The 177,500-nt window shown below is 69.3% G+C and carries 164 protein-coding genes, 1 tRNA gene, 2 rRNA genes, 1 other RNA gene and 2 pseudogenes (1 of these 170 running past the window's edge); 80 read left to right on the top strand and 90 right to left on the bottom strand.

What is annotated here, in order from left to right:
* The 5 genes and pseudogenes from EV278_RS12180 to EV278_RS24400 form a co-directional block, all read left to right on the top strand.
* Nucleotides 1-460, top strand: a 23S ribosomal RNA gene (locus EV278_RS12180); it begins 2,327 nt to the left of the window's first position.
* Nucleotides 461-557: 97 nt separating this feature from the next.
* Nucleotides 558-672 (top strand): 5S ribosomal RNA (rrf, locus tag EV278_RS12175).
* Between the two features lie 67 nt (nt 673-739).
* Nucleotides 740-816: transfer RNA gene (locus EV278_RS12170), tRNA-Met, on the top strand.
* Nucleotides 817-1,044: 228 nt separating this feature from the next.
* Nucleotides 1,045-1,248, top strand: a pseudogene (locus tag EV278_RS24405) (cold-shock protein); the annotation flags it as partial.
* 132 nt (nt 1,249-1,380) lie between these two features.
* Nucleotides 1,381-1,578, top strand: a complete 198-nt coding sequence (locus tag EV278_RS24400) for a cold-shock protein (protein WP_026171987.1) — start codon at nt 1,381-1,383, stop codon at nt 1,576-1,578.
* A 157-nt stretch (nt 1,579-1,735) separates the two neighbouring features.
* Here the strand turns inward: EV278_RS24400 and EV278_RS12160 are convergent, their stop codons facing one another.
* A complete protein-coding gene (locus EV278_RS12160; RefSeq protein ID WP_132091396.1) occupies nt 1,736-4,048 on the bottom strand; it encodes an NADP-dependent malic enzyme in 2,313 nt (770 codons plus the stop codon).
* Nucleotides 4,049-4,425: 377 nt separating this feature from the next.
* On the opposite strand from EV278_RS12160, the gene uraH reads away from it, so the two are divergent.
* The 5 genes from uraH (at nt 4,426) to guaD (ending at nt 11,020) form a co-directional block, all read left to right on the top strand.
* Nucleotides 4,426-4,773 carry a hydroxyisourate hydrolase gene (gene uraH / locus EV278_RS12155; RefSeq protein ID WP_132091393.1) on the top strand — a complete coding sequence of 116 codons (348 nt, stop codon included), beginning with the start codon at nt 4,426-4,428 and terminating at the stop codon, nt 4,771-4,773.
* 1 nt (nt 4,774) lies between these two features.
* Nucleotides 4,775-6,238: a xanthine dehydrogenase small subunit gene (gene xdhA / locus EV278_RS12150; protein ID WP_132091390.1), complete on the top strand. Its 1,464-nt coding sequence runs from the start codon at nt 4,775-4,777 to the stop codon at nt 6,236-6,238.
* Entirely contained in the window at nt 6,231-8,567 is a 2,337-nt protein-coding gene (xdhB, locus tag EV278_RS12145; protein ID WP_132091387.1) for a xanthine dehydrogenase molybdopterin binding subunit, read from the top strand. The genes xdhA and xdhB overlap by 8 nt, the downstream gene beginning before the upstream one ends.
* A 166-nt stretch (nt 8,568-8,733) precedes the next feature.
* On the top strand, nt 8,734-9,747 hold the full coding sequence (gene xdhC / locus EV278_RS12140) for a xanthine dehydrogenase accessory protein XdhC (RefSeq protein ID WP_132091384.1): 1,014 nt from the start codon (nt 8,734-8,736) through the stop codon (nt 9,745-9,747).
* Entirely contained in the window at nt 9,734-11,020 is a 1,287-nt protein-coding gene (gene guaD, locus EV278_RS12135; protein ID WP_132091382.1) for a guanine deaminase, read from the top strand. The genes xdhC and guaD overlap by 14 nt, the downstream gene beginning before the upstream one ends.
* 138 nt (nt 11,021-11,158) lie before the next feature.
* On the opposite strand, the gene EV278_RS12130 is transcribed toward guaD, so the two are convergent.
* From EV278_RS12130 to EV278_RS12110, 5 genes are all read right to left on the bottom strand, one after another.
* Entirely contained in the window at nt 11,159-12,115 is a 957-nt protein-coding gene (locus EV278_RS12130) for a nucleoside hydrolase (protein ID WP_132091379.1), read from the bottom strand.
* Between the two features lie 135 nt (nt 12,116-12,250).
* On the bottom strand, nt 12,251-14,431 hold the full coding sequence (locus tag EV278_RS12125) for a TonB-dependent receptor (protein WP_132091377.1): 2,181 nt from the start codon (nt 14,429-14,431) through the stop codon (nt 12,251-12,253).
* 216 nt (nt 14,432-14,647) lie between these two features.
* Nucleotides 14,648-15,052, bottom strand: coding sequence for an oxalurate catabolism protein HpxZ (hpxZ, locus tag EV278_RS12120; RefSeq protein ID WP_132091375.1), 405 nt, complete (start codon nt 15,050-15,052; stop codon nt 14,648-14,650).
* Complete coding sequence (locus tag EV278_RS12115) at nt 15,049-16,458, bottom strand: AtzE family amidohydrolase (protein ID WP_132091372.1); 1,410 nt, start codon at nt 16,456-16,458, stop codon at nt 15,049-15,051. The genes hpxZ and EV278_RS12115 overlap by 4 nt, the downstream gene beginning before the upstream one ends.
* A complete protein-coding gene (locus EV278_RS12110) occupies nt 16,455-16,667 on the bottom strand; it encodes an AtzG-like protein (protein ID WP_132091370.1) in 213 nt (70 codons plus the stop codon). Before EV278_RS12110 ends, EV278_RS12115 begins: the two co-directional genes overlap by 4 nt.
* Nucleotides 16,668-16,893: 226 nt before the next feature.
* Between EV278_RS12110 and EV278_RS12105 the strand changes: the two genes are divergently transcribed.
* Entirely contained in the window at nt 16,894-17,841 is a 948-nt protein-coding gene (locus EV278_RS12105) for an acetamidase/formamidase family protein (RefSeq protein WP_132091367.1), read from the top strand.
* Between the two features lie 131 nt (nt 17,842-17,972).
* On the opposite strand, the gene EV278_RS12100 is transcribed toward EV278_RS12105, so the two are convergent.
* The 5 genes from EV278_RS12100 to EV278_RS12080 all read right to left on the bottom strand — a co-directional run bounded on the left by EV278_RS12100 (nt 17,973) and on the right by EV278_RS12080 (nt 22,718).
* Nucleotides 17,973-18,647: a TetR/AcrR family transcriptional regulator gene (locus tag EV278_RS12100; RefSeq protein WP_132091365.1), complete on the bottom strand. Its 675-nt coding sequence runs from the start codon at nt 18,645-18,647 to the stop codon at nt 17,973-17,975.
* Nucleotides 18,644-19,828, bottom strand: coding sequence for a urate hydroxylase PuuD (locus tag EV278_RS12095; protein WP_132091362.1), 1,185 nt, complete (start codon nt 19,826-19,828; stop codon nt 18,644-18,646). The genes EV278_RS12100 and EV278_RS12095 overlap by 4 nt, the downstream gene beginning before the upstream one ends.
* A gap of 1 nt (nt 19,829) precedes the next feature.
* Nucleotides 19,830-20,351, bottom strand: a complete 522-nt coding sequence (gene uraD, locus EV278_RS12090) for a 2-oxo-4-hydroxy-4-carboxy-5-ureidoimidazoline decarboxylase (RefSeq protein ID WP_132091359.1) — start codon at nt 20,349-20,351, stop codon at nt 19,830-19,832.
* Complete coding sequence (gene puuE, locus EV278_RS12085; RefSeq protein WP_132091356.1) at nt 20,348-21,262, bottom strand: allantoinase PuuE; 915 nt, start codon at nt 21,260-21,262, stop codon at nt 20,348-20,350. Before puuE ends, uraD begins: the two co-directional genes overlap by 4 nt.
* 172 nt (nt 21,263-21,434) lie before the next feature.
* Entirely contained in the window at nt 21,435-22,718 is a 1,284-nt protein-coding gene (locus EV278_RS12080; protein WP_165916624.1) for an alanine--glyoxylate aminotransferase family protein, read from the bottom strand.
* Here EV278_RS12080 and EV278_RS24395 point away from each other — a divergent pair.
* Nucleotides 22,706-22,768: pseudogene (locus tag EV278_RS24395) on the top strand (hypothetical protein); the annotation flags it as partial. The gene EV278_RS12080 and the pseudogene EV278_RS24395 overlap by 13 nt on opposite strands.
* Here the strand turns inward: EV278_RS24395 and EV278_RS12075 are convergent.
* Nucleotides 22,753-24,057 (bottom strand): allantoate amidohydrolase, encoded by a 1,305-nt coding sequence (locus EV278_RS12075; protein WP_132091565.1) that lies wholly within the window; start codon nt 24,055-24,057, stop codon nt 22,753-22,755. The pseudogene EV278_RS24395 and the gene EV278_RS12075 overlap by 16 nt on opposite strands.
* 287 nt (nt 24,058-24,344) lie before the next feature.
* Here EV278_RS12075 and EV278_RS12070 point away from each other — a divergent pair, with 287 nt between their 5' ends.
* Nucleotides 24,345-25,310, top strand: coding sequence for a retroviral-like aspartic protease family protein (locus tag EV278_RS12070; RefSeq protein ID WP_132091353.1), 966 nt, complete (start codon nt 24,345-24,347; stop codon nt 25,308-25,310).
* 8 nt (nt 25,311-25,318) lie between these two features.
* Here the strand turns inward: EV278_RS12070 and EV278_RS12065 are convergent, their stop codons facing one another.
* From EV278_RS12065 to trmFO, 3 genes are all read right to left on the bottom strand, one after another.
* Nucleotides 25,319-26,428 carry a mechanosensitive ion channel domain-containing protein gene (locus EV278_RS12065; RefSeq protein WP_132091350.1) on the bottom strand — a complete coding sequence of 370 codons (1,110 nt, stop codon included), beginning with the start codon at nt 26,426-26,428 and terminating at the stop codon, nt 25,319-25,321.
* A 76-nt stretch (nt 26,429-26,504) separates the two neighbouring features.
* Nucleotides 26,505-27,098 (bottom strand): hypothetical protein, encoded by a 594-nt coding sequence (locus EV278_RS12060; protein WP_243692171.1) that lies wholly within the window; start codon nt 27,096-27,098, stop codon nt 26,505-26,507.
* Nucleotides 27,095-28,546: a methylenetetrahydrofolate--tRNA-(uracil(54)-C(5))-methyltransferase (FADH(2)-oxidizing) TrmFO gene (gene trmFO, locus EV278_RS12055; protein WP_132091347.1), complete on the bottom strand. Its 1,452-nt coding sequence runs from the start codon at nt 28,544-28,546 to the stop codon at nt 27,095-27,097. Before trmFO ends, EV278_RS12060 begins: the two co-directional genes overlap by 4 nt.
* An 80-nt stretch (nt 28,547-28,626) precedes the next feature.
* Here trmFO and EV278_RS12050 point away from each other — a divergent pair, with 80 nt between their 5' ends.
* The 3 genes from EV278_RS12050 (at nt 28,627) to EV278_RS12040 (ending at nt 31,384) form a co-directional block, all read left to right on the top strand.
* The gene (locus EV278_RS12050; RefSeq protein WP_132091344.1) at nt 28,627-29,580 is read left to right on the top strand and encodes a hypothetical protein; all 954 of its coding nucleotides are present in this window, start codon (nt 28,627-28,629) and stop codon (nt 29,578-29,580) included.
* Between the two features lie 149 nt (nt 29,581-29,729).
* Entirely contained in the window at nt 29,730-30,518 is a 789-nt protein-coding gene (locus EV278_RS12045; RefSeq protein ID WP_132091342.1) for a hypothetical protein, read from the top strand.
* A complete protein-coding gene (locus EV278_RS12040) occupies nt 30,515-31,384 on the top strand; it encodes a hypothetical protein (protein ID WP_132091339.1) in 870 nt (289 codons plus the stop codon). Before EV278_RS12045 ends, EV278_RS12040 begins: the two co-directional genes overlap by 4 nt.
* Here EV278_RS12040 and EV278_RS12035 read toward each other — a convergent pair.
* Nucleotides 31,381-31,995: a glutathione S-transferase family protein gene (locus tag EV278_RS12035; RefSeq protein WP_132091336.1), complete on the bottom strand. Its 615-nt coding sequence runs from the start codon at nt 31,993-31,995 to the stop codon at nt 31,381-31,383. The two genes, EV278_RS12040 and EV278_RS12035, sit on opposite strands and share 4 nt — an antisense overlap.
* Nucleotides 31,996-32,138: 143 nt before the next feature.
* Between EV278_RS12035 and EV278_RS12030 the strand changes: the two genes are divergently transcribed.
* The 3 genes from EV278_RS12030 (at nt 32,139) to EV278_RS12020 (ending at nt 34,934) form a co-directional block, all read left to right on the top strand.
* The gene (locus tag EV278_RS12030) at nt 32,139-33,059 is read left to right on the top strand and encodes a hypothetical protein (RefSeq protein ID WP_165916623.1); all 921 of its coding nucleotides are present in this window, start codon (nt 32,139-32,141) and stop codon (nt 33,057-33,059) included.
* Nucleotides 33,060-33,068: 9 nt separating this feature from the next.
* On the top strand, nt 33,069-33,914 hold the full coding sequence (locus EV278_RS12025) for a hypothetical protein (RefSeq protein ID WP_132091330.1): 846 nt from the start codon (nt 33,069-33,071) through the stop codon (nt 33,912-33,914).
* An 81-nt stretch (nt 33,915-33,995) separates the two neighbouring features.
* Entirely contained in the window at nt 33,996-34,934 is a 939-nt protein-coding gene (locus EV278_RS12020) for a hypothetical protein (protein WP_132091327.1), read from the top strand.
* Nucleotides 34,935-34,975: 41 nt separating this feature from the next.
* On the opposite strand, the gene uvrA is transcribed toward EV278_RS12020, so the two are convergent.
* Nucleotides 34,976-37,885: an excinuclease ABC subunit UvrA gene (gene uvrA / locus EV278_RS12015; protein ID WP_132091324.1), complete on the bottom strand. Its 2,910-nt coding sequence runs from the start codon at nt 37,883-37,885 to the stop codon at nt 34,976-34,978.
* Nucleotides 37,886-38,189: 304 nt separating this feature from the next.
* Between uvrA and EV278_RS12010 the strand changes: the two genes are divergently transcribed.
* Both EV278_RS12010 and EV278_RS12005 read left to right on the top strand, forming a co-directional pair.
* Nucleotides 38,190-38,495: a hypothetical protein gene (locus tag EV278_RS12010; protein WP_132091321.1), complete on the top strand. Its 306-nt coding sequence runs from the start codon at nt 38,190-38,192 to the stop codon at nt 38,493-38,495.
* Between the two features lie 25 nt (nt 38,496-38,520).
* Nucleotides 38,521-38,823 carry a helix-turn-helix transcriptional regulator gene (locus EV278_RS12005; protein WP_165916622.1) on the top strand — a complete coding sequence of 101 codons (303 nt, stop codon included), beginning with the start codon at nt 38,521-38,523 and terminating at the stop codon, nt 38,821-38,823.
* Here the strand turns inward: EV278_RS12005 and EV278_RS12000 are convergent.
* A complete protein-coding gene (locus tag EV278_RS12000; RefSeq protein WP_132091315.1) occupies nt 38,820-39,545 on the bottom strand; it encodes a DUF1223 domain-containing protein in 726 nt (241 codons plus the stop codon). The two genes, EV278_RS12005 and EV278_RS12000, sit on opposite strands and share 4 nt — an antisense overlap.
* Nucleotides 39,546-39,662: 117 nt before the next feature.
* On the opposite strand from EV278_RS12000, the gene EV278_RS11995 reads away from it, so the two are divergent.
* A complete protein-coding gene (locus tag EV278_RS11995; protein ID WP_132091312.1) occupies nt 39,663-39,890 on the top strand; it encodes a hypothetical protein in 228 nt (75 codons plus the stop codon).
* A gap of 56 nt (nt 39,891-39,946) precedes the next feature.
* Nucleotides 39,947-41,485 (top strand): carboxylesterase family protein, encoded by a 1,539-nt coding sequence (locus EV278_RS11990; protein WP_132091310.1) that lies wholly within the window; start codon nt 39,947-39,949, stop codon nt 41,483-41,485.
* A gap of 14 nt (nt 41,486-41,499) precedes the next feature.
* Here the strand turns inward: EV278_RS11990 and EV278_RS11985 are convergent, their stop codons facing one another.
* Nucleotides 41,500-43,278, bottom strand: a complete 1,779-nt coding sequence (locus tag EV278_RS11985) for an ATP-binding protein (RefSeq protein WP_132091307.1) — start codon at nt 43,276-43,278, stop codon at nt 41,500-41,502.
* Between the two features lie 98 nt (nt 43,279-43,376).
* Complete coding sequence (locus EV278_RS11980; RefSeq protein WP_132091304.1) at nt 43,377-43,847, bottom strand: DUF1203 domain-containing protein; 471 nt, start codon at nt 43,845-43,847, stop codon at nt 43,377-43,379.
* Between the two features lie 206 nt (nt 43,848-44,053).
* Between EV278_RS11980 and EV278_RS11975 the strand changes: the two genes are divergently transcribed.
* The 4 genes from EV278_RS11975 to EV278_RS11960 all read left to right on the top strand — a co-directional run bounded on the left by EV278_RS11975 (nt 44,054) and on the right by EV278_RS11960 (nt 49,768).
* Nucleotides 44,054-45,646: an ABC-F family ATP-binding cassette domain-containing protein gene (locus tag EV278_RS11975; protein ID WP_132091301.1), complete on the top strand. Its 1,593-nt coding sequence runs from the start codon at nt 44,054-44,056 to the stop codon at nt 45,644-45,646.
* Nucleotides 45,647-45,914: 268 nt separating this feature from the next.
* Nucleotides 45,915-46,328 (top strand): type II toxin-antitoxin system VapC family toxin, encoded by a 414-nt coding sequence (locus tag EV278_RS11970; protein ID WP_165916621.1) that lies wholly within the window; start codon nt 45,915-45,917, stop codon nt 46,326-46,328.
* Between the two features lie 129 nt (nt 46,329-46,457).
* A complete protein-coding gene (locus EV278_RS11965) occupies nt 46,458-48,632 on the top strand; it encodes a TonB-dependent receptor (RefSeq protein ID WP_132091295.1) in 2,175 nt (724 codons plus the stop codon).
* Nucleotides 48,632-49,768 (top strand): PepSY domain-containing protein, encoded by a 1,137-nt coding sequence (locus EV278_RS11960; RefSeq protein WP_132091292.1) that lies wholly within the window; start codon nt 48,632-48,634, stop codon nt 49,766-49,768. The genes EV278_RS11965 and EV278_RS11960 overlap by 1 nt, the downstream gene beginning before the upstream one ends.
* Before the next feature lie 168 nt (nt 49,769-49,936).
* On the opposite strand, the gene EV278_RS24010 is transcribed toward EV278_RS11960, so the two are convergent.
* The 6 genes from EV278_RS24010 to EV278_RS11930 all read right to left on the bottom strand — a co-directional run bounded on the left by EV278_RS24010 (nt 49,937) and on the right by EV278_RS11930 (nt 54,473).
* A complete protein-coding gene (locus tag EV278_RS24010) occupies nt 49,937-50,485 on the bottom strand; it encodes a TadE/TadG family type IV pilus assembly protein (RefSeq protein ID WP_165916620.1) in 549 nt (182 codons plus the stop codon).
* Entirely contained in the window at nt 50,482-51,024 is a 543-nt protein-coding gene (locus EV278_RS11950) for a TadE/TadG family type IV pilus assembly protein (RefSeq protein WP_132091286.1), read from the bottom strand. The genes EV278_RS24010 and EV278_RS11950 overlap by 4 nt, the downstream gene beginning before the upstream one ends.
* Nucleotides 51,025-52,344 carry a VWA domain-containing protein gene (locus EV278_RS11945; protein ID WP_132091283.1) on the bottom strand — a complete coding sequence of 440 codons (1,320 nt, stop codon included), beginning with the start codon at nt 52,342-52,344 and terminating at the stop codon, nt 51,025-51,027.
* A 250-nt stretch (nt 52,345-52,594) separates the two neighbouring features.
* Complete coding sequence (locus EV278_RS11940) at nt 52,595-53,041, bottom strand: flagellar basal body protein (RefSeq protein WP_132091280.1); 447 nt, start codon at nt 53,039-53,041, stop codon at nt 52,595-52,597.
* Between the two features lie 5 nt (nt 53,042-53,046).
* Nucleotides 53,047-53,361, bottom strand: a complete 315-nt coding sequence (locus tag EV278_RS11935) for a rod-binding protein (RefSeq protein ID WP_243692170.1) — start codon at nt 53,359-53,361, stop codon at nt 53,047-53,049.
* On the bottom strand, nt 53,361-54,473 hold the full coding sequence (locus tag EV278_RS11930; protein ID WP_132091274.1) for a flagellar basal body P-ring protein FlgI: 1,113 nt from the start codon (nt 54,471-54,473) through the stop codon (nt 53,361-53,363). Before EV278_RS11930 ends, EV278_RS11935 begins: the two co-directional genes overlap by 1 nt.
* A 232-nt stretch (nt 54,474-54,705) precedes the next feature.
* Between EV278_RS11930 and EV278_RS11925 the strand changes: the two genes are divergently transcribed.
* On the top strand, nt 54,706-55,134 hold the full coding sequence (locus EV278_RS11925) for a flagellar assembly protein FliX (RefSeq protein ID WP_132091271.1): 429 nt from the start codon (nt 54,706-54,708) through the stop codon (nt 55,132-55,134).
* A 175-nt stretch (nt 55,135-55,309) separates the two neighbouring features.
* A complete protein-coding gene (dksA, locus tag EV278_RS11920) occupies nt 55,310-55,738 on the top strand; it encodes an RNA polymerase-binding protein DksA (RefSeq protein WP_012287706.1) in 429 nt (142 codons plus the stop codon).
* 225 nt (nt 55,739-55,963) lie between these two features.
* Here the strand turns inward: dksA and EV278_RS11915 are convergent, their stop codons facing one another.
* Together EV278_RS11915 and EV278_RS11910 are read right to left on the bottom strand one after the other, a co-directional pair.
* Nucleotides 55,964-56,575 carry a pyridoxamine 5'-phosphate oxidase family protein gene (locus EV278_RS11915; protein ID WP_132091268.1) on the bottom strand — a complete coding sequence of 204 codons (612 nt, stop codon included), beginning with the start codon at nt 56,573-56,575 and terminating at the stop codon, nt 55,964-55,966.
* 51 nt (nt 56,576-56,626) lie between these two features.
* Entirely contained in the window at nt 56,627-56,980 is a 354-nt protein-coding gene (locus EV278_RS11910; RefSeq protein ID WP_057183985.1) for a response regulator, read from the bottom strand.
* Between the two features lie 310 nt (nt 56,981-57,290).
* Here EV278_RS11910 and EV278_RS11905 point away from each other — a divergent pair, with 310 nt between their 5' ends.
* Both EV278_RS11905 and EV278_RS11900 read left to right on the top strand, forming a co-directional pair.
* Nucleotides 57,291-58,097 (top strand): crotonase/enoyl-CoA hydratase family protein, encoded by an 807-nt coding sequence (locus tag EV278_RS11905; protein ID WP_132091265.1) that lies wholly within the window; start codon nt 57,291-57,293, stop codon nt 58,095-58,097.
* Nucleotides 58,097-58,747 carry a DUF3052 family protein gene (locus EV278_RS11900; RefSeq protein ID WP_132091262.1) on the top strand — a complete coding sequence of 217 codons (651 nt, stop codon included), beginning with the start codon at nt 58,097-58,099 and terminating at the stop codon, nt 58,745-58,747. Before EV278_RS11905 ends, EV278_RS11900 begins: the two co-directional genes overlap by 1 nt.
* A 115-nt stretch (nt 58,748-58,862) precedes the next feature.
* Here the strand turns inward: EV278_RS11900 and EV278_RS11895 are convergent, their stop codons facing one another.
* A complete protein-coding gene (locus tag EV278_RS11895; protein ID WP_243692169.1) occupies nt 58,863-59,954 on the bottom strand; it encodes an alpha/beta hydrolase in 1,092 nt (363 codons plus the stop codon).
* A gap of 760 nt (nt 59,955-60,714) precedes the next feature.
* The gene (locus tag EV278_RS11890) at nt 60,715-62,196 is read right to left on the bottom strand and encodes an NAD(P)/FAD-dependent oxidoreductase (RefSeq protein ID WP_132091259.1); all 1,482 of its coding nucleotides are present in this window, start codon (nt 62,194-62,196) and stop codon (nt 60,715-60,717) included.
* Between the two features lie 177 nt (nt 62,197-62,373).
* Between EV278_RS11890 and EV278_RS11885 the strand changes: the two genes are divergently transcribed.
* Genes EV278_RS11885 through EV278_RS11875 form a run of 3 tightly spaced genes read left to right on the top strand, consistent with a single transcriptional unit; the run spans nt 62,374 to nt 64,624 of the window.
* Entirely contained in the window at nt 62,374-63,267 is an 894-nt protein-coding gene (locus EV278_RS11885; protein ID WP_132091256.1) for a DMT family transporter, read from the top strand.
* Nucleotides 63,264-63,995 (top strand): N-acetylmuramoyl-L-alanine amidase, encoded by a 732-nt coding sequence (locus EV278_RS11880; RefSeq protein ID WP_132091254.1) that lies wholly within the window; start codon nt 63,264-63,266, stop codon nt 63,993-63,995. The genes EV278_RS11885 and EV278_RS11880 overlap by 4 nt, the downstream gene beginning before the upstream one ends.
* The gene (locus EV278_RS11875) at nt 63,995-64,624 is read left to right on the top strand and encodes an FMN-binding negative transcriptional regulator (RefSeq protein ID WP_132091251.1); all 630 of its coding nucleotides are present in this window, start codon (nt 63,995-63,997) and stop codon (nt 64,622-64,624) included. The genes EV278_RS11880 and EV278_RS11875 overlap by 1 nt, the downstream gene beginning before the upstream one ends.
* Here the strand turns inward: EV278_RS11875 and EV278_RS11870 are convergent.
* The 7 genes from EV278_RS11870 to murC all read right to left on the bottom strand — a co-directional run bounded on the left by EV278_RS11870 (nt 64,614) and on the right by murC (nt 72,326).
* Nucleotides 64,614-65,663 carry a hypothetical protein gene (locus tag EV278_RS11870; RefSeq protein WP_165916618.1) on the bottom strand — a complete coding sequence of 350 codons (1,050 nt, stop codon included), beginning with the start codon at nt 65,661-65,663 and terminating at the stop codon, nt 64,614-64,616. The genes EV278_RS11875 and EV278_RS11870 overlap by 11 nt on opposite strands.
* Nucleotides 65,546-66,466, bottom strand: a complete 921-nt coding sequence (locus EV278_RS11865; RefSeq protein ID WP_132091249.1) for a glycosyltransferase family A protein — start codon at nt 66,464-66,466, stop codon at nt 65,546-65,548. Before EV278_RS11865 ends, EV278_RS11870 begins: the two co-directional genes overlap by 118 nt.
* Nucleotides 66,467-66,490: 24 nt before the next feature.
* Nucleotides 66,491-67,621, bottom strand: a complete 1,131-nt coding sequence (locus EV278_RS11860; protein ID WP_132091552.1) for a GNAT family N-acetyltransferase — start codon at nt 67,619-67,621, stop codon at nt 66,491-66,493.
* Nucleotides 67,622-67,710: 89 nt separating this feature from the next.
* Nucleotides 67,711-68,205, bottom strand: a complete 495-nt coding sequence (locus EV278_RS11855; protein WP_132091246.1) for a GAF domain-containing protein — start codon at nt 68,203-68,205, stop codon at nt 67,711-67,713.
* Between the two features lie 74 nt (nt 68,206-68,279).
* Nucleotides 68,280-69,689, bottom strand: a complete 1,410-nt coding sequence (locus tag EV278_RS11850) for a M20/M25/M40 family metallo-hydrolase (protein WP_132091243.1) — start codon at nt 69,687-69,689, stop codon at nt 68,280-68,282.
* 193 nt (nt 69,690-69,882) lie between these two features.
* On the bottom strand, nt 69,883-70,785 hold the full coding sequence (murB, locus tag EV278_RS11845; RefSeq protein WP_132091240.1) for a UDP-N-acetylmuramate dehydrogenase: 903 nt from the start codon (nt 70,783-70,785) through the stop codon (nt 69,883-69,885).
* A 122-nt stretch (nt 70,786-70,907) separates the two neighbouring features.
* Nucleotides 70,908-72,326, bottom strand: coding sequence for a UDP-N-acetylmuramate--L-alanine ligase (murC, locus tag EV278_RS11840; RefSeq protein WP_132091237.1), 1,419 nt, complete (start codon nt 72,324-72,326; stop codon nt 70,908-70,910).
* A 277-nt stretch (nt 72,327-72,603) separates the two neighbouring features.
* Here murC and EV278_RS11835 point away from each other — a divergent pair, with 277 nt between their 5' ends.
* Entirely contained in the window at nt 72,604-74,223 is a 1,620-nt protein-coding gene (locus EV278_RS11835; RefSeq protein ID WP_132091234.1) for a hypothetical protein, read from the top strand.
* Between the two features lie 18 nt (nt 74,224-74,241).
* Here the strand turns inward: EV278_RS11835 and murG are convergent, their stop codons facing one another.
* Both murG and ftsW read right to left on the bottom strand, forming a co-directional pair.
* On the bottom strand, nt 74,242-75,330 hold the full coding sequence (gene murG, locus EV278_RS11830) for an undecaprenyldiphospho-muramoylpentapeptide beta-N-acetylglucosaminyltransferase (RefSeq protein ID WP_132091231.1): 1,089 nt from the start codon (nt 75,328-75,330) through the stop codon (nt 74,242-74,244).
* A gap of 59 nt (nt 75,331-75,389) precedes the next feature.
* A complete protein-coding gene (gene ftsW, locus EV278_RS11825; protein ID WP_132091228.1) occupies nt 75,390-76,562 on the bottom strand; it encodes a putative lipid II flippase FtsW in 1,173 nt (390 codons plus the stop codon).
* Between the two features lie 213 nt (nt 76,563-76,775).
* Here ftsW and EV278_RS11820 point away from each other — a divergent pair, with 213 nt between their 5' ends.
* Nucleotides 76,776-77,792, top strand: coding sequence for a hypothetical protein (locus EV278_RS11820; RefSeq protein WP_132091225.1), 1,017 nt, complete (start codon nt 76,776-76,778; stop codon nt 77,790-77,792).
* Here the strand turns inward: EV278_RS11820 and murD are convergent.
* The 9 genes from murD to rnpB all read right to left on the bottom strand — a co-directional run bounded on the left by murD (nt 77,789) and on the right by rnpB (nt 87,499).
* Nucleotides 77,789-79,207, bottom strand: a complete 1,419-nt coding sequence (murD, locus tag EV278_RS11815) for a UDP-N-acetylmuramoyl-L-alanine--D-glutamate ligase (protein WP_132091222.1) — start codon at nt 79,205-79,207, stop codon at nt 77,789-77,791. The two genes, EV278_RS11820 and murD, sit on opposite strands and share 4 nt — an antisense overlap.
* A gap of 13 nt (nt 79,208-79,220) precedes the next feature.
* On the bottom strand, nt 79,221-80,336 hold the full coding sequence (gene mraY, locus EV278_RS11810) for a phospho-N-acetylmuramoyl-pentapeptide-transferase (RefSeq protein WP_132091219.1): 1,116 nt from the start codon (nt 80,334-80,336) through the stop codon (nt 79,221-79,223).
* The gene (murF, locus tag EV278_RS11805; RefSeq protein ID WP_132091216.1) at nt 80,336-81,724 is read right to left on the bottom strand and encodes a UDP-N-acetylmuramoyl-tripeptide--D-alanyl-D-alanine ligase; all 1,389 of its coding nucleotides are present in this window, start codon (nt 81,722-81,724) and stop codon (nt 80,336-80,338) included. The genes mraY and murF overlap by 1 nt, the downstream gene beginning before the upstream one ends.
* Complete coding sequence (locus EV278_RS11800; protein ID WP_132091213.1) at nt 81,717-83,174, bottom strand: UDP-N-acetylmuramoyl-L-alanyl-D-glutamate--2,6-diaminopimelate ligase; 1,458 nt, start codon at nt 83,172-83,174, stop codon at nt 81,717-81,719. Before EV278_RS11800 ends, murF begins: the two co-directional genes overlap by 8 nt.
* Complete coding sequence (locus EV278_RS11795; RefSeq protein ID WP_132091210.1) at nt 83,171-84,928, bottom strand: penicillin-binding protein 2; 1,758 nt, start codon at nt 84,926-84,928, stop codon at nt 83,171-83,173. The genes EV278_RS11800 and EV278_RS11795 overlap by 4 nt, the downstream gene beginning before the upstream one ends.
* A complete protein-coding gene (locus tag EV278_RS11790) occupies nt 84,925-85,371 on the bottom strand; it encodes a cell division protein (RefSeq protein WP_132091207.1) in 447 nt (148 codons plus the stop codon). Before EV278_RS11790 ends, EV278_RS11795 begins: the two co-directional genes overlap by 4 nt.
* Nucleotides 85,368-86,345 carry a 16S rRNA (cytosine(1402)-N(4))-methyltransferase RsmH gene (gene rsmH / locus EV278_RS11785; RefSeq protein ID WP_132091204.1) on the bottom strand — a complete coding sequence of 326 codons (978 nt, stop codon included), beginning with the start codon at nt 86,343-86,345 and terminating at the stop codon, nt 85,368-85,370. The genes EV278_RS11790 and rsmH overlap by 4 nt, the downstream gene beginning before the upstream one ends.
* Nucleotides 86,342-86,809: a division/cell wall cluster transcriptional repressor MraZ gene (locus tag EV278_RS11780; protein ID WP_132091201.1), complete on the bottom strand. Its 468-nt coding sequence runs from the start codon at nt 86,807-86,809 to the stop codon at nt 86,342-86,344. Before EV278_RS11780 ends, rsmH begins: the two co-directional genes overlap by 4 nt.
* Nucleotides 86,810-87,119: 310 nt before the next feature.
* Nucleotides 87,120-87,499, bottom strand: an RNA gene (rnpB, locus tag EV278_RS11775) — RNase P RNA component class A.
* Between the two features lie 198 nt (nt 87,500-87,697).
* Here rnpB and EV278_RS11770 point away from each other — a divergent pair.
* The 3 genes from EV278_RS11770 (at nt 87,698) to EV278_RS11760 (ending at nt 91,170) form a co-directional block, all read left to right on the top strand.
* Nucleotides 87,698-89,182, top strand: a complete 1,485-nt coding sequence (locus EV278_RS11770; RefSeq protein WP_132091198.1) for a methyl-accepting chemotaxis protein — start codon at nt 87,698-87,700, stop codon at nt 89,180-89,182.
* 119 nt (nt 89,183-89,301) lie between these two features.
* A complete protein-coding gene (locus EV278_RS11765) occupies nt 89,302-90,522 on the top strand; it encodes a DUF2336 domain-containing protein (protein ID WP_132091195.1) in 1,221 nt (406 codons plus the stop codon).
* Nucleotides 90,523-90,747: 225 nt separating this feature from the next.
* On the top strand, nt 90,748-91,170 hold the full coding sequence (locus EV278_RS11760; protein WP_132091192.1) for a MucR family transcriptional regulator: 423 nt from the start codon (nt 90,748-90,750) through the stop codon (nt 91,168-91,170).
* Here the strand turns inward: EV278_RS11760 and EV278_RS11755 are convergent.
* Nucleotides 91,167-92,183: a 2-hydroxyacid dehydrogenase gene (locus tag EV278_RS11755; protein ID WP_132091190.1), complete on the bottom strand. Its 1,017-nt coding sequence runs from the start codon at nt 92,181-92,183 to the stop codon at nt 91,167-91,169. The genes EV278_RS11760 and EV278_RS11755 overlap by 4 nt on opposite strands.
* A gap of 362 nt (nt 92,184-92,545) precedes the next feature.
* Here EV278_RS11755 and EV278_RS11750 point away from each other — a divergent pair, with 362 nt between their 5' ends.
* The 4 genes from EV278_RS11750 to EV278_RS11735 all read left to right on the top strand — a co-directional run bounded on the left by EV278_RS11750 (nt 92,546) and on the right by EV278_RS11735 (nt 94,109).
* Nucleotides 92,546-93,052, top strand: a complete 507-nt coding sequence (locus EV278_RS11750; RefSeq protein ID WP_132091549.1) for a PAS domain-containing protein — start codon at nt 92,546-92,548, stop codon at nt 93,050-93,052.
* A gap of 192 nt (nt 93,053-93,244) precedes the next feature.
* A complete protein-coding gene (locus EV278_RS11745) occupies nt 93,245-93,547 on the top strand; it encodes a hypothetical protein (protein ID WP_132091187.1) in 303 nt (100 codons plus the stop codon).
* The gene (locus tag EV278_RS11740) at nt 93,544-93,831 is read left to right on the top strand and encodes a DUF5985 family protein (protein WP_132091184.1); all 288 of its coding nucleotides are present in this window, start codon (nt 93,544-93,546) and stop codon (nt 93,829-93,831) included. Before EV278_RS11745 ends, EV278_RS11740 begins: the two co-directional genes overlap by 4 nt.
* Entirely contained in the window at nt 93,828-94,109 is a 282-nt protein-coding gene (locus EV278_RS11735; protein WP_132091181.1) for a DUF5985 family protein, read from the top strand. The genes EV278_RS11740 and EV278_RS11735 overlap by 4 nt, the downstream gene beginning before the upstream one ends.
* On the opposite strand, the gene galA is transcribed toward EV278_RS11735, so the two are convergent.
* From galA to EV278_RS11715, 4 genes are all read right to left on the bottom strand, one after another.
* Entirely contained in the window at nt 94,106-96,562 is a 2,457-nt protein-coding gene (gene galA / locus EV278_RS11730) for a beta-galactosidase GalA (protein WP_132091178.1), read from the bottom strand. The genes EV278_RS11735 and galA overlap by 4 nt on opposite strands.
* 118 nt (nt 96,563-96,680) lie before the next feature.
* Nucleotides 96,681-97,592 (bottom strand): ribokinase, encoded by a 912-nt coding sequence (locus tag EV278_RS11725; protein WP_132091175.1) that lies wholly within the window; start codon nt 97,590-97,592, stop codon nt 96,681-96,683.
* Between the two features lie 77 nt (nt 97,593-97,669).
* Nucleotides 97,670-98,473: a flagellar type III secretion system pore protein FliP gene (fliP, locus tag EV278_RS11720; protein ID WP_132091546.1), complete on the bottom strand. Its 804-nt coding sequence runs from the start codon at nt 98,471-98,473 to the stop codon at nt 97,670-97,672.
* Nucleotides 98,470-98,790 carry a flagellar biosynthetic protein FliO gene (locus EV278_RS11715; RefSeq protein WP_132091543.1) on the bottom strand — a complete coding sequence of 107 codons (321 nt, stop codon included), beginning with the start codon at nt 98,788-98,790 and terminating at the stop codon, nt 98,470-98,472. The genes fliP and EV278_RS11715 overlap by 4 nt, the downstream gene beginning before the upstream one ends.
* A 133-nt stretch (nt 98,791-98,923) precedes the next feature.
* Here EV278_RS11715 and flgB point away from each other — a divergent pair, with 133 nt between their 5' ends.
* The 4 genes from flgB to EV278_RS11695 all read left to right on the top strand — a co-directional run bounded on the left by flgB (nt 98,924) and on the right by EV278_RS11695 (nt 100,897).
* Nucleotides 98,924-99,373, top strand: coding sequence for a flagellar basal body rod protein FlgB (gene flgB, locus EV278_RS11710; RefSeq protein WP_132091172.1), 450 nt, complete (start codon nt 98,924-98,926; stop codon nt 99,371-99,373).
* Nucleotides 99,374-99,384: 11 nt separating this feature from the next.
* The gene (gene flgC / locus EV278_RS11705) at nt 99,385-99,804 is read left to right on the top strand and encodes a flagellar basal body rod protein FlgC (RefSeq protein WP_035073623.1); all 420 of its coding nucleotides are present in this window, start codon (nt 99,385-99,387) and stop codon (nt 99,802-99,804) included.
* 11 nt (nt 99,805-99,815) lie between these two features.
* Nucleotides 99,816-100,124, top strand: a complete 309-nt coding sequence (gene fliE / locus EV278_RS11700; RefSeq protein ID WP_132091169.1) for a flagellar hook-basal body complex protein FliE — start codon at nt 99,816-99,818, stop codon at nt 100,122-100,124.
* A 68-nt stretch (nt 100,125-100,192) separates the two neighbouring features.
* Nucleotides 100,193-100,897 carry a DUF2185 domain-containing protein gene (locus tag EV278_RS11695; protein ID WP_132091166.1) on the top strand — a complete coding sequence of 235 codons (705 nt, stop codon included), beginning with the start codon at nt 100,193-100,195 and terminating at the stop codon, nt 100,895-100,897.
* A 607-nt stretch (nt 100,898-101,504) separates the two neighbouring features.
* On the opposite strand, the gene EV278_RS11690 is transcribed toward EV278_RS11695, so the two are convergent.
* The gene (locus tag EV278_RS11690) at nt 101,505-101,759 is read right to left on the bottom strand and encodes a hypothetical protein (RefSeq protein ID WP_132091163.1); all 255 of its coding nucleotides are present in this window, start codon (nt 101,757-101,759) and stop codon (nt 101,505-101,507) included.
* A gap of 154 nt (nt 101,760-101,913) precedes the next feature.
* Between EV278_RS11690 and EV278_RS11685 the strand changes: the two genes are divergently transcribed.
* Both EV278_RS11685 and EV278_RS11680 read left to right on the top strand, forming a co-directional pair.
* Nucleotides 101,914-102,678 (top strand): ATP-binding cassette domain-containing protein, encoded by a 765-nt coding sequence (locus tag EV278_RS11685; RefSeq protein WP_132091160.1) that lies wholly within the window; start codon nt 101,914-101,916, stop codon nt 102,676-102,678.
* Nucleotides 102,671-104,218, top strand: a complete 1,548-nt coding sequence (locus EV278_RS11680; RefSeq protein WP_132091157.1) for a glycine betaine ABC transporter substrate-binding protein — start codon at nt 102,671-102,673, stop codon at nt 104,216-104,218. The genes EV278_RS11685 and EV278_RS11680 overlap by 8 nt, the downstream gene beginning before the upstream one ends.
* Nucleotides 104,219-104,258: 40 nt before the next feature.
* Here EV278_RS11680 and EV278_RS11675 read toward each other — a convergent pair whose 3' ends face one another.
* Nucleotides 104,259-104,639: a helix-turn-helix domain-containing protein gene (locus EV278_RS11675; RefSeq protein ID WP_132091154.1), complete on the bottom strand. Its 381-nt coding sequence runs from the start codon at nt 104,637-104,639 to the stop codon at nt 104,259-104,261.
* A gap of 149 nt (nt 104,640-104,788) precedes the next feature.
* Here EV278_RS11675 and EV278_RS11670 point away from each other — a divergent pair, with 149 nt between their 5' ends.
* Both EV278_RS11670 and EV278_RS11665 read left to right on the top strand, forming a co-directional pair.
* A complete protein-coding gene (locus EV278_RS11670) occupies nt 104,789-105,220 on the top strand; it encodes a DoxX family protein (RefSeq protein WP_132091151.1) in 432 nt (143 codons plus the stop codon).
* Nucleotides 105,208-105,954 carry an SDR family oxidoreductase gene (locus EV278_RS11665; protein ID WP_132091148.1) on the top strand — a complete coding sequence of 249 codons (747 nt, stop codon included), beginning with the start codon at nt 105,208-105,210 and terminating at the stop codon, nt 105,952-105,954. The genes EV278_RS11670 and EV278_RS11665 overlap by 13 nt, the downstream gene beginning before the upstream one ends.
* A gap of 39 nt (nt 105,955-105,993) precedes the next feature.
* Here the strand turns inward: EV278_RS11665 and EV278_RS11660 are convergent, their stop codons facing one another.
* Nucleotides 105,994-106,470, bottom strand: coding sequence for an Lrp/AsnC family transcriptional regulator (locus EV278_RS11660; RefSeq protein WP_132091145.1), 477 nt, complete (start codon nt 106,468-106,470; stop codon nt 105,994-105,996).
* A 134-nt stretch (nt 106,471-106,604) separates the two neighbouring features.
* Here EV278_RS11660 and EV278_RS11655 point away from each other — a divergent pair, with 134 nt between their 5' ends.
* Together EV278_RS11655 and EV278_RS11650 are read left to right on the top strand one after the other, a co-directional pair.
* Nucleotides 106,605-106,967 (top strand): VOC family protein, encoded by a 363-nt coding sequence (locus tag EV278_RS11655; RefSeq protein WP_132091142.1) that lies wholly within the window; start codon nt 106,605-106,607, stop codon nt 106,965-106,967.
* Nucleotides 106,968-107,033: 66 nt separating this feature from the next.
* A complete protein-coding gene (locus EV278_RS11650) occupies nt 107,034-108,716 on the top strand; it encodes an alkaline phosphatase family protein (protein WP_132091139.1) in 1,683 nt (560 codons plus the stop codon).
* Between the two features lie 21 nt (nt 108,717-108,737).
* On the opposite strand, the gene EV278_RS11645 is transcribed toward EV278_RS11650, so the two are convergent.
* Nucleotides 108,738-110,066 carry a cellulase family glycosylhydrolase gene (locus tag EV278_RS11645; protein ID WP_132091136.1) on the bottom strand — a complete coding sequence of 443 codons (1,329 nt, stop codon included), beginning with the start codon at nt 110,064-110,066 and terminating at the stop codon, nt 108,738-108,740.
* Nucleotides 110,067-110,265: 199 nt separating this feature from the next.
* Here EV278_RS11645 and EV278_RS11640 point away from each other — a divergent pair, with 199 nt between their 5' ends.
* Complete coding sequence (locus tag EV278_RS11640; protein WP_243692167.1) at nt 110,266-110,937, top strand: glutathione S-transferase family protein; 672 nt, start codon at nt 110,266-110,268, stop codon at nt 110,935-110,937.
* Nucleotides 110,938-110,969: 32 nt separating this feature from the next.
* Here the strand turns inward: EV278_RS11640 and EV278_RS11635 are convergent, their stop codons facing one another.
* Genes EV278_RS11635 through putA form a run of 3 tightly spaced genes read right to left on the bottom strand, consistent with a single transcriptional unit; the run spans nt 110,970 to nt 114,655 of the window.
* Nucleotides 110,970-111,287 (bottom strand): type II toxin-antitoxin system RelE/ParE family toxin, encoded by a 318-nt coding sequence (locus EV278_RS11635; RefSeq protein WP_243692166.1) that lies wholly within the window; start codon nt 111,285-111,287, stop codon nt 110,970-110,972.
* A complete protein-coding gene (locus EV278_RS11630) occupies nt 111,256-111,510 on the bottom strand; it encodes an antitoxin (RefSeq protein WP_132091133.1) in 255 nt (84 codons plus the stop codon). Before EV278_RS11630 ends, EV278_RS11635 begins: the two co-directional genes overlap by 32 nt.
* Before the next feature lie 37 nt (nt 111,511-111,547).
* The gene (putA, locus tag EV278_RS11625; protein WP_279389375.1) at nt 111,548-114,655 is read right to left on the bottom strand and encodes a bifunctional proline dehydrogenase/L-glutamate gamma-semialdehyde dehydrogenase PutA; all 3,108 of its coding nucleotides are present in this window, start codon (nt 114,653-114,655) and stop codon (nt 111,548-111,550) included.
* A gap of 422 nt (nt 114,656-115,077) precedes the next feature.
* On the opposite strand from putA, the gene EV278_RS11620 reads away from it, so the two are divergent.
* Nucleotides 115,078-115,545: an Lrp/AsnC ligand binding domain-containing protein gene (locus EV278_RS11620; RefSeq protein WP_132091128.1), complete on the top strand. Its 468-nt coding sequence runs from the start codon at nt 115,078-115,080 to the stop codon at nt 115,543-115,545.
* 92 nt (nt 115,546-115,637) lie between these two features.
* On the opposite strand, the gene EV278_RS11615 is transcribed toward EV278_RS11620, so the two are convergent.
* Complete coding sequence (locus tag EV278_RS11615) at nt 115,638-116,237, bottom strand: ABATE domain-containing protein (protein WP_132091125.1); 600 nt, start codon at nt 116,235-116,237, stop codon at nt 115,638-115,640.
* A 90-nt stretch (nt 116,238-116,327) separates the two neighbouring features.
* Here EV278_RS11615 and EV278_RS11610 point away from each other — a divergent pair, with 90 nt between their 5' ends.
* On the top strand, nt 116,328-116,831 hold the full coding sequence (locus EV278_RS11610; RefSeq protein ID WP_132091122.1) for a lipocalin-like domain-containing protein: 504 nt from the start codon (nt 116,328-116,330) through the stop codon (nt 116,829-116,831).
* Nucleotides 116,832-117,068: 237 nt separating this feature from the next.
* On the opposite strand, the gene EV278_RS11605 is transcribed toward EV278_RS11610, so the two are convergent.
* From EV278_RS11605 to EV278_RS11595, 3 genes are read right to left on the bottom strand one after another with little or no spacing between them, the layout of a single operon-like run.
* Nucleotides 117,069-118,493, bottom strand: a complete 1,425-nt coding sequence (locus EV278_RS11605) for an efflux transporter outer membrane subunit (RefSeq protein ID WP_132091119.1) — start codon at nt 118,491-118,493, stop codon at nt 117,069-117,071.
* A gap of 1 nt (nt 118,494) precedes the next feature.
* A complete protein-coding gene (locus tag EV278_RS11600) occupies nt 118,495-121,689 on the bottom strand; it encodes an efflux RND transporter permease subunit (protein ID WP_132091116.1) in 3,195 nt (1,064 codons plus the stop codon).
* 12 nt (nt 121,690-121,701) lie between these two features.
* Nucleotides 121,702-122,874: an efflux RND transporter periplasmic adaptor subunit gene (locus tag EV278_RS11595; protein WP_132091113.1), complete on the bottom strand. Its 1,173-nt coding sequence runs from the start codon at nt 122,872-122,874 to the stop codon at nt 121,702-121,704.
* Between the two features lie 188 nt (nt 122,875-123,062).
* On the opposite strand from EV278_RS11595, the gene EV278_RS11590 reads away from it, so the two are divergent.
* Together EV278_RS11590 and EV278_RS11585 are read left to right on the top strand one after the other, a co-directional pair.
* Nucleotides 123,063-123,662: a TetR/AcrR family transcriptional regulator gene (locus EV278_RS11590; RefSeq protein WP_132091110.1), complete on the top strand. Its 600-nt coding sequence runs from the start codon at nt 123,063-123,065 to the stop codon at nt 123,660-123,662.
* A gap of 217 nt (nt 123,663-123,879) precedes the next feature.
* Nucleotides 123,880-124,635, top strand: a complete 756-nt coding sequence (locus EV278_RS11585; protein WP_132091108.1) for a YceI family protein — start codon at nt 123,880-123,882, stop codon at nt 124,633-124,635.
* Between the two features lie 81 nt (nt 124,636-124,716).
* Here the strand turns inward: EV278_RS11585 and EV278_RS11580 are convergent, their stop codons facing one another.
* The 3 genes from EV278_RS11580 to EV278_RS11570 all read right to left on the bottom strand — a co-directional run bounded on the left by EV278_RS11580 (nt 124,717) and on the right by EV278_RS11570 (nt 128,550).
* Nucleotides 124,717-126,345 carry a family 43 glycosylhydrolase gene (locus EV278_RS11580; protein WP_132091105.1) on the bottom strand — a complete coding sequence of 543 codons (1,629 nt, stop codon included), beginning with the start codon at nt 126,343-126,345 and terminating at the stop codon, nt 124,717-124,719.
* 224 nt (nt 126,346-126,569) lie between these two features.
* Complete coding sequence (locus tag EV278_RS11575; protein ID WP_132091102.1) at nt 126,570-126,827, bottom strand: DUF6289 family protein; 258 nt, start codon at nt 126,825-126,827, stop codon at nt 126,570-126,572.
* A gap of 283 nt (nt 126,828-127,110) precedes the next feature.
* Nucleotides 127,111-128,550 (bottom strand): sugar porter family MFS transporter, encoded by a 1,440-nt coding sequence (locus tag EV278_RS11570; protein WP_132091099.1) that lies wholly within the window; start codon nt 128,548-128,550, stop codon nt 127,111-127,113.
* 273 nt (nt 128,551-128,823) lie between these two features.
* Here EV278_RS11570 and EV278_RS11565 point away from each other — a divergent pair, with 273 nt between their 5' ends.
* Complete coding sequence (locus EV278_RS11565) at nt 128,824-131,013, top strand: outer membrane beta-barrel family protein (RefSeq protein ID WP_132091096.1); 2,190 nt, start codon at nt 128,824-128,826, stop codon at nt 131,011-131,013.
* Between the two features lie 145 nt (nt 131,014-131,158).
* On the opposite strand, the gene xylD is transcribed toward EV278_RS11565, so the two are convergent.
* The 4 genes from xylD to EV278_RS11545 all read right to left on the bottom strand — a co-directional run bounded on the left by xylD (nt 131,159) and on the right by EV278_RS11545 (nt 135,882).
* Entirely contained in the window at nt 131,159-132,940 is a 1,782-nt protein-coding gene (gene xylD, locus EV278_RS11560) for a xylonate dehydratase XylD (protein WP_132091093.1), read from the bottom strand.
* Nucleotides 132,927-133,802 (bottom strand): SMP-30/gluconolactonase/LRE family protein, encoded by an 876-nt coding sequence (locus tag EV278_RS11555; RefSeq protein ID WP_132091090.1) that lies wholly within the window; start codon nt 133,800-133,802, stop codon nt 132,927-132,929. The genes xylD and EV278_RS11555 overlap by 14 nt, the downstream gene beginning before the upstream one ends.
* Before the next feature lie 144 nt (nt 133,803-133,946).
* Nucleotides 133,947-134,693: a D-xylose 1-dehydrogenase gene (gene xylB, locus EV278_RS11550; RefSeq protein WP_132091087.1), complete on the bottom strand. Its 747-nt coding sequence runs from the start codon at nt 134,691-134,693 to the stop codon at nt 133,947-133,949.
* Nucleotides 134,694-134,730: 37 nt separating this feature from the next.
* The gene (locus tag EV278_RS11545) at nt 134,731-135,882 is read right to left on the bottom strand and encodes a fumarylacetoacetate hydrolase family protein (protein WP_132091084.1); all 1,152 of its coding nucleotides are present in this window, start codon (nt 135,880-135,882) and stop codon (nt 134,731-134,733) included.
* A 207-nt stretch (nt 135,883-136,089) separates the two neighbouring features.
* Between EV278_RS11545 and EV278_RS11540 the strand changes: the two genes are divergently transcribed.
* Complete coding sequence (locus tag EV278_RS11540) at nt 136,090-136,467, top strand: DUF427 domain-containing protein (protein ID WP_132091081.1); 378 nt, start codon at nt 136,090-136,092, stop codon at nt 136,465-136,467.
* 577 nt (nt 136,468-137,044) lie between these two features.
* Here EV278_RS11540 and EV278_RS11535 read toward each other — a convergent pair.
* Complete coding sequence (locus EV278_RS11535) at nt 137,045-138,103, bottom strand: LacI family DNA-binding transcriptional regulator (protein ID WP_132091078.1); 1,059 nt, start codon at nt 138,101-138,103, stop codon at nt 137,045-137,047.
* A 171-nt stretch (nt 138,104-138,274) separates the two neighbouring features.
* Between EV278_RS11535 and EV278_RS11530 the strand changes: the two genes are divergently transcribed.
* Nucleotides 138,275-138,760, top strand: a complete 486-nt coding sequence (locus tag EV278_RS11530) for a hypothetical protein (RefSeq protein ID WP_132091075.1) — start codon at nt 138,275-138,277, stop codon at nt 138,758-138,760.
* Between the two features lie 2 nt (nt 138,761-138,762).
* Nucleotides 138,763-139,341, top strand: a complete 579-nt coding sequence (locus tag EV278_RS11525) for an NTP transferase domain-containing protein (RefSeq protein ID WP_132091072.1) — start codon at nt 138,763-138,765, stop codon at nt 139,339-139,341.
* A gap of 92 nt (nt 139,342-139,433) precedes the next feature.
* Here the strand turns inward: EV278_RS11525 and EV278_RS11520 are convergent, their stop codons facing one another.
* The 5 genes from EV278_RS11520 to EV278_RS11500 all read right to left on the bottom strand — a co-directional run bounded on the left by EV278_RS11520 (nt 139,434) and on the right by EV278_RS11500 (nt 144,234).
* A complete protein-coding gene (locus EV278_RS11520; RefSeq protein ID WP_132091069.1) occupies nt 139,434-140,990 on the bottom strand; it encodes a sulfite reductase flavoprotein subunit alpha in 1,557 nt (518 codons plus the stop codon).
* Nucleotides 140,987-141,979: an FAD:protein FMN transferase gene (locus tag EV278_RS11515; RefSeq protein WP_132091066.1), complete on the bottom strand. Its 993-nt coding sequence runs from the start codon at nt 141,977-141,979 to the stop codon at nt 140,987-140,989. The genes EV278_RS11520 and EV278_RS11515 overlap by 4 nt, the downstream gene beginning before the upstream one ends.
* Nucleotides 141,980-142,154: 175 nt before the next feature.
* The gene (locus EV278_RS11510; protein ID WP_132091063.1) at nt 142,155-143,045 is read right to left on the bottom strand and encodes a DUF4198 domain-containing protein; all 891 of its coding nucleotides are present in this window, start codon (nt 143,043-143,045) and stop codon (nt 142,155-142,157) included.
* Between the two features lie 32 nt (nt 143,046-143,077).
* The gene (locus EV278_RS11505; RefSeq protein ID WP_132091060.1) at nt 143,078-143,593 is read right to left on the bottom strand and encodes a DUF2271 domain-containing protein; all 516 of its coding nucleotides are present in this window, start codon (nt 143,591-143,593) and stop codon (nt 143,078-143,080) included.
* A gap of 11 nt (nt 143,594-143,604) precedes the next feature.
* Nucleotides 143,605-144,234: a PepSY-associated TM helix domain-containing protein gene (locus EV278_RS11500; protein WP_132091057.1), complete on the bottom strand. Its 630-nt coding sequence runs from the start codon at nt 144,232-144,234 to the stop codon at nt 143,605-143,607.
* A 221-nt stretch (nt 144,235-144,455) separates the two neighbouring features.
* Between EV278_RS11500 and EV278_RS11495 the strand changes: the two genes are divergently transcribed.
* The 5 genes from EV278_RS11495 to EV278_RS11480 all read left to right on the top strand — a co-directional run bounded on the left by EV278_RS11495 (nt 144,456) and on the right by EV278_RS11480 (nt 148,673).
* Nucleotides 144,456-144,824 carry a response regulator gene (locus tag EV278_RS11495; protein WP_132091054.1) on the top strand — a complete coding sequence of 123 codons (369 nt, stop codon included), beginning with the start codon at nt 144,456-144,458 and terminating at the stop codon, nt 144,822-144,824.
* Nucleotides 144,825-144,893: 69 nt separating this feature from the next.
* Nucleotides 144,894-145,067 (top strand): hypothetical protein, encoded by a 174-nt coding sequence (locus EV278_RS24005; RefSeq protein ID WP_165916617.1) that lies wholly within the window; start codon nt 144,894-144,896, stop codon nt 145,065-145,067.
* Between the two features lie 132 nt (nt 145,068-145,199).
* Nucleotides 145,200-145,700 carry a hypothetical protein gene (locus EV278_RS11490; RefSeq protein WP_207905480.1) on the top strand — a complete coding sequence of 167 codons (501 nt, stop codon included), beginning with the start codon at nt 145,200-145,202 and terminating at the stop codon, nt 145,698-145,700.
* 251 nt (nt 145,701-145,951) lie between these two features.
* Nucleotides 145,952-147,886: a M61 family metallopeptidase gene (locus EV278_RS11485; RefSeq protein ID WP_132091048.1), complete on the top strand. Its 1,935-nt coding sequence runs from the start codon at nt 145,952-145,954 to the stop codon at nt 147,884-147,886.
* Nucleotides 147,887-148,166: 280 nt separating this feature from the next.
* Nucleotides 148,167-148,673 (top strand): FKBP-type peptidyl-prolyl cis-trans isomerase, encoded by a 507-nt coding sequence (locus tag EV278_RS11480; protein WP_132091045.1) that lies wholly within the window; start codon nt 148,167-148,169, stop codon nt 148,671-148,673.
* Here the strand turns inward: EV278_RS11480 and EV278_RS11475 are convergent.
* The 7 genes from EV278_RS11475 to EV278_RS11445 all read right to left on the bottom strand — a co-directional run bounded on the left by EV278_RS11475 (nt 148,670) and on the right by EV278_RS11445 (nt 154,246).
* Entirely contained in the window at nt 148,670-148,969 is a 300-nt protein-coding gene (locus tag EV278_RS11475) for a type II toxin-antitoxin system RelE/ParE family toxin (RefSeq protein ID WP_132091042.1), read from the bottom strand. The two genes, EV278_RS11480 and EV278_RS11475, sit on opposite strands and share 4 nt — an antisense overlap.
* Before the next feature lie 15 nt (nt 148,970-148,984).
* Nucleotides 148,985-149,164, bottom strand: coding sequence for a CopG family transcriptional regulator (locus EV278_RS11470; protein ID WP_132091039.1), 180 nt, complete (start codon nt 149,162-149,164; stop codon nt 148,985-148,987).
* Between the two features lie 46 nt (nt 149,165-149,210).
* Entirely contained in the window at nt 149,211-150,272 is a 1,062-nt protein-coding gene (gene rutA / locus EV278_RS11465) for a pyrimidine utilization protein A (protein ID WP_132091036.1), read from the bottom strand.
* A gap of 163 nt (nt 150,273-150,435) precedes the next feature.
* Complete coding sequence (gene rutD / locus EV278_RS11460) at nt 150,436-151,236, bottom strand: pyrimidine utilization protein D (RefSeq protein ID WP_132091033.1); 801 nt, start codon at nt 151,234-151,236, stop codon at nt 150,436-150,438.
* Complete coding sequence (gene rutC / locus EV278_RS11455; RefSeq protein WP_018061590.1) at nt 151,237-151,626, bottom strand: pyrimidine utilization protein C; 390 nt, start codon at nt 151,624-151,626, stop codon at nt 151,237-151,239.
* Nucleotides 151,627-151,765: 139 nt separating this feature from the next.
* Complete coding sequence (rutB, locus tag EV278_RS11450) at nt 151,766-152,467, bottom strand: pyrimidine utilization protein B (protein ID WP_243692165.1); 702 nt, start codon at nt 152,465-152,467, stop codon at nt 151,766-151,768.
* Between the two features lie 147 nt (nt 152,468-152,614).
* Complete coding sequence (locus EV278_RS11445) at nt 152,615-154,246, bottom strand: HWE histidine kinase domain-containing protein (protein WP_243692174.1); 1,632 nt, start codon at nt 154,244-154,246, stop codon at nt 152,615-152,617.
* A gap of 247 nt (nt 154,247-154,493) precedes the next feature.
* Between EV278_RS11445 and EV278_RS11440 the strand changes: the two genes are divergently transcribed.
* The 4 genes from EV278_RS11440 (at nt 154,494) to EV278_RS11425 (ending at nt 157,954) form a co-directional block, all read left to right on the top strand.
* A complete protein-coding gene (locus EV278_RS11440; RefSeq protein WP_132091031.1) occupies nt 154,494-154,793 on the top strand; it encodes a hypothetical protein in 300 nt (99 codons plus the stop codon).
* 98 nt (nt 154,794-154,891) lie between these two features.
* On the top strand, nt 154,892-155,320 hold the full coding sequence (locus tag EV278_RS11435; protein WP_132091028.1) for a hypothetical protein: 429 nt from the start codon (nt 154,892-154,894) through the stop codon (nt 155,318-155,320).
* Between the two features lie 126 nt (nt 155,321-155,446).
* Complete coding sequence (locus tag EV278_RS11430) at nt 155,447-157,063, top strand: fatty acid--CoA ligase (protein WP_132091025.1); 1,617 nt, start codon at nt 155,447-155,449, stop codon at nt 157,061-157,063.
* Entirely contained in the window at nt 157,064-157,954 is an 891-nt protein-coding gene (locus tag EV278_RS11425) for an oxygenase MpaB family protein (RefSeq protein WP_132091022.1), read from the top strand. It begins immediately after the preceding gene.
* A gap of 122 nt (nt 157,955-158,076) precedes the next feature.
* On the opposite strand, the gene EV278_RS11420 is transcribed toward EV278_RS11425, so the two are convergent.
* Nucleotides 158,077-158,310 (bottom strand): hypothetical protein, encoded by a 234-nt coding sequence (locus tag EV278_RS11420; protein WP_132091019.1) that lies wholly within the window; start codon nt 158,308-158,310, stop codon nt 158,077-158,079.
* A 106-nt stretch (nt 158,311-158,416) separates the two neighbouring features.
* Here EV278_RS11420 and EV278_RS11415 point away from each other — a divergent pair, with 106 nt between their 5' ends.
* The 8 genes from EV278_RS11415 (at nt 158,417) to EV278_RS11380 (ending at nt 169,363) form a co-directional block, all read left to right on the top strand.
* Nucleotides 158,417-160,714, top strand: a complete 2,298-nt coding sequence (locus EV278_RS11415; RefSeq protein WP_132091016.1) for a glycoside hydrolase family 3 N-terminal domain-containing protein — start codon at nt 158,417-158,419, stop codon at nt 160,712-160,714.
* Nucleotides 160,715-160,825: 111 nt separating this feature from the next.
* Complete coding sequence (locus EV278_RS11410) at nt 160,826-161,761, top strand: Gfo/Idh/MocA family oxidoreductase (RefSeq protein WP_132091013.1); 936 nt, start codon at nt 160,826-160,828, stop codon at nt 161,759-161,761.
* A 138-nt stretch (nt 161,762-161,899) separates the two neighbouring features.
* A complete protein-coding gene (locus EV278_RS11405) occupies nt 161,900-163,669 on the top strand; it encodes a type I secretion system permease/ATPase (RefSeq protein WP_132091010.1) in 1,770 nt (589 codons plus the stop codon).
* On the top strand, nt 163,666-165,048 hold the full coding sequence (locus tag EV278_RS11400; protein ID WP_132091007.1) for an HlyD family type I secretion periplasmic adaptor subunit: 1,383 nt from the start codon (nt 163,666-163,668) through the stop codon (nt 165,046-165,048). The genes EV278_RS11405 and EV278_RS11400 overlap by 4 nt, the downstream gene beginning before the upstream one ends.
* Nucleotides 165,049-165,059: 11 nt before the next feature.
* Nucleotides 165,060-165,524 carry a hypothetical protein gene (locus tag EV278_RS11395; protein WP_132091004.1) on the top strand — a complete coding sequence of 155 codons (465 nt, stop codon included), beginning with the start codon at nt 165,060-165,062 and terminating at the stop codon, nt 165,522-165,524.
* A gap of 411 nt (nt 165,525-165,935) precedes the next feature.
* A complete protein-coding gene (locus tag EV278_RS11390) occupies nt 165,936-166,955 on the top strand; it encodes a helix-turn-helix domain-containing protein (RefSeq protein ID WP_132091001.1) in 1,020 nt (339 codons plus the stop codon).
* Between the two features lie 93 nt (nt 166,956-167,048).
* Nucleotides 167,049-167,786 carry a response regulator transcription factor gene (locus EV278_RS11385; RefSeq protein WP_132090998.1) on the top strand — a complete coding sequence of 246 codons (738 nt, stop codon included), beginning with the start codon at nt 167,049-167,051 and terminating at the stop codon, nt 167,784-167,786.
* Nucleotides 167,783-169,363, top strand: a complete 1,581-nt coding sequence (locus EV278_RS11380; protein ID WP_132090995.1) for a HAMP domain-containing sensor histidine kinase — start codon at nt 167,783-167,785, stop codon at nt 169,361-169,363. Before EV278_RS11385 ends, EV278_RS11380 begins: the two co-directional genes overlap by 4 nt.
* A 164-nt stretch (nt 169,364-169,527) precedes the next feature.
* Here EV278_RS11380 and EV278_RS11375 read toward each other — a convergent pair whose 3' ends face one another.
* The 5 genes from EV278_RS11375 to EV278_RS11355 form a co-directional block, all read right to left on the bottom strand.
* Complete coding sequence (locus tag EV278_RS11375) at nt 169,528-169,920, bottom strand: hypothetical protein (protein ID WP_132090992.1); 393 nt, start codon at nt 169,918-169,920, stop codon at nt 169,528-169,530.
* 292 nt (nt 169,921-170,212) lie between these two features.
* The gene (locus EV278_RS11370; RefSeq protein ID WP_132090989.1) at nt 170,213-171,613 is read right to left on the bottom strand and encodes an efflux transporter outer membrane subunit; all 1,401 of its coding nucleotides are present in this window, start codon (nt 171,611-171,613) and stop codon (nt 170,213-170,215) included.
* Nucleotides 171,614-171,768: 155 nt separating this feature from the next.
* Nucleotides 171,769-174,945: an efflux RND transporter permease subunit gene (locus EV278_RS11365; protein ID WP_132090986.1), complete on the bottom strand. Its 3,177-nt coding sequence runs from the start codon at nt 174,943-174,945 to the stop codon at nt 171,769-171,771.
* A 172-nt stretch (nt 174,946-175,117) separates the two neighbouring features.
* The gene (locus tag EV278_RS11360) at nt 175,118-176,296 is read right to left on the bottom strand and encodes an efflux RND transporter periplasmic adaptor subunit (RefSeq protein ID WP_132090983.1); all 1,179 of its coding nucleotides are present in this window, start codon (nt 176,294-176,296) and stop codon (nt 175,118-175,120) included.
* Nucleotides 176,297-176,346: 50 nt separating this feature from the next.
* Nucleotides 176,347-176,526: a hypothetical protein gene (locus tag EV278_RS11355; RefSeq protein ID WP_132090980.1), complete on the bottom strand. Its 180-nt coding sequence runs from the start codon at nt 176,524-176,526 to the stop codon at nt 176,347-176,349.
* A gap of 167 nt (nt 176,527-176,693) precedes the next feature.
* On the opposite strand from EV278_RS11355, the gene EV278_RS11350 reads away from it, so the two are divergent.
* Nucleotides 176,694-177,332 (top strand): TetR/AcrR family transcriptional regulator, encoded by a 639-nt coding sequence (locus EV278_RS11350; protein WP_132090977.1) that lies wholly within the window; start codon nt 176,694-176,696, stop codon nt 177,330-177,332.
* The last annotated feature ends 168 nt before the right edge of the window (nt 177,333-177,500 follow it).

Raw genomic sequence — 177,500 nt, 5'->3', positions numbered from 1 at the left:
CGAATAAAAGGTACTCTAGGGATAACAGGCTGATTTTGCCCAAGAGTCCATATCGACGGCAAAGTTTGGCACCTCGATGTCGGCTCATCACATCCTGGGGCTGGAGCAGGTCCCAAGGGTTCGGCTGTTCGCCGATTAAAGTGGTACGTGAGCTGGGTTCAGAACGTCGTGAGACAGTTTGGTCCCTATCTGCCGTGGGTGTACGAGACTTGAGAGGATCTGTCCCTAGTACGAGAGGACCGGGATGGACACACCTCTGGTGGACCTGTCATGGCGCCAGCTGTGCAGCAGGGTAGCTAAGTGTGGAATAGATAACCGCTGAAAGCATCTAAGCGGGAAACTAACCTCAAAACAAGGTCTCGCTGAGAGCCGTGGTAGACCACCACGTTGATAGGCCAGGTGTGGAAGCGCCGCGAGGCGTGTAGCTTACTGGTACTAATAGCTCGATAGGCTTGATCGTTCTTCAGTCAAACCCATGACCGCTTTACACAGACATGCGATCTCTTCTTCACATACATGCTCAGCCCCTAAAAGGCTGACAGCATCCTTTTTGCTGACCTGGTGGCTATGCCGGGGGTTCCCCACCCGATCCCATTCCGAACTCGGTCGTTAAGTCCCCCAGGGCCAATGGTACTTCGTCTCAAGGCGCGGGAGAGTAGGTCGCCGCCAGGTCCGCTAAAAGGATGCCCAGCATCAAAGTCCAAGCCCTACCACACGATCAAACCACTACCCTCTTCGCCGCGGGGTGGAGCAGCCCGGTAGCTCGTCAGGCTCATAACCTGAAGGTCACAGGTTCAAATCCTGTCCCCGCACCCAAGACTTAAGGCCAAGCTTTCAGAGCGCCTGAGTGTGGCTTTTTAGCCACGTCCGGCGACGTTTCAGCCGCCATCGACCCGTGTCACGCGAAAATTTATCGCCCGGACCGGGCTCGGCTTGAGATTCTGCCATCAAACCCCGTAGCGCGTTCCTCGGATTTGCGTCATGAGAGCAGGATGGAAGACGCGGGTCGGCAACTGGCCCGCTGAATGAGGTTTTGAGGATAAGATGGCGAACGGTGTCGTTAAGTGGTTCAACCCGGCCAAGGGCTTTGGTTTCATTCAGCCCGAGGACGGCGGCCAGGACGTGTTCGTCCACATCGCCGCGGTTGAACGCTCGGGCCTGTCGGGCCTGAACGAAGGTGACCAGGTTTCCTACGAGCTGGAAGAAGATCGCCGCTCGGGCAAGACCTCGGCCGGCAATCTGCGCGTGACCGGCCAGGGCGCGGCTCCGTCGGCTCCGCGCCGTCCGGCCCGCGACTTCGGCGCTCCGCGCGGTGGCGGCTATGACGCTCCCCGGGGCGGCGGCTATGGTGGCGGCGGCACGGGCGAAGCCGGCACGGGCGTGGTGAAGTGGTTCAACAGCACCAAGGGCTTCGGCTTCATCCAGCCGGACAATGGCGGCGGCGACATCTTCGTGCACATCTCGGCCGTCGAACGCGCCGGCCTGCGCGGCCTGAACGAAGGCCAGCAAGTCGGCTACGAACTGGAACAGGACCGCCGCTCGGGCAAGACCTCGGCCGGCAACCTGCGCATCCTCTAAGGATCCGAGAAACCGGCCGGGCGCGGAGCGTCCGGTCGGCTCTTCGATCCCCGAATCAGGCCCCGCCGGAGCCTTTCCTCGTCGCTGAGACGGTGGAAGGGTTCCTGCGGGGCCTTTTCTTTGCCGCGTCGCCAGGCGGGAGGCGGCGATGCCGGCTTCAGATCAGCCGGTGCTCCCGCTCCGCCGCCGCCTGGTTCACCGCCAGGGCGGTGAGGTTGGCGATGCCCCGCGCCGTGACGCTGGGCGTCAGCACGTGCAGCGGCCGGCTCATGCCCAGCAGCAGCGGGCCGACCAGCAGGCCCTCGGTGGCGGCGCTGAGCAGGGTCAGCGAGATATTGGCGGCGTCCAGGGTCGGCATGACCAGAAGGTTGGCCGAGCCCTTCAGGGCGCTGTCGTGCACCAGCCGATCGCGCAGGGCCTGGGAGAGGGCCGCGTCGGCGTGCATTTCACCATCCACCTCGAGCTCGGGCGCGCGCTCGCGCACCAGGGTCAGGGCCTCGCGCATCTTGCGGGCGGTCGGCGAGTTCGACGCGCCGAAGCTGGAGTGCGACAGCAGGGCCGCCTTGGGCGTCAGGCCGAACCGGCGCACGGATTCGGCGGCCAGCAGCGTCATCTCGGCCACCTGCTCGGCGGTCGGGTCGACATTGACGTGGGTGTCGCAGAAGAACAGCGTGCCGTTGTCGATGATCAGCGCCGACAGGGCGTAGACCCGGCCGACGTTCTCGCGCTTGGGGATGATCGGCAGCACATAGGTCATGTGCTGCCACCAGTCGCCGGCCCCGCCCACCAGGGCGGCGTCGACATGGCCGGCCTGCAGCAGCATCGAGGCCGAAACCGTCCGGCGGTTGGTCACTCGACGTTCGGCGGCCAGGGGCGGTACGCCGCGACGGCTGACCAGGCCCTGGTAGCGCTCGACCAGCGGGGCGAACAGCGCCTTGTCGGCGGAGGGATCGAGGATCTCGACGCGGTTGTCGAAGTCCAGCCGCAGGCCCATCTCGGCGGCCTTGGCGGTGATGGTTTCGCGCTTGCCGATCAGCACGGGCTTGCAGAGGCCTTCGTCGACCACGGTCTGGACGGCGCGCAGCACGCGCTCGTCCTCGCCCTCGGCATAGGCGACGCGGACGCCGCCGGTCTCGGCGGCGGCCTTGGTCGCCTTGCGGGCCCGCTCGAACACCGGCCGCATCAGCTGGCCGGACCGGTAGACGAACAGCTCCAGCTCGGCGCGGTAGGCGTCGAAGTCGGCGATCGGTCGGGTGGCGACGCCGCTGTCCATGGCCGCCCGGGCCACGGCCGGAGCGATCTGCAGGATCAGCCGCGGGTCGAACGGCTTGGGGATGATGTACTGGCCGCCGAACATCGGGGCGACGCCGCCATAGGCGCTGGCCACCACCTCCGAAGCCTCGGCCCGGGCCAGCTCGGCGATGGCCTCGACGGCCGCCACCTTCATCGCCTCGTTGATCTCCAAGGCGCCGACGTCGAGCGCGCCGCGGAAGATGAACGGGAAGCACAGGACGTTGTTGACCTGGTTGGGATAGTCGCTGCGGCCGGTGGCCATGATGGCGTCGGGGCGCTGGGCGGCGACGATCTCGGGCAGGATCTCCGGCTCGGGATTGGCCATGGCCAGGATCAGCGGGCTGGGGGCCAGCAGCGGCAGCCACTCGGCCTTGAACACGCGGGGCGCGGACAGGCCCAGGAAGATGTCGGCGCCCGGCAGCACGTCGGGCAGCGACCGCGCGTCGGTCGGCCGGGCGTAGCGGGCCATGTTCTCGGGCATGTCGGGCTCGCGCCCGGCATGAACGACGCCCTTGATGTCGGTCAGGGTGACGTTCTCGACCGGCAGGCCCATCGACACCAGCAGGTCGACGCAGGCCAGGGCGGCCGCGCCGGCCCCCGAGGTGACCAGCTTGACGTCCTTGAGGGTCTTGCCCTGGACGACCAGGGCGTTGCGGACGGCGGCGGCGCAGACGATGGCGGTGCCGTGCTGGTCGTCGTGGAAGACCGGGATGTTCATCCGCTCGCGCAGCTTGCGCTCGATGACGAAGCATTCCGGGGCCTTGATGTCCTCCAGGTTGATGCCGCCGAAGGTGGGCTCCAGGGCGGCGACCACCTCGATGAAGCGGTCGGGATCCTCGGCGTCGACCTCGAGGTCGAACACGTCGATGCCGGCGAACTTCTTGAACAGGACCGCCTTGCCCTCCATCACCGGCTTGGACGCCAGCGGGCCGATATTGCCCAGGCCGAGCACCGCGGTGCCGTTGGAGATCACGGCCACCAGGTTGCCGCGGGCGGTGTAGTCGCGGGCCGTGTCCGGATCGGCGGCGATGGCTTCGCAGGGCGCGGCGACGCCGGGAGAATAGGCCAGGCCGAGGTCGCGCTGGGTGGCCATGCGCTTGGTGGCCTCGATCGCCAGCTTTCCGGGCCGCGGCAGACGGTGATAGTCCAGGGCGGCTTTACGGAAATCCTCGTCCATCGGTCGTTCCTCGGTGGCTGCGCAAGGTTGTCGGCGCGGATCGTCTGGTATGGGCCTCGGTGCGATCCGTCAGGGGCCTAGCTACCGGGGTTGGCGCGGCTTTTCCAACCTTACCCAGCGTCGGAGCGCGTTTTTTGAGGTTCGGGGCGCCGAGAGCGCGATCGCGGGTGGCCGTATAAGTAATAAAAGACTTATATACGCCCATTCGGCAGGCGCCCGTCGCTGCTCCGCGAGGCGGTTTGCGGCCAAGGGGGCGCCCACCGGTCTGGCGGCTGGACTTGCCGGGGCGGCGGTTCCAGCATCGCTGTAGGATGCTCCGTTTCGGGAGCAAGGGTTTAGACTGGGCGGGCGACGCCCGGCCACGGATTTGGAAACAGATGAGCGGCTTGACCACCCATATCCTCGACACCGCCGCCGGGCGACCGGCGGCCGGGGTGGCCGTGCGGGTCTCGAGCCGGCGCGACGGCGTCGTCGCGCGACTGGGCGAGATCCGCACCGACGCCGACGGCCGGGCCCGGCTGGTCGAGGGCGAGGCTCTGACCGTTGGCGGGTATCGGCTGGAGTTCGCCGTGGGCGACTATTTCAAGGCGTCGGGCGCGGCCCTCTCCGATCCGCCGTTCCTGGACGTGGTGGTGATCGATTTCGCCGTCGCCGATCCGGCCCAGCACCACCACGTGCCGCTGCTGGTCTCGCCGTTCGGCTATTCCACCTATCGGGGCAGCTGAGATGGACGCGGTGCGCTTCCTGCTGAACGGCGAGGTGGTCGAGGCCCGGAGCGTCGATCCGACGCGGACGCTGCTGGAGCACCTGCGCGGCGACCTGCGGCGCACCGGGACCAAGGAAGGCTGCGCCGAGGGCGACTGCGGGTCGTGCACCGTGCTGGTCGGCGAACTGGACGGGCAGGGCGGCACGGCCTGGCGGGCGGTCAACAGCTGCATCCAGTTCGTGCCGATGGTGGACGGCAAGGCGGTGATCACCGTCGAGGGGTTGGGCCAGGCGACGCCGCATCCAGTGCAGGCGGCCATGGTCGAGCACCACGGCTCGCAATGCGGCTTCTGCACGCCGGGCATCGTCATGTCGCTGTACGGCCGGGCGGTGGCGGCGAAGGGGGGCGACGGGCCGATCGACGAGGTGCTGGCCGGCAACCTGTGCCGCTGCACCGGCTATGGCCCGATCATCGCGGCGGCGCAGGCGATCACGCCCGAGGCCGCGCCGGACGTGGCCGACACGCTGATGGACCTGCGACGTGACGAGGCCTTGAGCCTGGACTATGTCGACCCGATCGCCGGGGTGACCCGCCGCTGGTTCGCGCCGCTGGACGCCGATGAACTGGCCCGGACCTATGAAGCGCATCAGGACGCCGTGATCGTGGCCGGCGCCACCGACATCGGCCTGTGGGTGACCAAGCTGCGCAAGCCGCTGGGGACGCTGATCGATATCGGCCGGGTGGACGCGCTCAAGGCGATCACCCGCGAAGACGGCTGGCTGCGGATCGGGGCGGGCGTGCGCTATGTCGACGCCCTGGATACGCTCAGCGAGCTCTATCCCGACCTCGGCGCCATGATGCGGCGGTTGGGCTCGACCCAGGTGCGCAACAGCGGCACGATCGGCGGCAACATCGCCAATGGCTCGCCGATCGGCGACATGCCGCCGGCCCTGATCGCCCTGGGCGCGGAGCTGGTCCTGCGCAAGGGCGATGCCCGCCGGACCATTCCGTTGGAGGACTTCTTCGTCGCCTATGGCCGACAGGATCGCGCGCCCGGCGAGTTCGTCGAGGCGGTGCGCGTGCCGACCGGCCTGGGCGGGGCGATGTTCAAGGTCTTCAAGCTGTCCAAGCGCTTCGACCAGGACATCTCGGCGGTGTGCGGGGCGTTCAACATCACGATCGTGGACGAGGTGGTGACCGCCGCCCGCGTCGCCTATGGCGGCATGGCCGGCACGCCCAAGCGCGCCGTCGGCTGCGAGGCCGCCCTGGTCGGCCAGCTCTGGAACCGCACGACGATCCATGCGGCTGTCGAGGCCTTGGCCGGCGACTTCACGCCATTGAGCGACGCCCGCGCCTCGGCCGCCTACCGGACCCTGACGGCGGGCAACATGCTGCGCAAGGTGTTCATCGAGTCGGCTCGACCGGATCTCGAGACCCGCGTGCCGGAGGCGGCCCCCCACGCGCCGGAGGCGGCCAATGCCTGATTCCGGCGCCAAGCTGGTCGAACCGGTCGTCTTCCAGGGCGTCCACGCCGCGCTGCCGCACGACAGCGCCCTGCGCCACGTCAGCGGCACGGCGCTCTATGTGGACGACATTCCGGAACCGCCGGGCATGCTTCATGTCCATCTGGGCATGAGCACCCGGGCCCACGCCCGGATCGTCTCGATGGACCTGTCGGCCGTGCGGGCCTCGCCCGGGGTGGTGGCGGTGCTGACGGCCAGGGACATTCCCGGCGAGAACGACGTCAGCCCGGTGATCCACGACGACCGGCTGTTCGCCGACGGCGAGGTGATCTGCGTCGGCCAGAGCCTGTTCGCGGTGGCCGCCACCTCGATCGCCGCCGCCCGCGCCGCCGCCGCCAAGGCCGTGGTGGAGTACGAGGACCTGCCGGCCGCGATCACCATCGCCCAGGCCCGCGAGGCCGAGCTGAAGATCGAAGCCAGCCAGCGCATGGCGCGCGGCGACGCGGCCGCCGCTCTGGCCGCCTCGCCCCGGCGGCTGCAGGGAACCATGGCCATCGGCGGCCAGGACCACTTCTATCTCGAGGGCCAGGTGGCCCTGGCCACGCCGCGCGAGGGCGGCGATGTCCACGTCTGGTCGTCGACCCAGCATCCCAGCGAGGTGCAGCACCTGATCGCCCGCGTGCTGGCCGTGCCGCACACCGCGGTGACCGTCGAGGTCCGCCGGATGGGCGGGGGGTTCGGCGGCAAGGAGACGCAGGCCTCGCTGTTCGCCGCCGCCGCGGCCCTGGTGGCGGTCAAGACCGGCCGTCCGGCCAAGGCCCGTCCCGACCGCGACGAGGACATGGTCATGACCGGCAAGCGGCATGACTTCGAGATCGCCTATGACGTCGGTTTTGACGACGAAGGCCGGCTGACGGGTCTGGCGCTGGAGCTGGCCTCGCGCTGCGGCGCGACCACCGACCTGTCGCTGGCCATCAACGACCGGGCGATGTTCCACGCCGACAACTGCTACTACCTGCCGGCCGTCGAGATCGTCTCGCACCGTTTCAAGACCCACACGGTGTCGAACACCGCCTTCCGGGGCTTTGGCGGGCCGCAGGGCATGGCGGCGATCGAGCGGGTGATGGACGCCGTCGCCCAGGCCACGGGCCTGGACCCGCTAGAGGTGCGCCGGCGCAACCTCTATGGCGGCGAGGGACGGAACCTCACGCCCTACCACCAGACCGTCGAGGACAATGTCGCGCCGCAGCTGCTGGCCGAGCTGGCGGCGTCCTGCGACTACAAGGCCCGTCAGCGCCAGATCGACGCCTACAACGCCCGCAGTCCGGTGATCAAGAAGGGCCTGGCCCTGACGCCGGTGAAGTTCGGCATCTCGTTCACCACCACCCACCTGAACCAGGCCGGGGCCCTGATCCACCTCTATGCCGACGGTTCGATCCTGCTGAACCACGGCGGGACCGAGATGGGGCAGGGGCTGTTCGTCAAGGTGGCCCAGATCGTCGCCGAGGCGTTCAAGGTCGGGGTCGACCGGGTGAAGGTGACCTCGACCATCACCGACAAGGTGCCCAACACCTCGGCCACGGCGGCGTCATCGGGCACGGACCTGAACGGCATGGCGGCGTTGAACGCGGCTAACGCCATCAAGGGGCGACTGGTCGAATTCGCGGCGAAGAAATGGGGCTGCGACGCGGCCGAGGTCGAGTTCACGCCGCAAGGTCTGCGGGCCGGGAGCGAGCTGGTCCCGTTCGAGACGCTGTGCCGCCAGGCCCATCTGGCCCGGGTGTCGCTGTCGTCCACCGGCTTCTACGCCACGCCGAAGATCCACTACGACCGCGCCACCCACACCGGCCGCCCGTTCTACTATTTCGCCTATGGCGCGGCCTGCAGCGAGGTGCTGATCGACACCCTGACCGGCGAGATGAAGGTCGTCCGCGCCGACATCCTGCACGACGCCGGCCGCTCGATTAATCCGGCCATCGACCTGGGCCAGATCGAGGGCGGCTTCATCCAGGGCATGGGCTGGCTGACGACCGAGGAGCTGGTGTTCGGCGCCGACGGCCGCCTGCTGACCCACGCCCCCTCGACCTACAAGATCCCCACCTGCGGCGACCGGCCGGCGGTGCTGAACGTGGCGCTGTGGGAGCCGGGCCGCAATGTGGAGGAGACGGTGCACCGCTCCAAGGCCGTGGGCGAGCCGCCGTTGATGCTGGCCCTGTCGGTGTTGTCGGCGGTCAACCGCGCCGTGGCCGCGGTGGCTGACCACAAGGTGTTCCCCAACCTGGACGCGCCGGCGACGCCGGAACGGATCCTGATGGCGGTCGAGGACGTGAAGCGGAGGGCCTCATGCTAACCCTCTCCCAGAGGGAGAGGGAGGGGCCCGCGCTCGAAGAGCGTGGGAGGGTGAGGGATTACACCCTCGCCGATTTCACGCCCGGCCGGCACGCCGTCGAACGTTTTACCCCCTCACCCTCCCACGCTTCGCGCGGGCCCCTCCCTCTCCCCATGGGAGAGGGCGCATGAGCAACTGGGCTCGTTCCGCGCTGGCGCAACTCGCCCTCGGCGAAACCGTCGCCCTGGTCACCATCCTGGCCGTCGAGGGCTCGGCCCCGCGCGAGGCCGGGACCAAGATGGTGGTGTGGGCGGGGGGGCAGGCCGGCACCATCGGCGGGGGCAATCTGGAGCACCAGGCGGCCGAGCAGGCGCGGAAGATGCTGCTGACCTCGGTGCACTTCGCCCTGCAGGACTATCCGTTGGGCCCCTTGCTGGCCCAGTGCTGCGGCGGTCGGGTGCGGCTGCTGATCGAGCGCCTGGACGGGACCGCCGTCGACTGGCTGACCGACGCGGCGCGCAGGCTGGACGCCGACCAGCCGTTCGAGGTCCGCACGCGCTTCAATCCCGGCGCCCTGACCAAGACCGTCGCCCCGGTCGCGGCCTCGAACCCGGACAGCGCGACGATCACCCTGGCGGGCGCGCCGGCGACCACGCGGAGCGCCCGGCCGACGCTGGGCGACGTGCTGATCGAGCCGCAGGACCTGCCGCGCCCGCCGGTGCTGCTGTTCGGGGCCGGCCATGTCGGCCAGGCCGTGGCGCGGGCGCTGGAGCCGCTGCCGTTCCGCCTGGCCTGGTACGACACCCGGCCGGAGACCGCCGAGATCGCCGGCGTCACGGTGGGTGCGCCCGCCGAGCTGGCGGCCGCGGCCATGGGCGCCGGGCCGGACGCCTACATCCTTGTCATGACCCACGACCATAATCTGGACTACGCCCTGACCTCGGCGGCCCTGGCCGGCGGGGCGTTCGGCTATCTGGGCCTGATCGGGTCGGACACCAAAAGGGCCCGGTTCCTCAGCCGGCTGCGCAAGGACGGCTTCCATGATGGGACCACGGCCCGCGTAACCTGCCCGATCGGCCTGCCGCACCTGAAGAACAAGGCCCCCGAGGTGATCGCCGTCTCGGTGGTCGCCGACCTGTTGATGCGGCTTGAGGCCGCCCGCCGCGAACGGACGAAGGATCTCCAGCTTGCAAGCCTATAGGGCGTCGATCCTCCACCTGGAGGCCGACCCGAGCATCACCGATGGCGAGGCGCACGCCTTCCACGAGGACGGCCTGCTGCTGGTCGAGGACGGCCGCGTCGTGGCCTGCGGCGACCACGCCAAGCTGGCCGACGAGCTGGGCGACGCGCCGGTGGAGGACCTGAGCGGCAAGCTGATCGTCCCCGGCTTCGTCGACACCCACATCCACTTCCCGCAGGTCGACGTCATCGCCGCCCATGGCGAGCAGCTGCTGGACTGGCTGGAGCGCCACACCTTTCCCGCCGAGGCCGCCTTCGCCGACAGGGGGCATGCCGAGGAGACGGCCGAGTTCTTCGTCGAGGAGCTGCTGCGCAACGGCACGACCAGCGCCCTGGTGTTCGGCTCGGTGCACAAGGCCTCGGTGGAGGCGCTGTTCGCCGCCGCCCTGGAGCGCGACATGCGGATCATCGCCGGCAAGTCGCTGATGGACCGCAACGCTCCGCCCGGCCTGACCGACACGGTGGAGAGCAGCCGGGCTGACATGCAAAGCCTGATCGCCGACTGGCACGGCAAGGGCCGGCTGGGCTATGCGGTCACCCCGCGCTTCGCCATCAGCTGCAGCGACGAACAACTGGCCATGGCCGGCCAGGTGCTGGCCGAGCATCCGACGGTGTGGATGCAGACCCACCTGTCGGAGAACATCCGCGAGATCGTCGACACCGCCAAACTGTTCCCGGACGCCAGGGACTATCTGGACGTCTATGAGCGCTTCGGCCTGGTCGGGGAGCGCTCGGTCTTCGCGCACTGCGTTCACCTTCAGGGGGACGCTTTCCAGCGTCTCGCTCAGGCAGGGGCGTCGGTCGCCTTCTGCCCGACCTCGAACCTGTTCCTGGGCTCGGGCCTGTTTCCGCTGGAGACCGCCTGCGCCCACGGCGTGAAGGTCGGGATTGGCACGGACGTGGGGGCGGGGACGACCTTCTCGATCCTCCACACCCTGGGCGAGGCCTACAAGGTGGGCCAGCTGCGCGGCGAGGCGCTGGATCCGTTCCACGCCCTCTATCTGGCGACCCTGGGCGGGGCCCGGGCGCTGGGGCTGGAGGACGAGATCGGCAGCCTGGAGGCGGGCAAGATCGCCGACTTCCTGGTCCTGGACCTGGCCGCCACGCCGCTGCTGGCCCGGCGAATGCCGGCCGCGAAGTCGCTGGAGGACCGGCTGTTCGCCCTGACCGTGCTGGGGGACGACCGGGTCGTCGAGCGGACCTATGTGGCCGGGGTGGAGCGGTATCGACGGTAGGGCTCAGGGTCTTGCCCCCACCTGACGGCTTCGCCGCCTGTCCGCCCCCATAGGGGGCGGAGCCTCAAGTGCTGGCGCTCTTCCCCCTACGGGGGAAGACGATCGCGAAGCGATCGGTAGGGGGCAAGCGGTCGCCTTCTACGCCCCCATCGTCTCCGCATATAGCTTCAACAACCCCTCGGCCTTCACCCCGACCGTGACCGCCTGGATCGGCTGATCGTCCCAGGCCGACGGGCCGAACAGTTCGCCCTCGACCTTCTGGCAGGTCTGGCCCAGGGCGATGCCGTCGGTGATCACCCGGATCGAACCGCGCCGCACCTCGAACAGCGACGGATCGACCACGTAGGCCACGGCCGCGGCGTCGTGCACGCAGCAGCCGACGATGCCGTCGCGGCCGCCATAGAACGCCGCATAGGGCTTGGAGATGGCGTTGAGGAAGGCCCCGGCCGGACCGGCCTTGGCCTCCAGCGCGTCCATATAGGCCGGGGTCATCACCACCTGGGTGGTGACGTCCAGGCTGACGGCGGTGACCGGCCAGGGCGCGGTGAACACCAGGTCGGCGGCTTCCGGGTCGTTCCAGATATTGGCCTCGGCCACGGGGGTGACGTTGCCGGGCTTGCCGGCGACGCCGAACGCGCCGCCCATGATCACCACGGCCTTCAGCAGGTTGGCGACCTCCGGATCGGCCCGCAGCGCCAGGGCCAGGTTGGTCAGCGGGCCGACCGCGACCAGGGTGATCTCGCCGGGGTGGGCGCGCGCCAGGTCGATGATCGCCTGATGAGCCGGCTTGGCCTCGGGCTGGGCGGGCTTGAGGCCGGTCAGCTCGACGTCGCCCAGGCCGTTCTCGCCGTGCACGAAGGTGGGCGAGGGGTTGCGCGGCCGGGTCAGCGGCTTGTCGGTTCCCTTGAAGACCGGGGCCTTCAGGCCGAAGCGGTCCTTCAGGTAGAGGGCGTTGCGGGTGGTGGTGTCGATGTCGGCGTTGCCGAACACGGTGGTCACCGCCAGCAGATCGAGCGCGGGGCTGGCCTCGATGAACAGCAGCGCCATGGCGTCGTCGATGCCGGGATCGGTGTCGAAGATGATTTTATTCGTCATTCGAAGGGCTTAACTCATCGTGGGGCGAAGGGGGAGACCCCTCAAACGAACCATGCTCCCGGCGCGAACCGGGAGCATGGCTGGACGATGGCAATCCTTCGGCTTCCGCCCGGCCGAGCCGGGCGGCTCTTCGGATTACCGCTTGGCGCTGATCGAGATGCCGACGATCCGAGGCTCGTTGACGAAACCGGTCAGGTTGTTGAAGTCGATCGCGCCGCGCAGGTTCACCTCGTTGGTGATGTTGCGGGCGAACGCGGCGATCTCGTAGGCGCCGTCGCGCTTGGCGTAGCCGAGCTTCAGGCCGCCCTCGAAGTCGCCCTTCGAGTAGAACTCCTTGCTCTGGTAGAGGAAGACGTTGGTGTAGCCCTGGCGGAACCAGTCAGTGTAGGCGAACAGTTCGCCGTCGCCGATCGGATAGCTGTAGCGGGCCGTGAAGTTCAGCACGTACTTCGGCGCGTTCGGGAACGGGTTGCCGTTGACCAGGGCCTGGCCCGAGGCGTTCAGCGGGTCGGTGACCGTGCACTGGGCGCACACCGCCACGGCCAGATCCTTGTCCTTGATCTTGGTGTGGTTGTAGCTGTAGCCGGCGGTCAGCAGCAGGTTCTCGGTGACCTTGAACTCGCCGTCGAACTCGACGCCGTAGGCTTCGCCCTTGTCGGCGTTGATCAGCAGGGTGCCGTTGCTGGCGCCGCCGATGGCGCTGAACTGCGGGTTCTTTTCCTCGTAGGTAAAGGCCGCGCCGTTGAAGCGGATGCGGCGGTCCAGCAGTTCGCTCTTGAAGCCGACTTCGTACGACTGGATCGTTTCCGACTTGGCCACCGAGGCGGGGCTGAAGAACACGATGTCGCGGCCCTGGATGGTCGGGCCGCGGAAGCCGTGGGCGGCGCGGGCGTACAGGCTGAAATCGTCGGTCACGTCATAGAACGCCGACAGGTCCCACGAGACCTTGCTGTCCGACACCGACACTTCCGGCGCGGTCGAGCCGACGACGGTCATGGTCTTCTTGTCGTCGGTGTAGCGGGCGCCGCCGGTCAGCTTCAGCTTGTCGTTGACCTGGTAGGCGACCTGGCCGAAGCCAGCCCAGGCGGTGTTCTTGTGGTTCAGCGTCGCCTTGTTGAAGCCGGCGTCGGTGGTCACCAGGAAGTCGGACTTGAAATAGTAGCCGCCGACCTGCCAGCTGAACGGGCCCTCGGTGTCCGAGGCCAGGCGCAGTTCCTGGGTGTACTGGTCCAGGTCGTCGATGCCGTCCTTGGTGTCGGAGTCGAACGGGATGAAGCCCGGGCCGACGCCGGCCACGCCGCCGTCGATGTCGCCGCGGCTGTAGCCGTTGGTGGTCTCGTAGGCGCTGATCGAGGTCAGGGTCACGCCGCCGAAGTCGTAGTCGACCTTAATCGACTCGCCGTTGCCGTCGTACTTCTGCGGGTTGTTGGCCCCGCCATTGTAGAAGACGGCGTCGCGGTCGAAGTTGCCGTTGATCTTGTTGCTGCCCTTGGTGAGGATGTTGGCGCGGAAGATCGCGGCCGTGCCGTCCAGGGTGCGGTTGTGGGCGTTCAGCAGGACGCTGAGGTTCTCGGCCGGGGTCCACAGCAACTGGCCGCGGATGGCGTACTCGTCATAGCCGCCCATCGCGTCCTTCACATGGGTGAAGGTGTTGTCGATATAGTTGTCGCGGTGCTGGCCCAGGATGGCGATGCGGCCGGCCAGCTTGCCTTCCACCAGCGGACCGCCGACGCCGCCTTCGGCCGTCCACGAGCCGTACGAGCCGTAGGTCACCGTGCCGTTGGCCTTGAAGACCTGGCTCGGCTTGACGCTGTCGAACTTGACGATGCCGGCGGTGGTGTTGCGGCCGAACAGCGTGCCCTGCGGGCCGCGCAGCACTTCAACCTGCTCGACGTCGAACACCGGCGTGCTCTTCAGCACGACGTTTTCCATGACCACGTCGTCCATGATCACCGAGACCGGCTGCGAGGCGGCCAGGTCGAAGTCGGTGTTGCCCAGGCCGCGGATATAGAACCGCGGGGCGGCGCGGCCGTTGGAGCTTTCGACGAACAGGCCAGGCACGCGGCTGGACAGGGCCAGAACGTCCTCGCCGCCGGCGAACAGGGCGTCCAGCTTTTCGCCGCCCATGGTGGCGACCGAGACCGGCACTTCCTGGATGTTTTCCGAGCGCTTCTGGGCGGTGACGATCACGTCGTCCAGGGTGACGGCGCCGGTGTCCTGGGCGAAGGCGGGCGCGGCGGCGCCGACGGCCAGGATCAGGGCGGTGAGGGCGGCGCCGCGATGGAGGCGGCTGCGCAGCGGGTTGGCGGTGGTCATTGAGGTATCCCCTTCATGCGCCGGCGGCCCGACGCTTGAGGTTGCAATGCACAATGACGGAGGCGAATCCAAAGGTTTGATGACGCCCTGAATGTGGTTCGGTGAGGTTTTTGTCCTGGATGTCACTATTTGACCACGCCGCGACAGGACTGCCCAAAAGCAGATCATAAGTCATAGATTTATTACTTGTGATCATCGGATTCGGCGCTCGACCGCTTACGGAGCAAGGCGTTGATCGACGCCGTCCTGGAGAAGTGAGACGTGGGCCGCGACGATTTTCCAGCCCTCTTCGGTCCGGATCCAGGCTTGGCTCTGGCGTCCGGTGCGTTTTGCCCCTTCGCGCAGGAACTCGACATTGGCGACGGCGAAATCCCGCCCAAAGGTGGTGATTTCCGTCCTCAGGCGCGACCTCTGCGGCGAGCCGCCCGAGCGGCCGATTCGAAAGGCCGCGATCGCCTCGAAACCGTAGAGGTTCTCGGCCACGCCGTAGCGCACGGTTTGCGGCGCATCGCGGAAGAAGCCGTCCAGCGCCTCGACGTCGTTGGTCATCAGCGCCGTCTCGTAGGCGTCAACGGCGGCGGTCACCTCGGCCAGGACGTCGGGGTCGTTGACGGGGGTCATTGCGCGGGCTCCGGTGGACGATGGGCGGCTGCGACGCCGGCCTGTTCCAGGCGCAGGGCGGCGGCCAGGGCCAGGTCCTCGCGCCAGGCTGGGGCGATGATCTGCACGCCGGCCGGCAGCTCGCCGGGGCGGTTGACGGGGGCGGCCACCACCGGCAGGCCGATGAAGCTGATCGGCTGGGTGTAGGCGCCGAGGTTCTTGCGGACCGAGACCGGCTGTCCGTCCATCTCCATGGTCGCCTGGCCGATGCCCGGCGCGGGGCAGACCGAGGCCGGGGCCAGCAGCACGTCGAAGTCCTCGAACACCCGGCGCATGGCGTCGCGGAACACCGGGCGATAGCGGTGCGCGGCCTCGGCGACCGCGTCGGGCGCCAGGGCGCCGGCCAGCAGGCGGTCGCGGACGGCGGGGTCGTAGTCGAGCGGCCGCGCTTTCAGGTCGGGCCAGTGCAGGTGGGCGGCCTCGATCGGCGTCAGGCAGAAGGCGGCGGCGCGGGCTTGTTCGGCGCCCGGCAGTTCGACGCCGCGGCGAGCCTGCAGGGCGTCGGCGACGATCTCCAGCGCCTCCAGCACCTCGGGAAAGGCGCCTTGCGCGAACCAGCCGCCCAGCACGCCGACGCGAAGGGGCGCGTCGGCGATCGCTTGCAGGCGGAGGGCGACCGGTTCGGCGGGCCGACGGCAGAGGGGGTCCAGCGGATCGGCCCCCTGCATCAGGTCGTAGGCGAGGGTCAGGTCGGCGACCGAGCGGGCGAAGGGCCCGACATGGTCCAGGCTCTCGACAAAGGGAAAGGCGCCCTGGCGCGACAGGCGGCCCAGGGTGGGCTTCAGGCCGAACACGCCGCACAGGCTGGCGGGGATGCGGATCGAGCCGTTGGTGTCCGAGCCCAGGGTCAGGGGGACAAGACCGCCGCTGACCGCCGCGGCCGAACCGCCGGACGAGCCGCCGGCGATGCGGGCCAGGTCGTGCGGGTTGCGGGTCGGGCCGTCGTGGGCGTTCTCGGTGACGAAGCCGTAGGCGAACTCGTCCATGTTCAGCGCCCCGACCAGCACCGCCCCGGCGGCGGTCAGGCGGCGGACGGCGGTGGCGTCGTGGGCGGCTGGCGGCGCGTCGCGGCGGATCTTCGAGCCGGCGATCGTTGTCTGGCCTGCGACGTCGAACAGGTTCTTCACGGCGAACGGAACCCCGGCCAGCGGCCCGACGGGACGGCCGGCGGCGAGGTCGGCGTCGATCGCCTCGGCCTGGGCCAGGGCCCGTTCGGCGAAGACGGCGGTGTAGGCGTTGAAGCGGTCGTTCCGCGCCCTGGCCAGGGCGGCCTGGACCTCGGCGCGGGCGGTGGTCCGGCCTTCGCGGATGTCGGCGGCCGCGGCCTGGGCCGAGCGGAAGTCGGCCGAGGGGACGGCGACGCTCATGGTTCGAAGGCCGCGGGCGGAGCCGTGTCGTCCAGATCGGCGGCGAAGAGCGCGGCCTGGCGGCGCAGGAGGGCCAGGTTCTCGACCACCCCGGCCCGGGTCTCTGGCGGCAGGGCCAGGCCCAGGGCCTGGGCGCGCGCGTCCGCATAGGCGGCGACCGTCGCGTCGTCGAGGGCCAGGAAGGCGGCGAGCGCCGGATCGGTCGCCATGCGGGCAAGCTCCACAAGTAAGAAAAATATTCATAGCTGGGATGGTCGGTCGCCGCCAGCCGTACAGCAAGCCGAACCCGCCGACGCCCAGGTCCGCGCCATCCTTGCCGCCGGGCTGCCTTCGGGATGGGCGCCGGCGCGCCTGGTCGCGCCGCGCGGGGATAGACGCTAGGGCGAAGCGGCCGCCGCGCGCCAACTGGGTCGCAGGTAATAGAGGACTTACTTCATGCGGCATCACCTGGCCTCGACCCCGGACACCGTGCGCTTCGGGATCTTCGACGCCGCCTTCGATCCGGTGCTGACGGTCGCGCCGGGCGACACGGTGGTGATCGACTGCGTGTCGGGGGGACCCGAGGTGATGCCGGCGTCGGACTCCGGCCTGGTGATTCCGCCGGTGCTGCAAGCGATCCACGACGCCAAGCTGGAGCGCATCGGCCCGCACATCCTGACCGGGCCGGTGGCGATCGAAGGCGCTGAACCCGGCGACACGCTGGAAGTGCGGATCGAGGCCATCGAGCCCAACAATACTTGGGGCTATTGCGCCGTCCGGCCGCTGGCGGGGACCCTGCCGGACGAGTTTCCCGAGCGCTATGTCAGCCATATCGCCGTCGACGCCGCGGCCGGAACCTGCAAGCCGGCCTGGGGTCCGACTCTGCCGCTGCGCCCGTTCTTCGGCACCACCGGCGTCGCCCCGCCGCCACGCTACGGGCGCCTGTCCAGCCGCGAACCGCGCGAGCACGGCGGCAATATGGACTGCAAGGAACTGGTCGCCGGCTCGACCCTGTTCCTGCCGGTCTGGGTTCCGGGCGCGAACTTCAGCGCCGGCGACGGCCATGGCCGCCAGGGCGACGGCGAGGTCTGCGTCAACGCGCTGGAGATGGGCCTGACCGGGACCTTCACCTTCGTCCTGCACAAGGCCGCCGACGTGGGAGTCCGCGCCTGGCCGAGCGCCGAAAGCCCGACCCATCACCTGACCTTCGGCTTCAATGAGGACCTGGACCTGGCGATGAAGCAGGCGCTGCGCGGCATGATCGACCTGATCGTCGCGCGGTCTTCACTGACCCGCGTGCAGGCCTATCAGTTCTGCTCCCTGGCCGTGGATTTCCGCGTGACCCAGACGGTCAACGGCGAGAAGGGCGTGCATGGAATGCTGGAGAAGGGGGTGTTGTTTTAGGGCGACAGTTCAGTCACTTGCCCCCACCTGACCGCTTCGCGGTCTGTCCGCCCCATAGGGGGCGGAGCTCTTCCCCCTCTGGGGGAAGGCGATCGCGAAGCGGTCCGCAGGGGGCAAGTGATCGCCGCCGCCTACTTCCGCAGATACCCTTCCAGCAGCTCCAGCGCATGGGCCAGTCGGGCCCGTCGCCATTCCGGCTTGTTCATGTCGGTGTCCAGCGTCACCGATAGCGAATAGCCGTTGGCCAGGTGGAAGCGGCTCATGGCCGCGATGGTCACGTAGATCTGGGCCCAGTCCAGGTTGTCGCGGAAGATTCCCTGCTTCTGGCCGCTCTCGATCAGCCGCTCGATGGTGCGGCGCAGGGGAAAGGCGGTCTCGGTGACCTTGCGAGACTGGGCGACGAACTTGCCCTGCAGCAGGTTCTCGTTGCGCAGCAGGCCGTCGATGCGCGGGTTCTTCTCGAAATAGTCGGAGGTGAAGCGCTGCAGGGCCAGGAAGCCCTCCAGCGGCCGGTCGAAGTCGATCTCCAGCTCGGCCTCGCGACCGCGCAGGTCCTCGTAGGCGGCCTCCAGCACCGCCAGGTACAGGCCCTTCTTGTCGCCGAAATAGTGGTAGAGCATGCGGATGTTGCACTTGGCGGCCTTGACGATCTTCTCGATCCGCGCGCCGGCGTAGCCCGCCTGGGAGAACTCGCGCAGCGCCGCGCTCAGGATCGCCTTGCGCGTCCGCTCGGCGTTGCGCTTGCGCGGCGCCGGAGCGGCGTCGTCGGTCGGTTCGGCCGAAGGCGTCTCTGCCAAGGTGGTCACTGCGTCTTTGCTCCCGCCTCGATCCAGGCGCCCAGCTGGGCGCGCTCGGCATCGGTAATGTGAGTCTCGTTGCCGAGGGGCATGCTGGTCGTCTCGACCGCGCGCTCGCGGATCTTGCCGGCGTAGCGCGCCATGCCCGCCGGGGTGTCGAAGGCCGCGCCGTTGGGCGGGGCGGTGAAGCCCTTGTGGGTCGGCGTGGCCGAATGGCACATCACGCAGTGCTTCTGGACGATGGCCTGGGCGACGGGGAAGGGCACGTCGGAAACCGTCTCGGGCGTCTTGGGCTTGAGGCTGGCGATCATGCTGACGGCGAAGATCAGGAAGGCCCCCAGGATCAGGAAGTCGGGCTTGAGCGTCCCGTGGTGGCGCAGGATGAAGAAGTAGCGGATCGACACCCCGCCGGCGCTGATCAGGGCCAGCAGCAGCCAGGCCAGGTGATGGCCCGTGACCGCCGGATAGTGGTTGCTGATCATGATGAAGATGACCGGCAGGGTCATGTGGGTGTTGTGCACCGAGCGCTGCTTGCCCATCGCGCCCAGGCGCGGATCGACCGGGCGGCCGGCCAGCATGTCGGCGACGATCCTGCGCTGGTTGGGGATGATCACCAGGAACACGTTGCCGACCATGCACGTGCCGATGATCGCGCCGACATGGATGAAGGCGCCGCGGTCGCTGAAGAGATGAGTCAGGGCCCAGGCCGCCGCTGTCAGGGTCAGGAACCAGACGACGCCGAACAGGCGCGGTCTCGCGCCCAGCGGCGAGCGGCACAGGCCCTCATAGACCAGCAGCCCGCCGACGATGAAGGCCAGGCCCGTGGCGATCGCGCCGGCCTGGCTGAAGGCGTGCTTCCCCGCATCGATCAGATAGACAGGCGCGCCGACGTAATAGAGCACGATCAGCAGGGCGAAGCCCGACAGCCAGGTGGTGTAGGCCTCCCATTTGAACCAGTGCAGGTGGTCGGGCATGTGGGCCGGAGCCGTCATGTATTTCTGCGAATGGTAGAAGCCGCCGCCGTGCACGGCCCACAACTCGCCCTTGACGCCGTCCTTCTCGGGAACGGGCGGGCGCAGGTTGTTGTCCAGCCAGACGAAGTAGAACGAGGCGCCGATCCAGGCGACGCCGGCGATCACGTGCAGCCAGCGCAGGGCCAGGTTCAGCCAGGTCGTGACGTCATAGTCCATGTCAGCCGGTCACCGCGTCTTGCAGTCGAAGTTTCGAGATCAGGCCGATCTGCCGGATCGCCTCGGCGATCTCGTCGGCGCGTTCGTTGACCAGCCGCGCCTGCATGGCGGCCAGGATCGCGGTCTTGTCGTTCAGCCGCACGGCGATGATGAACGGAAAGCCGAAGCGCTCGCGATAGGCGGCGTTCAGGGCGTGGAAGCGCTCGAACTCTTCCGGGGTCAGCCGGTCAAGGCCGGCGCTGGCCTGTTCGGCGTTGCTCTCGGCGGTCAGAGTCTTGGCGATCGCCGCCTTGCTCGCCAGCTCGGGGTGGGCGCGGATCAGGGCCAGGCGCTCGTCCTCGGGCGCGGCTTCCAGCACTGCCATGGTGGCGGCGTGCAGGGCCTCGACGCTGTCGAACGGCGCGGCGTCGTAGGCGCGCTTGACGACCCAGGGCGACAGCTCGAAGGCGAAGCCCAGGGTGGTGGCGAAACCGGTGCGGTTCATCCGGTTCAGGTCGGCCAGGGTCAGGGGCGGGGCGCTCATCTGGCGGATGCCTTGTAGGGGTGGGTCGCGATCCAGTGCCGGGCGATGTCGATGCGTCGGGCGACCCAGACCTTGTCGTGGCGCGTGACGTGTTCCAGAAAGCGGCGTAGGGCCATGATCCGGCCGGGCTTGCCGACGATCCGGCAGTGCAGGCCGACGCTCATCATCTTCGGGACGGTCTCGCCCTCATGATACAGGGCGTCGAAGGCGTCGCGCAGATAGGCGAAGAACTGGTCGCCGCTGTTGAAGCCCTGGGGCGCGGCGAAGCGCATGTCGTTGGCGTCCAGCGTGTAGGGCACGATCAGCTGTGGCCGGCCATGCTGGTCGTCCCAGTAGGGCAGGTCGTCGGCGTAGCTGTCGGCGTCGTAGACGAAGCCGCCTTCCTCGGCGACCAGGCGGGCGGTGTTGGGGCTGGTGCGGCCCTGGTACCAGCCCAGCGGCCGTTCGCCGGTCAGGGCCTCGTGGATCTCGATGGCCTGGGCGATGTGCTCGCGCTCGACCGCCTCGGGCAAGTGCTGGTAGTCGATCCAGCGATAGCCGTGGGTGGCGATCTCCCAGCCGGACTTCAGCATGGCCTCGACGGCGTCAGGATGGCGGGCCATGGCCTGGGCCACGCCGAAGACGGTCAGCGGCAGGCCGAACCCCTCGAACAATCGCCGGATCCGCCAGAAGCCGGCCCGCGAGCCGTATTCGTAGAGGCTCTCCATCGACATATGGCGCGCGTCGGGGATCGGCTGGGCCCCGACCATCTCCGACAGGAAGTGCTCGGCCTGGCCGTCGCCGTGCAGGACCGAGCGCTCTGCGCCCTCCTCGTAGTTGAGCACGAACTGCACGGCGACCCGGGCGCCGTTCGGCCATTGGGCGTAGGGCGGGTGTTCGCCATAGCCGATGAGGTCGCGGGGATAGGTCATGCGGCGGCCTCGCTTCGCGACGCGCGCAGGCTCCGCCCCCTATGGGGGCGGACAGACCGCGAAGCGCTCAGGTGGGGGCAAGTTGGCGAGCCGCGGTAGCGAACACTTGCCCCCACCGCGCCTTCGGCGCTCCTCCCCCATAGGGGGAAGAGCGCTCGCGTGATGGTCGCGCTCATGCGAACACCCCCAGCGCCGCGTCTACTCCGGCCCCGGCCGTGAAGCTGTAGCCCTCGCCGCGCAGCACCGCCTCCAGCGCCGCCAGCGTGGTCAGCACCGCATGCTTGCGGGCGTTGACCCCCATCGCCCCGATTCGCCAGACCTTGCCCGCCAGCGGCCCGAAGGCGGCGCCGATCTCGATCTCGAAGTCGGTGCGCATGCGGGCTTTCACCCGGTCGTAATCGACGCCGGCCGGCGCGATCACGGCGGTGACGTTGGTCATCTTGTGGGCCTTGTCGCCGTAGACGGTCAGGCCCATGGCCTCGACCCCGGCCACCACCGCCGCCCCGGCCTGGGCGTGGCGGGCGAAGCGGGCCTCAAGCCCTTCCTCCAGCACCACCCGGGCGCATTCGCGGGCCGCGTACAGCATCGAGGCGGCTTCGGTGTGGTGGTTCAGGCGCTTGTCGGACCAGTAGTCCATGATCATCGCCAGGTCGAAATAGTTGGAGGCGATGCGGCGGCCGTTGCCAGCGACCGTCCCCGCCGTGGCGATGCCGGCCTCGACATGCTTGCGGCCGGCGATGTGCTCGGCGGCGCGGTCGGAGATCGTGATCGGGCCCGAGCCGGACGGACCGCCCAGGCACTTCTGCAGGCCGCCGGTAACGATGTCGGCCTGCCAGGCGTCGACCGGAACCGACATGCCGCCGATGGTGGCGGTGGCGTCGACATAGAGCAGCGCGTCGTAACGCCGGCAGATCTCGCCGATCGCCGCGATCGGCTGGGCCATGGTGGTGGAGGTGTCGCCGTGCACGCAGGCCACCAGCCGCGGCCGCACGCGCCTGACCGCGTCCTCAACGGCCTGCGGATCGACCACCGTTCCCCAGTCGCCGTCGACCAGGGTGACCTTGGCGTCGCAGCGCTGGGCGATCTCCGACAGCAGCAGGCCGAAGCGCCCGGCGTTGACCACCACCACGTCGTCGCCCGGCGCCAGCACCGAGACCAGCGCCGCCTCGATGGCTGCGCGCGACGTGCCGTCGATCAGGAAGGTCCAGCGGTTCTCCGTCTGGAACACCTGGCGGTACAGGGCCATGGTCTCGTTCATGTAGCCGGTGAATTCCGGGTCGAACTGGCCGAGAAGCTGCACCGACATGGCCCGCAGCACGCGCGGATGCACGTTGATCGGGCCAGGACCCATCAGCAGGCGGGCGGGATGGTCGAGTTCGCCGAAGGTCTGGGTCATGCGGTGGTCTTGAGTCCGGTTAGCGCCGTGCGTCCTTCGAGGCTCGCCTGCGGCTCGCACCTCAGGATGAGGAATTCAGTTGCAACAAGGCTCCTCATCCTGAGGCGCCGCGAAGCGGCCTCGAAGGACGCATGGAGCCAAGGTTCTGCGCCAGCTGCTCGACGAACCCCAGCATCGCCTCGGCGGCCAGGGCGCAGTCGGCCTCGGTCACGGCCTCGCGCGGATTGTGGCTGATCCCGCCCTCGCAGCGGATGAACAGCATGGCGGTGGGGCAGAGATCGGCGACGACCATGGCGTCGTGGCCGGCCCCGCTGGGCAGGCGGCCGGGGGGCTGGCCCGTGGCGGCGACGGCGTCTTCCAGCAGGGCTGTCAGGCCGGGATCGCAGGGGCTGGCGGCCAGGTCCTGCATCAGGGCGACCGACGCCTCCAGCCCTCGGCGCGCGGCGATGGCCTCGATCTCGGCGGTGACGGCGGCCACGGCGGCATCGCGCGTGGCGGCGGTCTCGGCCCGGACGTCCATCGAATATTCGACCGCGCCGGGAATGACATTGAAGGCGCCAGGCAGGGCGGTGATCCGGCCGACGGTGCCGACCAAGCCGTCTGCTCCCTCAGAGCAGATCCGCTCCAGGGCCAGGATCGCCTCGGCGGCGGCCGGGCCGGGATCCTTGCGCAGGGACATCGGCGTGGTGCCGGCGTGTCCGGCCACGCCGGTGAACCGCACCATCAGCCGCTTCTGGGCGGCGATGGCGGTGACCACGCCCAGGGCCAGGCCCTCGGCCTCCAGCACCGGGCCCTGCTCGATGTGCGCTTCCAGAAACGCGAACACCTCGCCGGGCTTGCGCGCGGCCTCTTCCAGCCGGGTCGGATCCAGGCCGAACGCCGCGAAGGCTTCGGCCAACGAAACGCCGTCGGCGTCGGTCATCTCCATGACGCTGGGGCTGGCCGTGCCGGCCACGGCGCGGCTGCAGGTCATCGAGGCGGGGAAGCGCGAGCCCTCCTCGTCGCCGAACGCGATCACCTCGACCGCGAAGGGCAGGCGGCGGCCGGCGCGGGCCAGGACCTCGACCACGTCGATCCCCAGCATCACGCCCAGCGCGCCGTCGTAGCGCCCGCCGTTGCGGACGCTGTCGATGTGCGAGCCGATCAGCAAAGCCGGGGCGCCAGGCGGCTCGCCCTCGTAGCGCCCGACCAGGTTGCCGGCGGGATCGCGGCGGGCCGTCATGCCCGCCTGTTTCATCCAGAAGGCCAGGGTCTTGAGCGCCTCGTCATGGGCCGGCGTGAGGAACCGGCGCACCAGCATGTCGTCGGCCTCGCTGTAGGGCGCCGCGCCCATCAGGTCGCAACGGGCCTTGGCCCGCGCGCCAGGCTTGAAGTCGCCGCTCTCGAAGGCCTCCGCCACCCTGTCGGGCTCCCCTTTGCCGTCCACGCCATCCGTGACATGCTGGCCTAGCATCGGCGAGGCGCAAAGCCCGCGATGATCGGCGGCGCGGAACAGCTTCCCGCGCACATGCCTCGACAAGCGCCACCTCCACGAACCGGCGCCTGAAGCTAAGTCATAAATCACTTACTTGGCGAAGGACAGGCTTGGCGCCTCGGCCTTGGCGAAAGCCTATCGGCGGATGAGGACTTTGTAACTTGCCCACGACGCCGCGCCATGGCCGGCTGTGCGGTGAATGGAAGGGCAAGATGCGTGCATGGGCCGGGCTTTGCGTGCTGCTGGTCTTATGGGGTTCGCCGGCGGGAGCGCGGACGCCGGAGACCGCGGCCAGCTCCGCTCAATGCTTGACCTATCAGCGCGGCGACGGCGGCAGCCCGGTGATCGAGGCCTTCGTCGAGGGGCGGGGGAAGCCGCATGGGCCGTTTTTCCTGGTCCTGGACACCGCCGCCAGCGGCACGACCCTGGACGAGCGGACGATCCAGGATCTGGGCTTGCAACGCGACGTCCAGACCGAGACCGCCCAGGGCATGGGCGGGTCAAGGGATGTTCGCCTGTTTCGCGTTCCGTCTCTCCGAGCCGGCCCGCGGGTTCTGCGCGATTTCACCGTCGTCGAGATTCCGGCGCCGGCGTTCGCCAGTCATCCGGTCGTCGGGTTGGCCGGCGTGGATCTGTTCGGCTCGACGCTGGCGGCCTGGAACGGAGAGGACGGCTGCGTGACGATCTCGAGCGGCGGCGCGGCCCCGGCTGGACGCGGGTGGCGTCGGATCGACGTCCGCTGGGTGAGGCCCTGGAAGATCATGCTGCCGGTCCGGATCGGTGGGGTGCGGGGATGGGGCTTGCTGGATACAGGCTCGCAGCACACCGTCCTGAACCCCGCCTTCGCCCGGCGCCTGGGCTTGACCGAGGGGGCTGGCCGTTTGGACGACGGCGGCGCGCTGGAGGGCGTGGACGGGCGCTCCTTGCCCCTGTCGCGGGCGGAGATCGGCCCGGTTCGCGTCGGGCTGTGGCGCTGGAAGCGCCGCGTCCTGAGGGTTGGCGACCTGCCGGTGTTCGAGCGTCTGGGCGACCCGGCCACGCCGCTGGCCGTGATCGGAAGCGACTGGCTGGCTGGGCGGTCCTTCGCCGTAGACTACGGCGGCGAGCGCGTCTGGCAGCGTTCCTCCGGGGAACGCCGGAAATCCCCTCGATCAGGTCGGGACGGCGTCCAGCAGTAAGCGGTTGTTCAGGCCTGGATCGCGGGCTCCGTGGATGAGAGAGCGGCCTCCGCCAGACCCAGGCGCTGCCTCGGCAAGGCCTCGGGCAGCTCGTCGCGCAGGAAAGCCATCATCTTCTCGCGCACCTCGCAACGCAGGTCGAAGGTCCGGGGCGCGCTGCGGGCGCTGACCAGGCAGCGGACCTCCAGCACCTGGGCGGTGACGTCGGTGACCTGCAGGTTGACCACCTTGCCGTCCCATAGCGACGAGGCCCTGGCGATCTCCTCCAGCTTGGCGCGCAGGCGGTCGATCGGGGCGGCGTGGTCGACATAGAGCATGGCCGTGCCGATCAGGGCGGCGCTTTCGCGGGTCCAGTTCTGGAACGGCGTCTGGATGAAGTAGCTGAGCGGCAGAACCATCCGCCGCCAGTCCCACAGCCGCACGACCACGTAGGTGGCGTTGATCTCCTCGACATTGCCCCACTCCTTGTCGACGATCACCGCGTCGTCGATGCGGATCGGCTGGGTGATGGCGATCTGGATGCCGGCGATCAGATTGGTCAGCAGCGGCTGCAGGGCCAGGCCGACGATCAGCGAGGCCGCGCCGCCGGCCGCCAGCAGGCTGACGCCCCACTGGCGCACGCCCGGTATGGTCATCAGGGCCAGGCCTGCCGTGACAAGGCCGACGACCACGGCGCAGGCCCGGCGCAGGATCTTCACCTGGGTCAGGTGCTTGCGGGCCAGCAGGTTATCTTCAACGTCGACGTTGAAGCGCCGCATGTAGAGCGCCGCGCCGATGTCCAGGGCGGTCAGCACGATCCAGCCGACCAGCACGATGAACAGGATCAGCAGCAGGTGTTTGGCGCCGGCCGCCTGGCCGGTGGTCAGGGGCGCGATCGAGGCGGCCAGGCTGAGGGCGGCCACGGTGAAGGCCATCCGGGTTGGACGCCGCGTGCGCACGGCCAGGGCCGACCAGAAGGCGTCCCTGGACAGCGAGCGGCGGACGATCCGCACCAGCACGAAGTGCGCCGCGAGCGCCAGCAGCACGGCGATGGCGACCAGGACCAGGCTGATCGCCCACGGCGGCGCCCAGGCCAGGCGCAGCGCCAGGTCCGTAAGCCAGGGAGGGGAGGCGGACATGGGCCTTGAACGCGTGATGCGGCCGGCGGGTTCGTCCCCAGGTTCTCTCGCAGGTGAGAAGCTAATCTCCAGCGCCCTATCGAGGTGGGCTGCAGGCTCCGCCGTAAGCTTCAACATAGGGGCGATCGAAACAGGCCAATAGACGATCCACGACGTCCAGGTTCGGAGGCCAGCTGAGTTCTCGGCCTGTCTGCGCCTTGTACGCCGCCGCACCGGCCTGAAAGTCGGCGGGCTGCGGCAAGCCTGAAAGCTTCTGGCGGGCGGCGATCAACGCCGGGCGGTCGTGGCGCAGGAAGGCGATTGTCGCCTCGGCATAGGCTTGGTTCGTGGCGTCGCCATCGTGATTGGCGTTCGCCAGCAACGGTATCGCGGCCTGGCTGTCGCCGCCCATGGCCCTGAGCTGGCCCTCGTGCCAGCGCAAACCATCAGCCTGGGAAAGCGGTAGGTTCGGATGCGCCTTGCGATAGTCGGCGATCAATCCGGCGCCCGCCAGGAAGCAGCCCGGCGCCTGGCCGACCGTACGCCAACCCGACGCGTCCTGGTCGAAGCGGTCCAAATCCATGGCCAACATGGCGGTGCGGTCGTAGGCGCAGCCCTCGGCGCGCGCCAGGCCGCCGAAGATCAGCAGACCCGCAACGGCGATGGATGCGGCGAGACAGGACCTCTTCATTCCCCGATCCATCGCTCCAGATCCTTCAGCGCCCGCAGGCTCATCAACCGCTTTTTGGCGCGGCCGCGTTCCTTCAGCGGGATCTTGACGCCGTTCTCGTCGACCTTGGGAGCCTCCAGCGGCGGCAGCAGGCCGTAGTTGATGTTCATCGGCTGGAAGCTGGCCTTGCCTTCGGGACCGCCCTCCAGGTGGCCGCCGGTGACGTGGTCGACCAGCGCCCCGAGCGCGGTGGTCGGTGGCGGCGCGTCCAGCGTCCGGCCGAGGCGCTCGGCGGCGGCGAAGCGGCCGGCCAGCAGGCCCGTGGCGGCGCTTTCGACATAGCCTTCGACCCCGGTCATCTGGCCGGCGAAGCGCAAGCGCGGGGCGACCTTCATCCGCAGGCTGCGGTCCAGCAGGCGCGGGCTGTTGATGAAGGTGTTGCGGTGCAGGCCCCCCAACCGCGCGAACTGGGCGTTGGCCAGGCCCGGGATCATCCGGAACACCTCGGCCTGGGCGCCATGCTTCAGCTTGGTCTGGAAACCGACCATGTTCCACAGCGTGCCCAGGGCGTTGTCCTGGCGCAGCTGGACGATGGCGTAGGCCTTGACGGTCGGGTCGCGCGGATTGGTCAGGCCGACCGGCTTCATCGGTCCGTGGCGCAGGGTCTCGCGGCCGCGCTCGGCCATCACCTCGATCGGCAGGCAGCCGTCGAAATAGGGCACGTGCTCCCAGTCCTTGAACTCGGCCTTGGGGCCGGCCAGCAGGGCGTCGATGAAGGCCTCGTACTGCGCCTTGTCCATCGGACAGTTGATGTAGGCCGCCGCGTCGCCGCCCGGGCCTTCCTTGTCGTAGCGCGACTGGCGCCAGGCGATGTCCATGTCGATCGACTCGACGTGGATGATCGGGGCGATGGCGTCGAAGAAGCTGAGCTGGCCTTCGCCGCTGAACTCCAGGATGGCGTCGGCCAGGGCCGGCGAGGTGAGGGGGCCGGTGGCGACCACGACATTGTCCCATTCGGCGGGCGGCAGGCCGGCGACCTCTTCGCGGACGATGGTGATCAGCGGGTGGGCCTCGATGCGACGGGTGACCTCGGCCGAGAAACCGTCGCGATCGACGGCCAGGGCTCCGCCGGCCGGCACCTGGTGCTGGTCGGCGGCCGACATGATCAGCGAGTCCAGCTTGCGCATCTCGGCGTGCAGCAGGCCCACGGCGTTGAACTGCCAGTCATCGGAACGGAAGGAGTTGGAGCACACCATTTCCGCGAGACCATCGGTCTGGTGGGCGTCGGTGCGGATTTTTTTTGTTTGTCCTACCGCTTCGCTGCTTGAGGACGAGTCAGGCTCGTCGCGACGCATCTCGTGCAGGACGACCGGAACGCCGGCCTGGGCGATCTGCCAGGCGGCCTCGGACCCGGCCAAGCCACCGCCGATGACGTGAATGGACGGGATAGAAGAAGGAAGAATGCTCATGCGCGCCCTCATACCCCCGCTGGCCAGCTGGCGAAACCTGCGTGTAGGTTGGGGCCAGACTCAGGGTTGCGGGGGCGTTCATGGCGAGCTTTTCGGCGACGGGCGCGGCGGCGGCCGGGTTTGGGGTGATCGGCCGCGCGCCGCTGGCGGTCCTGGCCTGGGGGCTGGTGATCCTGGTGATCCTGATCGGGCCGATGGTGGGCCTGATGTGGAGCCTGGCGCCGCAGTTCATCGAGATGGTCAAGACGATGCCCGATCCGGCGTCGTCGACATCGAGCGCGGCGGAGTCCGCGATGATGGCGCGGATGATGCAGTTCCAGACCAGCATGATGGGCGTGAACTTGGTCAGCTGGGTGGGTAGCGCGGTGGTCAAGGCGGTGGTGGCCGGGGCGGTGTTCCGCGCCGTGCTCCAGCCCGACCAGAAGCGCTGGGCCTATCTGCGCCTGGGCATGCCGGAGCTGTGGCTGGGGCTGGTGACCCTGGTCCAGGGCGTGCTGTTCATGATGGCCTATTTCGCCGTGGTGTTCATCGGCGTCATCCTGGGCCTGATCCTGTTCCTGGTCGGTTCGGCCGCGGGAGACGGCGGCAAGCTGATCGCCGGCCTGCTGATCGCCCTGGTGGTCCTGGTCGGGATCGCGGTCCTGGTCTGGGGCCTGCTGCGCCTGTCGATGGCGGGACCGATGAGCTTCGTCGAGAGCAAGTTCCTGCTGTTCGAATCCTGGGCCTTCACCCGTGGCCAGGCCGGCCGTCTGTTCGGCATGGCGGTGCTGCTGATGCTGATCCTGATCGGGCTGGAACTGGTGCTGTACGCGATCCTGGGCGTGGCGGCCTTCGGGTCGTGGGCGGGGATCCAGGCCACGGTCGAGACCCTGAAGGGACAGCCGCCGCAGGCCTGGCTGCATGCCTTCTGGAAGATCGCGGCGATCGGGACCGTGCTGCTGTCGTTCGTGGCCGCCTTCGCCATGACGCTGCTCTATGCGCCGTGGGCCAAGGCCTATCAGGAACTGGCGGCCTCAGGCGCGGGCAAATCCTGAGGAGGCGACGCTCGCGCGCGGCGCCAGAGCCACGGGCGGCGAAATTCAGCGTGACACCCGTCGCGACTCGTCGCCAAGGCGGGGGCGAACCGCTTATGACTCTTGGGATTCGAGGGGTTCGCGCGGGGCGCGGTCGAGCGAGGGGTTTCATGGCTGAGGGATCGGCGGCGATCGGGCGGACCGTTCGCGCCGGAATGGCGGGATGGGCGCCGGGTCTGCGGACCTGCTGGGCCGCGCTGGTCGCCGGCGCGGTCCTGGGCCTGCTGCCCCGCGCCCCGGGCCTGGCCTTGTTCGGCCTGCCGCTGGAGTTGGCCGCCACGACCGTGGCCTATGGCGCCCTGTATCGACACGCCTTCGACGGTCCCGCCGGCTTCAAGGGCCTGCGCTGGGGCGCCGTGGAATGGCGACTGCTGGCCGTCCAGGTGCTGGTCACGGTGATCCTGACCGTCGTCATGGCGGTGCTGGCGGTGCTGGTCGGCGCGGTGGTGGTGGGCGTGGCCAAGAGCAACGCGCCGGGCCTGGACATCACCTCTGTGGACGCCTGGCGGGCCGCGCTCGGCGGTCCGGGCGCCCTGGCCGCCAGCCTGCCGCCGCTGCTGTCGATGGCCATCATGGTCTGGCTGTTCCTCAGGCTGTCCCTGGCTCCCGTCGCCACCGTCGATCTGGGCCGCATCCAGGTGCTCAGCGCCTTCGGGCGCACGCGCGGCGCGGTGCTGGTGCTGGCCGTGGCCGGGGCCGTGCTGGCCGCGCCGGCCGTTATCCTGGTGGTGCTGATCGGCTATCTGCGGGCCATCGCCGGCTTCGCGGAGGGCACGCTGGTTCCCGAACTGGTCAGCGTCGTCCTGGTGTTCTTCTATCTCATCCCGGTCTGGACCGCGGCCCTGGTCGACGTCTATCGCGTGCAGCCCGCCCCGACCCCTGGAACCCTCCGGACATGACCACCTTCTCGCCCGTCCAAGCCGCCCTCGAGGGCGTCCGCATGACCCAGCGCAAGCCGCTGGTCGTGCTGGCCTGGGCCGCCTGCTATTTCGCCATGCTGGTCGTGCTGGGCCTGGTGGTGGCCTTCGCGTTCGGCGGCACGGTGCGGGCTGACCTGGCGTTGCTGGCTCGAACCAACGACCTGCGCGAGCTGGTCGACATCGTCGCCCGCCGCAAGGGCACGCTGCTGCCGCTGATCGCCTTCGCCGTGGCCCTGCAGTCGGTGATCAGCGTGGCGATCATGCGCGCGGTGGTGCGCCCCGAGGAACGGCGGCTGGCCTATCTGCGCGTGGGCCGCCAGGAAGCGCGCCAGTTCGTCGTCGCCCTGGTCGGCTGGGTGGTGGCCCTGGTCGTCACCGCCCTGCCCAGCGCCGTGCTGGTGCTGATCGGCGCCGGCCTGATCAGCCTGGGCGCGGTCGAGACCAACCGCTGGGTCGAGGTGCTGGGCGCCATCGCCGTGGCCGGCCTGTCGATCTGGTTCGGCATCCGCCTGTCGCTGCTGTCGATCACCACCTTCGCCGAGGGCAAGCTGTCGCTGCGCCGGACCTGGGCGCTGACCGACCACCATTTCTGGCATCTGCTGGGCATGTACGCCCTGGCCTTCGTGATCACCTTCCTGGTCAGCGTGGCCCAGACCGTGGTGGCGGGCGTGATCCTCAGCCTGTCGGGCGGGGCGACCAACCTGGTGATGCTGGCCCTGAGCGGCCTGGCCAACCTGCTGCTCGCGCCGTTCTTCTTCACCGTCCAGATGGTGATCCTGACCGCCGCCCCGGCCCGGGCCTATTACGACCTGCACGAAAGCGAACTGGCGCCGGCGGCGGTCTAGGCCCTGGCGCTCGGCCGCGTCGACGCCCGTTCCCGCCAGACCTTCAGCCGCTCGGCCTCGTGCGGGACCTCCAGGCCGATGAAGCCGGCGAAGTCGATCGTGGTCAGGGCGACGATGTCGGCCATGCCGAACGTGTCGCCGGCGATCCATTCGCGGCCGTCGGCCAGTTCGCGGTCCAGCCAGTCCATGGCCTTGGCGGCGATCGGCCGGTTGGACTCGCCGAAGTCGCGGTTCTGAACCAGCAGCGAGGCCGTCAGCGGATGGGCGTGGCGCCAGTACATGGCGGCGGGGATCATCAGCTGGAACTCGATGCGGCGGACCCACATGTCGGTGCGCGCCTGACTCAGGGCGCAGGTCCCGAACAGCGGCGGCGTCGGATGCAGGAGTTCCAGGTAGCGGCAGATGGCGACGCTCTCGCTGATCGTCTGGCCGTCGTCCAGCTCCAGCACCGGAACCTGGCCCAGGCTGTTGCGCGCCCTGTGCTCGGGTGACTTGTGGCCGCCCTGGCGCAGGCCGATCCGGATCTCGGGCAGGTCCAGTCCCTTCTCCGCCGCGAAGATGCGCACCCGGCGCGGATTGGGCGCGGGATTGGCCTCGCCATACAGCTTCACGACATCCTCCCGGTGCGGCCATCCTGGCGCTTCAAACGAACGTTAGAATTGGCCGCGGCGTTTGGGTAGCGGAAACCGCTGGCGGGGCTGTCGCGCGGCCGCGAACCTTGTTAGGCGTGGTCGAGATGAAACGGGGCATGGCGATGGATCAGTTTTCGGCGACGGACGCGGCTCTGGCCGGCTTTCGGGCGGCGCGCGAGAAGCCCCGGGCCGTGGCCGTCTGGGCCGGCATCATGGCGATCCTGTCGTTCGTCGTCGCGATCTTCGCGATCTCGACGTTCGGCGACAAGCTGAGCGCCCTGACCACGGCCGTGGAAGGCGAGCCTGACCCGCAGACCACCCTGGCGGCGATGAGCGGCCTGTGGCCCCTGTTCGTCGGTTCGATGCTCTATGTGCTGGTGACCAATTCGGTGCTGCTGGCCGCCGTCAACCGCCTGATCCTGCGGCCGCAGGAAGGGGCGGGGGCCTATCTGCGCCTGGGCGGGGACGAGCTGCGGCAGGCCGCGGTCCAGGTGCTGCTCTACCTGGTGCTGTTCGGCGCCTATTTCGTCGGCGTGGTCGTCGTGGCCCTGCTGGGCGCGATCGGCGGCACGATCGGCGGGGCGGGCCTGGGCGTCCTCCTGGGCCTGCTGGCGGGCCTGGCCCTGCTGGCCGGCCTGGTCTTTCTGTCGGTGCGCCTGTCGTTCGCCAGCACCCTGGCGTTCGACACCCGCCGGATCGACCTTCGCGCCTCGTGGGACATGACCCGCGGCCGGTTCTGGCAGCTGTTCGGGACCTACCTGATCGCCACGGTGCTGGCGGTGGTGGTCTATCTGCTGCTGTTCGTGATGATCGCCGCGGTGGGCGCAATCGCTGGCGTCGCCACGGGCGGCGGTTTGGCGGCGGCCGGCGACGCCCTGCATGGCGAGGCCACCACCCTGGCCGAGCTGTTCTCGGTGTCTGGCGTCATCCGCGCGCTGCTGTCGGGCCTGATGTCGGTGCTGGTCTCGCTGATCGTCTTCGCCCCGGCCCCGACCATCTACGCCCAGCTGAAGGGCCGCGACGTCTCGGACGCGTTCGTCTAGGGCGGGTCCATGAGGGATTTCGCCTTCGGCCCGGCTGTCGTGGCGGGCGTGGACCTGCTGCGACGCCGTCCGTGGGCCATACTGGCCGTGGCGCTGCTCGGGGCGCCGGTCGCCTTCGCGAACCGGGTGACGGCCGTGTTATCCAGCCACTTCCTGATTCCGGCCTTCACGCAGCCGGCGTCGGTGTCGATGATCAACACTGCGACCACCGGGGTCAATCTTCTGGTGTTCCTGCTGGGGGTGTCGGTCATGGCGGCCGCCGTCTCGCGAGGCGGTCGGATCAGGATGGGCGGCGACGAACTACGACTGTTCGTCCTTTCCCTGATCGCCTTTCTGCCGCTGCTCATCGTCCTCGTAACGATCGGCGTCGCCGGCGCGATTACGTCGATCGGCCGGCTGGCGGGCGCCTGGGAGGATGGGGTCATGTTCACCGCCCTAGGGCTTGGCGTGGTCTTGGCCCTCGCCCTGACCAGCCGTCTGTCACTGGCCGGCCCGATGACCGTTCGGGACGGGGCGATGCGGTTCATGGCCTCGTGGCGGCTGACCCGGCAACGGCCGTGGAAGATCTTCGGCGTCTTTCTTGTCACGGTGCTGATGGGCGCGGTGGTCGCAGGCGGGGGCGGATATCTGCTGACCCTGGCGATCCAGGCGCTGAGGCTGGACATCGCCATGATGTACGACCCTTCCCTGGCCGTCGCGTTGAAGGCGGTGGTCAAACCCGCCGTGCTGGCGCACGCCTTTTTGCAGGGACTGCTGATGGGTTCGGCCGTGGTGATCCAGATTGCGTCGGCCGCCTATATCCACCGACAGCTGGTCGGCGATCCGGTCGCCGATCAGGCCGCCGTGTTCGACTAGCCTGCCGCCGGTCTCGGCCGGAACCCTTGCCATCCGGCGCGCGCAACGCAAGGATGCGCGCCGGGTTTCGAGGGGGCTGAAATGCAGTTCAAGGTGACGGAAGCCGCGTTCGAGGGCTTTCGCCTGATCCGGCGCGAGCCCAGGACGATCGCCATCTGGGCGGTCTTCAGCCTGGCCGCCAGCGCGGCGCTGATGGCGGCGATGATCGCCTCGGGTTTCGGCCGCTTCATGGGCGCATCGACCCAAGGGAGCATGAGGCCGGAGGCGCTGACGGGCTTCCTCGTCGGCGAACTCATCGCGATCGGCGGGGCGGTCCTGATCGCCTCGATCATGGGCGCGGCCGTCTACCGCGCGATCCTGCGGCCGGCCGAGGCGCCGCTGACCCGGCTGCGGCTGGGCGGCGACGAACTGAGGCTGGTCCTGCTGTCGGTGATCATGGGCGTGGTGTTCACGGGCCTGACCATCGCCTTGGCCATCCCTGTGGGCATATTGGGCGTGGCGATCGGCGTCGGCGCCAACCTGGGGCAAGGCGGGGCCGAGCCCAACGCCGGCGCCATGGTCGGCATCGTCCTGGTGGTGCTGCTCGGCTATCTTCTGGTCATCGCGGGCCTGGTGTTCTTCGCGGTCCGGCTGTCGCTGGCCGGAGTCATGACCTTCGCCGAACGCCGCCTGCGGGTGTTCGAGTCGTGGCGGCTGACCAAGGGGCGCTTCTGGCGGCTGCTGGGCTGCTACGGCCTGGCCGTGGTGCTGATGCTGCCGATCTACATGGTGATGATGACGCTGTATTTCGCCATCACCTTCGCCTTTTCCGGAGGCGACGTCGGCCGGGCGATGGGCGAGATCGCCCAGCCCGACATGACCTCGGTGGCGGCCTATTTCAGCCCGGCGCGGGTCATTTATCTGCTGCTGGCCGGCGCCATGGGCGGGGTGCTGAACGCGGTGATGTACGCCCCCGCCGCCGTCGTCTATCGCGAAATCGCCGAAACCCGGCCCGAAAGCCAGGCCGAGGTGTTCAGCTAGCCGGAGCGGGCGCGAGGCGATTGCCGCCTCGCGCCGCGGGCTCAGGCCCGCTTGGCCGCCTTCAGCGCCGCGACCCGCTCCAGCCGCCGCTCCTCGTGGCGGGCCAGGACGTCCTTCAGGTAACGGCCGGTCCAGCTGGCCTCGACCTTGGCCACGTCCTGGGGCGAGCCCACGGCGACGATCTGGCCGCCGCCGTCGCCGCCCTCGGGACCGAAGTCCAGCAGCCAGTCGGCGGTCTTCACCACGTCCAGGTTATGCTCGATGACGACCACGGTGTTGCCCTGGTCGACCAGCTCGTGCAGCACCTCCAGCAGCTTCTTGGTGTCCTCGAAGTGCAGGCCGGTGGTTGGCTCGTCGAGGATGTACAGGGTGCGGCCGGTGGCGCGCTTGCTGAGCTCCTTGGACAGCTTCACCCGCTGGGCCTCGCCGCCCGACAGGGTGGTCGCCTGCTGGCCGACCTTGATGTAGCTGAGGCCAACGCGCTTGAGGGTTTCCATCTTGTCGCGGATCGGCGGCACGGCCTTGAAGAAGTCGGCGGCCTCCTCGACCGTCATGTCCAGCACGTCGGCGATGGTCTTGCCCTTGAACAGGATGTCCAGGGTCTCGCGGTTGTAGCGCTGGCCCTTGCAGACGTCGCAGGTGACATAGACGTCGGGCAGGAAGTGCATCTCGATCTTGATCAGGCCGTCGCCCTGGCAGGCCTCGCAGCGGCCGCCCTTGACGTTGAAGCTGAAGCGGCCGGGGCCGTAGCCGCGCGCCTTGCTCTCGGGCAGCTGGGCGAACCAGTCGCGGATCGGGCCGAAGGCGCCGGTATAGGTGGCCGGGTTCGAACGCGGGGTGCGGCCGATCGGCGACTGGTCGATGTCGATGACCTTGTCGAAGTTCTCCAGTCCCTCGATCCGTTCGTGCGAGGCCGGGGCGTCGCTGGCGTTGTTCAGGCGGCGCGCGGCGGCCTTGTACAGGGTCTCGATCGTGAAGGTCGACTTGCCGCCGCCCGACACGCCGGTGATGCAGGTGAAGGTCCCGACCGGAATCTCGCCCGTGACGTCCTTGAGGTTGTTGCCCTTGGCGCCGACGACCCGCAGCATCTTCTTCTTGCTGATGGGGCGGCGCTGTTCGGGAACCTCGATCTCGCGCACGCCGGTCAGGTACTGGCCGGTGACGCTTTTCGGGTTGGCCATGATGTCGGCCGGCGTGCCCTCGGCGACGATCTCGCCGCCGTGCACGCCCGCCGCCGGGCCCATGTCGATCACATAGTCGGCGGTGAGGATGGCCTCCTCGTCGTGCTCGACGACCAGCACCGAGTTGCCCAGGTCGCGCAGGCCTTGCAGCGACTGCAGCAGGCGGGTGTTGTCGCGCTGGTGCAGGCCGATCGACGGCTCGTCCAGCACGTAGAGCACGCCGGTCAGGCCGCTGCCGATCTGGCTGGCCAGGCGGATGCGCTGGCTCTCGCCGCCCGACAGGGTGCCCGAGCCGCGCGACAGGTTCAGGTAGTCCAGGCCGACATCGACCAGGAACCGCAGGCGGTCGTTGATCTCTTTCAGGATCCGCCGGGCGATCTCCATCTGCTTGTCGGTCAGGTGGCCTTCCAGGGCGGTGAACCAGTCGCGGGCCGGACGGATGGCCAGGTTCGAGACGGCGGCGATGTCCATGCCATGCACCTTGACCGCCAGGGCCTCGGGCTTCAGGCGCTTGCCGTGGCAGACCTCGCAGGGGGTGTCGGACTGGTAGCGGCCCAGCTCCTCGCGGACCCACGAGGAGTCGGTCTCGCGCCAGCGGCGCTCCAGGTTCGGCAGCACGCCCTCGAACGGCTTGGCCACCTCGTACTTGCGGGCGTTGTCGTCGTAGGTGAACTTGATCTTCTCGCCCTTGGAGCCTTGCAGCACCACCTGGCGGGCGCTCTCGGGCAGCTTGTGCCAGGGCTCGTCCATCGAGAAGCCGTAGTGGCGGGCCAGGGCCTGCAGGGTCTGGGTGTAGAGCGGCGAGGGCCCCTTGGCCCACGGGGCGACCGCGCCCTTGTGAAGCGAACGGTCCTTGTCGGGGATCACCAGGTCGGCGTCGAAGGCCAGCTTGGCGCCCAGGCCGTCGCAGGCCGGGCAGGCGCCGGCCGGATTGTTGAACGAGAACAATCGCGGCTCGATCTCGGCGATCGTGAAGCCGCTGACCGGACAGGCGAAGCGTTCGGAGAACAGCAGCCGGCGGGGCTCCTTCTCGCCCTCCTCGACATTGGCCCACTCGGCCACGGCCAGGCCGTCGGCCAGGCGCAGGGCCTGCTCGATCGAGTCGGCCAGGCGCTGCTCCATGCCGGGCTTGGTGACGATGCGGTCCACGACCACGTCGATGTCGTGCTTGAACTTCTTGTCGAGGGCCGGAGCGTCCTCGATCGGATAGAACTCGCCGTCGATCTTCAGCCGCTGGAAGCCGGCCTTCTGCCACTCGGCGATTTCCTTCTTGTACTCGCCCTTGCGGTCGCGGACGACCGGGGCCAGCAGGTAGAGGCGCGTGCCTTCGGGCAGGGCTGTGATCTTGTCGACCATCTGGCTGATGGTCTGGCTCTCGATCGGCAGGCCGGTGGCCGGCGAATAGGGGACGCCTACCCGCGCCCACAGCAGGCGCATGTAGTCGTGAATCTCGGTTACGGTGCCCACCGTCGAGCGCGGGTTGCGCGAGGTGGTCTTCTGCTCGATCGAGATGGCCGGCGACAGGCCCTCGATCAGGTCGACGTCCGGCTTGCTCATCAGCTCCAGGAACTGACGGGCGTAGGCCGACAGGCTCTCGACATAACGGCGCTGGCCCTCGGCGTAGATGGTGTCGAACGCCAGCGAGCTCTTGCCCGAGCCCGACAGGCCGGTCAGCACCACGAGCTCGCCCCGCGGGATGTCGACGCTGACGTCCTTGAGATTATGCTCCCGCGCGCCGCGCACGCGGATGAAGTTCAGTTGTTCAGCCATGTTTTCCGGAACGCGCAGGGCCGTGGGAGGAGCCACGGCGAGACGGCTATATGTAGGGCTCGGAACGGCGATTAACACAAGAACAAGGTGCGAACAAATGTCGCGATGGCGGCACGTGGCGGCAGACTGCTGACATCAGGTGTCAGCAGGGGAATTGGTCCTCTCGGAACGAGATCGGAGGGATGTTGTGAAAATTCCAAAATGGAATATAATTCCCCTGCCGACCAAGCGGACGGCGGGCCCAATGCTGGGCGGTTCGGGAGCGATAAATGGATAACCATTTCAAATCCGAGGGGCCACCCAAATGGCTGATTGTTGGACGATCGTTTTCGATATCGAAGTCGCCCGGAAGATCGAGCAATGGCCGCGCCAGAACCGCTTCGATCTCCTAGCCATTCTAGACCTGCTGGCCGCCGAAGGGCCTTCGGGTCTGGGGTGGGACGCGGCGGAAGCCGGCGTCCCTTCGTGGTCGGATCTGGAGGAATCCTATCGGCGCGTTTTCTGGACGGCGGATCAGGCCCGTTTCTATCGCCTGAGCCTGGAAGTCTTGCCAGGAAGCGCGGTGAGAATGACCGACGCCGCTCATGGAATCAGCCGTTATTGGCGCTGAGACTTCGGCGTCGAAAGGCGTTGATATGACCGACATCAAATATTCCGATTGGCGTCCGAAACTGACGCCGGAGGAGGAACGCGAAGTCGCCGAGGGCGTCGTCGCGTTGAAGCGCCAAATCTCGCTGCTCAAGGCCCTGCGCGAGCAGCTTGGCCTGTCGCAGCTGGAGCTGTCCGAGATTCTCGAAACCACTCAGTCCAACGTCTCCAAGATGGAGGCCAAGGCCGATCCGCGCCTGTCCGTGATCCGCAAGCTGGTCGAGCATCAGGGCGGGCGGCTGAAGATCGTCGCGGAGTTCCCGGACAAGGAACTGGAGCTCCCCCTTTAGAGCCGCGCCGCCGCCAGGATCGGGCCGCCCTCGCGGGCCTGGACCAGCACCGCGGTGCGCAGGGCCGGATCGGCCGGGACCGTCGTAGCGAAGCCGACCGGCGCGCCGTTCCAGGCCCCCAGGCGGGTCAGTTCCACCACCACGTCGCGGTGGGGCAAAGTCTTGCCGTTGTTCTCGCCGCGCTGGATGGCCACCTGGCGGACGCGTGGATCGTAGCGCACCAGCCAGACATCGGCCCCGGCCTTCGGGGCCCGGCCCGCTCCGATCTCGACCCGGCCGCGCGCCAAGGTCACCGCGGTGTCCATGGCCGGCCGCGCCCGGCGCAGGGCCAGGTCGATGTCGCGGGCGTTGGCGCCGATCAGGTCCTCCCGCCCCTCGACCACCATCTGCGGCGTGCCCAGCTGGGCGCCCAGGCCGTGGGCATAGGCCTTCTGGCGGTCGGTAAAGGCGGGCTGGGCGAACGTGTCCTTCCAGCCCAGCTGGTCCCAGTAGGTGACGCCGAAGCTCAGGGCCAGCACGTCGGGCCGGTCGGCGAGGGCGTTGAGGTTGGCGTTGGCCGGCGGGCAGGATGAGCAGCCCTGGCTCTGGAACAGTTCCAGCACGACGGGCCGTCCGGCCGTTCCGCCCGCGCCGGACATCGACCAGGCGCCCACGGCGACCGCCAGGGCGGTTCCGGCCGCCAGGCTGGCCCAGGCTGTCCTGCGCATCGTCGTCCGGGTCATGGTCGTGTTCCTCGTCGATCGTCGAAGGTTCAGTTCGCGACGGGACGGCCGAAGGTTACGGCGTTCACCAACAATAAACCGCCTTTGGAAGGGCGACCTTCAGCACCGGTGGCGTCTATGGCCGAACGGATCGCGCGTCGGGCGCGCCGAACGGGGATGACGGGCGTGGCCAAGGCGGCGGCGAAGAACGATGCGAAGGCGCCGGCCAAGGGCAAGGCGGGCAAGCGCGCCAAGGTCGCTCGCCAGCGTTCCGAGATCGACGACATCATCACCCTGGCCGTTTGCGTCGCCTGCACGATCTGGGCCTTCAAGATCATCGTCGACCTGGGCGTCCTGAGCTTCTGACGGTTCGCCAAAGTCGCGAGTCACCGCATGGCTTGCGCGGGACGATTGGCGGGGACATGGCGACGATGCTTTTCAGGATGGCGATGGCGGCGATCTGCGCCGTGGTGCTGGGATGGAGCGGCGCGGCCGAGGCGCGTGCCGCCGACACCGTGCGGGTCGACGGCGGACTGATCGCGGGAGCCGCCGCCGATGGCGTCCGGACTTTCTTCGGCGTGCCCTACGCTGCGCCGCCGGTCGGCGACCTGCGCTGGCGCGCGCCCCAGCCGGTGAAGCCGTGGGACGGCGTCAGGTCGGCGACCGCTTTCTCGCCGGTCTGTCGCCAGACCGCGCCGTGGATCACCGAACCGCAGAGCGAGGATTGCCTTTATCTGAACATCTGGGCGCCGGCCGCACCATCGTCCGCCAAGCGGCCGGTCATGGTCTGGATCCACGGCGGCGGCTTCTTCGGCGGCTCCGGATCGCAGGCCTTGTACGACGGGACGCGGCTGGCCCGGCGGGACGTGATCGTGGTGACGCTGAACTACCGCCTGGGGGTGCTGGGGTTCTTCTCGCATCCAGACCTGACGGCGGAGTCCCCGGATCACGTCTCGGGCAATCAGGGCATCCTTGATCAGATCGCCGCGCTCCGCTGGATCCACGACAACATCGCCGCCGTGGGCGGCGACCCCGACCGGGTGACCATCATGGGCGAGTCCGCCGGCGGCGAGTCGGTGGCGATCCTGGTCGCCTCGCCCCTGGCCAAGGGTCTGTTCCAGCGGGCCATCTCCGAAAGCGGCAACTACGGCCTTCCTCTCGATCCGGCCGAGGCGCGGCAGTTCGACAAGACCGAGGCCGAGGCGGCCGGGGCGGCCTTCGCCCGGGCCGAAGGCGCGTCCGGGATCGCCGCCCTTCGCGCCTTGCCGGCCGACCAGTTGCTCCGCGCGGCCTGGTCGCCGCGCACCGTCGTTGAGGGCCATCTGCTGCGCGAGGACCTGACGACCCTCTATCGGACCGGGCGCCAGAATAGGGTTCCGATCCTGGTCGGCTGGAACGCCGACGAAGGCAAGGACCTGGCGCCGGAGATCTTCGCCACCTCGCAGTTCACCGCCGAGCGCCACGCGGCCCTTCTGGAGGGGCTGCTGCACCGGACGCCGTCGGCGGCGATGCTGGCCAAGTATCCGGCGCGCACCGACGCCGAGGCTCGGGCCTCGATCGACCAGTTCACGACCGACTATTGGGGCTGGCGGATCTGGTTCTGGGCCCGGCTGCAGGCGGCCGGGGCCAGTGACAAGGCCTATGTCTACCATTTCGTCCATTCGCCGACCGAGCCGCTGGAGCCCTGCGGTTACGGCTGCAAGGCTGGCCATGGCGCCGAGATCCGCTACGTGTTCGACCAGCTACAGCAGGACGCTCGGCCCTGGGGGGCGGATGACCGTCTGCTGGCCGACCAGATCGCCGGCTACTGGACCAATTTCGCCAAGAGCGGCGATCCCAATGGCGCGGGCTTGCCGCGCTGGACGCCGTTCGACGGATCCGATCGCACGATCCACCGCCTGGGCACGCCGGCCGAGGCGGTCGAGCGGGGGCCCGTCGACTTTGACGTGTTCGAGCCGTAGGTCGTTCGCGGAGGCTAGGACGATCCGCCCAGCGCCGCGTCCAGCGCTGCCGCCAGCCGCTGGGCGGCGATCGGCTTGGCCACGAAGCCGTCCATGCCGGCGGCCAGGTAGCGGTCGGTCTCGTGGGCCAGGACGCTGGCGGTGACCGCCAGGATCGGGGTGCGGGCCCGGCCCTCGGCGCTCTCGCGGGCGCGGATGACCCGGCCGGCCTCCAGCCCATCCATGCCAGGCATGTGGATGTCCATCAGGATGGCGTCCCAGGAGCCGGTTTCCCACCGGGCCACTGCCTCGTGCCCGTCGCACGCCATGTCGCAGGCGACGCCCAGGTGGCCCAGCATGGCCTGGAGCACGGTGCGGTTGACGGCGTTGTCGTCGACCACCAGCATCTTCAGCGCGCCGTCCAGGGCGGGTGCGGGATCGGCCGCTTCGACGGAAGCGGGCTGAACAAGCGAGCCCAAGGCCGGGCAGGGGACCGCGAAGGTGAAGCGCGCGCCGCCGCCCGCCGGGCTCTCGAAGCCGATCTCGCCGCCCATCAGGGTGACCAGCTCGCGGCAGATCGCCAGGCCCAACCCGCTGCCGCCCGAGCGGCGGGTGCTCGAGCCGTCGACCTGGACGAACTTGTCGAAGATCTGGGCGCGGCGTGTTTCGGGCACGCCCACCCCGGTGTCGGTGACGGCGCAGGTCAGGGTGGCGGCGTCCCCGCCCAGGCGCACGACCACGCCGCCCGCGTCGGTGAACTTGATGGCGTTGGAGATCAGGTTGCTCATCACCTGGCGCAGCCGCACGGCGTCGCCGTCGCGCCAGCCGCCGGCCTGGGGCGCGATCTCCAGGGCGAAGTCCAGACCCTTGTCGCGGGCCAGGCCGCCATAGAGCTGGCGCAAGGTGTCGGCCAGGGCGTCCAGGTCGAACGGAGCGCGGACGACCTCCATCTTGCCCGCCTCGATCCGCGAGATGTCGAGCACGGCGTTGATCACCGCCAGCAGGGTGGCGCCGGACTGGCCGATCACGGCCAGGCGGGCGCGTTGCCGGGCCGACAGGGTGTCGCGCTCCATGGCCTGGGCCATGCCCAGCACGCCGTTCAGGGGCGTGCGGATCTCGTGGCTCATGGTTTCGAGGAACTCGGTCTTGGCGCGGCTGGCGGCCTGGGCGGCGACGGCCAGGTCCTGGGCCTCGGTGCGCAGGCGGCGGTTCTCCTCCAGTTCGGCTTCGAGCTTGCGATTGAGGGCGTCCGAGGCCAGGCGGGCCCGCAGCTCCCGCATCACCGCGCCGCGCATCAGGGCCGACATGCCCAGGGCGGCGAAGGCGCCGGCCACGCCGATGAAGCCGTACTGGCCGACCAGGTCGCCGGGCGCGTTGCGGGCCATGGCCAGCAAACCGATGATCGCCGCGCCGACGCTGACCAGGGCCACGCGCCGGGTCGGGGCGGAGGTGGCGAAGGCCAGGGCCATCAGCACGAAATAGACCAGCTTGGCGGGCTCGAAATGCAGGATCTGGTAGGCGACGACATTGGCCATGAACAGCGCGTTCATGGCCAGGGCGGCCGTCTCCAGGCCCGGCATTTCGGGAGGCCGGGCCTTCAGCCGACGCCAGAGCCAGAAGCCGGTCGCGGCGGCGGTCAGCGCCAGCCCCTCCAGCACCAGCAGGGCCGCGCCCCGCTCGTAGAAGGGATGGGAAAGACTGATCAGGCTGTAATAGGCCGCGGCGGCCAACAGATAGCCGCGCAGGATCGGCACGCACGGCCCGACGATCTCCCGAGTCGGTATCGGTTCCAGCTTGCCGATCGCCTGCTTCATGAGCCCCCGCTCGTCTTCAAAGCCCCCCAGCTTGGCCGCACCGTACGCGATCCAGGTTAAGTCGCCATTGAGAACGCTGCCGTTCGCGGGACAAAGCTTTAGGCGGCGCGATCGATCCGGGCCGCGTAGCAGCCGGGCTTGGCGTAGTGGGCGTGGAGGTAGGCCACGCCCGGATCGGTCAGCATCCGCTCGATCACCGGCCCGGCCGCCGCGCCCTCGACGACGTCGGCGTCGCGCAGCATGCCGGCCGCGTCGAAGCCGCGCAGCGACAGCAGCCGGCGGCGCAGGGCCGGCGGCAGGACGTCGGTGGTCGAGGTCGGTCCTTCCGCCGCCTCGCGCACATAGATCGCGTAGCGCGAGCGGAACGGGGTGTCGGCGGCGTGGTGCTCGTGGTTCAGCAGGATCAGGGTTTCGCCCGGGGCGGCGTCGTCCAGGGTGACGCGGCAGGGAAAGGCGAACGGTGCGTCGGCGACCACGCGCAGCATGCCCCTTTCGGCCAGGGCCGCCTCGTTGAGGGCGAACAGCGGCGCGAACGGCTCGATCGGCAGGCTGGAAACGGTGAAGGACATGGGGGTCTCCTGTTCTGGAAGCCCGTTGTGACACCCTTCCGGAAAGGCCGACACCCGATCCTTGCGGTGGCGTCGAAACTTGCCGAACATGGGTCGATCGCCTAGAAGGTTCGTGTCCGAATTCCCGGGCCGACCGATGGAGGCTGCCATGGACATTGCGATGGACGACCGTTTCGCCCTTTCCGCAGACCTGACCGTGGTTGCCCATGCCCGCCTTCATCACCCTGGATTCCGTTCGGGCCGACACGCCTGACGGCCGCGTCCTCTTCGACAATCTGAACCTGACGATCGGGGCCGAGCGCATCGGCCTGGTCGGGCGCAACGGCGTGGGCAAGTCCACGCTGCTGTCGCTGATCGCCGGAACCGCCGCGCCGGCGTCGGGAGCGGTCAGCCGCGCCGGCGTGGTCGGGGTGCTGCCCCAGCTGCATGCTCCGCCGCCGGGCGCGCGCCTGGCCGACCTGCTGGGCGTCGGCCCGGCCTGGGACCGCCTGTGCCGCATCGAGGCGGAGGAGGGGGCAGCCGACAGCCTGGAGGACGACCTGGCCGAGGCCGACTGGACCTTGCCCGGTCGCGTCGCCGCCGCCCTGGGCGAGGTCGGGCTGTCGCGCTGGGACGCGTCCTGTCCGGCCGCCAGCCTCAGCGGCGGCCAGATGACCCGCGCCGTCCTGGCCGGCCTGCTGATCGCCGCGCCCGACGTGATCCTGCTGGACGAACCGACCAACAATCTGGATGCGGCCGGCCGCAGCCTGCTGGCCGACGTGCTGCGGCGCTGGAAGGGCGGGGCTGTGGTGGTCAGCCACGACCGGACCCTGCTGCGCGGCATGGACCGGATCGTCGAGCTGTCCAGCCTGGGCGCGACCAGCTATGGCGGCGGCTACGACCTCTATGCCGACCGCAAGGCCCAGGCCGCGGCCGCGGCCGAGCACGACCTGGAGGCGGCCGAACGCCAGGTGCGCCAGGCGGCCCGCGAGGCCCAGGTCGCCCGCGAGCGCAAGGCGCGCCGCGACGCCGCCGGTCGCCGGTTCGCCGCCAAGGGCAGCGAGCCGAAGATCCTGCTGGGCGCCCAGGCCGAGCGCGCCGAGAACACCGGCGCCCGCGAGGGCAGGCTGGCCGATCGGGCCGCGGCCGACGCCGCCCAGGCGCGCGAGGCCGCCGACGCTCGGGTCGAGCGCCTGCGGCGCCTGGCCTTCGACCTGCCGTCCTGCGGCCTGCCCGCCGGTCGGATCGTGCTGGACTTCGACGGCGTGGGCTTCGCCTATCCAGGCGAGGCGCCGGTGCTGGCGGACCTCAGCTTCCGTCTGACCGGTCCCGAGCGCTTGGCTCTGGTCGGCGGCAACGGGGCGGGCAAGTCGACCTTGATCCGGCTGGCGACCGGCGGCCTGGAACCCGTCGCGGGGACGGTGACGCGCGGCGTCGAGGCGGCCCTGCTCGACCAGCAGGCGGCGATGCTGGAGCAGGCCCAGACCATCCTGGACAACTTCCGCCGTCTGAACCCGGCCGCTGGCGCCAACCAGGCCCACGCCGCCCTGGCCCGGTTCCTGTTCCGCAACGTCGCCGCCCATCAGGTGGTGGCCACGCTCAGCGGCGGCGAGCGGCTGCGCGCCGCCCTGGCCTGCGTGCTGATGGCGGCCGACCCGCCGCAGCTGCTGATCCTGGACGAGCCGACCAACCACCTGGACCTCGACTCCGTCGAAGCGGTGGAAAGCGCCCTGGCCGGCTATGACGGGGCCCTGCTGATCGCCAGCCACGACGAGGATTTCCTGGACGCGGTGGGCGTGGAGCGGCGGATCGTGCTGTAGGTGCAGCGCGCTCCCCGCCGTGGTGAAAGATCTAGAAACCCGCTATAGTCTCGCCATGGCTCATTCCGCCGCAAAATCTCCACCGTCTAAGCTCGTCCGTGACGCTCGCACGGGGCGTATGCTTGAGGTGCGTGGCGCAGGCGCGCTGAAGGGAAAGCTGGCGCTGCAGAGCGGAGTCGATCTGACCCGGCCGATCCTTGAGCAGGTCGCCAAAGCCGAAAACAAGGCCCTCGCCTCTTCGCAGAAGAGATAGGATACGGCATTGGGGGTGCTGCTCGACACCCACGCGTTGTATTGGCTCGTGTCCGAAGCTGAAACCTTGTCAGACACCGCGCTCGTGGTGATCGCCGAGCAGCAGGCCGCCGGAACGCTCTACGTGTCGCCGATCACGGCGTGGGAGCTCGGCGTCATTGCCCTGAAGCCCAGGCAGGCGGAGCGACCAGACCTCGGTAACCTGACGCCGCGTCAGTGGTTTCGCGAGGCGGTGCGCCTTGTGGGCGCGACTTTGATTCCGGTGCGCCAGACGATCGCCCTTGAGGCAGCGGACGTGGTGGCGACTACCGGTCACAAGGATCCCGGCGATTGCTTCCTGATCGCCACAGCTCGCGTCAAGAAAGTTCCGATCATCACGCGTGATCGGGTGATGCTGAACCTCGCGCACGGCAGCCCGGAATATCTTTAGGCGATCGGCTGCTAGCCAGGATCGCGATCCGTGGTCTGGGTACGTCGCCGGGAATGGCTTTCTGTTGCTAATCACTCTCAACAGCAGTTATACGGCGCCTCAGTTTGAATTGCCGGGGCGTCGATCACCATGCGGACCATCTCAGCCAAGGGCCGTCGCGCCTCGATCCTGGCGGGACTCAGCCTGCTGGCCCTGGCGACCGCGACCACCGCCCGCGCCGAGGACGGCAAGGACGCCACCGACGTCGACCAGCTGGTGGTCACCGCCGCCCGCACCATCCTGCCGGCCAGCGCCCTGCCGCTGACGGTCGATGTGATCGACTCCGAGTCCCTGTCGCAGCAGGTCGGCATCGGCGGCTCGATCGTCGATGCGGTCTCGATCCTGTCGCCGTCGTTCTCGCCCACCCGCCAGAAGCTGTCGGGAGCCGGCGAGACCCTGCGCGGCCGCTCGCCGCTGTACGCCATCAACGGCATCCCGCAGTCGACCCCGATCCGTGACGGCTCGCGCGACGGCTACACGATCGATCCGTTCTTCATCGACCGGGTCGAGGTGATCTACGGCTCCAACGCCCTGCAGGGCATCGGCGCCACCGGTGGCGTGGTCAACCAGGTGACCGTCGGCCCGCCGCGCGCGGACGGCGTCAGCGGCAAGGTCCTGACCCAGGTCACGGCCGGCCATGACCTCGGCGACAGCGTCGGCGGCAAGGTCGCCGGCCTGGTCGCCTGGCGCGGCGGCGCGTTCGACGCCACCGCCGGCGTCGCCTATGACGCGCGCGGCGCCTATTACGACGCCGACGGCCGCCGTCTGGGCATGGACAACACCCAGGGCGACGTCCAGGACTCCAAGGCCCTGTCGTTCTTCACCCGCCTGGGCTGGCAGCTGGGCGACAACACGCGGCTGGACGTGGTGGCCAACCGCTTCGAGCTGAAGGGCGACGGCGACTACCTCACCACCACGATCAGCAAGATCAGCCCTTCGCCGGCCACCAATGGCGATCGCCTGACCCATCTGCCGACCACCAGCGTTCGCGGCGTCCAGCCCGGCCAGCCGGCGGCCAACCGCGTCGAGACCGTCTCGGCCTCGCTGACCAATAGCGACCTGCTGGGCGGCAACCTGATCGCCCAGGTCTTCTTCAACCGCTCGCGCGACACCTTCGGCGGCGACGTCAACGACACCTTCCAGGACGCCGCCATCGCGCCCAAGGGCACGCTGTTCGACCAGTCGTCGAACCGCTCGCGCAAGCTGGGCGCGCGGGTCAGCTATGAGCGCGCCGTGCCGGGGATACAGGGCCTGACCGGCACGGTGGGCCTGGACGCCATCAACGACCGCACCGAGCAGGTGCTGATCGAGACCGGCCGCGCCTGGGTGCCGCCGACCAAGTTCCAGAGCGTCGCGCCGTTCGTGCAGGGCAATCTCTCGCTGCTCGGCGACAAGGTCCACCTGGCCGGCGGGGTTCGGTTCGAGAATGTGGAGCTGAAGGTCGACGACTTCACCACCCTGGCCTTCTACGGCTCGCGCAAGGTGGCCGGCGGCGACCCGGACTTCAAGGCGACCCTGGCCAATGGCGGGATCGTGGTCGAGCCGGTCCGCGGCCTGCGCCTCTATGGCAGCTACGCCGAGGGCTACACCGTGCCCGACGTCGGCCGGATCCTGCGCGCCATCAATGTCGACGGCGCCGACGTCGACACCTATCTGAACATCGAGCCGATCGTGTCGAACAACCGCGAACTCGGCGCCGAACTGAAGCGCGGGCCGTTCGACGCCAGCCTCAGCTACTTCTGGTCGGCTTCGAAGCTGGGCCAGCTGCTGGTCAAGAACAGCGGCGGCGTCTTCGACGTCCAGCGCCAGCGGGTCGAGATCGAGGGGCTGGAGGCCAATGTGAAGGCCCGCACGCCAGTTCCAGGTCTGATCGTCTCCGCCGGCTACGCCCACCTGAAGGGGCGGACCGACACCAACAAGGACGGCCGGGTCGACACCGACCTGGACGGGGCCAACATCTCGCCCGACCGCCTGAACCTGGCCGCCGACTATCAGGGCGACACATGGGGCCTGCGCTTCCAGATCCAGTCCTACATCAAGCGCGACATGCAGGACGCCCTCGTGAAGGACGACTTCACTGGCTACACCCTGGCCGACGCCTTCGTGCGCTACAAGCTGCCGGTGGGGGCGCTGTCGCTGGGCGTCCAGAACCTGTTCGACAGCCAGTACATCTCGTACAATTCCGACACCACGGCGCCGGCGGTCGACCGCTACTTCGCCGGGCGCGGTCGGACCGCGACCCTGGGCTGGGAAGCGCGCTTCTGATGAAGACCGTCCGGCTCATCCATCGCTGGACCGGTGGGCTGATCGGCCTGCTGCTGGCCCTGCTGGGCCTGACCGGGACGCTGCTGCTGCACGAGGACGCCTTCCTGCGCGCCACCGTGCCCCACGCCGCCGACGCCCAGCGGCAGGACGCCGCCGCCCTGGGCGCGGCCGCGACGCGGATCTTCGCGGCAAAGGACCGCCCCCGCTCGATCGTGCTGGCGAGCCAGCGCCTGGGCCTGCACAAGCTGGCCTACAAGGGCGAGCATGCGGCCTATGCCGACCAGGACGGCGCGATCGTCCAGAGCTGGACCTCGAACTGGGCCCGGCCGGAGGTCTGGCTGTTCGACTTCCACCACCACCTGTTCAACGGCGATACGGGCGAGGTCGTGGGCGGGATCGCCGGCCTGGCGGGGCTTGGCTTCGTGGCCACCGGCCTGTGGCTGTGGTGGCCGACCCGGCGGATGTTCCATGTCCGGCCCTGGCCGCGGATGATGAAGCGGGCGGCCATCGTCCATCACCACCGCGACCTGGGCGCGCTGGTGGCGCCGCTGCTGATCCTGTCGCTGACCACCGGGGCGGCGATGGACCTGAAATGGTTCTCCGACGCGATCCGCGCGCCGTTCTCGTCGGCGGCGACGATGAAGGCCGCCTTGGCCCCGCCGAAGATCAAGGGCGGCAAGCTGGCCGGGGACCTGGACTGGACGGCGGTGATCGCCCAGGCCCAGGCCCGCTATCCCGGCGCTGAGATCCGCACGATCGGTCTGCCGGCCAAGCCGGGCGGCCTGATCTCGGTGCGCCTGCGCCAGCAGGCCGAGTGGCTGCCCAACGGCCGCACCATGGCCTGGTTCGACCCGGCCACCGGCAGGATGGTCGCCGACCGCGACGCCCAGGCCCTGCCGCTCGGCTCGCGGATCGCCAACCTGGACTACCCCCTGCACGCGGCCAAGGTCGGCGGCCTGCCGTACCGGCTGGTGATGACGGCGTCGGGCCTGACGCTCACCCTGCTGGGCACGCTGGCGGTGGTGACGTTCTGGGGCAACCCGACGGGGAGCCTGAAGCGGCGGAAGCGGGCGGTGAAGGCGGCGCCGGTCGCGATGCGGCGAGTAGATTCCCAATCGCCGCATATCGTGCGGTGATTGCGCGGTGAGGGACACACACTCTTTTCCGATCCGGCTTTGCGGTCGACAGGTGCGCTGGGGAAATGAGTGTGTGTCCCTCGACGCCAGCACCAGCTATTCGCTCGCCTTGGGCGACGCACGTTCATTTCCCCAACGGCCATTTGGCTGAACGCGACCGGGCGGATCTCATTCCTTGTCGACGACGTCGCCGACGCGGGGGCGCTGCACATAGACCCGCTGGAAGTCATAGCCGTGTCCGACGACGGACAGCGCCGACGAGAAGGGCGTGTCGAGATGATAGCGCGCTCGAACCACCACCATGTCCACGCCGCTCTCGATCAAGGCCGCAGGAACGGGGGCCGGCGGCGCCGCGCCCTTGGACGGTGCGGTGTCGTTCTGGGCCGAGCACCACTTGACCTGCTGGGCCGCGCCCGTGACCGCGATGACGCAGGCCTGGATCTTCAGGCCGCTGGTGTCATAGGGCGCCAGGGTGGCTTTGGCGGCGGCGAAGATGTCCTTCATGTCGTCAGTGGAAAGGCTCTCGCTTTGGGCCATCAGGTCGGCGGTGACGACTGCGGCGTTGTTCAGCTTGCGGGTCGCGGTCAGGCCCTGGCCGATTTCCACGGTGCCCACATAGAGCAGGAGCAGGCTGGGCAGGACGATCGCGAACTCGACCGCGGCGACGCCAGACCGATTTCGCCAGAAGGCCGTCAATGCGCGAACGACCCGGTTCAATTGAAGGGCTCGTTGCGAAACGCGGCCGTCGAGGCGATCACGGTCCGGCCGTCGGACAACTTCGGCGTCGCGTAAGCCAGGACATTGAAGATCGGATCCCAGGGCAGATAGGCCTGAACCACAACGATATCGCCGGCGTTGCCGAGGCTGTAGGCTCCTGAACCGCTCAATTGGCCATCGACGATCGGCGTGCCTAGATTGGCGTCGGCGAACATCGAGACCACGGAGACCCGGACGTAGAGCTCCTTGTCGCAACCGAAGGCGCCAGCCACGCCCGAACAGATCCTTTTCTTGAAGGCGTCGGCTGTCATGCCGGAGGTCTGGGCCTGGCCCGTCCGGATCAGGCGGCTGGCGTTGCGCACCGATGCGTCCAGGCTAGCCGCCGCGAAATACATGATGGCTGTGTCGAGGACGGCGGCCAGTATTCCCATGAACAGGACAAACAGCATGGCGAACTCGACCGCCGTGGCGCCGCTGGTCGACCGCCGCCAGCGTCGAAGTAGACCGCGCCGGCGCGGATGTGAGGTAGTGGCGGGCATTTACTGGATCAGATGCACGGAGTTCATGTATTTCTTGAACAGCTTGTTCATGCCGTTCTCGATAGCGTCTTCCGATTCCGCGCCCATGTAGAGATCCTTCGATGAGGCGCAATCTTCCAGGGCGTAGGGCAGGTAAGCCTGTCGGGTGATCGAAGGACTCACCCCCGACCGGAGAGTTCCCGTCCAGGAACCCGGCATGGCCGAGCCCAAGGTCCCATTGTAGCCCCAGTCCAAAGGAACGGGCAGGTACTGGGTGTAGAGCACCGCCATGGTCACCTTGTTGTTCTTCACATAGTTGCACCAGGCGGGATTGAGCGGCGTCACATTGTAGGACGGCGCCGACATCGGATAGGAAACACAGATCGATCCCACCTTCTTCTTGCAGGTCCATGAGGACGCGCCCACCCAACTACGTTGTGACTGAACGCCGTCGGTGACCAGCATCACGAACTTCAGGGGCGTGGCGGCCGTCTTGCCGTCGCCGCTGGCCCCGACAAGGCCCGCCATCGCCTTGAGCGAACGATCGAAGTCCGTACCGTCGACGGAGGTCGTCGTGGTCAAGGCCGAGCGAACCGCGCCCGTGGAGTAGGTCGGAGCCTGGACCTGGCTCGCCGTGGTGTTGAACGCATAGACGCCCACCCTGATGCGCTTGTGGTTGGGATCGACGCTGTCGACCGACGACACCATGGTCTTGGCGGCGTCCACCAGGACATCGGAGCGCAGTCTGATGGTCTTGGCCTTGGCGTAGAGATAGTTGTTGGCGTAGGCGACATTGCCCACCGTGTGCGGATCGCCCGTATGGCAGGCGAACTCGCAGCCGATGTCATTGCGCATCGTCGTCTGGCCCGCGGCGCTGGAAGCCAGCATCTGCGACGCGGAGGTATCGAGGAGCAGGTAGATGTTGATGTAGGAAGTGCCCGGTCCGGCGACGGCGCTGCTGGCGCCGATCGGAAGGCTGTTGATCCCGACGACACCCATGATCATGGTCGGGACCGACGCGGTGGCCCTGGCCTGGACGACATAACTCGACTGGTCGATCGTGACGTCGTCCAGATTATAGGCGCCGCGGTTGGTCTGCGTGGCGAACCATGTGCGAACCCTGCCCTTGACCGCAACCGGGTCCCCGGTGTTGAGCGTCTTGACCGCGGCAAGCAGCGCCGCGTCGAGATCGCCCTGCATTCGGTCCTTGGCGTTGTAGGCGATGGTGAAGTCCAGCGCCGCGCCGATGGCGATGATGATCGGAATGATCAGCAGCGCGTAGGTGACGGCGACCGCGCCCCGCCGGTCGCGCCGCAGGCCGGCGAGCAGGCGTCTCGCCATCGTCCCATGCCGACCGACGCTTCGCGCCGCATTTGAAAGCCAAGACATCGCGCCCCCGCTACCCGTCTTCAGTCAAGTTTCTTTGACAGCGTTGTCAGTTCAGATGTTACAAATTTTCTAATTTGTTGCACGCTGTCACAGGAATTAACGTTGCCGGCGGGCGGGCGCCGTAAAGGGCGCCCACTTATTTCCCAACGAGGCGCGGCGCACTGGACGCCGGGGGCTTGGCCGGCGTCACCGGGATGGCCCGCTACGCCCGCTGGTTCAGCGTGATCGCCGTGCCGTTCTGACGATAGGCCGCGCCCTGGGCGCCGGGGCCGTACCCTGAGGCCGTCGGCCGCTGCTCGGCGACTTCCGCGGCGATGGCGCGGACCAGGCCCTCGGTGACGGTCTTGGCGGCGGTCACGGCCCGGCCCTGGCGGGCGAGCACGGCGTCGAAGGCCTCGGTGGCGCGGACCAGGCGCTGGCGGCGTTGCGGCGAAGCGCCCGACACCAGGGCGACATTGCCGCGCACCCGGGTCGACTCGTGCCGATAGAGATTGGCCAGCTTGGCCACCTCGTCGACATACTGCGCCGCCTCGTGCGGGCGGCGGGCCTCGAAGGCGGCCGACTGCCGGGCGATCAGGTCGGTCAGGCGCTCGGTCAGGATGATCAGCTGTTCGACGCGGTCGTCGCAGTCGAGGGCGGTGAGGGCCATGCGGGCTACTCCTTGAGACCTTGCATCTTCAGCATTTCCTTCTGGACGGCGGCGGCCACGCCGATGCCGCCGGCCTTGGAGACCTGCTTGGCCATCTCCTCGGCCAGGAGGGACTTGAACATGTCCTCGCCGGTCCCGCCGCCGCCGACCTCCGGCGTCTTCATGCTGGCGGTCATCGACTGCATCATCACCGACAGGAACGAGGCCTCGAACTTCTGGGCCGTCTCGCGGATCTTGCCGCGCTTGAGCAGCTCGGCGGTCGAGGCGGCGGTCTGGCCGACCGTGTCGACCGTGGGGGCGGCGAGGGTGGAGACGCTCATCACATCACCTCGATGTCGGCTTGCAGGGCGCCCGAGGCCTTGATGGCCTGCAGGATCGAGATCATGTCGCGCGGGGTCACGCCCAGGGCGTTCAGGCCGCCGACCAGGCTCTTCAGCGAGGCGCCGCCGCCCAGGGTCAGCAGCTTGCGGCCCTTCTCCTCGTCGACGCTGATGGTCGATTGCGGGACGACGGCGGTGCGGCCCTGGCTGAACGGGGCCGGCTGGCTGACGGCCGGGGTCTCCTGGACGGAGATGGTCAGGTTGCCCTGGGCGATCGCCACCTGGCTGATGCGGACGTCGTCGCCCATGACGATCACGCCGGCCACCTCGTCGATGATCACCTTGGCCGGCGCGTCGGGCTCGACCTCCAGGTTCTCGACGGCGGTGACGAAGCTGATCATGTCCATGCCGGCCGGCGGGCGGACCGCGACGATGGTCGGATTCTGGGCCTGGGCGCAGTTGGGGAAGCGCTGGTTGATGGCGTCGGCGATCCGGCGCGAGGTGGTGAAGTCCGGATTGCGCAGGGTCATGCGCAGCACGTCCATGTTCACCATCTGGAAGCCGGTCTCCTTTTCGATGATGCCGCCGGCGGCGATCCGGCCCGCGGTCGGCACGCCCTTGGTCACCGAGCTGCCCGAGGCCCCGCCGGCCGAGACCGAACCGGTCTGCACCGAGCCTTGCGCCACCGCATAGGTCTGGCCGTCGGCGCCTTGCAGCGAGGTGACCAGCAGGGTGCCGCCCAGCAGGCTCTTGGCGTCGCCCAGGGTCGAGACGGTGACGTCCATGCGCGCGCCCGTCGCGGCGAAGGCCGGCAGGTTGGCGGTGACCATGACGGCGGCGGTGTTCTTGGTGTTGAGGTTGCCGTCGCGGACGTTGACGCCCTGGCGCTCGAGCATGGCCTCCAGGCTCTGCTTGGTCATCGGGGCGTTGCGCAGGCTGTCGCCCGACCCGTTCAGGCCCACGACGATGCCGTAGCCGACCAGCTGGTTGTCGCGCACGCCCTCGAAGGCGACGATGTCCTTGATCCGCGACTTGGCGTCGGCGGGCGAGGCGACCAGGGCGACAGCGGCGAGGGCGAGGCCCAGAACGGAAGCAAAGAGTGAACGAGACATGGCGATCCTGCGGCGGGGTGGCGTCCCCGCGCCGCCCCATGCCAGATCCGGGCCAGGTTTGAGTCTGGAAAAAATACAATGAAATCAGTCGAAAGGCGGTGATTTCCTGCCTGCGACATTCTGCTTCGGCAGATTCTGCCCGGCATTAACCATACCGCAAGCGCCGCTCAGCAAGATGTGGTTAACGAGAAGAGGTGACTCCCTTGTTTCGTCGCCGGAGCAGCGTTTCGTCATGAAGGTTTCCAGTACGGGAGGCGCGGGCGCGGTTGGCGCGTCGCGGGCCAAACCGACGGGCGGCGGATCGGGCTTTTCCCTGCCTTCGGTCGGCGGCGCGAGCGCCGCGAGCGGCGTGACCCAGGCGGGCGGCGTGGCCGGGATCGGCTCGCTGGACGCCCTGCTGGCCCTGCAGGCCGACCTGGATCCTATGGAGCGCAAGCGCCGGGCGGTGAAGCGGGCCGGCGGCCTGCTGGACCTGCTGGACGCCCTGAAGCTGGCCACCCTGGACGGCGAGGTCTCGACCGGCACGCTGTCGCGGCTCAAGAGCGCCGTCCGCGAGCATCGCGAGGCCACCGACGACCCCAAGCTGGAGGCGATCCTCAACGAGATCGAGACCCGCGCGGCTGTCGAGGCGGCCAAGCTGGAACAGGCGCGGCTGGGCTGACCATGCCGATGAAATCGCCCATGGAAGAACATTGTTCACCGGTCGTCCCCAGAATCGGGACATCCGTGCACGGTGCTGAACATCGCGCTCATGCGAGGTTCATTGAACCGGGCTATCGTTTTGGTATAAGCACCCCGCCTGACCTGGGCGGAGTTCATCGGGGCGTGAGGCGTTAATGCAAACGGCCACTGTTCTTAAGGTACCCGACTCGTATCGTCCTTCGGACGACGAGCCATTCATGAACGAGCGTCAGCTTGAATATTTCAAGCAGAAGCTCCTGGCCTGGAAAGAAGAGATCCTCCGCGAATCTCGCGAGACGGTTTCCCACCTGCAGGCTGAAACTGAAAACCATGCCGACCTCGCCGATCGTGCGTCGTCGGAAACTGACCGGGCGCTGGAGCTTCGCACCCGGGATCGTCAGAGAAAACTCATCTCCAAGATCGACCAGGCGTTGCGCCGGGTCGAGGACGGTTCCTACGGCTATTGCGAAGAGACCGGCGAGCCGATCGGTTTGGCGAGACTGGACGCGCGGCCCACCGCGACGCTCAGCCTGGAAGCCCAGGAACGCCATGAACGCCGGGAACGGGTTCACCGCGACGACTGAAGGTTCACCGACCTTCGACTTCGATGTGTTTCAAGCGGCCTCGCCCCACCCGGGCGAGGCCGCTTTCGTTTCTTCCTTCTCCCCTTGCGGGAGAAGGTGTCAGTGAAGCTGACGGATGAGGGTTGAGGAGCGGTTCAGCCGCAAACCGTGAGAGCGGGCAAGTGCGGTGCGACCCCTCATCCGACCTCCTTCGGAGGCCACCTTCTCCCGCAAGGGGAGAAGGATTCACCAGAGCGTCGCCGCCGCCCGTTCCGGCCAGGCCTTGTCGTAGGCCTCGCCGCCCTCGGCGTCCTCGCTCATCGCCGCGAGCATCGCGCCGGGCGTGGGCAGGGATCGGGGATCGACCTGGCTCTCCGCCGTCCAGAGACCCGAGCGGACGATGGCGCGGGCGCACTGGAAATAGGCCTCGACCACGGTGACCACCAGACAGGTGCGCGGCGCCTTGCCCTCGACCGCGAAGTTTTCCAGCAGGTCGGGATCGGCGCTGATCACCGCCCGCCCATTGACGCGGAAGGTCGTGCCCGAGCCGGGGATCAGGAACATCAGCGCCACGCGCGGGTCGCGGATCACGTTGCGAAGGCTGTCGATGCGGTTGTTGCCGCGCCGGTCGGGCAGGATCAGCGTCCGCTCGTCCTGGATGCGGACGAAGCCGGGCTGGTCGCCGCGCGGGCTGCAGTCCAGGCCCTCGGGACCGGCGGTGGCCAGGGCCAGGAACGGCGAGGCCTCGATCAGGGCGCGATAGTGCGGGGTGATGCGGTCGGCGACCTTGACGGTCGAGGCCGGGGCGGGGGCCGGCGTGTAGAGCGCTTCGAGGGCTTCGAGCGTGTCGATGATCATTGGGCGGCTCCCCTGCGGGCCGCCAGCATAGTCGTCGGGAGATGGAGGCGCCTAGGCCGCGCTCTGGACCATGGCGCAGGCCTCGGCCAGGCGGTGGGGCGAGATCGGCTTGTCGACCACGGCGCGGGTGCGCGCGCCCAGCTGGTCGGCGTTGCCGGTCACATAGACCACGGGGATGGGCCCCAGCCGAGCCAGGATGGCGGTGACCGCCTCGACGCCGGTGCCGCCGACGATGCGATAGTCGGCGGTGATCAGGTCGGGCGGACGCCGCAGCGCGCAATCCAGCGCGTCCTGCGGGCTTTCCGCGATGTCGAAGCTGTCGAACCCCTGCTCGCCGAGCAGGGCCTCAACTTCCATCGCGATGAGGATTTCGTCCTCGATGATCAAAGCATGTCTGTGGGACATGAGCACTGCACGCCACCGCTTTTCAAAATCGTCCCTGACCTTAGTAGAAACCTATGATTCTCTTCTGCGCTAACGGTTTTTATGGCTCAGCTTGTCTAAAATGTCGCAGGCCTGCTGTTGCGTCTTGTTCTCACCGCCCAAGATCTTCCAGGTCTTGTGTGTGATCACAATAGCAAGCCCAGAGTCTTGTCTGTTTTGAGCGAAGTCAGGGATTAACCTTAGTTTGTAGAACGCGGTCCGATGAGCGCTGGTCTCTTGCTTCTCCCTGCATGATTTGCGTTATGCAGGGCCAAACACCGGAGCCGCTGGCATGTCGCAAGACCCCCTGATCCTGACCGAGAAGCGCGGCCACGTGGCCATCCTCACCCTCAACCGGCCCGACGCCCTGAACGCCCTGGGCGCCCCCGGCGACGGCGACCAGGTCGCGGCGGCCTGCGAGGCGATCAACGACGACCAGGACATCCGCTGCGTGATCCTGACCGGCGCGGGGCGGGCCTTCTCGGCCGGCGGCGACGTCAAGGCGATGAAGGCGCGGGAAGGGGCGTTCGGCGGCAACGGCGTCAAGGTCCGCGACGGCTACCGCAAGAACATCCACCGCATCGTGCGGGCCATCTACGGCCTGGAGGTCCCCTCGATCGCGGCCGTGAACGGCGCGGCCATCGGCCTGGGCTGCGACGTGGCCTGCATGACCGACATCCGCATCGCCGCCGACACCGCGAAGTTCGGCGTGACCTTCCTGAAGCTGGGCCTGATCCCCGGCGACGGCGGGGCCTGGCTGATGCCGCGGACCATCGGCATGAGCCGCGCCGCCGAACTGCTCTTCACCGGCGACGTGATCGACGCGGCCAAGGCCGAGGCCTGGGGCCTGGTCAGCAAGGCCGTGCCGGCCGACGTCCTGATGGACGAGGCCCTGGCCCTGGCGGCCCGCATCGCCCAGCAGCCGCCCCACGCCCTGCGCATGGCCAAGAGCCTGCTCAAGCACGGCACGAGCGCCAGCTACGAAACCCTGATGGAGATGAGCGCGTCGGCCCAGGCCATCGCCCACCACACCGACGACCACATGGAGGGCGTCGAGGCCATCCTCGAAAAGCGCCAGCCCAACTTCCGGGGGTCGTGATGGGCAAGGAAGCCAAGGGCGTCTGGGGGCAGCTGTCGGACGGCGAGAGCGACGGCAAGCTGCTATGGGAGCCGCCCAAGCTGATCTTCCGCGGCGCCGTGCGCGGCATCTACCAGGGCCATGCCCTGCGCGACCTGCGGGTCGAGGGCGACGACCTGGTGCTCAGCGACGGCACGCGCTTCACGCTGGAGCCGGGCCAGGCGGCCAAGTGGCTGCACGCCATCCAGAACCCGCCCGGGCGCCTGGACAAGCTGGGCGTCAGGGCCGGCCAGACGGTGGTGGTCGAGGGGATCGACGATGCCGAGTTCCTGGACGAGCTGTCGACGCGGGTCGAACCCGTCGAGGCCTATGAGGACATCGACCTGCTGTTCCTGGGCGTCGAGGACCTGGCCGACTTCGACCGGCTCGAGGACCTGGCCGGCGGGCTGGGGCCCAAGGGCGCGCTCTGGATCGTCGCCCAGAAGGGCAAGGGCGCGCCGCTGAAGGACGTCGAGATCCTGGCCGCGGCGCGCGAGCGGGGGCTGGTCGACACCAAGGTCTGCGCGTTTTCCAAGACCCACACCGCCCTGCGGTTCGTGAAGCGCAAGGGCGGGGCGGCGGTGAAGGCCGCGCCGGTGGAGGAGGACGAGGGCTTCGACGACGAGGACTAGCGTTGGGACGGCCGGCTGGCGGCTTCGACCCGTAACTGACCCTGATGGTCGGGCGAAATGCGGACATTCAAAAGCTTGGCCAAGCTCAAGCCTGGAGAATAAATCGATATTAGAGCTACCGTGACGGATCGGACAGCATGCCGATCTGAGCCAGCCAGTTTTCCAGCAGACCGGGCCAGACTGTGTCAGGCGAATGATTACGCCTTAGTGCGAAAGCATGGCCGCCATGGGCGAATAGGTGAACTTCGGCCGATACGTTCGCGTCATTCAACGCTCGGGCATACAGTGTGCTGTTACAGATGGGATCTACTGGGTCGTCCCAGGACTGAAGTAAGAAGGTCGGTGGGGTACGTCCGGTGACCCGTATGCCAGGATCCAAGGCGCCATTCCGGCAGAGATGCCCAGGAAAGAAAGCGATGGCGAAGTCAGGGCGGCTGCTAACGCGGTCCGCCCCATCGACCGGCGCGTAACTAGACTCGAAGATGTTGCTGGTCTGGGCCACCAGATACCCCCCAGCCGAAAAGCCCATGACGCCGATTTTGTGCGGATCAACGTCCAGGCTGGCGGCTCGCGTCCTGACGAGGCGGATCGTTCGTTGGGCGTCTTGGAGCGCGCGGGGCGGCTTGGGGTCAATGACACAGCGGCACTGGGGGTTCCAGTAGTGGTTGCTGCCGGGCACCCGATACTTGGACAGGATGCACGTCACGCCCCTGGCCGCGATCCAATCGCAGACTTCAGTCCCCTCCAACGTGATCGCCACCGCGCGAAAACCGCCGCCGGGAAATACGATGATCGCGGCGCCCGTATTGCGTCCCTTGGGCGGATAGATCGTCATGGTCGGACGGCTAACGTTGAGCACCGTTTCGGATCGATCGCCCGTGAGCGCGTCGGGCGTCTTGGCGACGCGCACGCTTTCTGGATCGGATTGGGCGCCGACCATGTTCGGGGGCTCGCCAGGCCAGATAGGCGCCTGGACCAGGCCATGGGACGCTGACCAAACCCGCTCCGTATCGCCGACAGGCCACGCGTCGAGCGGTGCTGGCGTCCGAGGGGGCTCCAACGAGAGGGGAGGCCGTTGACCGGCAAAGCAATGCGCCAGTTCCAGAGCGAGACCGCTGGCGCCAAGCAGCACGGTGGTGGTCAGCGCGACGCGGATGAAGAATCTCATGATTTTGATTGGCTCCGATACTTCGTCGGCGACGAGCATTCACTGGGCCCAGGGCGCCTGACTTCGGCAATGTCTGCATTGAAGGCCCTATGGCGAGGATCGACAATCGACGTAAACTGTGGGGAGCCATGCGTAAAATTCATGCCTGGAGTGTCCTGGCTTCCTTCATCTCGATTTTTGATCCGCTCATCCCGGCGAATGCCGGGATGAGCGGAGTTTGGGGGTTTACGCTCGGCGGATAGCGGGCAAACTCCAACCAAATCAACGCCCTGAAAAATCTCGACCCGATTTGATCCTCACCCTTCCGGACCGGGCCTATCCTGATCTCACCTCGTCGCATGGAAAGGGCGCATGGCCAGCGACCGATGCGGCGGCGAGGGGCGATCGAGCGGGAAGCTCTGTCGGCGGTCCTCTTCGGAGGACCAAACCTTGCGTCTCTGGTGCCGGTCGGGCCTGTTATACAGATACGACGTGATGCAAGGGCTGACTTAGCAACAGGCGGGCTTTGACAGGCTCGCGGTCCGGGACCGGGTTTCGTTGACCTGGCCCGCCCGTCGGAGGCTTCAAGGCGGCGAGGCTCTAACAGGGCTCAACGCCGCAGGCTTCCGGATAACGACCGCGCGGAGCGATCGGGCTTCGTCGAAACGGTATTGTTTTTCAAACTCCGGACGATGTCCGGCGCTCCGCGACCCTTTCCACTAACTCACAGCCAGAAGCGTGAGGATGAGAAGCCGTGCCGGCGAACACTTGCCCCCACCTGACCGCTTCGCGGTCTGTCCGCCCCCACAGGGGGCGGAGCCTAGGCCGCTTCCCGCGCTTTCGCCGGGGCCCGGGCCGTGGAGAACTCCATCGTCCCGTCGTCAACCCTGCCGTAGCGCAGGGCCATCAGGTCCAGGGCGTAGTTCTGGTGCACCTTCCACGGGACCTTGGTTCCCTGCCGGGGCAGCACGGCCAGGGCGCGCTGGACGTAGCCGGACGAGAAGTCCAGCCAGGGCTCGATCTCCATCTCGCCCTCCGGCAGGCGGGGGGTGCAGATCTGCGCGCCCGTACGGTCCATGTGCTTGAGCAGGCGGCAGACATATTCGGCCGTCAGGTCGGCCTTCAGGGTCCAGCTGGCGTTGGTGTAGCCGAAGGTCGAGGCCAGGTTCGGCACGTCGCTGAACATCATGCCCTTGTAGCTGGTGGTCTCGTGCGGCGCGATCTTCCGGCCGTCGACGACGACCTCCATCTCCCCCAGCAGCTGCATGCGCAGGCCCGTGGCGGTGACGATGATGTCGGCGGGCAGGGTCTGGCCCGACTTCAGCAGCAGGCCGTCTTCGGTGAAGGTCTCGATCTGGTCCGTGACCACCGACGAGGTCCCCGCCTTGATCGAGGCGAACAGGTCGGCGTCCGGCACCAGGCACAGCCGCTGGTCCCACGGATTGTAGCGCGGCGTGAAATGGGTCTCGACGTCGTAGTCGGGCCCCAGGTGCTCGCGCACCAGGCCCAGCAGCTGCTGCTTGGTCTTTTCCGGCTTCTTGCGGGCGATCCGGAAGAACAGCATCTGCATCAGCACGTTCTTCCAGCGCGTGATCCCGTAGGCGGTCATGGCCGGCAGCTTCGCCCGCAGCCAGTTGGCCAGCCCGTCCTCGGCCGGCCGCGACACCACATAGGTGGGCGAGCGCTGCAGCATGGTCACGTGGCCGGCGGTCCTGGCCATTTCCGGCACCAGGGTCACGGCCGTCGCGCCGCTGCCGATCACCACCACCCGCTTGCCGGCGTAGTCGAGGTCCCCGGGCCAGTGCTGGGGATGGACGATCCGGCCCCGGAACCGCTCGGTCCCCGGAAAGTCGGGCGTATAGCCGGCGTCGTAATTGTAGTAGCCGCTGCACATCGACAGGAAGCCGCAGGTGAGCTTGACGATCCGGCCCTCGTGCTCGGCCTCGACGGTCCAGGTCGCGGTCTCCGACGACCAGCTGGCCCGCTTGACCTTGTGGCCGAAGCGGATGCGCGGGGTGATCCCGTTCTCGTCGGCGGTCTCGCGGACATAGCGCAGGATCGACGGGCCGTCGGCGATGGCTTTCGCCTCGCGCCACGGCTTGAAGGCGTAGCCCAGGGTGTACATGTCGCTGTCCGAGCGGATGCCGGGGTAGCGGAACAGGTCCCAGGTGCCGCCGATCGCCGCCCGCGCCTCGAGGAGGGCGTAGGTCTTGCCCGGACAGTCGCGCTGCAGGTGGTAGGCCGCGCCGATGCCCGACAGGCCCGCGCCCACGATCAGTACGTCGAAGTGCTCGATGGCCATCGTGCTTCCACCCTGAGGTTCACCCGGTCCGGTGGTCCGGACGCTCGCGTATGTGAACATTGTTCACCAGCAAACGACCGTTTAGGCGGAACGTCAACCGCGGCGTCGCGAAGGAGCGCGCCGGCGACGATCGGTTTTGATTGCAAACCTTCACCGGCGACGCGTATCGGTCCTCCCATGTCCCTGCGCGACTTCGGCGTGCTGGTCCTGGTCTGCCTGGTCTGGGCCTGCAACAACATCGTCTCCAAGATCGTGGTCGCCCAGTGGGGCGTGCCGCCGCTGTTCTATGCGGCGGTGCGGTTCGCGATCGTCGCGGCGGTGACCCTGCCCTGGCTGCTGCCCGCGCCCCGACCGGCGTGGCGGATCGTGGCGGTCGGCCTGCTCATGGGGGCGGGCAACTTCGCCCTGCTGTTCATGGGCTTCCGGACCGCCTCGCCCTCGGCTTCGGCGGTGGTGATCCAGCTGGCCGTGCCGTTCACGACGATCCTGTCGATGCTGCTGCTGGGCGAGAAGGTGCGCTGGAAGCGCGGCCTGGGCATCGCCCTGACCCTGACCGGCGCGGTGGTGGTGATGTGGAACCCGCACGGCCTGAGCCTGTCGCCGGGCCTGTGGTTCATCGTCGCCTCGGCCTTCACCGGCTCGCTGGGCGCGGTGATGATGAAGCAGATCGAAGGCGTGAAGCCGCTGCAGTTCCAGGCCTGGGTGGGCGCCACCTCGATCCTGCCGCTGGCCCTGCTGAGCCTCGCCACGGAACCCGGCGCCCCGGGCCTGGCCCTGAAGGCCGGCTGGCCGTTCCTGGCGGCCCTGCTGTTCTCGGCCCTGATCGTCTCGGTCCTGGCCCACACCGCCTATTACGGCCTGATCCAGCGCCACGACGCCAACCTGGTGGCGCCGCTGACCCTGATGACTCCGCTGATGACCATTGGCCTGGGCGTGCTGATCACGCACGATCATTTCGACGCCCGGATGGGACTCGGCACGCTGCTCGCGCTAGTGGGGGTGCTGATCATCGCCCTGCGCAAGAACCAGGTGATGCCGCTGCTGCTGCTGACGAGGAACCGCTCTCAATGACGTCGCCCAAGGCGCTGATCGACGCCCCGTCGCCGAACTTCGACGCGCGCAAGGCCGTGCCCGACTGCATCGTGCTGCACTATACCGGCATGGAGACCGGCGAGGCGGCCCTGGCGCGGCTGTGCGATCCGGAGGCCAAGGTCTCGGCCCACTACATGGTCGAGGAGGACGGCCGGGTCTTCCGGCTGGTGCCCGAGGAGCGCCGCGCCTGGCACGCCGGGGCCGCCTTCTGGAAGGGCGTCAAGGACATCAACTCGGCCTCGATCGGCGTCGAGATCGTCAATCCCGGCCACGAATTCGGCTATCGTCCGTTCCCCGACGCCCAGGTCGCGGCGGTGATCAACCTGCTGGCCGACATCCGCTCGCGCTGGACCATCGACGACGACCGCATCCTGGGCCATTCCGACATCGCCCCCGGCCGCAAGATCGATCCGGGCGAGCTGTTCCCCTGGAAGCGCCTGGCGCAGGCTGGCCACGGCCTGTGGGTCGAGCCGCCGCCCTCGCCGGGCGCGCCCCTGGGCCGGGGCGAGGAGGGAACCGGCGTCTTCGCCCTGCAGGCCGGCCTGACCCGCCTGGGCTACAACTGCGCGCCGTCGGGCCAGTACGACGAATGGACCGAGACGGTGGTGGCCGCCTTCCAGCGCCACTGGCTGCAGACCCGTTTCGACGGCGTCGCCGACGGCGAGACCCGGGCGCGGCTGGTCGCCCTGCTGCGGGCGGCGGGCTGATGCATCCGGCCAAGGGGTTCCGGGTCGAGGATCGCCAGGCGCTGCTGGCCTTCGTCCGCGCCCATCCGTTCGTGACCCTGGCGGCCGCCGTCGGCGGCCGGCCGTTCGTCGCCCAGGCTCCGGTGGTGGTTCGCGAGCTGGACTTCGGCGAGGTCGCCCTCGACTTCCACCTGTCGCGCGGCAACGCCCTGGCGCCGTTCGTTGTGCAGGGCTTCCGCGCCGTGGCCCTGGCGACCGGCCCGGACGCCTATGTCAGCCCAGACTGGTACGGCAGCGAGGATCAGGTCCCGACCTGGAACTACGTCTCCGTCGAGGCCGAGGGTCTGGTCGCGCCCCTGTCGGCCGAGGAGACCCTGGCGCTTCTCGACGACCTCTCGGCCCAGGAAGAGGCGCGCCTGGCGCCCAAGCCGCCTTGGACCCGCGCCAAGATGACTCCGGCGCGTTTCGAGACCCTGCTGCGGGGCATTATCGGCTGCCGCCTGAGCGTCGAGCGGCTGGAGGGAACCTGGAAGCTCAGCCAGAACAAGAGCGCCGCCGAACGCGCCGGGGTGGTCGCCGCGCTGGGCGATCACCCGGTGGCGGGGTGGATGCGGGATGCCGGGTCCGAACCGGCTGGCCCTAGGACCTGATCCCGTCCCCGGCTCCCTCGACCAGCACCCCGGGCCGCTGGGCGTCCAGGCCGAAGGTCACCGGCAGGTGGCGCACATGCGGGGTCTGCAGGTTCAGGGCCTTGGCCCCGCGCGCCACGGCCAGCTTGCCCAGGGCCGTCGGCCCGAAGCCGCTCTGCACGCGCGGCCGGGCGCCCAGCCGGCGGCGCAGCACCCCGTTGGCGTAGATGACATTGGCCCGCATCAGGGCCGGCGGGGTCATGAATTCGATCGAGATCGAGACGTTCAGCATCGGCCCGTTCTCGATCCGGTGCGGGGCGTTCTGCTGCCAGGTGACCATGGTCCCGGGCGTCAGGTCATAGGCTTCCGCGCCGGCGTCCCAGGCGGGGTCGAAGGCGAACTGCTCGGCCGTTTCCTTCAGCACGATCTTCTCAAGCGCCAGTTCGCCCACATAGGGATCGGCGACCGGATAGACCCAGACCTTCTTCCGGCCGCGGATCTGCCACAGCGACACCAGCGGCACGTCCAGGTGATAAAAGACCTGGGCGTTGGCGCTGCTGATCAGCATGCCCAGGTCGCGCTTGAAGGTCTTCAGGCCCGGGACGCGGGCCTCCTTCTCGGCGAAGATCTCGTCGCAGAGGGCGGCGTAGTCGGGCACGAAGTCGTTGGTCTTGCGCAGGTTCAGCCAGATCCGTCCGGCCTGGGCGGCCTCCAGGAGTTGGTCGCCGGTCAGATTGCCCGCCGCGCCCTTGCGCCAGGTGGTCCAGGCCTTGGGGTCCTCGCCCATGGTGAACACGCCCAGCTGGTCGCGCGGATACTGGTCCAGCAGGCGGGCCAGGCCCTCGTCGTCGAACATCGGCCGCTGGTGCAGGCCGTGCTGGAAGACCAGGTTGTCGCGGCCGAAAGCCTTGGCCTTGTCGTCGGTCCAGTCGCTGATGATGCTCACGACGCGGTCCTTCCGTAGAATTGGATCTTGAACGGGCCCCACCACAGGGTCTTGCCCAGGCCGCGGGCGGCGCGGTCCAGCCAGTCGGCGCGGTCGCCGGCCCGGGTCAGCCACTTGAAGCCGGCCACCAGGCCGAACAACGCGCTCTGGGCCAGGCCGACGGCCATCCAGCGGGCGACGCCCAGGCGGTCGGGCGGGCTGGCGGCGGCGCAGTGGGCCGAGGGGCCCTGGCCGTAGGCGAAGGCGCGGCGGATCGTGTAATCCAGCGAGAGGCGATCGGGCACGGGATCTTCCCAGACCCAGGCCGCCGGCTCCCAGGCGAACCGCGCGCCGCCGGCCCGCATGTGGCCGAACAGCATGTCGTCCTCGCCGCCGATGTGGTTGCGCTCGATGGCGAACGGCGCGACCGGGTCGGGCAGGGCGGCGCGCCGCAGCAGGCTGTCGCCGCAGCCGTAATAGTGGTCGATGACCCCGGCCTCGACCGGGCCTTCGCGCGAGAAGAAGCGCTCCAGATAGTCGCGGTGCCGGGTCACGCTGGCCGGGGCGCGGGCCCGGACCGGTCCGAACACGACGTCGGCCTGGTAGCGGGCCTGGGCGGCCAGCAACGCCGCCAGCCATCCGGCCGGGGCCTCCTCGTCGTCGTCGAGGAAGGCGATCAGCTCGCCGCCCGCCTTGGCCATGCCGGCGTTGCGGGCATGGGCCACGCCGGGGCGCGGCTCGTGGACGTAATGGACCGGAAACGGAGCCCGGGCGGCCAGTTCGGCGACGGTCGCCTGGGCCGACGGCGCCTGGTCGTTGTCGACGACCACCAGCTCCAGGCGGGCGAAATCGACGCCGACCTGGGCGAACACCGAACGCGCCGCGACGGCCAGGCCGCCGAGACGCCGTTGGGTGGGGATCATGACCGTGACGTGCATGGCGACTCCAGGCTTTGGCCCAGCTTATCCGCCGCGCCTTTGCGCTTGGTTAGCGAAGGCGTCGACCAGGCCGCGCATCCGCCCGCCCATGGTCAGCTCGACGCTGGCGATGGCCTCCATCCGGCGGGTCAGCCGCCCGACCGGGCCCGCGCCCCGCGAACCGGCCAGGGCCAAAACCCCGTCCAGCGAATGGGCCACGCGGCCGGCCATGGTCGCGGCCGTGGCCGTGCCCTCGCCGATCTGGACCTGGCTGAGCGCGTAGGCCCCCTTGTAGTGGTCGTGGCCGGGGCCGAGGTCGTAGTGGTGCAGGCCCAGGCCCGGCATGGCGGCGATGGCGCGCATGAAGAAGATCTGGCCCGGCGACCACTCGCCATGGGCCGGATTGGTCGAGGCGATCCAGGGGTGATAGACGCCGTCCAGCCGCACGCCGAAATGGCCGGCCACCAGCTGGCCGCCGGCGTAGAGATTGATCATCAGCCCCTGGAACGGGCCTGTCCGCTTCTGGAACAGGTCCAGCATCAGGCCGCGCGTCCAGTCGGGACCCAGGAAGTCGTGGACGCCGGTGCGTTCCAGCTGTTCGCGCTTCCAGGCGATCAACTGGTCGAAGGCCTCGCGGGAGTGGTCGGGGCCGACCAGGGTGACCGCGCCCGCCTCGCGCTCCAGCTTGTTGTCCAGCCGGCGCCAGTTCTTGATCTTCTTGGGGCTGGCGGCGCGGACGGCCTCCAGATAGGCCTCGGCCTCGGTCCCGGCCAGGTCGATCACGTGGGCGGCCTTGGTCTCGGTCCGGCCGAACACGCCGTGGGGATCGATCAGGCCGGTATAGCGATAGGCGGTCAGGTCGGCGGCGCGCAGCACCTCGGGGGCGGTCAGGCCGGCGTCCGGGCGCGAGACCAGGCCGTGATAGTCCGCCAGCGGCGAGCCGATCGGCCGGGCCATGGCCCCGGGACGGCGATGATGCGGCAGAAAGCCCAGGGTTTCGCCACGGCGGCGGATCACGGCCACCCGGGCGTCGTCACGCACCGCCCCGACGGCGCGCGCGAAGTCGGGACCCAGCAGCGGGCTATGGAACGCCGGCTGCGCCGCCGCCATGTCGCGCCAGGTCCGCAGATCGGCCTCGTTCAGGGCCAGCGGGTGGAGGGTCTCGATATCCAGCATCGCCATATGTCCTAATCCGATCCGGTTAGGGAAAGATGTGGATCAGGATTGCAACCACCGGGCCACTTTGTATCGGCCCGATACGCTTCTCAGGCGAATGTGGTCTTCAGGATCTTTTCCAGGCCATGCTGGTCGACGGCGTCGAACGCCGCCGGCTTATCGGAGTCGACGTCGAACACCGCCAGCAGCGTTCCCGAGGCGTCGAACACCGGCACGACGATCTCGCTTTGCGAGCGGCTGTCGCAGGCGATGTGCCCCGGAAAGGCATGGACGTCCGCGACCAGCTGGGTCTGGCCGGTCTCCGCCGCCGCGCCGCAGACGCCGCGCCCGAAGGCGATGCGCAGGCAACCCAGGGTTCCCTGATAGGGGCCGACCACCAGTTCGCGGTCCTTGGCCGGATCCACCACGTAGAAGCCGGTCCAGAAATAGTGGTCGAAGCTGCTGGCCAGCATCGAGGCCACGGTGGCCATGCGCGCCGTCAGGTTGGTCTCGCCGTCCAGCACCGCGGCGATCTCGTCGGCCACCTCGGCGTAGCGGACCGCCTTGTCGCCCGCCAGGGTCTTGTCGTTGAAAGCTTCGGCCATGGGCGTGGATATAGCGCGTTCGGCGGGGGATGCGAGGGGCGATCCCCTCGCATCCCTCGTCGGAGCCCGCTGGCCTAGTGTCCCGAAGCCGACGCCGGCGCCGCGGCGCTGAGCGCGCGGAAGTCGATGTCGCTGTCGGCCACCAGGTAGATGAAGCTGGCCCAGGCGGCGACGTTCTGGGCCAGTTCGTCCGGCCGCACCTTGTTGAGGGTGTCGTCCATCGTGTGGTGGTAGTCGAAGTAGCGGCTGGCGTCCTGGTTCAGGGCCACCACCGGCACGCCGGCGCCTTCCAGGCCCTCGATATCGGCCCCGGCGTGGGCCGGCGGGTTGCGGTCCAGATAGATCTTCAGCGGGGCCAGGACGCGGGCGGCGGTCTTCATGGCCGGATGGTCGGCCGCGCCCTTGGCGATCTGCAGGCTGTAGACGCGGTCGGCGCCGCTATCGCTCTCGCCGGCCAGGACGATCTTGGGGACCTCGTCCTTGTGGGCGGCCAGATAGGCTTCCGACGAGCCGCCGCTTTCTTCGGAGCCGAACATCACCACGCGGATGGTGCGCTTGGGATGCTTGGGCAGGTCGCCGATCAGCTTGGCGGCGGCGGTGGTGATCGCCACGCCGGTGGCGTCGTCCAGGGCGCCGGTGCCGACGTCCCAGCTGTCCAGGTGGCCGCCGATGACGATCACCTCGTCGGGCTTTTCGGAGCCCTTGATCTCGCCCGAAATGTTCCAGGCCACGTCGGCCGGGTCGACGGTCGAGGCCAGCTTCAGCTTGATCCGCAGCGGGCCCTTGGCGGCCAGGCGCTCCAGCTGCTCGGCCTCCGGCACGCCCACGGCGGCCGAGGGGATCGAGACGACGCCGTCGCCGAAGGCGGTGACGCCGGTGTGCGGCACGGTGGAGTCCGAGGTCGAGACCGAGCGGATCAGCAGGCCGACCGCGCCGCGCTTGGCGGCCTCGACGGGCCCGGACCGGCGCGAGATCCCGGCTACGCCATAGCCGGCGCCGTCCTGGGCGCGGACCATCGGCTGGGTGATCACCACGATCTTGCCCTTCACGGCGCTTTCCGGCGCGGCGATCAGTTCAGCATAGGTCTTGAACAGCGCCACCTCGGCCTCGATCCCGCCCGCGGGGGTCGGCACGGTGCGGCCCAGGCCGACGATGTCGAGCTTCATGGGATAGGGGGCGACCAGCTCGGCGCTCTCCTCGCCGCGCGTCCACGACGGCTTGGCGAACTCCTCGACCTTGACGTTGGTGAAGCCCAGGGCCTTGAACTTGGCGACGCTCCAGTCCTTGGCGCGGGCCATGGCCGGCGAGCCGACCAGGCGCGGGCCGATGGTGGTGGTCAGGTCCTCGGTGACGTCCCAGGCCGTGCGGTCCAGCAGGGCCTTGTCGCGCAGGGCCTCGGCGGTCTTGGCGTCTTGAGCGTGCGACGCCCCGGCCAGCAGGGCGGAAACGGCGGCGGCGGTCAGCAGGGTACGGAGCAGGCGCATGAAATCTCCCTCGTTCGAGGGGTTCATAGCACCGCTATGCGCCGGGAATAGGCAACAACCGGATGAACTATCCGTAACCTTTGGGCTGAGACGGGGACATGCACTTGTGCGTGTCCCCAGCCGCATCAGAGGCGCCGAGCCTGGACTTGGGGACACGCACAAGTGCATGTCCCCGGTCACAGCGGTTGAAAAACTACGCCCGCCCGATCCGCTTGATCTCCCAGTCCAGCTGGATCCCGGTCTTGGCCAGCACGTCGGCGCGGACCGTGTCGCCCAGGCCTTCCAGGTCGGCGGCGGTGGCTTCGCCGGTGTTGATCAGGAAGTTGCTGTGCAGGGGCGAGAACATCGCCCCGCCATAGAGCCGCCCGCGCCAGCCGGCCTCGTCGACCAGCTTCCATGACGAGTGGCCCGGCGGGTTCTTGAAGGTCGAGCCGCCGGTCTTCTCGCGGATCGGCTGGGTGGTCTCGCGGCGCTCGGTGATCTCGCGCATGCGGGCCTTGATCTCGGACGGATCGCCGGGCGTCCCCTCGAAGACGGCGTCCAGCACGATCACGGTCTCGCCGTCCTGCAGGGCGCTGTGGCGATAGGTGTAGTGCAGGTCGTCGACCGCCAGATCGCGCACCTGGCCGGCCCGGTCCATGACGCGGACGGACTTCACGACGTTGACGGTCTCGGAGCCGTAGCATCCGGCGTTCATGATCACCGCGCCGCCGACCGTGCCGGGGATGCCAGCGTAGAATTCCAGGCCCGCGATGCCGGCCTCGGCCGCCTTGCGGGCCAGGATGGCGTCGGGGACGGCGCCGCCCGCCTTGATAAGATTATTGCCCAGGGCCTCGACGGTGTTGAAGCCCTTGCCCAGCCGGATCACCACCCCGTCGACGCCGCCGTCGCGGACCAGCAGGTTGGAGCCGACGCCGATGGCCAGCACCGGCACGGCCGGGTCCAGCGTCTTGAGGAAATCGGCCAGGTCCTGCTCGTCGGCCGGCAGGAACACCACGTCGGCCGGGCCGCCGACCCGGAACCAGGTGAACGGCGCCAGGGCCTCGTCGACCAGCAGCTTGCCGCGAACGGCGGGGAGATTTTGCTTCCAGCTCATTGCCCGAGCCCCCTCCGGCCCTACGGGCCACCTCCCCCAGGGGGGAGGATCTATTGAACCAAGCTGCTCCCCCTCTGGGGGAGCTGTCGCGGAGCGACTGAGGGGGCCCTCCCCCCGAGAATCTACTTCGCCAGCGCTTCCAGTTGCCCCGGCAGGGCATAGGCCCACGCGGTGATGTCGCCGGCGCCCAGCAGCACGACAAGGTCGCCGGGCTGGGCCTCCTGGGCGACCAGGGCCGGCAGGGCGGCGGGGCTTTCCAGCGGCAGGGCGCGGCGGTGGCCGAACTTCTTGAGGCCTTCGACCAGGTGGTCGCGGTCGACGCCCTCGATCGGCTGCTCGCCGGCCGTATAGACGTCGGCGACGATCACCGTGTCGGCGTCGTTGAAGCAGCTGCTGAACTCGGTCATCAGGTCGCGCAGGCGGGTGAAACGGTGCGGCTGGACCACGGCGATCACCTTGCCGGTCGAGACCGCGCGGGCGGCCTTCAGCACGGCGGCGATCTCGACCGGGTGGTGGCCATAGTCGTCGACGATCCGGATTCCGTTGGCGACGCCCGTGGTGGTGAAGCGGCGCTTGACCCCGCCGAAGCCGGCCAGGCCGGCGCGGATGGCCTCGGCGTCGACGCCCAGCTCGCGGGCCACGGCCACGGCGGCGGTGGCGTTGAGCACGTTGTGATGGCCCGCCATCGGCATCTTCAGGCCCTCGTAACGGACCTGTTCGCCCGACAGCGGCGAGACGACGATGTCGAACTGCGCCCCATCGGGACCCATTTGGATGTTGGAGACCCGCACCTCGGCCTGGGGATTGGTCCCGTAGGTGACCAGGCGGCGATTCTCGATCCGGGCGGTCAGGGCCTGGACCTCGGGATGGTCGATGCACACCGCGGCGAAGCCGTAGAACGGGATGTTCTCGACGAAGTCGCGGAAGCCCTTCTTGACCGCGTCGAAGTCGCCCCAGTGGTCCAGGTGCTCGGCGTCGATGTTGGTGACGATGGCCACGGTGGATTTCAGCTTCAGGAAGCTGCCGTCGCTCTCGTCGGCCTCGACCACGATCCAGTCGCCTTCGCCGACCTTGGCGTTGGTGCCGTAGGCGTTGATGATGCCGCCATTGACCACGGTCGGGTCCAGCGCGCCGGCGTCCAGCAGGGCGGCGACCATCGAGGTGGTGGTGGTCTTGCCGTGCGTGCCGCCCACGGCCACTGAAAACTGAAGTCTCATCAGCTCGGCCAGCATCTCGGCGCGGCGCACCAGCGGCAGGCGCTTGTCGCGGCCGGCGACCATCTCGGGATTGTCGGCCTTGACCGCGGTCGAATAGACGACAGCCGAGGCCCCGTCGACATGGGCCGCGTCGTGGCCGATGAAGATCCGCGCGCCCAGCTTTTCCAGCCGCTCGGTGTTGGCGCTGGCCTTGGCGTCGCTGCCCTGCACGGTGTAGCCGATGCGGATCATGATCTCGGCGATGCCGGACATGCCGATGCCGCCGATGCCGATGAAGTGCACGGGGCCGAGTTCGAAGGGGACGGGTCGTCGACGCTGGATCATCCAGCCCGATTAGACGATTTGGCGGCGGGGTGAAACGGGATGTTTGGTGCAGATCGTGTGGATTTGCGGTTCCTCTTCCTTGAGAAAAGGTCAGCTAGGGGGCGGGAGGCGACCATCGGCCGCCGAGCATCGTGAACGGCTCCGGACCTCGATCCACCTCGACCTGCAGGGCGCCGCGGCATTGAGCGGCGCAATCTCCAGCTGAATCCTCGTTCCCGTTTGGCGAAAATCCGGCTACCCATGGCCAAGGTTGAAATCGCTTTCGGGGGAAGCGTGCATGCGTATCAAGGTCTTGTTGCTGGCTGGCGCCGTGGCGTTCGGCGCCGGGCCCGTCATGGCTGGAGAGCCCAGCGACTGGGTTCGTTGCGACGGCTTGGCCAAGCCGGAGAACGCCGCCGTGACGCTGGGACGGCTGGTGCCGGCCATCATGACCGCCGGCCTGATGGGCTTGCCCGAGGCCAGTCGCGAAGCGCCCGCCGCCCAGGGTTCCGACGGGGTCAAGGCCTGCGACACGGTGCTGGCCGATCCGATGCTCGATCGCTACTGGGCCCGCAAGGTCAACCTGCTGAAGGCCCGCGCTCTGCATCAGGTCGAGGCCGGGAACCTGGACGCCGCTCTGGCCGACTTGACGGCCACCCACGAGGTCGCCGCCGGCAATGTCGACGACGCCACCTTCGCCCGCTCGCTGGGGGCTTCGACCCAGCTTTTCGAGGCGGCCACCAAGCTGAAGAAGGAGCGGTTCGACGAGGCTTCCGCCCTGGCGATCAAGGCTGCCGACGCCCGGCCCTATTCGCTGGAGGTAGGCCTGGCCGCAGTACGGATTCTCAATGTCGATCCACGCTGGTCGCCCGACAAGGACCGCGTCCTGACCCGCGTGGCGGCGCTGGAGCCCGACCTGCTGGTCGCCCGCGCCCAATCGCGCGAGTGGGGCGGCCAGTACGCGGCCGCGGCGGCGGACTGGAGCGCGGCGGCCGACTCGCAGGCCTCGTCGCTTGGCGATATCGGCTTGCCCCGCGGCTTCACCCTGCCTGCGACCACGGGCGATCCGGTGTTCGTGGCGCGCGCCGCCCTGGCTTTCGCCCGTGCGGGCCAAAACGCTCAGGCAGGGCCCCTGATCGCCCGGTTCAAGGCCGCCGCCGCGGCGCCGCCGGCGGCGGACGACAAGGATCGCTTGGCTAGCCTGGCGGCGACGCTGCGCGCCAATCAGGCCAAAACCGCGCAGCGTTTCATCACCGTCGCCGAGGCCTGGGTGCAGGTGAACGACGGCAAGATCGATGAGGCGCGCGCCACCCTCGAGACCCTTAACAACGAACTGCCCGCCACACCCGCGACGCTGGATTTGATCCAGAAGCTGCGGCCGCCGACGCCGGCTGGCATGGTCTCACTGGCGCCGTCCGGCGTCGCGCAGATGGAAATGCTGATGGCCAGCAACAGGACCGACGCCCTCAAGCGGCTGGATCCGGCCAGCTTCGCCAAGGCTCTGCCGCCACTGGAGCGGGCCGACCGCTCGTATTCCAAGCAGAGCGCCTGGTTCAAACCGAACGGCTTCAAGGACAAGAAGACCGCCGACGGCAAGGGTGCGTCGATCGAGTTTTCGGGCGCGTTCTCCACCCACGCCGCCGTCGAGGAGATGATGCTGCTGCGCGCCGCCCAGCTAGCCCGCGACGCCGGCAAACCCGGCTTCGTGATCCGCAAGCGGGCCGACTACCAGCAGTATATGGTCCAGACGATGTACGGCGCTGAGATCTCGCGTTCCGCCAACGGCTTCAAGACCACGGCCGAGGTCCAGTTCGTCGACACCCCGCCGGAGGTCGCCGACGGCCTGGTCTTCAACGCCGACAAGGTCTGGAACGACCTCAGCCCGATCTACACGACGCCGGCCCAAGGCAAGTCGTAGGGCGAGGGGGAGGGCGGCTCAGGCCCGCGCCGTCCTCTCCACCAGGTCCGCCAGTTCCTCCGCCGCGTCCGGCTTGGCCACCGACCGAGCGCCCGCCGCCATCCTGGCCAGGCGCTCGGGGTCCTTGAGCAGGGCGTTCAGGGCGCCGGCCATGGCGTCGACGGTCAGCTCGTCCTCCAGGCACACGGCCGCGCCGCCGGCCTGCTCCAGGAGCTTGGCGTTGAAGCGCTGATGGTCGTCGGCGGCGATCTTCAGCGGCACCAGGATCGACGGCCGGCCGGCCACGGCCAGCTCGGTGCAGGTCGAGGCGCCGGAGCGGCCGATCACCAGGTGGGCCTGGCGCAGATAGCCGGCCATGTCGCGGAAGAAGGGAGCGACCTCGCACTCGACCATGGCGTTGCGATAGGTTTTGCGGGCCCCTTCCATGCTCTCGGCCCGGGCCTGCTGGAACACCTTCAGGCGGCCGCGGATCTCCTCGGGCAGCTTGGCGACGGCTTCGGGGATCAGCTCGGACAGCAGGCGCGCGCCCTGGCTGCCGCCGGTGACCAGGATGCGCAGCTGCACCTCGGGCGGCAGGTAGGGCACGTCGTAGAGCGCGCGCACCGGGGGCCGCACGGGATTGCCGACCACGTGGGCGCGGGCTTTCACCGACGGCTTGGCCCTTTGCAGGGTCGGGAAGGCGCAGGCGACCTCGTCGACCTTGGGCGCCAGGTAGCGGTTCACGCGGCCCAGCACCGCGTTCTGCTCGTGGATCACGGTGGGCCGCTTCTGGGCCAGGGCGCCCAGAAGGGCGGGCAGGGCGGGGTAGCCGCCGAAACCGACCACGACGGCCGGGTCCAGCCGCTTGAAGGCGGCCTTGGCCTGGTTCACCCCCTGCCAGACCGCCAGGCCGGCCTTGGCCATGCCGATCGGGTCGCCGGCCTTGGCGGTGGCGGCGGAGAGGGCCAGGCGCTCCTGGGCCGGGAACTTGTCGGCGTAGAGCGCGCCGCGCTCGTCGGTGGCCAGCACGATGCGCCAGCCGCGGGCGGCCAGGGCCTCGGCCAGGGCCTGGGCGGGGAACAGGTGCCCGCCGGTTCCCCCGGCGGCGACGACGGCCAGCTTGCTCATTGTGGAACGGCTCCGGTACGCGAGCGAATGACGGGCAAGGCGGCTCTCCTCGGAGACTCCTAGGCCAGGCCCCCCGCCTGGTCGAACTCTCCCGCCCCGCCATAGGCCCCCGGACGCTTGCGCGTCAACGCCAGGGCCATGCCCAGGGTCAGGCCCATGGCCAGCATCGACGAGCCGCCATAGCTGATGAAGGGCAGGGTCATGCCCTTGGTGGGGATCATGTTCAGGTTCACGGCCACGTTGATGAAGGCCTGCTGGCCCACCAGCACGAACAGTCCTGAGGCGGCCACCTGCTCGAAGGTGTCGGTCAGCTTCATGGCCTTGTAGAGCCCGCGCACCACCACGAAGGCAAAGAGGGTGATCAGGGCCAGGGAGAACACTAGGCCGTACTCCTCGGCGGCGACCGAATAGATGAAATCGGTGTGCAGGTCGGGCACGTGGCGCTTCATCACGCCCTCGCCGGGGCCGCGCCCGAACAGGCCGCCGGCGTGGATGGCCTCGGCGGCGCGGGTGATCTGGTGGGTGTCGGCCTGGTCGGGGCTGAGGAACTTCTGCACCCGGGCGTGGACGTGGTCGAACAGGAAATAGGTCGACATCAGCCCGCCGACGGCCACGGCGCCCAGGCCCATGATCCACGAGATCGGCACCCCGGCCATCCAGAAGGCGGCCCCGAAGGCGATGGTGATCAGCACGGTCTGGCCGACGTCGGGCTGGACCAGCAGCAGGGCCACGGCGATGAAATAGAGGGCGAAGGCGATCGACACGCCCGGCACCCCCTCGCCCTTCTGGCCCTCGGCGAACATCCAGGAGACCAGCACGATCAGGGCCGGCTTCATGAACTCCGACGGCTGGAAGGTGAAGCCGCCGATCAGCAGCCAGCGGGCCGCGCCCTTGGCGCTGTGGCCGATGAAGGGCAGGGCGGCCATCACCCCGATGGCCACGATATAGATGAAGAAGGCCGCGCGGCGGATGCCCCGGGGGCTGAGCATCGACACCGACAGCACGATCAGCGCCGCGCCCAGGCCGAAGATGCACTGGCGCACCGCGAAGTGGAACTGGTCGTCGATGCCGATCCGCGCGGCGGCGGCGGGGCTGGAGGCGAACGACAGCAGGACGCCCACCGTGACCAGGACCGCCGTGGCGCCCAGCAGCCAGTGGTCGGTCGTCCACCACCAGACGCCAAGCCGCGAGCGGTCGGTGCGGGCGAAGGCGTGGGTGGTCTGGAACGTCATGGCCGGAGGGTCGGAGTTTAGGGTTAATCGAGTGTTGCGGCGGAGCTCTGTCGGCCGCGACCAATCGCGCGGCGATGGCCCTCCTTAGCCCTCGTCGCGCCGCTTCGCGAATTTTTTGCGGCGAAGACATCCCGAACGGGACGAGCGGCGAAACCTAAGGTAGATCGTTCGTCGAGCTCGGGCCGCCTGGCGGTCTTAGGACAAGGATTTCCCATGAGCCTCGCGCATCTGTTGGTCGGCTTGCTGGCGATCGCCGGCGCTTCGGAAACCGCCGGCGATCGCGTGGAAATCCCGATCAGCCAGGCGCGCTTCTCGAACGGTCCGCCGCGTTATTCGATTCCCATCGCGCTGGAAGGCGGCGCCCCGATCGACGCCATGCTCGACACCGGCTCCACGGGCCTGAACGCCCTGCCCAGCGCGGACATCGCCTCAAAACCCGACAAGTCCGCCCGCCCGGCCCGAGCCTTCTACCGTAACGGCGTCGTGCTGACCGGGGTGACCGCGCCCACCAGGATCTCGCTGGGCGGCCGACTGGAGGTCACGGCCGCCGTGAGCCGGACCCAGGCGGTGACCTGCGCGCCGGACAGGCCGACCTGTCCGGCCGCCTCGATCGCCCCGGCCGACTATCGCATCGGCGCGGCCAATCCCGCCGAGGGCTTCAAGGCTATCCTGGGGGTCGGACTGCGGGCCGGCGCCGCCGACAATCCGTTGACCAGGATCGGCGGCCAAGCCTGGATCGTCGTCCTGCCCCTGCCGGGCGACGCCGGCCCCGGCAAGCTGATCCTCAATCCTTCGCCGGAAGAACGTGGCCGTTTCACGCTGTTCCAGTTGCCGCGCGACCCGCGCGGGGCCGGCGGCGCGTTCTGGGCCGACAACGCCGTTCCGGCCTGCCTGACCGACGGCAAGACCACGCCGCTATGCGCGCCCGCCCTGCTGGACAGCGGCGCGCCGAGCATCGTCTATATTTCCCGGAGCCCGCCTCCGGCGATCTGGGACCGCGGCGCGGAGCTGGGTCTTGGCTTCGGTGCGCCCGGAGCGGCCGGCCCGAAACAGACCTTCACTGTCGGAAGGGGGCCGGGCACGCGCGTCGAGGTCCAGCCGCCCCCGGCCAGCCTTCCGTGGGAGGGCCTGAACCTGGGCGCCCTGCCATTCTACGAATGGGCGGTGCTCTATGGCGCCAAAGCCGGCGCCGTCGGCTTGGCCCCGCGGAAGGCGTTCGTCGCGCCCTAGGCCCTTTTCGCCGCCGAGGCCGGCGCCTTGCCAAGCCCCATGACCGCCGCGCGGAAGGCCTCGCCCCGCTGCTCGAAGTCGGCGAACTGGTCGAACGAGGCGCAGGCGGGCGACAGCAGGACGATGGCCTCCTCGCCCGACGCCGCGGCGTCGGCGAAGGCGGCGGCCACCGCCGTCTCGATGTCGCCGCACTGGCGCATGGGGGCCTTGCCCTCCAGGGTCTTGCCGAAGTCCTCGGCCGCCTGGCCGATCAGGTAGGCGCCGGCCACGCGCGGGAATAGGTCGACCAGGTCGTCGATGCCGCCGGCCTTGGGCACGCCGCCGGCGATCCAGTAGAACTTGGGATAGGACGACATCGCCTGGCGGGCGGCGTCGGCGTTGGTGGCCTTGCTGTCGTTGATGAAGCGCACCTTGCCGATCCGGCCAACCGTCTCCATCCGGTGGGCCAGGCCGGGGAAGCTCATCAGGCCGTCGACCGCCTGGTGCGGCGGGACGCCCAGGGCGCGGGCGGCGGCGTAGGCGGCCGCGGCGTTCTGCCAATTGTGACGGCCGGGCAGGCTGCGGGCGCGCAGCAGGTCGACCATCTCGGTCACCCGCTCGCCGGTGGCGTCGTACAGCACGCCCTGCAGGGCGTAGACGCCCCGACCCATGGCCTTGCCGGCGCTGATCGGCCAGATGGTGCGGCGGTTGGCGGCGGTGATCTCGGTGCAGATCTGCTGGCACCAGGGATCGTCGACCCCGATGATGGCGGTGTCGCCCTTGCCCTGGTTCAGGAAGATCCGGCGCTTGGCGGCGATGTAGCCGTCCATGCCGCCGTGGCGGTCCAGGTGGTCGGGCGAGATGTTCAGCAGCACGACGGCGTCGGGCTTGAGGCTGGAGGTCAGGTCCAGCTGGTAGGACGACAGTTCGAGCACGTACACCGCGCCGCCGTGCATGTCCTCCAGGCCCAGCGCGCCCTCGCCGATATTGCCGCCCACCCGGGTGTCGCGCCCGGCCTGGCGGCACAGGTGGCCGATCAGGGCGGTGGTGGTCGACTTGCCGTTGGTGCCGGTGATGGCGACGATCTTGGGCTTCTTGTGCTCGGGCGCGGCGTTGACCGTGCGGGCGAACAGCTCGATGTCGCCCAGCACCTCGACCCCGGCCGCCTTGGCCTTGGTCACGGTCCAGTGCGGCTTGGGATGGGTCAGGGGCACGCCCGGCGACAGCATCAGGGCGGCGAATTGGCTCCAGTCGGCGATCGACAGGTCGACCACGCTGAGGCCCTCGGCCACGGCCGCCTCGCGGCTGGCGGGCTTTTCGTCCCACAGCGCCACCTTGGCCCCGCCGGCGATCAGCGCGCGCGCGGCCGTCAGCCCCGTCCGGCCCAGGCCGAACACGGCGACGGTCTTGCCCTCGAAACCGCGGACCGGGATCATGGCGCGCCCCTTCCTATCTCAGCTTCAGGGTGGCGAGGCCGACGAAGCTGAGCATCATCGCCACGATCCAGAAGCGGACGACAACGGTGCTCTCGGCCCAACCGAGCTTCTCGAAATGGTGGTGTATCGGCGCCATCAGGAAGATGCGCTTGCCGGTCTTCTTGAAGTAGGCGACCTGGATCATCACGGACAGCGCCTCGGCCACGAACAGGCCGCCGACGATGCCCAAAACGATCTCGTGCTTGGCGCAGACGGCGATCGAGCCCAGGGCCCCGCCCAGGGCCAGCGAGCCGGTGTCGCCCATGAAGATCTTGGCCGGCGGGGCGTTGTACCAGAGGAAGCCCATGCCGCCGCCGATGATCGCGCCGCACAGCACCGCCAGCTCGCCGACGCTGGGCACGTAGTGCAGGTTCAGATAGTCGGCGAACTTCACGTTGCCGACCAGGTAGGCGATCAGGCCGAAGGTCGAGGCGGCGAACATCACCGGCACGATGGCCAGGCCGTCCAGGCCATCGGTCAGGTTCACGGCGTTGGAGAAGCCGGCGATCGTCACCGCGGCGAAGGCCACGTAGAACCAGCCGAGGTTGATCACCAGGTTCTTCAGGATCGGGAAGACCACCGAGGTCTCCAGGCCCGGCGTGGTCGGCGACTGCGGCGCGAAGAGGATCAGCGCCACCGCGGCCAGGATCGAGACGATGAACTGGGCGACCAGCTTCTGGCCGCTGGAGAGGCCGGCGGTCGTCTGCTTGGTGACCTTGGCGTAGTCGTCCATGAAGCCCAGCACGCCGAAGGCGGCGGTGATGCCCAGCACCACCCAGACGTGGACGTTCTTGAGGTCGCCGAACAGCAGCGAGCCGACGAACAGGCCGGCCAGGATCATGAAGCCGCCCATGGTAGGGGTGCCGGCCTTCTCGGTGACGTGGCGGGCGATGCCGTCGGTGCGGATCGGCTGGCCCTTGCCCTGCTTGGCCTTCATCCAGCGGATGAAGCGCGAGCCCATGGCGACGGCCACGATATAGGCGGTCAGCATCGACATGCCGGTGCGGAAGGTCAGGTATTTCAGCAGGTTGAGGACCGGGACGTGCTCGTGTCCGCCGCGCGACAGCCACTCGTAGAGGAAATACAGCATCAGTCCTGTCCTTCGAGGTCGAGCGCGCCCAGGGCGGCGGCCACGGCCCCCGCCTTCGATCCGTTCGATCCCTTCACCATCACCACATCGCCCGCCCGCATCGCCGAAGCGACCTGGGGCGCGAGTTCGGCGGCGCTTTGGGCGTACGCGCCTCGCCGAGTCGGCGGAAGCGCTTCCCATAAAGATTTCATTAACGGTCCGGCGCAGAACACCAGGTCGATGCCGGCGGCCGCGATCGGATCGGCTAGATCGCCGTGGAATCGGGCGCTTTGGGGGCCCAGCTCCAGCATGTCGGTGAGAACGACGATTCGGCGGCCCGCCACGTCGCGGGCGCCCAGGGTTTTCAGGGCGGCCTGCATCGACACCGGATTGGCGTTGTAGCTCTCGTCGACCAGGGTGAAGGTCCCGCCGGGGATCCTGACCACGCGCTCGGCGCCGCGGCCCTCGATGGGCTCGAACTCGGCCAGGGCGGCCAGGGCGGTCTCGCGGTCGACGTCCAGGGCTTCCAGCATCAGCAGCACGCACAGGCTGTTGAGGCCCCAGTGCACGCCGGTCTGCAGGATCGGAAAGTGGATGGTTTCGCCGCGCACCACGGCGGTGACCTGGGCGCCGGCGGGGCCGGAGGCGAATACGGTCAGCTGGGCGGTGACGCCTTCGCCCGTGCCGAAGCTCCAGACCTGGGCGCCGGCCTTCTCGGCCTCGGCCTTCAGCAGGCCGAACCACGGATTGTCGGCGTTCAGCACGGCCACGCCGTTCGGCTCCAGGCCGGCGAAGATCTCGGCCTTGGCCCGGGCCACGCCCTCCTCGCCGTCGGCGAAGTTCTCCAAATGGACCGGGCCGACGGTGGTGATGGCCACGGCGTGCGGACGGATGAAGCCCGACAGCGGGGTGATCTCGTCGGCGTGGTTCATGCCGACCTCGAACACCGCCCGCTGGGTGTCGCGCGGCATCCGCGCCAGGGTCAGGGGCACGCCGATGTGGTTGTTGTAGGACTTGATCGAGGCGTGGGCCTTGCCGGCGCGGCGCAGGCCGGCCTCGACGGCGCGGGTGACGCTGGTCTTGCCGACCGAGCCGGTCACCGCGCCGCGCCGGGTCTGGGGCGCGCGCTCGCGGGCGGCGACGCCCAGGCGCTCCAAGCCGCGGAAGGTGTCCTCGACCAGCACGGCCGGGATGGCGACAGGCCTGGAGATCAGCGCCCCGGCCGCGCCCTTGTCGGCGGTCTGGACGACGAACTCATGGCCGTCGCGGGCGCCGGTCAGGGCCACGAACAGGTCGCCGGGCTCGAGGCTGCGGCTGTCGATCGACACGCCGGTGGCCTCGAAGTCGGCCAGCACCTGGCCGCCGGTGGCGGCGGCGATCTCGTCGGCGGTCCAGAGGATTTCACGCATGGACTGCCTCCAGCGCCTGGGCGGTCTCGGTCACGTCGTCGAACGGATGGTTGACGCCGGCCACCAGCTGGCCCTGCTCGTGGCCCTTGCCGGCCACCACCAGCACGTCGCCGTCGGCCAGCAGGGCCGCGCCGGCCCGGATGGCCTCGCGGCGGTCGCCATATTCCTTGGCCCCGGGCGCGGCGGCCAGGATCGCGGCGCGGATCGCGGCGGGCTCTTCCGAGCGGGGATTGTCGTCGGTGACGATGGCCACGTCGGCCAGGCGAGCGGCGATCTCGCCCATCAGGGGCCGCTTGCCGCGGTCGCGGTCGCCGCCGGCCCCGAACACCACGATCAGCTTGCCGCGGGTGTGGGGGCGCAGGGCGGCCAGCACCGTCTCCAGCCCGTCGGGGGTGTGGGCGTAGTCGACATAGGCCTCGCCGCCGCGCGCGCCGGTTCCGACCCGCTGCAGCCGGCCCGCCGCGCCTTCGAGGGTGGCCAGGGCGGCGATCACCGCCTCCAGGTCCTCGCCGGTGGCGACGCACAGGCCGGCGGCGACCAGCACGTTCGAGGCCTGGAAGTCGCCGGCCAGCGGCAGCAGCACCTCGAACTCGCGGCCCTGGGCGGCGATCCTCAGGCGCTGGCCCTGCGGCACGGGGATGCGCTCGACCAGCTTCAGTCCCTGTCCCTCGTGGCCGACGGTCAGCACGGTCTGGCCGGAGGTGACGGCGGCCGAGGCGAAGGCGGGGAAGGCGTCGCTGTCGGCGTTCAGGACGGCGGTGCGGGCCCGCGGCAGCAGGGTCTCGAACAGCCGCAGCTTGGCCGCGCGATAGCAACCCATGGTGCCGTGATAGTCCAGGTGGTCCTGGGTGAAGTTGGTGAAGCCGGCGGCGGCCAGGCGGACCCCGTCCAGGCGGCGCTGGTCGATACCGTGCGACGAGGCCTCGACCGCCAGGTGGGTGACGCCCTCGGCGGCCAGGCGGGCCATCATCTCGGCGACGTCGGCGGCGTCGGGCGTGGTCAGGCCCGGCGGGGTCAGCTGCCGGTCCGGCTGGCCGGCCTGGCTGACCACCACGCCCAGGGTGCCCATGCTGGCGGCCTTGCGGCCCAGCCGGGCGTAGATCTGGCGGCAGAAGCCGGCGACCGAGGTCTTGCCGTTGGTGCCGGTCACCGCCACGCAGGTCCCGGGCTGTTCGCCCCAGAACTGGGCGGCGGCCAGGGCGTAGGCGCGGCGCAGGTCGCCGGCGTGGACCACCGGGACCGGCAGGCCCTCGACGTCGTCCGGCGCCAGCACGGCGGCCGCGCCGGAAACGATCGCCCCCGGAATGAACGTGCGGCCGTCGACCTTGCTGCCGGGCAGGGCGGCGAACAGGAACCCTTCACGCACCTTGCGGCTGTCGGCGGTGACCCCGGTGATCACGGGATCGACCGCGCAGGGCCGGTTCAGGATCTGCGAAAGCGTCTTGCTCAAAGTCCCGCCTCCGGTGCGGCTTTCGGCTGCTGGGCGGCCACGGTGAAGATGTCGGTCTGGCGGCGGACGCCGAGGAACGGGGCGATGCGGTCGATGACCCGGCCGGCGGCCGGCGCGGCCACCCAGCCGCCGGTCGAGAAGCCTGAGGTCTTGGCGTTGCCCTTGGGCTCGTCCAGCAGCACAAGCACGAAATAGCGGTCGGCCTCGATCGGCCCTTCCGTCGGGAACACCGCCGCGAACGACGAGACCTGGCGCTGGTGGTTGTAGCCGCGAATGGCCGGATCGTACTTCTCGCCAGTGCCGGTCTTGCCGCCCACCGACAGGCCCGGGATGTTGGCCGACTTGCCGCTGCCGCCGGTGACGTTGGCGCGCATGATCTGCAGCATCTGCTGGGAGGTCTCCTCCGAGATCGCGCGGGGTGCGTCCGGACGCACGCCCTGGGGCAGCTTGTGGATGGTCAGCGGCTGCAGCGTGCCGCCGTTCAGCAGTGCGCCCATCGCCTGGGCCAGGGCCAGGGGCGAGACGTTGATGCCGTGGCCGAACGAGGTGGAGGCCACGGCGTCGTCGTCCCACTTCTTGGGGGTCAGCGGGCGGGCCGACTCCAGCAGTTCCACCTTGGCCGGCCGGGTCAGGCCCAGGGCGTTGAAGTAGCGGCTCAGGCGCTCGCCGCCGATCCGCTCGGCCAGCATGGCGGTGCCGATGTTGGACGAGTGCTGGAACACCTCCACCAGGGTCAGGATCTTTCGGGCGGCGTGGAAGTCGTGGATGGTCCGGTAGCCCAGCTTGAACGGCTCGCGGGCGTCGAAGGTGGAGGCTGGGGTCGCCGCGCCGGTGTCCAGGCCGATGGCCACGGTGAAGGCCTTGAAGGTCGAACCCATCTCGTAGACCGACGCCGCGGCGTGGTTGGTCATCTGCTCGGCCGAGGCCTGGTCCAGCCGGTTGGGGTCGTAGTCGGGGAAGCTGGTCATGCCGAGGATCTCCCCGGTATGGACGTTGGTCACCAGACCCACCGCGCCCTTGGCCTGGAACTCGATGGCGGCCTTGCGGACCTCGTCTTCCAGGGCGGCCTGGACGCGCAGGTCGATCGACAGCGGGATCGCGCCGTCCGGCCCCTTGGCGGCGGCCTCGCGCACCGGCTTGTCCAGGGCCTTCTCGGCGCCGGACAGGCCCTTGCCGCCCTTGTCGACGAAGCCGATGAAGTGGGCGGCGCTGGCCCCCAGCGGATAGACCCGGGCGGCCTGTTCCTCGAACTCGACGCCGGGCAGGCCCAGGTCGAAGACGGCGTCCTTCTCGGCCGGGGTCATGCCGCCGACCAGGAAGCCGCGGCGATCGGCGAACACCACCTGGTCCAGGCGCTTGGCCGGCACCTGGGGCAGGGCCTTGGCCAGGGCCTTGCGCGTGGCCTTGGCGTCCCAAACGTCCTTGGGATTGATGTAGAGGGCGTAGTGGGTCAGGTCGACGGCCAGCAGCTGGCCGTTGCGGTCGACCAGGTCGCCTCGCGCCCCGTCGGTCGAGGCCAGGTAGCCGTTGCCGCCGACCTTGGAGAACACCGCCGCCCAGGTGGCGCCCAGGGCCAGCACGGTGAAGGCCAGGCCGAAGATGGCCATGACGAAGAAGATGCGGATGCGGGTGTCGTCCTCGGGCCGCGCGGCGGCGCGCGAGCGCTCGAAGGCGTGCTCCAGCCGCCAGACCCGTTCGATCAGCCAGCGCCAGGCCGCGGGCGCGCCGCCAGGGGCGAGATTGGCCAGGCTCATCGCGGCGCCTCCCCGGAAGCCTGCTCGGGCGACGGATAGTCGTCGGGCGTGGACTCCGGCGCGTCGGCGGCCGCCGCGTCGGTGTTGGCCGCCGCCGTCGGCGAGGCCGGGGCGTGGGCGGCGGGGGCGTGGCGCGCCACGTCGATCAGGGCGTCCTCGGTGGTCTCGTGCTCGGGCTTGATCGGCGCCAGCTGCAGCTGCTGGGCCAGCTGCTCGATGCGGCGCGGCTGCTCCAGATAGGCGACCTCGGCCTTGAGCAGGCGCACGCGCACCTTCTCGTCCTCGATCTGGCGCTCGACCTCGGCGATCTGGGCCCGCTCGCGGCCGGCGAAGGTCTTGGCCATGTAGACGCCCAGCACCAGCACCAGCAGGATGGTCAGGCAGACCAGCTCGACGACCCGGAAGCCCCGCACGCGGCGGTCGAAGAGGCGCGACAGGCTCATGCGGCGCTCCAGACCGGAGCTTGGGTGCGCACGGCGGCGCGCAGCTTGGAGGACCGGGCGCGCGGGTTGGCGGCCAGCTCAGCCTCGCCCGGCGCGATTGCCTTGGACGACACCAGCTGGAAGCTCGGCGGCGCGCCGGCCTCGACCGGCGGCGCGTGGCGCGACCCGCCTGGGGTGCGGCCGGCTCGCTCGGCCAGGAAAGTCTTGACGATGCGGTCTTCCAGCGAATGGAAGGTGACCACCGCCAGGCGCCCGCCCGGCTTGAGCACGCGCTCGGCGGCGGCCAGACCGGCCTCCAGCTCCTCCAGCTCGGCGTTGACCGCGATCCGCAGGCCCTGGAACGAGCGGGTCGCGGGGTGGACCTTGGCGCCCTTGCGGCCGCCCAGGGCGCGCTCGATCACGGCGGCCAGATCCAGGGTGCGGGTGAACGGCCGCTCGGCCCGGCGCTTGACGATGAAGCTGGCGATGCGGCGCGAGGCGTGCTCCTCGCCATAGACATAGAGGATGCGGGCCAGTTCGACTGGGTCCAGCGCGTTGACCAGGTCGGCGGCGGTGGGGCCGTCGGCGCCCATGCGCATGTCCAGCGGACCGTCGCGCATGAAGGAAAAGCCGCGCTCAGCCTCGTCGAGCTGCATGGAAGACACGCCAAGATCCAGGGTCACGCCGTCCACCGACGCATCCTCCAGATACGCGGTGATTTGCGAGAAACGGTCCTGAATCAGCCGAAAGCGGCTATCCGCCGCAGAATTGGCCGTCGCGGAAAACTCGGCGGCGAAGCGCTGGACCGTCGGGTCGCGGTCGAAAGCGACCACTGACGCCCCGGTCGCCAGGATGGCGCGGGTGTAGCCGCCGGCCCCGAAGGTGCCGTCCACGACGATGTCGCCAGGTCCAGCGGCCAAGGCCGAGACCACCTCGTCGAGCAGGACCGAGACGTGCGGCGCGTCGGCTTCCGGCAGGGTTTCGAGGTCGGTCATGCCGCACCCCCGATCCGGGCGACGCGCTGCTGGGCGCGCAGGGCGGCCAGGCCGTCGCGGGCCAGTTCGCGCTGGGCGGCGCGATGGGCTTGGAAGGCCTCGCGCGACCAGATCTGAAACCGCTCACCCAAGCCGACCACCGCGACCCAGTCGGTCAGGCCGAACATCTCGCACAGGGTGTCGGGCAGGGTGATCCGGCCGGCGGTGTCGAACGACAGCCGCGCCATGCCGCCCAGCACGCTGGTCTCCAGCGCCGAGCGCAGCGGATCACCGAACGGCAACTCGTCAATCACGCCTTGATAGCGGTCGAACAGGGCCTTTCCGCCCGCTTCCAGGCAGTCGGCCTCGATGGAGGGGAAGCAGAAGATTCCGTCGAACGGACCCGAGAGCGCGGCGCGGAAGTCCTGCGGCACGACGATGCGCCGCTTGCTGTCCAGCTGCTTCTCGAACGTCGAGAGAAACACCTCGCTACCCCTGTTAAAGCCCGCCACGGGACGCCTGCCGCGATCGCCCCGACAGCAGATGGGTTAACATGGGATTGATTGGGATACAATGACACCAACGGCCGTTTGACCGCTAAAACAAAGGTGTCTGGAAGCTCTTTCACAGAGCTCGTGAATCTATCCACAGAACATACATAGAACTTGTTAATAATTCGGAGGGTTAGACTCTGCGCAACGCCTTGCCGGCAAGGGCGACCGTGGTCAGGCTACCGGCGTCGTGGGGAAGGGTGGAGCTGAAGCCCATTTTCCACCCGGTCTGGTGGGGGCGAAATGGACCAGATGGTCTGTAAGCCGGGTTCTGTCTGACATCCGAAGATGCGAGACGGCCATTCCTCTGGACCGCCCATCGCTGGACGGTTCTCGCGACCTACCCGGACCCTCTCGGCCAGTGACGGCCTATCCGACGCGAGGCCGGCGCGGGGTCCCTATTCGGTCTTGCTCCAGGCGGGGCTTGCCATGCCGTCCCTGTTGCCAGGTCCGCGGTGGGCTCTTACCCCACCCTTTCACCCTTCCCGCCCCGAAGGGAGGAGGTTTGCTTTCTGTGGCGCTATCCCTGGGATCGCTCCCGGCGGGCGTTACCCGCCGCCTTGTCACCGTGGAGCCCGGACTTTCCTCGACATCCAAGGATGCCGCGACCGCCCGACCATCTGGTCCAGGGCCTAAGTGACGCCCACGGGGCGCGGGGTCAAGCGATGGGTGTACGGAGCGCCTGGCGCATTGGTGGCCAAGAGGGCGGTTTGCGCCCCTTGTCCCCCGTCAAAATGTCGCGGCGCCGGTATGGTTAATGAGGCGTTAGGACTCAGTCGCCATGTCTCGGAGACGGCCTAGCTGGGCCGCGGAGATTCGTAGATGAGCGGGTTCAATCGGCTGCCTCTCGGCTGGAGGCTGATCGTCGTCCTCGGCCTGCTGGCGGGCCTGGGCCAGCTGGGCTGGGCGGCGTTCGGCGGGCCGGGCCTGGTCTCGTCGTTCAGCATGGCGGGCCTGGCCACCCTGGTGGCGACCCTGGTCCTCGGCCTGCTGGCCTGGAACGACGCCACGCGCCGCGCCCTGGACGGCCTGGGCCGGTCGGTCGACGCCCTGGGCGCGGGCCAATACGACCGGCCGCTGGCCTCGCCCGACACCGACGACGCGCAGGTTCGCGCTTTGGCCAAGGGCCTGGACGGCGTCCAGCGCCGGCTGGCCGACGACCAGGCGGCCCGCGCCGCCCAGGACGCCGAGCGCGCCGCCGCCGAGGCGGAACAACGCCGGCGCCTGCAGGAGGTCGAGACCTACGCCCGCGCCCAGCTGACCGCCGTCAACGCTCTGGGCCAGGGCGTCGAGAAGCTGGCCGGCGGCGACATGATCTCGCGCCTGCGCGAAGACGCCTTCCCGGCCGAGGCCCGCAAGATCCCCAGCGACTTCAACGCCGCCGTCGACAACCTGCAGCAGGCCCTGGCCGGCGTCCTGGGCGCGGCCCGCGGCCTGCGGGCCGGCTGCAGCGACATCTCGGCGGCCGCCGACGACCTGGCCCAGCGCACCGAGCGCCAGTCGGCCGGCCTGGAGCGCACCGCCGCCGCCCTCGACCAGATCACCGCCACGGTGAAGACCAGCGCCGAAAACGCCGAGAAGGCGCGGGGCGTGACCCAGAGCGCCAAGGCCAACGCCGAGAAGAGCGGCCAGGTGGTGCGCGAGGCCGTCGAGGCCATGGGCGGCATCGAGAAGTCCTCGCAGTCGATCACCCAGATCATCGGCGTGATCGACGAGATCGCCTTCCAGACCAATCTCCTGGCCCTGAACGCCGGGGTCGAAGCGGCTCGCGCCGGCGACGCGGGCCGCGGCTTCGCCGTCGTCGCCCAGGAAGTCCGGGCCCTGGCCCAGCGCTCGGCCGACGCGGCCAAGGAGATCAAGGGCCTGATCCGGGCCTCGAGCGAGCAGGTCGACAAGGGCGTCAAGCTGGTCGGCGAGACCGGCCAGACCCTGGACCAGATCCTGGGCCAGGTGATCGAGATCAACGACCTGGTCGGCGAGATCGCCGCCTCGTCCAAGGCCCAGGCGGGCGGCCTGGCCGAGGTTAACGCCGCGGTCAGCCAGATGGGCCAGGAAATCCACCAGAACGGGGCCATGGTCGAGCAGTCGGCCGCCGCCGCCAGCGCCCTGGCCGCCGAGGCCGAGGAGCTGGAGAGCCTGCTGGGCGGCTTCCAGGTCGGCGCCCAGGTTCACGAATACCGTCCGCGCCAGGACCAGCGCCGCGAGATGCCGGCCGCGCCGCGCCGCGACGCCTTCCGCGAGCGCTATGTGCAGGGCGCCAACGCCCTGAAGATTGAACCGCGCTCGCGCCCCGGCCAGTGGCGCTGACCGCCCGGCCGGTGGCGGAGCGGGGCGAAGCGGCGCACTGTCCCGTTCCGGGCCGCTCATGGGACGTTAACGGCGTCCGGGTCTAGGCTGGAGAACGACGGATCGCCGTCAGGACGACCATGAACGATTTCACCGCGCCCTTCGCCAGCCCGAAGCCCGAACCGGCCGCGATCCCGCGCTCGCGCGCCGCCTTGCTCAAGCGGCTGGCCGACGTGGTCTGCCTGCCCGCCAGCCGCATCAACGCCTTCGAGCGCGCCATGACCGCCGACCTGCTGGTCGAGATGCTGCGCGACGCGGTGGTGGAAGAGCGCGAGAAGGTGGCCCGGCGCCTGGCCAACCTGACCGAGATGCCCGGGGTGCTGGTGCGCCTGCTGCTGCGCGACGAGCTGCCGGTGGCCCGGGCCCTGCTGGAGCATTCGCCCAATCTCAGCGACGCCGACCTGATCAGCTGCCTCTACAACAGCACCCAGGACCATCGTCGCCTGATCGCCCAGCGCCGCGGCGTCAGCGAGGTGGTGGCCGACGCCCTGGTCGACATGGACGAGACGCCGGTCATCGAGGCGCTGCTCAGAAACGAGCTGGTGCGCTTCAGCCACCAGGGCCTGGAGAACATCGTCGCGTCCTCGCGCGACAATCCGCAGCTGATCCCGCTGCTGCTCAAGCGCGCCGAGCTGCGGCCGAGCCACGCCTATGTGATGTTCTGGTGGTCGGACGCCGAGGCGCGGCGCACGATCCTGCAGCGCTTCGCCGTGTCGCGCGAGATCCTGCAGGACGCGGTCGGCGATGTGTTCCCTCTGGCCTCAGCCGAGGGCTGGCAGGACCCGCTGTCACGCAAGGCGCTGCAGTTCATCGAACGGCGTCAGCGAAATCGCGCCGCCATCGCCAAGAGTCCCTACGACAGTCTTGAGGACGCCATCGCCGCGGCCCAGGACGGCATGACCCGCGAGACGGCCGAGGAGATCTCCTACCTGTCCGGGCTGAAGCCGATGACCGGGGCCAAGATCTTCACCGACGCCGGCGGCGAGCCCCTGGCGATCCTGTGCAAGGCCACCGGCCTGCCGCGCGGCGCCGTGCGGGCCTTGTGGCGCAGCCTTCGCCGGCCCGAGACCGACGCCTCCGGCGCCCTGACGCCGGGCCTGGAGCGCGTGCTGACCGCCTTTGACACCATCGCTGTCGACCGCGCCCAGACCATGCTGCGCTACTGGAACTGGTCGCTGTCCTCGGCCATGACCCCGGCCTTGCTGAAGGCCATCCGCGAGGGCGACGAGGCCGCCGTGGACGAATATTCGGTGCCGCAGCGCGCCGCCATGCTGGCGCTCTCCAGGGACTTCGGGCGCTAGCTTCGCTCAGTCGCCGAGTGTGTTCGACGAATATTGTCGGACGAGGTCGCGTCCAAGATAGAGATTTCAATCAACTGAAGGCTGTATGTCGCGGCGGCGATGACAGTTCATGGCTGCGTCTGGCGGTCGTTATTCGCACGTCTATGTTGCGGAAATGCAATAATCTGCTATCCAAAAAAGAATTGGTTCCTATCGGACCAGTACGAGTCGGGGGAGCGACAAGAAATGGACCAGCAGTCCGAGCTTATTGAAGTCACGGCCAGCCTTGTGGCCGCCTATGTCGGCGGCAACACCATCGCGGCGGCCGACGTGCCGGCCCTGATCCGCAGCGTGCACCAGGCGCTTTCGACGGTGGGGGCTCCGGCCGAGGCCGGCGAGGCCAGCCGCGAGCCGGCCGTGTCTATCCGCCGGTCGATCACGCCGGACTACCTGATCTGCCTGGAGGACGGCCGCAAGTTCAAGTCGCTGAAGCGCCACCTGCGCACCAAGTACGACCTGAGCCCGGAACAGTATCGCGCCCGCTGGGACCTGCCGAAGGACTATCCGATGGTGGCGCCGAACTACGCCCAGGCGCGCTCCGACCTGGCCAAGCAGATGGGCCTGGGCCAGGGCGGCCGGAAGCCGACCCGTCGGGGCCGCGGCGGCTAGGCCTGAGCCCTGACCTGGCGGGCCGTAACCAGGCGGGTCAGGGGCGCGCCAGCCTCGGCTTCGGCGATGCTGGCCAGGGTGGTTTCGGCGATCGCCGCCAGCGCCTCTTCGGTCAGGAAGGCCTGATGCCCCGTGATCAGCACGTTGGGGAAGGTCAGCAGGCGCTGAAAGACATCGTCCTGGACGATCTCGTTGGAGAGGTCCTCGAAGAACAGGTCGGCTTCCTGTTCGTAGACGTCCAGGGCGACGCCGCCGACCTGGCGTGACTTCAGGCCTTCGATCAGCGCGGCCGTGTCGATCAGCGCCCCGCGACTGGTGTTGATGATCATCACGCCCGGGCGCGCGGCGGCCAGGCGACCCCTGTCGATCAGATGCCGGGTCTGCGGCGTCAGCGGGCAGTGCAGGGTGACCAGGTCGACCTCTCGCAGCAGGTCGTCGACGGGGGCGTAGCGCACCCCGATCGCGATCAGCTCGGGGGCCTCGACCAGGTCGCTGGCCAGCACCTCGCAGCCAAAGCCCAGTCGCAGGGCGCGGGCGACCAGGGCGCCGATGCGGCCCGTGCCGACCACCCCGGCCTTGCGGCCGGAGAGATTGCGCCCGATCAGGCCGTCCAGGGCGAAGTTGTTCTCGCGAACCCGGTTCCAGGCCCGGGGGATGTTGCGGTCGAGCGCCAGGATCAGGCCGATCGTGAACTCGGCCACCGCCTCGGGCGAATAGGCCGGAACCCGGACGACGGCGACGTCCAGGCGCTCCGCTGCTTCCAGGTCCACATTGTTGTATCCGGCGCAGCGCAGGGCCACGAGCCGGGTCCCGCCGCTGGCCAGCGCCTCCAGGACCGCGGCGTCGACGCGATCGTTCACGAAGGCGCAGACGGCCGGATAGCCCTCGGCCAAAGCCGCGGTGCTGGCGTCGAGCCGGGCCTCGAAATAGTCCAGCCGATGGCCGAAGTCGCGATTGGCCGCGTCCAGAAAGCGGCGGTCGTAGGCCTTGGTCGAGAAGACGGCCACGCGCATGGCCGCGCTCAACGGGCGACCGCTAGGATTGGGGGGCAGTGGATGGTCGTGTCACGCAAGATGGGGGCCTCAATTGACTGTCTCGGCGCGCCGAAAGCGGAGCAGACGCCGGGGCCGAAACCGGAGTCACAGATCGTTCCGGCGACGCCGACGAAGTGAGTCTGAGCGTTCATTAACCCTAACTCAAACAATCGCTTGCGCCGTTCGCGCCGGCTTTTTAACGGCCTGATTTTGCCTCGAACGTAGCGTTTGCGGATTGACTCATATCAACAAACTTGGCTGTAGGGCGCGATTTTCGCTGGCGGCGATTCGGTCCTTAAGACATAGTGAATCGTCGTGATTCCAACGGCTTGTTAAGGAATCTGAAGATGAACGCGCAGCTGAGCGCATCGGCCACGGCGGCCCGCGCTCACCAGGAGATGTTCGCCTACTGGGCGTCCCTCCGTCGGGGGGCTAGCCTCCCGTCGCGCGTCGACCTGCACCCTTCCGGCATCAAGCGCATGCTGCCGACCGTCAGCCTGACCGACGTCAAGCGCGGTTCCGAAGGCGCCATCGACTACCGCCTGCGGCTGGCCGGCACCGGGCTCTATTCGGTCTATGGCCGCGAGATCACCGGCCGCACCCTGGAAGACGTCTACAACAGCGCCGCGGTCGAGTACTGGCGCCGCGAACTGGACAAGGTGGTCAACGAGCGCCGGCCGGGCGTGGGCGTGCATAGCCTGGCCTGGAAGGGCTCGCCGCACATGTCGATCCTGTGGCTGCGCCTGCCCCTGGCCAGCAACGGCCGGGACGTCGACATGATCCTGGGCTACGACGCGGTGGTCGGGGCCCAGGCCGCCGACCAGCACAGCGGCATCCGCGCCGCCTGATCCCGCCGCGAGCGCCCTGCGTCGCGATTTTCATGGCCAAGCTTGCTCCGACGGTCTTGCCGCCTATTGTCCGCCGGGGTTCCGAGGTTGCGGAGCCGAGGGTTTTGAGGCTGGGGCCGGGTGACCGTCGACCGCGACGTCTTTCAGTTCATTCGCGAACACGTACGTTCGGTCTGGGCGCTGGAGCTATTGTTGCGACTCAAGCATGATCCGGAGCGCTGCTGGACCGTGGAGGAGCTGGTCGGTGACCTGCGAGCCAGCCACAGCCTGGTCAGCGACAACCTGACCGCCTTCGAGAGCGCGGGCCTGGTGGTGGCCGACGAACGCGGCTGCTTTCGCTACCAGCCCGCCGCCGCCGTCCTGGCCCAGGTCTGCGACGACCTGGACGCCGCCTACCGCGCCAAGCCCGTCACGGTGATCCGCTGGATTTCGGCGCCGGCCGAGCGCCTGCAGTCGCTGGCCGACGCCTTCAAGTTCAAGGGGAAAGACCAATGAGCGGCCTCCCCATCACCGGCCTGGCGCCGACGGTGGTCTACGTCCTCTGCATGCTGGCCAGCATGACCTGCGCGGGCCTGCTGACCCGGGCCTGGCGCGCCAGCCGCTCGCGCCTGCTGCTGTGGACCGCGATCAGTTTCGGCTTCCTGGCCCTGAACAACCTGCTGTTGGTGGCCGACCTGGTGGTCTTCACCCAGGTCAACCTGCTGCCCTACCGCCAGGCCAGCGCCGGCCTGGCCATCGCCACGCTGCTGTACGGCTTCATCTGGGAGGTGGACGAATGAGCGTCCCCATCACCCCCGTCGAGGGTCTGATCGCCGGGGCCCTGGCCACGGGGTTCCTGATCGCCGGCCTGTTCTTCCTGAAGTTCTGGCGGCGCACGCGCGATCGGCTGTTCCTGGCCTTCGCGGCCGCCTTCGGCCTGCTGGCCGTGGGCAACGCCCTGCCGGTGCTGCTGGGCACGCCGCACGAGGAGCGTGGCGGCATCTACCTGTTCCGCCTGGCCGCCTTCGTGCTGATCATCGTGGCCGTGCTCGGCAAGAACCTGCGGCGCGGCGCCTAACCCGGCCGCACCGCGATGCGCGCCGTGGCCGGCTTCAGGCCCTCGGCCCGGGCGGTGACCACGAGCGGCCCCGCCGCGCCGGCCGTCGTCTGCACGATCACCTGGGCCAGGCCGTTGTAGAGGCTTCGGCGGTCGCCCTTTTCCGGCTCGTGGCTGTTGGCGTCGCCATTGCCCAGGCCGATGATGCGACCGCCTTCGATGGCGAACTGAACCGGGGTCTGTGCGGTCGGCACGGGGCGTCCCTTGGCGTCGACGGCCTCGACCCGGATGGGCGCGGCGTCGCGCCCGTCGCCGGCCAGGGGCGAGCGGTCGGGCGTCAGGCGCAGGGCCACGGGCGCGTCGGTGGTCTCGACCGAGGCGCGGGCCACCACCTTGCCGCCGGTCATGCCCACGGCCTCCAGCCGGCCGGGTGCGTAGGGAACCTGCCAGGTCAGGCCTTCGTAGAGGTCGTTCTTCTGCTCGGAGATCAGCTTGCCGTTCAGGCGCAGGGCGACCGTGTCGCAGTTGGTGAAGGCCATCACCTTGATCGGCTGGCCCTCGCGGCCCGCCCAGTTCCAGTGCGGGACCAGGTGCAGCACCGGCCGGTCGCGCACCCACTGCGACTGGTGAATGTAGAAGGCGGTCTTCTCGAAGCCGCAGAGATCCATGATCCCGAACGACGAACTGGCGGTCGGCCAGGTGAACGGCTGGGGCTCGCCGCGATAGTCGAACCCGGTCCAGACGAAGGCGCCGGCCAGATAGGGCCGCTCGGCGATCGCCTTCCAGGCCGCGCGGTGCGTGGCGCCCCAGGGGCGGAACTCGTCGTCATAGGCCGCCAGGACGTTGCGCTTCATGTCGGTGACCCACTCGCCGCGCGTCATCACCGCCGAGGTGTCCTCCGAACTGGTCAGGGGCAGGTTGGGATGGGCCGCGTGGAAGCGGTCGTATTCCTTGATCTGGTAGTTGAAGCCCACAACGTCGACCGCCTGGGTGACGTTGACCGGGTTGAACATCCCGTTGTTGATCGCCGCCGTGACCGGCCGGGTGTCGTCCAGGTCCTTGACGATCTTGGCCATGCGGCGAACCATCTGGTAGCCGGCCTCGGTGCCCTGCAGCGGCTCCTCGTTGAACACGGACCACAGGATCACGCTGGGATGGTTGCGGTCGCGGCGCACCAGCCAGGACAGCATCCGGGTGTAGTCGGGGCTGACGTTGAACACCCGGTTCTCGTCCATCACCAGGAAGCCCAGCCGGTCGGCGGCGTCCAGCAGGGCGGGGGTGGGGGCGTTGTGCGAGCTGCGGATCGCATTGCAGCCCAGTTCCTTCAGGCGACGCAGGCGAAATTCGATGATCGAGTCGGGCATGGCCACGCCCAGGCCGGCATGGTCCTGGTGGATGCAGACGCCCTGGATCTTCAGCGGCTTGTCGTTGAGGAAGAAGCCCTTGGCCGGGTCGAAGCGCTGGGTGCGGAAGCCGGCCGGGGTCACCAGTTCGTCGGCGTCCTGGCCGTCGGCCGCGACACGGGTGCGCACCTTGTAGAGCGCGGGCTGGTCGACCGACCACAGGCGCGGGGCGTCCACCAGGATCTCGGCGCGCAGCACCGTGGTCTCCAGCGCGTTCACGGTCCCGGAAACGCGCGCCTGTCCGGCTGGTCTACCCTCGGGGTCCAGCAGGACGACATCGACCGTCGCCTGTTTCGCCGTTTCGGCGATGCTGCCGACGCTGGCCTCGACCGGCACCACCCAGCGGCCGTCCTCGCGACGCCGCGGATGGGCGTAGACGCCGTCGGCGACCAGATGGACCGGCGGACGCTTGACCAGCCAGACGTGGCGGTAGATCCCGCCGCCCTCGTACCACCAGCCTTCGATCGGGTCGGCGTCGACACGGACGGCGACGACGTTGGGAGTGTCGCCGTAGTGGGCGTTGGCGGTCAGGTCGACGGTGATAGCGCTATAGGCGCTGTGGCTGTGGGCCACGACGTCGCCATTGACCCAGACGGTGGCGTTGACCGCCACGCCGTCGAACCGCAGTTCCAGCTGTTTGCCCCGGTCGGCGGCCGGCAAGGTGAAGGTCTTGCGGTACCAGGCCTGGCCCTTGGGCCGGTAGCCCTGGGCCGGGTTCTCGTCGGGATCGAACGGGCCCTCGACCACGAAGTCGTGCGGCAGGTCCAGCGCGCGCCAGCCGCTGTCGTCGTACTTGATCGCCGCCGCGCCGCCCGCCGCGCCGGCCTTGGTGCTGTCATAGGTCGGGCTGTCGCCGCGCACCTTGGGGAAGGGGATGTCGCCGTGGTGAAAGCGCCAGTCGGCGTCGAGCAGGATGGTCTCGCGCGCGGTCTTCCCGGACAGCGCACCCGGCGCGGGCGGCGTCGCGGCGGCGTCGCCGGTCGCCTGGGTCGTGACCTGGGTCGCCGCGGCCGCCGAGGGAACGCCCACGGCGGCGACCGCCCCCAGCTTCAGAAGGTCACGGCGGCGCATGGGTCGACTCCCGGTCGGATGTGTTTGCGCCATTTGTAGGATAATTCTGAGCTGGCGCTAGAGCGTATCGACGTCCCGCGTCAGGGAATGCGACGCCCGTCCTACCAGCAGCGAAGGCTCACCCCTCCAGGACCTGCTCCACCTCGCGGCGGCTGGGCATGGACGGGGCGGCGCCGGGCTTCTGGACCGACAGGGCGGCGGCGGCGTTGGCGTGCTCGACCGCCTCGCGCAGGTCCATGCCCGTGCTCAGGCAGGCGGCCAGGGCCCCGCAGAAGCAGTCGCCGGCTCCGGTGGTGTCGATGGCCTTGACCTTGCGGCCCTCGACCAGGAAGGCCTCGTCGCGGCGCACCGTGGCCACGCCGGCCGAGCCGAGCGTGACGATCACCGTCTGGTCCGGACGGCTCATCAGCTTGCGGGCAACGCGGCTGACCTCCTCCAGGCGCGAGGGCTCATGATCCAGGCGGGCATAGGTGGCCAGTTCGGTCTGGTTCAGGATCAGGATGTCGGTCAGCGGGAACAGCGCCGCGCCCTGGGGCAGGGCCGGGGCGGCGTTCAGGATCCGCAGGGCGCCCTTGGCGACGCCAGCCCGGAACAGCGCCTCGATGGCCGGAGCAGGGGTCTCCAGCTGACACAGCAGCACGCGCTGGCCCTCAAGCGGCGTGGCGGCCACGTGCTGGGGCGACAGGGTGGCGTTGGCCCCGCTGGTGACGACGATCATGTTCTCGCCGCTGGACGAAACCCAGACGTGGGCCTGGCCGGTCGGGATCGACGGCAGTTCGGCGACGTCGGAAACCTGCACGCCATAGCCGGCCAGCTTGGTCTTCAGGCTGGGGCCGCTGTCTTCCCTGCCTACCGCGCCCATCAGCCGGGTGGGGGCGCCGAAGCGGGCGGCGGCCACGGCCTGGTTGGCGCCCTTGCCGCCGGGAAACAGCTCCAGCGAGATGCCGGCCACGGTCTCGCCCGGCCGCGGCAGGTCGTCGACCCGCGCCACGGCGTCCAGATTGATTGAGCCCAGGACAAAAACGCTCATTGTTCTTCTTCTCTAGATCGCTTGCTTTTGGCGCGCTGTCTTCACGCGAACCGGTTTCCATTGTGCTCGAAAAGGCTCTAGCCGCCGCCAGCTCCACGCTGGAAGCTCTCGACCAGACTGCCGGCGACCAGCCGCCAGCCGTCCACCAGCACGAAGAAGATCAGCTTGAACGGCAGGCTGACCGTCGCCGGCGGCAGCATCATCATGCCCATGCTCATCAGCACGCTGGCGACCACCAGGTCGATGACCAGGAACGGGATGAACAGCAGAAAGCCGATCTCGAAGGCGCGCTTCAGTTCCGAGATCATGAAGGCCGGCGTCACCACCTTCAGCGGCGTGTCGGCCGCGGTCTTGGGCTTCTCGATCTTCGACAGGCGGATGAACAGGGCCAGGTCGTCCTGGTCGACCTGGCGCAGCATGAACACCTTGACCGGCTGGGCCGCGGCGTCGAAGGCCTCGGGCATCTCGATCTGCTTGTCCAGCAGCGGCTTGATCCCGGCGTCGTAGGACTGCTCGAAGGTCGGGCCCATGACGATGGCGGTCAGGAACAGCGCCAGGCTGATCAGCACCGGGTTGGGCGGGCTCTGCTGGACGCCGATCGCGGTGCGCAGCAGGCCCAGCACCACCACGATCCGCACGAACGAGGTGGTCATGATCACGATCGACGGGGCCAGCGACAGCACCGTCAGCAGGCCCACCATCTGGACCACGCGCTCGGACAGGCCCGCGCCGGTGCCCAGATCGACATTGATCGCCGATTGCGCCGTGGCCACGGCGGGTCCGAGCACGGTGATCAGTCCGGCCAGCACCGAGATGATCGCGGCCTGGCGAAGGTCCTTCGGGTCGGCGCCGGTGATCAGCTTGAGCAGGCCGCGCATCAGACCACGGTCTCCGAAGAGGGCTTGGAAGCGGGTTTCGGGGCGGGGGGCTTCCTGGGCTTTGCGGGCGCCCAGTCCAGAAGCTGGCCCTCGCCCAGCATCAGCAGGCGCTCCTCGCCGTCCAGGGTGAACAGCACCAGGCGCCGGGTGGGGTCCAGCACCAGGGTCTCGACCACCTGCATCCGGCGGTCCTTGCGCAGGGCGGTGATCCGCGACAGGGCGTCCGGCCCGAACTTGCGCAGCGCCACCGCGGCCAGTCCGACCAGGCCCAGGGTGATGGCCAGGGCGGCGACGGCGCGGATCAGTAGGAAGATGTCCATGACGCCTGGCGGAAGGAGTGACGGGAAGCGAGTCGGGAAACAGGATAGCGCAGGGCGCGGCGCGGAGCCGCACCCCTGGTGTGCCGCAGGGTCCTTAATGGCCGATTAACCCTGTTTCTTCACCATGAGCGGCATGGGTCCCGACGACATTCCCCTTTTCGCGATGCTGAAGAGCCGCATGGGCTATCTGTCCCAGCGGCAGAAGGTCATCGCCCAGAACGTCGCCAACGGCGACACGCCGGACTACCAGCCGCGCGACCTGAAGGCCTACAGCTTCAAGGCGACGCTGGACCAGCAGGCGGCGGGCCAGCCCTACCGCGGCGGACCGGTGTCGCCGACCGCCACCAACGGCGTCCAGATGATGGCCACCAGCGCCGCCCACATGGCCCCGGCCAGGCTGGCCAGCCCGTGGCGCTCGCCCGAGCAGGCCGACAGCGAGACCACCCTCGACGGCAATTCGGTGACGCTCGAGGACCAGATGCTCAAGATGACCGACGCGCGGATGAACTACGACGCCGCCGTCGGCTTCTACCAGAAGTCCATGGCCATGCTGAAGACGTCCACGCGCCGGCCGGGCGGCTAGGGAGAGACTAGATGACCGAGATCCGCTCCCAGTCCATGGCGACCATGGCCATCGCCGCCAGCGCCCTGAAGGCCCAGCAGGGCCGCATGCGGGTGATCGCCGAGAACATCGCCAACGCCAATTCGACGGCCCGCACGGCGGGCGGCGACCCCTATCGCCGCCAGGTGCCGGTGTTCAAGCCCGCCCAGGTGGCCGGCGGCGAAGGCGTGGCCATGGCCTCGGTCGATCCCGACCGCAGCGACTTCCGCACCGAATACGACCCCGGCAACCCGGCCGCCGACGCCAAGGGCTATGTCAAGCTGCCCAATGTCGACACCCTGGTCGAGGCGCTGGACATGAAGGAGGCGCAGCGCGCCTACGAAGCCAACATGAACGTCATCGAGACCTCGCGCGCCATGGAAGCGCGCACGCTCGACATCCTGCGCAAGTAAGGGGCTAGGCGATGATCACCGCGCTCGCGGCCGCCAAGGCCTACGCCGCCCAGGGCTCGATGGCGACGCCGTCGCTGGGCGGGGCCGGCGAGGCCAAGAAGGCCATGGACTTCGGCGCCCTGCTGAAGTCGGCCATGACCGACACCCTGCACCAGACCCGCGCGGCCGAAACCAAGATGGCCCAGCAGGCGGCCGGCAAGGCCGAGCTGATCGACGTCGTCACCGCCATCTCCTCGGCCGAGGCCAGCCTCGACACCGTGATGGCCGTCCGCGACCAGGTGATCTCGGCGTATCAGGAAATCATGCGGATGCCGATCTAGGGACGGGACGGCTAGGCGCGGACCGGGCCGCTTGCTAGCAAGCGCCTGGCTTCACCTGGCGGGTCTGCATGGTCTCCCTTCTTGGTTGGTTCTACGACCAGCGCCGCCGGTTTTTCGGGCGCTACAGCCTCGATGATCCGCGTCCGGTCGCCCGCGAGGCGCCCTATACGTTCCATCTGCCGTCCGAAGTCACGTTGAGCGCCCTCGCGCCGGGAGACTTGGTCAAGCTGATGTTTCGCGGCGAACCGCCCGGCCGCAAATGGGACCTCGAGCGCATGTGGGTGACGATCGTCGAGATCTCGCCCGGCGGGCTGGTCGGCGAACTGGCGAACAGGCCTTTCGACATGCCCCAGCTGAAGGTCGGTCAGCGTGTCGCGTTCCAGCGCCATCACGTGATCGACGTTCAATGGGCCGATCCCGAAAACGCGCCAGAGCCCGAAGAGGAACATCAGGTGTGGGACCGCTGCATGGTCGACAATCACGTCGTCGATGGCGACGCGCGGGTTGGCTATCTCTATCGCGAGGAGCCCGACCTGGCCCAGGAAGGCGATCGGTATCCCGATAGCGGTTGGCGGATTCGCGCCGATCTGACCGGGCTCGACGAAGCGCAGGTCGAGACCCGGGGTCCGACATACATCGCGATCGGCAAGGTCCTGAACAAGGACGACAGCTGGCTGCATCTGCTGCACGAACCCATCGGTTCGGCCTTCATGCGGGACCCGGAAAGCGGGTTATTTGTTGCCGTCGAACCTTCGACTGGCGACGAGTCTTGAGCGGGTAGGAAGGACTGTCGGGATCTAGGTGTTGCGCCGGAGGCTGTCGGCCCCCCCCTTCCGCAGGGAAGAAGCGCGCTTATCCTCGGCGTTTAGCCAATAGAACCAGGCGATTTCAACACCCTAAACTTTCTCGACCCAAACTTGTCCTCACCCTCCCAGACCGCCCGCATACTGATCCTACCTGAAGGCATGGGGAGGGCGCACGTACGGCGACCGATGCGGCCTTCGGGGGTGGTCGAGCGGGAAGCGCTCGCCGGTGGTCTTGAGTGACAGCCTTCGCGACGGTCCTGGGCGGATTCCTTGCAACACAGGACGAAGCCCAGGCGACGAGGGATCGGCGGACGCGGCAGGCCCGGGCTGAAATCGCCCGGGCGGTCCAGGACGCGCCAACGTCCTGCCCGTCGGGGGCCTCCATCGGAGCGGGTTAAAAATCCGCGACCCGAAGGCTTCCGGATAACGGCTCCACGCGAGGCGCTCAGACTTCGTCGAAACGGTACAAAACATCAAAGCTACTCCGGGCGAGGCCCGGGCGCTTCGCACCCTTCCCATCAGCTCAGCGGCAGTCCGCGTGAGGCGGCCAAGCCGTGTCCGAGGAGACCCGCCCTCAGTGCGAGATCGTGACGCTCACCTGGGGCAGCGCCGCGAGCCAGCCGGCGCCCAGGGCCCAGGCCTGGTCCGCCAGCTGATGGACGTCGATCAGGCCGCGGGTCGCGGCGACCATGCCGCCCCAGACCAGAAGGTTCAGCAGCACCATCAGCAGGACGGCCTCGCGCAGGCGGCCGTCGGCGCGGGCGCGCTGCTGGGCCGGGGTGGCGCGGGCTTCGAAGGGGCGGCCGAGGGCCAGCGTATCGAGGGTCATGGTCGGTCTCCGGGAGCCGTTTCCCGTCGCCGCGAACCGCGCGGGGAATCAGCTGTCGCATTAGGCTTCCCACGCCGCGCGTTCTGGCTGACTGTGACAGGACGCCCCTGCGACAGCCTGTCCCGGCGTTCGCGTTCGCCAGCCTGGGAGCCGCATGACCGACGCCATCGTCCTGGATCAGGTGCGCAAGGCCTATGACGGCGCGACGGTCCTGCAGCCGACCAGCCTGTCCATCGGACGAGGCCAGTTCGTCGCCCTGGTCGGCGGATCAGGCGCGGGCAAGACTACCCTGCTCAAGACCATCAACGGCCTAGTCGTCCCCGACGGCGGGCGGGTGTGGATCGACGGTGCGGCGACCGCCGATCTCGACGGCCCGGACCTGCGCCGGCGGATCGGCTACGTGTTCCAGGAGGTGGGCCTGTTCCCGCACCTGACCGTGGGCGAGAACATCGGCATCGTCCCGACCCTGCTGGGCTGGGCGCCCGCCGTCATCGCCGCCCGGACCGCCGAGCTGCTAGACCTGGTCGCACTGTCCCGCGAGGTCGCCGCGCGCCGCCCGGCCGCCCTGTCCGGCGGCCAGCGCCAGCGGGTGGGCGTGGCCCGCGCCCTGGCGGCCCGGCCCGCGATCCTCTTGATGGACGAGCCGTTCGGGGCGCTGGACTCGGTGACCCGCACGGCCCTGGCCGACGACGTGCGGCGGCTGCACGACCAACTGTCCCTGACCACGGTGATGGTCACCCACGACATCGCCGAGGCGGTGCTGCTGGCCGACCGGATCGTGGTGATGGCGGCGGGACAGGTGATCGCCGACGATACGCCCCGGGCCCTTCTGGCCGGCCACCCCGACCCGGCGGTCGAGGCCCTGATGCAGGCCCCCCGCCGCCAGGCCGCGCGGATGCGGGAGATCGCCGGTGAATAGCGGCCTGCTGTCCCTGCTTCCGGAACGCCTGGCCTGGCACGTGGCCCTGTCGGCGGCGGCCCTGGCCCTGGGCCTGGCGATCGCCCTGCCGCTGGGCGTGCTGGCCGCCCGCAGCCCGCGCCTGCGCTGGCCGTCCCTGGCCCTGGCGGGCCTCGTCCAGACCATCCCCAGCCTGGCCCTGCTGGCGCTGTTCTATCCGCTGCTGCTGGGGCTCTCGAGCCTGGCCAAGGAGGCGTTCGGCCACGGCTTTTCGGCGCTCGGCTTCCTGCCGTCGCTGCTGGCCCTGACCCTCTATTCGATGCTGCCGATCCTGCGCAACACGGTGACCGGCCTGACGGGGGTCGATCCGGCGGTGGTCGAGGCGGCGCGCGGCGTGGGCATGACCGACGGCCAGCGGCTGTGGCGGGTGGAGCTGCCCCTGGCCGCGCCGGTGATCATGGCCGGGGTGCGCACGGCGGCGGTGTGGACCATCGGGGCGGCGACCCTGTCCACCCCCGTCGGCCAGACTTCGCTGGGCGACTACATCTTCTCCGGCCTGCAGACCGAAAACTGGGCCATGGTCCTGACCGGCTGCGTCGCCTCGGCGGTGCTGGCCCTGGTGGTCGATCAACTGCTGGGCCTGATCGAGCGCGGGACCGAGCGGCGCGACCGGCGGCTGTGGGGCGCGGGCCTCCTGGGCCTCGCCGTCGGCCTGGCGGTCGCTGTCGCCCCCCTGGCCACCGACCTGGCGCCGCATCCGACCCGCTACGTGATCGGGGCCAAGAACTTCTCCGAGCAATACATCCTGGCCGAGCTGATGGCCGACCGGCTGGAAGGGCGGGGCGCGCAGGCTGCCCGCAAGATCAATCTGGGCTCGGCGGTCGCCTACCGAGCCCTGGCGGCCGGCGAGATCGACGCCTATGTCGACTATTCCGGCACCCTGTGGGCCAACGTCCTGGGCCGCAAGGACAATCCCGGCCGCGCCGCGGTGCTGGAAGGCCTGCGCGCCGAGCTGAAGCGCCGCGACGGCGTGGTGCTGCTGGCCCCGCTGGGCTTCGAGAACGCCTACGCCCTGGCCATGCGCCGCGACCGCGCCCAGGCGCTGGGGATCCGGACCCTGGCCGATCTGGCCGCCAAGGCCCCGCAGCTGACCATGGGCGGCGACCTGGAGTTCTTCTCGCGCCCCGAATGGACCAGCGTCGAGACGACCTATGGCCTGCGCTTCAAGGCCCGGCGCCAGTTCCAGCCGACCTTCATGTACCGCGCCCTCCGCTCGGGCGAGGCCGACGTGATCTCGGCCTTCTCCAGCGATGGCCGCATCGCCGCCGACGACCTGGTGGTGCTTGGCGACCCCAAGGGCGCCCTGCCGCCCTACGACGCGGTGCTGTTGATCGCCCCGGGCCGGGCCCAGGACGGGCGGCTGCGCGGCGCGTTGGCCGGGCTGGACGGAGCGATCACGGTCGAGGCCATGCGGAAGGCCAACTACGCGGTGGATCGGGATGCGGGCAAGGTTTCGCCGGCGGAGGCGGCGAAGGCGCTGGCGACGACGCTCAAGCGCTGAGGCGGCGCGTGTTCTCCTCGGGTCCCGCTTGTCTACACACCTAACGGCGTCCGCTCTTGCGGCCGCGCGGACTCGGCTTAGACGGAACGCTCCCTCCATAGGTTTTCCACCAAGCCGTCAGCGCCTCCATCGTCGGTCCAAGTCCCAGGGCCTTGGCGGTGATCTCATATTCGACCCGCGGCGGCACCTCGGCGAACACGGTGCGCGACACTAGGCCGTCGGCTTCCAGTTCACGCAGCTGCGCGGTCAACATGTGCTGGGTGATGCCTGGAATCGCTTTGCGCAGCTCGCCAAAGCGATAGATCCGCTGGTGGAGCAGCCACATGATCTCAAGCTTCCACTTGCCCGAGAGAAGCGCGAAGGCGCGCCTCATCTCCTCGTGCATGTTGATCTCAGGCTCATCCACAGTCTGGTTTTCCATACTAACCGCAAGTTTTTCATCCTACTTGCAGCTATCCATATAATCGCACATTTTCAGTTCATACAACATTACGCGAATAGTCGCGACGTAATGACAGCATATTGAATAACAAAATCGCATTTGCAGTAGCGTTGGTGTGTGGAAGGCTTATGGGAAAAATTGAAATATATTGGATAAGTACGGGGCTTGTGTCTCTGCTATACGTATCATCCGCTATGATCTATGTGGCGAAACGTGATTGGGTCAGGGAGGCGATCGTTGGGTTCGGCTACCCCGGTTATCTCCAGCCGATCCTCGTCGCGATAAAGGTTCTGGCGGTCGTCGCGATCCTTTCGCGGGGCAACATAGCGCTCAGCGACCTGGCCTATGCGGGCATGTTCTATCACTTGCTGCTGTCGGGCCTCGCTCACATCGGCGTCCGCAAGCCCAAGGGCGCCCTGCCGGCGGCGGTGGGCCTCGCGCTGCTGGCCGCGTCTTTCATCACCCAAAACGCCGCTCGCGAAACGCCGTCGCCGTACGCCCAGAGCGCGGCCGAGCAGCGCATCACCCTCGCCAAAAGGAGCTGGATATGGGTCGCCTGAGCGGGAAAATCGCCATCGTCACGGGGGCCGGTCGCGGCATCGGCCGCGCCACCGCGAAACGTTTCGCGGCGGAAGGCGCCAAGGTCGCCGTCCTTTCGCTTACGCCCGCGAACATCGATGCGGTGGTGGTGGACATCGAGGCCGCAGGGGGCGCCGCGCTCGGTGTGCCTTGCGACGTCAGCGACGCCGATCAGATCAAGGCGGCGGTTAACAAGGTGGTCGCCGCGTATGGCGGGATCGACATTCTGGTGAACAACGCGTTCGATCCGTCGGTGGTGTTCTCCTCGGTGATTGACCTGTCGGTCGAGCAATTGCAGCGCAACTTCGACATGGGCCCGATCGCCTATTTGCGCATGATGCAGGCCTGTTATCCCCACCTCAAAGCCAGCGGCGAGGGTCGTGTCATCAATTTCGGCTCGGCCGCCGGCATCTCGGCCCTGCTGCCCTACGCGCCCTATGGCATGGCCAAGGAGGCGGTGCGCGCGCTGACCAGAATGGCGGCGCGCGAGTGGGGGCCCGACAAGATCACCGTGAACAACATGCTTCCGGTGGCCGACACCTGGGGCGCCGCGGAGACCAATGCGCCGCCACCTCCTAATGCGCTCGCCCGTTTCGGCTCGCCGGAGGAGGATATCGCGCCCGTTGTTCTGTTCCTCGCCAGCCAGGATGCGCGGTTCATCACCGGCTACAGCCTGACACCCGACGGCGGGATGATCATCGACAGCGGCCGCTGAGCCATAGGCGGGGAGCGCGTGGTGAGCGGCCCCGCCCTCCTAGTCCTCCTCCTCCAGCGGCACCGGGATCGTCAGCCCGCGCTTGACCACGCCCAGGGCCACGTTGGTGGTGAACTTGCGCACGTTGGGGTTCTCGGTCGCCAGCCGGGCCATCAGGGCGTCGTAGGTTTCGGTGTCCGGAGCAGTGACCACCAGGATGAAGTCGGCCTCGCCGGTCACGTAGAACGCCTGCTGCACGTGCTCCTGCGCCGCCAGCCAGGCGCGCAGCTGGGTCAGCAGTTCGGGCCGATCGCGCTCGATCTCCAGCGAGACGATGAAGAAGGTCGGCCGGCCCACCTTGCGCGGTTCCAGCACGGCCGTATGGCGGGCGATGACGCCGGCCTCCTTCAGCTTGCGCAGCCGGCGCTGCACGGCCGAGGGCGAAAGGGCCACGCGCTGGGCCAGGTCCTCGGAGGTCCTGCCCGCATCCTCCTGGACCAGGTTCAGCAGCTGACGATCGAAGCGGTCGAGTTTCATGGGGTTCAGCCTACGCCAGATCCACGCGTGGAATCGCCGAATTTCCGCGTTCCGGCGCGATCTTCGCCGCCAGACGCCGCAACGGCGCGGCTACACGTCACGGCGTCGTTTCGCTCTTCTGAAAGGTTGCTCCCTTGCTCGATCACCTGGAAATCCGCACCCGCCGCCTGGACGATTGCACGGCCTTTTATCGCCAGGTCCTGGAGCCCGCCGGCTATCGCCTGGTCGTGGACGGGCCCAGGAAGGGCTTCGGCTCGAACGGCGGCCGTCTCGACTTCTGGATCGCCGAGGGCGAGCCGTCGATCGACGTGCACTACGCCTTCCTGGCCGCCGACCGCGCGGCGGTCGATCAGGCCTACGCCCGGTCCGGCCAGCATGGCGGCGTGCGGGAGCGCGCGCCGGCCGTGCTGCCGCAGATCCACCCGCACTACTATGCCGGCTTCGCCCATGATCCGGACGGCCGGCTGATCGAGTTCGTCAGCCACGTGCCGGTGTAGCTCAAAACGCCGGGTTCGGATCACTTCCGGCTTGCGACGGTTTTGTGACGGTGCTTGTTGGCGGCCATGTCCAGCTTGCCCAAACCGCTCGCCGTGGCGGCCCTGACCGCCGCCGTCCTCGCCGCCCCGTTGACCCAGGCTCTCGCCGCGCCGGTCGCGGCGCCCAGACCCAAGCTGGTGGTGGTGATCTCGATCGACCAGTTCGGATCCAGCCTGTTCGAGCAGTACCGGGCCGACTTCCACGGCGGCCTGGGGCGGCTGGCGCGGCAGGGCACGGTCTATCCGAGCGGCTACCAGTCGCACGGCATGACCGAGACCTGTCCCGGCCACTCCACCCTGCTGACCGGCAAGTCTCCGAACAAGACCGGCATCGTCGCCAACGACTTCTACGACCTGGCGACCGGCCAGAAGACCTATTGCCTGGCCGACCCGTCGGTGACCCTGGCCAACGACCCGTCGGGCGGCGGCCGCCTGGTCAGTCCCAAGCTGCTGATGGCCGACACCTATGGCGACTGGCTGAAGGCGGTCTCGCCCGCGAGCCGGGTCTATGCGGTGTCGGGCAAGGACCGCGGGGCGATCAACATGGCCGGCCACCACGCCGACGGGGTGTTCTGGCTGGAGACGCGTTTCGGCATGACCACCTGGGTCGAGCCCGGCCAGGACGCCAAGGCCCGGCTGGCGCCGGTGGCGGCGTTCAACGCGCGGCTCGTCGCCGACCAGAAGACCCACCCGTTCACCTGGACCTATGGCGACAAGCGTTGCGCGGCGCTGGAGGACGACTACGTCACCGGCGGCCGGGCCTGGCGCGCCGCCCTTCCGCGTCCGGCGCCGAAGGACGAAGCGGCGGCGACCGATGACCTCGCGGTCAGCCCCTATACCGACCGGGTCACCCTGGACGCCGCCCAGATGCTGCGCGACCAGTTCAAGCTGGGCGACGGCGAGGCGACCGACGTCCTGGCCATCAGCCTGTCGGCCACTGACTTCATCGGCCACCGCTTCGGCAGCAAAGGGCCGGAGATGTGCGACCACCTGATGCGGCTGGACGACCGGCTGGGCGTGTTCCTCGACAGCCTGGACAAGGTCAAGGGTCCGGTGCTGGTCGTGCTGGCCGCCGACCATGGCGGCTCGGACTTCCCCGAACGCCTGGCCCAACAGGGCTATGACGCCGGCCGCGTGCCGCCTGTCCAGTGGCTGAAGGATCTCAACGCCGCCGTTCGACAGCAGCTGCGGCTGGCCTACGACCCGCTGGTCCAGGCCGGCGGCATCGAGTCGCTGTACGTGGTCGGGGCTGACGGCAAGGCGCCGACCGCCGGCGACCACGCCCGGGTCACCGCCGCCGCTCTGGCCATCCTGGACAAGCGTCCCGAGGTGTTCGCGGCCTACGACGCCAACGCCCTGGTCACGGCCGCCCCGCCGCCCAAGGGCACGCCGCCGGACGAGATCAGCGTCGCCGAGCGGATGCGCCGCAGCGCCTATCCCGGCCGGGTCGGCGACATCCTGGTGGCCTTCCAGCCTTACCTGACCCCCGCCTCGGCCGGCGCCACCTACGTGGCCAGCCACGGCAGCCCGTGGAACTACGACCGCCGGGTGCCGATCCTGTTCTGGTGGAAGGGCGGCCCGGCCCGCGAGCGCGTGCTGCCGATCGAGACCGTCGACATCGCCCCGACCCTCGCGGCGGTCACCGGCGTGCCCGTCCCGGCCGACGTCGACGGCCGCTGCCTGCCGCTGGGGGCGGGGCCGGGCTGCTAGGGCCGGCTCCCGCGAGCGCTTCTAGATCGCGGCCACCGCTTTTGCGTGGTCCCGCACCACGGCCAGGGTCGAGGCGTCGGTGTCGAATACGCCGAACAGGCCCTGCTCCTCCTGCGGGGGATCGCCGACATAGGCGCGGTCGCCCATCTTGAACCAGGCGTCGGCGTGCTGGGCGCGGCCCTCGCCGTTCCAGGCCCAGAAGTTGGTCCCGGCCAGCGGACCGCCCGCCTTCATGTCGGCTTCGACCAGGCCGAACATCATCCTGTAGAACCGGTCGCGGTCGGTGGTCGGCCCGCCCGGCGTGAAGGCGCGGCCGTCGCGGACCAGGCCGAACTCCTCGATCACCAGTGGCTTGCCCAGCTGCTTGGCGATGGCGATGTGACGCGCCACGTAGTCGCGGCACTTGGCCTCGCCGGCTTCATAGGTCGCCGGCTGGTTCTTCGGGTCGATCCAGCCCCAGTTGTTGGGCCAGACGTGCAGGGTCAGGTAGTCGATGCTGGCGGGCTTGTGGGCCTCGACCACGCAGGTTTCGCGCTGTAGGCAGCCCATGGCGCCCTCGCTGCCGGTGGTGACCAGGTGGCGCGGGTCCAGCGTCTTGATCAGGGCCGAGGTCTGCGCGATCCAGCGATAGTAGGTGGGCAGGTTGGCGACGCCGAACGCTTCGCTGCCGCCCGGGCGCGGCTCGTTGGCCAGCTGCCAGGCCATGATCGTCGGGTCGTCGCGATAGGGCTTGCCGGTGACGCTGCTGGTCCGGCCGACCAGGGCGCGCAGGTAGTGCTGGAACAGGGCCTGAGCCTTGGCGTCGCCGTAGAAGCGAGCGGAGTAGTCGGCGAATTCGGGCCAGGGGTGGGCCGGGTCGCCCTGCTGGAACCACTGGCCATTGCCGGTCCAGCGCAGATAGGCCGGCATGCCGCCCGACCAGTCCCAGAAGTTGTTGACGTAGATCACCGCCTTCATGCCGCGCCTGGCCATCTGCGCCAGCACCACGTCCAGGCCCTTGAGCAGGTCCTGGTCGTAGTCCTCGCCAGGCCCGCGGAAGGTGGGGGAGATCGCCACCTTGGCCGGCGAGGTCTCGCCCGCGCCGAGGATGCGCAGGTTGGTGACGCCCAGAGCCTTCAGCCGGTCCAGCTCGCGCCCCAGCCGCGCGCGGTCGCCGGACGCGCCGGGCGATCCCAGCCAGGCCCCGTACCACAGGTTCGCGCCGACGAAGCGATAGGGCTTGCCGTCCAGGTTCAGGCGGCCGTCCTTGACAGTGACGAAGCCTGGCGAGGGCTTGGCGGTCTCGGCGGCGGCTCCGCCCGCGGCCATGGCGGCGGCTCCCGCGACCAGCAGGTGGCGTCTCGACAGCATGGTTCACTCCCCTTGTTTTTGTGCAACCTAAAGGGAAGCGGCGGCCTGAGGGAAGAGATTAAATAAATTCACTTTCGGAATGGTCGTGCCGTCTCTGGCCGATGAGGTCGCGACTTGGCAAAAAAGCTGATGTGTCCTGTCGGGCGGGTCGCGGCTGATGCGTCCTGGGTGAGAAGCAAGCCATTGGGAGATCATCGCCATGAACACCGCCACGTCGCTCGTGAAGCCCACCATCACCGCCTTCAAGGCCTCGCCCGATCGCGGCCAGGGCCTGGCGCGCGACATGCGCGTGCGCTGGGCGCTGGAGGAGGTCGGCCAGCCCTACGATGTCCGCCTGGTCACGTTCGCCGAGATGAAGCAGCCGGCCCATCGGGCGCTTCACCCGTTCGGCCAGATCCCGACCTACGAGGAAGGCGACCTGGTGCTGTTCGAGTCCGGAGGCATCGTGCTCCACATCGCCCAGACGCGTCCGGGCCTGTTGCCCGACGACCCGGACGCCCGGGCGCGGGCGGTCACCTGGATGTTCGCCTCGCTCAGCACGGTCGAGCAGTCGATCGTCGAGCTGCAGTTCGTCATGTTCACCGAGCGCGACAAGAGCTGGTACGAGGAGCGCCTGACCATGGTCCACGACCGCATCCGCGCGCGGCTGGCCGAGCTCTCTGACCGCCTCGGCGACGCTGACTGGCTGGATGGCGCCTTCAGCGCCGCCGACCTGATGATGGCCTCGGTGCTGCTGCGGGTCAGGGGCCACGGCCTGCTGGACGAATACCCCAACCTCGCCGCCTATGTCGCCCGCGCCGAGGCCCGGCCCGCCTACCAGCGCGCCTTCACCGAGCAGCTGGCGGTGTTCAAGGCGGCGTTGGCGGGGTAGGGGCGCCCCCGCCGTTGGGGAAGGGCTCGCGCCTAGCGATCTTCGAGGCCATGCCAGACGCGCGAGACAAGAACGCCCGCCGCGTCGGCTTCATAGCGGATCACGTAGCTTGAGCCACCGAACGGCACGATCAATTCCCTGATCCGATCGTCGACCAGGCGTCCTCGGTCAGAGAACTGGGACAGGCTCTCGAAACTCTCTTCGAGCAAGGCGATCAGTCGAATGGCGGCCGCCGGGCTCCTTTCCAACAACCAGTCGTGCAAGCGCTCGATGTCGCGTTCCGCCTGGGCCGAGACGTGAACCGGACGAGCCAGGACGCTACCGGCCGTGGCGCGCGAGAAGGCGATCACGCACTTCGGACCAAGGTTTGGCCTGGCCGGTGCGCTTGGCGTGGTCGATGATGGCGCGATCGATCGCTGGGTCAGGGTCGATCCGACCGGTCTCGACTTCCCCGAGCCCTCGATCAATCAGCAGCGCGGCATAGGCCTGGGGCGTCATGTCGAGCAGATCCGCCATCGCCTTGAGCTTGGCGGCGCGCTCGGGATCCAGGTGAATGTCGAACCCATCGGCCATGGGCGGAGAATCCAACCCATGGCCGATATCGTCAAGGTCAGAGATTCAGCAGCGTCGGATCCCCGCCCTGGGCGGTGATGTTGATGCTCAGCGCCCGCTCGACCGCGTAGCGCAGCAGGGCGTGGGGGCCGCCGGCCTTGGGGCCGGTGCCCGACAGGCCCTCGCCGCCGAACGGCTGGACCCCGACCACGGCGCCGGTCATCGAGCGGTTCACGTAGCAGTTGCCGGCCGGGACCAGGCGCTGGACGTCGGCCGCGAAGCTCTCGATCCGCGAATGGACGCCCAGGGTCAGGCCGTAGCGGCGGGCCGCCAGGGCGCCGGCCACCTGTTCCAGGTCCTCGGGCCGGTAGCGCACCACGTGCAGCACCGGGCCGAACACCTCGCGCTCCAGGAAGTCGGCGGCGGGGATCTCGGCCAGGACCGGGGCGAAGAACGTGCCCGCTTCCGGCGCCGTCAGCTGGTGCAGGACCTTGGCCTCGCGGTCCAGGCGGAGCAGGTGCTGGTCCAGGGCCGCCTTGGCGTCGGCGTCGATGACCGGGCCGACGTCGGTGACGGCCAGGGCCGGGTCGCCGAGCACCAGCGCGTCCATCGCCCCCTTCAGGCCCTCGATGACGTGGTCGGCGGTGTCGTGCGGCAGGAACAGCAGGCGCAGGGCCGAGCAGCGCTGGCCGGCGCTGCCGAAGGCCGACAGGATCACGTCGTCGATCACCTGCTCGCGCTGGGCGGTGGTGTCGACGAACATGCCGTTCAGCCCGCCGGTCTCGGCGATGAACGGCACGATCGGGCCTTGCCGCTGGGCCAGGGTCTGGTTGATCCGCCAGGCGGTGTCGGTGCCGCCGGTGAAGGCCACCCCGTCCAGGCCCTCGTGGGCGGTCAGGGCCGCGCCGACGGTCTCGCCGCGACCCGGCAGCAGGGCCAGCAGGCGGTGGTCCAGGCCGGCCGCGTGGTACAGCTTCACCGCCTCGCAGGCGATCAGCGGCGTCTGCTCCGCCGGCTTGGCCAGCACGGCGTTGCCGGCCGCCAGGGCGGCGGCGACCTGGCCGGTGAAGATGGCCAGCGGGAAGTTCCACGGGCTGATGCAGACGAAGACGCCGCGGCCGGCCAGGCGCAGGCTGTTGGTCTCGCCGACCGGACCGGTCAGGACCTCGCCGGCCAGGCCGAACTGATCCTCGGCCAGCTTGGCGTAGTAGCGGCAGAAGTCGACCGCCTCGCGCACCTCGGCGATGGCGTCGGGCAGGGTCTTGCCGGCCTCGCGCGAGAGCAGGGCGCACAGGCGCTCGATATTGGCCTCCAGCGCGTCGCCCATGGCGCGCAGCACCTCGGCGCGGGCCGGGCCGCCGGCCTGGTCCCAGGCCGGCTGGGCGGCGCGGGCCAGGCGGAAGGCCTGGTCGATCTGCGGCGGCTGGGCCTCGGAAACCACGCCGACGACGCGGTCGTGGTCGGCCGGGCTCTGCACCGGCATCGGCGGGGCGCCGGCCGTCAGCTTGCCGCCGACCAGCGGGCCGGCCGACAGGGTCAGGCCGTCCAGTTCGGCCACGTGCGCGGCCAGGCGGTCGCGGTCAGCCTTCACCGACAGGTCCAGGCCCGCGCTGTTGCGCCGGCGCGAACCGTAGACGTCGACCGGCGTGGGGATCTTGGCGTGGCGGTCGGGGTGGGCCTCCACCGCGGTGACCGGGTCGACCACCACCTTCTCGACCGGCACCCGCTCGTCGAGCAGGGCGTGGACGAACGAGGTGTTGGCGCCGTTCTCCAGCAGGCGGCGGACCAGGTAGGGCAGCAGGTCCTCGTGGCCGCCCACCGGGGCGTAGGCCCGCAGGGTGACCCCGTCATAGAGGTCGTCGGCGGCCTTGTAGAGCGCTTCGCCCATGCCGTGCAGGCGTTGGTGCTCGATCCTGACGCCGGCGTTCTTCGACATCCGCACCACGGCGGCCAGGGTGTGGGCGTTGTGGGTGGCGAACTGGGCGTAGAGGTGCGGGGCCGCGTCGATCAGGGCCTTGGCGCAGACCAGGTACGACAGGTCGGTGGCCGGCTTGGTCGTATAGACCGGATAGTCCGGACGGCCCGCCACCTGGGCGCGCTTGATCTCGCTGTCCCAGTAGGCGCCCTTGACCAGGCGGACCATCAGGCGGCGGCGGGTCTCCTTCGACAGGGCCGTCAGCCGTGCGATCACCTCGGGACAGCGCTTCTGGTAGGCCTGGACGGCCAGGCCCAGGCCGGTCCAGTCGCCCAGTTCGGGCTCGCGGCACAGGCGGTCCAGCAGCTTCAGCGACAGCGCCAGGCGATCGGCTTCTTCGGCGTCGATGGTGAAGTTCAGGTCGTGCCGGGCGGCGATCCTGGCCAGGCGCAGGATGCGCGGATAGAGCTCATCCCAGACGCGGGCTTCCTGCGTGGCCTCGTAGCGCGGGGTCAGGGCCGACAGCTTGACCGACACGCCGTGGCCGGCTTCGGGGCCGGCGCGGTTGGACAGCTTGCCGACCGTTTCGATGGCGTCGGCATAGGCCTTCTCGTAGCGGGCGGCGTCGGCGGCGGTGCGGGCGCCTTCGCCCAGCATGTCGAAGCTGCAGATGTCGCCGTCGCCGGCGGCGCGCTTGATGGCCGCCTCGATGGTGCGGCCTAGCACGAACTGCTCGCCCATGATCCGGATGGCCTGGCCGACGGCGGCGCGGATCACCGGCTCGCCCAGGCGGCCGGCGATCTTTTTGATAAACGCGGGCAGATCCCGCTGAGCCTGGTCGTCGGGCTCGACGATCTTGCCGGTCAGCATCAGGCCCCAGGTCGAGGCGTTGACGAACAGGCTGTCGCTGCCGCCCAGGTGGCTGGCCCAGTCGGCCGAGCCGATCTTCTCGGCGATCAGCCGGTCGCGGGTGTCGTCGTCGGGGGTGCGCAGCAGGGCCTCGGCCAGGCACATCAGGGCCAGGCCCTCGCGGGTGCCGAGGCTGAACTCCTGCAGGAAGCTTTCGACCACGCCCTGCTTGCGGACGCTGCGCCGGGCGCCGCGGACCAGGGCCTCGGCCTCGGCGCGGACGGCGGCGCGATCCTCCGCGCTCAGGGGCTGGGCGGCCAGCAGATCGGCGATCACCGCCGCCTCGTCACGATACTTGCCGTCGTCCAGGGAGTCCCAATCGGTCATGGTCGCCTCGTTGATGGATATCGTCGCTATATCTCTGGATTGTTCGAAGGTGCTTCGTTTGTTTGGCGTCGAAGCTGGATGATCTTCGGTTGGGGCCTGGAATGACGCGATCGGCTTCAGGCGCGTGACAGGCTGTCGCGGCCCGGTCGAAGCATGGAGGGCGAGGAGAGGCTGGGGAAGAGGAGAGGTGGGAAGGGACGCGATACGGGGGGAGGTCGCGCGTCCCTTCCGCTCTCACACGGCGCCGACGGGGGAGAGGGCGCCATGTCTGCGCTCCGCCGGGGGGAGTGGCGGAGGCTGGTCCTAGGTTCGCCGGGGCGCCGGGGGGGGAGTGGCGGCCAAGCTCGCTAGGACGATCGAAGGTATAGGCTTGGCTATGGCGAAGGTGCTTTGTTTGTTGATATGAAATTCCGAACTATCTTCGGTTGGAAGGGGAAATGGCGATGTCTGCTCTGGACGACACCGATCGCCGGCTTCTGCGGGTCCTGCAGGCCGACGGTCGCATCACCAACGCCGAGCTGGCCAAACGCTGCAACCTGTCGCCGGCCGCCACCTTCGACCGGGTGCGGCGGCTGCGCGAGCGGGGCTTCATCACTGGCTATGCGGCCCTGCTCGACCCGGCCAAGGTCGATCGCGCCCTGCTGATCTTCGTCGAGGTGGTGCTGGACCGCACGACCGGCGACGTGTTCGACGACTTCGCCCTGGCCGTGCGCCGCGCGCCCGAGATCCTGGAATGCCACATGGTGGCCGGCGGCTTCGACTACCTGATCAAGGCCCGGGTGCGCGACATGGAGGCCTATCGCGGCTTCCTAGGCGACATCCTCGTGAAGATGCCGGGCGTGCGCGAGACGCGGACCTATGCGGTGCTGGAAGAGGTCAAGAGCACGGTGCAGCTGCCGTTGTAAAAGCATCCGCTCATCCCGACGAAAGTCGGGACCCAAGCCGAGATTCCGTAATGCGCATTGCGGTATGGATCGGCTGCGGACTTCTCTGATGTTCAGCTTGGGTCCCGACTTTCGTCGGGATGAGCGGAGCTGGAGGCGCGTTTCCGATACCCCGCCACCTTGGCCTTGTTGCCGCAGGCGCTCATCGAGCACCAGCGGCGGTCGCCCTTGCGCGAGGTGTCGACGAACAGCACCGCGCAGGGTGGGCCCTCGCACTGGCGGATGCGGTGCGAAAAGTCGCCGCCCAGCAGCGACACGCCCTCGCGGGCCAGCTCGGCCAGCAGGCCGCGGACATCGCCGGACAGGCGGGCGCGGCCGTCCGCGTCCAATTGCAGCGGCGCGGCGGGCAGGGCGGCGTAGCCGTTGAGCAGGTCGCGGTCGGCGTCGGGCAGGACGGCCCCCTCGGCGCGCGACAAGGCCAGGCGATAGAGCGCCTCGCGCAGCGACCGGGCCTGGACCAGATTGCCCTCGGTGGAGCCGGGCGGCGCTTCGGCCAACTCGGCCGCCACCAGCCAGCGGTCGAGATCGGCGGGCGTGGCCAGCAGGTCGCGCGGCGCGGCGCCCAGCCGGCCGACCACGGTCGCCGCCAGGTCCAGGGCGGGGCTGCCGCCGCGAAACTTGAACCCGTCGCGGATCTCCGCCTTCGCCGTCATCACGCGCTCCAAACCGGATTGACAGGTTACGGTGTTTCGCAAAGGATCGGCAAGCTAACCTGATAAGTAGGTTACATTCTGGAGGGCGACATGAATCCGATCCACAGGCGAGGGCTGGGCGCGGGCCTGGCATTGGCGACGACGCTGCTGGCGGGCGCCGCGACGGCCGCCGAACCGTCGCTGGCCGGAACCTGGACCCTGACCGCGGCCGACCGCCTGGCGCCTGACGGCTCGCGCAGCCGCGACTATGGTCAGCATCCGAAAGGGCGGCTGATCATCGACGGCCAGGGGCGCTACAGCCTGCAGATCTTCAGCGGCGAGCGGCTGCGCGTCGCGTCGGGCGACAAGGCGACGGCCACGCCGGACGAGTTCGCCAGCGCGGCGCTGGGATCGTCCACCCACTACGGGACGGTGGCGGTCGACCCGGCCGCCCATGTTCTGGTCTTCCGGATCGAAGGGGCGTCGTTCCCCAACTGGGAGGGGACCGAGCAGCGGCGCAAGTACGTCCTGACCGCCGACAGCCTCAGCTACCAGGTGCCCGTGCCGCGCGCCGACGGCTCGGTCCCGATCTCGGAGTGGCGACGCGAGCGGTAGGGGGCTCGGCTTCGGGGGCGCTCCCTCTTCAACCGTCATTCCCGACCGCTTCACAGCCCCAACCGGACAGCCGTGCCACAAGGGCGGGAATGACGGCTAAACAAAGGGACGACGGTTCCAACCCCAAGGTTGGAAGGGGCGCGCGGGATCTGGGGGGAGCGCGCCCCTTCCGGCTTGGCGGCGTCGGGGGGCGACGCCGCTAGCACTCCCCCGCTGGGGTCGGGGGATCGGCATGGCTCAGCGGTCGGCGGGAGCGCCGCCGCCGAGCGACTTGTACAGCGTGGCCAGGTTGGTGGCCCGCGCCAGGCGGGCCCCGATCAGGCCCTGCTGGGCGGTGTAGAGCGTCCGCTGGGCGTCCAGCAGGGTCAGGGAGCTGTCGATCCCCGCGCCGTACCGGGCCCGCGACAGGCGGACCGAGTCGTTGGCGGCGGCGACCAGACGCTCCTGCGAGCCCACCCGGTCCTGGATCGTCGACTGCACGGCCAGGCCGTCGGAGACCTCGCGGAACGCGGTCTGCACCGCCTTCTCGTAATTGGCCACGGCGATGTCGCGGCTGGCCTTGGCGCTGTCGAGATTGGCCACATTGGCCCCGCCGGCGAAGAGCGGCAGGCTGATGCGCGGGGCGAAGCTCCAGGTCCCATTGCCGCTGTCGAACAGGCTGCTCAGCGCGTTGCTGGCCACGCCGGTCGAGGCGGTCAGGCTGATGCTGGGGAAGAAAGCCGCCCGGGCCGCGCCGATATTGGCGTTGGCGCCGGCCAGGTCATGCTCGGCGGCCAGCACGTCGGGACGGCGGGTCAGGACGTCGGACGGGATCCCGGCGGGCAGGTCGGGCAGGATCTGGGCGGTGACCAGGCCCCCAGCCGGCTGCAGGTCGGCCGGCACGTCGGCGCCGACCACCAGCCGCAGGGCGTTCTTGTCCTGCTCGACCTGGGCGACATAGGTCGCCACGTCCGAGCGGGCCGTTTCGGCCAGGGTCTCGGCCTGGCGCATGTCCAGCTGGTTGGCCGCCCCCGCGTCGAACCGGCCGCGGGTCAGCTTCAGCGATTCTTCCCGCGTGCGCAGGGTCTCCTGGGCCAGGGCCAGCAGGTCCTGGTCGGCGGCCAGGGTCAGCCAGCTGTTGGCCGTCTGGGCGATCAGGCTGATCTGCACCGAGCGGCTGGTCTCGCGGGTGGCCAGGTAGCTCTGCAGGGCCGCGTCCTTCAGGCTGCGGACCCGGCCGAACAGGTCCAACTCCCAGGCCGTGACGCCGACCCCGGCGGTGTAGGCCCTCGTCGTACGATCGCCGCCCTGCAGCGCCGCCTGGTCGGCGGTGGTGCGGGTCTGGGTTTCGCCGGCCGTGGCGTCGACGCCCGGCAGCAGGTTGGCGCGCTGGATCCGGTACTGGGCGCGGGCCTTCTCGATGTTGAGCACGGCCACGCGCAGGTCGCGGTTGTTGCTCAGCGCCAGGTCGATCACCCCTTGCAGGCGCGGGTCGATGAACACGTCGCGCCAGGCCAGGTCGGCGGCGGTGGTCGCCGAACCGTCGGCCCCCGCCGTATTGGCTTGGGCGATCGGCCAGGCGTTGTCGACCGCCAGGGCCGGACGCACGGTCTTGGGCGCCAGGGTGCAGGCGCTCAGGGCCGTGGCCGCGAGCAGGGAGAGGGTCAGGTTACGGACAAGCATCTTAGTGGCTCTCGACCGGAGTCGTGACGGCCTCGTCGTGGCGACGCGGCTTGGGTTTGAAGATCCGCTCGACGATCACGAAGAACAGCGGGACGAAGAAGATCGCCAGCAGGGTGGCCGAGATCATGCCGCCGATCACGCCGGTGCCGATCGCGTGCTGGCTCCCCGATCCAGCCCCGTTCGAAATCGCCAGGGGCAGCACGCCGAAGACGAAGGCCAGCGAGGTCATGATGATCGGACGCAGACGGATGCGGACCGCTTCCACCGTGGCCTCGACCAGATCCCGACCCTGTTCGTGCAGGTCCTTGGCGAACTCGACGATCAGGATGGCGTTCTTGGATGCCAGGCCCATGGTCGTCAGCAGGCCCACCTGGAAGTAGATGTCGTTGCTGAGGCCGCGCAGGGTGGTGGCCAGCAGGGCGCCGACGATGCCCAGCGGGATGACCATGATCACCGACAGCGGGATCGACCAGCTCTCGTAGAGGGCCGCCAGCAGCAGGAACACCACCAGGATCGAGATGCCGTACAGGGCCGGGGCCTGGTTGCCGGACTCGCGTTCCTGGGCTGACAGGCCGGTCCATTCGTAGCCGATGCCGGGCGGCAGCTGGGCGGCGATCTTCTCCATGGCGGCCATGGCCTGGCCCGAGCTCTTGCCCGGGGCGGGCGCGCCCTGGATGTTGACCGACGACAGGCCGTTGTAGCGTTCCAGGCGCGGCGAACCGTAGATCCAGTGGCTGGTCGCGAAGGAGGAGAACGGCGCCATCGTGCCGGTGCTGGTGCGGACGTACCAGCTGTCCAGGTCCTCGGGCCGCATCCGGAAGGGCGCGTCGGCCTGGACATAGACCTTCTTGATCCGGCCGCGGTCGATGAAGTCGTTGACGTACGAACCGCCCCACGCGGCGCTGAGCGCGGCGTTGATGTCGGCCGTGGTCAGGCCCATCGCCCCGGCCTTGGCCTGGTCGATGTCGATCTTAAGCTGCGGGGTGTCGTCCTGGCCGTTGGGGCGCACGCCGGCCAGGGCGGGATCCTGGGCGGCCATGCCCAGCACCTGGTTGCGGGCGGCGATCAGGGCGTCGTGGCCGACGCCGCCGATGTCCTGCAGCTGGAAGTCGAAGCCCGACGAGGTGCCCAGTTCCGGCACGGCCGGCGGCACGACGGCGAAGACCATGGCGTCGCGGATCTGCATGAACTTGGCCATGGCGCGGCCGGCGACGGCCTGAGCCTTCCGGTCGGCGGCCTTGCGCTCGTCGAAGTCCCGCAGGCGGATGAAGGCCAGGCCGGCGTTCTGGCCCGCGCCGGCGAAGCTGAAACCGGCGACGGTGAACACCGCCTGCACCGACTCCTTCTCGTCGACCAGGAAGTGGTTGCGCACCTGGTCGAGCACGGCCTGGGTCCGCTCTTCCGGCGCGCCGGGCGGCAGCTGGACCAGGGTGAACATCGTGCCCTGGTCTTCCTCGGGCAGGAAGGCGCTGGGCAGGCGGATGAACAGGAAGCCCATCACCAGGATGATCACGCCATAGGCCAGCATCCAGCGACCGCTTCGGCCCAGCAGGCCGCGGACTCCGCCCTGGTAGCGGCGGCTGACGTCGTTGAAGTTGCGGTTGAACCAGTTGAAGAAGCGGTTGAAGAGGTTGGTCACGAAGCCCAGCGGCCCCTCGTGGTCGGTCCGCAGGACATGGTCCTGGCCGTGGGCGACCGGCTTGAGCAGGGTGGCGCAGAGGGCTGGGGTGAGGATCAGGGCGACCAGCACCGACAGGGCCATGGCCGAAACGATGGTGATCGAGAACTGGCGATAGATCACGCCCTGCGAGCCGCCGAAGAAGGCCATGGGCACGAACACCGCGGCCAGGACCAGCGCGATGCCGATCAGGGCGCCGGTGATCTCGTTCATCGACTTGCGGGTGGCCTCGACGGGACTGAGTCCTTCCTCGCTCATCACCCGCTCGACGTTCTCGACCACGACGATGGCGTCGTCGACCAGCAGGCCGATGGCCAGCACCAGGCCGAACATGGTCAGGGTGTTGATCGAGTAGCCGAAGGCCGCCAGCACGCCGAAGGTGCCCAGCAGGACGACCGGCACGGCGATGGTCGGGATCAGGGTCGCGCGCCAGTTCTGCAGGAACAGGAACATGACGATGAAGACCAGCACGATGGCTTCGATCAGGGTCTTGACGACCTCCTCGATCGACAGCTTCACGAACGGCGTGGAGTCGTAGGGAACCACGTACCGGTAGCTGGCCGGGAAGGTCTTGGACAGTTGCTCGACCCGCGCCTTGACGGCGTCGGCGGTGTTCAGGGCGTTGGCGCCGGGGGCCAGGCGGATGGCCAGGCCGGCGGCGGGCTTGCCGTTGTACTTGGCGCCGAAGCCGTAGCTTTCAGCCCCCAGCTCGACCCGGGCCACGTCGCGCAGGTGGACGATGGCGCCGCCGGGGCTGTTCTTGACGATGATTTCCTGGAACTGCGCCGGGGTGGAGAGACGCGACTGGGCAGTGATCGTGGCGTTCAGGGCGGTGCCCGGCAGGTTGGGCACGCCGCCCAGCTGGCCGGCCGAGACCTGGGCGTTCTGGGCCCGGATGGCGGCGATCACGTCGGCCGGGGTCAGGCTGTAGCTGGCCAGCTTGTTGGGATCCAGCCAGATGCGCATGGCGTACTGGGCGCCGAACAGCTGGACTTCGCCCACGCCGTCGACGCGGCTCAGCGGGTCCTGCAGGTTGCTGGCGATGTAGTCGGCCAGGTCGGTGTTGGTGTCCTTCGGATCCTCGGAATACATGCCGACGATCAGCAGGAAGTTCCGCGCCGACTTGGTCACGGTCAGTCCCTGCTGCTGCACTTCCTGCGGCAGGAGGGCGGTGGCCGTCTGCAGCTTGTTCTGCACCTGCACCTGGGCGATGTCGATGTTGGTGCCGGCCTTGAAGGTCAGGGTGGTGGTGGCCGAACCCGAGCTGTCGCTGGTCGACGACATGTAATCCAGGCCGTCCAGGCCCTTCATTTTCTGTTCGATGACCTGGGTGACGCTGTCCTCGACGGTCTTGGCCGAGGCGCCGGGATAGATGGCGTTGACCGCCACCTGGGGCAGGGCGATGTTGGGATACTGGGCGATCGGCAGGCTGCGGATGGCCAGGGCCCCCGCCAGCATGATGACGATCGCGACGACCCACGCGAAGATCGGCCGGTCGATGAAGAAACGGGAGAGCATGACGGGCCGGCCTTACTGAGCAGCGGGGGCGGAGGCGGTGATGACGGCCGGCTTCACCGGGGCGCCGGGGCGGACCTTCTGCAGGCCTTCGACGATGACCTGGTCGCCGGGCTTGAGGCCCGAGGTCACCAGCCACTTGTCGCCCACCGTCTGGGTGGTGACGATCTGGCGGGGCTCGGCCGCGCCCTTGGCGCCGACCACCATCACCGTGGCGTTGCCCTTGGGATCGCGGCTGACGGCCGCCTGCGGGATCAGCATGCCGTCGCCGGCCACGCCCTTGCCGAGCACGGCGCGGACATACATGCCGGGCAGCAGCACGCCGTTGGGGTTGTCGAAGGTGGCGCGCAGGCCGACCGAGCCGGTGGTCGGGTCGACCGTGACGTCCGAGAACTCCAGGCGGCCGGGGATCGGATAGATCGAGCCGTCTTCCAGCTTCAGGGTCACCTGGGCCGAACCGCTGCGGCCCAGCTGGCCGCTGTTCAGCGCCGCCTGCAGCTTCAGCATCTCGGCCGAGGACTGGGTCAGGTCGACATAGATCTTGGACAGGTCCTGCACCGTGGCCAGGGCGGTGGCCTGGCTGGCGGTGACCAGGGCGCCGGGCGTGACCGAGCTCTTGCCGATGCGGCCCGAGATGGGCGAGACGACCTTGGTCCAGCCCAGGTTGATCCGGGCGCTCTCCACGGCGGCCTTCTGGGCGGCGACGTTGGCGACGGCCTGCAGGCTGGCGGCCTGGGCGTCGTCGTTGTCCTGCTTGGAAACGGCGTTGATGGCGACCAGCTCCTTGTAGCGGTCGGCCTTCAGCTTGGCGGCGGTGGCGGTCGCCTGGGCCTGGGCCAGTCCGGCGGCGGCGCTGTTGTAGGCCGCCTGGAAGGTGGCCGGATCGATCTGGTAGAGCGGCTGGCCGGCGCGGACATAGCCGCCTTCCTGGAACAGGCGGGCCTTGACGATGCCGCCGACCTGCGGACGCACCTCCGAGACCAGATAGGCCGAGGTGCGGCCGGTCAGCTCGCTGGTCAGGGTGACCGGCTCGGTCTTGGCCACCACCACGCCGACGGGCGTCGGACCGCCGGGGCCCATGCCGCCGGCGCCGGGGCCGCCCTTGCCTTGGCCGCAGGCCGCCAGGGTTAGAGCGATGGCCGCCAGGGAGGCCGCCGACAGGGCGGCGCGAGAACGGTCGAAGGACATACGAAAACCCCAGTAGCGACAGGGCGCCGCAGGCCTTCGGCCTTGACGACGCCCCCTTGGTGACCAACATGAGAATGAACGTTCATTCTCAACGGGGCTGGACATAGGTCCGAGGTTGTCGCAAGTCAACCTCGGGGGTTCCGTCCAGCTTGACGTGACGGAAATTTAATTGGGAAGCGAAGCTTTCGATGATCGACGAGGCCAACACCACGCCGCGGCCGACGCCTGAGGCGCGGCGCCAGCAGATCCTGGACGCCGCGTGCGACTGCGTGCGGCAGGCCGGGTTCCACGGCGCCAGCATGGCCGAAATCGCCAAGACCGCGGGCCTGAGCGTGGGCCAGATCTATCGCTACTTCGAGAACAAGGAGGCGATCATCGCCGCGATCGTCGCCCAGGACCTGGCCGAGATGCGCGAGAAGTTCGCCGAGATGGAAAGCCGGCCGGGCAGCCTGATCGACGCCCTGTCCGAGCACCTGCCCGAGGCCGTCGACAAGTGCTTCGACCTGGGCCGGGCGTCCCTGACCCTGGAGGTCCTGGCCGAGGCCAGCCGCAATCCCAAAGTCGCGGCGATCCTGCGGGCCGCCGACGAACAGGAGCGGGCCTACGCTCAGGCCATGCTGAACCACGGCCGCAGGCCCGAATGGACCGACGCCGAATTCCAGGCTCGATGCGAGGCCGTGGGCTTGTTGTTCGACGGCATGATCATCCGGGCGGTCAACCACCCCGACACCGACCGCGAGCCGCTGATCCGCGTCCTGCGCGAGACGGTTCGGCAACTTTTGACCTAGGGCCGCGAGACTGCGCAAGAACCGTCTCCACTAAGGGGCGTCGACGTAGCGGTGGACAAGATCGCTACACCTTCCGTAACGTCAAGTTGTGACGAGAAAAAAGCGGTCCCATGTCGGGACAGCGCGCCGTCGTGCGTCCTTCGTGGGATCGCGCGCCTCGGATTTGACCGGGAACGGCGCGCGGGCCCTCGGGCCGCCAACAAAAAGGGAAGACGCCATGACCTATTCGACAGTCCGTCCGCACGCGCGCCGGGTTCTCTGGCTGACCGCGGGCGCCGCCGCCCTGGCCCTGGCGGCCTGTTCGCCGCCGGCCGACAAGAAGGCCGAGGCGCCTGCCGCCCCATCGGCGTCGTCGGCCGCAGCGCCTGCGGCGGACAAGTTCGTCATGCCCAAGGTCCCGGCCGGCGACTACACGCTGGATCCGGCCCACGCCAACCTGGAGTTCAAGGTCAACCACCTGGGCTTCTCGCACTACACCGCGCGGTTCAGCGACTTCGACGCCAAGCTGAAGTTCGACCCGGCCAACCCCTCGGCCTCCAGCGTCGAGGCGACGATCGATCCCAAGTCTCTGACCCTGCCCACCCCGCCGGCCGGCTTCAAGGACGAGCTGACCGGCAAGGCCTGGCTGGACACCGGCCAATATCCGACGATCACCTTCCGCTCGACCAAGGTCGAGGTCACCGGCGCCAACACCGCCAAGGTCACCGGCGACTTCACCCTGCACGGCGTGACCAAGCCGGTGGTGCTGGACGCCACCTTCAACGGCGGCTACGCCGGCCACCCGATGGACCCGCACGCCCGCATCGGCTTCTCGGCCCATGGCACGTTCAACCGCTCGGAGTTCGGCATGGGCTTCGGCGTCCCGGCCCCGGGCACGACCATGGGCGTCGGCGACGCGGTCGAGGTGACGATCGAAGCCGAGTTCAGCGGCCCGCCGCTGCCCAAGACCGAGGCGGCGGCTCCGGCGCAATAGCGCGACGAGTCCGGATCGGGGACATCCGGATCGGGGACAGGCGCACGCGCCTGTCCCCAGCCCGTCCCAGGGCGCGTGACTCTATGCCAGCGCCCGGTACTTGAACCCCCGGAACCGCGCCGAGCCTTTCCCCGCCGCGTAGAGGCCCGGCTTCAGCATCAGGAAGCCGCCGCGCACATTGTGGTGGTAGCCCGAGACCTCCATGCCGCGGTCGAACCGCTTCCAGGTCGCCCCGCCGTCACCGCTGGTGTGGAAGCTGACGATGTGACGGTTGTTCCTCAGCCGCATCAGCATCTTCGGCCCGTGCGGATTGGCCGGCCGGCCGCGCTCGATGCCGTACTGGTGGGTGACGAAGGCCTTCGCATCGAACCCCAGGCCGCAATAGAGCTGGCGGTCGTAGAACAGGATCAGGCCGGCGCGGGTCTCCGGATCGACCTCGATCTCGCACTCGATCTCATAGGCCTGGTCGCCGTTGACGAAGATCAGGGGCGCGCCGCTCGACGGGGCCTCGCCCGCGCCCTTCAGGGTCAGGACGCCGCCCTCGCGCCGGATCCGGTCTCGCTCGCCGGGCCTGGGGTCGAAGAAGCTCCATTGCACGCCGTACCTGTCGGCCGAGAAGTCGTCCGACAGGGCCATGCCGTGGGGGACTGGGGCCCCGCCCCTCGGCTTGGAGAGGGGGCGAGACAAGTCGCCGCCGCCGACCTCGAACCAGCCGTCCCTGGTCCATCTCACGGGAGCCAGCAGGGTCTGGCGGCCCAGGGTGTAGAAGCTGTTCTCGTAGCCGTGATAGACGGTCCACCAGTCGCCCGACGGGCCTTCCACCAGGGTGGCGTGGCCGCGTGACCACCATGTCTCGCTGTTGTTCGTCGTGCGCACCACCGGGTTCCTGGGATCGTCCTCCCAGGGGCCGGCCAGCGATCTGCTGCGCGCGACGATGACCATGTGGCCGGTCGGCGGGCCGGCCGTGCCGCCCACGGCGGTGACCAGGTAATAGTAGTCGCCGCGCCTCATCACCTTGGGCCCCTCGGGCGAGAAGCCCTCGACGTCCCAGTCGTCCGGATAGCGCCAGGGATCGTAGACGTGCTCGGGCTGGCCCACCGTCGACAGGCCGTCGGGCGCCAGCTGGATGCGGTCGCCGCCCGACAGGAACAGCCAGCGCACGCCGTTCTCGTCGACCACGTGGCCGGGGTCGATATAGCGGGGCAGCTTCAGGTCGACCGGCTCGCTCCACGGCCCCTCGATCCGGTCGGCCCAGATCACGTAGCTGGTGTTGTTGCCGGGCTGCTTGGCCGGCAGGTAGATGTAGTAGCGGCCCTTGTGCTTGCAGAGCTCGGGGGCCCAGATCGAGCCGACATTGGTCTTCAGGGCGGGACCGACCGGCGTCCAGTTCACCAGGTCCTTCGACCGCCAGATCAGCAGGCCCGGATAGGCGTCGAACGACGAGTGGGTCATGTAGTAGTCGTCGCCGTCCTTGAGGATCGATGGGTCGGGATGGTCGCCGGCCAGGATGGGGTTGAGGAAGGTCCCGTCGCCCAGGTCGGCCTTGCGCTGGCCTTCGATCCCCTTGGCCCAGGTCGGGCCGGCGCCGGGTGTCGGGGCGGCGGGCAGGGCTCCCATCTGGGCGGCGGCCTCGCTGGCGGCGGGCAAGGCGGCCAGACCGGCGCCGGTCAGCAGCGAGCCCAGGGCGCGGCGGCGATCGATATCGACCATGGAAGTTCCTCCCGACGATTACGCTTACGTCTCTTGGCGCTCACTTAGCGGTAAGCGTGCGGGAGTGTCCACCGGTGTCATTCCTTGTCGCAGTTGATTTCTATCATGTTTTTTCGACATTCCGGCGCGGCCCTTAACAACGTCGCCGGATGGGCGAACCGCACAAAAAACATTGTCCGAGAACAACGGCGCCCGGGAGAGGATCTCCCGGGCGCCGAGCCGGTTCAGGGATAGTAGGGATCCGGCGGATCGTGGCAGTCGATTGGCGTTTCATCGAAGTAAGGGGTGCTGATTCCCCACCACATGTGCGGCTGTCCGTTGCAATACAGGGTCTGCTCGCCGACCTGGGTGGTGTGGGCGGCGTCGTCGAAATAGACGCGGTCCCAGCCGTTTTTCGGGTAGGCGATCGCCACCAGGGGCGCGGTGATCGCCGCCAGCACGCCGACGCCGGCCATGGCCCATCTCAGTCTTCTGGTCTTCAACACTGCGAGTTCTCTCGAATGCCCGTGAGCGGCCCTCACGTGGTTCCATCCTGAGCGCGTCGGTGCGATTTGATCAATTTAAAATAGCGTATTCGTCAGAATAATCCTGGATTGCACATCGAAGCAGAGAAACACCCGAGAGAAGGTCTCTCGGGTGTCCTTGTTCTAGATGCTCCCCCTGTGGGGGAGCTGTCGCGGAGCGACTGAGGGAGCTATGCGGCCTCCGCCGTGCTTCCCCCCTCCGGCCCTTCGGGCCACCTCTCCCAGAGGGGGAGGATCAGCCTCAGCCCTCCATCGCCTCCAGTTCCTTGCCACGGGTTTCGTGGACCAGCTTCTGGACCAGGAAGTACGAGACCAGGGCGCTGACGGCGTAGAAGCCGTAGGTCATGGGCAGGCTGATCGCGGCCAGGGCCGGGAAGCTGACCGAGATGGCGAAGTTGGCGATCCACTGGGCGAAACCGGCGACGGCCAGGGCCGAGCCGCGCATCTGGTTGGGGAACATCTCGCCCAGCATGACCCACATGACCGGGCCCCAGCTGAGGTTGAAGAACACCACATAGGCGTTGGCGGCGAACAGGGCGATCGGGCCCGTGCCGGCGGCCAGGTGCAGCGAGCCGTCCACCGTGGTGGCGGTCGAGAAGCACCAGGTCAGGATCCCGAGCGTCACGGCCATGCCGGCCGAGCCGATCAGCAGCAGCGGCTTGCGGCCGATCTTGTCGATCACCGCGATGGTGGCCAGGCAGGCCAGGATCGACAGGGCGCCCGACAGGATGTTGATCTTCAGGCTGTCGTCCTCGGTGAAGCCCACCGACTGCCACAGCACCGAGCCGTAGTAGAAGACGATGTTGATGCCGACCAGCTGCTGGAACACGGCCAGGATCAGGCCGGCCCAGACGATCAGGCGGACCTTCTTGGTGGTCGGGTCCAGCAGGTCGGCCAGCTTGGGCTTGTGATGGTCGGTGGCCAGCGAGGCGCGGATCTCGGCGACCTTGCCGGCGCCCTGGCCGGCGCCGAACAGGCGCGAGAGGATCTTCTCGGCCTCGGCTTCCTTGCCCTTGGCGACCAGGTAGCGCGGGCTTTCCGGGATCGACAGCAGGCTGAAGAAGAAGATCGCGGCGGGGATGGTCTGCATCCAGAACATCCAGCGCCAAGCGGGCAGGCCCAGCCAGAACGGGGCGGTCGAGCTGCCGGCGGTGTGGGCCAGGATGTAGTTGGCCACGAAGGCGCCGGTCAGGCCGGTGATGATCATGATCTGCTGCACGGACGACAGCCGGCCGCGGATGTTGGCCGGCGTGACTTCCGAGATATAGACCGGGCACAGCACGCTGGCCGCGCCGACGCCCAGGCCGCCAATCAGGCGGAAGGCGATGAACACCAGCGAGGTGTGCGAGGCGCCGGTGCCCAGGGCGCTGACCAGGAACAGCAGGGCGGCGACGATCATCACCGTGCGGCGGCCCCAGACGTCGGCCAGCCGGCCGGCGGCGAAGGCGCCGGCGGCGCAGCCCAGCAGGATGGCGCCGACGTTCAGGCCGGTGCCCAGCTTGCTGAGGCTGAAGGCCTTCTCCAGGCCTTCCTGCGTGCCGTTGATGACGCCGCTGTCGTAGCCGAACATGAAGCCGCCGATGGTGGCGACGGCCACGATGGCGGCGATGAAGGCCATGTTCACCTTGGCGCCGTCGGCGCTCATGCCGGGGCTGGGCCCGGCGCTCGAAACTGATGCCACTTTGGTCTTCCCCGATTGGCCCGCAGGCCGCGTTTGATCCCTAACGAGTCCCGTTGTGGGCTCTTGGTTGGCCCGACCTTAATGTTAGCGGTATCAGGTCGCAAGCACCCTCAAGATGTCCAGGCTTAAGGCGCATTGGCAACGTTGTCATCTGTCCTCCGCGGGTCCTGCGCACGAACATTGCCGAAAAGACATTTGCCCCGCGCGGTCCGATGGCGTCTTAGCCTTGGCGTCGGGGGCGAGCGTCCGCCGACGGTTCTTGGGGGAAGTGCGTTGCGTCTGAAAGTCCTGTTGCTCGCCGCCGTGGCGGGTCTGTCGCCGAGCCTGGCCTTGGCCCAGGCCGCCCCGCCGACCGCCAAGCCCGCGCCCGCCGGCAAGCCGGCCGAGTCCCCGACCGCCGTCGAGGGCGTGACGGTGACCAGCGACTCCACCGCCCTGCGCACCTCGATCGACCGCCGCAGCTACAGCGTCGCCAACGACCTGACGGCCAAGACCGGCTCGATCGCCGACGCCCTGCGCAACATCCCCTCGGTCGAGGTCGACGTGCAGGGCAATGTGAGCCTGCGCGGCGACCCGAACGTCACGATCATGATCGACGGCAAGCCCTCCAGCATGTTCAACGGCGACGGCAAGGCCGACGCCTTGCAGCAGATGCCGGCCGACCAGATCGACCGGGTCGAGGTGATGACCAACCCCTCGGCCGCCTACCGTCCCGACGGCACGGCCGGGATCATCAACCTGATCACCAAGAAGACCCGCAAGCCGGGCGCGACCGGCTCGTTCAAGCTGAACGTCGGGCCCGACGGCCGCTACAACACTGGCGTCACCGGCAACCTCAACAAGGGCAAGCTGACCCTCTCGGGCGACGCCGGCTTCCGCTACGACCGGCAGAAGTTCTGGTCGACCGACGAGCGCGACACCGCCACCGCGACCGACCCCGGCGTGCACACCGTGCAGGACGGCGCGTTCAAGAACGCCGGCAGCGCGGTCAACCTGCGCGGCGGCGTCGACTACAACCTCACCCCGAAGGACCGGCTCAGCGGCGAGGTGCGGTTCCGAGGCATGGACTACAGCACCGGCGGCGAGGAGACCTTCACGATCCTGGGCGCGCCGCCCAGCGCCTCGACCGTGGCCTATGCCCGCGACTCCAGCGCCAAGATGGACCGCAGGAACGGCGCGGTCAGCGGCGACTGGCGCCACCAGTTCAAGGGCGCCGAGCATGAGCTGGACGCCCATCTGGAATACGAGGTCACGGACTTCCAGCGCGACAGCCAGGCCTTCATCGACAACACCCCGTCGCCGGATGTCTACGAGACCTTCGGGTTCGGCGCCGACCAGAACCGGGTCAACTTCAAGCTCGACTACACCCGCCCGATGGCTGGCGAGGCCAAGCTGAAGACCGGGCTCGACCTGGAGGGCGTCGACAACGACTATGACAACCACGGAACCTTCGGCCCGTCGCTGGCCGGCCAGATCGTGGATCCCAGCCGCACCAACCGCTTCCTGTACGACCAGGACGTCTATGCCGGCTATGTCACCTATGAGCGGCCTTTCGGCGACTTCACGGCCCTGGCCGGCCTGCGGGCCGAGCAGGTCGAGATCCGTACCAACCAGGTGACCTCGGGCCAGAAGGACGACAACAGCTACTTCCGGCTCTATCCGTCGCTGCACCTGGGCTACACCGTGAGCCAGACCCAGACCCTGATCGCCAACTACAGCCGGCGGGTCCAGCGCCCGCAGGTCCAGGACCTGAACCCCTACCGGATCTACCAGGACCCCAACAACTACCGGGCCGGCAATCCCGACCTGAAGCCGCAGGTCACCGACTCCTACGAGCTGGGCTGGCAGTACCGCAAGGGCCCGGCGTCGTACCTGGCCACGGCCTATTACCGCGAGAGCCGCGACGGCGTCACCGACGTGGTCAGCGACCTGGGCGGCGGCGTGTTCCTGAACACCCGCGAGAACCTGGCCAAGAGCCGCAACGGCGGGCTGGAGCTGGTGGCCAACGGCAAGCTGACGCCCAAGCTCAGCTACAACATCAGCGGCAACGCCTTCTGGAACGAGATCGACGCCAGCGACCTGGGCTTCACCGGCAAGCGGTCGGGCACGACGCTGTCGGGCCGCGCCAGCCTCAGCTGGCAGGCCACGCCCAAGGACTTCTTCCAGCTGAACGGCTTCACCTCGGGCAAGCGCCTGACGCCGCAGGGCCACCGCGAACCGATCTCGCTGCTGAACCTGGGCTATCGCCGCAAGGTCAGCGACCGGCTGAACGTCGTGGTCACGGCCAACGACGTGCTGAACGCGTTCAAGGACGTCACGGTCATCGACACGCCGTGGCTGCAGGAACGCGCCGAGCGGCGGGCCAACGTCCGGGCGGTGTTCTTCGGCTTTACCTACAGCTTCGGTGGCGGCAAGGCCCGGCCCGAACAGTTCGACTTCGGTAGCGGGGCGGTCGGCGGGTAGGGGGCAGTCACTTGCCCCCTACGGATCGCTTCGCGATCGTCTTCCCCCAGAGGGGGAAGAGCGCCTGACGCGAAGGCTCCGCCCCCTATGGGGGCGGACAGACCGCGTAGCGGTCAGGTGGGGGCAAATGATCGCCGCGAGGCCCTCAGTGGTTATGCCGCGGCAGCTTGGCCGCCAGGTCCTGGTACTTGACCGCGAACTCCAGCACCCCGCCGGTCTCCAGCTGGCCCGTGTGGGCGCGGTAGATCTCCTGCCACGGGGTCATGGTCGCCGGCACGGCCGGAATGCCTTCGGCCTTGCGGGTGGCGATCTCGACCTCGGACACCAGGGCGTCGCAGCGGCCGGTGTTCAGGTCGATGCGGATGGTGTCGCCGGTGCGCAGCCACGACAGGCCGCCGCCGACCGCGCTCTCGGGCGAGGCGTTGAGGATCGAGGGGCTGTCGGCGGTGCCCGACTGGCGGCCGTCGCCCAGGGTGGGCAGGCTCATGATCCCGCGCTTCAGCAGGGCGTCCGGCGGCTGCATGTTGACCACCTCGGCCGAGCCCGGCCAGCCGATCGGGCCCGCGCCGCGGATCACCAGGATGCAGTGCTCGTCGATCTCCAGCGCCGGGTCGTTGATCCGGGCGTGGTAGTCGTCCGAGCCGTCGAACACCACGGCCCGGGCCTCGAAGATGTCTTCCTGGCCCGGCTTGCTCAGATAGCGGGCCCGGAAGTCGGCGCCGATCACGCTGGACTTCATGATCGCGAAGTCGAACAGGTTGCCCTTCAGCACCAGGAAGCCGGCCTTTTCGGCCAGGGGCTGGGCGTAGGGGAAGATCACCTCGCGGTCCTTGGTCTCGCGACCTTCCAGGTTCTGCGCCATGGTCTTGCCGGTGACGGTCAGGACGTCGCCGTGCAGGCGGCCCTGCTGCAGCAGTTCCCACAGCACCGCGGGCGCGCCGCCGGCCCGGTGGAAGCGCTCGCCCAGATACTTGCCGGCCGGCTGCATGTTGACGATCAGCGGGATGTCATAGGCCGCCCGCCAGTCGTCGGCGGTGATCTCCAGCCCCGCGTGACGCGCCATGGCGGCGATGTGCGGCTGGGCGTTGGTCGAGCCGCCGGCCGCCGCCACCAGGGCGATGGCGTTCTCGAACGCCTTCTTGGTCAGGATGTCCTTGGGCTTGATGTCCTCATAGGCCAGGTCGACGATCCGCTGGCCGGTGCGATAGGCCATCTGGCCGCGCTCGCGATAGGGGGCGGGGATCGCCGCGCAGCCGGTCAGCGACAGGCCCAGGGCCTCGGCCACGGCGTTCATGGTCGAGGCCGTGCCCATGGTGTTGCAGTGGCCGGCCGAGGGGGCGCTGTCGGCGGCGCGCTGGATGAACTCGGCCTCGTCGATCTCGCCGGCGGCCAGCTTGCGGCGCGAGCGCCAGATCACCGTGCCCGAACCGACCAGCTCGCCGTCGTGCCAGCCGTCCAGCATCGGCCCGCCCGACAGCACGATGGCCGGGATGTTGACGGTGGTGGCGGCCATGATGCCGGCCGGGGTGGTCTTGTCGCAGCCGGTGGTCAGGACCACGGCGTCGATCGGATAGCCGTGCAGGGTCTCGACCAGGCCCAGATACGACAGGTTCCGGTCCAGGGCCGCGGTCGGGCGGCGGCAGTTCTCGAAGATCGGGTGGACCGGGAACTCCATCGGGATGCCGCCGGCGTCGCGGATGCCGTCGCGCACCCGGGTCACCAGGTCCAGGTGGATGCGGTTGCACGGCGAGATGTCGCTGCCGGTCTGGGCGATGCCGATGATCGGCTTGCCGCTGCGCAGCTCCTCCGGGGTGATCCCGTAGTTCATGAACCGCTCCAGATAGAGGGCGGTCATGTCGATGTGGTCGGGATTGTCGAACCAGTCGCGCGAGCGGAACCGGCGGGGCGTTCTATCAGGGGCGGTCAAGGCGCACCTCGCATTGCGGTTGGCCGGCGACGGCGACCGGCAGGGCGAACAGGCCGCCGCACAGCGGATAGGCGTCCAGCTGCTCGTCGCTCAGGCCCTTGCGGGCGGTGGTGAAGTAGAGGGTCTTCAGGTCGGGCCCGCCGAAGCAGGGCTTGGTGACATTGATGGCGTCCAGGGTCACGCGGTCGACGATCTCGCCCTCGGGCGACAGGCGCAGGGCGCCGTGGCCGCCCCACAGGGCCGTCCAGACATAGCCCTCGGCGTCGACCACCGAGCCGTCGGGCCAGGCGTTCTCCATGTCCAGGCGGAAGAACTGGCGCTTGTTCGACAGGCCGCCGTCGGCGTCCAGGTCATAGGCCCAGATGATCTTTTCCAGGGTGTCGGTGTGGTAGAAGGTCTTGCCGTCGGGCGAGGCGCACGGGCCGTTGGTGATGCAGATCCCGTCGTCCTGCTTCAGCGGCCGGCCGGCCTCGTCCAGGCGGTAGAGCGCGCCCGTCAGGGTGGTCTCGGCGTCATGCATGGTGCCGAACCACAGCCGGCCCGCGCCGTCGACGGTGGCGTCGTTGGGGCGGTTGTCCAAGGCCGCGTCCTCGATCTCGCTGAGGAAGACGAAGCCGCTGTCGGGATGGAAGTGGTGCAGACCGCTCTTGAGGCCGGCCACGAAGCCGCCGCCGGCCCGCGGGGCCAGGAACGTCACCTGGTCGGGCGCGTCGAAGCTGGCCGTGGCCCCGCTGGCCGGATGGAAGCGGTGGACCTTGTGGCTCTTGATGTCGACGAACCACACGGCCTGTTCCTCGGCGGACCAGATCGGCCCCTCGCCGAGGGTGGCTTTCAGGTCCCAGACGCAGGTGGGGGTAGGCATGGGCGACGTTCCTCTCAGTTCAGCGCGGTATACCCCCTCAGTCGCTTCGCGACAGCTCCCCCAGAAGGGGAGCATCTGCACAACGTAGTTCCTCCCCCTCTGGGGGAGGTGGCCCGAAGGGCCGGAGGGGGCTCTACGCGCCGATCAACGCCAGCCGGCGTCGATCCAGTATTCGTGACCGGTGCACAGGCTGGCGTCGTCCGAGGCCAGGAACATCACCAGGGAGGCGACGTGGTCGGGGACCAGGCGGCCCTTCAGGGCCTGGGCCTTGACGATCTCGGCCTCGCCCTCGGGCGTGTACCACTTCTCCTGGCGCTTGGTCTTGATGTTGCCCGGCACCACGCAGGTGACGCGGATGTCGTCGGGACCCAGCTCGCGGGCCAGGGCGCGGGTCATGCCCTCGATGCCGGCCTTGGCGGTCTCGTAGAGGACCAGGTCCTCCAGGCCCAGGTGCCAGCTGATCGAGCCGAAGTTGATCACCGCCCCGCCGCCGCGCGCCTTCATGCCCGGGGCCACGGCCTGGGTGCAGAACAGCATGTGGCGCAGGTTGACGTTCATGCGCTCGTCCCAATAGGCGGGCGTCACCTCGGCCAGCTTGTGGCGGTCGTCGTTGCCGGCGTTGTTGACCAGCACGTCGATCGGGCCGATCTCGGCGAAGGCCTTGGCCACGGCGTCCAGGTCGGTCAGGTCGCAGCGCAGGTAGACCGGCGCGATCGGCGAGCCGGCCAGCTGGGCGGCCAGGGCCTTGGAGTCCTCGTCGGCGACGTCGAGGAAGATCACCTCGGAACCCTGGCGCGCGAAGCCGGCGACGATGCCGGCGCCGATGCCCGAGCCGCCGCCGGTGATGACGACGCGTTTGCCCTTGAGGCTGGGATAGATGGCGGAGGACATACGCGTCACGACCAGGAAGAGACGATTTTCAGGGAGATCACAGCAGGCCGCGGCCGGCCAGATTGCGGATCAGGGCGGAGAGGCCGAACGTCCACGGAGCGGCGAGATCACACGTGGTCACCTCGTTCTCCAGCACGCCCAGCTTGGGGGTGGCGACGCGGACACGGTCGCCGACCTTGTGGGTGAAGCCCTGGCCGGCCGCGTCGCGGTCCTGGATCGGGGCGAACATCGTGCCCAGGAACAGGGCGAAGCCGTCCGGGTACTGGTGCTGCTTGCCAAAGGCCTGGGCGGCCAGCACCGCCGGGTCGCGGCTGATCAGGCTCATGTTGCTGTGGCCGTCCAGCACGAAGTTGTCGCGGCCGGTGATCTTCAGCGTCACCTCGGCCGAGCGGACGTCGTCCAGGCTGAAGCCGTCGTCGAACAGCCGGAAGAACGGGCCGATGGCGCACGAGGCGTTGTTGTCCTTGGCCTTGCTGAGCAGCAGGGCCGAGCGGCCTTCGAAGTCGCGCAGGTTGACGTCGTTGCCCAGCGATGCGCCGCGGATCCGGCCCGAACCGTCGCACAGCAGCACGACCTCCGGCTCGGGATTGTTCCAGTGGCTGTCGCTGCGCACGCCGACATGGTCGCCCCAGCCCATCGACGACAGGGTCGGGCCCTTGGTGAAGATCTCGGCGTCGGGGCCGATGGCGACTTCCAGATATTGCGACCACAGGCCGCTCTTGATCAGGGACTGCTTCAGGCGCTCGGCGCCTTCCGAGCCCGGATCGACGCTGCGCAGGTCGCCGCCCATGCTGGCCGACAGCTGCTCGCGGATCTGCAGGGCGGCGGCGGCGTCGCCGCGGGCCCGCTCTTCGATCACCCGCTCCAGGGTCGAGACCGCGAAGGTCACGCCGGCGGCCTTCAGCACCTGCAGGTCGACCGGGGCCAGCAGCTTGGCGGCCGCGCCTTCCGGGTTCTCCCAGACGGCGCGCACGTCCAGGGCCTCCAGCGGACCCAGGTCCTCGCCGGCGGGAATCGCCGCACCGGGCGCGAAGGCGTTCATCAGGTCCGACGTGGTCGGGGCGATCTTGCTGACGTCCTCGATGCGGCCGTTGCGGATCAGGACCGGGGTCGGGCCCTGGCCGAAATCGATGCGGCCCAGCAGGGTCGCGGCGCGCCAGTCGTCGGGAAGGAAATCACTGAGGGCCACCGGTCGTCTCTCCCTGGCGGGCGCGCTGGACCGGTCTTGACTCGCCGCCCACGCCCCCCTTGCTCACAGATCTTGTTGTTAGCGCTAACACAACGCCCAACGCAAGCCCCGCCGCGCCGGGCGGATCGCGCCGACCGGCCAGCCTCCCCTGGCGGACGAGCGCGCTTGAAACCATCTTAACGGCGCAAGCTCAAGCAGGACAACGCCATGACCGAGCGGCCGATCAAGATCCCGGGGCCCGACCACCCCATCACCGTCACGCCAAATTCCCGGCGCGTGACCGTCACCCTGGGCGGCAAGGTGATCGCCGACACCCGCGACGCCATGACGCTGCGCGAGGCCTCCTATCCGCCGGTGCAATACATTCCGCGCCAGGACGTCGACATGGCCCTGCTGGCCCGCACCGACCACGCCACCTATTGCCCCTACAAGGGCGAGGCGTCCTATTTCAGCATCCCGCTGGGCGGCGAGCGGTCGGTCAACGCGATCTGGACCTACGAGTCGGCCTATCCGGCGGTGGCGGCGATCCAGGATCACCTGGCGTTCTATCCCGACCGGGTGGACGCGATCGTCGAGGAGGGCTGACCGGACCGTTCGAGGAAGACGGCCTGATTGGTGGTGGTGAAGTTCCGACGCCTACCGCCCCGCGCCTCAATCAACTTGCCGAGCCGGAGATCGGGAGAAAGAAGGGTGGTTAGGACGCAGGCGTTGCTCGCATCGGGTGACGCGGATTGCGCCGGATGAAAGCGTCAACGTCTCTCAACCGTTCCGGGAAGCGCTCGGCGAGGGGGAAGCTACGATAGCTCCAGAAACGGAATCCAGCAATCCAGAGGCGGCGCACCTTCGCCCACTGCGCCCGATCGGCCTTCAGAGGCGTCCTGAAGCTCCTTCCCATCAAGGCCAAAGGGGCCCGACACTCAGGGCATCGGTGCTGTATGTCGGTATCTCGCTTCCACGACTTCCGGCAATCAAAACAGGCATGGGCGATTAGATATCTGGGCCCGCGATGGAATGAAGGCGCGTGCGGTTTCGACACCTTTCGGTTTCCGATAGATCGACGCAGTTCCATGCGCTCGGATTTGCTCGGCGGCTCGTTCATCCGGCGATCTTTAACCCGTCGACAGAGCTCCGCAACGGGGCGAAGCGGTCCTAAGTCACGACTTCACCCCTCCGGCGCAGGCCCCGTCGAGTCCCGCACGATCAGGGTGTGCGGGTGCATCAGCTGGCGGGGCTCGCCGGTCTTGCCGCGCTGGCGGCGGATCTCTTCCAGCACCAGGTCGACCGCGGCGCGGGCCATGGCGGCGATCGGCTGGTGGACGGTGGTCAGGGCCGGCCAGATGTTGGCGGCGATCGAGGTGTCGTCGAAGCCGACGATCGACACGTCCTCGGGCACGTCCAGGCCCATGCGGTGGGCGACGCCCGCCGTGGCGGCGGCCATGTCGTCGTTGCCGGCGAAGATGGCGGTGGGCCGGTCGTCCTCGCCCAGCAGCCGTTCGGCGGCCTCCAGGCCCGAGCGATAGGTGAAGTAGCCCTGCTCGATCCGCACGTCCGTGTCCGGGATCCCGGCGACCTTCAGGGCGGCGAGGAAGCCGTCCAGGCGCTGCTGGCTGACGGTCTGGTTGGGGTGGCCCTTGATGATCCCGAAGCGCTTGTGGCCCAGGCCCAGCAGGTGCTCGGCCAGCTCGAAGGCGGCGGCCTCGTTGTCGATGCGGATGGTGGCCATGTCGGCGCTGGCCTTGCCGGGGGCGACGGCGACGGCGGCGGCGCCGGCCGCCTTGACCTCGGCCAGCACCTGGGCGCTCTCGCACAGCGGGGCCGGCAGAATCAGGCCGTCGACACCGGTCTTCAGCAGGCGGGTCAGGGTGGCGCCGGCCAGTTCGGGCTCGGCGCACTTCTCGATCACCACCTGGGCGCCGGTGCGGCTGCTTTCGTCCAGGGCGCCGACCAGGAACTCGGACAGATAGCCGGTGGAGGGGTTGTCGTAGAGCAGGCCGATGCGGAACGGGGCCGAGCCGGCCAGGCTGCGGGCGGCGGGGTTGGGGGCGTAGTTCAGCTCGGTGATCGCCGCCTCGACCAGGGCCCGGGTCTCTTCCTTGACCGTCGTCTCGCGATTGATCACCCGCGACACCGTCATCGGCGACACCCCGGCCAGGGCCGCCACGTCGCGGATGGTCGCGCTCTGGGTCGTGCGGCGGCGCTGGCGCTCGTTGCGGTCGTTCATCGATGGTCCGTCCCTTGATCGCGCGGACACTAGACCGTTTCGAGGCCGAGTTGAAAGACTGCCATCAACTCTGCGAGAGAACGAAACTTCCGATAGCCAGGTCGATTGACGGTCTGCTGCGAAGCTGTCGAACTCGACGCACAACCTAATTTTGGATCGACCATGATCGGCGTGTTTTTGACTGTTGCCGTGCTGTCGAACGCGTCCGCATCCTGCCCGTTGGAGCGGGCCCGCTATGTTCTGCGCGACGCGCCCGGCTTCACGGCCGAGTTCAGGCCTGTGGCGATTTCCAGCGACTGGTCAGCGGGGGTGGCGCTGATCGTTCGGTCGAAGGCCAGCGGTCGCACCTACGATTTCCTGCCCTATCTGGGCAACGGCGTGGGCACGCTGGGACACCTGGCCTCGACCTATGACGTCGCCCGGCCGGACTGGGCGCCGCCCGGGCCGGACGATGACAAGGCGCGGCCGCTTGGCGATCTGGACTTCATGGTCCTGGACGCGACCTATGGCGTCGCGCCGGAGCCCGCGTTGAGACGCGGGGCTCCGGCCCCGGCCCACCTGCTGATCCCAGGACTGGAGGAGGCCTTCTGGTATCGCACGCCGCCCGACGCGCGCGAGAGCGCGCCGACCGCGTTCTTCGACTTGGTGGACTGCTAAGCATGACCCCCTTCGGAGCCATCATCCTGACCGGCGGCGCCTCGCGCCGCATGGGCGCGGACAAGGCGGCGCTGGACTGGGACGGCCAGCGGGCGGTGGACCGGGTGGCGGCCCTGGCCCGCGCGGCCGGCGCCGCGCGCGTGCTGACCGCCGGGCGCGACCTGGGCCTGGAGCATGTCGACGACCCGTCGCCCGGCGCGGGGCCGGTCGGCGGCGTGCTGGCCGGGGCGCGGGCCCTCGCGGCGCACGGCCTCTCCCGGGCCCTGGTCCTGGCGGTCGACGCCCCGACCGTGACGGCCGAGGATCTTCAGCCGTTGCTGGCGGCGGCCGAGCCCGGGGCGGTCTATGACGGCCTGCCCGTGCCGATGGCGCTGACCCTGGCCGCCCTGCCGGCCGAGGCGCAAGCCGGCTGGCCGCTGCGGCGGCTGGTCGAGCGGGCGGAGCTGGCGGTCTTGCCGTGCGACGAGACCGTGCGGGCCCGGCTGCGCGGGGCCAACACCCCGGAGGAAGTTCTGGCGCTTTCCCTCCCCCTCGTGGGGAGGGCGGCCCTGGCGAAGCCAGGGTCGGGTGGGGCCTGCTGACTCCCGGCTCCGTCCGACACCCTGCACCAGTCCCCCACCCGACCCGCTAGGCGGGCCACCCTCCCCGCAAGGGGGAGGGAAGGGGCGTTATGTCAGTAGACGTCCCGCCGATACCGTCCCTCGTCGGTCAGGCGCTCCATCGTTTCCGCGCCCAACACGGTCGTCAGCGCCGCGTGGACCTCGCCCGACATGCCCTCCAGCGAGCCGCAGACATAGATCGCCGCGCCGTCGGCGACCCAGGCGCGCAGAGCGTCGGCGGCCTCCAGCAGGCGGTGCTGGACATAGATCTTGCGGTCCTGGTCGCGGGAGAAGGCCAGGTCCAGGCGCTGCAGCACGCCCTCGGCGCGCCAGGCCTCGATCTCGTCGCGGTGGAAATAGTCGTGGGCCGCCGTGCGCTCGCCGAACACCAGCCAGTTGCGAGGGCGGCCATGGCTTGAAGAGGGGGCGGCGGCGCGGGCCTTCAGGTGGGCGCGAAGTCCGGCCAGGCCCGTGCCGTTGCCGACCAGGATCAGTGGTCGGTCGTCCGGTGGACCGTGGAAGGCGCGGTTGGTCCGCACCCGGGCGGCGATCTCGGTCCCCTCGGCGGCGTGGAGGGTCAGCCAGCCCGAGCCCAGGCCCGGCTTGCCGTCGGCCCGCTTCATGGCGCGCACCAGCAGCTCGACCGCGCCGTCGGCCGGCAGGGAGGCGATCGAATATTCGCGGTGCGGCAGGGGCGGCAGGGCGTCGACCAGGGCCTGGGCGGTCGGCACCGGGGGCATGTCGTCGTGCGGCAGGCGGCGCCAGGACAGGGCCTCGGCCAGGGTCGCGCCCTCTTCGGCGACCACCGGGGCGGACGGGTCCAGGCCCAGCCGCGCCAGCAGGGCGGCGACCTCGGCCGGGGCGTTGCGCGGGCCGACTTCCAGGATGTCGCCGGCTTGCCAGGTCGCGGCGTCCAGGGGCTCGAGCCGCAGATGGAAGGCCGCGTCGCCCGGACTGCCGGGGTTCAGGCGGCGCCGCTCGGCCAGCCGCCAGCGGCCGTAGCGCGGCCGCGTCCAGTCGGGCGCGTCGGTGACGCCGGCCAGCACGCCGACATGGGCCTGCCAGTGGCGCAGGGCGGCCGGGTCGCCGTCGTCGACCTCGACCCGGTCGAACAGCGGCGTCGCGCCGTGATGGGCCAGCCAGGCGTCCAAGGTTCGGCCGAAGGCGCAGTACCGGGCGTAGCTGCTGTCGCCCAGGGCCAGGACGCCGTAGCCGAGGCCGTCGAGCGCGGGCTCGTCGCCCATGACCTCGCGGATGAAGCGGCGGGCGGTGTCGGGGGCGTCGCCCTCGCCGGTGGTGCTGGCCACGAACAGGGCGCGGCCCCCTCCCGTCAGGTCGGCGATCGTCACCTCGGCCAGGCTCTTCAAGGCGACGCGCGCGCCGGCCTCGCCCAGCAGCCGGGCGGTGGCCAGGGCCAGTTCCTCGGCGAAGCCGGTCTGGCTGGCGTGGACCACCAGGACGCTCGCGCCGGTCCCGGCCGCCAGGGCCTGGGTGGCGTGGCGGGCGGCGCGTCGGCGGCGGGCCTCGCGCCAGGCGACGGCCAGGCAGAACAGGACATAGGCGAGGAGGACCAGACCGGCCGTCCAGAGGCGGCCGGCCCCGGGCGCCAGGGCGTCCCACCCGCTGGTCATGCGTCGAGCATCGCCAGGAGGGCCGGCGACAGGCGCTCCTCCAGGCCGGCGGGGCCGCGCGCCAGGATCAAGGCGGCCAGGCCGTGCACGGTCGCGAAGGCTAGCGCGGCCTCGGGCGCCATCACCGTCAGCGCCGTGGCGTAGGCGTCGGCCCGCAGGCAGCTGCCGTCCAGCACCGTGACGCTGACCGTGGGATGAGCGACCGGCGCGGCGGTGGCGGGGTCCAGGGTGTGGGCGTAGCGGCGGCCGCCATGCTCGAAGAACCGGCGATAGTCGCCCGAGGTCGCCACCGACAGGCCGTGCAGGGCCACCAGGGTCCGCACGCCGTCATTGGCGACCGGCGGCCGCTCCAGCTCGACCCACCAGGGCTGGCCGTCGGGCTTGGCGCCGGTCCCGCGCAGCTCGCCGCCGACCTCGACCAGGTACGAACGGACGCCGGCCCGGTCGAGGGCGGCGGCCACCTGGTCGACCGCGAAGCCCTTGGCGATCCCGTTGAGGTCCAGCCGCAGGCGGCCTGGCTGGAACAGGCTGTCGCCGTCCATGACCACGCGCCGCCAGCCGGCCGCGTCCTGGGCGCCGGCGAGGTCCTGGGCTCGCGGCGGCGCGCCGGAGAACGGGCGGGGGCCAAATCCCCAGAGATCGACCAGGGCCCCCAGGGTGGGGTCGAAGGCGCCGTCCGTCCGCTCGGCGATCTCCAGGGCGGCGCGCAGCACCTGGGCGAAGGCCGGGGGCAGGGCGGTCCAGCCACCGGCGGCCGCGCGGTTGTAGCGCGACAGGTCCGACAGCGGCTCCCAGGGGCTCATCTCGCGGACCACGGCGTCGAGCTCGTGCTGGGCCATGACGGTCAGGGCCCGGGCGTCGGCGGTCGGCGGGGCCACCAGCTTGACCGACCAGGTCGTGCCCATCGTCCGGCCGCCAAGCGCCAGCACCGCGCCGCCGATCGGGCGGGCGGGCGGCTCGGCGAGCTGGGGGACGAGGACGCGGGTCATGGGGATCACTGAAAAGCCGGCGGGAAGAAATCCCCGTCCTTCGACAAGCTCAGGATGAGGATTTCTACTGAACGGTCGCAAAATTCGTCCTCATCCTGAGCTTGTCGAAGGACGGGGACGTTCAACGGCGCTCGCCACATCGTCTTGTCGCGGAGGATGACGACCTCTGAAAGCTCTAAGGCCGCAGCGCTTCGAGCGTGGCGGTGTAGCTGGCGCTCATGCCGTCGCCGGCCAGGGGCGTGGCGGGGGCGGGCGCGCCGCCAGGACCGCCCATGCCCCCACCCGGGCCGCCGGGACCCCGGCCGGTCTCGCCGGTCCGCACCACGGCGTTCATCCAGTACATGCCCGCTTCCGGGAAGGTGACCTTGAACACCCCATCGGCGCCGGTCTTGACCTTGAAGTCGCCGGGCGTGGCGCGGTAGCGCGAATTGCCGGGAGCGAAGGTGACCTCCAGATCCGCCGCCGGCTTGCCGTCGAGCAGGAACTTGAACGTCGCCGCTTCGCCGGCCACCAGGTCGTTGGGGTGTGTCACCGGAACCAGTTCCAGCCCCTTGCCGGTCGGCGCGAACACCGTGGTGGTCGGGGCGTCGCGGGTGACGAAGGTTTCGTTGCGGTTGAAGCTCTTGATGGTCTTCAGGTCGGCGGCGCCGGCCGGGACCTGCCTGGCGAAGTCCTCGGGCGAGCCGCGGAAGCGCTTGACCTGGCCGTCCTGCGTCCAGCTGGCCATGACCGTGCTGACCGCCGAGCCGATCTTGTAGGTGCCGGGCTTGGACAGCTGGACGTCGAAGGTCGAGCGGTACTTGCCGACAGCCGGGTTCTGGACCTTGTCGGCCGAACCGTCCGGCGCGGTGACGGTCACGGCGTCCAGGCGCATCGGGTTGTGGTCGGCGTAGAACAGCTCGTTGGAGATGGCCGCGTCGACCCCGACCCAGGCGCCTTCGCCCGACAGCACGGTGGCCGAGGGCAGGAGCCAGCCGCGATGGGCGCTGGCGGCGGTGGGCAGCACCAGGGGCAGGGCCAGGGCCAGCCCGGCGGCGACGGCGAGAAGGCGCGTCTTGAAGGTCATGGCGGTTCTCTCTGGGAGCGGGTTTCGGGGATCTACTTGACGGCGACGGTGACGGCGCCGACCTCGGTTGCGCCCTTGGCGGTAGCGGGCTTGCCGGGCTTGCCCCAGACGAAGGGCACGCGGACGGCCTCCTGGCCGCCGACTTCGCGAGCCGCCTCGACCACCAGGTTGTACTGGCCGGGTTTGAGGTCCTTGAGCGCACCCTTGGCGCCGCTGAACACCAGCTTCTGCGGGCCGGGCGCGCGGGTCGCGCCGCTGATCCCGTCGGCGGGGAAGCTCATGGTGCGACCGGCCTTGCGCCACCACTGGCGCATGTCCTTCAGCCACTTGACGCCTTTGTCCTCCTTGGAGCCGGCGTCGTACCAGACCGCCAGGGTGCCGGCGGCAGTGGCGTCGGCCGGGTTCTCGATCCAGATCGAGACATAGGGCTTGTGGTACTCCGCGACCGTCAGGCGCGGCACCTCCACCGTGACGGCAAGGTCGGCGGCCACGGCGGGGGTAGCGCCGGCGAGGGCCGAGAAGGTCAGCAGGGATAGGGAACGCTTCATGGCGGGACGCCTCACAGGTGGACGAAAAGGATGACGAGCAACAGCGGGATCATCAGGCCGCCGGCCACCAGGGGCCAGGTCAGGGGACGGGCCCGGGCGTGGAACTGCAGCAGGATCAGGCCTGTGACCGCGAACACCACGCAGGCCCCGGCGAAGATGTCGATGAACCAGCCCCAGGCCTTGCCGGCGTTGCGGCCCTTGTGCAGGTCGTTGAGCAGGCTGATCGCGCCGCGCGTGGTCTTCTCGTGCTCCACGGCGCCGGTCGCGCGGTCGATGCTGATCCAGGCGTCGCCGCCGGGGCGGGGGAGGGCGACATAGACCTCCTCCTGCGACCATTCGCCTTCGCGGCCGGCGATGTCGGCGTCGACCGCCTTGTCCAGCCAGGTCTCGAGCTGCGGCGGCAGCGGGCGCTTGCCTTCGGGCGGGCCCGAGGCCAGCAGGTAAAGCAGTTCGGCGGGCACGGTCGCCTTGCGGCTGACCACCTTGGGCTGGGCCTCGATCTGGCCGGCGTGGTTGAGGGTGAAGCCGGTGACCGCGAACAGCAGCATGCCCACCAGGCTCAGGGCGGCGCTGATCCAGTGCCACTGGTGCAGCTGCTTGAGCCAGAACGAGCGGCTTTGCTGGGCGGGGGCGGTCTTCACGAAATCCGGGGGCGCGAGGGGTTCTTGGCTGAGCTTCAAGCCCATACTTGAGAACGACTTGCAAAAGCAAGCCCTCCCGTGCGGCGGCCGTCACACGCGTGAGTTTTCCCTTAAAATGAAAGCGTTCTGGGGTTGCCGACTGCGACGATAGCGCACGGCGACGGCGCGATTTGGCCGGGCTAATCGTGCTTAACCAGTCGTTAAGCATGTCGGGGCGGACGTTGCACAAGATCCTAGTCGCGGAGGACGACCTCCTCCTGGCCACCATCCACGAAATCACCCTGCGCGAAGCCGGTTTCGAGGTGCTGATCTGCCGCGACGGCGAGCAGGCGCTGCAGGCCATGGACGCCTTTGACCCCGACCTGCTGATCACCGACTTCGCCATGCCGCGCATGACCGGCGGCGAGCTGATCAAGGCTACCCGCCGCCGGCGGGGCGCACGCACGGCCGTGCTGCTGGCCTCGGCCCGCGACGAGCATCTGCTCAAGGACGACGAGCGCGGCGACGCCCGCCTTGAAAAGCCCATCACCCCCGGCCGCCTGCTGGGCGCGGTGCGGGCGCTGGAGGCGCGGTTCGACGCGGCGGCTTAGGAGGCGACAGCGACGCCCGCCGTCCATTTATCTCTTGCTGTTTTCGGATCGACTACGCACATTCTTCGTATGGCCACCCGCACCAACCAAGCCCCACCGAAGTCTGGAAAGCACAGCGGCATGGTGGCTGGCCGCAGCGCGGCGACGGGGCGGTTCATCCTGAGTCCTGCATCGAAAGGCAGTTCGATCACGGTTCGGGAAGCCAGCCAGGTTGCTCAGAACATTCAAGGCAAGAAGAAATAGCCCTTGGCTCCGCGTGGGGGGACATCGGCCGACGATGTCTTCATCAATTGCCCCTTCGATCGCGCTTACACTCCGACCTTCAGAGCGATCATTTTCGCGATCTACGCTTGCGGCTTCCGTCCCCGATCGGCCATGGAGCTCGACGACGGCGGCCAGACCCGGATTGACAAGCTCTATGGCATGATCGGCGAATGCCGGTACGGCATCCATGACCTGTCGCGAACCGAGCTTGACGAGGTTCACCAGCTTCCGCGCTTCAATATGCCCTTGGAGTTGGGCCTGTTCTTGGGAGCCAAGAGGTTTGGCGGCCAAGGCCAAAGCGCGAAGCGCCTCCTGATCCTGGACGTCGAGCGCTACCGTTATCAACGCTTCGTCTCCGACCTTGCGGGTATGGACATCCACGGTCACGACGGCGACGCCGTCACGGCCCTCCGCAAGACGCGGGATTGGCTGGCCAATGTTTCGCGGCGGCAGTTACCAAGCGCAGATCGTGTGTCGCGGCTCCTTCAGTCGTTCATGGCGGATCTACCGACGCTCGCGGCCGACCTCGAATTCGACCCCGATACCGTGCCCTATGTCGATTTCGAGCGCATGGTCGTGGGCTGGCTTTTGAGTGCTGAGCCGCCCCTTTGAGGGACGGTCCCGGCCGCCATGGCCGCTTGTTGGCGGCGTGACCGCCAAGCCGCCCGGCCCCAACGCCCTGGTCCGCCCTCCAAACACCGACCACCCAAGGTCAACCGGCGCCCCTGCGGCGGGCTTGACCGTAAAACTCGGTCAACCCACGCGACAACGCCACGGACGACCTCGACAAGCCCCGCTTTAGAGGAGAAGTATGCCGCCTTTCGTCGCGGGGAGACGCCCGCGCGTCGCATTGGGGTCGTTTGTTGAAAACGCTGTTCTTTACCGCCTCCGCCGTCGCCCTGTCCCTGGGCCTCTCCAGCGCCTTCGCCCAGGAGCGCCTCCCGGTCCAGGCCCCGCCGACGCCGCCGATCGCTGCCGCCCAGGACGTCGCCTATCCCGGCGTGCTGAAGCTGTCGGTCGACGCCACCGACCTGGACCGCAAGATCTTCCAGGTCCGCGAGACGATCCCGGTCGCCAAGCCCGGCCCAATGACCATCCTGTATCCGCAGTGGGTGCCCGGCGGCCACTCGCCGCGCAACGACCTGGACAAGATGGCCGGGCTGGTGATCACCGCGGGCGGCAAGACCCTGCCGTGGACCCGCGATCCGGTCGCCGTCCACGCCTTCCACTTCGACGTGCCGGACGGCGCGACCGAGATCCAGGTCAGCTTCCAGTTCCTCACCCCGGTGAAGGGCGACGTCGGCCGCATCCTGGTCACCGACGACATGCTGAACGTGCAGTGGCTGCAGCTGGGCTTCTATCCGGCCGGCTACTACACCCGCCGCATCCAGGTGGAGCCGACCGTGAAGCTGCCGCAGGGCTGGGGCTTCGGCACGGCCCTGGAGAAGGGGGCTAGCGACGGCCAGACCACCACCTTCAAGACCACCACCTTCGAGACCCTGGTCGACTCGCCGATGTTCGCCGGCCGCTACTACAAGCAGGTGGACCTGGACCCGGGCGCGGCCGTGCCGGTGCGGCTGAACATCGTCGCCGACAAGCCCGAGCTGCTGGACATCAAGCCTGAGGCCCTGCAGATCCATCGCAACCTGGTGCAGCAGGCCTACAAGCTTTACGGCGCGCACCACTACGACCATTACGACTTCCTGCTGGCCCTGACCGACAAGATGGGCGGCATCGGCCTGGAGCATCACCGCTCCAGCGAGAACGGCGTGGTCCCCAAGTATTTCACCGACTGGGACAAGACCTTCGTCGGCCGCGACCTGCTGGCCCACGAATACACCCACTCGTGGAACGGCAAGTTCCGCCGCGGGGCCGACCTCTACACCCCGACGCTGAACGAGCCGATGCGCGACAGCCTGATGTGGGTCTATGAGGGCCAGACCCAGTACTGGGGCAATGTGCTGGCCGCCCGCTCGGGCCTGCAGACCAAGCAGCAGGGCCTGGAGTCGCTGGCCATGACCGCCGCCCTGTACGATACTCGCGCCGGCCGCCAGTGGCGCAACGTGCTGGACACCACCAACGACCCGATCATCGCCAATCGCAAGCCGGCCTCGTGGACCAGCTGGCAGCGCAGCGAGGACTACTATTCGGAAGGCCAGCTGGTCTGGCTCGACGCCGACACGCTGATCCGCGAGAAGACTGGCGGCAAGAAGTCGCTGGACGACTTCGCCAAGGCCTTCTTCGGCGTCGAGAACGGCTCCTACGTGCCGCTGACCTACGACTTCGACACCGTGGTCCAGACTCTGAACGGCGTGGTCCCCTACGACTGGGCCAGCTTCCTGAAGACCCGCATCGAGGGCCTGTCCGAGCACGCCCCGCTGGATGGCCTGACCCGCGGGGGCTACAAGCTGGTCTATACCGACACGCCGACCGAGTTCTTCAAGGCGGCCGAGACCAAGGGCAAGATCGTCAATCTCAGCTATTCGCTGGGGATCACGATCGGCAAGGACGGCGTGCTGTCGGCGGTCAACTGGGATACCCCCGCGTTCAAGGCGGGGCTGACGGCCGGCGAGACCATCGTCGCGGTCAACGGCGTGGCCTACAGCGACGACGGCGTCAGGGACGCGGTCAAGGCCACGGCCAAGGCCGACGCGCCGGTCGTCGAACTGCTGATCAAGGACGGCGAGCGCTACCGGACCGTCAAGATCGACTACCACGGCGGCCTGAAGTATCCGCGCCTGGAGCGCATCGAGGGCACGCCGGCGCGGCTGGACGACATCTATTCGCCGAAGAAGTAGAGGCTGAATTGTTCGCAGCTGAAGGGGCCGCCGGTGGAGAGTCCGGCGGCCTTTTCGATGTCAGGGGGCCGTGCGTCCTTCGAGGCGCGCTCAGGAGCGCGCACCTCAGGATGAGGAAGCAGAGCCACAACGGTCCTCATCTGAGGCGCCCGCGCAGCGGGCCTCGAAGGACGCACGGCGTGTCGACCCTTCATCCCCCCGATCCCACGCGCGGTCTTGATGCCGCCATGGGTTCCGTGAAAGACAGCGCGAGCTTCCGCTTCGAATGGACTGTCTTCGCATGAACCGTATCGCCGGCCTGGTCCTGGGCCTTTCCCTGCTGTCAGCTCCCGCCCTGGCGCAGGAGGCCTCGGCGCCGCCCCAGCTGGCGGCCGCCATCGACACGTCCAAGACCCTGGCCGAGGGCCAGGCGTTCCTGGCCAAGAACGCCAAGGCGCCGGGCGTGATCACCACGGCCTCGGGCCTGCAGTACAAGGTCACGACCTCGGGCCCCAAGACCGGCAAGTCCCCGAAGCTCGGCGACATCGTCAAGGTCCACTACGAGGGCAAGCTGCTGGACGGCACGGTGTTCGACAGCTCGTTCGAGCGCAAGCAGGCGGCGATCATGCCGGCCGAGGGCCTGATCCCCGGCTGGCTGGAGGCCCTGCCGATGATGCATGTCGGCGACGAATGGACCCTGTGGATCCCGGCCAACCTGGCCTATGGCGAACGCGCCGCCGGCCCGATCCCGGCCAACAGCGTGCTGGTGTTCCGGCTGCAGCTGATCGACATGCTGGCGGTGGACTAGGTCTGGTCGGAGTCTTGGGCGCTGTGCTTGATCCGGATGATCTGCACGGCGCCGCCTCGCACCCGATAGCGAACGACATAGGGCCTGACCGCGACCATTTCGCGAACCTGGCCGTATAGCGGCCGGCCTCGAAGCGGCTGGTCAGCCAAGCTTTCAACCGTCGCGATCAGGCGCGAAATGAACCGGCCGGCCGCCAGGGGCGCGACCTGAGCGATGTAGGCATGAATGCCTTCGATATCGCGCCGGGAACGAAGCGACCAGACGATCCGGTAACGGCGACCGATCTCGTCGTTCATCGCCGTCGATGACGTCTAGGATCTGGCCGGGCGGGGCGGTGGAAGTTCGTTCGCCGTACCCAGCGACAGCAGCCAGGCTTTCATAGCTTCGTGCGAGATCACGCGGCCCGCGTCGAGATCGGCCAAGCCTTCGGCGTCGGCAGCCCTGTCGGCGTCGACGTCGATCTCGTCAAAGATGGACCGTTCGGACTTCATTGCCGGAGCCTAACATAGGGGAACGGAGAGGGGCAGGCCCCTCTCTTCAGACGTTCCGGCTCTTCATCAGCGGCTGCACCCGGGTCCCGAAGTCCTCGACCCCCTTCACGAAGTCGTCGAACACCAGCAGCACCCCGGCCGTGCCCTCGACCGCCGCCACCTCGTCCAGCATCCGGGCGACGCTTTCGTACGAGCCCACCAGCGTGCCCATGTTGAGGTTCACCGCTGACTCCGGGGCCGCCAGCTGGGCGGTGTTGGTGGTCGAACCCGCGGCGGCGTTGGGGGCGGCCTGGTTGGTCAGCCAGGCCAGGGCCTCCTGGTCGGCGCCCGCCCGGTAGGCCTGCCACTTGGCCATGGCCGCCTCGTCGGTCTCGTCGGCGATGATCATGAACAGGATGTAGGACGCCACGTCGCGGCCGGTCTTGTCGGCGGCGGCCTTCAGCCGGTCGTTGACCGAGGCGAAGGCGGCCGGGGTGTTGGTCCCCTTGCCGAGGGCGAAGCTGTAGTCGGCGTACTGGGCCGTGAACGCCAGGCCCTCGTTGGACGAGCCGGCGCAGATCAGCTTGGTCTGCTCGGGATGCGGGCTCACCCGGCAGTCGGTCATCTGGAAGTACTTGCCCTTGAAGTCGCTGACCCCGGTGTCCAGCAGCTCGCGCAGCACGGTGGCGTATTCGGCCAGGTAGTTGTAGCGGTCGGTATAGTGCTGCTCGCCCGGCCACAGGCCCATCTGGTCGTATTCGGCCTTCTGCCAGCCTGTCACCAGGTTGATGCCGAACCGCCCCGGCGCGATCGAGTCGATGGTCGAGGCCATGCGGGCCACGATGGCCGGCGGGATCGTCAGGGTGGCGGCGGTGGCGAAGATCTTGATCTTCTCGGTGACCGCCGCGAGCCCCGCCATCAGGGTGAAGCTCTCAAGATTGTGCTCCCAGAACTGGGTCTTGCCGCCGAAGCCGCGCAGCTTGATCATCGAGAGCGCGAAATCGAAGCCGTAGGTCTCGGCCTTCTGGACGATCTCCTTGTTCAGCGCGAACGACGGCATGTACTGCGGGGCCGCCTCGGAGATCAGCCAGCCGTTGTTGCCGATCGGAATGAAGACGCCGATTTCCATGGGATGAGTGCCCCCTTTTCTGTGTTGTGAAGTGCGACAAGGACGATGCTCCCCCTCCGGAGGAGCTGTCGCGAAGCGACTGAGGGGGAGCCGCGGCGGCGGGCCCCTCCGGCCCTTCGGGCCACCTCCCCCCGGAGGGGGAGGATCTGGGCGGAGCGCGTCGTCACGCCCCCTCCAGGAAGCGCACGACGCGCGCGTTGAACGCTTCCGGCGCCGTCACCGTGAAGCCGTGACCGCCCCAAGGGGCTATGTCGAGCACGGCGTCGGGCAGGCGCTCGGCCAGGCGGCGCGAGCAGGCCAGCGGCACCAGCATGTCGTCGGCGCTGGCGCTGACCAGCACCGGGCATCGGATCCTGTCCAGGTCGGCGTCGATATCGAAGTCGAGCAGGGCCTGGATGCGGGCCCGCATGACGTCCGGGTCCGGGAAGCCGTGGATGTGGTGGACCTCCTCGGCCTCCAGCCGGGCGTGGTTGGCGGAGAGCCAGTCGGCCGGATAGAGGAAGATCGGCTGGGCGTGGACATAGGCGGCGATGCCGGTGTTGTTCAGCAGGGCCAGGCGCGTGTCGAAGCAGCGCTTGATGTGCGGGTCGGGTCGCGACCAGCCGTTGACCACCACCAGCCTGTCGACGCGGTCGGGGTGGTCCAGCGCCAGGGCCAGGCCGGCGTTGCCGCCCGCCGCGTGGCCGACCAGGTGGGCGCGCTCCAGGCCCAGGGCGTCCATGACCTTGACGATGTCCTCGCCCATGGCGGCCACCGAGTGCGGCTCGGTCAGGGTCCGGGCGCTGCGCCCCGTGCCGCGGTGATCGTACAGCACCACCCGGAACCGCTGGAGCAGGGCGTCCATCTGCGGTTTCCAGAACGCCCCCGAACCGCCCAGGCCGGCCGACAGGATCACCGTCGCGCGGCCGGCCGCCGGTCCGCCATGGACCTCGTAGTACAGGCCGTCGACGGTTCCGCCGTGCATCTACTTCTTGCCGATGTGGGCGACGCTGGCGATCTCGACCACGAAGCCGGGCTTCACCAGGCCGCACTGGATGCAGTAGCGGGCCGGCTTGTCGCCGGGGAAGTACTCGGCATAGACCTTGTTGATGGTCTGATAGTTGGACCAGTCGGTCAGGAAGATGTGGTTCATGGTCACGTCGTCCATGGTCCCGCCGGCGGTCTCGATCACCGACTTGATGGTCTCCAGCACCTGCCGGGTCTGGGCCTCGGCGTCGTCGGGAAAGGCGACGTTGTTGTCCTTGTCGAAGGCCAGGGTGCCCGAGACATAGACCACGCCGTCGGCCAGGGTCCCCGGCGAGAACGGCGCGATCGGCGTGCCCGTGCCGGGCGGGATGATGACGGTCTTGGGCATTTGTCGTCTCCTTGACTGCGAAGCCGTGCGTCCTTCGAGGCCGCTTCGCGGCGCCTCAGGATGAGGAATTCAGTGGCTCAGGAGGTCCTCATCCTGAGGTGCGAGGCGTCGCCGAGCCTCGAAGGACGCAGGGCGTCGCTCACGCGCCCATCTCCCGCTGCCCCACCGCGCCCTTGAAGTCGGCCGTGGTCGAGACCCAGCCGAAGAACTTCTCGATGTTGTAGAGCGCCGCCTGCTGCACGAAGTCGGGGCCGGCCTGGTGGGTGGCGTCCTCCAGCACCGTGCCGAAATATTCCAGGAAGAAGCCGTCGCGCAGGGTCGACTCCACGCAGACATTGGTCGCGATGCCGACGAACACCAGGTGACGCACCCCGCGCGAGCGCAGCACGCTGTCCAGCTGGCTGTTGAAGAAGCCGCTGTAGCGGGTCTTGTGCAGCACGATGTCGCCGGGGACGGGCTTGAGGTCGTCGACCAGCTCATAGTCCCAGCCGCCCTTGGCCAGCAGCTTGCCCTGCAGCTCGGGCCGGGCGCGCATGGTCTTCAGGGCGTTGGACTTGTGCCAGTTGGGCGAGCCGGGGCCGCCGGCCTCGACATAGTCGCTGTCCCAGCCGTTCTGGAAGTAGATCACCGGCATGCCCGCGCCGCGCGCCACGTCCAGCACGCCCTTGATCTTGTCGATCACCGCCGCCGCGCCGCTGATGTCGAAACCGGCCAGGTCCAGATAGCCGCCGGGCGAGGCGTAGGCGTTCTGCATGTCGATGACGATCACCGCGGTCTTGTCGACCGGCAGGGCGATGGGCTCGGGCCGGGCCGGCAGCATCAGGGTGTCGGGCAGGGTCATGGCGCTCGTTCCCGCAGGGGTGAGCGACGCAGCTAAGACCATCGCGGAGCGGGGCGCAATCGATCGATGATCGGCGAACTTCGATTGCGTCGCGGGCGCCCAAGTCTTGGGCTAATTCAGAAACGACTTACTAAATGTCGTGCGGCCCTACGCGCCCGCCCCCTCCTCCCCGTCCTCGCTCGGCGGGCGCAGCGACAGGGTCAGGACGCAGACCAGGCCGCTGGGGCGGTAGTCGACCCGCGCCTCGCCGGCCAGGTCGGACTTCAGGGTGGCGGCGATCAGGCGCGAGCCGAAGCCCTTGCGGGCCGGCGGCGACACCGGAGGGCCGCCGCGCTCCTCCCAGTGCAGGGTCAGCCGGTGCGGCGCGCCGGGGTCGACGTGCCAGACCACCGTCACCGCGCCCCCGGGCAGCGACAGGGCCCCGTACTTGCCGGCGTTGGTGCCCAGCTCGTGGAACACCATCGACAGGGCCAGGGCGGCGTTCGGCGTCAGGGCCACCGGCGGGCCGGCCAGGATCGTCCGATCCAGATAGGGCTCGAGGGTCTCCTCCAGGATCTCCTGGAGGTCGGCGCCCTCCCAGACGCTGCGGGTCAGCAGGTCGTGGGCCCGGGCCAGGGCCATGATGCGCTCGTTGAAGGCCTCGAGGCCGGGCGTGTCCGCGGGCCGGCCCAGGCTTTGCCGGGCCAGGGACTGCACCGTGAACAGGGTGTTCTTCACCCGGTGGTTCAGCTCGTTGATCATCAGTTGCTGGCGCTGGTGGGCGCGCAGTTCCTCGGCCTCGCGGGCCCGCAGCTGGACCGAGGCGTCGTGCAGGGCCGCCCGCACCTCGGCGATCTCCTGGAAGCGGTCTCCGACCACGGCGATCTCCTCGCCCGCCGCTACGGCCTTGGCGTCGGCGGAAAGGCCGCGAACAGCCGCCGCGATGTCCTGCGAGACTGTCAGGGCCACCGCCGCCCCGATGATCAGCAGCACCACGCTGGCCAGGGTCAGTCCGCCCATCGACGACCAGTTGGCCCGGCTGAGCTCGCTCCGGGGCACGCCGACGATGAAGGCCCAGCCGCTGGTCGGCGAACGGCTGAAGGCCGAGAGGGTGGGGGTGCCGTCCAGCGTATGGCTCAGCGTGACTCCCTCGCTGCCCCGCGCCATGGCGGCTAGCATCTCGGCCCCGACCCTGTGGCCCAGGAAGCGGTTCTGGTCCTTGGAGCGCGCCACCAGCGAGGCGTTGCGGTCGACGATGCTGGCCGTCCAGCTGGGCGGGATGGTCTGGCTGGTGAAGATCGTCGAGAACGCGTCGGGGGTCTGGACATAGGCCAGGTCGTGCAGTTTGCCGTCGACGATCACGGGCATGTCGATCGACACGAAGGCCGGCGCCGAGCCGTCCTTGCGCACGATCAGGTTCGAGACCGAGGTCTGGCCCGCGCGGATGATCCGCCAGCGGTCGTCCGGCAGGCGGGCCCGGGGCAACGGGGCGCCTGGGGGCAGGCGGGTGTTGACCAACTGGCGGTCGCCGTCGATCAGCACGATCCAGCCATCGCCGCCCTGCACCGCGGCCCGCGCCTGGCGCTCGAACGCGGGGATGTCGCCGGCGATCAGGGAGGGCGACACCGCCAGGGTTTGCAGGATGCTCTGGCCCTGGCCGATCTGCCGATCGGTGGCCAGCACCAGGGCGCGGGTGGTGGCGATCAGCTGCCGCTCGTACCGGGACCGGCTCTCTCCGAACTCGGCGCGAGCCAGCAGGGTCATGAACAGCACGGCCGGAACCACCAGGCTGAGCGCCATCAGCAGCAGCCGCCGGCGCACCGTGCCGGCGGCGGGCGAGGACGATGCGGGGGCGGAGGCGACCGGGTCTGGCAAGGGCGGACAGGCTCATCCTTCGGGCTCGACGCAAGAGAGGGCCGCCGCCGCGCCGGGTCAAGCCGGCGCCGACCAAGCGCTGGCGGACGATGCGGCAACTTTTGGCGGCGCTCCGGGTTCCCTGACTGCCCACGGCAAAGATGTCGGGGAGCTTTTAGGGAGACTTCACAGTATGCGTATCGTGACCATCGCGGCCGTCGCCGCCCTCGCCATCGGGGCCGCGGCCTGCCAGCCCAAGGCTGAAAAGGCCAACGAGGCCGCCGCCGACGCCAACGCGGCCGCCGCGTCCAGCCAGCAGGCCGCCGACGCCGCGGCCCAGGCCGCCAACGCCAGCGCCACCGCCGCCCAGACCGGCGACACGGCCTCGGCCAAGGCCGCCGGCGACACCGCCGCCGCGGCGGGCGACACGGCCGAGAAGGCCGGCGACGCCGCCAAGGACGCGGGGCACGACGCCAAGGACGCCGCCCACTAGGACGTCTCGTCCCCCTCGGGAAGGGCCGGTCTCGCCGCGCGGGGCCGGCCTTTTTCGTGCGGGCGGAGCCAAGACGGAGCGGGCTGCGTTGTCCTGGCATGCCCAGACCTCGCAAGTCCCGTCGAAGGACGACCGCCGCCGCCGCCGTCGCCCTGGCGAGCGTCAACGCCGAGCTGGCCCTGGCTTCGCTCAGCGTCATCGGGGCCCGCGCGCCGATGATCGTCCAGGCCCTGCAGGATCCCATGCGGGGAAACTACGCCGAGCTGGGCCGCATGGTTTCGGAAAAGCCCCTGGCCTTCGCGAAGGGCGCGGCCGCCGCGGGACCCGCCTGGCTGGCCATGGCCGCGGAGTCGAACCGCTATTTCGCCCAGGCCTGGTGCGCGACGCCGAGCCTGGCCGCCGCGACCGGCGCGATGGCCTTCTGGGGCCGGATGCTGTCGCTGGGCCTGGCCTGGCAGTCGGCGATGCTGGTCCCGATCCACGCCGCCGCCACGGCCAACGCCCGGCGGCTGGGCTCCAGGGCCTGACGGCGGCGGCGACCGGGGCGATCGTGCTTTCCCCCTAGCCGAGCGGCGAAAATACCCCACATCCTGTCGTTGACCCCGAACGGCGACGCCAGATCGCCACGGACCGCGCGAGGAGACCCGTCGATCATGTCCGGACCGGCCCCAGGACCCGCCCCAGGACCCGGCGTCGATTTCGATCGCCTGACGACCTTGGGCGACGTCGCCCGCCATCACCGCGAGGTCCGGCCCGAGGCGACCGCCCTGGTGTTCGAAGGCCGTTCGACGAGCTTCGCCGCCTTCGACCGCCACACCGACCAGGTGGCGACCGCCCTGCTGGCCGAGGGCTTGGTCAAGGGCGACCGCATCGCCTATGTCGGCAAGAACAGCGACCACTATTTCGAGCTGCTGTTCGGCGCCGCCAAGGCCGGGGTGGTGCTGGCCCCGATCGGCTGGCGGCTGGCCCCGCGCGAGATCGCCTACATCCTGGGCGACGCCGAGGCCCGGATGGTGTTCGTCGGACCGGAGGTCCTGGCCCATGTCCGCGACGTGGCCGTGCTGATGCTGGACCACCCGGTCGTCGTGGCCATGGAGGCCAACCCCTATGGCCATCCGGTGTTCGAGGCCTGGCGCGACGCGGCCGAGGACCAGCGGCCGGACGTCACGATCACCTCGGCCGACGTCGCCGTCCAGCTCTACACCTCGGGCACCACGGGCCGGCCCAAGGGCGCGATGCTGACCCACGCCAACATCCTGGTCCCGCGCCGGCTGGCGGCCGAGGCCGACCTGGACTGGAACCGCTGGGGCCCCGACGACGTCAGCCTGGTGGCCATGCCGGTGGCCCATATCGGCGGCACGGGCTGGGGCGTGGTCGGGCTGATCAACGGCGCCAAGGGCGTGGTGGCCCGCGAGTTCGACCCGGCCAGGGTGCTGGACTTCATCGAGAAGGACCGGGTCTCCAAGATGTTCATGGTCCCCGCCGCCCTGCAGGCGGTGGTGCGCCTGCCGCGCGCGCGCCAGGTCGACTACGGCCGCCTGAGCCACATCCTGTACGGCGCCGCGCCCATTCCGCTGGACCTGCTGCGCGAGTGCGTCGCGGTGTTCGGCTGCGGCTTCGTCCAGCAGTACGGCATGACCGAGACGACCGGCACGGTGGTCTACCTGCCGCCCGAGGACCACGACCCGGACGGCGGCGCCCGCATGCGCTCGGCCGGCCGGCCGATGCCGGGCGCCGAGCTGAGGATCCTGGGCGAGCACGGCCAGGGCCTGCCGCCGGGCGAGGTGGGCGAGGTGGCGGTGCGCTCGCCCGCCAACATGGCCGGCTACTGGAAGCTGCCCGAGGCGACGGCCCAGGCGATCGACGCCGACGGCTGGCTGCGCACCGGCGACGCCGGCTATCTCGACGCCGACGGCTACCTGTTCATCCACGACCGGGTGAAGGACATGATCATCTCGGGCGGCGAGAACATCTATCCGGCCGAGGTCGAGAGCGCGGTCTACGGCCATCCGCACGTGGCCGAGGTGGCGGTGATCGGCGTGCCCGACGACACCTGGGGCGAGGCGGTCAAGGCGGTGGTCGCCCTCAAGCCCGGCGCGCCCGAGGATCCGGCCGACATCATCGCCTTCGCCAAGGGCCGCATCGCCGGCTTCAAGGCCCCCAAGACCATCGACTTTGTCGGCGCCCTGCCGCGCAACGCCTCGGGCAAGGTCCTGCGGCGCGAACTGCGCGAGCCGTACTGGGCGGGCCGATCCCGGCAGGTGAACTGAATGGCTGACGCCGGAGGGCGCCTGGCGGGGTTGGTCCGGCAGCTCTACCAGGTCGAGGGCGGGCCCCGGGTCGACTTCCGCCGGCCGGCCGGCGAGCCGGCCCTGGCCGCGCCCGACTCGGTGTCGTGGCGGGTGTTCAAGAACCCGGTCGCCCTGTTCGTCGGCGGGGTGGCGGCGGTGATCCTGGAGCTGGCCGAGCCGCGGGTGCGCACCGGGGTCTGGGAGCATTCCAGCTTCCGGACCGATCCGCTGCCGCGCCTCAAGCGCACCGGGCTGGCGGCGATGGTCACGGTCTATGGCGCGCGCTCGACCGCCGAGGCGATGATCGCCGGCGTGCGGCGAAGGCACGACCGGGTCGCTGGCGACACCCCGGCGGGGGCGGCCTACCGGGCCAACGACGCCGAGCTGCTGGACTGGGTGCAGGCCACCGCCAGCTTCGGCTTCCTGGAGGCCTATCACGCCTATGTCGGCCCGCTGGACGCCGCCGACCGCGACCGCTTCTACGCCGAGGCGGCCCCGGCGGCGGTCCTGTACGGCTCCACCGGGGCCCCGGCCTCGGTGGCGCAGTGGGAGGGCCGGCTGGCGGCGATGCTGCCCCGGCTGGAGCGGCACGCGATCGTTTTCGAGTTCCTGGACCTGATGCGCGGGACGGCGATCCTGCCGGCTCCGCTGCGCGGCCTGCAGGGCGCGCTGATCCGGGCTGCGGTGGCGATCACGCCCCCCGAGGTGCGCGAGATCGTGGGGCTGGACCGCGTGTGGAACCTGGGGCCGGTCGAGGGGCGGCTGGTGCGGCTGGCCGGGGCGGCGGCGGATCGGTGGCCGGTGAAGGGAACCCCGCCGGTCGAGGCCTGCCTGCGGCTGGGGTTGCCGGGGGATTATCTGTATCGCTAGGGGCGGCGATCACTTGCCCCCTACGGATCGCTTTGCGATCGTCTTCCCCCAGAGGGGGAAGAGAGCTCGGTGAGAAGGCTGCGAAGCGGTCAGGTGGGGGCAAGTGTTCGCCCCCCAAAACCTCAATCCGTCCGCCCCTGATGCTCCACATGCCCCTCCCGGACCTCCGTCCGTGAGAACACCTCCTCCTGGCCGTCCTGCAGCAGTTCCTCGGCGTCGGCCTTGTCCTGCTCGGCCTGGGCCAGGACCAGGCGCAGGGCCTCGACCTCGGTCTGGGCCTCGACCACGACGCTGCGCAGCGGGGCTTGCGGCGGGGCGTCGCCGAGGCGGACATCGATGCGCCAGCGAGTGGTCATGAGCGTGTCTCCAAGGTTGAAGGCGTGGGGTCGCTCCTCAGATAACGCACCATTGCACCGGACGGCGTTTCTGGCGAGTTTGCCGCGATTCAGTGCGGGAGGCTTCATGGCGACGGGCAGCGGGCGACAGGGTCCGGAGCGGCAGGGCGTGGACCGGCGGGCGGTCCTGGCCGGCGCGACGGGCCTGGCGGGATTCGCCCTGGCCGGAGCGGGCGCCGCCCGCGCCGCCTCGCCCCGGGTCGAGGCCCTGATCGCCCAGATGACCATGGAGGAGAAGTGCGGCCAGCTGTCGTGCTATTCCGACATGATCCGGCCGCCGGTCGGCGACATCAATCCGCTGGTCAACCAGCGCAACACCCAGCAGATCCTGGCCGACGTCCGGGCCGGGCGGATCGGCGTGCTGATGAACGGCGTTGGGGTCGAGGGCGCGCTGCTGGCCCAGGCCGCCGCCGTCGAGCAGTCGCGCCTGAAGATCCCGCTGCTGTTCGCCGCCGACGTGATCCACGGCTTCAAGACCGTCTACCCGATCCCCCTGGCCGAGGCCGCCAGCTTCGACCCGAATCTCGCCGAGCGCACGGCGCGGGCGGCCGCGGTCGAGGCGTCGTCCTATGGCAACCACTGGACCTTCGCCCCGATGGTCGACGTGGCCCGCGACCAGCGCTGGGGCCGGGGCGCCGAGGGTTCGGGCGAGGACGTGTTCCTGGGCGAGGTGATGGCCCAGGCCCGGGTGCGCGGCTTCCAGGGGCGCGACCTGACCGCGCCCGACAGCCTGCTGTCCACCGCCAAGCACTTCGCCGCCTACGGCGCGGTGGCGGCGGGGCTGGACTACAACACCGTCGACCTGTCCGAGGAGACCCTGCGCGAGGTCCACCTGCCGCCGTTCAAGGCCGCCTTCGACGCTGGCTGCCTGGCGGTGATGTCGGCCTTCAACGACATCAACGGCGTGCCGGCCACGGCCAACCGCCACCTGCTGACCGACATCCTGCGCGGCGAGTGGAACTTCAAGGGCGTGGTGATCTCCGACTACACCGCCGACCAGGAACTGGTGGCCCACGGCTACGCCGCCGACGACAAGGACGCCGCGCGCCTGGCGATCCTGGCCGGGGTCGACATCAGCATGCAGAGCGGCCTCTACAGCCGCTACCTGCCCGAGCTGGTCGCCCAGGGCCTGGTCCCGATGGCCGCGGTCGACAACGCCGTGCGCCGGGTGCTGAGCCTGAAGGAGGCCGTGGGCCTGTTCGACCGGCCCTACCGCTCGATCGACCCCAAGGCCCAGGCCGCCAACACCGCCACACCGGCCATGCGGGCGCTGTCGCGCGAGGCCGGCGCGCGGTCGATCGTGCTGCTGCGAAACGACGGCGGCCTGCTGCCCCTGCCGACCCGGGGACGCAAGCTCGCCCTGATCGGGCCGTTCGCCGAGGACCGCGACAACATCCTGGGGCCCTGGGCCTTCTTCGGCGACAAGAGCCTGGGCGTCGACCTGGCGACGGGGATCCGCGAGGCGATGGCCGATCCCTCGCAGCTGGTCGTCGCCCGGGGCTGCGACGTCGAGAACGTGATCCCCGGCGGCTATGACCAGGCGGTAGCCGCGGCCCGGGCCGCCGACGTGGTGCTGCTGGCGGTCGGCGAGGGCCAGAACATGTCGGGCGAGGCCCAGTCGCGCACCGAGATCGGCCTGCCGCGCGTCCAGCAGCAGCTGGCCGAGCTGGTCGGGGCGGTGGGCAAGCCGACGGTGGTGCTGCTGCGCCACGGCCGGGCCCTGGTGCTGGAGGGGGCGGTCAAGGCCGCCCCGGCCGTGCTGGCCACCTGGTTCCTGGGCACCGAGACCGGCCATGCGGTGGCCGACGTGCTGTTCGGCAAGGTCAACCCGTCGGCCCGGCTGCCGGTCAGCTTCCCGCACGAGAGCGGTCAGGAGCCCTACACCTACAACCACCGGACCACCGGCCGTCCCGCGCCCCAGGCCGACGACAGCCAGGAGTACAAGGCCCGCTGGCGCACCACCCGCAACGAGGCGCTGTACCCATTCGGCCATGGCCTGTCCTACACCAGCTTCGCGCTCAGCGACGTGCGGCTGTCGACCACGCGCCTGGCCTGGAACGACAAGCTCCAGGTCACGGTCGACGTCGCCAACACCGGCAAGGTCGCTGGCGAGCACGTGGTCCAGCTCTATGTCCGCGACCGGGTGGCCAGCCGCACGCGGCCGGTGCGCGAGCTCAAGCGCTTCGTGCGCGTGGCGCTGAAGCCGGGCGAGAAACGCGAGGTGCGGTTCACGCTCGAGCGCGGCTCGCTGATGTTCGTCGGCGACAACGACCGCTGGATCGCCGAGCCGGGGATGTTCGACCTGTGGGTCGCCAACAGCGCCGTCGATGGGCTGGCCGCGAGTTTTGAGTTGCTGGGGGCTTAGGGTGAAATTCCCTCTCTCGAAAAGAGAGGGATCAAGAGGATGGTGTTTGACATCGCCACCTCTCCCGATCATTTATCCTACAAATAACATTTTCCAGAGTCACGAGGCCCCATGACCGTCGCCACCCCCATCCGCGTGGCCCTGATCGGCCTGGGCAAGATCGCCCGCGACCAGCACCTGCCGGCCATGGCCGCCGATCCCCGGTTCGAGCTCGTGGCGATCGTCAGCCGCCACGCCGAGCTGCCCGGCCTGCCCAGCTTCCACACGTTCGACGACCTGCTGGCCAGCGGCGTGGCGTTCGACGCCGTGGCCCTGTGCACCCCGCCGCAGGTGCGCCACCGCCTGGCCCGCCAGGCGCTGGAGGCCGGCAAGCACGTGATGCTGGAAAAGCCGCCCGGCGCGACCTTGAGCGAGGTGGAAGACCTGCGCCAGGTGGCCGAGGCCCGGGGCGTCACCCTGCAGGCCACCTGGCATTCGCGCTACGCTCCGGCCGTCGCCCCGGCGCGCGACTGGCTGGCGGGCCGGACGGTCACCGCCGCCCGGATCCACTGGCGCGAGGACGTCCGCGTCTGGCATCCGGGCCAGGACTGGATCTGGGAGCCGGGCGGGCTGGGGGTGTTCGATCCCGGCATCAACGCCCTGTCGATCGCCACCGCCGTGCTGCCGCGCCCGTTCTTCCTGACGCAAGCGACCCTGCACGTGCCCGAGAACCGCCAGTCGCCGATCCAGGCCGAGCTGGCCTTCGTCGACACCGCCGGCGTGCCGGTCACCGCCGAGTTCGACTTCCTGCAGACGGGCCCGCAGAGCTGGGACATCGAGGTCGACACCGACGGCGGCGCCCTGCGCCTGTCGCATGGCGGGGCGCGGCTGTGGATCGACGGCCAGCTGGTCCACGAACAGCCCGAGGCCGAGTATCCGGGTCTCTACGCCCGTTTCGCCGAGCTGATCGCGACGGGCGCGTCGGACGTCGACGTGACGCCGCTGCGCCACGTGGCCGACGCCTTCCTGCTGGGGCGGCGGGTCACGGCGCCCGCCTTCGTCGAGTAGGGGGCAAACCTCGCGCCGCTGGCGCAAGACCGCCTTGCATTCGCCCCAGGGGCGACGTTAGGTACCGCCGAAGGGGTGTGGGCCTTCGTCCGGCGACGTGGAGCGGGCGAAGGAGGGGCGCGCCCGTGGGAGAGACGCGTGAAGTTCCTGGACGCCCCGTTGCCGCCGCCGCTGGTCGCCGCCCTGCGGGCGTGCCGGCCGCACCTGATGGCCGCGGCCGTCTTCAGCGCCCTGATCAACATCCTGCTGCTGGCCCCGACCATCTACATGATGCAGGTCTATGACCGCGTCGTGCCGACCGAGGGCCGGCTGACCCTGCTGTACCTGACCCTGGTGGTGGCCTTCGCCCTGGGCACCCAGACGGCGCTGGAATCGGTTCGCTCGCGCCTGCTGACCCTGGCCGGTCTGCGCCTGGACCGACTGCTGGCCGGCGGCATCCTGCAGAAGCTGATGAGCGCCATGGCCCCAGGGGCTTCGGCCCAGGGCATGCGCGAGTTCGACATCGTGCGCCAGGCCCTGTCGGGCCCGGTGGCCGTGGCCGCCTTCGACATCCCGTGGACGCCGATCTACGTGCTGGTCGCCTTCATGATCCATCCGGCCCTGGGCGTGATGACCATCGCCGGCGGGGCCCTGCTGGTCGCTCTGGCGGTGTTCAACGAGCGGGCCACCCGCGCGCGGGCCCGCGAAGCCTTCGTCGCCCAGTCCCAGGCCTACGCCTCGCAGGAAGCGGCCGCGGCCAATGGCGAGGTGGTGCGGGCGCTGGGCATGCGCGGCGCCCTGCGCGAGCGGCAGCTGGCCGACCGCCGGGCGGGACTGGATCTGTCGGCCAAGGCCCAGTTCACCGGCGGCGGCTATTCGGCGGCCACCAAGTTCACCCGCATGTTCCTGCAGTCGGCGGCCCTGGGCCTGGGCGCCTGGCTGGCGGTCGACAAGCAGATCTCGGCCGGGGCGATCATCGCCGCCTCGGTGCTGATGAGCCGGGCCCTGCAGCCGATCGAGCAGCTGGTCGGCTCGTGGGCCGTGGTCGGCCAGGCGCGCGGCGCGCTGAACAACCTGATCAAGCTGTTCCCGCCCGGCCGCGGCCTGGAGGTGTCGGGCACCCAGCTGCCCGCGCCCACCGGGGCCCTGGCCCTGGAGCAGGTGGCGGTGCGCGCGCCCGGCGAAGGTCCGGTGCTGCTGCGCGGCGTCAGCCTGCGCCTGACCCCGGGCGAGATCCTGGGCGTGATCGGTCCCAGCGGCGCGGGCAAGACCACCCTGGCGCGGGTGGCGGCCGGGGCCATGACCCCAGAGGTCGGCGTGGTGCGCCTGGACGGCGCCAACATGACCGACTGGGACGGCGACCGGCTGGGCCGCTACATCGGCTATGTGCCGCAGGACTCCGGCCTGCTGGCGGGCTCGATCAAGGACAACATCTCGCGCTTCGCCATCTGGGCCGGGGCCGATCCGGCCATCGTCGACGCCGACGTCGTGGCGGCGGCGCAGGAGGCGGGGGTTCACGAGCTGATCCTGCGCCTGCCCAAGGGCTATGACACCGTGCTGGGGGCCGGTGGACGCGGGCTGTCGGCCGGCCAAGCCCAGCGCGTGGCCCTGGCCCGAGCCCTCTATGGCCAGCCGACGCTGCTGATCCTGGACGAGCCGAACTCGGCCCTCGACGCCGACGGCGAGGCGGCGCTGAACAACGCCATCCTGGCCGCCAAGGCGCGGGGCGCGGCGATCCTGATCGTCGCCCACCGCACCGGCATCCTCAACATCGCCGACCGCCTGCTGGTGCTGCGCGACGGTCAGGTCGAGATGCTCGGTCCCCGCACCGAGGTCGTGGCCAAGATGGCCGCCGCCGCCCAGGCCGCCGGCCAAGCTCCGGGCAAGCCCGGCTCGACCGTCACTCCCCTGCAGGCCGCCAAGCCATGACCGACACGACCTTCCAGGGCTCCCCGGCCGCCGGAACCACCGGCGAGGCCGCCGCCAAGCTTCCGCCGCGCCTGTCCGACGATCCGGTCCGCATCATCCGCATCGGGGCCGGGGTGGCCGGCCTGTTCTTCGTCGGCTTTCTCGGCTGGGCGGCCCTGGCGCCGCTGGACGCCGGGGCCTACGCCCACGGGGTGATCGCCGTGGCTGGCAACCGCCAGGCGGTGCAGAACCGCGACGGCGGGGTGGTCACCGCCATCCGGGTGGTCGAGGGCCAGAGCGTGGTCAAGGGCCAGATCCTGGTGGAGCTGTCGGCCTCGGAGCTGCGGGCCAACGAGCGGGGCATGACCGGCGAGGTCCTGACCCTGCTGGCCCAGCGCGCCCGCCTGATCGCCGAGCGCGACCGCTTGCCGGCCGTCGCCGCCCCGCCCGAATTCGCCGACCTGGCCCCCGAGGACAAACCCCTGGCCGAGGACGCCCTGCGCCTGCAGCGCCAGCAGTTCCAGGCCCGCCGCAGCTCGCTGCAGACCCAGCGCGGGGTGCTCAACCAGCGGATTCTGCAGCTGAGCCAGCAGAGCAGCGGCGCCGAGCGCCAGCTGGACGCCAACCGCGAGCAGCAGAAGCTGATCGAGGAGGAGCTGAAGGGCGTGCAGGATCTGGCCGCCAAGGGCTTCGCCCCCAAGACCCGGGTGCTGGCCTTGCAGCGCAGCGCCGCCTCCCTGACCGGCGAGGACGGCGCCTATCGCGCCCAGATCGCCCGCTCGGCCGAGCAGATCGGCGAGACCAGGCTGCAGACCCTGTCGCTGGAGCGCCAGATGATGGAGGAGGTCTCCGGCCAGCTGCGCGACGTGCAGGTGCGACTGGACGACCTGCAGCCCAAGGTGCTGGCCGCCCGCGAGCAGCTGGCCCGGGCCACGGTCCGCGCCCCGTCCAGCGGCAAGGTGGTGGGGCTCAACGTCTTCACGGTGGGCGGGGTAGTCGCGCCCGGCCAGACCCTGATGGAGATCGTGCCCCAGGATCGCCGGCTGGTGATCCAGGCCAAGGTCTCGCCCAACGACGCCGACGACCTCAAGCCCGGCCAGAAGACCCAGATCCGCTTCACCTCGCTGCACGAGCGCGACCTGCCGCTGCTGAACGGCACCCTGACCGAGCTGTCGGCCGACAGCTTCACCGACGAGAAGACCGGCGTGCAGTACTTCCGGGCCGAGGTCTCGGCCCCGCCCGAGGAACTGGACAAGATCCGCAAGGTGCGCGGCGCCCAGTCGGGCCTGCAGGCCGGCCTGCCGGTCGAGGTGCTGATCCCGCTGCGCAAGCGCTCGGCCCTCGCCTATCTGGTCGAGCCGATGTTCCAGACCTTCTGGCGGATGGGCCGCGAGCACTAGAGGGGGCGGGCATGAAAGCGCTGGTCGGGGCGGCGGCGCTGGTCATGGTGTTTTGCACACAGGGCCAGGCCGCTGATCTGAAGGGACCGGCGCGCTTCTGTGGCTACTCGCCGATCATCGACCTGCTGCCTGGCGAGAAGGTCACGACGCTCCAGGGCGGTATCCACGCGGGAGACTTCCGTTGGGAGGGACCGTTCGGCGTGCTCCATGTTCGCGGAATCGGCTGGGCCGGGCGGCCGAAGGGACGGATCGTCGAGGCTGGGACGAGCACGAGGCCGGCAAGGTTCGCGCAACGCCGGGAGACGGATGGGGGGCATGTGGTCGCCCTCTGGAACGGCGGCCATGGCGCGGCCTATTTCAGTTCGGCCGCGCCGCTCACCGCGCGCCAGATGGAAGCCATCCGGCGCGTGACCTTGTTCGAGGAAGGGCAGACCCCTTCGGATTGCGCTCTACGCACAGTCTTTTCCTGGGAGTAGGGATCCAGCCGAGCCTTTGAGGCGCTGCGGGCTCCGGGCGGACGCGAAACTTGGATCGGCGAATAAAAAAGGCGGGCCTCCCCAAGGCCCGCCTTCAGTTTTCAGGTCCCCCTCCGGGACGTGGGCGGCGCTGGTCGCGCGACCTCCCCCAAGGTCTCGCGCTGCGCCGTTCTCCAAGCCGATGACCTTGCGGCCGAGCCTCGGCGCACGGGTCGCGGACGGCGCGGATTGTCGATCGGCGTTCGTCCGAAGCGGACGACACCAGTAAGGCTTTGCGCGGCGCGACCATTACATGCCGGTTCCATTTTCTTGATCCCTTGTCTCAAAGGAAAACGCCGCTCTCGCGTGGTGCGACGAACGCACGCATTGGCCAGTACGGTGAATGCGTGATTGTGCCTTGGGGGAGGCCACATGAATCAATCTCTGGACCCGCCTGCCGAAACGGACTTTCGGCTGGGGCGGACGAACTTCAGCACCCGGAGCGTCCCGCCCGAGCAGCGGCACGACTACTATCGGCGCGAAGTGCTGAAGGCGCTCGACGCGCGCGACCCGGAACCGGGCTTCACGGCCAACATCACCGCGCTGCGCCTGGGGCCCCACGCCTTCTACGTCACCGAGACCGGCGGTCAGACGATGTTCCGCACGCCGGAGATGATCGCCGCCGACGGCCTGGACCACTATATCGTCCAGTTCCAGATCGCCGGCTCGCACACCGGCGACTTCGACGGCAAGCCGTTCGCCTTCGGGCCGGGCGAGGTGGGGATCTGCGACCTGTCGCGGCCGATGCTGCTGCACAGCACGGCGGTCAAGGTGCTGACCACCTTCCTGCCGCGCGCCGACGTCAAGGCCGTGGCGCCCGACATCGACCTGCACGGCATGGTGCTGGACGCCAACCGCGCCGGCCTGCTGATCGAGCACCTGACGGCGGTGACCCGCTGGTTCCCCCAGCTGCTGCCGCAGACCCTGCCGGGCATCACCCGGGCCACCATCGCGCTGCTGGGCGCGTGCCTGGCCATGGAGGCCGGGCGGGCCGATTTCGGCATGCGCGAGTCCCCCGTGCTGGCGCGGGCCCGGGCCTATGTCGAGCACAACCTGCTGGAGCCCAGCCTCAACCCGGCCCGGATCAGCGAGGCGCTGGGCGTGTCGCGCTCCACCCTCTACCGGCTGTTCGAACCCCTGGGCGGGGTGACGGCCTATATCTGGGAGCGCCGCCTGCACCTGGCCCGCGCGGCCCTGCTGGATCCCAAGCGCGGGCGGCGGATCAGCGAGATCGCCTTCCAGTGCGGCTTCAGCAGCGAAGCCCATTTCAGCCGCAGCTTCCGCAAGGCGTTCAACATCCGTCCCAGCGATCTGCGCTCGCTGCAGCCCAGCCTGGGCGAGGAGCCCGACACCCCGTTCGCCAAGTGGACCGACGCCGTGCGGGGGACCTAAGGCGGGCGGGGCGGACGTCTGCACCGGATCTGCACGGCAAACGCGCCGATCCGCCCTGTCGTCCCGGTTGACCCCGCACGCGGAGCGCTGAACATGGGCGACATGCAGCGCACGATCCTGGTCGTCGACGACGATCCTCACATCCGCCAGCTCCTGGTGTTCGCCCTGGCCAAGGCCGGGCTGGACACCCGCGAGGCGGCCGACGGCGAGGCGGCCCTGGCGGCCGTGGCCGAGCGGACGCCCGACCTGGTGGTGCTGGACATCAACATGCCGCGCCTGGATGGGCTGGAGGTCTGCCGACGGCTGCGGGCCCAGGGCGACCTGCCGATCCTGTTCCTCAGCTCCCGCGACGACGAGATCGACCGGGTGCTGGGCATCGAGCTGGGCGCCGACGACTATGTGGTCAAGCCGTTCAGCCCGCGCGAGGTGACGGCCCGCGTCCAGGCCATCCTGCGCCGGACCAGCGCCAAGGGCGCCGAGGCCGTCCCGGCCGACGGCCGCATCGTCCGCGGCCGTCTGAGCCTTGACCCCGAGGCCTGGAGCGCCGCCTGGGCCGACGGCCAGGTGTCGCTGACGGTCACCGAGTTCACGATCCTCAAGACCCTGGCCGCCACCCCGACCAAGGTGTTCAGCCGCGACGCCATCATCGACCGCCTGCGCGGTCCCGGCTTCGCGGTCACCGACCGCACCATCGACAGCCACGTGCGCAACCTGCGGGCCAAGTTCGCCGGCGTGGGCGGGCACGACGTGATCGAGACGCGGGCCGGGATCGGCTACCGGCTGGGGGCCTGCCAGGGTTCCTCGGGAATGGGGGTCGGCGTCGGCGGATGAACGACCGTCTGGGGGCATGGCTGCGGCGCTGGTGGCCGGCCCTTCGCCTGCGCACCATCCTCTTGACCGTGCTGCTGTTCGCCGCCGCCATGCCGGCCATCGGGGCGGTGTTCCTGCGCACCTACGAGAACACCCTGGTGCGCCAGACCGAGGCCGAGCTGACCTCGCAGGGCGCGGCCCTGGCCTCGGCCGCGGCCAACCTGTGGCCGGGCGCGGTGCGCGACCTGACCCCGGCCGATCCCGACGCCCGCGACGACCCCGGCTACTACCGCCCCGAGGCCACGAGCGTCGACCTGCGCAGCTCGCCCCTGCTGCCCGAGCGGCCGGCCTCGGTCCCCGGCGCCAAGGCCGACCCGCAGGCCGAGGCGGCCGCCGAGGTGCTGGAGCCGATCTTCGACCAGACCAGCCGCAGCACCCTGGCCTCGATCCTGATCGTCGACCGCCACGGCGTGGTCGTGCGCGGCCTGGGGCAGGGCGGCAGCCTGGCGGCCCTGCCGGAGATCCAGGCGGCGCTGAAGGGCCGCTCGCGCACGGTCCTGCGCCGCAACGGGGCCTATCACCCGCGCTATTCGTTCGAGTGGCTCAGCCGCGCCTCGGCCGTGCGCCTGCACCACGCCCGGCCGGTGATCGTCAACGGCCAGGTGGTCGGGGCGCTGCTGCTGTCGCGCTCGCCCCGGGCGCTGTTCCGCGGCGTCTACCAGGACCGGGGCAAGCTGCTGGTCGGCGGCGCGGCGACGATCCTGCTCTTGGTGCTGCTGTCGGGCCTGGTGTCGCGCGGCGTGACCCGGCCGATCGAGGCGCTGAGCGCCGCCACCCGCAGCGTGGCCGCCGGCCAGGGCAGCGTGCCGGAGACCCCCGCCACCGCCGCCGTCGAGATCCGCGACCTCTACCAGGACTTCCGGGTGATGGCCGACGCCATCGCCGTGCGCTCGCGCTACCTGCGCGACTTCGCCGCCGCCGTCAGCCACGAGTTCAAGACCCCGCTGGCCGGCATCACCGGCGCGGTCGAGCTGCTGGACGACCACTTCGACACCATGACCCCCGATGAGCGCCGACGGTTCCTGTCCAACATCTCGGCCGACAGCGCCCGGCTCTCGCAGCTGGTCGGCCGGCTGATGGATCTGGCCCGGGCCGATATGGCCATGCCCCAGGCCGGCGTCGCCTCCGAACTGGCCCCGGTGGCCCGGCGCGTGGCCGACGCCCAGGGCCGCGACGTGATCGTGGCGCTGGACCTGCCGGACGGCCTGCCGCTGGTCGCCGCGCCCGAGGCGACGGTCGAGACCGTGCTGACGACCCTGGTCGAGAACAGCCGTCAGGCGGGCGCGCGCCGGGTGACGATCCGCGCCGAAGCGGTGGGCGACGAGGTGGTGCTGCGGGTGACCGACGACGGCCCGGGGGTGCCGGCGGCCGACCGCGAGCGCCTGTTCGAACCGTTCTTCACCAGCCGGCGGGAGACGGGCGGGACGGGGCTGGGGTTGTCGATCGCTCGGTCGCTGCTGGCGGCGAGCTCGGGGTGGATCTCGCTGGTCGAGACGGCGGCGGGGGCGGGGTTCGAGGTGGGGTTGCCGCGGGGGTGAGGGCGGCCTTTGTGTGGGATCATGCTCACTTGCCCCCACCTGACCGCTTCGCGGTCTGTCCGCCCCCATAGGGGGCGGAGCCTTCGCACGGACCTGTGGCAGCGCTCTTCCCCCTCTGGGGGAAGACGATCGCGAAGCGATCCGTAGGGGGCAAGGGGTCGCCGCTAAAGCCGTCCGCGCCGGCCGCCCTTCAGCTTGTCCAGCGCCCGGCGGGCGATCTCGGCCTGGGGCGCCGGGGCCGCTGGGGCGGTTTCGGGAGCCGCCGGCTGCATTGAGTCCGCCAGCATGGCGCGGACATTGGCCACGCCCTGGGCGGCGTGCAGTCCGGCGGCGGCCGTTTCGGCCAGCCGCGGCTTGCCGCGCGGCGTCGGGATGATCAGGGCGACCTTACGGGCCATGGCGGCCAGGTCGCCGATGGCCCGGGCCTTGTCGCGGGCCTGGCGGATGGCGATGGGATCGTTGGTGGTCTCGATGGACTTCCAGGCCGCGTCGAGGGCGGCCATCAGCTTGAGCTGGAAGTTTACGCACCAGGTGGGGATGTCTTGGGCTTGGGTCATGCCGCTAGTGTGCGGCCGTCCTGGAGGGTGAGGATCGGAAACGTGCGTTTTTGTGTAGTACGTTGATTTCGTTGAAGCTGGCTTCGGAAATGGCGGGGATAGACGCCCTCGCGCCACCCTTGCACCCGTCATCCCGGGCCTTGTGCCCGGGACCCCTTGGTCCGCCGCTGGTGCCGATGGGGCGAACCGCCGGCGGTTCGCTGGCGTCTCACGTGCGGGCTGAACCAGGGGTCCCGGGCACAAGGCCCGGGATGACGGTGAGAGGGGGAAGCCCTGTGGATAACTTTCGCCGCTAAGACGTCCAGCCGCCGCCCAGGGCCTTGTAGATCGCCACGACGTTGGTGTTGACCCCGGTCTCGGCGACGGTCAGCGAGTCCTCGGCGGCCAGCAGGGTCCGTTCGGCGTCGAGCAGCACCAGGAAGTCGATGCCGCCTTCCTTGTACTGGATGCGGGCCAGTTCGGCGGCGCGGCGGGAGGCGGCGGCCTGGTTGGTCAGGCTGACCAGCTGGGCCTGCTGCTGGCGGTAGGCGACCAGGGCGGTCTCCAGGTCCTCCAGCGCCCGCAGCACGGTCTGGTCGTAGCTGGCCAGGGCCGCGTCGTTGCGAGCCTCCGCCGCCTTCAGCCGCTGGTGGGCGCCGCCCAGGTCCAGGGCCGGCCAGGAGACGGCCGGGGCCACCGACCAGGCCTGGCTGGCGCTGTTTCCGAAGCCCGACGCCGTGCCGGACAGGAAGCCGATGAACCCGGTCACCCGCACGCGGGGGAACAGGTCGGCCGTGGCCACCCCGACCTTGGCGGTCTGGGCGGCCAGGCGCCGCTCGGCCGCCTGGACGTCGGGACGCCGGCGCAGCAGGTCGGCGGCGTCGCCGATCGGCAGGGCGGCGATCAGCGGCGTGACCTCGGCGTCCTTGGTGACGAGGACGGGGTCCAGCTCGCCCGGCCGCTTGCCCACCAGGACGCAGAGCCGGTAGTTGGCCCGCTTCTCGGCGGTGATCAGCGACGGGATCGCCGCCTCGGTGGCGTTCAGGCGGGCCTGGGCGCTGGCGACGTCGATCGGGCTGCCGGCCCCGGCGTTGTAGCGCACCTGGGTCAGGCGCAGGGTCTCGCGCTGGGTGTCGAGGTTGCGGTTGGCCACGGCCAGCCGGGCCTGGGCCCCGCGCAGCTCCAAGTAGTTGCGAGCCACTTCGGCGGCGATGGTCACCTGGGCGTCGCGCAGGTCGGCCTGGGCCGCGCCCGCCTCGGCCCGGGCCGATTCCACGCCCCGGCGGACGCGGCCGAACAGGTCGATCTCCCAGCCGGCGTCGAAGCCGGCCTGGTAGGTCTCGCTCTCCACCCGCTGGCCGTTCGAGCCGGGCTGCTGCTGGTCGCTCTTGACGTAGGCGCCGCTGGCGGTGACCCGCGGCAGCTGGTCCAGGCGGGCGTCCTTGAACAGGGCCCGAGCCTCGTCCACCCGGGCGACCGCGACGCGGATGTCGAGGTTGCCGGAGAGAGCCTGGGTGATCAGGCCGTCCAGGACCGGGTCGTTGAACGCCTTCCACCACTGGGCCTCGGGCGCGGCGGTCGAGAACGCCCCGGCCGGGGCGTTCTGCAGCACCACCGGCGCCTGGACGGGGGTCTTGTAGTCGGGGCCGACGGCGCAGGCGGCGAGCAGGAGCGCCGAGGCGGTGACGATGAAGCTGGTTTTCAAGGTAGTCATGAGAGACCTCGGAGGTCTCCCTTCCCCCTGGAGGGGGGAAGGGCTGGGGATGGGGGTGGGAGAGGTTCCGGAGGTGGCGCGGTCGGGGTGTCGTCCACCGCCGTGGTCACCCCCGGCCCCTCCCCCATCGAGGGGGAGGGGAGAGGACGCAAGCATCAGTGCGCCTCCACGGCGTCGGTCGAACGGGCCGCCTTCAGCGCCGCCCGGCGGGCGGTGTTGCGGCGGATCACGAAGTAGAAGATCGGGGTCAGGACCAGGCCGAAGACCGTCACCCCCAGCATGCCGGAGAACACCGCCACGCCCATGGCCCGGCGCATCTCCGCGCCCGCCCCGTGCGAGACGACCAGCGGCCACACGCCCATGATGAAGGCGATCGAGGTCATCAGGATCGGCCGCAGGCGCAGGCGGCAGGCTTCCAGCACCGCCTGCAGCGGCGTGTCGCCATGCTCCTCGCGCTCCTTGGCGAACTCGACGATCAGGATGGCGTTCTTGCACGCCAGCCCCACCAGCACGATCAGCCCGATCTGGGTGAAGATGTTGTTGTCGCCATGAGTCAGCAGCACGCCGGCCAGGGCCGACAGCAGGGTCATCGGCACGATCAGGATCACCACCAGCGGCAGGCTCCAGCTTTCGTACTGGGCGACCAGCACCAGGAAGGCCAGCAGCACGCAGAGCGGGAAGATGTAGACCGCCGTGTTGCCCGCCAGGATCTGCTGGTAGGTCAGCTCGGTCCACTCGTAGCCCATGCCGTTGGGCAGCTCCTGCTTGGCCAGGTCCTCCAGCGCCTTCTGGGCCTGGCCCGTCGAGTAGCCGGGGGCCGGGCCCCCGTTGATCTCGGCCGTGAGCACGCCGTTGTAGTGGCTCTCGCGGTCGGGGCCGGTGGCTTCCTTGAAGCTGACGAAGGCGCCCAGCGGGATCATCTGGCCCGATCCATTGCGGGTCTGCAGGCGCAGCATCTGCTCGGGCTGCAGGCGGAATTTCTGGTCGGCCTGGACGTTGACCTCGTAGGTGCGGCCGAAACGGTTGAAGTCGTTGACGTACAGCGAGCCCAGATAGACCTGCATGGTCTCGAAGAGGTCGGTCAGGGAAACGCCCGAGGCCCGCGCCTTCTCGCGATCGATGTTGGCCTCGATCTTCGGCACGCTGACCTGATAGGTCGAGAACACGCCGGCCAGGGCAGGATCCTTGCGGGCCTTGTCGATCAGGTTCTGGGTCTGCCTGTTCAGCTCGTCGGGGCCAAGGCCCGCGCGGTCGACGATCTGCATGCGGAAGCCGCCGATCGTGCCCAGCCCCTGCACCGAAGGCGGCGGGAAGACCGCGATCTGGGCGTCGGGGATGGCGCCGAACTTCTGGTTCAGCTGGCCGACAATGGCGTTGGCCGACAGGTCATGATCCTTGCGGTTCTTGAAGTCGTCCAGCGGGAAGAACACCGCGCCGGAGTTGGGGCTGTTGATGAAGCCGTTGGCCGACAGGCCGGGGAAGGCCACCGAGTGCTTGATGCCCGGCACCTTCATGGCGATGTCGCCCATCTGGCGGATGACCGCCTCGGTGCGGTCCAGCGAGGCCGCGTCGGGCAGCTGCACGACGGCGACTACATAGGCCTTGTCCTGCTGGGGCACGAAGCCGCCGGGGGTCTTCATGAAGGCCCCGATGGTCAGGGCCAGCAGGATCCCGTAGACCACCAGGCCCGCGGTCGAGCGGCCCAGGGTGCGGCCGACATTGCGGACATAGCCGTTGGAGGCCTTGGCGAAGAAGCGGTTGAACGGGTTGAACAGCCAGCCCAGGGCCGCGTCGATGACCTTCTGGAAGCGGTCCTTGGGCGCGTCGTGGCTCTTGAGCAGCACCGCGGCCAGGGCCGGCGACAGGGTCAGGGAGTTGAAGGCCGAGATCACCGTCGAGATGGCGATGGTCAGGGCGAACTGGCGGTAGAACTGGCCCGACAGGCCGCTGATGAAGGCGGTCGGGATGAACACCGCGCACAGCACCAGGGCCGTGGAGATGATCGGTCCGGTGACCTCGCTCATGGCCTTGCGGGTGGCCTCGGGCGGCGGCAGGCCGTTGGTGATGTTGCGCTCGACGTTCTCGACCACGACGATGGCGTCGTCGACGACGATGCCGATGGCCAGCACCAGGCCGAACAGGGTCAGGGCGTTGAGGCCGAAGCCCAGCATCAGCAGGATCGCGAAGGTGCCGATCAGCGAGACGGGCACGGCGATCAGCGGAATGATCGAGGCGCGCCAGCCCTGCAGGAACAGCACCACCACCAGCACCACCAGGATGATCGCCTCGATCAGGGTGTGGATCACCGAGTCGATCGATTCCTGCACGAAGGCGGTGGTGTCGTAGATGATCTCGTAGTCGACGCCCTCGGGGAACTCCTTCTTCAGCTCCTTCATCGTCTTCTTGATGTCGGCGGCCATCTGCAGGGCGTTGGAGCCCGGACGCTGGAAGATCGGCATGGCCACGGCCGACTTGTTGTCGAGCAGGCTGCGCAGGGCGTAGTTGTTGGCCCCCATCTCGACGCGGGCCACGTCGCCCAGGTGGGTGAGTTCGCCGTTGGCGCCCGAGCGGATGATGACGTTGCGGAACTGCTCCTCGTCGGTCAGGCGGCCGGGGGCGTTGATCGACAGCTGGAAGTCCGAGCCCATGTTGGTGGGCGGGGCGCCCAGCTGGCCGGCGGCGACCTGGACGTTCTGCTCGCGCAGGGCTTTCACCACGTCGCCGGCCGTCATGTTCAGCGAGGCCAGCTTCTCGGGATCCAGCCACACCCGCATGGAGTAGGCGCCGGCCCCGAAGATCTGCACGTCGCCCACGCCGTCGACCCGCTTGAGGCGGTCGCGCACGTTCAGCTGCGCGTAGTTGCTGAGATACAGCATGTCGTAGCGGTTGTTGGGCGAGATCATGTGCACGACCAGCGTCAGGTCGGGCGAGGCCTTGTCGGTGGTCACGCCGATGCGCTGCACCTCCTGGGGCAGTTTCGGCAGGGCCTGGGCGACGCGGTTCTGGACCTGCACCTGGGCCTTGTCGAGGTCGGTGCCCAGGGCGAAGGTGACGGTCAGGATCATCGCCCCGTCGGAGGCCGACTGCGACGACTGGTAGATCATGCCCTCGACGCCGTTGATCGCCTGCTCCAGCGGGGCGGCGACGGTCTGGCCGATGACGGCGGGGTTGGCGCCCGGATAGGCGGCGCGCACGACCACGGTGGGCGGCACCACCTCGGGATATTCCGAGATCGGCAGGCGCGGCAGAGCCACCAGCCCGGCGATGAAGATGACGATCGAGAGCACGGCGGCGAAGCGCGGTCTGCTCACGAAGAACTTTGAGAAATTCATGGGAGGCTTCCGGGGAGGAGGCGAGGAGGGAGAACCCCCTCCCCCTGGATGGGGGAGGGGCAGGGGTGGGGGTGACTGCGGCGGGGAGTGTGTCGCGGGCGGCGCCTTATCCTGACGCGCTTTCACCCCCATCCCCGGCCCCTCCCCCATCGAGGGGGAAGGGAGAAGTGGTCTAGTTCTGGCCGACGCTGTTGATCATCGCGACCCGCTGGGGACCGGTCTCGAACTGGGCCAGGTCGGTCGACAGGTCGGTCTTGACGACGACCGGGTTGACGGTGTCGCCCGGCTTGACCTTCTGCAGGCCGCCGACGATCACCCGGTCGCCGGGCTTGAGGCCGGTGCGGATGATGCGCAGATTGCCGGCCAGCGGACCGATCTCGACCGGGCGGTACTCGGCCTTGTTGTTGGCGCCCACCACCACGACGTAGCGCTTGCCCAGGTCGGTGGCCACGGCGCGGTCGGGGGCCAGGGCCACCGTCTGCGAGGTGTCGCTGACCATGCGGATGCGGGCGAACAGGCCGGGGGTGAACCGGCCGTCGGCGTTGGCGAAGATCGCCCGGCCGTTGATCGTTCCGCTCTTGGCGTCCAGGGCGTTGTCGATGAACTTCAGCTGGCCCTGGTGCGGATAGCCGTCCTCGGTCATCAGGCCCATATAGACCGGGCTGGCCTTGCCGCGTTCGGCCGCGGCGTACTTCAGGAAGGTCTGCTCATCGGCGTTGAACGTGGCGTAGATCGGCGTGTCGCTGACCACCGTGGTCAGCAGGTCGGACGGGGTGACCAGGTTGCCGCGGGTGATCACGGCCTTGGAGACCCGGCCGTCGATCGGCGAGACCACGCGGGTCCATTCCAGGTTCAGCCTGGCGGTCTGGTAGGCGGCGTTGGCGGCGCCGAGATTGGCCTGGGCGGCCTTTTCCTCGGCGGACAAGCGGTCGAACTCGCTCTGGGCCAGGGCGTTCTGCTCCAGCAGCCGGCGGCCGCGCTCGCGGTTGACGACGGCCAGATCCAGCTGGGCCTTGGCGCGAGCCACCTCGGCCTGGGCGCGGTTGGCCTCGGCCTGGTAGGGGCGGGGGTCGATCTGGAACAGCACCTGGCCCTTGCGGACCCGGGCGCCTTCCTCGAACCGGGCGCCGTCGACATAGCCGCTGACGCGCGGACGGATGTCGACCGTGTCGACCGCCTCGAGGCGGCCGGTGAAGTCGTCCCACTGGCGCAGCGCCTTGAAGGCCACCGGGGTGATGGTGACCTGGGCGGGCGGCGGGGCGGCTTCCTGTTTGGCCTGGGCGCTGCAGGCGGCCAGCACGGCCATGGCGGCCAGGCCGGCGAACGAGGTGAAAACGGGGCGGAGGGACATAGGCGTACCTGTCGGACAGAAGAAGCGGGGGAGGAGACGCGGGTGTTTTTCTATTCCCAGACGGGGCGCCGGGATTTCTGGCGGGCCTTGGGCGAGGCCGCCCAGTCCCGGATGGACGAGCCGCCAGCCCCTTGGCCGATCAGCTTGCGCAGCGATCGGGCGGGGGCGCCGACCCAGCGGGGAACGCTGGCGGACGGGGCGGCGGTGTCTGGGCTTACGCTCGGGGGCATGGCTCGCGCTCCGTTCCGGGGTTAAGGATTAAATGTCGCAGTTGCTGTTGCTTGACGTGACGTCCATCTGTGACGATGTAGTCGTATGTGACGATACCGTTCGGTATCATCCACGCGGTGAGAGATACTGACCGGTAACTCTCGCGTCAAGGTGAGGTGCTGTGAAAATGGCTGAGAGAAATTCTGGCGGGGGCAAGCTGGACGATCTGGAGGCGCCCGTGTGCGCCCCGTCGTCCAAGCGACCGGCTCGTGACCGGATCTTCGAAACGGCCCGCGAGCTGTTCTATCAGCACGGCATCCGCGCGGTGGGGGTCGAGGCGATCGCCGCCGAGGCCGAGGCCACCAAGATGACGCTGTACCGTAACTTCCCGTCCAAGGACGAGCTGGTCGCCGAGGTGCTGCGCGAGCAGGAACGCGACTACTGGGCCTGGTGGGACGAGGTCGTCGGCTGCACCTGCGGCGACCCGCGAGTCCAGCTGGAGGCGATCTTCGACGCCTTCGAGACCAAGGCCTGCAACGCCGACGTCCACGGCTGCCCCCTGTCCAACGCCGCGATCGAGCTGCATGAGGCCGACCATCCGGCCCAGAAGGTGTCGGTGGCCTACAAGCAGCAGCTTCACGCGCGCTTGGTCGATCTGTGCCGGCGCGCTGGCGCTTCGAACGACGATCTGGCCGATGGCCTGATGCTGCTGATGGAAGGGTCCTACACCGCCCGGGTCACCCTGGGCGCGGCCGGTCCCGTGCGGGCCGTGGCGCGGGCGGGTCGGGCGCTGATCAAGGCGCACTTGGACAAGCCGGACTGCTGAGACACCGTGCGTCCTTCGAGGCTCGCCTGCGGCTCGCACCTCAGGATGAGGAACTTTGTTGCTGCTCTGAGTCCCTCATCCTTGTCTGTTGACGAGACTGTAGGAGAGTTGTCGGCGGACGGCGCTCGGCTTCATCCTTGGTCCTTGAAGACCGTGCCTCAGCGTGAG

The organism is Caulobacter sp. BK020, from assembly GCF_004342605.1.
Taxonomy (GTDB): domain Bacteria; phylum Pseudomonadota; class Alphaproteobacteria; order Caulobacterales; family Caulobacteraceae; genus Caulobacter.
The sequence above is the reverse complement of the archived record's forward strand: the minus strand, read 5'-3'. Positions and strand labels throughout refer to the sequence as shown.

Excerpts from the sequence above, each read along its gene's own strand:
- ftsW (WP_132091228.1), bottom strand. The coding sequence starts at position 76,562 with ATGACGTTCCAGACCACCCACGCCTTCGCCCGCACCGACCGCTCGCGG.
- EV278_RS11965 (WP_132091295.1), top strand. The coding sequence starts at position 46,458 with ATGCGGACCATCTCAGCCAAGGGCCGTCGCGCCTCGATCCTGGCGGGA.
- EV278_RS11520 (WP_132091069.1), bottom strand. The coding sequence starts at position 140,990 with ATGACCAGCGGGTGGGACGCCCTGGCGCCCGGGGCCGGCCGCCTCTGG.
- hpxZ (WP_132091375.1), bottom strand. The coding sequence starts at position 15,052 with ATGACCCCCGTCAACGACCCCGACGTCCTGGCCGAGGTGACCGCCGCC.
- EV278_RS11580 (WP_132091105.1), bottom strand. The coding sequence starts at position 126,345 with ATGGTCGATATCGATCGCCGCCGCGCCCTGGGCTCGCTGCTGACCGGC.
- EV278_RS11910 (WP_057183985.1), bottom strand. The coding sequence starts at position 56,980 with ATGTCCCACAGACATGCTTTGATCATCGAGGACGAAATCCTCATCGCG.
- EV278_RS11590 (WP_132091110.1), top strand. The coding sequence starts at position 123,063 with ATGATCGACGAGGCCAACACCACGCCGCGGCCGACGCCTGAGGCGCGG.
- EV278_RS11430 (WP_132091025.1), top strand. The coding sequence starts at position 155,447 with ATGTCCGGACCGGCCCCAGGACCCGCCCCAGGACCCGGCGTCGATTTC.
- EV278_RS11440 (WP_132091031.1), top strand. The coding sequence starts at position 154,494 with ATGCGTATCGTGACCATCGCGGCCGTCGCCGCCCTCGCCATCGGGGCC.
- EV278_RS11790 (WP_132091207.1), bottom strand. The coding sequence starts at position 85,371 with ATGAGCCTGTCGCGCCTCTTCGACCGCCGCGTGCGGGGCTTCCGGGTC.
- EV278_RS11535 (WP_132091078.1), bottom strand. The coding sequence starts at position 138,103 with ATGAACGACCGCAACGAGCGCCAGCGCCGCCGCACGACCCAGAGCGCG.
- EV278_RS11525 (WP_132091072.1), top strand. The coding sequence starts at position 138,763 with ATGACCCCCTTCGGAGCCATCATCCTGACCGGCGGCGCCTCGCGCCGC.
- EV278_RS11795 (WP_132091210.1), bottom strand. The coding sequence starts at position 84,928 with ATGAGCCTGGCCAATCTCGCCCCTGGCGGCGCGCCCGCGGCCTGGCGC.
- EV278_RS11605 (WP_132091119.1), bottom strand. The coding sequence starts at position 118,493 with ATGCTTGTCCGTAACCTGACCCTCTCCCTGCTCGCGGCCACGGCCCTG.
- EV278_RS11935 (WP_243692170.1), bottom strand. The coding sequence starts at position 53,361 with ATGAGCGTCTCCACCCTCGCCGCCCCCACGGTCGACACGGTCGGCCAG.
- uvrA (WP_132091324.1), bottom strand. The coding sequence starts at position 37,885 with ATGGCTGAACAACTGAACTTCATCCGCGTGCGCGGCGCGCGGGAGCAT.
- EV278_RS11595 (WP_132091113.1), bottom strand. The coding sequence starts at position 122,874 with ATGTCCTTCGACCGTTCTCGCGCCGCCCTGTCGGCGGCCTCCCTGGCG.
- EV278_RS11765 (WP_132091195.1), top strand. The coding sequence starts at position 89,302 with ATGAACGATTTCACCGCGCCCTTCGCCAGCCCGAAGCCCGAACCGGCC.
- EV278_RS12040 (WP_132091339.1), top strand. The coding sequence starts at position 30,515 with ATGACCACCTTCTCGCCCGTCCAAGCCGCCCTCGAGGGCGTCCGCATG.
- EV278_RS11480 (WP_132091045.1), top strand. The coding sequence starts at position 148,167 with ATGAACCGTATCGCCGGCCTGGTCCTGGGCCTTTCCCTGCTGTCAGCT.
- EV278_RS12095 (WP_132091362.1), bottom strand. The coding sequence starts at position 19,828 with ATGGACTATGACGTCACGACCTGGCTGAACCTGGCCCTGCGCTGGCTG.
- EV278_RS12110 (WP_132091370.1), bottom strand. The coding sequence starts at position 16,667 with ATGGCGACCGATCCGGCGCTCGCCGCCTTCCTGGCCCTCGACGACGCG.
- EV278_RS11915 (WP_132091268.1), bottom strand. The coding sequence starts at position 56,575 with ATGATCATCGACACGCTCGAAGCCCTCGAAGCGCTCTACACGCCGGCC.
- EV278_RS11380 (WP_132090995.1), top strand. The coding sequence starts at position 167,783 with ATGAACGACCGTCTGGGGGCATGGCTGCGGCGCTGGTGGCCGGCCCTT.
- EV278_RS11585 (WP_132091108.1), top strand. The coding sequence starts at position 123,880 with ATGACCTATTCGACAGTCCGTCCGCACGCGCGCCGGGTTCTCTGGCTG.
- EV278_RS11860 (WP_132091552.1), bottom strand. The coding sequence starts at position 67,621 with ATGCTGGATATCGAGACCCTCCACCCGCTGGCCCTGAACGAGGCCGAT.
- mraY (WP_132091219.1), bottom strand. The coding sequence starts at position 80,336 with ATGCTGTATTTCCTCTACGAGTGGCTGTCGCGCGGCGGACACGAGCAC.
- EV278_RS11835 (WP_132091234.1), top strand. The coding sequence starts at position 72,604 with ATGCGTATCAAGGTCTTGTTGCTGGCTGGCGCCGTGGCGTTCGGCGCC.
- EV278_RS11670 (WP_132091151.1), top strand. The coding sequence starts at position 104,789 with ATGGGAAAAATTGAAATATATTGGATAAGTACGGGGCTTGTGTCTCTG.
- EV278_RS12125 (WP_132091377.1), bottom strand. The coding sequence starts at position 14,431 with ATGACCACCGCCAACCCGCTGCGCAGCCGCCTCCATCGCGGCGCCGCC.
- uraD (WP_132091359.1), bottom strand. The coding sequence starts at position 20,351 with ATGAGCGCCCCGCCCCTGACCCTGGCCGACCTGAACCGGATGAACCGC.
- EV278_RS12045 (WP_132091342.1), top strand. The coding sequence starts at position 29,730 with ATGGCTGAGGGATCGGCGGCGATCGGGCGGACCGTTCGCGCCGGAATG.
- EV278_RS11425 (WP_132091022.1), top strand. The coding sequence starts at position 157,064 with ATGGCTGACGCCGGAGGGCGCCTGGCGGGGTTGGTCCGGCAGCTCTAC.
- EV278_RS11555 (WP_132091090.1), bottom strand. The coding sequence starts at position 133,802 with ATGCCTACCCCCACCTGCGTCTGGGACCTGAAAGCCACCCTCGGCGAG.
- EV278_RS11630 (WP_132091133.1), bottom strand. The coding sequence starts at position 111,510 with ATGGCCGATGGGTTCGACATTCACCTGGATCCCGAGCGCGCCGCCAAG.
- EV278_RS11515 (WP_132091066.1), bottom strand. The coding sequence starts at position 141,979 with ATGACCCGCGTCCTCGTCCCCCAGCTCGCCGAGCCGCCCGCCCGCCCG.
- EV278_RS12025 (WP_132091330.1), top strand. The coding sequence starts at position 33,069 with ATGAGGGATTTCGCCTTCGGCCCGGCTGTCGTGGCGGGCGTGGACCTG.
- EV278_RS11650 (WP_132091139.1), top strand. The coding sequence starts at position 107,034 with ATGTCCAGCTTGCCCAAACCGCTCGCCGTGGCGGCCCTGACCGCCGCC.
- EV278_RS12030 (WP_165916623.1), top strand. The coding sequence starts at position 32,139 with ATGGATCAGTTTTCGGCGACGGACGCGGCTCTGGCCGGCTTTCGGGCG.
- murD (WP_132091222.1), bottom strand. The coding sequence starts at position 79,207 with ATGATCCCGGTCCGCGGTTTCGAGGGCAAGACCGTCGCCGTGTTCGGC.
- EV278_RS11390 (WP_132091001.1), top strand. The coding sequence starts at position 165,936 with ATGAATCAATCTCTGGACCCGCCTGCCGAAACGGACTTTCGGCTGGGG.
- xdhB (WP_132091387.1), top strand. The coding sequence starts at position 6,231 with ATGCCTGATTCCGGCGCCAAGCTGGTCGAACCGGTCGTCTTCCAGGGC.
- EV278_RS11540 (WP_132091081.1), top strand. The coding sequence starts at position 136,090 with ATGACCGAGCGGCCGATCAAGATCCCGGGGCCCGACCACCCCATCACC.
- fliE (WP_132091169.1), top strand. The coding sequence starts at position 99,816 with ATGATCACCGCGCTCGCGGCCGCCAAGGCCTACGCCGCCCAGGGCTCG.
- EV278_RS11960 (WP_132091292.1), top strand. The coding sequence starts at position 48,632 with ATGAAGACCGTCCGGCTCATCCATCGCTGGACCGGTGGGCTGATCGGC.
- EV278_RS12020 (WP_132091327.1), top strand. The coding sequence starts at position 33,996 with ATGCAGTTCAAGGTGACGGAAGCCGCGTTCGAGGGCTTTCGCCTGATC.
- EV278_RS11685 (WP_132091160.1), top strand. The coding sequence starts at position 101,914 with ATGACCGACGCCATCGTCCTGGATCAGGTGCGCAAGGCCTATGACGGC.
- flgC (WP_035073623.1), top strand. The coding sequence starts at position 99,385 with ATGACCGAGATCCGCTCCCAGTCCATGGCGACCATGGCCATCGCCGCC.
- EV278_RS11370 (WP_132090989.1), bottom strand. The coding sequence starts at position 171,613 with ATGACTACCTTGAAAACCAGCTTCATCGTCACCGCCTCGGCGCTCCTG.
- EV278_RS11395 (WP_132091004.1), top strand. The coding sequence starts at position 165,060 with ATGAAAGCGCTGGTCGGGGCGGCGGCGCTGGTCATGGTGTTTTGCACA.
- EV278_RS11890 (WP_132091259.1), bottom strand. The coding sequence starts at position 62,196 with ATGGCCATCGAGCACTTCGACGTACTGATCGTGGGCGCGGGCCTGTCG.
- EV278_RS11740 (WP_132091184.1), top strand. The coding sequence starts at position 93,544 with ATGAGCGGCCTCCCCATCACCGGCCTGGCGCCGACGGTGGTCTACGTC.
- EV278_RS11770 (WP_132091198.1), top strand. The coding sequence starts at position 87,698 with ATGAGCGGGTTCAATCGGCTGCCTCTCGGCTGGAGGCTGATCGTCGTC.
- EV278_RS12160 (WP_132091396.1), bottom strand. The coding sequence starts at position 4,048 with ATGGACGAGGATTTCCGTAAAGCCGCCCTGGACTATCACCGTCTGCCG.
- EV278_RS11760 (WP_132091192.1), top strand. The coding sequence starts at position 90,748 with ATGGACCAGCAGTCCGAGCTTATTGAAGTCACGGCCAGCCTTGTGGCC.
- murG (WP_132091231.1), bottom strand. The coding sequence starts at position 75,330 with ATGAGCAAGCTGGCCGTCGTCGCCGCCGGGGGAACCGGCGGGCACCTG.
- EV278_RS11645 (WP_132091136.1), bottom strand. The coding sequence starts at position 110,066 with ATGCTGTCGAGACGCCACCTGCTGGTCGCGGGAGCCGCCGCCATGGCC.
- xdhA (WP_132091390.1), top strand. The coding sequence starts at position 4,775 with ATGGACGCGGTGCGCTTCCTGCTGAACGGCGAGGTGGTCGAGGCCCGG.
- EV278_RS11640 (WP_243692167.1), top strand. The coding sequence starts at position 110,266 with ATGAACACCGCCACGTCGCTCGTGAAGCCCACCATCACCGCCTTCAAG.
- EV278_RS11385 (WP_132090998.1), top strand. The coding sequence starts at position 167,049 with ATGGGCGACATGCAGCGCACGATCCTGGTCGTCGACGACGATCCTCAC.
- EV278_RS11985 (WP_132091307.1), bottom strand. The coding sequence starts at position 43,278 with ATGAAGCAGGCGATCGGCAAGCTGGAACCGATACCGACTCGGGAGATC.
- EV278_RS11875 (WP_132091251.1), top strand. The coding sequence starts at position 63,995 with ATGCATCCGGCCAAGGGGTTCCGGGTCGAGGATCGCCAGGCGCTGCTG.
- EV278_RS11660 (WP_132091145.1), bottom strand. The coding sequence starts at position 106,470 with ATGAAACTCGACCGCTTCGATCGTCAGCTGCTGAACCTGGTCCAGGAG.
- EV278_RS12060 (WP_243692171.1), bottom strand. The coding sequence starts at position 27,098 with ATGAAGAGGTCCTGTCTCGCCGCATCCATCGCCGTTGCGGGTCTGCTG.
- EV278_RS24005 (WP_165916617.1), top strand. The coding sequence starts at position 144,894 with ATGGCCACCCGCACCAACCAAGCCCCACCGAAGTCTGGAAAGCACAGC.
- galA (WP_132091178.1), bottom strand. The coding sequence starts at position 96,562 with ATGCGCCGCCGTGACCTTCTGAAGCTGGGGGCGGTCGCCGCCGTGGGC.
- flgB (WP_132091172.1), top strand. The coding sequence starts at position 98,924 with ATGGGTCCCGACGACATTCCCCTTTTCGCGATGCTGAAGAGCCGCATG.
- dksA (WP_012287706.1), top strand. The coding sequence starts at position 55,310 with ATGCAAACGGCCACTGTTCTTAAGGTACCCGACTCGTATCGTCCTTCG.
- EV278_RS12115 (WP_132091372.1), bottom strand. The coding sequence starts at position 16,458 with ATGAGCGTCGCCGTCCCCTCGGCCGACTTCCGCTCGGCCCAGGCCGCG.
- EV278_RS11865 (WP_132091249.1), bottom strand. The coding sequence starts at position 66,466 with ATGCACGTCACGGTCATGATCCCCACCCAACGGCGTCTCGGCGGCCTG.
- rutC (WP_018061590.1), bottom strand. The coding sequence starts at position 151,626 with ATGCCCAAGACCGTCATCATCCCGCCCGGCACGGGCACGCCGATCGCG.
- EV278_RS12105 (WP_132091367.1), top strand. The coding sequence starts at position 16,894 with ATGCGGCATCACCTGGCCTCGACCCCGGACACCGTGCGCTTCGGGATC.
- EV278_RS11435 (WP_132091028.1), top strand. The coding sequence starts at position 154,892 with ATGCCCAGACCTCGCAAGTCCCGTCGAAGGACGACCGCCGCCGCCGCC.
- EV278_RS12010 (WP_132091321.1), top strand. The coding sequence starts at position 38,190 with ATGGCTGATTGTTGGACGATCGTTTTCGATATCGAAGTCGCCCGGAAG.
- EV278_RS12070 (WP_132091353.1), top strand. The coding sequence starts at position 24,345 with ATGCGTGCATGGGCCGGGCTTTGCGTGCTGCTGGTCTTATGGGGTTCG.
- EV278_RS11375 (WP_132090992.1), bottom strand. The coding sequence starts at position 169,920 with ATGACCCAAGCCCAAGACATCCCCACCTGGTGCGTAAACTTCCAGCTC.
- EV278_RS11975 (WP_132091301.1), top strand. The coding sequence starts at position 44,054 with ATGCCCGCCTTCATCACCCTGGATTCCGTTCGGGCCGACACGCCTGAC.
- EV278_RS11990 (WP_132091310.1), top strand. The coding sequence starts at position 39,947 with ATGGCGACGATGCTTTTCAGGATGGCGATGGCGGCGATCTGCGCCGTG.
- puuE (WP_132091356.1), bottom strand. The coding sequence starts at position 21,262 with ATGACCTATCCCCGCGACCTCATCGGCTATGGCGAACACCCGCCCTAC.
- EV278_RS11820 (WP_132091225.1), top strand. The coding sequence starts at position 76,776 with ATGAGCCTCGCGCATCTGTTGGTCGGCTTGCTGGCGATCGCCGGCGCT.
- EV278_RS11940 (WP_132091280.1), bottom strand. The coding sequence starts at position 53,041 with ATGGCCCTCACCGCCCTCGACTGCGACGACCGCGTCGAACAGCTGATC.
- murF (WP_132091216.1), bottom strand. The coding sequence starts at position 81,724 with ATGCGTGAAATCCTCTGGACCGCCGACGAGATCGCCGCCGCCACCGGC.
- EV278_RS11850 (WP_132091243.1), bottom strand. The coding sequence starts at position 69,689 with ATGCGCCTGCTCCGTACCCTGCTGACCGCCGCCGCCGTTTCCGCCCTG.
- EV278_RS11690 (WP_132091163.1), bottom strand. The coding sequence starts at position 101,759 with ATGACCCTCGATACGCTGGCCCTCGGCCGCCCCTTCGAAGCCCGCGCC.
- EV278_RS11735 (WP_132091181.1), top strand. The coding sequence starts at position 93,828 with ATGAGCGTCCCCATCACCCCCGTCGAGGGTCTGATCGCCGGGGCCCTG.
- EV278_RS11950 (WP_132091286.1), bottom strand. The coding sequence starts at position 51,024 with ATGCCCGCCACTACCTCACATCCGCGCCGGCGCGGTCTACTTCGACGC.
- EV278_RS11980 (WP_132091304.1), bottom strand. The coding sequence starts at position 43,847 with ATGTCCTTCACCGTTTCCAGCCTGCCGATCGAGCCGTTCGCGCCGCTG.
- murB (WP_132091240.1), bottom strand. The coding sequence starts at position 70,785 with ATGAGCTGGAAGCAAAATCTCCCCGCCGTTCGCGGCAAGCTGCTGGTC.
- EV278_RS11885 (WP_132091256.1), top strand. The coding sequence starts at position 62,374 with ATGTCCCTGCGCGACTTCGGCGTGCTGGTCCTGGTCTGCCTGGTCTGG.
- EV278_RS11895 (WP_243692169.1), bottom strand. The coding sequence starts at position 59,954 with ATGCTCGTCGCCGACGAAGTATCGGAGCCAATCAAAATCATGAGATTC.
- EV278_RS11715 (WP_132091543.1), bottom strand. The coding sequence starts at position 98,790 with ATGGACATCTTCCTACTGATCCGCGCCGTCGCCGCCCTGGCCATCACC.
- rutD (WP_132091033.1), bottom strand. The coding sequence starts at position 151,236 with ATGCACGGCGGAACCGTCGACGGCCTGTACTACGAGGTCCATGGCGGA.
- EV278_RS11615 (WP_132091125.1), bottom strand. The coding sequence starts at position 116,237 with ATGACGGCGAAGGCGGAGATCCGCGACGGGTTCAAGTTTCGCGGCGGC.
- EV278_RS11350 (WP_132090977.1), top strand. The coding sequence starts at position 176,694 with ATGGCTGAGAGAAATTCTGGCGGGGGCAAGCTGGACGATCTGGAGGCG.
- EV278_RS11410 (WP_132091013.1), top strand. The coding sequence starts at position 160,826 with ATGACCGTCGCCACCCCCATCCGCGTGGCCCTGATCGGCCTGGGCAAG.
- EV278_RS11600 (WP_132091116.1), bottom strand. The coding sequence starts at position 121,689 with ATGCTCTCCCGTTTCTTCATCGACCGGCCGATCTTCGCGTGGGTCGTC.
- EV278_RS11400 (WP_132091007.1), top strand. The coding sequence starts at position 163,666 with ATGACCGACACGACCTTCCAGGGCTCCCCGGCCGCCGGAACCACCGGC.
- EV278_RS11665 (WP_132091148.1), top strand. The coding sequence starts at position 105,208 with ATGGGTCGCCTGAGCGGGAAAATCGCCATCGTCACGGGGGCCGGTCGC.
- EV278_RS11355 (WP_132090980.1), bottom strand. The coding sequence starts at position 176,526 with ATGCCCCCGAGCGTAAGCCCAGACACCGCCGCCCCGTCCGCCAGCGTT.
- EV278_RS11470 (WP_132091039.1), bottom strand. The coding sequence starts at position 149,164 with ATGAAGTCCGAACGGTCCATCTTTGACGAGATCGACGTCGACGCCGAC.
- EV278_RS11905 (WP_132091265.1), top strand. The coding sequence starts at position 57,291 with ATGTCGCAAGACCCCCTGATCCTGACCGAGAAGCGCGGCCACGTGGCC.
- EV278_RS11925 (WP_132091271.1), top strand. The coding sequence starts at position 54,706 with ATGAAGGTTTCCAGTACGGGAGGCGCGGGCGCGGTTGGCGCGTCGCGG.
- EV278_RS11490 (WP_207905480.1), top strand. The coding sequence starts at position 145,200 with ATGGAGCTCGACGACGGCGGCCAGACCCGGATTGACAAGCTCTATGGC.
- EV278_RS11620 (WP_132091128.1), top strand. The coding sequence starts at position 115,078 with ATGGCGATGTCTGCTCTGGACGACACCGATCGCCGGCTTCTGCGGGTC.
- EV278_RS12065 (WP_132091350.1), bottom strand. The coding sequence starts at position 26,428 with ATGTCCGCCTCCCCTCCCTGGCTTACGGACCTGGCGCTGCGCCTGGCC.
- EV278_RS11675 (WP_132091154.1), bottom strand. The coding sequence starts at position 104,639 with ATGGAAAACCAGACTGTGGATGAGCCTGAGATCAACATGCACGAGGAG.
- EV278_RS11900 (WP_132091262.1), top strand. The coding sequence starts at position 58,097 with ATGGGCAAGGAAGCCAAGGGCGTCTGGGGGCAGCTGTCGGACGGCGAG.
- rutB (WP_243692165.1), bottom strand. The coding sequence starts at position 152,467 with ATGACCCTGCCCGACACCCTGATGCTGCCGGCCCGGCCCGAGCCCATC.
- xylB (WP_132091087.1), bottom strand. The coding sequence starts at position 134,693 with ATGTCCTCCGCCATCTATCCCAGCCTCAAGGGCAAACGCGTCGTCATC.
- EV278_RS11420 (WP_132091019.1), bottom strand. The coding sequence starts at position 158,310 with ATGACCACTCGCTGGCGCATCGATGTCCGCCTCGGCGACGCCCCGCCG.
- EV278_RS11510 (WP_132091063.1), bottom strand. The coding sequence starts at position 143,045 with ATGACCTTCAAGACGCGCCTTCTCGCCGTCGCCGCCGGGCTGGCCCTG.
- EV278_RS11855 (WP_132091246.1), bottom strand. The coding sequence starts at position 68,205 with ATGGCCGAAGCTTTCAACGACAAGACCCTGGCGGGCGACAAGGCGGTC.
- EV278_RS12130 (WP_132091379.1), bottom strand. The coding sequence starts at position 12,115 with ATGACGAATAAAATCATCTTCGACACCGATCCCGGCATCGACGACGCC.
- EV278_RS12050 (WP_132091344.1), top strand. The coding sequence starts at position 28,627 with ATGGCGAGCTTTTCGGCGACGGGCGCGGCGGCGGCCGGGTTTGGGGTG.
- EV278_RS11445 (WP_243692174.1), bottom strand. The coding sequence starts at position 154,246 with ATGGCGCTCAGCCTGGTGGTTCCGGCCGTGCTGTTCATGACCCTGCTG.
- EV278_RS11880 (WP_132091254.1), top strand. The coding sequence starts at position 63,264 with ATGACGTCGCCCAAGGCGCTGATCGACGCCCCGTCGCCGAACTTCGAC.
- EV278_RS11995 (WP_132091312.1), top strand. The coding sequence starts at position 39,663 with ATGGCCGAACGGATCGCGCGTCGGGCGCGCCGAACGGGGATGACGGGC.
- EV278_RS11360 (WP_132090983.1), bottom strand. The coding sequence starts at position 176,296 with ATGTCCCTCCGCCCCGTTTTCACCTCGTTCGCCGGCCTGGCCGCCATG.
- EV278_RS11365 (WP_132090986.1), bottom strand. The coding sequence starts at position 174,945 with ATGAATTTCTCAAAGTTCTTCGTGAGCAGACCGCGCTTCGCCGCCGTG.
- EV278_RS11695 (WP_132091166.1), top strand. The coding sequence starts at position 100,193 with ATGGTCTCCCTTCTTGGTTGGTTCTACGACCAGCGCCGCCGGTTTTTC.
- uraH (WP_132091393.1), top strand. The coding sequence starts at position 4,426 with ATGAGCGGCTTGACCACCCATATCCTCGACACCGCCGCCGGGCGACCG.
- rutA (WP_132091036.1), bottom strand. The coding sequence starts at position 150,272 with ATGGAAATCGGCGTCTTCATTCCGATCGGCAACAACGGCTGGCTGATC.
- murC (WP_132091237.1), bottom strand. The coding sequence starts at position 72,326 with ATGATCCAGCGTCGACGACCCGTCCCCTTCGAACTCGGCCCCGTGCAC.
- xdhC (WP_132091384.1), top strand. The coding sequence starts at position 8,734 with ATGAGCAACTGGGCTCGTTCCGCGCTGGCGCAACTCGCCCTCGGCGAA.
- EV278_RS11505 (WP_132091060.1), bottom strand. The coding sequence starts at position 143,593 with ATGAAGCGTTCCCTATCCCTGCTGACCTTCTCGGCCCTCGCCGGCGCT.
- EV278_RS12000 (WP_132091315.1), bottom strand. The coding sequence starts at position 39,545 with ATGACCCGGACGACGATGCGCAGGACAGCCTGGGCCAGCCTGGCGGCC.
- EV278_RS11755 (WP_132091190.1), bottom strand. The coding sequence starts at position 92,183 with ATGCGCGTGGCCGTCTTCTCGACCAAGGCCTACGACCGCCGCTTTCTG.
- EV278_RS11610 (WP_132091122.1), top strand. The coding sequence starts at position 116,328 with ATGAATCCGATCCACAGGCGAGGGCTGGGCGCGGGCCTGGCATTGGCG.
- EV278_RS11475 (WP_132091042.1), bottom strand. The coding sequence starts at position 148,969 with ATGAACGACGAGATCGGTCGCCGTTACCGGATCGTCTGGTCGCTTCGT.
- trmFO (WP_132091347.1), bottom strand. The coding sequence starts at position 28,546 with ATGAGCATTCTTCCTTCTTCTATCCCGTCCATTCACGTCATCGGCGGT.
- EV278_RS12005 (WP_165916622.1), top strand. The coding sequence starts at position 38,521 with ATGACCGACATCAAATATTCCGATTGGCGTCCGAAACTGACGCCGGAG.
- EV278_RS11415 (WP_132091016.1), top strand. The coding sequence starts at position 158,417 with ATGGCGACGGGCAGCGGGCGACAGGGTCCGGAGCGGCAGGGCGTGGAC.
- EV278_RS11725 (WP_132091175.1), bottom strand. The coding sequence starts at position 97,592 with ATGAGCGTTTTTGTCCTGGGCTCAATCAATCTGGACGCCGTGGCGCGG.
- EV278_RS11945 (WP_132091283.1), bottom strand. The coding sequence starts at position 52,344 with ATGGCGAGACGCCTGCTCGCCGGCCTGCGGCGCGACCGGCGGGGCGCG.
- rsmH (WP_132091204.1), bottom strand. The coding sequence starts at position 86,345 with ATGACCGACCTCGAAACCCTGCCGGAAGCCGACGCGCCGCACGTCTCG.
- EV278_RS11930 (WP_132091274.1), bottom strand. The coding sequence starts at position 54,473 with ATGTCTCGTTCACTCTTTGCTTCCGTTCTGGGCCTCGCCCTCGCCGCT.